The 230686-nt window shown below is 71.5% G+C and carries 196 protein-coding genes, 5 tRNA genes and 2 pseudogenes (2 of these 203 only partly in view); 117 read left to right on the top strand and 86 right to left on the bottom strand.

Annotation, left to right across the window (positions count from 1 at the left end; translation table 11 throughout):
- The 6 genes from DXZ73_RS17190 to DXZ73_RS17165 all read left to right on the top strand — a co-directional run.
- A protein-coding gene (locus DXZ73_RS17190) for a hypothetical protein (RefSeq protein WP_116211874.1) crosses the window boundary here: on the top strand, nt 1-365 show its 3' portion. Its footprint begins 133 nt before the window's first position; the window shows 365 of its 498 coding nt (coding positions 134-498); its start codon lies off the left edge, out of view; its stop codon occupies nt 363-365.
- A 118-nt stretch (nt 366-483) separates the two neighbouring features.
- A complete protein-coding gene (locus DXZ73_RS17185; RefSeq protein WP_240351382.1) occupies nt 484-897 on the top strand; it encodes a nuclear transport factor 2 family protein in 414 nt (137 codons plus the stop codon).
- Between the two features lie 52 nt (nt 898-949).
- On the top strand, nt 950-2215 hold the full coding sequence (locus DXZ73_RS17180; RefSeq protein WP_116211873.1) for a beta-ketoacyl-[acyl-carrier-protein] synthase family protein: 1266 nt from the start codon (nt 950-952) through the stop codon (nt 2213-2215).
- The gene (locus DXZ73_RS17175; protein ID WP_116211872.1) at nt 2212-3450 is read left to right on the top strand and encodes a ketosynthase chain-length factor; all 1239 of its coding nucleotides are present in this window, start codon (nt 2212-2214) and stop codon (nt 3448-3450) included. The genes DXZ73_RS17180 and DXZ73_RS17175 overlap by 4 nt, the downstream gene beginning before the upstream one ends.
- A gap of 11 nt (nt 3451-3461) precedes the next feature.
- Entirely contained in the window at nt 3462-3716 is a 255-nt protein-coding gene (locus DXZ73_RS17170) for an acyl carrier protein (RefSeq protein ID WP_116211871.1), read from the top strand.
- Nucleotides 3717-3810: 94 nt separating this feature from the next.
- Complete coding sequence (locus tag DXZ73_RS17165; RefSeq protein ID WP_116211870.1) at nt 3811-4785, top strand: aromatase/cyclase; 975 nt, start codon at nt 3811-3813, stop codon at nt 4783-4785.
- A 25-nt stretch (nt 4786-4810) separates the two neighbouring features.
- Here the strand turns inward: DXZ73_RS17165 and DXZ73_RS17160 are convergent, their stop codons facing one another.
- Nucleotides 4811-5809: a DUF1259 domain-containing protein gene (locus DXZ73_RS17160; RefSeq protein WP_116211869.1), complete on the bottom strand. Its 999-nt coding sequence runs from the start codon at nt 5807-5809 to the stop codon at nt 4811-4813.
- A 247-nt stretch (nt 5810-6056) separates the two neighbouring features.
- Here DXZ73_RS17160 and DXZ73_RS17155 point away from each other — a divergent pair, with 247 nt between their 5' ends.
- On the top strand, nt 6057-7256 hold the full coding sequence (locus DXZ73_RS17155; protein WP_116211868.1) for a cytochrome P450: 1200 nt from the start codon (nt 6057-6059) through the stop codon (nt 7254-7256).
- Nucleotides 7257-7291: 35 nt separating this feature from the next.
- Here DXZ73_RS17155 and DXZ73_RS17150 read toward each other — a convergent pair whose 3' ends face one another.
- Nucleotides 7292-9136 (bottom strand): serine/threonine protein kinase, encoded by a 1845-nt coding sequence (locus DXZ73_RS17150; RefSeq protein ID WP_116211867.1) that lies wholly within the window; start codon nt 9134-9136, stop codon nt 7292-7294.
- A gap of 87 nt (nt 9137-9223) precedes the next feature.
- Between DXZ73_RS17150 and DXZ73_RS17145 the strand changes: the two genes are divergently transcribed.
- On the top strand, nt 9224-12154 hold the full coding sequence (locus DXZ73_RS17145) for an AfsR/SARP family transcriptional regulator (protein ID WP_116211866.1): 2931 nt from the start codon (nt 9224-9226) through the stop codon (nt 12152-12154).
- A gap of 117 nt (nt 12155-12271) precedes the next feature.
- Here DXZ73_RS17145 and DXZ73_RS17140 read toward each other — a convergent pair.
- Nucleotides 12272-12344, bottom strand: a tRNA-Arg gene (locus tag DXZ73_RS17140).
- Between the two features lie 303 nt (nt 12345-12647).
- On the opposite strand from DXZ73_RS17140, the gene DXZ73_RS39485 reads away from it, so the two are divergent.
- The 7 genes from DXZ73_RS39485 to DXZ73_RS17105 all read left to right on the top strand — a co-directional run bounded on the left by DXZ73_RS39485 (nt 12648) and on the right by DXZ73_RS17105 (nt 22432).
- Nucleotides 12648-14378, top strand: coding sequence for a dynamin family protein (locus DXZ73_RS39485; RefSeq protein WP_116215669.1), 1731 nt, complete (start codon nt 12648-12650; stop codon nt 14376-14378).
- A 5-nt stretch (nt 14379-14383) separates the two neighbouring features.
- Nucleotides 14384-16834 (top strand): YfjP family GTPase, encoded by a 2451-nt coding sequence (locus tag DXZ73_RS17130; protein WP_240351381.1) that lies wholly within the window; start codon nt 14384-14386, stop codon nt 16832-16834.
- A 286-nt stretch (nt 16835-17120) separates the two neighbouring features.
- Nucleotides 17121-17666, top strand: coding sequence for a single-stranded DNA-binding protein (locus tag DXZ73_RS17125; RefSeq protein WP_116211865.1), 546 nt, complete (start codon nt 17121-17123; stop codon nt 17664-17666).
- A 305-nt stretch (nt 17667-17971) separates the two neighbouring features.
- A complete protein-coding gene (locus DXZ73_RS17120) occupies nt 17972-19342 on the top strand; it encodes a Cys-Gln thioester bond-forming surface protein (protein WP_338059123.1) in 1371 nt (456 codons plus the stop codon).
- A gap of 194 nt (nt 19343-19536) precedes the next feature.
- A complete protein-coding gene (gene ettA / locus DXZ73_RS17115; protein WP_116211863.1) occupies nt 19537-21201 on the top strand; it encodes an energy-dependent translational throttle protein EttA in 1665 nt (554 codons plus the stop codon).
- Nucleotides 21202-21203: 2 nt separating this feature from the next.
- Complete coding sequence (locus DXZ73_RS17110) at nt 21204-21659, top strand: acyl-CoA thioesterase (RefSeq protein ID WP_116211862.1); 456 nt, start codon at nt 21204-21206, stop codon at nt 21657-21659.
- Nucleotides 21656-22432 carry a hypothetical protein gene (locus DXZ73_RS17105; protein ID WP_116211861.1) on the top strand — a complete coding sequence of 259 codons (777 nt, stop codon included), beginning with the start codon at nt 21656-21658 and terminating at the stop codon, nt 22430-22432. The genes DXZ73_RS17110 and DXZ73_RS17105 overlap by 4 nt, the downstream gene beginning before the upstream one ends.
- Nucleotides 22433-22462: 30 nt before the next feature.
- Here the strand turns inward: DXZ73_RS17105 and DXZ73_RS17100 are convergent, their stop codons facing one another.
- Nucleotides 22463-22867, bottom strand: a complete 405-nt coding sequence (locus DXZ73_RS17100; protein ID WP_116211860.1) for a globin — start codon at nt 22865-22867, stop codon at nt 22463-22465.
- A 119-nt stretch (nt 22868-22986) separates the two neighbouring features.
- On the opposite strand from DXZ73_RS17100, the gene DXZ73_RS17095 reads away from it, so the two are divergent.
- Nucleotides 22987-23958, top strand: a complete 972-nt coding sequence (locus tag DXZ73_RS17095) for a methyltransferase domain-containing protein (protein ID WP_116211859.1) — start codon at nt 22987-22989, stop codon at nt 23956-23958.
- Here the strand turns inward: DXZ73_RS17095 and DXZ73_RS17090 are convergent.
- The 4 genes from DXZ73_RS17090 to DXZ73_RS17075 form a co-directional block, all read right to left on the bottom strand.
- Entirely contained in the window at nt 23939-24946 is a 1008-nt protein-coding gene (locus DXZ73_RS17090; RefSeq protein WP_116211858.1) for an FHA domain-containing protein, read from the bottom strand. The genes DXZ73_RS17095 and DXZ73_RS17090 overlap by 20 nt on opposite strands.
- Before the next feature lie 216 nt (nt 24947-25162).
- Nucleotides 25163-26524, bottom strand: coding sequence for a VWA domain-containing protein (locus DXZ73_RS17085; protein WP_116211857.1), 1362 nt, complete (start codon nt 26522-26524; stop codon nt 25163-25165).
- Between the two features lie 110 nt (nt 26525-26634).
- Nucleotides 26635-27915 carry a PP2C family serine/threonine-protein phosphatase gene (locus tag DXZ73_RS17080; RefSeq protein ID WP_116211856.1) on the bottom strand — a complete coding sequence of 427 codons (1281 nt, stop codon included), beginning with the start codon at nt 27913-27915 and terminating at the stop codon, nt 26635-26637.
- 3 nt (nt 27916-27918) lie between these two features.
- The gene (locus DXZ73_RS17075) at nt 27919-30096 is read right to left on the bottom strand and encodes a tetratricopeptide repeat protein (protein ID WP_425315843.1); all 2178 of its coding nucleotides are present in this window, start codon (nt 30094-30096) and stop codon (nt 27919-27921) included.
- Here DXZ73_RS17075 and DXZ73_RS40615 point away from each other — a divergent pair.
- The gene (locus DXZ73_RS40615; RefSeq protein ID WP_425315842.1) at nt 30080-30439 is read left to right on the top strand and encodes a hypothetical protein; all 360 of its coding nucleotides are present in this window, start codon (nt 30080-30082) and stop codon (nt 30437-30439) included. The genes DXZ73_RS17075 and DXZ73_RS40615 overlap by 17 nt on opposite strands.
- 10 nt (nt 30440-30449) lie before the next feature.
- Here DXZ73_RS40615 and DXZ73_RS17070 read toward each other — a convergent pair whose 3' ends face one another.
- The 12 genes from DXZ73_RS17070 to DXZ73_RS17015 all read right to left on the bottom strand — a co-directional run bounded on the left by DXZ73_RS17070 (nt 30450) and on the right by DXZ73_RS17015 (nt 44370).
- Entirely contained in the window at nt 30450-31760 is a 1311-nt protein-coding gene (locus DXZ73_RS17070; protein ID WP_116211854.1) for a hypothetical protein, read from the bottom strand.
- A gap of 80 nt (nt 31761-31840) precedes the next feature.
- On the bottom strand, nt 31841-32839 hold the full coding sequence (locus DXZ73_RS17065) for a glutamate ABC transporter substrate-binding protein (protein ID WP_240351380.1): 999 nt from the start codon (nt 32837-32839) through the stop codon (nt 31841-31843).
- Between the two features lie 17 nt (nt 32840-32856).
- The gene (locus DXZ73_RS17060) at nt 32857-34272 is read right to left on the bottom strand and encodes a hypothetical protein (protein ID WP_240351379.1); all 1416 of its coding nucleotides are present in this window, start codon (nt 34270-34272) and stop codon (nt 32857-32859) included.
- A gap of 210 nt (nt 34273-34482) precedes the next feature.
- A complete protein-coding gene (gene melC2, locus DXZ73_RS17055; protein ID WP_116211852.1) occupies nt 34483-35310 on the bottom strand; it encodes a tyrosinase MelC2 in 828 nt (275 codons plus the stop codon).
- A 49-nt stretch (nt 35311-35359) separates the two neighbouring features.
- A complete protein-coding gene (melC1, locus tag DXZ73_RS17050) occupies nt 35360-35773 on the bottom strand; it encodes an apotyrosinase chaperone MelC1 (protein ID WP_116211851.1) in 414 nt (137 codons plus the stop codon).
- Between the two features lie 407 nt (nt 35774-36180).
- Nucleotides 36181-37167, bottom strand: coding sequence for an N-acetylglucosamine kinase (locus tag DXZ73_RS17045; RefSeq protein ID WP_116211850.1), 987 nt, complete (start codon nt 37165-37167; stop codon nt 36181-36183).
- Complete coding sequence (locus DXZ73_RS17040) at nt 37158-38411, bottom strand: 6-phospho-beta-glucosidase (RefSeq protein WP_116211849.1); 1254 nt, start codon at nt 38409-38411, stop codon at nt 37158-37160. Before DXZ73_RS17040 ends, DXZ73_RS17045 begins: the two co-directional genes overlap by 10 nt.
- 16 nt (nt 38412-38427) lie before the next feature.
- Nucleotides 38428-39261, bottom strand: a complete 834-nt coding sequence (locus DXZ73_RS17035; protein WP_240351378.1) for a carbohydrate ABC transporter permease — start codon at nt 39259-39261, stop codon at nt 38428-38430.
- A 3-nt stretch (nt 39262-39264) separates the two neighbouring features.
- The gene (locus DXZ73_RS17030; RefSeq protein ID WP_116211848.1) at nt 39265-40215 is read right to left on the bottom strand and encodes a carbohydrate ABC transporter permease; all 951 of its coding nucleotides are present in this window, start codon (nt 40213-40215) and stop codon (nt 39265-39267) included.
- Nucleotides 40216-40226: 11 nt separating this feature from the next.
- Complete coding sequence (locus DXZ73_RS17025) at nt 40227-41573, bottom strand: ABC transporter substrate-binding protein (protein WP_116211847.1); 1347 nt, start codon at nt 41571-41573, stop codon at nt 40227-40229.
- A 63-nt stretch (nt 41574-41636) separates the two neighbouring features.
- On the bottom strand, nt 41637-42833 hold the full coding sequence (locus tag DXZ73_RS17020; protein ID WP_116211846.1) for an ROK family transcriptional regulator: 1197 nt from the start codon (nt 42831-42833) through the stop codon (nt 41637-41639).
- Nucleotides 42834-43305: 472 nt separating this feature from the next.
- Nucleotides 43306-44370, bottom strand: coding sequence for a mechanosensitive ion channel family protein (locus tag DXZ73_RS17015; protein ID WP_116211845.1), 1065 nt, complete (start codon nt 44368-44370; stop codon nt 43306-43308).
- A gap of 258 nt (nt 44371-44628) precedes the next feature.
- Between DXZ73_RS17015 and DXZ73_RS17010 the strand changes: the two genes are divergently transcribed.
- On the top strand, nt 44629-45165 hold the full coding sequence (locus tag DXZ73_RS17010) for an HNH endonuclease (RefSeq protein ID WP_116211844.1): 537 nt from the start codon (nt 44629-44631) through the stop codon (nt 45163-45165).
- Between the two features lie 60 nt (nt 45166-45225).
- On the opposite strand, the gene DXZ73_RS17005 is transcribed toward DXZ73_RS17010, so the two are convergent.
- Nucleotides 45226-48261, bottom strand: coding sequence for a beta-N-acetylglucosaminidase domain-containing protein (locus DXZ73_RS17005; protein ID WP_240351377.1), 3036 nt, complete (start codon nt 48259-48261; stop codon nt 45226-45228).
- Between the two features lie 271 nt (nt 48262-48532).
- Here DXZ73_RS17005 and DXZ73_RS17000 point away from each other — a divergent pair, with 271 nt between their 5' ends.
- Genes DXZ73_RS17000 through DXZ73_RS16990 form a run of 3 tightly spaced genes read left to right on the top strand, consistent with a single transcriptional unit; the run spans nt 48533 to nt 51175 of the window.
- A complete protein-coding gene (locus DXZ73_RS17000) occupies nt 48533-48718 on the top strand; it encodes a hypothetical protein (RefSeq protein WP_116211842.1) in 186 nt (61 codons plus the stop codon).
- Nucleotides 48719-48728: 10 nt separating this feature from the next.
- Entirely contained in the window at nt 48729-50858 is a 2130-nt protein-coding gene (gene malQ, locus DXZ73_RS16995; RefSeq protein WP_116211841.1) for a 4-alpha-glucanotransferase, read from the top strand.
- 47 nt (nt 50859-50905) lie between these two features.
- Nucleotides 50906-51175 (top strand): hypothetical protein, encoded by a 270-nt coding sequence (locus DXZ73_RS16990; RefSeq protein WP_116211840.1) that lies wholly within the window; start codon nt 50906-50908, stop codon nt 51173-51175.
- A 79-nt stretch (nt 51176-51254) separates the two neighbouring features.
- On the opposite strand, the gene DXZ73_RS16985 is transcribed toward DXZ73_RS16990, so the two are convergent.
- On the bottom strand, nt 51255-51818 hold the full coding sequence (locus DXZ73_RS16985) for a GNAT family N-acetyltransferase (protein ID WP_116215667.1): 564 nt from the start codon (nt 51816-51818) through the stop codon (nt 51255-51257).
- A 144-nt stretch (nt 51819-51962) separates the two neighbouring features.
- Here DXZ73_RS16985 and DXZ73_RS16980 point away from each other — a divergent pair, with 144 nt between their 5' ends.
- Nucleotides 51963-52730 (top strand): isocitrate lyase/PEP mutase family protein, encoded by a 768-nt coding sequence (locus tag DXZ73_RS16980; protein WP_240351375.1) that lies wholly within the window; start codon nt 51963-51965, stop codon nt 52728-52730.
- A 103-nt stretch (nt 52731-52833) separates the two neighbouring features.
- Here the strand turns inward: DXZ73_RS16980 and DXZ73_RS16975 are convergent, their stop codons facing one another.
- Nucleotides 52834-53334 carry a DUF1203 domain-containing protein gene (locus tag DXZ73_RS16975; RefSeq protein ID WP_116211839.1) on the bottom strand — a complete coding sequence of 167 codons (501 nt, stop codon included), beginning with the start codon at nt 53332-53334 and terminating at the stop codon, nt 52834-52836.
- A gap of 206 nt (nt 53335-53540) precedes the next feature.
- On the opposite strand from DXZ73_RS16975, the gene DXZ73_RS16970 reads away from it, so the two are divergent.
- Both DXZ73_RS16970 and DXZ73_RS16965 read left to right on the top strand, forming a co-directional pair.
- A complete protein-coding gene (locus tag DXZ73_RS16970; RefSeq protein WP_240351374.1) occupies nt 53541-53939 on the top strand; it encodes a peptidase inhibitor family I36 protein in 399 nt (132 codons plus the stop codon).
- Between the two features lie 142 nt (nt 53940-54081).
- Entirely contained in the window at nt 54082-54837 is a 756-nt protein-coding gene (locus DXZ73_RS16965) for a GntR family transcriptional regulator (RefSeq protein WP_116211837.1), read from the top strand.
- A gap of 59 nt (nt 54838-54896) precedes the next feature.
- Here DXZ73_RS16965 and DXZ73_RS16960 read toward each other — a convergent pair whose 3' ends face one another.
- The gene (locus tag DXZ73_RS16960) at nt 54897-55358 is read right to left on the bottom strand and encodes an ATP-binding protein (protein WP_162890230.1); all 462 of its coding nucleotides are present in this window, start codon (nt 55356-55358) and stop codon (nt 54897-54899) included.
- A gap of 172 nt (nt 55359-55530) precedes the next feature.
- Between DXZ73_RS16960 and DXZ73_RS16955 the strand changes: the two genes are divergently transcribed.
- Both DXZ73_RS16955 and DXZ73_RS16950 read left to right on the top strand, forming a co-directional pair.
- Nucleotides 55531-56385 carry a helix-turn-helix domain-containing protein gene (locus tag DXZ73_RS16955; RefSeq protein WP_116211835.1) on the top strand — a complete coding sequence of 285 codons (855 nt, stop codon included), beginning with the start codon at nt 55531-55533 and terminating at the stop codon, nt 56383-56385.
- Nucleotides 56386-56396: 11 nt separating this feature from the next.
- Nucleotides 56397-56588, top strand: coding sequence for a DUF397 domain-containing protein (locus DXZ73_RS16950; protein WP_116211834.1), 192 nt, complete (start codon nt 56397-56399; stop codon nt 56586-56588).
- A gap of 12 nt (nt 56589-56600) precedes the next feature.
- Here the strand turns inward: DXZ73_RS16950 and DXZ73_RS16945 are convergent, their stop codons facing one another.
- A complete protein-coding gene (locus DXZ73_RS16945) occupies nt 56601-57899 on the bottom strand; it encodes a hemopexin repeat-containing protein (RefSeq protein ID WP_116211833.1) in 1299 nt (432 codons plus the stop codon).
- Between the two features lie 300 nt (nt 57900-58199).
- Here DXZ73_RS16945 and DXZ73_RS16940 point away from each other — a divergent pair, with 300 nt between their 5' ends.
- Nucleotides 58200-59186, top strand: a complete 987-nt coding sequence (locus DXZ73_RS16940) for an acyl-ACP desaturase (protein WP_116211832.1) — start codon at nt 58200-58202, stop codon at nt 59184-59186.
- 63 nt (nt 59187-59249) lie between these two features.
- On the opposite strand, the gene pepN (DXZ73_RS16935) is transcribed toward DXZ73_RS16940, so the two are convergent.
- The 3 genes and pseudogenes from pepN (DXZ73_RS16935) to DXZ73_RS16925 all read right to left on the bottom strand — a co-directional run.
- Nucleotides 59250-61826 (bottom strand): aminopeptidase N, encoded by a 2577-nt coding sequence (pepN, locus tag DXZ73_RS16935; RefSeq protein WP_116211831.1) that lies wholly within the window; start codon nt 61824-61826, stop codon nt 59250-59252.
- 131 nt (nt 61827-61957) lie between these two features.
- Nucleotides 61958-62974 carry an aspartate-semialdehyde dehydrogenase gene (locus DXZ73_RS16930; protein ID WP_116211830.1) on the bottom strand — a complete coding sequence of 339 codons (1017 nt, stop codon included), beginning with the start codon at nt 62972-62974 and terminating at the stop codon, nt 61958-61960.
- A 173-nt stretch (nt 62975-63147) separates the two neighbouring features.
- Nucleotides 63148-65823, bottom strand: a pseudogene (locus DXZ73_RS16925) (S8 family serine peptidase); the annotation flags it as partial.
- 501 nt (nt 65824-66324) lie between these two features.
- Here DXZ73_RS16925 and DXZ73_RS16920 point away from each other — a divergent pair.
- The gene (locus DXZ73_RS16920) at nt 66325-68058 is read left to right on the top strand and encodes a TIGR03767 family metallophosphoesterase (RefSeq protein ID WP_116211829.1); all 1734 of its coding nucleotides are present in this window, start codon (nt 66325-66327) and stop codon (nt 68056-68058) included.
- Between the two features lie 21 nt (nt 68059-68079).
- Here the strand turns inward: DXZ73_RS16920 and DXZ73_RS16915 are convergent, their stop codons facing one another.
- Nucleotides 68080-69135, bottom strand: coding sequence for a hypothetical protein (locus tag DXZ73_RS16915; RefSeq protein ID WP_116211828.1), 1056 nt, complete (start codon nt 69133-69135; stop codon nt 68080-68082).
- A 371-nt stretch (nt 69136-69506) separates the two neighbouring features.
- Nucleotides 69507-72110: an aminopeptidase N gene (gene pepN, locus DXZ73_RS16910; RefSeq protein WP_116211827.1), complete on the bottom strand. Its 2604-nt coding sequence runs from the start codon at nt 72108-72110 to the stop codon at nt 69507-69509.
- Nucleotides 72111-72200: 90 nt separating this feature from the next.
- On the opposite strand from pepN (DXZ73_RS16910), the gene DXZ73_RS16905 reads away from it, so the two are divergent.
- A complete protein-coding gene (locus tag DXZ73_RS16905; RefSeq protein WP_275898580.1) occupies nt 72201-72869 on the top strand; it encodes a DsbA family protein in 669 nt (222 codons plus the stop codon).
- Nucleotides 72870-73039: 170 nt separating this feature from the next.
- On the top strand, nt 73040-73627 hold the full coding sequence (locus DXZ73_RS16900; protein ID WP_116211825.1) for a hypothetical protein: 588 nt from the start codon (nt 73040-73042) through the stop codon (nt 73625-73627).
- A 303-nt stretch (nt 73628-73930) separates the two neighbouring features.
- Here DXZ73_RS16900 and DXZ73_RS16895 read toward each other — a convergent pair whose 3' ends face one another.
- From DXZ73_RS16895 to DXZ73_RS16885, 3 genes are all read right to left on the bottom strand, one after another.
- Nucleotides 73931-74572: a superoxide dismutase gene (locus DXZ73_RS16895; RefSeq protein WP_116211824.1), complete on the bottom strand. Its 642-nt coding sequence runs from the start codon at nt 74570-74572 to the stop codon at nt 73931-73933.
- A 166-nt stretch (nt 74573-74738) separates the two neighbouring features.
- The gene (locus DXZ73_RS16890) at nt 74739-76157 is read right to left on the bottom strand and encodes an amino acid permease (protein ID WP_116211823.1); all 1419 of its coding nucleotides are present in this window, start codon (nt 76155-76157) and stop codon (nt 74739-74741) included.
- Nucleotides 76158-76374: 217 nt separating this feature from the next.
- A complete protein-coding gene (locus DXZ73_RS16885) occupies nt 76375-77766 on the bottom strand; it encodes an amino acid permease (protein WP_116211822.1) in 1392 nt (463 codons plus the stop codon).
- 294 nt (nt 77767-78060) lie between these two features.
- Here DXZ73_RS16885 and DXZ73_RS16880 point away from each other — a divergent pair, with 294 nt between their 5' ends.
- The gene (locus DXZ73_RS16880) at nt 78061-78666 is read left to right on the top strand and encodes a biotin transporter BioY (protein ID WP_116211821.1); all 606 of its coding nucleotides are present in this window, start codon (nt 78061-78063) and stop codon (nt 78664-78666) included.
- A 92-nt stretch (nt 78667-78758) separates the two neighbouring features.
- Here DXZ73_RS16880 and DXZ73_RS16875 read toward each other — a convergent pair whose 3' ends face one another.
- Nucleotides 78759-80207 carry an amino acid permease gene (locus tag DXZ73_RS16875; protein WP_116211820.1) on the bottom strand — a complete coding sequence of 483 codons (1449 nt, stop codon included), beginning with the start codon at nt 80205-80207 and terminating at the stop codon, nt 78759-78761.
- Between the two features lie 156 nt (nt 80208-80363).
- On the opposite strand from DXZ73_RS16875, the gene DXZ73_RS16870 reads away from it, so the two are divergent.
- Nucleotides 80364-80852, top strand: coding sequence for a ribose-5-phosphate isomerase (locus DXZ73_RS16870; protein WP_116211819.1), 489 nt, complete (start codon nt 80364-80366; stop codon nt 80850-80852).
- Between the two features lie 308 nt (nt 80853-81160).
- On the top strand, nt 81161-81970 hold the full coding sequence (locus tag DXZ73_RS16865) for an Fpg/Nei family DNA glycosylase (RefSeq protein ID WP_116211818.1): 810 nt from the start codon (nt 81161-81163) through the stop codon (nt 81968-81970).
- A 30-nt stretch (nt 81971-82000) separates the two neighbouring features.
- Here the strand turns inward: DXZ73_RS16865 and DXZ73_RS16860 are convergent, their stop codons facing one another.
- Nucleotides 82001-83227 (bottom strand): GNAT family N-acetyltransferase, encoded by a 1227-nt coding sequence (locus DXZ73_RS16860; RefSeq protein WP_116211817.1) that lies wholly within the window; start codon nt 83225-83227, stop codon nt 82001-82003.
- A 179-nt stretch (nt 83228-83406) separates the two neighbouring features.
- Between DXZ73_RS16860 and DXZ73_RS16855 the strand changes: the two genes are divergently transcribed.
- Together DXZ73_RS16855 and DXZ73_RS16850 are read left to right on the top strand one after the other, a co-directional pair.
- The gene (locus DXZ73_RS16855; protein ID WP_116211816.1) at nt 83407-84543 is read left to right on the top strand and encodes a PP2C family protein-serine/threonine phosphatase; all 1137 of its coding nucleotides are present in this window, start codon (nt 83407-83409) and stop codon (nt 84541-84543) included.
- A gap of 109 nt (nt 84544-84652) precedes the next feature.
- Nucleotides 84653-85108 carry an HD domain-containing protein gene (locus DXZ73_RS16850; RefSeq protein ID WP_240351373.1) on the top strand — a complete coding sequence of 152 codons (456 nt, stop codon included), beginning with the start codon at nt 84653-84655 and terminating at the stop codon, nt 85106-85108.
- Nucleotide 85109: 1 nt separating this feature from the next.
- Here the strand turns inward: DXZ73_RS16850 and DXZ73_RS16845 are convergent, their stop codons facing one another.
- Complete coding sequence (locus DXZ73_RS16845) at nt 85110-86201, bottom strand: acyltransferase family protein (RefSeq protein WP_116211814.1); 1092 nt, start codon at nt 86199-86201, stop codon at nt 85110-85112.
- Between the two features lie 254 nt (nt 86202-86455).
- On the opposite strand from DXZ73_RS16845, the gene DXZ73_RS16840 reads away from it, so the two are divergent.
- Nucleotides 86456-86653, top strand: coding sequence for a hypothetical protein (locus tag DXZ73_RS16840; protein WP_116211813.1), 198 nt, complete (start codon nt 86456-86458; stop codon nt 86651-86653).
- A gap of 49 nt (nt 86654-86702) precedes the next feature.
- Here DXZ73_RS16840 and DXZ73_RS16835 read toward each other — a convergent pair.
- A tRNA-Gly gene (locus DXZ73_RS16835) sits at nt 86703-86776 on the bottom strand.
- 151 nt (nt 86777-86927) lie between these two features.
- On the opposite strand from DXZ73_RS16835, the gene DXZ73_RS16830 reads away from it, so the two are divergent.
- The 5 genes from DXZ73_RS16830 to clpX all read left to right on the top strand — a co-directional run bounded on the left by DXZ73_RS16830 (nt 86928) and on the right by clpX (nt 91583).
- Nucleotides 86928-87004, top strand: a tRNA-Pro gene (locus DXZ73_RS16830).
- Nucleotides 87005-87137: 133 nt separating this feature from the next.
- Entirely contained in the window at nt 87138-88517 is a 1380-nt protein-coding gene (tig, locus tag DXZ73_RS16825; RefSeq protein WP_162890229.1) for a trigger factor, read from the top strand.
- A 292-nt stretch (nt 88518-88809) separates the two neighbouring features.
- A complete protein-coding gene (locus DXZ73_RS16820) occupies nt 88810-89415 on the top strand; it encodes an ATP-dependent Clp protease proteolytic subunit (RefSeq protein ID WP_116215665.1) in 606 nt (201 codons plus the stop codon).
- Between the two features lie 56 nt (nt 89416-89471).
- The gene (locus tag DXZ73_RS16815) at nt 89472-90140 is read left to right on the top strand and encodes an ATP-dependent Clp protease proteolytic subunit (RefSeq protein ID WP_116211811.1); all 669 of its coding nucleotides are present in this window, start codon (nt 89472-89474) and stop codon (nt 90138-90140) included.
- Nucleotides 90141-90293: 153 nt separating this feature from the next.
- Nucleotides 90294-91583: an ATP-dependent Clp protease ATP-binding subunit ClpX gene (gene clpX / locus DXZ73_RS16810; protein WP_116211810.1), complete on the top strand. Its 1290-nt coding sequence runs from the start codon at nt 90294-90296 to the stop codon at nt 91581-91583.
- 52 nt (nt 91584-91635) lie between these two features.
- On the opposite strand, the gene DXZ73_RS16805 is transcribed toward clpX, so the two are convergent.
- The 6 genes from DXZ73_RS16805 to DXZ73_RS16780 all read right to left on the bottom strand — a co-directional run bounded on the left by DXZ73_RS16805 (nt 91636) and on the right by DXZ73_RS16780 (nt 96062).
- Entirely contained in the window at nt 91636-91968 is a 333-nt protein-coding gene (locus DXZ73_RS16805) for a helix-turn-helix domain-containing protein (protein WP_116211809.1), read from the bottom strand.
- Nucleotides 91968-92351, bottom strand: coding sequence for a type II toxin-antitoxin system RelE/ParE family toxin (locus DXZ73_RS16800; protein ID WP_116211808.1), 384 nt, complete (start codon nt 92349-92351; stop codon nt 91968-91970). The genes DXZ73_RS16805 and DXZ73_RS16800 overlap by 1 nt, the downstream gene beginning before the upstream one ends.
- 78 nt (nt 92352-92429) lie before the next feature.
- Complete coding sequence (locus tag DXZ73_RS16795) at nt 92430-92798, bottom strand: hypothetical protein (protein WP_116211807.1); 369 nt, start codon at nt 92796-92798, stop codon at nt 92430-92432.
- A gap of 229 nt (nt 92799-93027) precedes the next feature.
- Entirely contained in the window at nt 93028-93864 is an 837-nt protein-coding gene (locus DXZ73_RS16790; protein WP_116211806.1) for a hypothetical protein, read from the bottom strand.
- Nucleotides 93865-93990: 126 nt separating this feature from the next.
- Nucleotides 93991-94968, bottom strand: a complete 978-nt coding sequence (locus DXZ73_RS16785) for a hypothetical protein (RefSeq protein ID WP_116211805.1) — start codon at nt 94966-94968, stop codon at nt 93991-93993.
- Between the two features lie 104 nt (nt 94969-95072).
- The gene (locus tag DXZ73_RS16780) at nt 95073-96062 is read right to left on the bottom strand and encodes a hypothetical protein (RefSeq protein WP_162890227.1); all 990 of its coding nucleotides are present in this window, start codon (nt 96060-96062) and stop codon (nt 95073-95075) included.
- A gap of 123 nt (nt 96063-96185) precedes the next feature.
- Here DXZ73_RS16780 and DXZ73_RS16775 point away from each other — a divergent pair, with 123 nt between their 5' ends.
- Nucleotides 96186-98819, top strand: a complete 2634-nt coding sequence (locus tag DXZ73_RS16775) for a valine--tRNA ligase (RefSeq protein WP_116211803.1) — start codon at nt 96186-96188, stop codon at nt 98817-98819.
- Nucleotides 98820-98880: 61 nt separating this feature from the next.
- Here the strand turns inward: DXZ73_RS16775 and DXZ73_RS16770 are convergent, their stop codons facing one another.
- The 5 genes from DXZ73_RS16770 to DXZ73_RS16750 form a co-directional block, all read right to left on the bottom strand.
- The gene (locus DXZ73_RS16770; RefSeq protein ID WP_116211802.1) at nt 98881-100095 is read right to left on the bottom strand and encodes a hypothetical protein; all 1215 of its coding nucleotides are present in this window, start codon (nt 100093-100095) and stop codon (nt 98881-98883) included.
- Between the two features lie 185 nt (nt 100096-100280).
- Nucleotides 100281-101645 (bottom strand): glycosyltransferase, encoded by a 1365-nt coding sequence (locus DXZ73_RS16765; protein ID WP_116211801.1) that lies wholly within the window; start codon nt 101643-101645, stop codon nt 100281-100283.
- Nucleotides 101646-101703: 58 nt separating this feature from the next.
- A complete protein-coding gene (gene wecB, locus DXZ73_RS16760; protein ID WP_116211800.1) occupies nt 101704-102831 on the bottom strand; it encodes a non-hydrolyzing UDP-N-acetylglucosamine 2-epimerase in 1128 nt (375 codons plus the stop codon).
- Nucleotides 102832-103198: 367 nt separating this feature from the next.
- Nucleotides 103199-103885 (bottom strand): response regulator transcription factor, encoded by a 687-nt coding sequence (locus DXZ73_RS16755; RefSeq protein WP_116211799.1) that lies wholly within the window; start codon nt 103883-103885, stop codon nt 103199-103201.
- On the bottom strand, nt 103882-105033 hold the full coding sequence (locus DXZ73_RS16750; RefSeq protein WP_116211798.1) for a PAS domain-containing sensor histidine kinase: 1152 nt from the start codon (nt 105031-105033) through the stop codon (nt 103882-103884). Before DXZ73_RS16750 ends, DXZ73_RS16755 begins: the two co-directional genes overlap by 4 nt.
- A gap of 98 nt (nt 105034-105131) precedes the next feature.
- Here DXZ73_RS16750 and DXZ73_RS16745 point away from each other — a divergent pair, with 98 nt between their 5' ends.
- The 16 genes from DXZ73_RS16745 (at nt 105132) to obgE (ending at nt 126849) form a co-directional block, all read left to right on the top strand.
- A complete protein-coding gene (locus DXZ73_RS16745) occupies nt 105132-106589 on the top strand; it encodes a peptidoglycan D,D-transpeptidase FtsI family protein (protein ID WP_116211797.1) in 1458 nt (485 codons plus the stop codon).
- 38 nt (nt 106590-106627) lie between these two features.
- Complete coding sequence (gene folC, locus DXZ73_RS16740; RefSeq protein ID WP_116215664.1) at nt 106628-108157, top strand: bifunctional tetrahydrofolate synthase/dihydrofolate synthase; 1530 nt, start codon at nt 106628-106630, stop codon at nt 108155-108157.
- 1 nt (nt 108158) lies between these two features.
- Complete coding sequence (locus DXZ73_RS16735) at nt 108159-108512, top strand: DUF4233 domain-containing protein (RefSeq protein WP_116211796.1); 354 nt, start codon at nt 108159-108161, stop codon at nt 108510-108512.
- Between the two features lie 261 nt (nt 108513-108773).
- The gene (gene ndk, locus DXZ73_RS16730; RefSeq protein ID WP_116211795.1) at nt 108774-109187 is read left to right on the top strand and encodes a nucleoside-diphosphate kinase; all 414 of its coding nucleotides are present in this window, start codon (nt 108774-108776) and stop codon (nt 109185-109187) included.
- 287 nt (nt 109188-109474) lie between these two features.
- Nucleotides 109475-110494 carry a rod shape-determining protein gene (locus DXZ73_RS16725; protein WP_004950903.1) on the top strand — a complete coding sequence of 340 codons (1020 nt, stop codon included), beginning with the start codon at nt 109475-109477 and terminating at the stop codon, nt 110492-110494.
- Nucleotides 110495-110684: 190 nt separating this feature from the next.
- The gene (gene mreC / locus DXZ73_RS16720; protein WP_116211794.1) at nt 110685-111617 is read left to right on the top strand and encodes a rod shape-determining protein MreC; all 933 of its coding nucleotides are present in this window, start codon (nt 110685-110687) and stop codon (nt 111615-111617) included.
- A 4-nt stretch (nt 111618-111621) separates the two neighbouring features.
- On the top strand, nt 111622-112263 hold the full coding sequence (gene mreD / locus DXZ73_RS16715) for a rod shape-determining protein MreD (protein WP_116211793.1): 642 nt from the start codon (nt 111622-111624) through the stop codon (nt 112261-112263).
- Nucleotides 112264-112315: 52 nt separating this feature from the next.
- On the top strand, nt 112316-114451 hold the full coding sequence (mrdA, locus tag DXZ73_RS16710; protein ID WP_116211792.1) for a penicillin-binding protein 2: 2136 nt from the start codon (nt 112316-112318) through the stop codon (nt 114449-114451).
- Nucleotides 114448-115647, top strand: coding sequence for a rod shape-determining protein RodA (gene rodA / locus DXZ73_RS16705; protein WP_116211791.1), 1200 nt, complete (start codon nt 114448-114450; stop codon nt 115645-115647). Before mrdA ends, rodA begins: the two co-directional genes overlap by 4 nt.
- Nucleotides 115648-115730: 83 nt before the next feature.
- Nucleotides 115731-117269 (top strand): CYTH and CHAD domain-containing protein, encoded by a 1539-nt coding sequence (locus DXZ73_RS16700; RefSeq protein WP_116211790.1) that lies wholly within the window; start codon nt 115731-115733, stop codon nt 117267-117269.
- A 102-nt stretch (nt 117270-117371) separates the two neighbouring features.
- Nucleotides 117372-119297, top strand: a complete 1926-nt coding sequence (locus tag DXZ73_RS16695; RefSeq protein ID WP_116211789.1) for a TIGR03960 family B12-binding radical SAM protein — start codon at nt 117372-117374, stop codon at nt 119295-119297.
- Nucleotides 119298-119524: 227 nt separating this feature from the next.
- Entirely contained in the window at nt 119525-120307 is a 783-nt protein-coding gene (locus tag DXZ73_RS16690) for a TIGR03936 family radical SAM-associated protein (protein WP_116215663.1), read from the top strand.
- 222 nt (nt 120308-120529) lie between these two features.
- Entirely contained in the window at nt 120530-124387 is a 3858-nt protein-coding gene (locus DXZ73_RS16685) for an Rne/Rng family ribonuclease (RefSeq protein ID WP_116211788.1), read from the top strand.
- Nucleotides 124388-124696: 309 nt separating this feature from the next.
- Nucleotides 124697-125017 carry a 50S ribosomal protein L21 gene (gene rplU, locus DXZ73_RS16680; protein WP_087928145.1) on the top strand — a complete coding sequence of 107 codons (321 nt, stop codon included), beginning with the start codon at nt 124697-124699 and terminating at the stop codon, nt 125015-125017.
- A 14-nt stretch (nt 125018-125031) separates the two neighbouring features.
- Complete coding sequence (gene rpmA, locus DXZ73_RS16675; RefSeq protein WP_116211787.1) at nt 125032-125289, top strand: 50S ribosomal protein L27; 258 nt, start codon at nt 125032-125034, stop codon at nt 125287-125289.
- A 123-nt stretch (nt 125290-125412) separates the two neighbouring features.
- The gene (obgE, locus tag DXZ73_RS16670) at nt 125413-126849 is read left to right on the top strand and encodes a GTPase ObgE (RefSeq protein ID WP_116211786.1); all 1437 of its coding nucleotides are present in this window, start codon (nt 125413-125415) and stop codon (nt 126847-126849) included.
- 443 nt (nt 126850-127292) lie between these two features.
- Here obgE and DXZ73_RS16665 read toward each other — a convergent pair whose 3' ends face one another.
- Nucleotides 127293-129326 (bottom strand): hypothetical protein, encoded by a 2034-nt coding sequence (locus DXZ73_RS16665; RefSeq protein WP_116211785.1) that lies wholly within the window; start codon nt 129324-129326, stop codon nt 127293-127295.
- 300 nt (nt 129327-129626) lie between these two features.
- Between DXZ73_RS16665 and proB the strand changes: the two genes are divergently transcribed.
- From proB to DXZ73_RS16640, 5 genes are all read left to right on the top strand, one after another.
- Nucleotides 129627-130727, top strand: a complete 1101-nt coding sequence (proB, locus tag DXZ73_RS16660; RefSeq protein WP_116211784.1) for a glutamate 5-kinase — start codon at nt 129627-129629, stop codon at nt 130725-130727.
- Between the two features lie 217 nt (nt 130728-130944).
- Nucleotides 130945-131427 (top strand): hypothetical protein, encoded by a 483-nt coding sequence (locus tag DXZ73_RS16655; protein ID WP_116211783.1) that lies wholly within the window; start codon nt 130945-130947, stop codon nt 131425-131427.
- 78 nt (nt 131428-131505) lie between these two features.
- Complete coding sequence (locus DXZ73_RS16650; protein WP_116211782.1) at nt 131506-132825, top strand: glutamate-5-semialdehyde dehydrogenase; 1320 nt, start codon at nt 131506-131508, stop codon at nt 132823-132825.
- Nucleotides 132826-132875: 50 nt separating this feature from the next.
- Nucleotides 132876-133508 carry a hypothetical protein gene (locus tag DXZ73_RS16645; RefSeq protein ID WP_116211781.1) on the top strand — a complete coding sequence of 211 codons (633 nt, stop codon included), beginning with the start codon at nt 132876-132878 and terminating at the stop codon, nt 133506-133508.
- A 109-nt stretch (nt 133509-133617) separates the two neighbouring features.
- Entirely contained in the window at nt 133618-134703 is a 1086-nt protein-coding gene (locus DXZ73_RS16640) for a hypothetical protein (protein WP_116211780.1), read from the top strand.
- Nucleotides 134704-135106: 403 nt separating this feature from the next.
- Here DXZ73_RS16640 and DXZ73_RS16635 read toward each other — a convergent pair whose 3' ends face one another.
- Nucleotides 135107-136291 carry a M48 family metallopeptidase gene (locus DXZ73_RS16635; protein ID WP_116211779.1) on the bottom strand — a complete coding sequence of 395 codons (1185 nt, stop codon included), beginning with the start codon at nt 136289-136291 and terminating at the stop codon, nt 135107-135109.
- 101 nt (nt 136292-136392) lie between these two features.
- Between DXZ73_RS16635 and DXZ73_RS38185 the strand changes: the two genes are divergently transcribed.
- The 9 genes from DXZ73_RS38185 to phsA all read left to right on the top strand — a co-directional run bounded on the left by DXZ73_RS38185 (nt 136393) and on the right by phsA (nt 142853).
- Nucleotides 136393-136560, top strand: coding sequence for a hypothetical protein (locus tag DXZ73_RS38185; RefSeq protein WP_162889881.1), 168 nt, complete (start codon nt 136393-136395; stop codon nt 136558-136560).
- A gap of 93 nt (nt 136561-136653) precedes the next feature.
- Nucleotides 136654-136818: a hypothetical protein gene (locus DXZ73_RS38180; protein WP_162890226.1), complete on the top strand. Its 165-nt coding sequence runs from the start codon at nt 136654-136656 to the stop codon at nt 136816-136818.
- Nucleotides 136819-136874: 56 nt separating this feature from the next.
- Nucleotides 136875-137480: a nicotinate-nucleotide adenylyltransferase gene (nadD, locus tag DXZ73_RS16630; RefSeq protein ID WP_116211778.1), complete on the top strand. Its 606-nt coding sequence runs from the start codon at nt 136875-136877 to the stop codon at nt 137478-137480.
- Between the two features lie 19 nt (nt 137481-137499).
- Nucleotides 137500-139128, top strand: a complete 1629-nt coding sequence (locus DXZ73_RS16625) for an LCP family protein (RefSeq protein WP_116211777.1) — start codon at nt 137500-137502, stop codon at nt 139126-139128.
- A 124-nt stretch (nt 139129-139252) separates the two neighbouring features.
- Complete coding sequence (rsfS, locus tag DXZ73_RS16620; protein ID WP_116211776.1) at nt 139253-139693, top strand: ribosome silencing factor; 441 nt, start codon at nt 139253-139255, stop codon at nt 139691-139693.
- The gene (locus DXZ73_RS16615) at nt 139690-140364 is read left to right on the top strand and encodes a histidine phosphatase family protein (RefSeq protein WP_116211775.1); all 675 of its coding nucleotides are present in this window, start codon (nt 139690-139692) and stop codon (nt 140362-140364) included. Before rsfS ends, DXZ73_RS16615 begins: the two co-directional genes overlap by 4 nt.
- A gap of 114 nt (nt 140365-140478) precedes the next feature.
- A tRNA-Ala gene (locus DXZ73_RS16610) sits at nt 140479-140551 on the top strand.
- Between the two features lie 123 nt (nt 140552-140674).
- The gene (locus tag DXZ73_RS16605; protein ID WP_116211774.1) at nt 140675-140908 is read left to right on the top strand and encodes a hypothetical protein; all 234 of its coding nucleotides are present in this window, start codon (nt 140675-140677) and stop codon (nt 140906-140908) included.
- A gap of 151 nt (nt 140909-141059) precedes the next feature.
- A complete protein-coding gene (gene phsA / locus DXZ73_RS16600; RefSeq protein ID WP_338059122.1) occupies nt 141060-142853 on the top strand; it encodes an O-aminophenol oxidase PhsA in 1794 nt (597 codons plus the stop codon).
- Between the two features lie 22 nt (nt 142854-142875).
- Here phsA and DXZ73_RS40610 read toward each other — a convergent pair.
- A pseudogene (locus tag DXZ73_RS40610) lies at nt 142876-144060 on the bottom strand (glycosyltransferase 87 family protein); the annotation flags it as partial.
- Between the two features lie 166 nt (nt 144061-144226).
- Here DXZ73_RS40610 and DXZ73_RS16590 point away from each other — a divergent pair.
- A tRNA-Ala gene (locus DXZ73_RS16590) sits at nt 144227-144299 on the top strand.
- 59 nt (nt 144300-144358) lie between these two features.
- On the opposite strand, the gene DXZ73_RS16585 is transcribed toward DXZ73_RS16590, so the two are convergent.
- Both DXZ73_RS16585 and DXZ73_RS40285 read right to left on the bottom strand, forming a co-directional pair.
- Complete coding sequence (locus tag DXZ73_RS16585; RefSeq protein ID WP_116211772.1) at nt 144359-145882, bottom strand: NADH-quinone oxidoreductase subunit NuoF family protein; 1524 nt, start codon at nt 145880-145882, stop codon at nt 144359-144361.
- Nucleotides 145879-146679 (bottom strand): hypothetical protein, encoded by an 801-nt coding sequence (locus DXZ73_RS40285; RefSeq protein WP_116211771.1) that lies wholly within the window; start codon nt 146677-146679, stop codon nt 145879-145881. The genes DXZ73_RS16585 and DXZ73_RS40285 overlap by 4 nt, the downstream gene beginning before the upstream one ends.
- A gap of 329 nt (nt 146680-147008) precedes the next feature.
- Between DXZ73_RS40285 and DXZ73_RS16575 the strand changes: the two genes are divergently transcribed.
- The 6 genes from DXZ73_RS16575 to DXZ73_RS16550 all read left to right on the top strand — a co-directional run bounded on the left by DXZ73_RS16575 (nt 147009) and on the right by DXZ73_RS16550 (nt 157545).
- Nucleotides 147009-148979 (top strand): S53 family peptidase, encoded by a 1971-nt coding sequence (locus DXZ73_RS16575; RefSeq protein WP_116211770.1) that lies wholly within the window; start codon nt 147009-147011, stop codon nt 148977-148979.
- 223 nt (nt 148980-149202) lie between these two features.
- A complete protein-coding gene (leuS, locus tag DXZ73_RS16570; protein WP_116211769.1) occupies nt 149203-152049 on the top strand; it encodes a leucine--tRNA ligase in 2847 nt (948 codons plus the stop codon).
- A gap of 191 nt (nt 152050-152240) precedes the next feature.
- Complete coding sequence (locus tag DXZ73_RS16565) at nt 152241-152978, top strand: hypothetical protein (RefSeq protein WP_116211768.1); 738 nt, start codon at nt 152241-152243, stop codon at nt 152976-152978.
- A gap of 93 nt (nt 152979-153071) precedes the next feature.
- Nucleotides 153072-153917 carry a DegV family protein gene (locus tag DXZ73_RS16560; RefSeq protein ID WP_116211767.1) on the top strand — a complete coding sequence of 282 codons (846 nt, stop codon included), beginning with the start codon at nt 153072-153074 and terminating at the stop codon, nt 153915-153917.
- A 209-nt stretch (nt 153918-154126) separates the two neighbouring features.
- Nucleotides 154127-154999 carry a ComEA family DNA-binding protein gene (locus DXZ73_RS16555; RefSeq protein ID WP_240351372.1) on the top strand — a complete coding sequence of 291 codons (873 nt, stop codon included), beginning with the start codon at nt 154127-154129 and terminating at the stop codon, nt 154997-154999.
- A 362-nt stretch (nt 155000-155361) separates the two neighbouring features.
- The gene (locus tag DXZ73_RS16550) at nt 155362-157545 is read left to right on the top strand and encodes a ComEC/Rec2 family competence protein (protein ID WP_240351744.1); all 2184 of its coding nucleotides are present in this window, start codon (nt 155362-155364) and stop codon (nt 157543-157545) included.
- Between the two features lie 22 nt (nt 157546-157567).
- Here the strand turns inward: DXZ73_RS16550 and DXZ73_RS16545 are convergent, their stop codons facing one another.
- The gene (locus DXZ73_RS16545) at nt 157568-157795 is read right to left on the bottom strand and encodes a hypothetical protein (protein ID WP_116215661.1); all 228 of its coding nucleotides are present in this window, start codon (nt 157793-157795) and stop codon (nt 157568-157570) included.
- 162 nt (nt 157796-157957) lie between these two features.
- On the opposite strand from DXZ73_RS16545, the gene holA reads away from it, so the two are divergent.
- A complete protein-coding gene (gene holA / locus DXZ73_RS16540; RefSeq protein ID WP_205519177.1) occupies nt 157958-158944 on the top strand; it encodes a DNA polymerase III subunit delta in 987 nt (328 codons plus the stop codon).
- Nucleotides 158945-159290: 346 nt separating this feature from the next.
- Here the strand turns inward: holA and rpsT are convergent, their stop codons facing one another.
- The gene (rpsT, locus tag DXZ73_RS16535) at nt 159291-159557 is read right to left on the bottom strand and encodes a 30S ribosomal protein S20 (RefSeq protein ID WP_087928167.1); all 267 of its coding nucleotides are present in this window, start codon (nt 159555-159557) and stop codon (nt 159291-159293) included.
- A gap of 205 nt (nt 159558-159762) precedes the next feature.
- On the opposite strand from rpsT, the gene lepA reads away from it, so the two are divergent.
- The 4 genes from lepA (at nt 159763) to DXZ73_RS16515 (ending at nt 165718) form a co-directional block, all read left to right on the top strand.
- Nucleotides 159763-161628 carry a translation elongation factor 4 gene (lepA, locus tag DXZ73_RS16530; protein WP_116211765.1) on the top strand — a complete coding sequence of 622 codons (1866 nt, stop codon included), beginning with the start codon at nt 159763-159765 and terminating at the stop codon, nt 161626-161628.
- A 252-nt stretch (nt 161629-161880) separates the two neighbouring features.
- Nucleotides 161881-163770, top strand: coding sequence for an AMP-dependent synthetase/ligase (locus DXZ73_RS16525; protein ID WP_116211764.1), 1890 nt, complete (start codon nt 161881-161883; stop codon nt 163768-163770).
- Between the two features lie 48 nt (nt 163771-163818).
- Nucleotides 163819-165051, top strand: coding sequence for a radical SAM family heme chaperone HemW (gene hemW / locus DXZ73_RS16520; protein ID WP_116211763.1), 1233 nt, complete (start codon nt 163819-163821; stop codon nt 165049-165051).
- Nucleotides 165052-165151: 100 nt separating this feature from the next.
- Nucleotides 165152-165718, top strand: a complete 567-nt coding sequence (locus DXZ73_RS16515; RefSeq protein WP_116211762.1) for a Uma2 family endonuclease — start codon at nt 165152-165154, stop codon at nt 165716-165718.
- Here DXZ73_RS16515 and DXZ73_RS16510 read toward each other — a convergent pair.
- A complete protein-coding gene (locus tag DXZ73_RS16510; protein WP_116215659.1) occupies nt 165715-166545 on the bottom strand; it encodes a DUF3097 domain-containing protein in 831 nt (276 codons plus the stop codon). The genes DXZ73_RS16515 and DXZ73_RS16510 overlap by 4 nt on opposite strands.
- Nucleotides 166546-166577: 32 nt before the next feature.
- Nucleotides 166578-167309 carry an MBL fold metallo-hydrolase gene (locus DXZ73_RS16505; RefSeq protein WP_205519176.1) on the bottom strand — a complete coding sequence of 244 codons (732 nt, stop codon included), beginning with the start codon at nt 167307-167309 and terminating at the stop codon, nt 166578-166580.
- A 193-nt stretch (nt 167310-167502) separates the two neighbouring features.
- Between DXZ73_RS16505 and hrcA the strand changes: the two genes are divergently transcribed.
- The 7 genes from hrcA to DXZ73_RS16470 all read left to right on the top strand — a co-directional run bounded on the left by hrcA (nt 167503) and on the right by DXZ73_RS16470 (nt 176928).
- Nucleotides 167503-168519: a heat-inducible transcriptional repressor HrcA gene (hrcA, locus tag DXZ73_RS16500; RefSeq protein WP_116211761.1), complete on the top strand. Its 1017-nt coding sequence runs from the start codon at nt 167503-167505 to the stop codon at nt 168517-168519.
- The gene (gene dnaJ / locus DXZ73_RS16495) at nt 168520-169656 is read left to right on the top strand and encodes a molecular chaperone DnaJ (protein ID WP_116211760.1); all 1137 of its coding nucleotides are present in this window, start codon (nt 168520-168522) and stop codon (nt 169654-169656) included.
- A gap of 269 nt (nt 169657-169925) precedes the next feature.
- Complete coding sequence (locus DXZ73_RS16490; protein ID WP_116211759.1) at nt 169926-171065, top strand: nitronate monooxygenase; 1140 nt, start codon at nt 169926-169928, stop codon at nt 171063-171065.
- Nucleotides 171062-171814, top strand: a complete 753-nt coding sequence (locus DXZ73_RS16485) for a 16S rRNA (uracil(1498)-N(3))-methyltransferase (RefSeq protein WP_116211758.1) — start codon at nt 171062-171064, stop codon at nt 171812-171814. The genes DXZ73_RS16490 and DXZ73_RS16485 overlap by 4 nt, the downstream gene beginning before the upstream one ends.
- A 115-nt stretch (nt 171815-171929) precedes the next feature.
- The gene (locus tag DXZ73_RS16480; protein WP_116211757.1) at nt 171930-172298 is read left to right on the top strand and encodes a hypothetical protein; all 369 of its coding nucleotides are present in this window, start codon (nt 171930-171932) and stop codon (nt 172296-172298) included.
- A complete protein-coding gene (locus DXZ73_RS16475; RefSeq protein ID WP_116211756.1) occupies nt 172295-176578 on the top strand; it encodes a DUF6531 domain-containing protein in 4284 nt (1427 codons plus the stop codon). Before DXZ73_RS16480 ends, DXZ73_RS16475 begins: the two co-directional genes overlap by 4 nt.
- A 5-nt stretch (nt 176579-176583) precedes the next feature.
- Complete coding sequence (locus DXZ73_RS16470; RefSeq protein ID WP_116211755.1) at nt 176584-176928, top strand: hypothetical protein; 345 nt, start codon at nt 176584-176586, stop codon at nt 176926-176928.
- A 108-nt stretch (nt 176929-177036) separates the two neighbouring features.
- Here the strand turns inward: DXZ73_RS16470 and DXZ73_RS16465 are convergent, their stop codons facing one another.
- Nucleotides 177037-178218, bottom strand: coding sequence for a DUF1266 domain-containing protein (locus DXZ73_RS16465; protein WP_162890225.1), 1182 nt, complete (start codon nt 178216-178218; stop codon nt 177037-177039).
- A 254-nt stretch (nt 178219-178472) separates the two neighbouring features.
- Here DXZ73_RS16465 and DXZ73_RS16460 point away from each other — a divergent pair, with 254 nt between their 5' ends.
- Nucleotides 178473-178655 carry a hypothetical protein gene (locus DXZ73_RS16460; protein ID WP_116211753.1) on the top strand — a complete coding sequence of 61 codons (183 nt, stop codon included), beginning with the start codon at nt 178473-178475 and terminating at the stop codon, nt 178653-178655.
- Between the two features lie 13 nt (nt 178656-178668).
- Here the strand turns inward: DXZ73_RS16460 and DXZ73_RS16455 are convergent, their stop codons facing one another.
- Both DXZ73_RS16455 and DXZ73_RS16450 read right to left on the bottom strand, forming a co-directional pair.
- The gene (locus DXZ73_RS16455; protein WP_116211752.1) at nt 178669-179082 is read right to left on the bottom strand and encodes a nuclear transport factor 2 family protein; all 414 of its coding nucleotides are present in this window, start codon (nt 179080-179082) and stop codon (nt 178669-178671) included.
- Between the two features lie 179 nt (nt 179083-179261).
- The gene (locus DXZ73_RS16450; protein ID WP_116211751.1) at nt 179262-180317 is read right to left on the bottom strand and encodes a hypothetical protein; all 1056 of its coding nucleotides are present in this window, start codon (nt 180315-180317) and stop codon (nt 179262-179264) included.
- Nucleotides 180318-180583: 266 nt separating this feature from the next.
- Between DXZ73_RS16450 and DXZ73_RS16445 the strand changes: the two genes are divergently transcribed.
- Nucleotides 180584-181132 (top strand): hypothetical protein, encoded by a 549-nt coding sequence (locus tag DXZ73_RS16445; RefSeq protein ID WP_116211750.1) that lies wholly within the window; start codon nt 180584-180586, stop codon nt 181130-181132.
- A gap of 34 nt (nt 181133-181166) precedes the next feature.
- Here DXZ73_RS16445 and DXZ73_RS16440 read toward each other — a convergent pair whose 3' ends face one another.
- The 3 genes from DXZ73_RS16440 to DXZ73_RS40605 form a co-directional block, all read right to left on the bottom strand.
- A complete protein-coding gene (locus DXZ73_RS16440) occupies nt 181167-181607 on the bottom strand; it encodes a universal stress protein (protein ID WP_116211749.1) in 441 nt (146 codons plus the stop codon).
- 88 nt (nt 181608-181695) lie between these two features.
- Complete coding sequence (locus DXZ73_RS16435) at nt 181696-182835, bottom strand: site-2 protease family protein (RefSeq protein WP_116211748.1); 1140 nt, start codon at nt 182833-182835, stop codon at nt 181696-181698.
- A gap of 159 nt (nt 182836-182994) precedes the next feature.
- Nucleotides 182995-183492, bottom strand: coding sequence for a 3-keto-5-aminohexanoate cleavage protein (locus tag DXZ73_RS40605; RefSeq protein ID WP_425315841.1), 498 nt, complete (start codon nt 183490-183492; stop codon nt 182995-182997).
- A gap of 312 nt (nt 183493-183804) precedes the next feature.
- Between DXZ73_RS40605 and DXZ73_RS38175 the strand changes: the two genes are divergently transcribed.
- Complete coding sequence (locus DXZ73_RS38175) at nt 183805-185064, top strand: NucA/NucB deoxyribonuclease domain-containing protein (RefSeq protein WP_162890224.1); 1260 nt, start codon at nt 183805-183807, stop codon at nt 185062-185064.
- A 77-nt stretch (nt 185065-185141) separates the two neighbouring features.
- Nucleotides 185142-185741: a hypothetical protein gene (locus tag DXZ73_RS38170; protein WP_162890223.1), complete on the top strand. Its 600-nt coding sequence runs from the start codon at nt 185142-185144 to the stop codon at nt 185739-185741.
- A gap of 179 nt (nt 185742-185920) precedes the next feature.
- On the opposite strand, the gene DXZ73_RS16420 is transcribed toward DXZ73_RS38170, so the two are convergent.
- From DXZ73_RS16420 to DXZ73_RS16410, 3 genes are read right to left on the bottom strand one after another with little or no spacing between them, the layout of a single operon-like run.
- Nucleotides 185921-186109: a DUF397 domain-containing protein gene (locus DXZ73_RS16420; RefSeq protein WP_116211745.1), complete on the bottom strand. Its 189-nt coding sequence runs from the start codon at nt 186107-186109 to the stop codon at nt 185921-185923.
- A gap of 36 nt (nt 186110-186145) precedes the next feature.
- Nucleotides 186146-186334: a DUF397 domain-containing protein gene (locus DXZ73_RS16415; RefSeq protein ID WP_116211744.1), complete on the bottom strand. Its 189-nt coding sequence runs from the start codon at nt 186332-186334 to the stop codon at nt 186146-186148.
- Nucleotides 186335-186346: 12 nt separating this feature from the next.
- Nucleotides 186347-187201, bottom strand: coding sequence for a helix-turn-helix domain-containing protein (locus DXZ73_RS16410; protein WP_116215657.1), 855 nt, complete (start codon nt 187199-187201; stop codon nt 186347-186349).
- Nucleotides 187202-187379: 178 nt separating this feature from the next.
- Between DXZ73_RS16410 and DXZ73_RS16405 the strand changes: the two genes are divergently transcribed.
- The 5 genes from DXZ73_RS16405 (at nt 187380) to DXZ73_RS16385 (ending at nt 190688) form a co-directional block, all read left to right on the top strand.
- Nucleotides 187380-187976, top strand: a complete 597-nt coding sequence (locus DXZ73_RS16405; RefSeq protein WP_116211743.1) for an ATP-binding protein — start codon at nt 187380-187382, stop codon at nt 187974-187976.
- Complete coding sequence (locus DXZ73_RS16400) at nt 187973-188197, top strand: DUF6255 family natural product biosynthesis protein (RefSeq protein ID WP_162890222.1); 225 nt, start codon at nt 187973-187975, stop codon at nt 188195-188197. Before DXZ73_RS16405 ends, DXZ73_RS16400 begins: the two co-directional genes overlap by 4 nt.
- Nucleotides 188194-188694, top strand: a complete 501-nt coding sequence (locus tag DXZ73_RS16395) for a DUF3515 domain-containing protein (RefSeq protein ID WP_240351371.1) — start codon at nt 188194-188196, stop codon at nt 188692-188694. The genes DXZ73_RS16400 and DXZ73_RS16395 overlap by 4 nt, the downstream gene beginning before the upstream one ends.
- 151 nt (nt 188695-188845) lie before the next feature.
- Complete coding sequence (locus tag DXZ73_RS16390) at nt 188846-189364, top strand: lipoprotein (RefSeq protein WP_116211741.1); 519 nt, start codon at nt 188846-188848, stop codon at nt 189362-189364.
- A gap of 208 nt (nt 189365-189572) precedes the next feature.
- Nucleotides 189573-190688 carry a hypothetical protein gene (locus tag DXZ73_RS16385; RefSeq protein WP_162890221.1) on the top strand — a complete coding sequence of 372 codons (1116 nt, stop codon included), beginning with the start codon at nt 189573-189575 and terminating at the stop codon, nt 190686-190688.
- Between the two features lie 45 nt (nt 190689-190733).
- Here the strand turns inward: DXZ73_RS16385 and DXZ73_RS16380 are convergent, their stop codons facing one another.
- Nucleotides 190734-191504 (bottom strand): MerR family transcriptional regulator, encoded by a 771-nt coding sequence (locus tag DXZ73_RS16380; protein WP_116211739.1) that lies wholly within the window; start codon nt 191502-191504, stop codon nt 190734-190736.
- A 101-nt stretch (nt 191505-191605) separates the two neighbouring features.
- A complete protein-coding gene (locus DXZ73_RS16375; protein ID WP_116211738.1) occupies nt 191606-193177 on the bottom strand; it encodes an FAD-dependent monooxygenase in 1572 nt (523 codons plus the stop codon).
- 118 nt (nt 193178-193295) lie between these two features.
- On the opposite strand from DXZ73_RS16375, the gene DXZ73_RS16370 reads away from it, so the two are divergent.
- Nucleotides 193296-194066 (top strand): helix-turn-helix transcriptional regulator, encoded by a 771-nt coding sequence (locus DXZ73_RS16370; protein ID WP_116211737.1) that lies wholly within the window; start codon nt 193296-193298, stop codon nt 194064-194066.
- A gap of 124 nt (nt 194067-194190) precedes the next feature.
- Here DXZ73_RS16370 and DXZ73_RS16365 read toward each other — a convergent pair whose 3' ends face one another.
- Complete coding sequence (locus DXZ73_RS16365; protein ID WP_116211736.1) at nt 194191-195834, bottom strand: phospholipid carrier-dependent glycosyltransferase; 1644 nt, start codon at nt 195832-195834, stop codon at nt 194191-194193.
- Entirely contained in the window at nt 195831-197039 is a 1209-nt protein-coding gene (locus DXZ73_RS16360) for a glycosyltransferase (RefSeq protein WP_205519349.1), read from the bottom strand. Before DXZ73_RS16360 ends, DXZ73_RS16365 begins: the two co-directional genes overlap by 4 nt.
- A 231-nt stretch (nt 197040-197270) precedes the next feature.
- Between DXZ73_RS16360 and DXZ73_RS16355 the strand changes: the two genes are divergently transcribed.
- Nucleotides 197271-197828, top strand: a complete 558-nt coding sequence (locus DXZ73_RS16355; protein WP_162890220.1) for a hypothetical protein — start codon at nt 197271-197273, stop codon at nt 197826-197828.
- 331 nt (nt 197829-198159) lie between these two features.
- Here the strand turns inward: DXZ73_RS16355 and DXZ73_RS16350 are convergent, their stop codons facing one another.
- The 6 genes from DXZ73_RS16350 to DXZ73_RS16325 form a co-directional block, all read right to left on the bottom strand.
- Nucleotides 198160-199068: a ribonuclease Z gene (locus tag DXZ73_RS16350; protein ID WP_116211733.1), complete on the bottom strand. Its 909-nt coding sequence runs from the start codon at nt 199066-199068 to the stop codon at nt 198160-198162.
- A gap of 14 nt (nt 199069-199082) precedes the next feature.
- Entirely contained in the window at nt 199083-199442 is a 360-nt protein-coding gene (locus DXZ73_RS16345) for a histidine triad nucleotide-binding protein (protein WP_116211732.1), read from the bottom strand.
- Nucleotides 199443-199485: 43 nt separating this feature from the next.
- Nucleotides 199486-200577 (bottom strand): tetratricopeptide repeat protein, encoded by a 1092-nt coding sequence (locus tag DXZ73_RS16340; RefSeq protein WP_116211731.1) that lies wholly within the window; start codon nt 200575-200577, stop codon nt 199486-199488.
- Nucleotides 200574-201860, bottom strand: coding sequence for an ATP-binding protein (locus tag DXZ73_RS16335; protein ID WP_116211730.1), 1287 nt, complete (start codon nt 201858-201860; stop codon nt 200574-200576). The genes DXZ73_RS16340 and DXZ73_RS16335 overlap by 4 nt, the downstream gene beginning before the upstream one ends.
- Nucleotides 201861-201932: 72 nt before the next feature.
- Complete coding sequence (locus tag DXZ73_RS16330; protein WP_116211729.1) at nt 201933-202733, bottom strand: HAD family acid phosphatase; 801 nt, start codon at nt 202731-202733, stop codon at nt 201933-201935.
- 144 nt (nt 202734-202877) lie between these two features.
- On the bottom strand, nt 202878-204257 hold the full coding sequence (locus tag DXZ73_RS16325) for a 6-phospho-beta-glucosidase (protein WP_116211728.1): 1380 nt from the start codon (nt 204255-204257) through the stop codon (nt 202878-202880).
- A 73-nt stretch (nt 204258-204330) separates the two neighbouring features.
- Between DXZ73_RS16325 and DXZ73_RS16320 the strand changes: the two genes are divergently transcribed.
- From DXZ73_RS16320 to DXZ73_RS16305, 4 genes are all read left to right on the top strand, one after another.
- On the top strand, nt 204331-205530 hold the full coding sequence (locus DXZ73_RS16320; protein WP_116211727.1) for a carbohydrate kinase family protein: 1200 nt from the start codon (nt 204331-204333) through the stop codon (nt 205528-205530).
- A 268-nt stretch (nt 205531-205798) separates the two neighbouring features.
- On the top strand, nt 205799-207871 hold the full coding sequence (locus tag DXZ73_RS16315; protein WP_116211726.1) for a PhoH family protein: 2073 nt from the start codon (nt 205799-205801) through the stop codon (nt 207869-207871).
- A 13-nt stretch (nt 207872-207884) separates the two neighbouring features.
- A complete protein-coding gene (gene ybeY / locus DXZ73_RS16310; protein ID WP_116211725.1) occupies nt 207885-208382 on the top strand; it encodes an rRNA maturation RNase YbeY in 498 nt (165 codons plus the stop codon).
- Nucleotides 208379-209686: a hemolysin family protein gene (locus DXZ73_RS16305; RefSeq protein ID WP_116211724.1), complete on the top strand. Its 1308-nt coding sequence runs from the start codon at nt 208379-208381 to the stop codon at nt 209684-209686. The genes ybeY and DXZ73_RS16305 overlap by 4 nt, the downstream gene beginning before the upstream one ends.
- A gap of 415 nt (nt 209687-210101) precedes the next feature.
- On the opposite strand, the gene DXZ73_RS16300 is transcribed toward DXZ73_RS16305, so the two are convergent.
- Complete coding sequence (locus DXZ73_RS16300; protein WP_116211723.1) at nt 210102-211553, bottom strand: MFS transporter; 1452 nt, start codon at nt 211551-211553, stop codon at nt 210102-210104.
- Between the two features lie 173 nt (nt 211554-211726).
- Here DXZ73_RS16300 and DXZ73_RS16295 point away from each other — a divergent pair, with 173 nt between their 5' ends.
- The 3 genes from DXZ73_RS16295 to era all read left to right on the top strand — a co-directional run bounded on the left by DXZ73_RS16295 (nt 211727) and on the right by era (nt 213989).
- Nucleotides 211727-212545, top strand: a complete 819-nt coding sequence (locus tag DXZ73_RS16295; RefSeq protein WP_240351742.1) for a helix-turn-helix transcriptional regulator — start codon at nt 211727-211729, stop codon at nt 212543-212545.
- A gap of 59 nt (nt 212546-212604) precedes the next feature.
- Entirely contained in the window at nt 212605-212952 is a 348-nt protein-coding gene (locus tag DXZ73_RS16290) for a cytidine deaminase (RefSeq protein WP_116215655.1), read from the top strand.
- Between the two features lie 95 nt (nt 212953-213047).
- The gene (gene era / locus DXZ73_RS16285; RefSeq protein ID WP_116211721.1) at nt 213048-213989 is read left to right on the top strand and encodes a GTPase Era; all 942 of its coding nucleotides are present in this window, start codon (nt 213048-213050) and stop codon (nt 213987-213989) included.
- Nucleotides 213990-214058: 69 nt separating this feature from the next.
- Here era and DXZ73_RS16280 read toward each other — a convergent pair whose 3' ends face one another.
- Together DXZ73_RS16280 and DXZ73_RS16275 are read right to left on the bottom strand one after the other, a co-directional pair.
- Entirely contained in the window at nt 214059-214325 is a 267-nt protein-coding gene (locus tag DXZ73_RS16280; RefSeq protein WP_116211720.1) for a protealysin inhibitor emfourin, read from the bottom strand.
- 29 nt (nt 214326-214354) lie between these two features.
- A complete protein-coding gene (locus DXZ73_RS16275; protein ID WP_116211719.1) occupies nt 214355-215398 on the bottom strand; it encodes a M4 family metallopeptidase in 1044 nt (347 codons plus the stop codon).
- A gap of 360 nt (nt 215399-215758) precedes the next feature.
- Between DXZ73_RS16275 and leuA the strand changes: the two genes are divergently transcribed.
- Both leuA and DXZ73_RS16265 read left to right on the top strand, forming a co-directional pair.
- Nucleotides 215759-217522: a 2-isopropylmalate synthase gene (leuA, locus tag DXZ73_RS16270; RefSeq protein WP_116211718.1), complete on the top strand. Its 1764-nt coding sequence runs from the start codon at nt 215759-215761 to the stop codon at nt 217520-217522.
- Between the two features lie 175 nt (nt 217523-217697).
- Complete coding sequence (locus DXZ73_RS16265; RefSeq protein WP_116211717.1) at nt 217698-218435, top strand: TerB family tellurite resistance protein; 738 nt, start codon at nt 217698-217700, stop codon at nt 218433-218435.
- A gap of 6 nt (nt 218436-218441) precedes the next feature.
- Here DXZ73_RS16265 and DXZ73_RS16260 read toward each other — a convergent pair whose 3' ends face one another.
- Nucleotides 218442-219194 carry a hypothetical protein gene (locus tag DXZ73_RS16260; protein ID WP_116211716.1) on the bottom strand — a complete coding sequence of 251 codons (753 nt, stop codon included), beginning with the start codon at nt 219192-219194 and terminating at the stop codon, nt 218442-218444.
- Nucleotides 219195-219396: 202 nt separating this feature from the next.
- Between DXZ73_RS16260 and recO the strand changes: the two genes are divergently transcribed.
- Both recO and DXZ73_RS16250 read left to right on the top strand, forming a co-directional pair.
- A complete protein-coding gene (recO, locus tag DXZ73_RS16255; RefSeq protein WP_116211715.1) occupies nt 219397-220143 on the top strand; it encodes a DNA repair protein RecO in 747 nt (248 codons plus the stop codon).
- Nucleotides 220144-220183: 40 nt separating this feature from the next.
- Nucleotides 220184-221032: an isoprenyl transferase gene (locus DXZ73_RS16250; RefSeq protein WP_116211714.1), complete on the top strand. Its 849-nt coding sequence runs from the start codon at nt 220184-220186 to the stop codon at nt 221030-221032.
- A 59-nt stretch (nt 221033-221091) separates the two neighbouring features.
- On the opposite strand, the gene DXZ73_RS16245 is transcribed toward DXZ73_RS16250, so the two are convergent.
- From DXZ73_RS16245 to DXZ73_RS16230, 4 genes are all read right to left on the bottom strand, one after another.
- Nucleotides 221092-221517, bottom strand: a complete 426-nt coding sequence (locus DXZ73_RS16245; RefSeq protein WP_116211713.1) for a Fur family transcriptional regulator — start codon at nt 221515-221517, stop codon at nt 221092-221094.
- Between the two features lie 144 nt (nt 221518-221661).
- Nucleotides 221662-222558, bottom strand: coding sequence for a metal ABC transporter permease (locus DXZ73_RS16240; protein WP_116211712.1), 897 nt, complete (start codon nt 222556-222558; stop codon nt 221662-221664).
- On the bottom strand, nt 222558-223328 hold the full coding sequence (locus DXZ73_RS16235) for a metal ABC transporter ATP-binding protein (protein WP_116211711.1): 771 nt from the start codon (nt 223326-223328) through the stop codon (nt 222558-222560). The genes DXZ73_RS16240 and DXZ73_RS16235 overlap by 1 nt, the downstream gene beginning before the upstream one ends.
- Before the next feature lie 14 nt (nt 223329-223342).
- The gene (locus tag DXZ73_RS16230) at nt 223343-224320 is read right to left on the bottom strand and encodes a metal ABC transporter substrate-binding protein (protein WP_116211710.1); all 978 of its coding nucleotides are present in this window, start codon (nt 224318-224320) and stop codon (nt 223343-223345) included.
- A gap of 176 nt (nt 224321-224496) precedes the next feature.
- On the opposite strand from DXZ73_RS16230, the gene DXZ73_RS16225 reads away from it, so the two are divergent.
- Together DXZ73_RS16225 and DXZ73_RS16220 are read left to right on the top strand one after the other, a co-directional pair.
- Nucleotides 224497-225879 (top strand): glycine--tRNA ligase, encoded by a 1383-nt coding sequence (locus tag DXZ73_RS16225; RefSeq protein ID WP_116211709.1) that lies wholly within the window; start codon nt 224497-224499, stop codon nt 225877-225879.
- A gap of 194 nt (nt 225880-226073) precedes the next feature.
- On the top strand, nt 226074-227441 hold the full coding sequence (locus DXZ73_RS16220) for a M14 family zinc carboxypeptidase (RefSeq protein ID WP_116215654.1): 1368 nt from the start codon (nt 226074-226076) through the stop codon (nt 227439-227441).
- Between the two features lie 51 nt (nt 227442-227492).
- On the opposite strand, the gene DXZ73_RS16215 is transcribed toward DXZ73_RS16220, so the two are convergent.
- The gene (locus DXZ73_RS16215) at nt 227493-228092 is read right to left on the bottom strand and encodes a Uma2 family endonuclease (RefSeq protein WP_116211708.1); all 600 of its coding nucleotides are present in this window, start codon (nt 228090-228092) and stop codon (nt 227493-227495) included.
- 167 nt (nt 228093-228259) lie between these two features.
- On the opposite strand from DXZ73_RS16215, the gene DXZ73_RS16210 reads away from it, so the two are divergent.
- Nucleotides 228260-229519, top strand: a complete 1260-nt coding sequence (locus tag DXZ73_RS16210) for a sensor histidine kinase (RefSeq protein ID WP_116211707.1) — start codon at nt 228260-228262, stop codon at nt 229517-229519.
- A complete protein-coding gene (locus tag DXZ73_RS16205) occupies nt 229507-230151 on the top strand; it encodes a response regulator transcription factor (RefSeq protein ID WP_116211706.1) in 645 nt (214 codons plus the stop codon). Before DXZ73_RS16210 ends, DXZ73_RS16205 begins: the two co-directional genes overlap by 13 nt.
- A gap of 13 nt (nt 230152-230164) precedes the next feature.
- Here the strand turns inward: DXZ73_RS16205 and DXZ73_RS16200 are convergent, their stop codons facing one another.
- Nucleotides 230165-230686, bottom strand: the 3' portion of a protein-coding gene (locus tag DXZ73_RS16200; RefSeq protein ID WP_116211705.1) for an HAD family hydrolase. The gene runs 165 nt beyond the window's last position; 522 of the gene's 687 nt are visible here — the last part of the coding sequence; its start codon lies off the right edge, out of view; its stop codon occupies nt 230165-230167.

Here is a 230686-nt window from a genome sequence, read left to right as displayed (position 1 = left end):
CCTCGGACGCCACCACCCACAACTCCCTGCTGGGCGTGTGGAAGGTCAAGGGCATCGCCAACGGCAACCCCGTCGAGCCGACCTACACCTTCAAGGCCGACGGCACCTTCGTGATGATCCCGGAGAACAACGCCTACGTCGGCAGCGGCACCTGGAAGCAGCAGCGCGACGGCTCCTTCACCTTCCACCTGGAGCACTACATCTACGCCGACGGCAAGCCGGTCTCCCAGATCAAGGCCGAGCAGGCGGGCAAGGTCACAGGCGACACCTTCAACTCGTCCGGCATCTCCGGCCGCTACGACCTCTCCGGCAACCTCCTGGAGACCTTCTCGGTCACCATCTCGGGCACGCGTCTGTCGAAGTGACCCGGGGACGGCCGCCCCGCCGGCACGCGCCCCACCACGGGCCGGCGGGCGCGGCCCCCACCCGGCCGTGAGCACACCCGCCCCATCCGCACCACACCGCACCGAGGAGGCACAGGACGTGCAAGCGGTCGATGAGAAGCTGCACTCCCGCGTCACGCAGTTCTACGCGCGCCAGATGCAGGCACTGGACGCCGGGCGCTTCGAGGAATACGCCGGGACGTTCACCGAGGACGGCGTCTTCCAGCACACGCCGGGCACCGAGCCAGCGCGCACCCGCGAGGGGATCCTCGCCGAACTGCACGAGTTCAACAAGAAGTACGTGGACGACCCGGTGCAGCGTCGCCACTACTTCAGCCAGCTGCTGCTGGAGCCGCAGGACGACGGCACGCTCCGCTCCACCGTCTACGCCCTGATCGTCCGGACCCGGCCCGGCGACCGGCCGGAGGTCTGGCCCAGCTGCGTCGTGCACGACGTGATCGTGGCCGACGACGAGACCGTCCTCCTCAAGTCCCGCCACGTGTCCTACGACTGATGTTCCACACCTAGGAGTTCTCCACCATGCACAGCACCGCAGGAACCACCCCGTGACCCGGCGCGTGGTGATCACCGGCATCGGGGTCCGCGCACCCGGCGGGTCCGGGACGAAGGAGTTCTGGAGCCTCCTCAGCGAGGGGCGCACGGCCACCCGGGAGATCAGCTTCTTCGACGCCTCGCCGTTCCGCTCCCGCGTCGCGGGCGAGGTCGACTTCGACCCGCGCGCCGAGGGCCTGACCCCGCGGCAGATCCGGCGCATGGACCGGGCCACCCAGTTCGCCGTGGCCTGCACCCGGGAGGCGCTGGCCGACAGCGGCCTGGACACCGCCGGCCTCGACCCGCACCGGGTGGGCGTCACCCTGGGCAGCGCGGTCGCCTCCGCCACCAGCCTCGAGAACGAGTACCTGGTGATGTCCGACTCCGGCCGGGACTGGCTCGTCGACCCCGCCCACCTCTCGCCGTACATGTTCGACTACCTCTCGCCCGGTGTGATGCCCGCCGAGGTGGCCTGGGAGATCGGCGCCGAGGGCCCGGTCGCGATGGTCTCCGACGGGTGCACCTCCGGCCTGGACGCGGTCGGGCACGCCGTCACGCTGATCCGCGAGGGCTCCGCCGACGTGATCCTCGCGGGCGCCACCGACACCCCCATCTCGCCGATCGTCGTCGCCTGCTTCGACGCCATCAAGGCGACGACCTCGCGCAACGACGACCCCGCGCACGCCTCCCGCCCGTTCGACGGCAGCCGCAACGGCTTCGTACTCGCCGAAGGCTCCGCGATGTTCGTCCTGGAGGAGTACGAGGCCGCCAAGGCCCGCGGCGCCCACATCTACGCCGAGGTCGGCGGCTACGCGACGCGCTGCAACGCGTACCACATGACCGGTCTGAAGAAGGACGGCCGCGAGATGGCCGAGGCCATCCGCGCCGCCCTCGGCGAGGCCCGCCTGGACGCCACCGCCGTCGACTACATCAACGCGCACGGCTCCGGCACCAAGCAGAACGACCGCCACGAGACAGCGGCCTTCAAGCGCAGCCTCGGACAGCACGCCTACAACGTGCCGGTCAGCTCCATCAAGTCCATGGTCGGCCACTCGCTCGGCGCCATCGGCTCCGTCGAGATCGCCGCCTCCCTGCTCGCCATCGAGCACGGCGTCATCCCGCCCACGGCGAACCTGCACACACCCGACCCCGAATGCGACCTGGACTACGTGCCGTTGACCGCGCGCGAGCAGCGCGTCGACACCGTCCTGACGGTCGGCAGCGGCTTCGGCGGCTTCCAGACGGCCATGGTCCTGCACCGCCCGGAGGTGGCCGCATGAGCACCCCCACCCGCACCGTCGTCACCGGCATCGGCGTCGTGGCCCCGGGCGGCCTGGGCCGCGAGGAGTACTGGAAGGCGCTGCTCACCGGCAGGAACGGCATCACCGGGATCACCCGCTTCGACGCCTCCCGCTATCCGTCCCGGCTCGCCGGGCAGATCCAGGACTTCGAGGCCAAGGAGCATCTGCCCTCCCGGCTGCTGCCGCAGACCGACGTCTCCACCCGCTACGCCCTGGCCGCCGCCGACCGGGCCCTCGCCGACGCGGGCCTCGGCCCCGGCTCCCCGCTCGCCGACTACGACGTGGGCGTCGTCACCTCCACCGCGCAGGGCGGCTTCGACTTCACCCACCGCGAGTTCCACAAGCTCTGGAGCAAGGGCCCGGAATTCGTCAGCGTCTACGAGTCGTTCGCCTGGTTCTACGCCGTGAACACCGGCCAGATCTCCATCCGCAACGGCCTGCGCGGCCCCAGCGCCGCCCTCGTCACCGAGCAGGCCGGCGGCCTCGACGCGATCGGCCACGCCCGGCGCACGGTACGGGCCGGCACCCGGGCCGTCCTCACCGGCGGCGTCGACTCCGCGCTCGACCCCTGGGGCTTCGCCTCCCAGCTCGCGGGCGGCCTCGTCAGCACCTCGACCGACCCGGAGCGGGCGTACCTCCCCTTCGACGCCGACGCCCGCGGCCATGTGCCCGGCGAGGGCGGTGCCATCCTCGTCACCGAGGACGCCGACTCCGCCCGGGAACGCGGCGCCGAGCGGGTCTACGGCGAGATCGCCGGCTACGCGGCCACCTTCGACCCGGCCCCCGGCAGCGACCGCCCCTCCGGCCTGCGCCGCGCGGCCGAACTCGCCCTGGCCGACGCGGGCCTGGCCCCCGGCGACATCGACGTCGTCCTCGCCGACGGCGCCGGGCGGCCGGACGCCGACCGGGTGGAGGCGGAGGCGCTCCGCGCGGTCTTCGGCCCGCGCGGCGTGCCCGTCACCGCGCCCAAGGCCCTCACGGGCCGGCTCGCGGCGGGCGGCGGCGCGGCCGACGTGGCCACCGCCCTGCTCGCCCTGCGCGACCAGGTGATCCCGCACACCGCGCACACCGGCTCCGTGCCCGAGGAGTACGGACTCGACCTCGTCGTCGGGCAGCCGCGGGAAGCGGCACTGCGGTCCGCGCTCGTCCTCGCGCGCGGCCGCCACGGCTTCAACTCGGCGGTCGTGGTGACCGCGGCAGACACCCACAACTGAGGGGAACCCCCATGGCACAGCTGACCCTTGACGACCTCCGCCGCGTCCTCATCGCCTGCGCGGGCGAGAACGACGACGTCGACCTGAGCGGCGACATCCTCGACGTCCCCTTCGAGGAGCTCGGGTACGACTCGCTCGCCCTGATGGAGAGCGCCGCCGCCATCGAGCGCGAGGCGGGCATCTCCGTCTCCGACGACGCGGTCTCCGACGCCGGGACGCCGCGCGCCCTGCTCGACCTGATCAACGGGGCGGTCCGGGCGGCCTGAAGCCGGCCGCTCCTGCCGCACCGCGGGGCCCGCGGCGTCACGCGGGCCCCGCTCCCCGTCCGCCCCGTCCGCCGTAAGGGAGAGCCCTGTTCCCATGCCCGCCGTCACTCCGCACCGCCTGCACCGCGTCGAGCACACCCGCACCGTCGACGCGCCCGCGTCCGCGCTGTACGACCTGGTCGCCGACGTCACCCGCTGGCCCGCCGTCTTCGAACCGACCGTCGCCGTACGCCACCTGGAGCGCTCCGAGGGCGCCGAGCGCTTCGAGATCTGGGCCACGGTGGGCGGCGAGGTGGCCCACTGGACCTCGCGCCGTACCCTCGACGCCGCCCGCCGCTACGTCCACTTCCGGCAGGAGCACAGCACGCCCCCCGTCACCTTCATGTCCGGCGGCTGGCTCTTCCGCGAGCTCGCCGACGGCAGGACCGAGGTCGTCCTCCGGCACCGCTTCACCCTCGCCGACGACTCTCCCGCGACCCTGGCCGCCATCACCACCGCCCTGGACACCAACAGCGGACGTGAACTCGCCGCCCTCGCCCGCGTCGCCGAACTGGGCCACCCCGTCGACGACATCGTCTTCACCTTCACCGACACGGTCCCGCTGCGGACCACGGCCACCGAGGCGTACACCTTCGTCGCCCGCTCCGACCTGTGGCCCAGGCACCTTCCCCACGTCGCCCGGGTCGACCTCACGGAGCCGCGCCCGGGCATCCAGCACATGGAGATGGACACGACCACGGCCGACGGCTCCGCCCACACGACCCGCTCCGTCCGCGTCTGCGACGGCCCGCGCTGGATCGCCTACAAGCAGCAGCTCCCGCCGGCGCTCCTCACCGGCCACAGCGGCGAATGGACCTTCACCGACTCCCCGACGGCCCCCGTCGCCACGGCACGCCACACGGTCGCCCTCTCCCCGGAGGGCGTCGGAGCCGTCCTGGGCCCGGACGCGACCCTCGCACAGGCGCGCACGTACATCCGCGAGGCGCTGGGCCGCAACAGCATGACGACCCTGGAGCGGGCGGGATCGGTCGGCACCGGGCTGCCGTCCTCGGGGGACGCCGTGTCGTAGCTCCCGTGGCCGGGGCACCCTTGCCTCAGGGGAACGTCCTGACGTTGGTGAGGTCCACCGCCTTCCGCAGGGCCTTGGCGAGCCGGACGGCGTCGTCGACCGCCCAGAGGTGGACGAAGAACAGCCGCGGTTCGTCCCGCAGGCCGTGGTTGTGGAGGTCGACGACCTCGATCCCGCCGCGGGTCAGGGCCTTCAGCACGCCCTGGACCTCGTCGGCCACCATCACGAGGTCGCCGTTGAGGGCCGCCCGGCCGCCGCCCAGGGACTGGAAGATGAAGGCGGAGATCGCGCCGAGTCCCGGCGGCAGGACGTGACCGCCGTCGACGATCGTCTCCTGGCGGGCGAAGACGCACTTGTAGACCTCGCCGTAGTGGGACCCCTTGGCGCCCAGCGCGGCGTCCATGCCGTCGGTGTCCAGGTCGCCCGCCGGCGGGCCGTGCGGCTGGGGCGGCGGGGTGCCGGTGCGGTCCATCGCCGCGCGCATGCCGCGGGCCAGGGCGACCGGGTCGCGCCCGTGGCCGTGCACATGGGTCCACCACATGTCGGGGCTCTGCGCGAGCAGGTGCTTGTGGATCGCGGTCTGCTCGATCCCGTGCCGCTGCAGGGTCTTGGTCACGCGCTGGAGCTCCTCCTCGGCGACGGCGAGATCGCCCATCATCATCGTGCTGCCGTCGGCGTAGCGGACGAAGGCCACGTGCGAGCCGAGGGCGAGGCCCGGGGAGATGCTGACGCCGCGGGAGACCACGTGGAGATCGTGGCGCGGGTAGTCGGTGTGGTAGACCAAGCCGCGCGCCATGCTGCCCGAGCGGCCCAGTACGTCCGCGATGTCCTTCCAGTCCGCCTCGGTGGTGGGAAGGGGCTTGACCGTCGTGACGCCGCCCTCGCTGCCTGCGGGCCCGTTGCGGGTCGCGGCGGCGGTGCCCGCCAGGGCGGGCACCGACACGAGCGCGCCCGCGGCCAGCAGCAGCCGCCTCGACATGGACCGCCGGGCCCGACCGTCCGGCTGCGGGTCTCCACTGACCATATGAGCACCTCCGTGACCAGATCGAATCACGAGTGCGCGAAGGCGTCGTGAGCACAGGAGCGGACGGGTGAAGGGGCGCCGCGCGTGGTCACCGCGGCCCCGGAAGCGCGTTCCGTACCTCTGTCACCTGTTCGGGCTAATTCGAGTACTTCGTTACATGCGTTCGGGGGACCATGGGCATGTACGCCCTCACCGGCCCGTTTCCCGGCCGGACACCTGGCGCAAGCACCCGTCTGGAGCACCTGCGATGGAATCCGACGTTTGGACATGCCCTTTCGACTTCGCCCAGGCCCTCGAGTTCGACCCCATGCTCAAGCGGCTGCTCACGGATGAACCCGTCGCCCGCATCCGCATGCCCTATGGAGAGGGCGAAGCATGGCTCGTCACCCGCTACGAAGACGTCCGCACGGTCACCACCGACCGCCGCTTCAGCCGCAGCGCGGTCGTCGGCCGTGACTATCCGCGGATGACGCCCGAGCCGATCATCCAGGCCGAGGCCATCAACGTGATGGACCCGCCGGCCAGCAGCAGGCTGCGCAGCCTGATCGCCAAGGGCTTCGCGCCACGCCACGTGGACCGGATGCGCGTGCGCACCCAGTACGTCGTGGACGACCTGCTGGACCGGATGAAGGAGCACGGCACCCCCGCCGACCTCGTCGAGCACATGGCCTCGCCGCTGCCCATGACGACGATCTGCGAGGTCCTCGACATCCCCGAGGCCGACCGCACCCAACTGCGCCGCAACGCCTGGACGATGATGGGCGTCGGCGCGAGCGGCCGCGAGGCGGCCGTCAAGGCCAAGGCCGAGCTGCGCGCCTATTTCGACACGCTGACCGCCCAGCGGCGCGCGGACCCCGGCGACGACCTGATCAGCACGCTGGCCCTCGCCCGCGACGGCGACGAGATCCTCAATGACGAGGAGCTCTCCGTGATGGCCATGGTCCTGCTCATCACCGGCCAGGACACCACCTCGTACGAGCTGGGCAACATCTCCTACACCCTGCTCACCCGGCCCGAGGTGGCGGCCGTGCTGCGCGAGCGGCCCGAGAGGCTGCCGCAGGTGATGGAGGAGCTGCTGCGGTTCATCCCCTTCCGCAAGGGCGTCGGCATCCCGCGCGTCGCCCTGGAGGACGTGACGCTGAGCGGCGTCACGATCAAGGCCGGCGACATGGTCCACGTCTCGTATCTGACGGCCAACCGCGACGAGCGGAAGTTCGAGCGCTCCGACGAACTCGACCTGGACCGCAAGGCCCCGCCCCATATGACCTTCGGCTGGGGCTCCCACCACTGCCTGGGCGCCCCCCTGGCGGCGATGGAGCTCCAGGTGGCCCTGGGCACCCTCCTGCAGCGCTTCCCGGACCTGACCCTCGCGGTCCCGAAGGAAGAGGTCCCGTGGAACACGACCTCGATCTGGCGCTATCCGACATCACTGCCGGTGGTGTGGTGAGGGCGGCGCGGGGCGGATGAGCCGCCGGGGCCGTGTCAGGCGGCCTCGACGGTCCAGATCTGATCGGTGGACCAGCGGCAGTCCTCGACCACCGCTCGCACGGCGGCGCCCTTGGCGGTGAGGCAGCGGCCGTTGTCCGCGTTCATCACGGCGTAGTCGCGGCCCGAGCCGCGCACGGGGTAGAACCGCCATCGCTGGTTCGGGAAGTAGCCGTCCGGGGTGCCCCGGTGGTCCTGCGCGTAGCCGATCTCCCACATCTGGACGTACTGCTTCCCCTTGTCCATGTCGAGCAGTCGGCGGTTGGCCGTGGCCAGGTTGGTGACCATGAAACTTCGGTCGGTCTCGACGTGCTGGAGCTGCCAGACCTCGCCGGAGTCCCCTTCGGTCCTGGTGGTCGCGACCTCGCTGCCGTTCATGTCCCGCCCGCCGATGTTGGCCAGACGGAGGCCGCCGTTGTGGAAGCGGACCCGCTGCGGCAGCGGGGACGGCTCGACCTCGCCCGACGGCGTCCGGGTCTCCTCCGGGCGCGAGGGGGAGGGCAGGACGGACGGGGGACGGGCGTCGTCGGACGGCGCCGAGGTCGTGGGGACGAGGGGGAGCGGCGGGAGGGGCCGCGTCGACCACGGTGCGGGCGGTGCGGGGGCACCGCGCGACGGGACACCCTGCGGGGACGCGGGGTGTCCCGCCGCACCGGACCGGTGACCGAGGGGCGTCAAGGGGGCGGCGGCGCCGGGACCTTGGCTGTGCGCCCCGCCGGTCGGGTAGGCGCTCCCGGAGCCGGAAGGCTGGGTGGAGGGCGGGACGAGCCGCCCCGGCCGTGACGGACCGGGCGGGTAGGGCGCCGAGGAGCCGATGGGGTCGTCCGCCGCGTACCGGCGCCCGTCCCCCGCACTGCCGGCACTCACGGTCAGGGAGACGAGGAAGGCGAGCGCGACCACGACGGCCCCCGCGACCAGGGCGTTGCGGCGGGTGCTCCACCCGCCTCGTGGCCGGCCGGGCACGCCTGCCGGGGCCGGGGTCGCGCCCACGCCGACGACGCCGTCGGCCCGAACGCCGTCGGACAGCCCCTCCCGCACCTCGGCCAGCGCGCGGCGCATGCTCGCGGCGTCCGGCCGGCGTTCGTCCGCCGTCTTGGACAGGGCCTGCCGCACGAAGTCCCCCACCGAGGGCGGGACGTCGTCGGGCAGTGCCGGCGGTGGTTCGGTGAGGTGTTTGAGGGTGATCTCGAAGGCCGTCTCCCCGTCGAAGGGCACGCGGCCGCTGAGCATCTCGTACAGCACGACGCCCACGGCGTACAGGTCGACCGAGGGCGTGACCCCGCCCCGTGACGCCTGTTCCGGTGCCTGGTAGGGGGCGGTGCCCAGGCGCAGGCCGGAGGCGGTCAGCCGCGGGGAGAAGGCCGGTCGGGCGATGCCGAAGTCGGCGACCAGCACCCGGCCTTCCCGCACCAGCAGATTGGCGGGCTTGATGTCGCGGTGCACGATCCCGGCCTCGTGCGCGGTGTGCAGCGCGTCGAGGATCTGGTCGGTGAACTCCAGCGCCCGCGGGACCGGAAGCGGGCCCTCCCGGTCCAGCAGTGTGGTCAGGGGCTCGCCGTCGACGAGTTCCATGACGAGGAACGCGGTGGGGAACTCGTGCGCATCGCTCTGTCCGTAGTCGTAGACGGAGACGATGCCCGGGTGGTTGAGCCGTGCCATGACCTTGGCCTCGACGCGGAAGCGCTCGTCGAACCCGGCGTCGTCGTCGGCGAGGGGGCGGAGCAGCTTCACCGCGACCTGACGCTCCAGAACGTCGTCCCAGCCCAGCCAGACATCGCCCATCGAGCCGCCCGCGAGCCGTTCTACGAGGCGGTAACGGTCCCCCAGGACTCTCTCGGTCACGGTCCCCCTTGTGATCGTGTCGCACAGACTATCCTGCAACCCCTACGGAAAGAATTACACGTAGTAATTACTGTCAAGAGGGTCGGAATGGGTGGAAACGAGTCCGGCACCGGGTTGTGTTTCAGCCTTCTGGGCCCTGTACGAGGCTGGCGCGACGGCACCGAACTGCCCCTCGGCCCGCCCCAGCAGCGCACCATGCTCGCCGTGCTGCTGATCGAGGCCGGACGCGTCGTCACCGCGGACCGGCTCATCGACGCCATCTGGGGACAGGCCCCGCCCGACCGCGCGCTGGGCGCCGTCCGCACCTACGCCTACCGGCTGCGGCGCCTCCTCGGCCAGGAGACCCTGGTCTCCGCCTCCGGCTCCTACACGGTCCCGGCGGACAGTGTCCACGTCGACATGCGGCGCTGCGAGGAGCTCACGGCCGAGGCGCTGCGCCTGCGGGCCGCGGGCGAACCGCGCCGCGCCCTCGACCTGGCCGACGAGGCCCTGGCGCTGTCGCGGGGTGACGTGCTGCTGCGCCTGCACGGCCCGTACGCCGAGCGCCAGCGGACCCGCTGGGCGGAGCGCGGAAGGGAACTGAACGAACTGCGCATCGAGCTCCGCCTGGCCGCGGGCCGGCACGGCGACGTGCTGGAGGAGCTCACCCGGCTCGCCGCCGAACAACCCCTGAACGAGCGCTTCGCCGAGCTGAGGATGCTCGCCCTCTACCGCGCCGGACGGCAGGCAGACGCCCTCGTGGCGTACACCGAAACGCGCCGCACCCTCGCGGAGGAGGTGGGGGTGGACCCCGGACCCGCCCTCCGCGAACTGCACCAGCGCATCCTGGCCGGCGACCCGGCGCTGGCGCCGGCCGAACCGCCGGCCCCAGTGGGCCGACGGCCTGGGGCGCCGCCGGAGGCCGCTGCCGCCCCCGCCTACGCGCCCCTGCTGACCCCGCGCCATCTCCCCTTCGGGACCGGCGACTTCGTCGGCCGCCAGGCCGACATCGCCTCGGCGGCGGCCGTGCTGCGCACCCCCGGCACGATGCCGGTGGCGGCGCTGTCGGGCCTCGGCGGAGTGGGCAAGACCGAACTCGCCGTCCATGTCGCCCACCGGGTCGCGGAGGACTTCCCCGACGGCCAGCTCTACGCCGATCTGCACGGGGACGACGGGCGCCCGGCGTCCCCGGCGGAGGTGCTGGAGCGGTTTCTGCACGCCTTCGGGGTTCCCGCGCACGCCGTGCCGGCCGCACTCGTGGCGCGCTCGGACCTCTTCCGGTCCGTGCTGGCCAACCGGCGGGTCCTGCTCCTGCTGGACAACGCCCAGGACGCCGAGCAGGTACGGCCGCTGCTGCCCGGCACCCCCGGGTGCGCGGTCCTGGTCACCAGCCGCAACAGGCTGGCCGCGCTGCCCGGCGCCCGGTTCCTCGGGCTGGGCGTCCTGACCCCCGAAGAGTCCTCGGAGCTGTTCACCCGCATCGTCGGCGAGAGGCGGGTGACGGCGGAGGAGGAGGCCGCCCGGCAGATCCTCCACCTCTGCGGCCACTTGCCGTTGGCGGTGCGCGTGCTCGCCTCCCGGCTGGCCTGCCGCCCCTCCTGGACCGTCGGCAGCATGCTCGACCGCCTGCGCAACGAGCGCCGCCGGCTACGGGTGCTGAGCGACGGCGGGCTCGCCGTGGAGGCCGCCTTCCGGATCAGCTACGACCAGCTCGACCCGGCCCAGGCCGAGGCGTTCCGCCTGCTGGCCCTTCCCCAGCTGCACGAACTGCGCCTGGAGGTCGTGGCACACGTCCTGGGCCTGTCCCGGAGCGACGCCGAGGATCTCGCGGAATCCCTCGTGGACTTCTCGCTGCTGGAGACACCGGGCCCCGAGCGCTACCGCTACCACGATCTGGTCCGCGACTTCGCGCGCGACCTCACCGACGCCGACGACCCCGTCCGCGGCCGGATCCCGGGCGCGCTGCTCGACCACTACAACCAGGTCATGCCGGCGCGGCCGGCCTGGGCAGACCCACGTGACATCGCCACCCTGATCCTCCAGTGCGTCCGGGAAGTCCCGGAACTCGACCTCTCCGTCGCCACGACCCTCCTGCTGAACACGGCACTCACCCACACGTCCGGACACGTCGCCCTGCAACTCGGCCGCGCCGCTGGCACCCTGCTGGACCTGGTCCTGGAACAGGGCACCCCGCCGGACGAGGCCCGGGTGCGGCTCGCCCTGGGGCGGCTCCTCGTCGAAGTGGGGTCCCCCACCCCCGCCCTGGCGGAACTTCTGCGCGCCCTGCAGCTCTGCGACCGGTGCACGCTCCCGCCCTTCGTCCGGGCACACGCCAACGCCACGCTCGGCATGTGCTTCACCCATGTCGGCCGCCATCAGGACGCCGCCGACAGCTTCCGGACCGCCGCGTCCCTGCACCACGACATCGGCGACCACGAGGCATCGGTGCTCGAACTGCTCAACCTGGCCCAGGCGTTGGCGAGGGGCGGGCGCGTACCGGGCGCCCGGCGCACCGCCGACACCGCCCGGGCCCTCAGCCGCGCCCTCGCCCATTCCGCGCTGGAGGCCCAGGTGGCCACCACACTCGGCACCATCGCCCACGAACAGGGCGACCACGGACAGGCCGTCGGGCACTTCCGCGCCGCCCTGGACCTGCTCCGCCCCGACGACCACTGCCGGACGGGACGCACCCTTCTCTCCCTGGCCCGGTCGCTCCGGGCCGGGGCACGGCCGCAGGCCGCGGCGGACGCGGCGGCGCGGGCGGCCGACGCCCTCGCGGCGGGCGGCGACCGCTACGGCGCCGGGCTGGCCTGGGCCGAACTCGGACATGCCCTGTCCGACCGCGGCGGCGGTCCCGACCGCGACGCGGCACGCCTGTACTGGGCCAGGGCCCACGAGACACTGGCCGCCATCGGAGCCCCGGAGGCCACCTCGCTGCGCGAGCTCGGCGGGCTGCCGGACGCCCCCGACCGTACGACCCCATGGCCGTCATGGACCCCGAGCAGCCCACCCCTCGCACCGTCGGCCGACCGCGCCTGAAGAACCTCCGCGCCGCCGCCGCACCGCTTACGCCCCCACTACGCCACCCCCGCTAACGTCCCCCGAACCAGCAAAAACGCCCCTCCCGGCGGGGAGGGGCGTGCGGTGGAAACGGAGCGCCCCCGGCAGGACTCGAACCTGCGGCCAAGCGCTTAGAAGGCGCCTGCTCTATCCACTGAGCTACGGGGGCCGGTGTACGGCGGTCGCGGACGGGTGAAGCCCCAGGCTCGGTGGTGCCGTGACCTTGCCGGGGACAAGGATAGGGCTCCGCTCGCCCCGTCCCGGTTGCTTCACCTCCGTGACACGATGTGCAGGTTTGGTGAAGCGGTCCTGATAATCGCAGGCAGGTACGAATCTTGCACCGTTTTTTACGCCTCAGGCGTCGGGTGTTGTGTACTCGTTATGCCTGAGTCCCATCCGCCACGCCTCGCGCGCCATGGGCTATACGCTTCAAAATCACACCAGAATTGGGCATTCTGCACGTGTGGCGACCTTGGACGTACGGCCCCGACTGCTCGACGCGCTGTCCGCACTGCGTGACCGTGTCGACGCCGCACGCTTCCCGCTCCCCCTTCCCGGCGCCGCCCGCGCCCGTCGAAACCGTGCCGAACTCCTGGCGCAACTCGATGACTACTTGGTGCCCCGGCTGTGCGCCCCCGAAGCTCCGCTGCTGGCGGTCGTCGGGGGGTCCACCGGAGCGGGCAAGTCCACTCTCGTCAACTCCCTGGTGGGCCGGCGGGTCACTGCGGCGGGGGTCCTGCGGCCGACGACCCGCACGCCAGTGCTGGTCTGCCACCCGGACGACCACCACTGGTTCGCCGGGCAGCGGGTGCTGCCGGAGCTGCGCAGGATGTGGGTCCCGGCCCAGGAGATCACCGCGTACGAACCGTGCGACCTGAGGCAGATGCAGGAGCTGCTGGGGACCCATGAACTGCTCCATCCGCGCGAGCTGCTGGAGCCGCACGCCGCACGGAAGCCGCACGCCCCGGACGGGCGCGACGGGGCCGGCGAGGAGGAGGACGCCCGGGGTGAGGAGACCGGCGAGCTCCCCGCGCTGCGGATCGAGACGGACCGGAGCCTTCCGCTCGGACTCGCCCTGCTCGACGCCCCCGACATCGACTCCCTCGTCGCCCGCAATCGCGACCTCGCCGCGGAGCTGATCTGCGCCGCCGACATCTGGGTACTCGTCACCACCGCGACCCGGTACGCCGATGCGGTGCCGTGGCACCTGCTGCGCACGGCGAAGGAGTACGACGTCACCCTCGTCACCGTGCTCGACCGGGTGCCGCACCAGGTCGCCGCGGAGGTGTCCCGGCACTACGGCGCGCTGCTGGCGGCGGCGGGGCTCGGCGACGTGCCGCGGTTCACCATCCCCGAGCTTCCGGAGTCCGCGGGCGGCGGAAACGGACTGCTGCCCTCCACGGCCGTCGCGGGGCTGCGCGCCTGGCTCGACCAGCGGGCGCAGGACCCGGCGGCGCACGCCGTCGCGTCCGCCCGCACGGTCGCGGGGCTGCTGGCCTCGCTGGGGTCCCGGCTGCCCGGGCTCGCGGGGGCGGCCGCGACGCAGCACGCCGTGGCCGTACGGCTGCTGCAGCGGGTGGAGGACGCGTACGGGCGGGCGGGCGAGCGGGTGCGGGAGGAGGTCGGCGCGGGCGAGGTGCTCGCCGGTGACGCGCTCACACACTGGCGCGGCCACCCGCAAGACAGCACAGCGGACGAACTGCTCACCGCCCTCACCAGTTCGCTGGCGGCCGTGCTGAGCTGCTCCGTCGCGGCCGCCGACGAGGAGATCACCGCCGCGTGCGTGGGCGACCCGGCGGCCGGCACCGTGCTCGCGCCGCGCGACCCGGACGGGGCGATCGGCCGGATCGGTGTGGCCGTGCGCCGCTGGCGCCGCTGCCTGGAGGAGGTCGCGGAGGAGGCGGTACGGGCGGCCGAGCGCAGCACGGGCCTCGACGCGGACCGGGCCGCCGCCCTGCTCGCCGTATCGCTGCTGGGCGGCCGCCGGGCCCGTACGGCGGGGGAGATCCTCGCCGGGACGCTCGGGCCGCAGGGCGTGCTGCGGCTGCGCGACCGGGGCGCGCAACTGCTGGCCGACTGCCTGGAGCGGGTGCTCGAAGGGGAGCGCGACCGCCGGACCGCGCCCCTCGAAGCGCTCGACATCACCCCCGACCACCAGGTCGAACTCATCGCCGCGCTGTCCGTGCTCCAGAAGGAGAGGTGACCGCCGTGTCCACGTCCGACAGTCGTGAGGAACGGAACGAGAAGCCTGTCCCCGAGACCGCGCGCGGCACTTGGGACGACGGGCTGATCGCGCGCCGCGCCCGCCCGGGGCGCGTTTCCCGTTCGCACACCACCCCGGAGAGCGCGGGCGCCGGGCGCGCGGTCCAGGAGGAGGTCAGCGCCCCACAGGGGCGTACGAACACCTCCGAGCGCTCTCTGTACGCGCCGGAGCCCACCTCCACGCCCCCGATCGGCGCGCTCCTGCGGCCCCGCCTGGACGCCCTGCGGGAGCTCGTGGGGCTGTCGCGGGCGCGGCTGGACCGACGGACGCTCGCGGAGGCGGGGCGGGTGCTGGAGGAGGCCGCGGCACGGCAGCGGCATCCGCTGGACCTGACGGTCGTGGCGATCGCCGGGGCGACGGGCAGCGGCAAGTCGACCCTTTTCAACGCCCTGGCCCGGACCCAGCTTTCGGAGGCCGGGGTGCGGCGGCCGACGACGGCCGTGCCGATCGCGTGCGCGTGGACGGAGCGGACGGACGGCGCGGAGGCGCTGCTGGACCGGCTCGGCATCCCGGCGCGGGCGCGCCGGCAGCCGGTCCGCCCGTACGACCCGGGTATGCACGGGCTCGTCCTGCTGGACCTGCCCGACCACGATTCCGCGACGGCCGGCCACCGCGAGCAGGTGGACCGGATGCTGCGGCTGGTGGACGCGGTGATCTGGGTGGTGGACCCGGAGAAGTACGCGGACGCGGTGCTGCACGAGCGCTATCTGCGGCCGCTGGCGGGCTACGCCGAGGTCACGTTCGTCGTGCTCAACCAGGTCGACCGGCTGTCGGAGGACGCCGCCGACCAGGTGCTGGACGACCTGAGGCGGCTGCTGGACGAGGACGGGCTCGCCCTCGGCGAACACGGCGAGCCGGGCGCCGTCGTGCTGGCCCTGTCGGCGCTCACGGGTGCCGGGGTGGGCGAACTGCGCGAGACCCTGGCCCAGTTCACGGCCGGAAGGAACGTCGCCGAGCGGCGGCTGGTCGCCGATGTGGACGGCGTATCCGCGCGGCTGCGGCCCGCCTATGTGGCCAAGGGGCGGCCGGGGCTGACGGAGGCGGCTAGGCAGGAGTTCGAGGACCGGCTGGCGGAGGCGGTGGGCGCCCAGGCGGCCGGTCTCGCGGCGGAGCGCGCGTGGCTGCGCGACGCGGAGCGCGCCTGCGGGACGTCCTGGACGCTGGCGCGCCGCTGGTACGGCTGGCAACGGGGGGCACGGAAGGCGGTACGCGCGAAGGGGAGCGTGAAGGAGGGCACGAGCGGTCGTACGAGCAGGCTTGCGAGCGGGAGTGCGGTCGACATCCCCGCGCCCCCCACCGCTGCCGACGCCCTCGGAATCCTCGCCCGGCCCGCCTCCTCACCGTGCCGCACGGTGTCCCGGCCCCTGGTGGAACAGGCGGTACGGGCCCTGGCGTACGAGGCGTCCGCCGGGCTGCCCGACCCCTGGGCCCAGGCGGTACGGGAGGCCGCGGGCCGCGGCGCGGAGGGGCTGGCGGACGCCCTGGACGAGGCGGCCTCGGCGGCAGCGGCCATGGCCGTCCGCTGGACCGGACGGACGGGCGTGGGCCTGCGCGCCCGCGGCCCGCGGACGAGCGTGGGAGGCCGCCACGCCAAGGGCGGCGGGCCCGCCACGGGGACGGGCGAACCGTGCACGGGGACGAGGGGCGCGGGGACGACCGGTGCGCCGGTGAGCGCAAACGGCGGCCGAGGGCAAGGGAAGGGAGAGCCGGGCGGATCCGCAGCCTCCGGGCCCGCGGTCTCCGTTCCCGTGGCCCCCGGGCCCCCGGGAACGGACGGTACGGACGGTGCCGGGGGCCCGCGCGGGGCGGTCGCCGTGGCCGGCGCCGCCGACCGGCAGTCCGATCCGGGCGCCGTCGCCGGGCAGCGCCCCGCCCCAGGGAATCCCGCTGGTCGGCGCGCCCGCCCGCGCTTCGCCCGCCCGCGTCTCGCGGTGGGCCGGAGGCTCTCGAAGCACTCCGGAAGAAGGGGCTCCGGGGACCGGGGCGGCCCGCGTACGGGGTCCGGGCGGCTGAGCGCCTGGCGCACGCGTGGGGGTGCGCGCCCGGCGCGCCCCGGTTGGTGGACGGTGGCGGGAACCCTGCAGGGAATGCTCCTGGGGCTGCAACTGGCGGGGACGGTGTGGCTGATGGGTATGACGGCGGAGGTGTTCGGGGGTGAGTGGTGGGCCCCCGGGCTCCTGCTGACGGGCGGTGGTGTGGGTGGTCCGGTCCTCACCTGGTGCTGCCGGATGCTGGCGCGGGGGCCGGCACGGCGGTACGGCCTGGAGACGGAGCGGCGCCTGCGGAGCGCGGCGGCGGGTTGCGGGCGGGAGCGTGTCCTGGAGCCTGTGGCGGCGGAGTTGCTGCGGTACCGGGAGGTGCGGGCGCAGTTTGTGATCGCGGCGGGCGGGGCGTGAGGGTCTGACGTTGCCGCGGGCCGACGAGTGCGTGTGACACATCGATCGGGCCCGGCGCATCAGGCGCCGCCCGGCACATCAAGCCCACCCAGCACATCAGCCCCGCCTGGCGTTTGACGGCACGGCGCGCGGTCGTGTTGGGGGACCTTGGGGGCCCGCCCCCAATCCTCGTGGGTGACGGACTTGTCCACAAAGCGTCCGTCGTCCACAGCCCTCAGCGGGCTTGCGTGAGCAGGGGCAGCATGGGTCTCGGCGCAAGGCCAACGCAATGGGGGAGGCGGCTCGGATGAACGAGACATTGGTGACGGTCGTGGGGAACGTCGCGACGCAGCCGGACTACAGGGAGGCCACGAACGGCTCGGCCGTCTCACGGTTCCGGCTCGCGGCGACGGTGCGCCGCTGGGACCGCGGCAGGGAGGAGTGGTCGGACGCCTACACGAGCTTCTACACCGTGCGCGCCTGGCGCACGCTGGCCGCGAACGTCGTGGCCTCCGTCACGATCGGCGAACCGGTCATCGTGCAGGGAAAGTTGAGGATCCAGGACCAGGAGCGCGACGGAAAGCGGTGGCTGTCGGCGGAGATTGACGCTGTGTCGATCGGTCACGACCTCACCCGCGGCACCTCGGCCTTCCGCAGGGTCTCACCGGCGAGACCGCTGCCGGTCGAACCGGTGCGGATGGCGGGAGCAAGAGCGGACGCAATGGTTCCACCGGGGACGAAAGGGGTCGCTCCGGACCACCCGCCGGCAGTGGCGGGAGCCGAGGGGGCGGGTGCGGTGGGCGTGGGGGCGATCGGCGTTACCGGGGTCGCGGTCGGGGCAACGCCCTTGTGAAATGGGGTGTTTGTCCCACCGATTTATCGATAATGCCAGGTCAGGCGGCGTTCTCCGATAACGATTCCGATTCGGATCGGTTGGGCGGCCCCCTCGGTGGGGATGCTGTCGCGCTCGCTCCTTAAGATCACGTTCGCAGCACGTGGCAACGGGGGCTTCTGAGTTTTGAGTTCACTGACGAGGCGCATCGACTGGATCTGCGCGCGCCCGGAAGGAAATTGATGACTTCTGTCAAGAGGCGGGGAGCTGCCCGCCTTGCCGCAGCGGCCTTGGTGTCGGGTCTGGCTGCGGTAGGCACGATAGTCGTGGCGGGCCCCGCCGCCGCGGAGGACGCGCCGCAGAACCAGGGCGGCGTCAGCGCCACCCTCGGCAGGATCACGGCCGGATCGGGAGCCGTCGTCCACGACCGGCGGAAGACCGGCGACATGCAGGCGGGCCTGTTCGAGATGAAGGTCGACGGTGGTGGCTCGCTCCAGACGTACTGCGTCGACATACTCACCAACACCGTGGACGGCGCGAAGTACAAAGAGGTCGGCTGGGGCGAGTCGCCCCTCCACGGCAACAAGAACGCGGGCAGGATCCGCTGGATCCTCCAGCACTCCTACCCGCAGGTGAACGACCTCGCCGCGCTCGCCAAGGACGCCGACTCGGGCCCGCTCGACGCGAACACCGCCGCCGCGGGCACCCAGGTCGCGATCTGGCGCTACTCCGACGGCGTCCAGGTCGACGCCAAGGACGCCGCGGCCGAGAAGCTCGCCGACTACCTCTACAAGAACGCCCAGGACACCGACGAGCCCGCCGCGTCCCTGTCCCTGACCCCGTCGGCGGTCTCCGGCAAGTCCGGTGGACGGCTCGGCCCGGTCACCGTCCGCACCAGCGCGAGCAGTGTCACCGTCACCCCTGCCGGTGACGCCGACGCCAAGGGCGTGAAGATCGTCGACAAGGAGGGCAAGCCGGTCACCTCCACCGGGGACGGGGGCGAGCTCTATTTCGCCGTGCGGCCCGGTGCCCGCGACGGATCCCTGTCCCTGAAGGCCACGGCGGCCACCAAGGCGCCGGTCGGCCGGGTCTTCATCGGTGACCACACCACCACGCAGAGCCAGATCCTGGCCGGCTCCAGCGAGAGCACCGTTTCCGCCACGGCCACCGCGACCTGGGCGGAGAAGGGCGCCATGCCGGCGCTGTCCGCCAGGAAGAACTGCGCCAAGGGCGGCGTGGACATCACCGCCGACAACAAGGGCGACGCCCCGTTCGTCTTCGACCTCGACGGGACCCGGCACGCCGTCCCCGCGGGCCGGTCCGAGACGACCTTTGTGAAGGTGGGCGAGGATCAGGCGTACAGGTTCACGATCAAGGGTCCCAACGGCTTCTCCAGGACGTTCTCCGGGATATTGGACTGCATGACCGCCGAGAGCGGCGCGGCGGCCGCCACCGACGGCGGCACGGCGGCGGGCGCGGGCACCGGCACGAAGGCCGAGCGCGCGTCCCGTATGCGCCCGGCCTCGGCCGGCGGCGTCGGGAAGGGTGTGGTCAACGCCTCCGCCGAGGGTGATCTCGCCGAGACGGGCGCCAATCACACCGACCCCACGTTCACCGGCGTGGCGATCGCGCTGATCGTCGTCGGCAGCGGAGCGGTCTACCTCCTGCGCAGGCAGAAGGCGGCCTCAGGGGAGTGACCCCGGTCACGGTGTGCGGGCGGGAGTCCGCCTGCCCGCACACCACCCGGCACACCACTGCGCACACCCCCGGCCGCCCGAGGCTGTGACCAACCCGTTTCCGCCGAGGGCTACCAGTCCGGCATGATGGGGTGTATCTGCCCTCACGCGGCGGAGCCGCACATTGGCCCTTCTCGATTGCCGGACGGTTTATCTTGGCTGAGTTCATTTACACCATGCGCAAGACGCGCAAGGCGCACGGCGACAAGCTCATCCTCGATGACGTGACGCTGAACTTCCTGCCCGGCGCGAAGATCGGTGTCGTGGGGCCCAACGGTGCCGGTAAGTCCACGGTGCTCAAGATCATGGCCGGCCTGGAGCAGCCCTCCAACGGTGACGCGTTCCTCTCCCCGGGGTACACCGTCGGCATCCTGATGCAGGAGCCGAAGCTCGACGAGTCCAAGACCGTCCTGGAGAACGTCGAGGACGGCGTCGCGGAGATCAAGGGGAAGCTCAACCGCTTCAACGAGATCGCCGAGCTGATGGCGACGGACTACTCCGACGCGCTGCTCGACGAGATGGGCAAGCTCCAGGAGGACCTGGACCACGCCAACGCCTGGGACCTCGACGCACAGCTCGAGCAGGCCATGGACGCGCTGGGCTGCCCGCCCGGCGACTGGCCGGTCGTCAACCTCTCCGGTGGCGAGAAGCGCCGCGTCGCGCTCTGCAAGCTGCTGCTCGAGGCCCCCGACCTGCTGCTCCTCGACGAGCCCACCAACCACCTCGACGCCGAGTCGGTGAACTGGCTGGAGCAGCACCTCTCGAAGTACGCGGGCGCCGTTGTCGCCGTCACCCACGACCGCTACTTCCTCAACAACGTCGCCGAGTGGATCCTGGAGCTCGACCGCGGCCGGGCGCACCCGTACGAGGGCAACTACTCGACCTACCTCGAGAAGAAGGCCACCCGCCTCAAGGTGGAGGGGCAGAAGGACGCGAAGCGCGCCAAGCGCCTCAAGGAAGAGCTGGAGTGGGTCCGCTCCAACGCCAAGGGCCGTCAGACCAAGTCCAAGGCGCGTCTCGCTCGTTACGAGGAGATGGCGGCCGAGGCCGACAAGATGCGGAAGCTGGACTTCGAGGAGATCCAGATCCCGCCGGGCCCGCGCCTGGGTTCCATCGTCGTCGAGGTCAACAACCTCTCCAAGAGCTTCGGCGACAAGGTGCTCGTCGACGACCTCTCGTTCACGCTGCCGCGCAACGGCATCGTGGGCATCATCGGCCCGAACGGCGCCGGCAAGACGACCCTCTTCAAGATGATCCAGGGCCTGGAGACTCCGGACTCCGGCTCGATCAAGGTCGGCGAGACCGTCAAGATCTCCTACGTCGACCAGGGCCGCGCCAACATCGACCCCAAGAAGACGCTGTGGGCCGTCGTCTCCGACGAGCTGGACTACATCAACGTCGGCCAGGTCGAGATGCCGTCCCGCGCGTACGTCAGCGCCTTCGGCTTCAAGGGCCCGGACCAGCAGAAGCCCGCCGGTGTCCTCTCCGGTGGTGAGCGCAACCGTCTGAACCTGGCGCTGACGCTCAAGGAGGGCGGCAACCTGCTGCTCCTGGACGAGCCGACGAACGACCTCGACGTCGAGACCCTCTCCTCGCTCGAGAACGCGCTGCTGGAGTTCCCCGGTGCGGCCGTGGTCATCTCGCACGACCGCTGGTTCCTGGACCGGGTCGCCACGCACATCCTCGCCTACGAGGGCAACTCCAAGTGGTACTGGTTCGAGGGCAACTTCGAGTCGTACGAGAAGAACAAGATCGAGCGACTCGGTGCCGACGCGACCCGTCCGCACCGCGCCACCTACAAGAAGCTCACCCGGGGCTGACCGTGGCGCGTCACGTGTACTCGTGCCCCCTGCGCTGGTCGGACATGGACGCCTTCGGCCATGTGAACAACGCGGTCTTCATCCGCTACCTCGAAGAGGCACGGATCGACTTCATGTTCCGGCTGGCGCCGGGGGAGGGGAGCGCGTCCTTCACGGGCGGCTCCGTCGTGGCCCGGCACGAGATCGACTATCTGCGTCCCCTGGTGCACCGGCATGCCCCGGTGACCATCGAGACGTGGGTGACGAAGCTGGGAGCGGCGTCCCTGACCGTCGCCTATGAGGTCAAGGACGAGGACCGGGTGTACGTGAAGGCCACCACCGTCGTCGTGCCGTACGACTTCCAGGAGGGCCGCCCGCGGCGGATCACCGCCGAGGAGCGGGCCTTCCTGGAGGAGTACCGGGACGACGACGGGCAGGCCGACGGCCGTCCCGCCGCGAAGGGGGCCGTCGCCGCATGACGGCGCACCCCGTTCCGTACGGGCAGCGGCTGTGCTTCGCCGATGCCGGGGAGGCGGCCGACCTGGCCGGCTTCCTGGCCCGGCTGATCCACTACGACCGGGCCGCCGCGGTCCGGCTCCAGGCGAGCGGCGGGGTGCTGGGCGTCTTCGGCCGCCCGCCGTCCTTCGAGGTCCTCGCCATCCGCACCGCGCGGCTGGCCGAGCCCGCGGAGGGCGCGGAGCGGACCGTGCTGGACACCACGGTCTCCGCCGGTCAGCTCGCCGACGCCCTGGACGCCGCGGGCGCCGCGAGCCCCGGCTCCGGGCCGGTCGTGGTCGTCCCCGAGGCCGTCACGGGACCGCCGTGGGCCGGTGTGCTGCCACCGCGCAGCGGCTGGCAGCGCGTCGAGGGCCTGCCCGGCGTGGAGGCCGTGCGGGGCGCGGTGGCCGCCGCCGTCACCGAGTTCCGCACCCGGGACGAGGCCCTGCCCGAGCCGCAGCGCACGCGCGTCGAGCGCGACCGCATCGGCCGGGAGATCTGGTCCCGCACCCTGGGCGACACGGCGCTGCCGCTGCGCGCGGTGCACGCCGCCCAGTCGCTGGGCTTCCTGCGGCCCGTACGGACCGGGGCCGCCGCCGGGCCCGCCGCGGGCCGGGCCGGTGCCGCGCTCGCCCTCGGCCCCGAGCCGCTGACGCTCTTCGCCGCGGGAGGCTGGTTGCGCCTGCGCACCCCGTACGGTTCGGTCGCCGTCCGCACGGGCGGCCTCCAGGGCCTGACGGTCACCCCCGCCTGAGGCGCCGGGGCGCCGGGAACGGCGCCCCGCTCACCCCTCGGTGTTGACCATCGAGGCCGCGGCGTAGGTCAGATACCTCCACAGCTGCTCGGTGTGCTCGGGCGCGAGCTCCAGCTCGTCGACCGCGTCCCGCATGTGCCGCAGCCACGCGTCGTGCGCGGCGCGGTTCACCTCGAAGGGCGCGTGCCGCATCCGCAGCCGCGGGTGACCGCGGTTGTCGCTGTACGTACGGGGGCCGCCCCAGTACTGGATCAGGAACAGCACCAGGCGCTCCTCGGCCGGGCCGAGGTCCTCCTCCGGGTACATCGGCCGCAGCAGCGGGTCCTCGGCCACCCCCTGGTAGAAGCGGTGGACCAGGCGCCGGAAGGTCTCCTCGCCGCCCACCTGCTCGTAGAACGTCTGCTCCTGCAGTGTGCCGCGCGGAATCTCATTCACCCCTCCATGGTCTCAGACCACACGGCCGAGGACGGGGGAAGTAGGACCATCGCACCTTCGAAGGGCAAGGGCGACGCCGCGGCGTCGCCCCCGGCCCGGCGGCGGCGCACCCTGGAGGCATGGCCGAAGACGAGGAGCCCGCGGCCGGTCTCCGCGCCGGGCTCGTGCGGGAACTGGTCGCCCGCGGCGAGCTGACCGACCCCCGGTGGCGGGCCGCCTTCGAGGAGGTCCCGCGCGAGCTGTTCGTGCCGTCCTACTACGTGGGCGCCCCCGGCGGACACCGGCTGCTCTCCCGCGACGACCCGGACCCCCGGGCGCGCGACGCCTGGCTGAGCGGGGTCTACGCGGACGAGCCGCTGGCCACGTACGTCCGGGACGGCGAGCTGATCTCCTCCAGCAGCCAGCCGTCCCTGATGGCCAAGATGCTCACGGCCCTGGACCTCCACGACGGCCACACCGTCCTGGAGATCGGCGCGGGCACCGGCTACAACGCCGCGCTGCTCGCGCACCGCCTCGGTGACGACGCCGTGACGACCGTCGACCTCGACCCCGAGATCACGGACGCCGCACGCGCGCACCTCGCGGCGGCCGGCTTCCACCCCACGGTCGTCACCGGCGACGGGGCGCTCGGCTGCCCGTCACGCGCCCCTTTCGACCGGACCATCGCCACCTGCGCCCTGTCCTCCGTGCCGCACGCCTGGGTCGCGCAGAGCGGGCCGGGCGGGCTGATCCTCGCCCCGCTCGCCACCGGCCTGATCGCCCTGCGGGTCGCGGACGCCACGCACGCGGAGGGCAGGTTCCTGCGGACCCCCGCCTATTTCGTGCCGCTGCGCGGCGCGGCCGTGCCACCACCGCCCGACCGGAGCGGCCTCCCCTGGCGCCTGCTGCGCAGCGACAGGTTCCAATTCCTGCTGACGCTGAGCCGGATGGCGCCGGCGGACGCCCTCGCCCTGTGGCACGACGAAGGCCGCCCGCCGCGCGAACGCTACGGCGTGACCGTGGCCGGGGACCGGCAGTGGGCCTGGCTCGACACCCCCGACGGACCCTGGCGCTGGCCGCTGGGCCAGGAGATCAGCTCCGGCGGAGCGTGATCGTCGTCCAGGCGCCGACGTGCACCCGGTCGCCGTCGTGGAGCGGCACCGGGACGTACGGCTGGATGGGCTCCGCCGAGCCGTTGATCGTGGTGCCGTTGGTGGAGTCCTGGTCGACGACCGCCCAGCTGCCGTCCGGCTGCTGCACCAGCATGGCGTGCTGGTGCGAGACGCCCGGGTCCTCCGGCGGCCGGGACAGGTCGATGTCCGGGGACTCCCCGGTGCTGTGCCGGCGGCGGCCGATCGTCACCTGCGGGCCCCCGAGCGGAAGCTGGAGCTCGGGGGAGTAGGCGGGCAGGTTCAGCCCGGCCGCCTCCGGGCCGCTGCGGTTCATCATGGCCAGGAAGTAGTCGCGGTCGGGTGCCACGACCGCGATCCAGCCCGCGGACGCGGCGGGCGGCCCCGCCTGCGGCGGCACGCTCTGCGGCACTCCCTCACCCGCGTGCTCCTGATACGGAGCCGCATGTTCCTGATAGGGAGCCGCATGCTCCGCGTACGGGTACGACGGCGCCGAGCTCGGCGGCGGCAGCATCCAGTCGTCGTCGTCACCGAACGACGGCGACGCCGGGTGCGTCTCCGGGGTGAGCGGCTCGGCCGGCCGGTTGATCCGGGACGGACGCGAACCGTAGTACTCGTACGACTGCGGTGGCTGGGTGTGCTGCGGCGCCGGGGGCGGCGCCGACTGGGGCTCCTGCGCCTGCGGCACCGGCGGCGGACCGAACGAACCCCCCGTGTGTGTCAGGAAGTTGTGGCGGCACTCCTCGCAGAACGGCGCCTGCGCCTCACGCGGCGTACGGCAGTGCGGGCACAGCTCCGCCTGGACGGTCGTGTCCCCGTAATAGCCACCGCCCGGGCCGGACAGGGGCGGTGCGGAGGGCGGTGGCGGCGGAGGGACGGCACCCGCGGGGGCGGCCGCCGACATTCGGTGGCCGCACACCTCGCACCAGTCGTCGGCCGCCGACTGATGGCCGTTCGGGCAGGTCGGCATGTCGGTTGATTCCCCCTCGTGTGCCGTTCGTCGCCGGTCTCTTCGCCGGTTCGTCGCACCGGATCGTCTCACCGGGGCGCGCACCGGTCGCCGCCGGGCCGCCACCGTACGGGGGCGAGCCCGGTCCGGACCGATGCGCGGACCCCGGCCGGCCCGCCGCCGGGAGCCGCCACCGCCGCCCTCGCGGCAGCCGCGCGCCCCCTGCGCCGTTCCTCGCTACTTCTTCACTCGTACGGTCTTGGTCGAGCGCGTTTCGAGCGTCATCTGCGCCTCGGCCGTGACCTTCGCCTTCAGCCGCACAGTACCCGTCACGGCGTCCACGACGTCCACCACTTTCGCAAGGAGTTTCGCGGTGTCCTCGTTGCCGGACCGGTTCGCCAGCTGCACGGCGCGGCCGAGCTTGGCCGTGGCCCCGTCGACGTCCCCCGACTTCCGCAGGTCCAGGCCCTGTTGGATGACCTCGGCCAGCTCGGCCTGCCCGGTGTAGTGGGCGACCTGGGGGCTGATGGACGTCGACGCCGCCAGGTCGTCCGTCCAGATCGCCCGGACCAGCCCCTGCGCGAGCGCCTGCGGCGTGGAACCGTCCGGCGCGGGCAGCACGAGCGAGACCCGCGCGGCCAGCATCTCCTCGCCCACCGCGGCACTCGGCACCCGCACGCACACGTGGTAGTCGCGCGACTCGTCGCCCCACGAACCCGTCGGATAGTCGCCCGTGCGCGGCCCCGACTCGGCCCGCCTGCCGGTCAGTTCCTCCATCGACGGTGCGACCTGCTTGACGAACTGCACCTCGGCGCCCTGCGGGGTCCACAGCCGCAGCGCCACGTCCGCGACCTCCTTGCCCATGGTGGCCCGCATCATGCTGGTGAAGTCCGCGGCCAGCCCGGCCGGGTCGGCGACGATGTCGGCGGTGCCCAGCAGCGCCGAGGCGATGCCGGTCACCTCCTTGACCTCCCAGTCCGTCCCCACGCCCCGCGCGTCACAGGTGAACCGCCCCGCGCACGCGTCCAGCGTGGCCCGCAGCGCCTCCGGTTCCTCGTGCTCGTTGCGGCCGTCGGTCAGCAGGATGCCGTGGCGTATCGCGGTGTCGGACGCGTCCAGCAGCCGGTCGGCCAGGCGCAGCCAGGTGCCGATCGCGGTGCCGCCGCCCGGAGTGAGCTTGCGCAGCGCCTCCTTGGCCTGCTGCCGGGTGACGGGACCGGCCACCGCGAGCCGGCCGCCGCCGGGATACGCCTCCTTCGCCTGGTGCGTACCGGCCACCACGGCGAAGGCCACGCCGTCGCGCAGGGTGTCGATGGCGGCCGCGGTGGCGTCCCGGGCGTTGCGCATCTTGGTGGGCGGATAGTCCATCGAGCCCGAGCAGTCGACCATGATGACCACGGCGGCGTCCGGGGCCTGCTCGCGGGGCGTGTGCGCCGCGGGGGACAACTGGGCCGGGATGGGCGTCTCTCCAGTGGTGCCACCCCCGGTCGAGGTGACCGTGACGATCGCGTTGACCTCGCGGCCGCCCTCGGGCAGATGGGCGTTCTGATACACCTCGACCGTGAACCGGGGCACACCCGGCTTGGAGAAAATGGCCATCTGATCCGCTCCTCGGTACTCATCAAAAGCAACAAGTGGGCGGGGGGCGGCCAGGCGCCCGGCACCGGACCCGGCACCGCGGTGTGCATCCCCCCGTGGACACGCGCGCGTCAGGCCGATCCTGCCCCTTCGAGCGGCAGCGGGAACGGCAGGACCGCCACTGTTACGTTGTCGTGGCCGCCCCCGTCGAGCGCGTGGGCCAGCAGCCGCCGCGCGCACTCCAGCGGCCGCTGCCGGGCGTCCGGCGGGGTGATCGCGGCCATGTGCTCGGCGGATTCCGCGTAGTTCCACAGCCCGTCGGTGCACACGATGACGACGCCCTCCCGGTCGGGGTGGAACGACGCGGTGTGCGGCTCGACCTCGTACGCGTCCGCGCCGAGCCAGCCGGTGATCGCGTGGGCGCGCTCGTCCGCGTAGGCCTCGGCCTCCGACAGCAGGCCCGCCGCGACCATCTGGGCGGCCCACGAGTCGTCCTCGGTGAGCCGGGCGGGCTGGGTGCCGCGGTCCTCCGGCACCCAGTAGGCGCGGCTGTCGCCGATCCAGCCGACCGTCAGGAGGTCGCCGGTGATGACGGCGCTGACGATGGTGCAGGCGGGGGCGTTCTCGTGGCGGTGCGGCTCGTGCCGGCGCGCCTCGTCCGCGGCCGGTGTCGTGGCGAGCGCCGTGACGGCCTCGGCGGCGTGGACGATCGCGTCGTGGGTGGCCTGCCGGGGGTCCGCGCCCACCGGCAGGGCCGCCACGAGGGTCTCGCGCGCGGCCGCGCAGGCGGCCGCCGACGCCTCGTCGGGGCGGGTCGCGGACGACACGCCGTCACTGACGACGGCGACGGTGGCGGGGCCGCCGTCCGCGAGTGCCACGGTGGACACGGCGTACGCGTCCTCGTTCCGGTGGTGGCGCAGGCCGCGGTCACTGACCGCCGCGACGCCTGGCAACTGGTGCTCCATGTGATCCCGTTCGCGCGGCTGTGCATGACCGCAGTGTTCGCAGTACCCGTCCTTGTCGATCATGCCGGATCGGCAGGACCCGCAGATCCTGCCGGTGCCGTCCGCGCCGGGATGCGCGGCGCCCGGCTCCGGCGGCGCCCCGGAGACACCGTGTGCCGCCTGCGCGGGCACACCCCCGAACACGCGCGCCTCGCGCGGGTCGGGGCCGGTGCCGGGCGCCGCCGAGGCATCGCTGCCGGGCGGCGGCCCCGGGGCGGGCCGGTCGGCCGCCCGTGCGGCCGTGCGCCCCTCCGGCGCCGTGAACAGGCCCCCGGGAGGCCCGGCCGACGGCAGCGGCGGCGCCGAGAGGTCGGCACCGCAGCCGCCGCAGAAATTGTCGGCCGGCTCCAGGGGCTCGTGGCAGGAGGGACATACCGTCAGCTGTGGGGGGCGCGGCAGTTGCGACATCGATCACACCCATGTCCTGGGGCGGAAACGGTTGGCCCGCTCCACCAGTTCGATCCGTTCCTCACCGCGCTGGGCGAGGCGCGCGAGCACGCGGTACGAGCGCTCCAGCCCGAAACGCAGCCCGCGCTCGTCCAGGCCGCTGCCGAGCAGCGCGGCGGTGTGCTCCGGACGCGCCCGCGCTCCCGGGGCGCCCGCGAGCACCCAGTCCAGCGCGGTGCCGAGCACCTCCGTGCACAGCCGCTCCCGCCGCACGGCGTCCAGCCCGAAGTCCGCGAGCCGCTCCACCTGGCCGGCCGCGGCCAGCAGGTCGTCCAGCAGCGCGTCCTGGGGGAGGCGTCCGCGCAGCCGGGCCCGTACCGCCGCGACCCGTGCCGCCGTGTAGTGGATGGACGCCTCCGGTATGGACTCCAGCGCGTCCACCGCGCCCGCCCGGTCCCCGGCGGCCAGCCGCACCCGGGCCAGCCCGAACGCGGCGCCGACGAAGCTCGGGTCCGTCGTCCACACCAGACGGTAGTACTCGGCGGCGTTGTCGAGCTGCCCCAGCACCTCCGCGCACACCCCCAGCGCCAGCTTCGGCGCGGGCTCGCCCGGGAACGCGTCGTAGACGGCGTCGAAGGACAGCGCGGCCGTCTCGTGGTCACCGCAGGCCAGCGCGTGCAGCCCGCGGTACCAGACGATCCGCCAGTCCTCGGGGTGCGCCGCCTCCAGCGCCTCGATCGCCTTCGACGCCGGCCCCTCCTCGCCGAGCTCCAGCTGGGCCCGCACGCGCCGCAGCCGCAGCTCGGGCGACTGGGTGGGCGCCGCCTGGAGCGCCGCGTACAGCTCGGCGGGCTGGGAGGCCAGCAGGCCGGCCAGGAAACCGGCGTTGGGGTCGTTCGGGTCGACCAGCGGCACCGGCAGGGCCAGCGCCGCGGCCCGGGTGTCCAGCGGGGCCACGGCCGCCGCCCGGCCGCCGCCCGCACCCGGTGGCAGCCGCTGCGCGGGCACCGCGGCCGTCACCGCCCTCCGGCCCGTCATCCGGGCGCCCAGCACCGACGTCTCGCACACCGTCTCCTCGAACAGCCGGGTGTCCACCACCCGCAGCTCGGGCCCGAACAGCGTGGACAGCGCGGGCCGCGGCCGCCCCGTCTGGAGCGCCACCACCTCCCGCAGCACGCCCGTCAGCTGGTCCGCCATCTCCTGCGCGGACGCGAACCGCCGCCCCGGATCGGGGTCGGTCGCCCGGACGAGCAGCCGGTAGAAGGACTCGTAGCGGGTGAAGACCTCGATGCTGTCGGGGTCCGGGAGGCTGTCCGCGAAGACGTTGGTGTAGCCCTGGAAGTCGAAGGTGAGCACCGCCAGCGTGCGCGCCACCGTGTACAGGTCGGAGGCGACGGACGGGCCCACCAGCGCGACCTCCGGCGCCTGGTAGCCCACGGTGCCGTAGATCGCGCTGTCGTCGTCGTCCATCCGGCGGACCGCGCCCATGTCGATCAGCTTGAGCTGGTCCTGCTGCTGGATGGCGTTGTCGACCTTGAAGTCGCAGTACAGCAGGTTGCGGCTGTGCAGGTGGCCCAGCGCGTCCAGCGCCTCGATGCCGTACGCGCACGCCTGCTCGACCGGCAGCGGGTCGCGCCGCCCGTCCGGCTGCCGCCGCTCGTTGGCGATCTCCTTGAGCGACTTGCCGCCCACGTACTCCATGACGATGTAGCCGTCGAGGCTGCCGGTCCGCTGGTCGAGGTGCTCGACGAAGTTGTAGATGCGGACGATGTTGGAGTGCTCGATCTCCGCGAGGAAGCGCCGCTCGGAGACGGCCACCGCCAGCGCGTCCTCGTCGCCCGTGTCCAGCAGGCCCTTGAGGACGACCCAGCGGTCGGACACGGCGCGGTCCACGGCCAGATAGATCCAGCCGAGCCCGCCGTGCGCGAGGCAGCCCACGACCTCGTACTGCCCGTGCACCACGTCGCCCGAGCGCAGCTTCGGGACGAAGGAGTACGGGTGCCCGCACTTGGTGCAGAAGCCCTCCGTGCGCCCCGGCCGGTCCCCGCGCGAACGCCCCACCTGCGCACCGCAGTCGCCCTTGCTGCAGAACCGCTTGCGCTCGGGCACCTCCGGGTTGGCGAGGACCGCCGCCCGCGGATCGGGGCGCGGCACCTCCGGCACGCTCACCAGCCCCGCGCCCAGCTTGCCGCGCCCGGACACCGGGGCCGCCGAGGAGCGCGAGCTGCGCACCGACACCGACCGGGCGCCCGCCGTGCTCCCGGACCCCTCCGAACCACCGGTCAGCGAACGCGACAGCCTGCCCGAGACCGACCGGCGCGACGTGGAGGACCCCGACGATCTCGACGACGCCCCTGACGACGACCCCGAGGACGACCGCGACGAACCGCCGCTCTGCCCCGAGCCCCGCCCCCCGGCCGTCACCCCGGTGGCCGGGGACGCCAGCATGCCGCGCGGCGAGACCACCGGCGTCAGCCCACAGGTGTCGCAGTACAGCTCGCCGCCGCCCACGTCCTCGTACGACCCGGAACAGCCCGGTCGCTGACAGGCACCGCTCATGATTCCCCCCTACGGTCGACGGGCCCGGAGGTCCCGGTCGGCGCCAGTGCTTCGGCCAGCGCGTGCTGATAACGCAGCACGGCCATTTCGGCGGCCACCAGATCACACGGAGCGCTCCACAGCATGCGGCGCGCCGCGTCGTGCCGCTCGATCAGGAAGGAGTCCTCCGCCAGGCCGTGCCGCCCCGCCTTCGCGCGGTACGCGTCCAGCCGCCCGCGCAGCTCGGCCCGCACGGCCAGCGGGGCGGTCACCGCCGCCAGCGACTCGCGGGCCCGCAGCAGTTCGTCCTCGGCCCGCTGCTCCAGCCCCTCCAGGAGCGGCGACAGACGGTGCCACCGCGCGTGCCTGCGGTGGTCGGCGGCCGCCGCCAGCTGCTCGTACAGCGCGGTCGGCGGGCCCGACACCGCGGGCACCTCGAACGCGGCGATCTTGGACAGCACCTCGGCACGCGCCTGGCGCGCCTCGTTCAGGGTGCGGTCCGCCCGCGAGAGGACGTCGCGCACGCCGAGCAGCCGCTGCTCGGCGTCCAGCCGGACGTCCAGGACGGCCTCGACCTCCCGCCGTACGTCCTCCAGGGCGCGCGCGGCGCGGTCGTAGCGCCCGGTGTCGGGGCGGCCGCCGCCCGGCGCGGAGCTGGGCGAGGCGCCCGCCCAGAAGGCCAGCGGATCGGACACCACCTCCGACCGCAGCGCGGCCAGCTCGTGGGTGATCTGCTCCAGGTCGTCACCGGAGGGGTGCTCACCGGGCCGCACGCCCACCGAGTGGGCCAGGGAGCGGACGCGCTGCAGCTCCGCCGCCAGCAGGTCGATCCGCGCGGGCAGCGCGGACCAGACCGCGTCGGCGGTGACGACCACGTCGAGCGCCTGGGCGTACCAGCCGTTCATCCGCTCCAGGAGCTCCTGGAGGCTCAGCTGCTCGCTGAGGCGGGCGGCGGTGCCCGGCGAGGTGAAGGAGAGCGTCGCGTCACCGGGCAGGGTGACGCCGCTGCCGCGCAGCAGCTCGGTGAGCTCGGACAGCTCGGTCTGGGAGGGCCAGCGGCGCCGCGCGCGCAGCTCGCGGGCGGCCGTCAGGGCCGCCGTGTAGGCGTCGAAGCACACCCACAGCCGCCCGATGAGCTGCTCGGCGGCCGCCCACCGGCTCTTGGTGGTGCCGGAGAGCTCCGCCCCTTCGAGGAGGCGCCGCCCGGCGTGGTCCTGGAGGGCGAGCAGCGAGGTCTCGACGGCCTCGTGCTCCGCGCCGAGCCTCGCCAGCGCACGGTCCACCTCCTCGCGGCTCAAGGCCGGCCCGGTGGGCCCCGCGACCGCCATCGATCCCCTCTCCTGTCCGCGGCCCTGCCGCCGACGTCTCCGTAACGGTGGTGCTCGTCGATCCTCGCGCCGGCCCGCCGTCAGTCCCGGTACTCGGGTGCCGGCGGGGCGTCCGCCCCGCCGAGGCCGGAGGCGAGCCAGTGCTGGTACGCCTGCATCCACGGGCTGTTGGCGCCACCGCTGCGGTAGTCCTCCAGCACCTTGTTGACCCGGCGTACCAGGTCCACGTCCTTGAGGTTCATCGCCACGCCGTACGGTTCGGTGGTGAACGGCTTTCCGACCAGCTCCACGGAGGGGTCCTGGGCCGCCTGGCCGGCCGCCAGGGCGTTGTCGTTGACCACCGCGTCCACCTGGCCCAGCTGGAGCCGCACCAGGCAGTCGAGGTGGTTGGGGACGGTCAGCAGGGTCGAACCGTGCGGCTCTTCCCGCACCTTGGCCTCCGCCGTGGACCCCTCGGCCGTACAGACCTTCTTCCCCTTCAGCGAGTCGTCGAACGCCTTCACCGGCGACCCCTTGGGGACCAGCACCTGCTGCCCGGCCTCGAAGTAGGCGGTGGAGAAGGCGACTTGCTTGATCCGGTCGCAGTTGATGGTCATGGTGCGCGCGATGATGTCCACCTTGCCGGACTGCACGGCGGGTATCCGGCGGTTGGTGGGGATCGCCAGGAACATGACCTTGCCGGGGTCGCCCAGGATGTCCTTGGCGATGGCGTGCACCAGGTCGATGTCGAAGCCGCTCAGCTCCCCGGTGGCGGGATTGCGGTAGCCCCAGCGGTAGCTGTTCTGGTCGACGCCCGCGATCAGCTTGCCGCGGGCCTTGATCCGCTGGACGGCCGGGCCGTCCAGGTCGCCCGTCGGCCGCAGACTGGCCGCCGGGTTCGCGCACTTCGTCGCCGAGACGCCGCGCGCCGGTCCCTCGACCGCCGCCGGCGGCCGGTCCGGGCGCTCGCGGGCGGCGCCTGTCTGGGTGGGCACCAGCACGGCGGCCGTCGCCGCCAGCGCGCAGCCCGCCGCCGTCGCGGCCGCGAGCAGCGGCCTGGAGCGCGCTCGTGTCCCGAGCGCCCGCAGTGGTGCGTTCACGCCCCTGTCTCCCCCCGTCACCGGTACTCCGACAGTCTGCGCCCGATGCCGAGCACGGCGCCCGCCGCCCCCAGGACGGCCAGCACGGCGGCGCCCTCCGCGAGGCCCGAGAGCGCGCCGCGCCCGTCGTCGGCCGCCTGCCGGAACTCGCTCTGCTCATGGTCCAGGGCCTGCCGCAGCTCGTCGTCGACGCGGTCGAAGGACTCGCCCGTGCTGCCCGTCTCGCCGATCACCTTGGGCACGGCCTGGTCGTAATAGCCGCCGTCGTCGGTGGCGCGGGCGCCGCTGTGCCGGCGCTGCCACTCCCGTACGTCCTTGATCGCCGCCTCCACGGGGGCGCGTCCCGCGGTGTCGTCGGCGAGGTCGCGGGCGCGGTCCAGGAGGCTGCCCGGCGCGGGGGCGCCCTGGCCGCCGCCGATGAGCTTGCCCATGCCGTCGCGGTAGCTCGCCTCGTAGGCGTCGTCGCCGTTCTTGGTGAGGACGGCGCCGCGCGCCACCAGGGTGAGGTTCTCGTCGCCGCGGGCCTGGAGGGAGCCGATCCGGGCCTCGTTGAGGACCTGGAGGGACTCGGCGCCGTGGGCGGAGGAGCTCTCCAGGCCGGAGCGGGCCACGCCGTGGCCGACGGCCAGCCAGAGCAGCACCACCGTGGTGGCGCCGGTCGCGGCCAGCAGGCCGTGGTTGAAGACGCGGTTGGTGCGCAGGAAGGAGCGCCGCTGGGCCCGGCCGAGCGCGGCGAGGGCCAGCACCCCGGTGCCCAGGGCGGCCCAGGGCCAGGACTTGGCGTCGCCGTAGTCGGAGCCGAGGCGGCCGGTCTCCGACTCGTACAGCCCGCGGGCGGCGGGCAGCAGGTCGTCGCGCATCCGGTCGCCCGCGTAGCGCAGATAGGCGCCGCCGAGGGGGAGGCCCTGCCGGTTGTTGGCGCGGGCGGCCTCCACCAGGCCGGTGTACTGCGGGAGGGCCGCGTTGAGCTCGGCGATCCGGCTGCGGGAGGTGTCCGAACCGGCCGTGCCGGCGGCCGCCTTGACCAGCAGCTCGGAGGCGCGCGCGATGTCCTTCTCGTACCGCTGCCGGACCGCGCGCGGCTCCTGCCCGCCCGCGAGGAAGCCGCTCGCGGCCGTGGTGTCGGCGTCGGCGAGGGAGCGGTAGATGTCCGCGGCGTCGGCGCTCAGCGGCTGGCTGCGGTGCACGACGTCGTCGGCGGCCGAGGCCCTGGCCGCGACCTGCCACGCGGTGACCGTGCCGAACGCGACCAGCAGCAGGGCCAGGACGGCGCCGATGATGCGCAGCCGCCCCGGCTCGGTCGTCGCCGCGGCCCGCAGCCGGTCGAGCGCCTCGCGCCAGGCGACGGACCGCTCGGGCGGCTGTGCGGGTGCGGGCGGCGACGGCACGGGCGTCGGTGGCGCGACGGCTCCGGCCGGCTGCGGATGGGACACGAGACCTCCCCCTCGGTCGCTGAGGGCGGCCCGTCACCCGGTGCGGTGGAGGACAGGTGCCCGGCCAGTCAGTATGGCCGCAGGGACTGACAAACACACCGGTGTCGGACCGATCTTGTTCGGATCGGGATCTTCGCCGGGGTCTGCGTCGGCCTCTGTACCCCACCACGTACGGCGGGCCCGTTCGGTTCCCGGGCCGCCGGACGACCGTCAGCGGTCGTAGGTGTAGAACTTCGTGTGGTCGAGCATGTCCGCCGGGGTGACGTTGTTCCAGGGGCGCATCGTGTCCTTGAGGTCCACGACGTTCGGGGTGCCGCCGGCGGGCAGGTAGCCCGAAGTCGGGTGCATGCGCTGCCAGTCCGACCACAGCTTGTCGATGAAGCAGTGGTGCAGCCAGAACGCCGGGTCGTTGGGGGAGTAGCCGGTGGCCATCTGGCCGCCGATCCACACGTGCACGCTGTTGTGGACGCGGCCCTGGCCGCGCCAGCCCTCCAGGTAGTTGCGGAAGCTGCCCTCGGAGAGGCTGTTGAAGGGCGCCGTGTCGTAGGTGGTCATCGCGAGCACGGCGTCCACCTGCGCGCGCGTGGGCAGCTGGGCGCCGTCGGCACCCAGTTCACGCTGGAGGTAGGGACGGTTGTCGCTGCTGGCGTTGATGTTCCACTTGCCCGTGGAGTAGGCGAACGGGCCGGTCATCACCTGGGCGTCGCGGCTGCGGCCGTTGCCGCCGAGGAAGTCGTCGCCCCAGATGGAGGCGGTGGGCGTGTTGTCGGCGGTCCAGTCCCAGTAGGGCAGCGACACCGAAGCGTCTATCTTCTGCAGCTCCCCCTCGAACTGGATCAGGAAGCGGCGGTGCCACGGGAGGAAGGACGGCGAGCGGTGGCCGACGCGGTCGGAGTTGTCGCGGTCGCTCATGATGAACTCTTCGTGCGTACGGACGAAGCCGTCGTAGATGCCGCGCTTCTTCAGCTCCAGCACCGCGTTGACGAAGTTCCGCTTGTCGGTGGCGGAGAGGCCCGCCTGGTTCTTGCGCACTGCCATGGGGGTTCGTGTTCCTTTCGGTTCGGGTTCGGTGGTCGGCAGTGGTGGATCAGTGAGCCATGTTCATCATCATCGGGACGAGCTCCGCGCCCCGGAGCTTCTCGACCGCGGCGCGGGCTATCGCGTGCGGGTCGGCGAGCGGCAGGTAGTGGTTCACGATGCTGATCCAGGTGCCGTCGCCGTTCTGCATGATGTGCAGTTCCCGGTCGTCGATGAAGACCGAGAAGCCGTCGCCGTGGTGGGCGCTCATGCTGCCGGGCTCGGCGGCCTTACCGACGATGTGCCGGCCCTGGTACATCTCGTCGAACGGCTGGGGACCGCCGTGGCCGGTGTGGCCGGAGTGGTCCATGCCGGTCATGGCGCCGCGGCCGGCGGCCATCGCGGTCGGAGCGACCAGTGCGGCACCGGCGACGGCCACGGCGGTACCTCTGAGTACAACGCGCCGGGTGATGTTGGACGACATGGGTGTCGAACCCCCCTCGAAAGGTGATCAGGAGCGCGGTTGTCACGAATGCGCCCGCAAATCCCTTTTGATGGCGGTTGCTTGTTGTATTTCGTGATCAATCCGTGCGAGGCGGATGCTCGCACGGGTGAGCGGGGGGCGAGAAATGGTTGGTCGCTTTACGGACATTCGGTGCGTGAAGGGTCAACTATCGTCAGGGGAGAAGTTTCTGGCGTATGGCCTTATTGACGCAGTGTCAGGAGAATTTCCGGCCGAAGATGATCTTGGTGGCCGTTTCTTCGGAACACGGCCGTCCGCGGTGACGGGTCTCACGGCGCGAGGATGACGCGAACGCGAGCGTGATCAGGCCAGGGCCGGGTACGGGCCGCTCGTTCCCCCAGCGGTGGCCGGGGGAACAAACACCGCTGCTACGCGAAGTGCGAGCGCAAGCGCGCGTACGCGGAAGCCGGGGCCGAGGCCCGGTCCAGGGTCAGCAGCGCCGCGCCCAGTACGGGGCGAGCCGTCACCACCACCGGTACGGCCTTCGGCGCGCGCTCCGACAGCAGCTCCACGACCCGGTCGTGCAGCAGAGGATGGCGCGCCGCCAGGACCCCACCGCCCAGGACCACGGGGACGGGCGCCTCCAGGAGATCGAGCCGCGCCAGCGCCACCGACGCCATGGCGACCACCTCCTCCGCCTGCCGGGCCACGAGCGCCCCCGCCACCGCGTCCCCCGCCGCGGCCACCGCGAACAGCAGCGGCGTGATCTCGTACTGCCGCCCCTCGTCCACCGTGCCCAGGTGCAGCGCCTCGATCAGCGCGGGCATGCCCGGCAGTCCGAAGTGCGCGGGCAGGGCGTGGGCCAGCTCGGTCGGCGCGCCGCGCCCGTCGTCCGCGCGCGCCGCCCACCACAGGGCCTCGGACGCCAGGTGGCCGCCGCCTCCCCAGTCGCCGGAGAGCCGGCCGATCGCGGGGAAGCGGGCGGTCCGGCCGCCCGGCGCCAGGCCCGCGCAGTTGATGCCCGCCCCGCACACCACGGCCACGCCCGTGGGCTCGCCCTCGTCCGGCAGCCCCGCCCGCAGCAGCGCGAAGGTGTCGTTGGCGACCGTGACCGTACGCCCCCAGCCGTGCGCCTCGATCTCGGCGGTGAGCCGTTCCTCCTCCACCGGCAGATCGGCGTTGGCCAGGCACGCCTGGACGTGGCCCACCCGCACCGGGCCGGTGTGCCCGGCCCGCGCCGCCGCCTCGGCCAGCAGCGGCCCGAGGCTCGCGACCGCCTGCCCGGCCCCCGTCCGCTGTGGCTGGAAACCCCCGCCCCGCGCCGCTCCGAGCACGGTCCCGTCCGCGGCCACCAGGGCCACGTCGGTCTTGCTGTTGCCCGCGTCGATCGCGAGCGCCGTGTTGCTCAGGCCCACGCGAGGTGCTCCCGGTTGTGCGCGACGAGGTCGTCGGTCAGCCGGTCCGCGTAGGCGACCTGGCCGATCAGCGGATGCGCGAGCAGCGCGTCGAACACCCGGCCGCGACCGCCCTTGAGCGCCGCCTCCAGCGCCAGGTGTTCATAGGCGGTGACGCCCGCGACCAGCCCGGCGAACAGCGGCTCCAAGGGGCGTACGGGAAGCGGGTGCGCGCCCCGGGCGTCCACCGACGCGGGCACCTCGATGACCGCGTCGTCCGGCAGGAACGGCAGCGTGCCGTTGTTGAGGGTGTTGACGACCTGTACGTCGCCGGTGTCGCGCAGCAGCGAGGACGTCAGCGCGACCGCCGCCTCCGAGTAGAAGGCACCGCCCCGCTTGCCCAGCAGCTCCGGCTTCTCGTCCAGCGCCGGATCGCCGTAGAGCGCCAGCAACTGCCGCTCCATCTCGGCCACCTCGGCCGCGCGCGAGGGCTTGCCCAGCAGCTCCCGTACGACCTCGTCGTGCTGGTAGAAGTAGCGCAGGTAGTACGAGGGCACGACGCCCAGGCGGTCCAGCAGCTCCCGCGGCATGTGCAGGTCGGCGGCGATGGCCTCGCCGTGCTCGGCGAGCAGCTCCGGCAGCACGTTGCGGCCGCCGACGGTCACCGACCGCTCCCAGGTGAGGTGGTTGAGCCCCACGTGCTCCAGGGCGACCGCCTCCGGCGCCACCCCCAGGTGCCGGGCGAACTTCCGCTGGAAGCCGATGGCCACGTTGCACAGCCCGACCGCCCGGTGCCCGGCGGTCAGCAGCGCCCGGGTCACGATCCCCACCGGGTTGGTGAAGTCCACGATCCACGCGCCGGGGTTGCGCCGCCGTACGCGCTCCGCGATGTCCAGCACCACCGGGACCGTGCGCAGCGCCTTGGCGAGGCCGCCCGCGCCCGTCGTCTCCTGGCCGACGCAGCCGCAGTCCAGCGGCCACGTCTCGTCCTCGTTGCGGGCGGCCTGGCCGCCCACGCGCAGCTGGAGCAGCACGGCGTCGGCGCCGTCCACGCCCGCGTCCAGGTCGGAGGTCCAGGAGATCCGGCCGGGGTGGCCCTGCCGGGCGAAGATCCGGCGCGCGAGCCCGCCGACGAGCTCCAGGCGGTCCGCGGCCGGGTCGATCAGGACGAGTTCCGCGAGCGGCAGCGTGTCGCGCAGCCGGGCGAAGCCGTCGATGAGTTCGGGGGTGTAGGTCGAGCCTCCGCCGACCACGGCGAGCTTCATGTGCGCATCATGGGAATCAGCCCTTTACTCCGGTGAGAGTGACGCCTTCGACGAAGGCTTTCTGTGCGAAGAAGAAAACGACGATGACCGGTGCCATGACCAGCAGTGTCGCCGCCATGGTCAGATTCCAGTTGACGCTGTGCGCGCTCTTGAAGGACTCCAGGCCATAACTGAGCGTCCAGGCGCCCGGGTTCTGCGCCGCGTAGATCTGCGGACCGAAGTAGTCGTTCCAGCAGTAGAAGAACTGGAAGAGCGCGACCGCCGCGATCCCCGGCTTGGCCATCGGCACGACGATGCCCAGCAGCGTGCGCAGCTCGCCGCAGCCGTCGACCTTCGCCGACTCCAGGTATTCCTTGGGAATCGTCAGCAGGAACTGCCGGAGCAGGAAGATGGAGTACGCGTCCCCGAACGCCATCGGAATGATCAGCGGCCACAGCGAGCCCGAAAGGTGCAGCTGCTGGGCCCACACCAGATACATCGGGATGACGATGACCTGGGGCGGCAGCATCATCGTGGAGATGACGAGGACGAGTGCCGTGCGGCGGCCGCGGAAGCGGAATTTGGCGAGCGCGTAGGCGACCGGGACCGAGGAGCACACGGTGAAGAGCGTGCCCAGTCCCGCGTAGAGCAGGGAGTTCCGCCACCAGTCGAGGAAGCCCGGCGTGTTGAAGACGGCCGCGTAGTTCGACCAGTTCCACTCGTGCGGCCACAGGTCGCCGCTCATCGCCTGGTCGTCGCTCATGACCGAGGTCAGGAAGACGAAGACGAACGGCAGGACGAAGAAGAGCGCGACGGCGACGGCGGTCGTGTGCACGGCTATCCAGTGCAGAACGTGACGACGGGTTCTCAACGGTCAGTCCTCCGCCGTCAGCAGACCGGCCCGCTTGCGCATCAGCAGCGAGGTCACGGCCATGGCGATGGCGAAGAGCACGAGCGAGAGCACGCACGCGGCGCCGGTGTTGAAATTCTGGAAGCCGAGCGAATAGACGAGCTGCGGCACGGTGAGCGTGGAGTGGTCGGGATAGCCGGGCTGGATGACCGTGCCGGGTCCGATGCTGACCCCGGAGGCGAGCTTTCCGGCGACCAGGGCCTGGGTGTAGTACTGCATGGTCTGCACGACCCCCGTCACCACCGCGAACATCACGATCGGCACGATCGACGGCCAGGTGACGTAGCGGAATTTCGCGAAGGCGCCCGCGCCGTCCAGCTCGGCGGCCTCGTACTGCTCCTTGGGCACGTCCAGCAGGGAGGCCATGAAGATGACCATCAGGTCGCCGATTCCCCACAGGGACAGCAGCACCAGTGAGGGCTTGGCCCAGTCGGGGTCGTTGAACCAGTTGGGGGCGGAGACGCCGACCGCCGAGAGCGCCTCGTTGACCGGCCCCGTACCGGGGTTGAGCAGGAAGACGAAGGCCACCGTCGCGGCCACGGGCGGGGCCAGATACGGCAGGTAGAAGGCCGTACGGAAGAAGCCGGCGCCCGTTTTCACCTTGGTGACGAGCAGGCCGATGCCCAGTCCGAAGGCGACGCGGAGGGCGACCATGACGACCACGAGCCAGAGGGTGTTCCACAGCGCCGGGCCGAAGAGGGGCATCTGCTCCAGCACATACCTCCAGTTCCGCAGACCGACGAAGGTCGGGGACTGGATCTGGTTGTAGTGCATGAAGGAGAAATAGACGGTGGCGAGGAGCGGATAGCCGAAGAAGACGGTGAAACCGACCAGCCAGGGGGAGAGGAAGCCGAGCGTCCGCAGTCGCTCTCGGGTGCGTTTGCGGCGCAGTTCGGGTGCTAGGGGTATCGCCATGGCGGGCTCCGTCAGTTCCGGGACTGGAGGTTGTCGTCGTCTATCTGCCGGTCGAGTGCGCGCAGCCCCTTCGCGAGGTCGTGGACCCTTCCCGCCTCGACGTCGAAGGAGAAATCGCGGAGCGAGACGATGTACTGCCCGCCGTTGACGGACGGCGGCATACCGGTGCTGCGGGGATTCGCCGCGATGTCGAGGAAGGTGCGGAAAGCGGGGTCGCGGTCCAGCTTCGGCGACGCGAGCGCGGCGTTGGTGGACGGGATGTTGTGGATGGCGTTGGCGAACGCGACCACTTGCTCGGTGTCCGCGGTCAGGAATTTCAGCAGTTCCCACGCCGCGTTCTGGTGCTTGCTGCTGTGGGCGATGCCCGCGACCGTGCCGGTGAGATAGCCGCGGCCGTAGGTGTCGGCGCGGTCGTCGGGCACCGGCATCGGGGCCGTGCCCCAGCGGAAGGACGGCTCGGCCTCGTTCAGCATCAGCCCGCGCCATTCGCCGTCCATGTGCATGGCCAGCTTCCCGGTGAGAAAGGCGTTCTGCGAGGACATCTCGTCGCCGAAGGTGGTGCGGAATCTCTCCAGCGGCCCGTAGCCGCCCTGCGCGCGGATCAGGTCCCGCTGGACGGTGAAGAACTCCGCGGTCTCGGGGGACTCGGCGAGCCGGGCCTTTCCGTCGGCGTCGAAGTACTTCGGCCCCCACTGGGCGAGAAGCCGGTCGGGGCTGTTCTGGTACAGCCGGAAGTCCGGCATGAAGCCCAGCTGCTTGTACGAGCCGCCGGAGGTCCGCTCGGTGAGCTTCACCGCGTCCTCGCGGAACTCGGACATCGTGCGCGGCGGCCGGGTGATGCCCGCTTTCTCGAAGGCGTCCTTGTTGTAGTAGAGGCCGTAGGCGTCCGCGAGAAGGGGCAGGGCGCACTGCGTTCCCTTGTAGGAGGTGTACGACAGCAGGGTCTTCGGGAAGACCTTCTCCTTGTCGAGGCCCGACTTCTTCATGAAGGGGTCGAGGTCGGCCCACATGCCCGAGGAGCAGTACTGCCCGACGTTGTCGGTGGTGAACGAGGACACCACGTCGGGCGCGTCGCCCCCGCCCGCGCGCAGTGCCTGGTTGACGGTCGCGTCGCTGACGTTGCCGGTCGACTTCACCCGGATGTTGGGGTGCAGTTCCTCGAACCGGGCGATCGCCGCGTCGACGGCCTTGACCTCGTTCTTCTCCGACCAGCCGTGCCAGAACCTCAGGGTCACCGGCCGGGTCGGATCGTCGTCGGCGCTTCCCCGGCCCGGATTCGCGCAGCCCGACAGCAGCAGTCCCGCGCAGAGCAGCAGGGGGACGAGGAGGGCCGGCGCGCGGCGGTGCGTTCGCGGCATGGCGGAACTTCCTTTGCGGCGGGGGCGGTCGGGGGAGGAGCGCGCGGGAAGGGCGGGGGCCGGTCAGGCCGTGTCGAAGACGCTGTCGCGGGCGTCGGCGAGCGCGACCCGCAGCGCTCCGGTCAGGATCGGCGAGCCCGCCACGGCGCTGAGCCGGAGCAGCGGCCGGGGCAGGGACAGCCCCGTGAGCTCGGCCTCGACCATCGCGCGCAGCCGCTCGCCGCCCGCCTTGCAGACCGCCCCGGAGAGCACCACCAGCTCCGGGTCGACCACGGCGACGACGGCCGCGAGCCCCACGGCCAGCCGCCGCCCGAGCTCGGCGAGCACGTCGTCGCCCGCCCCCGGGGTGGCGGCGGCGAGGGCCAGGGCCTCCGGCGCCGTACGGGCTTCGATGCCGTGGGCGGCGGCGAGCGCGAGCACGGCGGGGGAGGCGACGAGCATCTGGAAGCCCCCGCCGCCGTCCGGGCCCGCGGTCGCGTCCTCGCCGCCGCGCGCGAGCGGCGCGCCGGGCAGCGGCATGTAGCCGATCTCGCCCGCGCCCCCGGTGGCGCCGCGCAGCAGGTTGCCGTCGAGCACGATGGCGGCGCCGACGCCCTCGTCCGCCCAGACGAGCACGAAGTCGTCGAAGTCCTGGGCGGTGCCGTGGTGTTGCTCGGCGACGGCTGCGAGGTTGACGTCGTTCTCGATGATGACGGGCGTCCCGAGCACCGCTGTGAGCTCGTCGCGCAGGCTGCGGGACTGCCAGCCCGGCAGGTGCGGCGCGTAGCGCAGGGTCCCGGTGCGCGGGTCGAGGGCGCCCGGGGTGCCGATGACGGTGCGGTGCAGGGCGTCGTGGCCGAGGCCCGCCGCGGCGAGCGCCCCGCCGACGACCTCGGCGACGAGCGCGGCGGTCCGGGTCCGTACGGGCTCGGCCGTCGCCTCCGCCTCGACGCGGTGCTCGCCGACGACCTGCCCGGTGATGTCCGCGACCACCGCGGTGACGCCCTCGGGGTCCACGGCGAGCGCGGCGACGTGGGCGACGCCCGGGTTCACCTCGTACAACTGGGCGCTGGGCCCGGGCCGGCCGGTGACGCTGCCGGTCGGACGCACCAGCCCGGCGGCTTCCAGCCGGGTCAGGAGCTGCGAGGCGGTGGGCTTGGACAGCCCGGTCAGCTCGCCGAGGCGGGTGCGGGTGAGGGGGCCGTGGGCGATGAGCAGATCGAGGGCGGCCCGGTCGTTCATGGCGCGCAGCACGCGTGGTGTCCCGGGGGTCCCGGCCATGGCCTCCGCCTCGTCTGTTAGGAAACTTTCCTATCGATGAACGAGACGTTAAACCCGCGATAAAGGTGGCGTCAATGGGTGCGGCCCGGCGGTTATCTGATGCGCGGCTCCGCCGAGGCCGGGGCTCCGCCCGGACCCCGGCCGCTGGCCGGTTGCCGCCTGCGGCGGGCTTCTTCCCCAGCCCCGCCCCTTCCCGAAACCGGGGAGACCCCGGACCCCCAGCGCCCTGCGGGCGCGTCCTCAATCGCCGGACGGGCTGAAATCAGCCCGTCCGGCGTTTGAGGACACCGCGCGAAGCGTGGTTCGGGGGTCTGGGGGCTTGCCCCCAGTTCGGGAAGGGGCGGGGCTGGGGAAACAAACCGCCGGGCCGCACCTGAGCGGGGGTCCGGGGCGGAGCCCCGGCCTCGGCGGAGCCGAGCATCAGACGCTGAGGGAAGGGGCGGGGCTGGGGAACAAGCCCGCCGCAGGCGAATCACTTGCCCAGCGAAGGCCCCGGCGGTATCGGGACAGTGGCCTGGGACTGCGGAGACGTGGGGTTCGCCAGAGCAGACGGCGCGGCGACACTCGCCGAAGGGTCGGGCGACGCCGTCTCCAGGTCCGCATCCAGCGGCCGCCCCACGATGCGGATCCCCTCCGCATCCAGCTCCCGCTTGATCCGCCAGCGAAGCTCCCGCTCCACCCCCAGCGCCACCCCCGGCATCGTCTTCGCGGACACCCGGATGACGACGGAGTCGAGGTAGACGGCGTCCAGGCCGAGCACCTCGACCGGCTCCCACAGCCGCTCGTTCCACGGCTCGTCCTTCTGCATCTCCTCGCCGACCCGGGTGATGATCCCGCGCACCCGGTCCAGGTCCTCGTCCGAGCGGACCTGGATGTCGACGCCCGCCGTGGCCCAGCCCTGGCTGAGGTTGCCGATGCGCTTGACCTCGCCGTTGCGCACGTACCAGATGGCGCCGTTGGAGCCGCGCAGCTTGGTGACGCGCAGGCCCACCTCGATGACGGTGCCGGTGGCGACGCCCGCGTCCACCTCGTCACCGACGCCGTACTGGTCCTCCAGGATCATGAAGACGCCGGACAGGAAGTCCGTGACCAGGTTGCGGGCGCCGAAACCGATGGCCACACCGGCCACACCGGCGCTCGCGAGCAGCGGGGCCAGATTGATCTTCAGCACGGACAGCACGGTCAGCGCCGCCGTGCCCATGATGAGGAACGAGGTGACGCTGCGCAGCACCGAGCCGATGGCCTCGGAGCGCTGCCTGCGCCGCTCCGCGTTGACCAGCAGACCGCCGAGCGCCGTGCCGTCGAGGGACTCGGTGGTGCGGTTCATGCGGGCTATGAGCTTGGTGATGGCCCGCCGGATCAGGGACCGCATCACGATCGCGATCACCACGATCAGGATCATGCGCAGGCCGTTGCTGAGCCAGATGGACCAGTTCTCCTCCACCCAGCCCGCGGCGTCGTTCGCCGTCCGTTGCGCCTCGTCCAGGGAGACAGGACGGGGCGTCGAGTCGGCAGCCAGGGCAGCGGACCAGAACACAGCAGTAACCCTCCGTATGAGCCACGCCCGCGGCGGAACGGCCGCGCGGGCAGCTCACCACACTAACGGGGCAGCCGCGTTCCTCCGTTGCTCTGTTCGAGATGGGGCCGGTCTTGAGCGGGGGATGAACACACTGTGTTCCAAAACACCCGTGGCCCGTTACCCGACGATGGTGGCGCTCCGGCCGGGGGCCGGGGGACACTTGCAGGAGATCGTCCCGGCGCGAGCCACGCGCCGCCGGCGTACAAGGAGGCACCCGTGCCGCATGTCCTGGTCCTCAATGCGTCGTACGAGCCGCTCGGCGTCGTACCGCTCCGCCGCGCGCTCATACTCGTCCTCAACGAAAAGGCCGTCAGCCTCGAGGACTCCGGCGCCTATATGCACAGCGCGACCTGCACCATTCCCGCACCCAGCGTCGTCCGGCTGAAGCGCTTTGTGCGGGTGCCCTTTCGGGGGCCCGTTCCGCTCACCCGCCGCGCCCTCTTCGCCCGTGACGGCGGCCGATGCGCGTACTGCGGTGGCGTCGCAACCAGCGTCGATCACGTCGTCCCGCGCAGCCGTGGTGGCCAGCACGCCTGGGAGAACGTGGTGGCCGCGTGCCGCCGCTGCAACCACGTCAAGGCCGACCGGCACGTCGCCGAGCTGGGGTGGAGGCTGCGGCATCAGCCGGCACCGCCGTCCGGGCTGGCGTGGCGCATCATCGGCACGGGGCATAGGGACCCGCGCTGGCTGCCTTATCTGGAGGCATTCGGCGCGGAGGACGCGATGGCCCGGATCGACGGCATTTCCGCCTGAGTCGACCGGGCCGTTGTCATAAGGTGCGCGGTCACCCGCGCGTGCGGCGATGGCCCGGTCTCACGGCTTCTCCGTGCCCTTCTCCTGCTTGTCCGCCACCGCGTACGCCTCCACCTCCGTCAGCGCGTAGGCGTCGTCCGTCGCCCGCTTCCCGCCCTGGACCCGGACGAACCGGGCCTCCGGCGCGTCCATCCGCACCGTCTCCTCCCCGCCCCTGCCCCGGTCGACGACCGCCGCGTCCCGCCAGGTCCGGCCGTCCGGGGAGACCTGGACGCGGTAGCGGGACGGGTGCCCGTCCCGCCAGTGCAGCACGAGGCTGCCCAGCCGGGCCGGGCGCGCCAGCTCCAGCTGCCACCAGGCACCGTCGTCGGGCTCGACGGCCCACCAGGTCCCGGGGTCGCCGTCGACGGCCGCCGACGCCGGGTGGCGGCCCGACGCGTCGCCCGAGGACACAGCCTTCGCGCCGCGCGCCAGGTCCGGGCCGCCGACCGGCGGGTACGCCCGCACGGTCAGGGTCCGCTCCACGTCCCCGAGCCGGATCGGCACGGTGAAGGTCCGGGCCGGGGACCCGGCGGGCACGGACAGCTCGATGCGGGCCGTCGTCACGCCCCCGCGCGCCACCGCGAGCTCCGGCGGCGCCTTGACGGTCACGCCCGACGGAGCCTGCACGGTGAGCTTCTCGCGGACCGCGTCCGGCCGCCGGTTGATCATCCGGACGTCCACGGCCGCGGGCTGCCCGCCGGTCTCCGTGTCCACGTCACCGCGCGTGAGCTCGAAGTCGGCCGACGGGGTGTCCCCGAACCACGGCGCGATCTCGTGCACGGCGGGCGGAGCGCTGCCGTCCGCCCAGACCAGCCGCAGCGCGTCGGCCCGTAGGCCCTTGCCCGGCGACTGGGTCCAGCCGCTGTCGGACACCGCGCCGAGCGGCTGCCAGCCCCTGGCCGGGTCATGGGCCTCGACCGTGCCCCGCACGCCCTTGCCCGGCGCGGTGAGCACGGTGACCGCCGTCAGCGGGTGCCGCCCCGCCAGCCGTACGGTCAGCGGGGTGCCCGCGCGCGGTGTCGTCGCCGTCGTGGGGTCGCCGTCCGTCGCCGCGCCCGCCGTGCGCACCGGCCGGTCCACGCCCGTCCAGCCGTTCGCACGGGCCAGGGCCCGGTCCAGGAACGGCGCCAGCACCCCCTTGCCGACCGTCACCGGGCTGTCGTCGATCCGCTCCCGCAGCCCCTGCACGTCGAGCTGGGCCCGCCAGGCCGCCGCGCCGTCGCCGCGCGCCTGCGCGGTGAGCATGTCCACGGCCCGCACGCCCGCCTCGCCGTGCCGCGCCAGCTGGTCCAGCCACGGCCGCACCTCGCCGCCGAAGCCGTCGAGGGTCCGGGTCAGACGGCCAGGAGCGTCCCGCATCGTGCCGAAGGCCGACCGCAGCCGGTCCGCCGCCTCGGCCAGCCGGACCTGGTCCGTACCCGACAGCGCCTCCCAGAAGGCGTCCAGCAGCGGGCGCAGATACGCCGACTCCTCGCCGCCGAGCACGGAGGAGGCGTCGTTGCCCGCCAGCGCCCGCAGCGCCTCGCGGGTCGGACCGTCCGGGCCCGCCAGGTCGTCGACGGCCGCCTGCCACGACTTCTCGGGGCGGTAGCCGCGCGGGTTCCAGGCGTAGTCGGCGGCGGTGAACAGCGGGATGCGCGAAGCGGTCGGCTGCGCGGCGGCGTTGGCCAGCAGCGCGGCCGAGCCGGTCGCCACGGCCGGCTCCCGGCCGGTGTACGGGCCGAGGAAGATGCGGTCCCCGGCGAAGTCGTTCACCGGGTAGTTGTCCATGGTGACCAGCGGGTGCGCGAACGCCGCGTGCGCGTCGGAGAGTTCACCGCCGGTGATGGTCCTGGGCACCACCCCGACCCCCGTCCACGCCACCTCCACCCGCGGGTCGAGCGCGTCGGCCAGCGCCCGCCGGAAGGCGGTCCGGCCGTCCTGGTAGTACTCGGTCGGCAGCAGCGACAGCGGAGCGGCCTCGCCGCCCTTGGCCGCCAGGTGCGCGGCGATCGCGCCCGCGACCTTCGCCTGCGCCTTCGCCGCCGCCTTCGGCCCGGAGCCGAACGCCTGCGCGTCCGCGTCGCAGTGCCACTCGCTGTAGCTCACGTCCTGGAACTGCAGCTGGAAGGCGCGCACCCCCAGCGCCCACATCCCGTCGATCTTCCGCTTGAGGTCCCGCAGGTCCCCGCCGGACGAGAAGCACATCGACTGCCCCGGCGCGACCGCCCAGCCCAGCGTCACGTGGTTGCGGCGGGCCCGCTCGGCCAGCGCGCGGAAGTCGGCGCGCTGCGCGGCGGGGTACGGGGCGCGCCAGCGGGCCTGGCGGTAGGGGTCGTCGCCGGGCGCGTAGAGATACCGGTTCTGCTTCGTCCGCCCCATGAAGTCCAGCTGCGCCAGCCGCTGTTCGCGGGACCACGGCCGTCCGTAGAACCCCTCGGTCAGCCCGCGCACCGCCGTGCCCGGCCAGTCGCGGATCACCGCACCGGCGAATGCCTGCCCGCCGTCGCGCGCCACCGCCAACTGCCGCAGCGTCTGCGCCGCGTGGAACAGCCCGTCCGGGCCGTTGCCCGACAGCGCCGCCGTCGGCCGACCGTCGACCTGGCCGGTCGCGAGGCGGTAGCCGCCCGTGGGCAGGTCACCGGCGGCGGGCGCGCCCAGCGCTTTGAGGGCGTCCTCGGCGGCCTGCCCGCCCGCGTAGACGATCAGCCCGCTCGGCGGCGGGGTGCCGCCGGGCGCGGCGTCGACGACCGTACGGGCACCGGCCGCGCGCAGGATGGCGCGGAGCGCGTCGATCGCGTACGGATCGGTGCCGTTGTCGGCCATGAGGGTGACCTGGTCGCCGACCGGGACGTACGCCCCCAGCGCGCGCGAGGTCTGCGGGCGCGGCCACACCGGCGGCAGACCGGACTCGCCCTCCCGGTCGGGCACGGACGTCGCCGTGCCGTCCGGCCGGGGCTCGGCGAGGGCATCGGACGAGCCGCCCAGCAGCCCGCCGAGGAGGGCCGCGGCCAGCACGGTGACCCCGGCGCGGCGGGGGTGGGCGAACGAGGAGTCACTGCCCCGGAAGTGCACGGCCGTCTCCTCATTGTTTCCGGTGTTCCCCGTGTTCCCCGTGTCGGTGAGGGTCGAGCCCATCACCAGCCGGTGAACGTGTCAACGGACGTGACCGAAGTGCGCTTATTGCCCGGCGAGTCTGGGTGGCCGTCTACTCCCGGGGCTCCGCCCCGGACCCCGAACCGCCCCGGTTCGGGAAGGGGCGGGGTGGGGAAAGAACTGTGTCTGCGGGCCCGGTCAGTGGGTAGGCCAAGACATGACCCACCCCCGTCACCCACAGGAGGCCCCCGTGGCCGCGTCAGCCCAACTGCTGCTCTCCGCTCTCACCAGCTGCTCGGAACCGCCCCTGACCAGCGAACCTCCCCTCGCCGACACCACCCCCCTGACCAGCGAACCCCCGCTCACCCCCGAGCCGCCCCTCACCAGCGAACCCACCACCCGCACCCCCTGTGGCACGGAGAACCCGGAGATCTGAGGAGGCCCGGATGGGCAGAGCGCACCTCGCAGCCCTGCACGGCGTCGCCACCTCCTACGCTCCCGCGCCCGGCCGGAGCGTCCCGGTGTCCGAGGACACCGTCGTCGCCGTCCTCGCCGCCCTGGGCGTCGACGCGTCCACCCCCCGGTCCGTCCAGGAGGCGCTGGAGGCCCGCGCGCAGGCGGACGCCCTGCGGCTGCTGCCCGCCACGGTGGTGCTGCGCCCTTCCCGGCCGGAGCTGCCCGCGCTGCCGGAGGGCACGCTGCTGCGGGTCGAGACCGAGGACGGGCGCAGTGTCGCGTGGGAGGGGCCCACGGGAGCCCCGACCGGCGCTCGGGACACCGCGTGCGCCGATGGCTCGCCGCACGCAACCGATGATTTCTTCGGCGGCCTGCCGTACGGCCGTCACCTCCTGCGCGCCCACGCCCCCGACGGCCGGACCGCCGGCGCGTCCCTGATCGTCGCCCCCGAGCGGCTGCCCGCGCCCCCGGGTCGCGCCCACGGCTTCCTCGTCCAGCTGTACTCCCTGCTGTCCGCCCGCTCCTGGGGCATGGGCGACCTCGGCGACCTGGCGGAGCTCGCGGCCTGGTCGGGGCGTACGTACGGCTCGGACTTCGTGCAGGTCAACCCGCTGCACGCGGCCGTGCCCGGCACCCATGGCGCGCCCACCGACCCCTCGCCCTACCGCCCCTCCTCCCGCCGCTTCCCCGACCCCGTGCACCTGCGGGTCGAGGACGTCACGGAGTACGCCCACCTCACCGGCGCCGCGCGCGAGCGCGCCGGGACGCTCCTGACCAGGGCCGCCGCCCTGCGGGACGGTGTGCTGTGCGGGGCCGAGCTCATCGACCGGGACGCCGTGTGGGCGCTCAAGCGGCGGGCGCTGGAGCTCGTACGGGCCGTGCCGCCCGGCCCCGGGCGCCGGGCCGCGTACGACGCCTTCCGCACCGAACAGGGCCGGGCGCTGGAGGACCACTCCACCTGGTGCGCGCTCGCCGAGGAGCACGGCGCCGACTGGCGGGGCTGGCCCGGCGGCCTGAAGGACCCCCGCTCCGCCGCCACGGCCCGCGCCCGCGAGGAACTCCACGACCGTGTCGACTTCCACTGCTGGCTCGCCTGGCTGACCGACGAGCAGCTGGCCGCCGCGCAGCGAGCGGCGCGCGAGGCGGGCATGCGCGTCGGGCTCGTCCACGACCTGGCCGTCGGCGTCCACCCCTCGGGCGCCGACGCCTGGGCGCAGCAGGACGCCTTCGCCGCGGGCATGTCCATCGGCGCGCCCCCCGACGCCTTCAACTCCCGCGGCCAGGACTGGGGCCTGCCGCCCTGGCGGCCCGACGCCCTGGAGGCCGGCGGCTACGGCCCGTACCGCGACCTGCTGCGCGGCCTGCTGCGGCACGCGGGCGCGCTGCGGATCGACCACGTGATGGGCCTGTTCCGCCTGTGGTGGGTCCCGGAGGGCCGCGAACCGACGCTGGGCACGTACGTCCGCTACGACCCGGAGGCCATGCTCGGCGTCCTCGCCCTTGAAGCCCACCGAGCGGACGCCACCGTCATGGGGGAGGACCTCGGCACGGTCGAGCCGGGTGTCCGCGACGCGCTCGCCGAGCGGGGCGTGCTGGGCACCTCGGTGCTGTGGTTCGAACGGGACTGGGCGCGGGAGCCCGCCGAGCCCCTGGAGCCCGCCCGGTGGCGCACGTCCTGCCTGGCCACCGCCACCACCCACGACCTGCCGAGCACCGCCTCCCGCCTGACCGGCGACCACATCGGGCTGCGCCACCGGCTCGGCCTCCTCGGCCGCCCGCTCGCCGACGAGCAGCGGGAGGACGCGCGCGAGGTCGCCGAGTGGCTGGCGCTCTTCCGGCGGCTGGGCCTGCTCCCGGAAGGGGAGGTCGACGAGGAGACCGCGGTCCGGGCCGTCCACCGCTATCTGCTGCTCACCCCGGCGCGCATGATCGGCGTCTGGCTGCCGGACACGGTCGGGGACCGGCGGCCGCAGAACCTGCCCGGCACCTGGGACCAGTACCCCAACTGGCGACTGCCCGTCGCCGACGCCACCGGCCGCCCCGTCTCCCTGGAGGAACTGGTCGCCTCGCCCCGGCTGCACGCCCTGATGCAGGAGGTCAGAGGGGTGAGGTCTCCATAGGCCACCCCGGACGCGCGGTCCGAGCGAGTGTCCGATACGTTGAGCCCGTGAGCAATAAGGTCAACAAGAACGCCGTGCGTGCCGGTGCCATCGCCACCGGCACAATGCTGATGCTGCTGATGTCGTCCCCCGCGTTCGCGCTCACCCGCGACGACGGCGACGACCCGGGCCCGGGCCTGAGCGTGCTCGACACCCTCGGCCTCTACGTCGCCGCACCGATCGTCCTCTTCCTGGTGATCGCCGGCATCGTCATGGTCGCCGCCAGGCACTCGGACAACCCTCACACGCACAACACGCACCACCCGCGCACGCGCTGACCCCTCCTTCTTCCGCCGCCCGGCACCACTGCCCCTTTTCGGGGCGGGGTGCCGGGCGGTTCTGTCTGCGTGCGTGGGGTCACCCCTCTTGGCGGAAGTCCAGCATGTGGAAGACCTTGTCGTAGCGGCGTGCGCCGACGGCGACGAAGTCGGGCAGCCGGCCGTATTCGCTGAAGCCCAGCGACCGGTAGAGGTGCAGGGCGTTGCTGTTGTCGCCCCGGGCGTCCAGGGTGAGAACCTCGATTCCCGCCCGCCTGGCGTCAGCGATCAAGGCGGCGGTCAGCGCCCGACCGACGCCGCGGCCATGGGCGGCGGCATCCACCGCGATCTTCTCCAGATCGGCGTGCGGACGATGGGTCGGTCGCGCGTAGCGCAGCCAGTACCCCAGCCCGACCAGCCGGCGGTCGACGTAGGCGGCACGCAGCGCCGCGTCGCCGGCGTGCGCCGCGGAGACGACGTGGTCGAGGAGTTCCGCCACCTCATCGGGCGAGGGAGGTTCGACCCAGCCGAGTGCCGCACCTCCACGGACCAGGTCCGCCAGGATCCGATGGGCCGACTCCGCGAACTGTGCCCCGAGGTCCGGATCGGCCGTCACCTCCGTCGCGTCGAGGACGACGGGCTCACGGGTCGCGCTGCTGGTCATGGCCGTATTCATGGCCGGCAGCCTAATCAGCCCAAGTCCCGGCCGCGATGTCGGACCTGCCCGTTAGCCTGGCGCCATGCCTTTGATGAGCCATGCCGCGCTGAACGCCCAGGAGTTCGTCGTCCCAGTGGAAGCGAGGACCCGTTGAACACCGCGTTCCACGCATTGCATCACGCGGACCGGCCGTTGTTGCTGCCCAACGCCTGGGACTTCGCGTCGGCCGCGGCGCTGGCCGCTGAGGGGTTCGCCGCCATCGGCACGACCAGCCTAGGTGTGGCCGCGGCCAACGGCCTGCCCGACGCCGCGGGGTTGGCCCGCGACGAGACCGTGGCGCTGGCGAGGAGGCTGGTCCGGTTGCCGTGTCCGGTCACCGTCGACATCGAGGCGGGCTTCAGCGCCGACCCGGGGGAAGTGGGTGACCTGGTAGCCGAGTTGGCCGACCTCGGGGTCGCCGGGATCAACCTGGAGGACGGGCGCGGCGACCGACTGGCCGACCCCGCGACGCAGGCGGCGTTGATCCGCGCGGTGAAGAGCCGGGCGCCCGAAGTCTTCCTCAACGCCCGCGCGGACACCTACTGGCTGGGGGTCGACGCTTCGGTGCCCGCGACGCTGGACCGCGCGCGACGGTACGTGGACGCGGGCGCCGACGGGATCTTCGTGCCGGGCCTGGCCAAGGAGGAGGACATCGCCGCCGTGACCGCCGCGGTACCGGTGCCGGTCAACGTGCTGCACCTGCCCGCCCTCGGCCTCGACCGGTTGGCGGATCTGGGCGTGCGGCGGGTCAGCACCGGCTCCCTGCTCTTCCGCGCGGCCCTGAACGCCACGGTCACCACGGCAGTCGCGGTCCGGGACGGCGAGCCGCTGCCCGCCGGCATCCCCGGCTACGCGGAGGCCGACGCGCTCAGTCGCTGATCGCCTGCGCGCACGGCTCCGGTCCTTGGGGAAGTCGGGCCTTCGTCCCGCCGCCCGTCACCAACCGCCCTTTCGGACGGGGTGCCGGGCGGTTTCTGTTTGCCTACCGGCGGCGGACCTCCACCAGGAAACAGCCGAATTCCACCGCGCGGACGTGCACCAGGGCCACCGCCGGATCGGCGAAGACATCGCGCAGTGCGCCGTCCATCTCGGTGGCCCGTTCCTTCGGAATCTCGATCAGCGTCCCGCCGAGGATGTGCCCCTGGCTGCTGTAGGCGCGCAGCACTCGTCGAGCGCCGTGCATCTCGGCTGGATAGCCGGGTCCGGAGGTCTGCCCGCCGCACTCCTCCGCGTGAATGAACACTGGGCCGCACTCGTCGTACGCGCCGGGCTCGGTGCCCGTCTCCTCCGCCCAGCGGCGCAAGGGCGCGTACGAGACGAGGACGATCCGCTCACCCGCCTGGCTCCGCCGCAGGCAGCACCGCAACGGGGCCCCGCCCTCCGGATCGACGGCGGGATCCCGGGCGATACCGGCGTCGTCCTTCTCCCGCAGCTGCTTCAGCACGGCGGGCGCGATGGCCCGCGCTTCATGAGTCGTGGTCATGGCTCAAGCGTCCGCCGCGGCCTGTGGTGGCGCTGGCGGGAAACGGACGTCGGCCTTGCCCTACCTGTGAGCTGCATGCTTGATGCAGTGGCGGGGAAGCCTCCGGCTGATCTGCGCGATGACACAGCCACCTCCTTGAGAAAGGCCGTGCATCGAGTCGGTGAATCTTCGGAGTTCGGATCAAGGAGCGTCTGCAGATGGGGAACATGCTGCGCACCCTGCTCGTGCCGGTGGCCGTCGCGGCTGCCACCGTCCTCCCCGTCTCCACGGTCCATGCGGCCGGTGGGTACGACCGATGCCCTGCTGGCTACTACTGCATGTTCTCCGGCCTCGACGGCACCGGAGACGTGATCAAACTGACGAGGAGCACACCGGATCTCACGGTGCTCGGCATGAACGACAGGGCCAAGTCGGACTGGAACCGGACCTCGTCGGCCATCCACCTTTGGTCCGACGCAAACTACAGCGGCTGCACAACCGTCACCTCGGCCGGGCCAACCGGCAAGGGCAACTTCTTTCCCGCATACCGGGACTTCTTCAGCTCAGTGCAGTTCGACGGCCCGGGCGGCCCGAGCTGCGGCGCGCCGCCGGGCGAGGGCCGCTAGGGCCTGGGTCGACCCATCGGACACATGCTCTAGTGGCCGCCCCGTGATGCGAATGGGGCCTTGTGCTGCTGGACCTCCCGCCGCCATCGGACCTTGGCTACGCTGCCAAGTGGCCTAGTGCACTGCCTGAAGGAGAGTTGGAATGTCTCCCGAGATCGCACGTTCTCTACCGCCTTACATGCAGGTGCTCACACATCTGCGCGAACAGATCGTCAGTGGCCGGCTGGCCGAAGGTGACACCGTCCCCTCCGAGCGCCAACTCGCCGCGGACTGGGGCATCTCGCGGGCTACCGCAGCGAAGGTGCTCAACGAGCTGCGCCATGAGAAGTTGGTGACCGCCAAACAGGGGTCCGGGACCGTGGTCGCCTCCCGCGCGACCCTGCACCACTCCCCGTCCGACCGCCTCCAGTCCGCGGAGACCACAGGGCGCATTTATCCGCCTGGTCATTACGCCAAGATCCTCTCCGCTGGTCTCGAGCCCGCTCCGGCGCGCGTCGCGCTCGCCCTCGGGGTCGAAGAGGGTGAGGACGTGATCCGTCGTCGGCGAGTGACGTACGGCGAGGATGGCGTCCCGGTGTCGGCCTCCACGTCGTGGTTCGTTGCAGAACTCGGTGAGCAAGTACCCAAGTTGCTTCAGTGTGAGCGGGTCGTCGGCGGTACCCCGAAGGCCATCGAGGAGTACGCCGGCTGGTCCTGGCAGGACGGTCAGGATCTTGTCGGCGCCCGTCTGGCGACCGAGGAGGAGGCGGATCTGCTCGGTATCACCGAGCTCCCGGTCGCGCTGCTGGTCGGCTACAACTCCCTCTTCGATGCCGAGGGGAAGGTCATCGAGTACGGCGAGTACTTCACTCACGGTGATCGCTTCACCTGCTACACCTACCGGCGTCCCCGCGACTGACGTCCCCGTGCCCGGCCGCTCCGGTCCTTGGGGAGGCCGGGCCTTCGTTCCGATCTGCCTCACTCCGCCGCCGGGGCGTCTTCCCGCAGGACGAACCACACTTCCTTGCCGATGGGCCGCAGCTCGTCCCACAGCAGCGTGACCCCGGACGCGTGCGCGAGGCGGCGTACGAGTGTGAGCCCCCGGCCGGTCTCCGCGTCGGCGCGGGCGTTGCGCGGCCACGGCAGCCGCCTGGGGTCGTTGTCGCGCACGGCCACCACGACGCTGCCGTTGTCGTGGACGACGACCTCCACGGTGAGCGCGGTGACGCGCGCGTGCGTCACGACGTTGGCGACGGCGTCGGAGACGCAGACGCAGGCGTCGCCGATCAGCGGCTCGTGCGCGTTGGCCGCGAGCACGGCCGTGATGAAGCTCCGGGCCACGTGGGCGGTTGTCGCGGTCGCGGGGGCGGTCAGCTGGTAGGTCTGCGCGGTCTTGTGGACGGTGGTGGTGAGGGGAGTGGCGAGCGTTGCTGTACTCATGTTGTCTCCCAACGGGCGTGCAGGTAGCGGCACTTCGGGTCGTCCAAAGGTGCTGGCAAGACCGTAGGGGCAACTATGCTCCGTAGCAAGCTTGTCGCTTGAGAGTGGCCCGTACGAGTGGACCCATGGCACGGTTGCGCGGGACACTGTGCCGCGAGCAGGGGAAGGTGACATGCCGCCGAGGGACAACCCGAGCGCCCGACAGGTGCGCTTGGGCGCAGAGTTGCGGAAGGTGCGCGAACGTGCGGGGAGGACGGCCCGGGAGGCCGCCGGTTTGCTCTCCACCGATCAGGCCAAGATCAGCCACATCGAGGCGGGACGCATCGGCGTCAGCGAAGAGCGCATCCGGCGACTGGCGGCGTTCTATTCCTGCCGGGACGAAGCGCTGGTCGAGGCGCTCTGCGCGATTGCGCGGGAGCATCGGGGCCGGGGCTGGTGGGACGCCTACCGAGGGGTCCTTGCCCCGGGTTTCCTGGATATCGCCGAGTTGGAACACCACGCGACGTATCTCCGAGTCCTGCAACCGGTGACGTTCCCCGGTGTCTTCCAGACCGAGGGCTATGCGCGAGCCCTGTTCGGCAGCGTCATCCCCAAGCTGCCTTCAGAGGACATCGAAGCCCGGGTGGAGCACCGCCTGAAACGTCGCGCCATTTTCGAGCGCGAGACTCCTCCTCGGTTTGAAGCGATCATCCATGAGGCGGCCCTGCGTATGCGTGTTGGCGGCCGGAGGGTGGCTCATGAGCAGCTCGATCACCTTCTGCTGATGTCTGAGCGACCGACTACGACCCTGCGCGTGATCCCGTTCGCCAGCGATGAGTTCGTCGACGTCTCGCAAACGGTGCTGTATGCGGGCGGTGTCGTCCCTCAACTGGACACGGTTCAGATCGATACGCCGCTCGGGGGTCGATACCTGGACGCTGCGGCTGATCTCGACAGGTACCGGATGCTCTTCGACTTCGCAGAGGGCTCGTCCCTGGACCCGGTGGAGTCGCGGAGCTTTATTCACCACATCGCCAAAGAACTGTGAGAGCCCCAACGATGAGTACCGATACCAAGTGGCAGAAGTCTTCGTTCTCCACGGGGGGCGGCGAGCAGTGCGTCGAGATAGCCGCGCACCCCACCGGGGTCCTCATACGCGAGAGCGACGAACCGGGCGTGACCGCGAGAGCGAGCCACGCCCCCTTCGCCGCACTGATCACCGGCGTGAAAGCCGGCCGCTTCGACCGCTAGGGCTCGTGCCTGCTACGTGACGGGGGTGATGATCCACTTCTGGCGGGGTCCGCCCTTGGCCATGCCGTAGACGATCGCCGTTTTGGATTCGTTGTCGGATGTCCAGTAGCTCTTGTCCGCCCTGTCCTGGGTGGTGTCGGCGAAGCTGATGTAGCCGTTCTCGGCACGGAACTGCCCGGCCGGGTCAGTGTTGCAGCCGTGGAGTCCGAGCTCCCAGGCCGCACCCTTGGGAGCGGGGGAATCGAGGTGCTTCTTGAACGTCCCCCTGTGCTCCCCGCTGTCATCTTCGCCGGCGGCCTGCCCGAACACGGGGTCCATAACGAGGCACCGGCCGCTGGCACCAACGCTTTCCAGCGTCTTCGTCTTGGGGTTGTAACGCCACAGCTGGTTCTTGTTGTTGGTGCACTTCTCCAGGAAGACCGCTTGATCAGAGCGCCCAGCGCTGGGGTTTTCCACCGCGTGCGTACCGGCCTTCATAGCGCCTTGGGTATGCAGGTATGCCTCAAGGCACAGACCCGTCTCGGCGTTGGTGATTTTGAACGTCCCGGTGGGGAAGCCGTTGTTCAGCTGGGGCGTGGGAAGGCTGACACGGACGGGCGCGGTGACGTCCGGAGCCTGGAACACGGTGAGGACCCGGCGGGAGCTCAGCTCGCCGAGCGGGTTCCAGTATCTGGTGCTTGTCCTGGGGCCTACGTCGACCTTGTTGGTGGGGATGTGCAGACGGATGTACTGGTCGTTCTTGAAGGCGTAGACCCAGTCGGGTTCCCAGCGGAAGATCGCGTCGATCCCGCCCTCGAAGCCCGCCTCCTTGAACCCCGGCCAGTAGGCGACGATCGACTTCGGATAGCCCTCGTCGACCTTGTCGGTCTCAAGGTTGTAGCGCACGTAGTGCAGGCCCTTGAAGATGTAGACCGTCTTCTCGTCCCACCACAGGATCGAGTCGATCCCGCTGTCGAAACCCACGGCCCTCAGCCCCGGCCAGTACGAGCCGATCGACTTCGGGAATCCCTCGTCGACCGTCATCGTCGCCAGCGTGCAGCGCACGTACTGGTCCTCGTGCAGGAAGTAGACCTTGCCCGTCTTCGGCAGGTAGAGCGACGGGATGCTCCGGCCCGAGGCCGCCGCCTTCTCCATCCAGCGCCGCTGCTCGTCAGTGCCTTCCCAGGACTCCGCGAAGACCCGGGTGAAGTCCTTGTCGAGGGTGTCCGTCGGCGGGTCCCACTTCGCGTAGAGCACCGTGTTCTTGCTGGAAGGGTCACCGCCCGAGACGTAACTGTCGCCCATGCTGACGGCGTAGATCTTGTTCGCCACGGCGGACCTCCTGCTGCTGTCGACGGCATGGTGTGGCCGACCTCGCGATCCTGGGACCGGTTCGTGGCGGGCCACGCCCCGACAGCCTCACGTACCGCCAGGCAGTCGGCACCCCGGGTCAATGGCCGTTCGTCCATACGGGTGGCACGCCATCGGTGGCTACACAGCGCAAGCGCACCCTCACCCATGAAGTGAGAGATCAAATTCCGGTACCCCTTGCCGTTTATCGCCGCCTTAACCTACGGTGTCGTAACCTACGGATCCGTAAGTAAGATCATTCACCCCTGCCTGGAGCTGTCTGTGACCATCGCCCCCCTTCGCCACCACGCCCGGGCCGCATGGAGCGACAGCCGGCTGCTGTACGCGCTCGAAGAGGTCGTGGAAGCCGAGCTCAACCGGCATCTGAAGGTCGCCAAGGAGTGGATGCCGCACGAGTACGTGCCGTGGAGCGACGGGCGGAACTTCGACGGGGTGATGGGGGGCGAGGCGTGGGCGCCGGAGCAGTCGAAGGTCACCGATATCGGGCGTACCGCGCTGGTCGTCAACCTGCTGACCGAGGACAACCTCCCCAGTTACCACCACGAGATCGCGTCGCTCTTCGGCCGCGACGGCGCCTGGGGCACCTGGGTGCACCGCTGGACCGCGGAGGAGGGCAGGCACGGCATCGTGATGCGCGACTACCTGCTGACCTCGCGGGCCGTCGACCCGGTCGCGCTGGAGCGGTTCCGGATGCAGCACATGTCGGAGGGCTTCGAGTCCGACAACCGGCACAGCATGCTGCACTCCGTCGCGTACGTCGCCTTCCAGGAGCTGGCCACCCGCATCTCGCACCGGAACACCGGCCACCACTCCGGCGACCCCGTCTGCGACCGCATGCTCGCCCGCATCGCCACGGACGAGAACCTGCACATGGTCTTCTACCGCAACCTCCTCGGCAAGGCCTTCGAGCTGGCCCCCGACCAGACGATGTCGGCCGTCCGCGACGTCGTCGTCGGCTTCCGGATGCCGGGCCACGGCATCCCCGGCTTCGAGCGGGCCGCCGCGCAGATGGCCATCGGCGGGATCTACAACCTCCGCATCCACCACGACGACGTGCTCCAGCCGGTGCTGCGCTTCCTCAAGGTCCTGGAGATCACCGGCCTCGGCCCGGAGGGCCTGCGCGCCCAGGAGGAGCTCGGCCTGTTCATGGGCGGCCTGGACGCGGAGGCGACGAAGTTCGACGAGCGCCGCGAGGCCCTGCTCGCCCGCCGCCGGGCCCGCGCCGAGCAGGCCGCCGAGCAGGCCTGAGCCCCCGCGAAAAGCCGAAGGGCGCCCCCGGCCACGTGGCCGGGGGCGCCCTCAGTGCTGTCGTCAGGCAGCGGCGGCGGCGGCGTCCGCCGCCTGGGCCTTCAGGGCGCGCTCCACGCCCGCGCGCGACTCCGTGACCAGGCGGCGCAGGGCCGCGTTGGGCTCCGCGGCGGCCAGCCACGCGTCCGTGGCGTCCAGCGTGGCCTGCGAGACCAGCAGGGCCGGGTAGAGGCCGACCGCGATCTGCTGGGCGATCTCGTGGCTGCGGCTCTCCCAGATGCCCTTGACCACCGAGAAGTACTTCTCGCTGTACGGGGCGAGCAGCTCGCGCTGGTCGGGCTGGACGAAGCCGCCGATGACCGCTTCCTGCACCGCGTTGGGCAGCTTGTCGGACTCGACGACCGACGCCCACGTCTCGGCCTTGGCCTCGGCGGTGGGACGCGCGGCACGGGCCGAGGCGGCGTGCTGCTCGCCCGCCGACGTCTTGTCACGCTCCAGCTCGGCGGCGATCGCCTTCTCGTCGGCGCGGCCGGTCGCGGCGAGCCGCCCCAGCAGCGTCCAGCGCAGGTCGGTGTCGACGGCGAGGCCCTGGACCGTCTCCGTTCCGTCCAGCAGCGCCTGGAGCAGGTCGAGCTGCTCGTCCGTGCGGGCGGTGGCCGCGAAGGTCCGCGCCCACGACAGCTGGTGGTCGCTGCCCGGCTCGGCCGCGCGCAGCTGCTCCAGCGCCGCCTCCGTCCACGTGGCCAGGCCGGTCGCGCGCCAGTCCGGGGCCGCGTAGAGGTCCAGGGCCAGCTTCGTCTGCCGCTGGAGCGACTGGACGACGCCGATGTCCGACTCCTTGGTGACGCCCGACAGCACCAGGGACAGGTAGTCGCGGGTGGCCAGCTCGCCGTCGCGCGTCATGTCCCAGGCGGAGGCCCAGCACAGCGCGCGCGGCAGGGACTCGGTGAAGTCGCCCAGGTGCGCGGTGACGACCCGCAGGGACTCCTCGTCCAGGCGCACCTTCGCGTACGACAGGTCGTCGTCGTTGAGGAGCACGACGGCGGGGCGCTTGCGGCCCACCAGCGCCTCCACCGGCGTCAGTTCGCCGTCGACGTCCAGCTCGATCCGGTCGGTGCGCACCAGCTTGCCGCCCTGGAGCTCGTACAGGCCGATCGCGATGCGGTGCGGACGCAGGGTCGGCTCGCCCTTGGCACCGGCGGGCAGCGCGGGGGCCTCCTGCTTGACCGCGAAGGAGGTGATCGTGCCGTCCTCGGCGACCGCGATCTCCGGGCGCAGGATGTTGATGCCGGCCGTCTCCAGCCACGCCTTCGACCAGGTCTTCAGGTCACGGCCGGAGGTCTTCTCCAGCGCGCCCAGCAGGTCGGACAGGCGCGTGTTGCCGAAGGCGTGAGCCTTGAAGTACGCCTGCACACCCGTGAAGAACTCGTCCTTGCCGACGTACGCCACGAGCTGCTTGAGCACGGAGGCGCCCTTGGCGTAGGTGATGCCGTCGAAGTTGACGAGCACGTCGTCCAGGTCGCGGATCTCGGCCATGATCGGGTGGGTCGACGGCAGCTGGTCCTGCCGGTACGCCCACGTCTTCATGGAGTTGGCGAACGTCGTCCACGACTGCGGCCACCGCGAGCCCGGGGCGTCCGCCTGGCAGGCGATGGAGGTGTAGGTGGCGAACGACTCGTTCAGCCACAGGTCGTTCCACCACTCCATGGTGACCAGGTCGCCGAACCACATGTGGGCGAGCTCGTGCAGGATGGTCTCCGCCCGCGACTCGTACGCCGCGTCCGTCACCTTCGAGCGGAAGACGTACTGGTCGCGGATGGTGACCGCGCCCGCGTTCTCCATCGCGCCCGCGTTGAACTCCGGCACGAACAGCTGGTCGTACTTGGCGAAGGGGTAGTCGTAGGCGAACTTCTCCTCGAACCACTCGAAGCCCTGCCGCGTGACCTCGAAGACGGCGTCCGCGTCCAGGAACTCCGCCAGCGACGGCCGGCAGTAGATGCCCAGCGGGATGCTGCGCCCGTCCTTCTCGTACGTGCTGTGCACGCTGTGGTACGGGCCGGCGATCAGCGCGGTGATGTACGTGGAGATCCGCGGGGTCGGCTCGAAGCGCCAGACGTTGTCGGCGGGGCGCTCGGGCGTCGGCGAGTTGGAGATCACGGTCCAGCCCTCGGGGGCCTTCACGGTGAACCGGAACGTCGCCTTCAGGTCGGGCTGTTCGAAGGAGGCGAAGACGCGGCGCGCGTCCGGCACCTCGAACTGCGTGTAGAGATAGGCCTGCTCGTCGACCGGGTCGACGAACCGGTGCAGACCCTCACCGGTGTTGGTGTACGCGCACTCCGCGACGACCTTCAGCTCGTTGCGCCCGGCGAGCAGGCCCGGCAGCGCGATGCGGCTGTCCGCGAACACCTCGGCGGCGTCCAGCGCGGTCCCGTTCAGCACGACCTCGCGCACGGCCGGCGCCACCAGGTCGATGAACGACTCCGCGCCCGCCTCGGCCGCCTCGAACCGCACCAGGGTCTCGGAGCGGTACGTACCGCCCTCCTGCGCACCGGAGAGGTCGAGGTCGATCTCGTACGAGTCGACGGTGAGCAGCTGCGCGCGCCGCTGCGCCTCTTCGCGGGTCAGATTCGTTCCAGGCACCTGGGCATCTCCTTCTACATTGCGACGTTCGCGCCATCCTTCCATGCCGCCCGCGGGACGGCCTTGGACCGCGGACAGCGGAAAGGGCCGGACGCGAGGCGTCCGGCCCTTTCCGTGCATCGCTCACGGCGTCAGCCGCGCAGCTCCTTGGCGACCAGCTCCGCGATCTGGACGGCGTTGAGCGCCGCGCCCTTGCGGAGGTTGTCGTTGGAGAGGAAGAGCGCGAGGCCGTTCTCGGCGGTCTCGTCGGCGCGGATGCGGCCCACGTACGAGGCGTCCTTGCCGGCCGCCTGGAGCGGGGTGGGGATCTCGGACAGCTCGACGCCGGGGGCGTCCTTGAGCAGCTCGTAGGCGCGCTCGACGCTGAGGGGACGCTCGAAGCGGGCGTTGACCTGGAGGGAGTGGCCGGAGAAGACCGGCACCCGGACGCAGGTGCCGGAGACCTTGAGCTCCGGGATGCCCAGGATCTTGCGGGACTCGTTGCGGAGCTTCTGCTCCTCGTCCGTCTCGAAGCGGCCGTCGTCGACGATGCTGCCGGCCAGGGGCAGCACGTTGAAGGCGATGGGGCGCTTGTAGACGGCGGGCTCCGGGAAGGCCACGGCCTCGCCGTCGTGCGTCAGCCCGGTCGCCCGGTCGGCGACCTCGCGGACCTGGCCGTCCAGCTCCGCCACACCGGCGAGGCCCGAGCCGGAGACGGCCTGGTAGGTGGTGGCGATCAGCGCGGTCAGACCGGCCTCGTCGTGCAGCGGGCGCAGCACGGGCATGGCGGCCATGGTCGTGCAGTTCGGGTTGGCGATGATGCCCTTGGGGCGGTTCGCGATCGCGTCCGGGTTGACCTCGGAGACGACGAGGGGGACCTCGGGGTCCATCCGCCAGGCGGAGGAGTTGTCGATCACGACCGGGCCCTGCGCGGCGACCTTCTCCGCGAGCGCGCGGGAGGTGGCGCCACCGGCGGAGAAGAGCACGATGTCCAGGCCGGAGTAGTCCGCGGTGGAGGCGTCCTCGACCGTGACCCCGTCGAGGACGGTGCCGGCGGAGCGCGCGGAGGCGAACAGACGCAGCTCGCTCACCGGGAACTCGCGCTCGGCGAGGATCTTGCGCATGACTCCGCCGACCTGGCCGGTGGCTCCGACGATTCCGATCCTCACGGGTACTCCCTACTCCTGTACGCCTGTATGTACGGCTCCATCATGCGGTGCCGGGTGCCCCAAAAGTCCAATCCGTTGTCCGGGGTACGGACACCCCGGATCCTGCCGCGCGAACGCCGGACCGGCCGATTTCCAGCGGGTCCGGCGTTCGAGCACATGATCTAGTTCGCGGTGACGGTCAGGCCGTACGGATTCTCGAGCAGCGGTGACGTCCGGCGGGACTCCACCTCGATCTCCCACACGCCCGGGACCGGGTTCTTGTAGCTCCGGGAGTCGGGGCGGCAGGTGTTCGCCGGGTTCGGGTAGTTCGGGTAGCAGTTGACCGTGGAGGTCGGGTCGGCCGGGACGCCGTAGGAGTTGATCGCGATGAAGCGGGTCTGGCTGCCCGCCGCCAGGTCACCGAGGGCCACGTCCAGGGACTTGGCGCCCTTCGGCACGGTCACGAAGTACGAGGTGGTGGCGTTGCGCACCGCCTTGCCGGACTTCTTCAGCGGCTGCGCGACGGTCAGCGGCTCGGCGGCGATCACCGTCGTCATGATCTGCTGGTCGATGCCCTCGGTGCGGTCGTCGTCCACGGTGAGGATCGCGCTGTGCAGCCCGGCGGTCTTCGCCTTGGCCTTGACCTGGACGGTCACCGGCTTGTTCAGCGGCAGCCTCACCTCGTCGTCCCCGGCGAGCTTGAAGGTGCCGTCGTTGTTCCGCCACTTCAGCTCGTGCCACAGGGCCTTGTCGGGGCCCGACGTACGGGTGATGGTCACGTCGTACGTCCGGGTCTCGCCCGGCTTGAGGCCGCTCTCGCGGTCGTAGATGCCCGTGCCGAAGCCCGGCGTCTTGAGCCTGTCGGACAGCGCGGTGGAGACGGGCGCCTTGACGGTGTAGGTGTGCGCCGTCGCGTGGTCGCGCAGGGCGTCCCAGGCGTCCTCGATGTTGATCAGGCCCGAGCCCTGCTCGTACGCCTGCACGCCCTTGATCTGCTTGGCGGTGCTGGTCAGCGCGGTCCGCAGGTCGGCGGGGGAGAGCGGCATCCGCTTCTGCTTGGCGGCCGAGATCAGCAGCGCGGAGGCGCCGGCGGCCTGCGGGGAGGCCATCGAGGTGCCCTGGAGCATGCCGTAGCCGGGCGGGAGGTCGTAGCCGGCCTCCTTGACGGGGGCGCCGGGCTCCCAGGTGGGCGTGGTGTTGATCGACGCGCCGGGCGCGGTGATCGTCGGGGTGAAGCCGCCGTCCTCGCGCGGGCCGCGGGAGGAGAAGGGCATCATCGCGTACTTCGTGGTGACCTCGGAGCCGTAGTTCGCGGCCCAGGTCTCCTTCGACACGGCCGCGCCGACGCTGATGACCTTGTCGGCCAGGCCGGGGTCGCCGATGGTGTTGGCGCCGGGGCCGCTGTTGCCCGCGGAGATCACCAGCTGGACGCCGTAGGTGTCGATGAGGCGGGTGTAGAGCTCGGCGCGGGCGTTGTTGCCGTCGTTGAGGGCGGGGAGGCCGCCGATCGACATGTTGACGATGTCGACGCCGCGGTTGACGACGAGGTCGATCATGCCCTCGGTGAGCGCCACATTGGTGCAGCCGCCGCTCCAGGTGCAGGCGCGCGAGGAGACGAGCTTGGCGCCGGGCGCCGCGCCGTTCATCTTCCCGCCGAACAGCCCGTTGGCCGCGGTGATGCCCGCGACGTGCGTGCCGTGCTCGGACTCGATGACGCCGATGTTGACGAAGTCGGCCTTCTTGCCGATCCAGTCGCCGCCCTTGGGGTCCATCGGCACGTCCTTGCGGACCTGCACGACGAAGGGGATGCGCTCGGAGATCGGGGTGGCCGGGTCGTCCTTGCCGAAGTAGCCGACCTGGAAGCCGTCCTTGTACGGCTTCATCTCCTCGTCGTCGGAGAAGTCGCCGTTGTCGTTCACGTCGACGCGGACGGTGCCCTTGGCCTTGTCGTACAGCACCGCCCAGGAGTCGGTGGTGTCGCCGTCCCGGTTGAGGTCGCCGTTCATGTCGCCGCCGACGGTGGCGCTCTCGCGGAAGAGCGCGACCTCGTACGAGCCGTTGCCCGGCGCGGTGTACGTCCGGCCGCCGAAGGAGAAGCTGGGGCCGGTGACGTCGGACGTCATCGGCAGCCAGGTGTCGTCCTTGTCGGTCAGCGGGTCGGTGGCCGTGACCCAGTCGACGATCTTGCGTTCACCGGTGGTGGTCTTCTGGAGCGCCGGGTGGCCGAGGTCGATGCCCGAGTCGAGGATGCCGATGGTCACGCCGCGGCCGTCGGCCTTGGGGTGGTCCTCGACGAAGTCGACGGCGCCGGTCTCGAAGGCCGGCTGGTAGGGGTTCTTCGCCGGGGTGTCCTTGGAGGGGCCCGGGTAGGAGCCCGCCTTCCGCCCCTTGGCGCCCTGGACGGAGTCCGCCTTCGGCGAGGGGTCGGGAAGCTTGATCTCCTGCTTGAGGTCGATGCCGTGCACCGAGCCCAGCTTCTGCGCCTCGGCGATCGCGGCGTCGGCCTTCGGGGTCGGCACGGTGGCCCGGACGTAGCCGAGCTTGTCGTAGGTCTGCCCGACCGAGGCGCCCTTGATGGCGTCGAGCTTCCCGGCGACCTGGGCGGTCTGCCCCGGGGCGGTGGCGATCATCATGGTGACGGTCTTGTCGCCGTCGGCCTTGGCGTCGGCGAGCAGGGCCGCGTTGTGCGAACCGAGCTTGGAGGGACCCGAGTTGGGGCCCGGCGCGGGGGAGGGGCCCGAGGCGAGCGCGGGGGCGGCGCCCGCCGCGGTGAGCGCGGCCACCAGGGCGGCCGCGGTGGCTATTCGGGTCACGGCGTACGGCTTGTGTCTCGCGCCGCCGAGGGGCGCGGTCCGGTCTGCGGGGGTCATGAACATCCCTAGCTGGGTTGACGGCAGGAGCGGGCTGTACAGGGGGCGTCCGGAAATCGGAGCCGGATGACCGATCACTTTTATGGAAGTGACGGGGGTTTGGGGAGAGTTGTCAGTGAGGGAAAGTAAGAGTGGCGTAAACCCGCCATTCGCCACACGGGAGGAAGCATGCCGAAGGCCGTGAAGCGGTCATGGGCGTTCTCGCAGCTCAGAGGGTGTAGCGCAAACGGACTACAGCCTTGGTCCCAATACCGGCCGGGTGCTCCCCACGCGGGTGAACGCTGAGTGAGCGTCAGCTCGCCAGGGGACGAGTGGTGTATGTCGATTCGCAATCGCCAAGATCGATGTGAGGTGATCGGCGGCGGCCGTTGCGGTCGTGTTCACGCCCACGCCACCCCCACTGCCAACGATCCTCAGTGACAGGAACCAGGACCGCACCGACCCGCCAGCAGGACCCGCCGTCAAGCCCAGCATTCGCGTTCGCACTCGGGGAGACCGCATATGTACCGCAGATCTGACGGACCCGCAGCCGCCGGCCTCGACCGCCGTACGTTCCTCGCCGCGGCCGGTGCCGTGACCACCGCCACCGGCATCGGCATGGCCCTGGGATCGGACGGCAGCGCGGCAGCCACCGGCCCCGACGATTCCGCGGCGGCCTCCGCCAAGCAGGCGGCGGCCGCCGCCGCGGGCGCCCCCACGGGCGCGGGCACCACCCTCGTCTCCGTCGCGGCACCCCGCGGCAGCGGCGGCTACCGGCGGCTCGGCGACGGCCCCGGCTGGCCCCGCGTCGTGCGCCCGGACCTGATCGCCGGGAAGAACGGCCGGGAGGACCGGCGCTCCACGCTGGCCTCCTTCGTCCAGTTCACCGACCTCCACCTCACGGACGTCCAGCACCCGCTGCGCTACGAGTTCTTCCGCGCCGGGGAGCCCGGCGCCTGGCGCCCGCACGAGGCGCTCACCCTGCCCGGGGTGGTCTCCCTCGTCGAGCGCGTCAACAAGATCCGCCGCGGCCCGGCCACCGGCACCCCCTTCGGCTTCGTCATCACCACCGGCGACAACGGCGACGAGAACGCGAAGATCGAGGTCGAGTGGTTCCTGACCGCCCTCAGCGGCGGCCGGATGAACCCCAACACCGGCGACCCGCGCCACTACGAGGGCGTGCAGAACAGCGGACTCAAACTCTTCTGGCACCCCGAGAGCGCCCTGCGCGACCAGGACAAGCAGGTCGGCTACCCCCGCATCGACGGCTATCTCTCCGCCGCCACCCGCAGCGTCAACAGCCCCGGCCTCAACATCCCGTGGTACTCCACCTTCGGCAACCACGACCTGCTGTCCGGCGGCTGCTACCCCGCCGCGGGCACCTTCATCCAGGACGCCGCCGTCGGCAACAAGAAGCTCCAGATCATCTCCGCCGCGGACGCGAAGTGGCTCATGGACGGCGAGTCCAAGGGCGCCGACCCCAAGGGGGAGCGCATCCGTGAGCTGCTGCGCGTCCACAAGAAGGAGATGCGCACCGTCACCCCCGACCCGCGCCGCGTCCCGCTCACCCCGCACCAGTACGTCGCCGCCCACCTCGACCGCAAATACACCGGACACGGGCCCGTGGGCCACGGCTACTCCCGCGACAACCTCGACTCCGGCAAGCTCTACTACTCCTTCAAGGTCTCCGACAGCGTCGTCGGCATCAGCCTCGACTCGACCGACCCCGGCGGCCACTACCAGGGCTCCATCGGAACGGACCAACTCCTCTGGCTGGACCGGACCTTGCGGAACTACCGCGACAAATACGCCCTCGTCTTCAGCCACCACCCCAGCTGGAGCATGGACAACCTCACCCCCGACCCCGCCAGCCCCGACGACGACCGGCACGACGGCAACGAGCTGATCCGCCTCCTCCAGAGCCACAACAACGTCCTGGCCTGGATCAACGGGCACAGCCACCGCAACCGCATCCGGCCGCGCGGCACCTTCTGGGAGATCGCCACCGCCTCCCACGTCGACTACCCCCAGCTGGCGCGGATCATCGAGGTCACGGACAACCACGACGGCACGATGTCCCTCTTCACCACGCTCATCGAGTCCGCCGCCCCCTACCGCACCGACTTCGGCGACCTCTCCCAGACCGGCCTCGCCTCCCTCTACCGCGAGCTGGCCTTCAACGCCCCCGGCGCGGACACCTCCCTCGGCGGCGCGGCCGACGACCGCAACACCGAGCTGCTGCTCCCCAGGCGCTGAGCCCCCGGTCCCCACGCCGGTTCAGTGGGGCAGGACGACGAGATACGCGGCAGGGTCGCGGTCGGCCGACGCCATCACGGCGGTGCGGACCACCGCGGCCTGCTGGTCGGGCGTGTCCCGCAGCTTCTTCGGCGTCAGGTGCACCACCGTGATGCCGAGCCGCTCCAGGTGCTCGCGCTTGCGGTACTGCTCCGACCACAGCGCCTCGTCGTCCTGGCGCGGCGTCCGCGAGTCGATCTCCAGCGCGACGCTGTGCTCGGGCCAGAACGCGTCCACCCGCCCGAGGGACGGGCCCCCGGGCAGCCGGAGGTCCACGTTCCACAGCGGTACGGGCAGCCCGTGCTCGCGCACCAGGTCGTACAGCCGGCCCTCCGCGACGGCCCGGCTCTCGGCGAGCAGGGTGTCCACGGCGTCCACCACATGGGGCCGCCCCAGCAGCCGGGCGCGCGTCAACTCCCGTACGACGGCCTGCGCTTCGCAGTGCCCGCCGCGCACGGCCTCCGTCAGCACCCTGCGCACGGCGGACGCGTCGGTGAGCTCGGCGACGGCGTCGGCCACCGCGCGCGCCACGGGTGCGACCGGGATACCCGTCAGCGTCTTCGGGTGCGGCAGGGCGTGCGCCCGCACGAGCCGGACGAAGCCGGTCGTCCGCAGCCTCCGGGTGCGCGGCACGAGCACGTCGATCTGGTCGAGGGAGAGCAGCGGGGGGACGGACGTGAAGCGGTGCAGGGCGAGCGCCGCCATCCCGGTGATCATCGCGTCGCCGTACGGGCCCGCCGCGGCCTGCCGGGCAGCGGCGGTCGCCGTGCCGGGGCCGGGCTGCGAGGGCAGGCCCTGGGCGCGCGGCATGGTGTACATCAGCGCGGCGTGCAGCCGCTCCTCGCTGGTGGCGGGCCCGGTGCGGAGCAGGAACACGCCGGGGAGCAGCTGCTGCCAGGGCCCGCCGGGGCGGCAGCGCTCGGTCACGACGGCGCCCGGCACGCCGTGGTCGCGGAGCTGACGCGACGTCATGACACGGTGGCGCACGTCCGAAAGGTGGTGCAGCGGGCGGGGCGAGAGTGGGGTTCCGTGATTCATGTCTAGCCAGTGCCGCTGTTCGCGGTGGCTCTAACCCGGTGTTACAGGCCCGTAGGCAAATCCGGACAACTCTGTCCTAAAGTACGGGCGTTCGACGACCGAGGGGGGAGATCCTCCCCAACCCCGCCCCTTCCCGCAGCGTCTGATGCTCGGCTCCGCCGAGGCCGGGGCTCCGCCCCGGACCCCCGCCCGGGTGCGGCCCGGTGGGTTGTCTCCCCAGCCCCGCCCCTTCCCGAAACTGGGGGCCAGCCCCCAGCCCCCCCGAAGCGGCTGCGCCGCTTGTCCTCAAACGCCGGACGGCTGAAATCAGCCCGTCCGGCGTTCGAGGACACCCGCGGAGCGGGTGTCCGCCCACCGGGCGGCAGGGTGGGTCAGGCGGCCCCGGCGGCAGCCGAGTCGCACGTCTGCGCGCGCAGTGCGCGCGCGAGGTCGTCCCGGGCCTCGACCACCAGGCGGCGCAGCGCCGGTGCGGCGTCCTCATGGGCCGACAGCCACGCGTCCGTCAGGTCCAGCGTCCGCCGGTCCCCCTGGAGCAGGGGGAAGAGGCCGCGGACGACGGCCATGCCGATCTCGATCGACCGCTCCTGCCAGACCCGCTCGACGGAATCGAAGTACCGCTGCGCGTAAGGGGCCAGCAGCGGACGCTGCGACGGCTGGTTCCAGCCCGCGATGGTCGCCTCGGCGAGCGCGTTCGAGAGGGTGTCGGACTCCACGACGGCCGCCCACGCCTCCGCCTTGACCTCGGCGGACGGCCGCGCCGCCAGGCAGCGCACCTGGTGCCGCTTGCCGGAGGCGGTGTTGTCCCGGGCCAGCTCGGCCGTGAGGGCGGACTCGTCGGCCGCGCCCTGGGCGGTGAGCGTGGCCAGGAACGCCCAGCGCAGCTCCTGGTCGACCTCCAGCCCGTCGATCTTCCCGGCCCCGTCCAGCAGTTCGCGCAGCAGCTGGAGGTCGGACTCCGCGGTGGCGAGCTGGGCGAAGAACGACGCCCACGCCAGCTGGTGGCCGCTGCCGGGCTCGGCGAGCCGCAGCTCGCGCAGCGCGCTCCCGGCCAGGGTCCGCCCGCCCTGGGCGCGCCAGTCGGGGGCGGCGTAGTGCACCAGGGCGGACTGCGCCCAGCTCTGCACCATCTGGAGCACGCCGATCTCGGTCTCGGCCCCGGCGAAGCGCTCGACGAGACCGACGAAGTCGCGGGCGGGCATCAGCCCGTCGCGCGTGAGGTTCCACAGCGCGGACCAGCACAGGGCGCGGGCGAGGGGGTCGGTGAGCTCGTCCAGGTGCCTGCGGAGGGTGGCCAGCGAGACCTCGTCGAAGCGGATCTTGCAGAAGGTGAGGTCCTCGTCGTTGACCAGCACGAGCTCCGGCCGCTCGGCCCCGGCGAGCTCGGTCACGACCGTACGGGGCCCGGAGACGTCCACCTCGGCGCGCGCGTACCGCACGAGCGTGCCGTCGTCCTCCCGCCGCCGGTAGAGGCCCACGGCCACCCGGTGCGGGCGGAGCGTGGGGTGGGACTCCGGTGCCTCCTGGAGGATCGCGAGCTCCGTGATCCGGTCGGCGGCGTCACAGGTGACCAGAGGCGTCAGGGAGTTGACGCCCGCCGTCTGGAGCCAGGAGCGCGACCAGCCGGCCATGTCCCGGCCCGAGGTCTCCTCCAGCACGGACAGCAGGTCCGCGAGGCGCGTGTTGCCGTAGGCGTGGCGCTTGAAGTAGCGGCGGGCGCCCTCGAAGAAGGCGTCCCGGCCCACGTAGGCGACGAGCTGCTTGAGCACCGAGGCGCCCTTGGAGTAGGTGATGCCGTCGAAGTTCAGCTTGGCGTCCTCCAGGTCACGGATGTCGGCCGTGACCGGGTGGGTGGAGGGCAGCTGGTCGGCGCGGTAGGCCCAGGACTTGCGCTGGTTGGCGAAGGTGATCCAGGCGTTGTCGTAGCGCGTCGCCTCGACCTGCGAGAACGAGCCCATGAAGTCGGCGAACGACTCCTTGAGCCACAGGTCGTCCCACCACTCCATGGTCACCAGGTCGCCGAACCACATGTGCGCCATCTCGTGCAGGATGACGTTGGCCCGCCGCTCGTACGAGGACCGGGTCACCTTGCCGCGGAAGACGAACTCCTCCCGGAAGGTCACGCACCCCGGGTTCTCCATCGCGCCGATGTTGTACTCGGGCACGAACGCCTGGTCGTACTTCCCGAACGGATACGGGTAGTCGAAGTGGTCGTGGAAGAAGTCCAGGCCCTGCTTGGTGACGGTGAAGATCTCGTCGGCGTCGAAGTACCGCGCGAGGCCCTTGCGGCAGAGCGCGCCCAGCGGGATCTGAAGGACCGTGCCGTCCTCGAACGTGCGGCTGTAGTGGTCGCGGACCACGTGGTACGGGCCGGCGACCACGGCGGTGATGTATGTCGAGATCGGCCGCGTCGGCACGAAGTGCCAGGTGGCGCCGTCGGCCCCGGCGGGCTCGGGCTCACCGGCCGCCTCGCCGTTGCCGAGGACGGTCCAGCCGGCGGGCGCGGTCACCGTGAAGGTGAAGGGCGCCTTCAGGTCGGGCTGCTCGAAATCGGCGAAGACCCGGCGGGCGTCGGCGGGCTCGTACTGCGTGTAGAGATAGACCTCGCCGTCCTCCGGGTCGACGAAGCGGTGCAGGCCCTCACCGGTCCGGCTGTACGCGCACTGGGCGTCCACGACCAGGACGTTCTCGGCGGCGAGCGAGGGCAGCGCGATCCGCGTGCCGTCGAAGACCGCCGCGGGGTCGAGCTTCTCGCCGTTGAGGGTCACGGAGGTGACCGACGGCGCCACGAGGTCGGCGAAGCTGCCGGCTCCCGGCTCGGAGCAGCGGAAGCGGATCGTGGTCACCGAACGGAACGTACGGTTCTCAGGGGCCGCGCCCACCGCGGACCGCAGGTCGAGCGCCACGTCATAGGCGTCCACCGCCAGCAGCCGGGCCCGGTCGCGGGCCTCCTCACGGGTCAGATTCTCACCGGGCACAGGTGGCTCCCTCGGCTTCGTCTCGGAACTCGGACAACTCAGGAATCATGGCATGGGGCATGTTGTTGAAGCTGCTACTGACCAGCTCAGATGAGCTCTCATGAGGAGATTCGCGTGACCGCTTCCGAGAAGACCGTCGCAGACTTCTGGTTCGACCCCCAGTGCCCGTGGGCGTGGATGACCTCCCGCTGGATGCTGGAGGTCGAGAAGGTGCGGCCCGTGGAGGTTCGCTGGCACGTCATGAGCCTGGCCGTTCTCAACGAGAACAAACTGGACGAGATCCCCGAGGCGTTCCGCGAGGCGATGCTCCCCGGCGGCAGCGCCTGGGCCTCGGTGCGCGTGTGCATCGCGGCCGCGAAGAAGCACGGCCCGGAGGTGCTCGGCGCGCTCTACACCGCGCTCGGCACCCGCTTCCACGTCCAGGGCCTGCCGCGCGACCGCGCGACGATCGAGGCCGCGCTGGTGGAGGCCGGTCTTCCGGTGGAGCTGGCGGAAGCGGGTTACACGGACGCGTTCGACGCGGAGCTGCGCGCCTCGCACCAGGAGGGCATCGACAAGGTCGGCCAGGACGTCGGCACCCCGGTCATCGCGGTGCCGGGCGCGGACGGCGAGCAGGTCGCGTTCTTCGGCCCGGTCGTCACCCCCGCCCCCAAGGGCGAGGCGGCGGCCCGCCTGTGGGACGGCACGCTGCTGGTCGCCTCGACGCCGGGCTTCTACGAGATCAAGCGCACGCGGACGCAGGGTCCGATCTTCGACTGAGGCCCCAGGGGGAGACGGCGCGGATCCGGCTGGGGGTCCGGGGGTCGTCCCCCGGGGGGTGCGGTAAGCGGACGCGGACGCGGGGGCCGGTCTTCGACTGAGGGTGCCGCTTTTCTACCGACGGCGCAGCTCGACGGGCGGCGCCCGATGAGGTCCCTTAATGTCCCGGTATGGGCAAGACGGACCTCTCCCGCCCGCTCGGCCGCACGGGCGGCCGGGCGGACACGGAGCCGCCGGGCGGCAACGCCCGCTTCGCGGAGCGGCCCGTCCGCCCGTACGACCTGGTGACGCGTGCCGTCTGCCGTGCCCTGCCGCCGTTCTGGGCGGCGCTGGGCCTGCGGCAGACGGCCGGCACCCTGCGGCACTATCTGCGCGGCACCGGCGCGCCCTACCGGGTGGACGCCGCGCTGCTGCTCGCCCTTCCGGGGGTACGGTCCGTCGCCGAGGAGCAGCTCGACCGCTGGCGCGCGGAAGCGGTGGCGCGGTGGCGCGAGGGGCCCCGCACGTCGTCCGCCTATCCGGCGGACAGCGGCTGGCGGGCGGTGACGCTCACGCGGCGGGGCGGCACGGACTGGTGGCTCGCGCTGCGCGCGGTCGACTACCGGCTGACGGGGACGGTGCGGGTGTCTCCCGACGGGGCGGTGGTCACGGACTACCGGTTCGCGGTGTGCAAGGTGTGGGGCGGCGGGGGGCGTCTCCACGAGGCGGGTCTGGCACGGGAGTTCACGGTGACGGGCGAGGCGTTCGGCCACGTGTGAGGCCAGGGCTCCGCCCTGGACCCCCGGTCGGGTGCGGCCCGGCGGGCTTTGTTCCCCACCCCGCCCCTTCCCGAACCGGGGCTCCGCCCCAGACCCCGAAGCACGCTCCGCGCGCTGTCCTCAATCGCCGGACGGGCTGAAATCAGCCCGTCCGGCGATTGAGGACGCGCCCGCAGGGCGCCCCGCCGCAGGCGGCGACAAACCCGTGCCCCGAAAGGTAAAGGCCCCCACGTGAACCACTCACGTGGGGGCCTCGCCTGCTGCGTGAAGGGTGAGAAGACGATCACGAGCAGGACGCAGGGGTTACGGCACGAGCAGCAGCGTGTTGCCGCGCTCCTTCGCCGCGGCGTAGCGCGCCGCGACGTCCTGCCAGTTGACGACCTGCCACATGGCCTCGATGAAGTCCACCTTCTGGTTCTTGTACTGAAGGTAGAACGCGTGCTCCCAGGCGTCGAAGACCAGGATCGGGACCGAGCCCTGGCCGACGTTGCCCTGGTGGTCGTAGACCTGCTCGACGATGAGGCGGCCGCTGACCTGCTCGTAGGCGAGGACGCCCCAGCCGGAGCCCTGGGTGGTGGCCGACGCCTTGGTGAGCTGCGCCTTGAACTTCGCGAAGGAGCCGAACGACTCGGCGATGGCGTCCGCCAGCTCGCCCACGCCGTCCTTGTCGAGGGGCTCGCCGCCGCCGTCGCCGGTCATGTTCTGCCAGTAGATGCTGTGCAGGATGTGGCCGGAAAGGTGGAAGGCCAGGTTCTTCTCCAGGCCGTTGATGGCGCCCCACTGGTCCTTGTCGCGGGCCTCGGCGAGCTGTTCAAGTGTGTCGTTCGCACCCTTGACGTACGCGGCGTGGTGCTTGTCGTGGTGCAGCTCGATGATCTTCGCGTCGATGACCGGCTGGAGCGCCGCGTAATCGTAAGGGAGTTCAGGAAGTGTGTAGATGGCCATGCCGAGCCCTCCGACTGCTTATTGCAATTAACTTGCAGGTAGACGCTACCAGCAAGTGATTGTGAATTGCGGTTGCGGGGGTGGGCTTCGGTCCAAAGACGGAGGCGGGGTAGGTCCTGAAGATCAGGACCTACCCCGCCTCGTACGGTGGAGTGATGTCGGTGTGTCAGCTCCTGGCGGCCCGGAACCGCTGGCGCGCGTAACCGGCGATCGCGAGCGCGGCCGTGAGCCCGGCCGTGGAGTACAGCTGCACCCGGGTGTCCTCCTCGCGCAGCATCAGCGCCAGCACCCCGAGGATCCCGGCCAGCGCCACCCAGGTGAGGGCGGGGAAGAGCCACATCCGGACGACCAGCTTCTCCGGGGACTCCCGCTCCAGCCGGCGCCGCATCAGCAGCTGGGTGACGGCGATGAAGGCCCACACCACCAGGATCGCCGCGCCCGTCATGTACAGCAGCCACTTGAAGACCGTCGTCGGCCACCAGTAGCTGAACAGCACCGCGCAGAAGCCGAAGGCGGAGGAGGCCAGCACGGTCAGCCGCGGCACGCCGCCGTAGACCTTGGCGAGGAAGCGGGGGCCCTCGCCGCGCTGGACGAGGGAGTACGACATGCGGGAGGCGCCGTAGATGTTGGCGTTCATCGCGGAGAGCAGGGCGATCAGGACGATGACGTTCATGATCTGCCCGGCGGCCGGGATGTCCAGGTACTTCAGGACCGCGACATAGGGGCCGTTCTCGGTGATCGACTTGTTGGTCCACGGGATCACCGTGACGACGACGAGCATCGAGCCGACGTAGAACAGGGCTATTCGCCACATCGCCGTCCGCACGGCCTTGGCGACGCCCTTGACCGGCTGCTCGGACTCCGCCGCCGCGATCGTCACCGTCTCCAGGCCGCCGTAGGCGAAGACCGAGGCCAGCAGGCCGGCGACCAGGCCGTTGGCGCCGTTGGGGACGAAGCCGCCGTGGCCGGTGAGGTTGCCGGTGCCCGGCGCGTCGGTGCCCGGCAGCAGCCCCAGGATCGCCAGGACGCCCAGCACCAGGAAGACACCGATCGCGGCGACCTTCAGGGTGGCGAACCAGAATTCGAACTCGCCGAAATTGCCGACGGCCGCGAGGTTGGCCCCGCAGAAGACCGCCATGAAGAGCAGGACCCACATCCACGAGGACGTCGAGGGGAACCACGAGACCATGATGGCCGCCGCGCCGATCGCCTCCACGGCGATGCCCACGCACAGCTCCACCCAGAACATCCACCCGACGGTGAAGCCCGCCCAGGGGCCTATCGCGCGCTCGGCGTGCACGGAGAAGGTGCCCGAGGCGGGGTTGGCCGCCGACATCTCGCCCAGCATGCGCATCACGAGCATCACCAGCAGCCCGGAGACCGCATAGGCGAGGACGATGGCGGGACCGGCCGCGGCGATGCCCGCGCCCGAGCCGACGAAGAGGCCGGCGCCGATCACACCGCCGAGGGCGATCATCGACAGATGGCGCTGCTTGAGGCCGTGCGACAGATCCGTGCCGCCCGGCGCCTGATCGGTGACCTCGCCGCGCGGTGGCGCGGAGGAGGTCGCAGGTGTCCGAGTCATGATCGTGTGATTCCCGTGGGGTGAGAGCGGAAAAGTTGCCTCAGTGTGGAGGCCATGTTCGCTCAGGACAACAGTTGTGACATTGCTGTCCGATATCTAGACGGCAACGTCACTGACTGTGCATGAGTCATATCTCCAGAAGCAACTCATATTGCGACTGGAACGGAAGAAATGGCTCCGTTAAAAGGGAATCGGGTCCGCGTTCCGCGGCCGGAAATCAGCGCCGCCGCAGGCGGAGTTCGCGCAGCCCGGCGACCGCGAGCACCGCCGCCGTCGCCGCCCCCGACCACAGCAGCTGGGGCCGTGCGCCGTCGTCCGTGAGCATCAGGACCAGCACGCCGCCCATCCCCGCGAGCGCCACCCACGTGAGATAGGGGAATGCCCACATCCGCAGCGCGAGCTTCTCCGGCATCTCGCGCTCGATGCGCCGCCGCAGCCGCAGCTGGGAGGCGGCGATCAGACCCCAGACGAAGAGGAGTACGGCACCGACCGCGTTCAGCAGATAGCGGAAGACCGAGTCGGGCCACTCCAGATTCAATATCACCGAGGCGAATCCGAAGGCGACCGAGGCGAGCACGGCCCGGCGCGGCACCCCGCCGCCGGACACCTTCAGCAGCGAGCGCGGCGCCTCGCCCCGCTCGGCCAGCGAGAAGACCATCCGGGAGGACCCGTAGAGGTTGGCGTTCAGCGCGGACAGCAGCGCCACGAAGACCACGATGTTCATGATCTGACCGGCCCCGGGCACCCCGATGTGGTCCAGGACCGCCACATACGGGCTCTTGCCCGGCACGATCGACGACCACGGCAGCAGGGTGACGATGACGAGCATCGAGCCCACATAGAAGAAGAGGATCCGCCACACCGCGCTGCGCACCGCGCGGCCCACCGCGCGCGCCGGGTCGTCGGACTCGGCGGCGGCGATGGTGACGACCTCCAGGCCGCCGAAGGCGAAGACGACGGCGAGGACGCCGGAGATCACACCGCTCCAGCCGTTGGGCAGGAAGCCGCCCTTGCCGGTGAGGTTGCCCATGCCCACCGCGTCCGTGTCCGGCAGCACGCCGAAGATGGCCAGCAGACCCAGCCCCAGGAAGAGGACGATCGCGCCGACCTTCAGGGTGGCGAACCAGAACTCGAACTCACCGAAGTTCTTCACCGCGGAGAGATTGGCGGTCGTGAAGACCACCATGAAGAGCAGCACCCAGGCCCACTGCGGCACCGACGGCAGCCAGCCGCTCGCGATCTGCGCGGCCCCCGTCGCCTCCACTGCGAGCACGACCACCAGCAGGAACCAGTAGAGCCAGCCGACCGTGAACCCGGCCCAGCGCCCCAGCGCGCGCTCCGCGTGCACGGAGAAGGCGCCCGAGGCGGGCATCGCCGACGACATCTCGCCGAGCATCCGCATCACCAGCATCGCCAGCGCGCCCGCGATCAGATACGAGACGATGATCCCCGGACCCGCGACGGCGATCCCGCCGCCGGAGCCGACGAACAGCCCCGCCCCGATCACCCCGCCCAGGCCCAGCATCGTCAGGTGGCGCTGCTTGAGCCCCGCCGACAGGGGTTCCTTCTCGCCGCTCAGCGGTTCGGCGGCAGGCGGTGCGTCATGCATGGCGCTCGTACTCTCGGATCTGTGCGATGGGCGCAAAAAGGCTGCGAAGGTACTCCACACTCTCCCGAGCGGGCGGCCGACGCCAAGCTTCGCCGGTCCGTCGTGACGAGCATCACGCATGGCCCGGGAACGGAGTGGGAAGGGCGCGCCCTTATCAGCGCCGACCGGCGGCGGATCCGCTCGGAACTCTCCAAAGCCGGGCGGACCGCCTTGTCACGGTCGCCCGGTGTCCACGCCCGGCCCCTGGATTAACGTCACGGTGTCCCTGACCTTCTTTTATGACGCGGAGTACCGATGGCCACCGCTGCCCCAGTAACCCGGACCGGTACGGTCCTCGCCGACGCGCTCTTCCCCGCCCTGTCCACGGCGGGCCGGTCCCGCGTCCGCGACGCCGCCCTGATCCTCGGCGGCGCGGCGCTCACCGGCGTCGCCGCCCAGATAGCCGTCCCGGTCCCGGGCTCGCCCGTCCCCGTCACCGGCCAGACCTTCGCCGTCCTCCTCGTCGGCACCGCGCTCGGCGCGCGGCGCGGCTTCCTCTCCCTCGCGCTCTACGCCCTGGTCGGCATGGCGGGCGTGCCGTGGTTCGCCGAGGCCCGGTCCGGCGCGGGCTTCGCCTCCTTCGGCTACGTCCTCGGCATGATGCTCGCCGCCACCGTCGCGGGCGCTCTCGCCCGCCGGGGCGCCGACCGCTCCGCGCTGCGCACCGCGGGCACCATGGCGCTGGGCTCCGCGATCATCTACGCGGTGGGCGTCCCCTATCTCGCGCTGTACGCCCACCTCTCCCTGACCGACGCCGTCGCCGCGGGCCTGACCCCGTTCCTGATCGGTGACGCGCTCAAGGCGGCCCTCGCGATGGGCGCGCTCCCGGCGGCGTGGAAGCTGCTGGGCCGACGGGGCTGAGTCCCTTCCTGGCAACGCGTACGGGCCGGGCCCGCACCCCTGATCCAGTCAGGGTGCGGGCCCGGCCCGTATGTGTTCGCGTCCCTCGGCGGTTACTGCCCGGCGGCGGCCTTCACCGCGCGCCGACGGCGGTCCAGGACGAGCCCGACCCCCACGACGATCACACCGAGCAGCGTCGAGAGCAGCACCTGCTCACGATTGTCGCCGCCGTCGTAGAGCATGTAGCCCAGCACGAAGGTGATCATGCCGATGGTGGCCCAGGTCAGATACGGGAAGAGCCACATCCGCACCACGAGCTTCTCCGGCATCTCGCGCAGGATGATGCCGCGCATCTTCAGCTGGGTGACACAGATGACCAGCCAGACGAAGAGGGCGATGGCACCCGAGGAGTTCAGCAGGAACTTGAAGACGGTGTCGGGCCACACGTAGTTGAAGACGACCGACACGAAGCCGAAGACGACCGAACCCAGGATCGCGATCCGCGGCACACCGTTCTTGCTCACCCGGGCGAAGGCCCGCGGGGCGTCGCCGCGCTGCCCCAGCGAGAAGGCCATACGGGAGGCCGTGTAGAGGCCGGAGTTGAGGCAGGAGAGCACGGCGGTCAGGACGATCACGTTCATGATCTCGCCGGCGTGCGGGATGCCGATGGAGTCGAGGGCGGCGACATAGCTGCCCTTGTCGGCGATCTCCTTGGAGTTCCACGGCAGCAGGGAGACGACCACGAAGATCGAGCCCAGGTAGAAGACGCCGATGCGCCAGATCACGCTGTTGGTGGCCTTGGTGACCGCGCGCCGCGGGTCCTCGGACTCACCGGCGGCGAGGGTGACGATCTCACTGCCCATGAAGGAGAAGACGACCATCAGGACACCGGTGAGGATCGCCCCCGGGCCGTTCGGCAGGAATCCCCCGTGCGAGGTGAGGTTCGATATCCCCGCGGTGTCGCTGTGCGCGCCCGGCAGCACGCCGAACACGGCCAGCAGACCGATGACCACGAACGCGCCGATCGCGACGACCTTGATCCCGGCGAACCAGAACTCGAACTCGCCGTACGAGCTGACCGACCCCAGGTTGGTCACGGTCAGCAGCACCATGACGATCAGCGCCCAGGCCCACTGCGGCACGGCCGGGATCCAGCCCTCCAGGATCTTGGCACCGGCGGTCGCCTCGACCGCGAGCACCACGACCCAGAAGAACCAGTACAGCCAGCCGATGGAGAAGCCCGCCCAGCGGCCCAGCGCCCGGTCCGCGTAGGCGGAGAAGGAGCCGGAGGTCGGATTGGCGGCGGCCATCTCACCGAGCATCCGCATCACGAAGACGACCATCGCGCCGACGAGCGCGTAGGAGATGAGGATGCCGGGGCCGGCCGCGGCGATGCCGGAGGCGGAGCCGACGAAGAGACCGGCACCGATCACGCCGCCGATGGCGATCATGGAGAGGTGGCGGTTCTTGAGTCCGGCCTTCAGGCCGTCCTGGGCCGGCGCGTCGGCCTGCCCGGGGGCGCCGTTGTGCGACGCCTTTGTCGGAGTCGGCGATGTGGCCATGAGTTCGTTCCTTAAAGTTCTCGGGTTACGAGTTCCCGCATTAGAACTTTTCGAAGGTGTGATCGGGAAGAGTCGAATCCGTATCGTTGTGATCGGGGGAGCGCGCGGCGAGCCCTGAGGCGGAGCCCGGTCCCCACTCGTGCCACACTCGGTCGCATGCGCGTGTATCTCGGCTCCGACCATGCCGGCTACGAACTCAAGAACCACCTCGTCGAGTGGCTCACGGCCCAGGGCCATGACCCCGTCGACTGCGGCCCGCACATCTATGACGCCCAGGACGACTACCCGCCGTTCTGCCTCCGCGCCGCGGAGCGGACCGCGGCCGACCCCGACAGCCTCGGCATCGTGATCGGCGGCTCCGGCAACGGCGAGCAGATCGCCGCGAACAAGGTCAAGGGCGTACGGGCCGCCCTTGCCTGGAGCGAGCAGACGGCCGCCCTCGGGCGTGAGCACAACAACGCCAACGTGATCAGCGTCGGCGGGCGGATGCACACCCAGGAAGAGGCGACGAAGTTCGTCGAGATCTTCCTGGCCACGCCGTACTCGGGTGAGGAGCGCCACACCCGCCGCATCGAGATGCTCAGCCACTACGAGCAGACCGGCGAACTCCCCCCGATCCCGGCCCACCACCCGCAGCAGGGCTGACGCCCTGGCCCGGCCCGCGCCGGGGGCTTTGTTCCCCAGTCCCGCCCCTTCCCGGCTGCATCCGATTTGCGGCTCCGCCGCGTGGGGGCTTCGCCCCGGACCCCGCAACACGGCTTCGCCGCGTTGTCCTCAATCGCCGGACGGGCTGATTTCAGCCCGTGGGGGCACCTCCCAGCGGTAGCTGGGGGAGATTGAGGACGCGCCCGCAGGGCGCTGGGGGTCCGGGGTCTCCCCGGTTTCGGGAAGGGGCGGGACAGGGGAACAAATAAGCCGCGCCCAGAACCAGACCGCACTCCGCAGGAGACGCCGTGCCCGAGGGGCATACGATCCACCGGCTCGCCCAGGACCACGAAGAGCGGTTCGGCAACCACAAGGTCCGCGTGACCAGCCCGCAAGGCAAATTCGAGGACAGCGCCGCCCTCCTCGACGGCAACCCCCTCACCTCCGCCGAAGCCCACGGCAAGCACCTCTTCCTGGGGTTCGGCGACAGCCGATGGATCCACATCCACCTCGGCCTCTTCGGGAAGTACACCCTCGGCGACGCCCCCGTCCCCCCGCCCACCGACACCGTGCGGCTGCGGCTCGCGACCGCCACCGCGTACGCCGACCTGCGCGGCCCCACCACCTGCGCCCTCGTCACCGAGAGGGAGAAGCAGGCGATACACGACCGGCTCGGCCCCGACCCGCTGCGCGCACAGGACGACGGCGAGGCCGCCTGGGCCCGCGTCAGCCGCAGCCGTACGACGGTCGCCGCCCTGCTCATGGACCAGAAGGTCATCGCGGGCGTCGGCAACGTCTACCGCGCCGAGGTCCTCTTCCGGCACGGGATCGACCCTTACCGCCTCGGTCGCGATCTCACCCGTCCGGAATGGGACGCGATCTGGTCGGATCTGGTCGGCCTGATGCGTGAGGGCGTGCGCAACAACAGGATCGACACCGTGCGCCCCGAGCACACCCCCGAGGCCATGGGCCGCCCGCCGCGCGTGGACGACCACGGCGGCGAGGTGTACGTCTACCGCCGGGCCCGGCAGCCCTGCCACATCTGCGGCGGCGAGATCCGCACCGCCGATCTCGCCGCCCGCAACCTCTTCTGGTGCCCCGCCTGTCAGCAGCGCTGACGCCATGTCACCCCAAAAGCCGACGCACCGTCAGAAACCGTGCGGCAGCCACGGGGCCACCGGGCTGCCGAACGCCACCGACGCCTCGTGCAGCGCCCCCTCCCGCAGCTCCCGCACCCGCCCCGCACCGGCCAGCGAGATCAGGGACGCCCCGCCGAGATACACCGAGCCCAGCTCCCGTACGGACAGGGCCAGATCGGCCGCGTCCTCAGTGCGCTCGCAGGACGCCCCCTTGGCATCGCCGGTCAGCCGCCAGCGCCCCGCGTTCCAGGGGCAGAAGGCGTCCTCGACCTCGAACACCACGTCCACCGGGGCCTGGTACGTACGGGCCGCCAGCGCCGCCCCCACCTCGACCAGCCGCAGGTGCAGCGAGTCCTCCGACGTGAGTCGGCAGCGCCGGACGTCGTCGACCAGCTGCCACAGCGGGTCGTCGGACGGCCGGTCGCGGGCCACGATCTCGTTGGTCAGGTCCAGGTCGAACAGGAAGCGCCACAGCGCGGCGTACGCGGCGGGGGTCAGCGCCTCCACATCGCGCAGCAGCACCGAGCCGTAGGAGGCGTCGTCCGACCGGGGCCGGACGAAATAGCGGGCGTAGCCCACCGTCCGGCCGTCCACCTCGGCCAGCACGCACTGCAGCGGCGAACCGTCACCGCGGCGGCTCGGCGCGTCCAGCAGCGGCAGCGCCTCCCAGCCGGGCCGGCGCTCCAGCATCGCGGGCCGGGAGGTCACCCGGCGCGCGTACACCGCCTCGCACGCGTCGCGCGCCTTCTCGGGCTTCGACAAGCGGAGCCGCACGCCGTCCGCGCCGTCCGGCATGGACAGCCGCACCCGGTCCGTGTCGATGCGGGCCCGCACCAGGTGCGTCGCCGGGCCGTAGCCGAACCGCCCGTAGATGTCCGGCTCCGAAGCCGTCAGCACGGCGAGCGGCTCGCCCCAGGCCCGGACGTCGTCCAACTGGCGCCGCATCATGCTCCGCAGCACCCCGTGCCGCCGGTGCGTCGGCCGCACGCCCACCATCGTCACCCCGGCCGCCGGGACCAGGGCACCGCCCGGCACGGCGATCCGGAAGTCGAACGCCCCCGTCGTGCCCACGACTTCATCCCCGTCCCAGACGCCCAGCGACCGGTCGAACAGGGTCAGCTCCCGCCACAGCGCGAGCTCCTCGGCGGGCTCGGGCATGCCGCCGAACGCCAACTCCAGCGACCCGTACCACTGGTCCCACTCCGCCGGGCGCAGTACACGCAACTCTGTCGTCATGAGCCCATGAGTAGCAGCGGATTCCCGCGCGGGCGAACGAATTTCGCATAAGGTGCCCATCCGTGCGACATGGTGCGTCCCACGGCTTCTCCCAGCTCTTCGCAGGTCCGCCGCGGTCGGCCGCGTCGGCGCGGCGTGAGTCGACGCACCGCCGAATGGGTGGATAAGGTCACGATGCAATGACTGGCGGTGCGGAGACCCCGACGGCCCGGATGCGCAAAGCACTGCACCGGGCCCGCACGAGCATGCGCAAAGCCGGGGTCGACTACTTCCGCGGCGACGGCTCCGACTGGATCGCGCTGGCCGCCCTGCTGCTCGCCGTCCCCGCGCTCGCGGGCGGCACCATCGCGCTGCCCGAGTGGTGCGCGCCCTCCGCGCTCGTCCTGCCCATCGTGGCGGGCGGCCTCCTGCTGCGCCCCGCCAGCCTGCTGGCCCTCTACGCGGCGTCCGCCGTCGCGCTCATCGTGGAGTCCTACGCCCTGGACCGGGCCGTGCACGGTGACGGCCGGGTCACCCCCGGCACGATCCTCGTCGTCGCCGCGGTGGGCTTCCTCGGGCTGCTCATCGCACAGTTCCGCAGCCGCGTCGGCGTGCCCTGGCGGCGCGGCGGCACCATGCTCTTCGACCTGCGCGAACGCATCCGCGTCCAGAGCAAGCTCCCCAAACTGCCGCGCGGCTGGCACCGCGAGATGGCCCTGCGCCCCGCCGGCGGGCAGTCCTTCTCCGGCGACTTCGTGGTCGCGGCCCGCACCAACGGCGGCCGCACCCTGGAGATCGTGCTGACCGACGTCTCCGGCAAGGGCATGGACGCCGCCTCGCGTGCCCTCCTGCTGTCCGGGGCCTTCGGCGGGCTGCTGGGCTCGCTGCCGCCGCACTCCTTCCTGCCCGCCGCCAACGGCTATCTGCTCCGGCAGGACTGGGACGAGGGCTTCGCGACCTCCGTCCACCTCGTCCTGGACCTGGACAGCGGGGACTACGAGATGTTCTCCGCGGGTCACCTGCCGGGCCTCCAGCTCAGCGCGGGCACCGGCCGCTGGGAGGAGAAGGCCGCCGAGGGACCGCTCCTCGGGGTCTACGACGGAGCCCAGTTCGACCCGATAAAGGGAAAGCTGTCCCCGGGGGACGTCCTGATGCTCTTCACGGACGGCCTGGTCGAGACGTCGGACCGGGACCTGACCGAGGGCATGGACCGCCTCACGGGCGAAGCGGACCGCTACGTCTCCGCCGGCTTCCAGGGCGCGGCCTGGCACTTGATCGAAGCGGTGGCGAAGGACGTCAACGACGACCGAGCGCTGCTCTTGATCTGCCGCACCTGATGGTGACGGGTGCGCCCCGTAAGGGGCGCGGGGAACTGCGCGATCAGCCCCCACCGACCCGCAGCCGAAGGACAGCGCACCGGCACCGAACAACGCTCACGGAGACGACATGCCACCCATGCCCCTGGACGCCGTGGAAGCCTTCGCAAGGCAAGCGCACGCCGCGCAGAAGGACAAGGCAGGCCGCCCCTACGCGGAGCACCTGGCCGCCGTGGCCGAAGGCGTACGCGAAAGAGGCGGCGGCGATGAACAGATCGCCGCCGCGTGGCTGCACGACGCCGTCGAGGACGGTGCCGTCACCGAGGAGTGGCTGGCGCGGGCCGACCTGCCGCAGCGGACCAAGGACATCGTGCTGGCGGTCACCAAGCGGGCGGGGGAGGCACCGGAGGCGTACGCCGCCCGCATCCTGGCCACCCCGGGCGCGCTGCTGGTCAAGGAGGCGGACCTCGCCCACAACTCCGACCCGCGGCGGGCCGCGGCGCTCGACCCGGCCACCCGCGAACGGCTCCGGCTGAAGTACGCGCGGATGCGCGCCCTCCTCGGCCTGGACGCGCCCACCGGCTGACTCAGCGCTGCTTGCGGAAGGCCCATTCCATCTTCGGCTCCATCGCGAAGCGGAACACCCGCCGCACGGGCGGGCTGCACAGCGCCGTCATCACCACGATCGCGATCAGGGTCACCACGACCACGCCGACCGGCCGGCGGATCCAGGCGTAGGCGTCGTACCACTCCTGCCAGCGGGACAGCTTGATCAGGAAGCCGTGCAGCAGATAGCCGTACAGCGTCCCCGCGCCCAGAGTCGTGAACCACACCGTGCGGCGCGGGACCCAGGCGAAGAAACACGCGGTCAGCACCGCCGCGCAGCCGAACATCGCCAGCGTCATCACCGGCGCGGACCACAGCGGCGCGTGCAGGTCCTGGACGGCGGCGTTGTGGTAGAACCACGAGCTGTTCATCCGCGGTGCCGCCCAGTACGCGAAGGCGATCGCACCCGCGAACACCGGAACGGCCGCGATCCGCACCCAGCGCCGCCGCACCAGATGGAAGTGCTCGGCCTTCATGTGCAGACCGAGCACGAAGAACGGCAGGAACTGCAGCACCCGCTGAAGATCGAAGTCGACCCCGATCCCCGGCGTCAGTGCGGCCACGATCGCGATCGCGAACGCGACGGGGACGGGGTGGCGGATCAGCTTCCAGATCGGCGTGGTCAGCCGCCAGATGAACAGCGCGGCCAGGAACCAGTTGAGGTACCAGGGGTTCAGCAGCGACAGCGGATCCGGCGGAGCGTCCTTGTCGGCCCAGTGCTGGAAGTACGTGTACGCGACCTGGAAGATCACATACGGCACGACCACGCCCGTGATCAGCCGCTTGATCTTGGCGGGGCTCATGTCGAAGCCGCGCGAGAAGTAGCCGGAAATGACGATGAACGCCGGCATGTGGAAGGCGTAGACGGTCAGGTACAGCGCCATCGCGGCGCGTCCGCCATGGGTGAGCGGTTCCCACGCGTGGCCCAGGGCGACCAGGACGATCGCCAGGTACTTCGCGTTGTCGAAGAAGGGATCGCGCTGCGCCGGGGCTGCTGCCGCCGGGGCGGACGGCCGGGCGCTCGACGGGGTCGAGGCCGCCGAGGAGGGCGGCGGGATGGCGGCGGGGGACATCCGAGGCACCCTAGCGGCGTAATCGGGGCCGGTAAAACCCCGTTCCATCTATTGAGCTATTCACCCCGAACCGGCACGGTATCCGCCAAGTCGGCCGATATCCTCTCCATGCAGCTTTCTGGACGATCCACCGATGAAATGTCACTAGCCCCCAACAGCAGGCCAGTTGATGGCAACATGGTGGTCGTGAGGGGTCTGCGGGCAGTAGGACTTCCGGGCAGGCCGGGTGATTCCGACCGAGGGCGTGATCAGCTATGACCACCGTTTCGCTGTCAGGTGTACTGCTTCTGGCGATCGTGCTGTTGGTGCTGATGCGCCAGGGCCACATCAAGGGCGGGCCGGCGATCATCGCGATCCTCTTCGGCTTCTTCCTGGCCTCCACGGGCATGGCGCCGTCGATCCAGAAATTCCTCGACTCGCTGGCCCAGACCATAAACAACATCAAGTTCTGACCAAGCTCAGCGCATGAGAAACGCCCCCGGCCGGAGCCGGAGGCGTCATTGGAGCGGGCGACGGGAATCGAACCCGCGTAGCCAGTTTGGAAGACTGGGGCTCTACCATTGAGCTACGCCCGCGCGCGCCGCTGTCCCCATGAGGGGTGTGCGGCACGTTGTGCATCGTAGCGGGTCCGGACGCCTCACCGCACACCCCGGGGTGCCGTTCGCCGACCGGCCCGTAATCGGCAGCCGGAAGCCCGGCGGGCATGTACCCTACGTGTCGCACCGACGGGGTGTGGCGCAGCTTGGTAGCGCGTCCGCTTTGGGAGCGGAAGGTCGTCGGTTCGAATCCGGCCACCCCGACCAATCAAGATCACATTGTGGGGCTCGTACTGCTTGCGGTTACTATGCAAGCTGCGTGCCCGTGTGTCTCTGTACCGGGCGCGACTCCGCTGGACATCAGCAGAATCCCAGAAGTCAGCCCCAAGGAGACCGAACCGTGAAGAGCGCCGTGGAGACCCTGAACCCGACTCGGGTTCGGCTCACTGTTGAGGTGCCCTTCGAGGAGCTCAAGGCCAGCCTCGACGCGGCGTACAAGAAGATCAACCAGCAGGTCACGGTGAAGGGCTTCCGTCAGGGCAAGATCCCCGCCCGTGTCATCGACCAGCGGTTCGGCCGCGGTGCGGTGCTGGAGGAGGCCGTCAACGACGCGCTTCCGAAGTTCTACACCGAGGCGGTCAACGAGGCCGACCTCAACCCGCTGGGCCAGCCCGAGGTCGACATCAAGGAACTGAAGGACGGCGAGCTGCTCTCCTTCACCGCCGAGGTCGACATCCGCCCGGTCCTGGAGATTCCGGACTACTCCGGCATCGAGGTCACCGTCGACTCCGTCGAGGTCACCGACGAGGACATCGAGAAGTCGGTCGAGCAGCTGCGCGACCGCTTCGCCACCACCTCCCCGGTCGAGCGCGCCGCCGCCGAGGGTGACATCGTCACCGTCGACCTGGAGGCCAAGGTCGACGGCGAGGTGCTGGAGGACGGCGTCGCCAAGGGCATCGACTACACCATCGGTTCCGGCCAGCTGCTGGACGGCATCGACGAGGCCGTGACCGGTCTCGAGGCCGGTGGCACCGCCACCTTCACCTCCGAGCTCAAGGGCGGTTCCGCCGAGGGCAAGGAGGCCGAGGTCAAGGTCGACGTCACCGCCGTCAAGGCCCGCGAACTGCCGGAGCTGGACGACGACTTCGCCCAGCTGGCGAGCGAGTTCGACACCCTGGAGGAGCTGCGCGCCGACAGCGCCAAGCGCCTCGCCCGGATGAAGAAGTTCGACCAGGCCACGCAGGCCCAGGAGAAGGTCCTCGACGAGCTGATCAAGCTGGTCGAGGTCCCGATGCCGGAGAAGCTGCTCGAGGACGAGGTCAACACCCGTAAGCACAACCTCGAGCACCACCAGCTCGGCCAGATGGGCCTGGACCTCGCGAAGTACCTGGAGATCCAGGGCAAGACCGCCGAGGAGTTCGACGCCGAGCTCAAGGAGCAGGCCGAGAAGGGCATCAAGACCCAGTTCATCCTGGACGAGATCGTCAACAAGGAGAAGCTGTCGGTCGGCCAGGAGGAGCTCACCGAGCACCTCATGCGCCGTGCCCAGTCCTCCGGCATGAGCCCCGACCAGTTCGCCCAGGCCGTCGTCGAGGGTGGCCAGGTGCCGATGCTCGTCGGCGAGGTCGCCCGCGGCAAGGCCCTCGCGGCCGTCGTCGAGGCCGCCACGGTCAAGGACGGCAACGGCGAGGTCGTCGACCTGGACGACGAGGACGAGACCGGCGAGACGGTCGAGGCCGCCACGGAGGTCGTCGAGGCCGCCGAGGGCACCGAGGCCTAAGCCTCACCCTTCTCGTGGCCGGGCCCGGTCGCGGCACCCCCTCCGGGGTGCCGTGGCCGGGCCCGCCGCGCTCCTGTGGGCCCCGGGGAACCTGCGCTCAGAGCGAACAGTTCCTGATGCGGGATGGCACCCGCCTACCAGCGCGTTAGGGTCCGTAGATACGGGGGCAGGGGAGTCCCGGAAGCGCGACGCGGAAGCCCGGATGGCGCGCCCGACCTCACCCCTTGAAGAAGACGCTGAGACGGCTCGCGGGGCCGTCGAACAACGAGCAGGTGGATACGTGACGAATCTGATGCCTTCCGCCGCCGCCGGCGAGCCGAGCTTCGGTGGCCTTGGCGACCAGGTCTACAACCGACTGCTCGGGGAACGAATCATCTTCCTCGGCCAGCCGGTCGACGACGACATCGCCAACAAGATCACGGCGCAGCTGCTCCTCCTTGCCGCGGACCCGGACAAGGACATCTACCTCTACATCAACAGCCCCGGCGGCTCGATCACGGCCGGCATGGCGATCTACGACACCATGCAGTACATCAAGAACGACGTGGTCACCATCGCCATGGGCCTCGCCGCCTCCATGGGTCAGTTCCTGCTGAGCGCCGGCACCCCCGGCAAGCGCTTCGCGCTGCCGAACGCCGAGATCCTGATCCACCAGCCCTCCGCGGGCCTGGCGGGTTCCGCCACGGACATCAAGATCCACGCCGAGCGGCTGCTGTACACCAAGAAGCGGATGGCGGAGCTCACCTCGCTCCACACCGGCCAGACCGTCGAGCAGGTCACCCACGACTCCGACCGCGACCGCTGGTTCTCCGCCGAGGAGGCCAAGGAGTACGGCCTCATCGACGAGGTCATGAAGACCGCCGCAGGCGTTCCGGGCGGGGGCGGCACCGGGGCCTGACGGCCCCCGGCACACCCCGCAAGAGCGAACCCCCCGGCCCACAGAACGCCACCAGGATGGTGAACACGCAGATGAACAACAACGCCGGCAGCGGCCTCTACACCGGCCCCCAGGCCGACTCCCGTTACATCGTCCCGCGCTTCGTCGAGCGCACCTCGCAGGGCGTGCGCGAGTACGACCCGTACGCGAAGCTCTTCGAGGAGCGGGTGATCTTCCTCGGCGTCCAGATCGACGACGCCTCGGCCAACGACGTCATGGCGCAGCTGCTGTGCCTGGAGTCGATGGACCCGGACCGCGACATCTCGATCTACATCAACTCGCCGGGCGGCTCCTTCACCGCGCTGACCGCGATCTACGACACGATGCAGTTCGTGAAGCCGGACATCCAGACGGTCTGCATGGGCCAGGCGGCCTCCGCCGCCGCCGTGCTGCTCGCCGCCGGTACGCCGGGCAAGCGCATGGCGCTGCCGAACGCCCGCGTCCTGATCCACCAGCCGTACAGCGAGACCGGCCGCGGCCAGGTCTCCGACCTGGAGATCGCCGCCAACGAGATCCTCCGGATGCGGGCCCAGCTGGAGGACATGCTGGCCAAGCACTCCACCACCCCGATCGAGAAGATCCGCGAGGACATCGAGCGGGACAAGATCCTCACCGCCGACGAGCTGCTCGCGTACGGTCTGGTGGACCAGATCGTCTCGACGCGCAAGACGTCCGTTTCGGCCTGACCGTTTTCGGTCCGGCCACCGTGCCGCCGGCAACCCCCTTGGATCGAGTAGGCCCAAGGGGGGCCCGCTCGGGGGGCCCGGCAAGGTACCGTCGATAGGCAAGCACCCGGGTTCGCAGAGCAAGGCGGATCCCAGGCGAAGGGGAAGCACCTCGTGGCACGCATCGGTGACGGCGGCGATCTGCTCAAGTGCTCGTTCTGCGGGAAGAGCCAGAAGCAGGTGAAGAAGCTCATCGCGGGGCCTGGTGTGTACATCTGCGACGAGTGCATCGACCTCTGCAACGAGATCATCGAGGAAGAGCTGGCGGAGACCTCCGAGGTGCGGTGGGAGGAGCTCCCCAAGCCCCGTGAGATCTATGAGTTCCTCGAGGGCTATGTGGTGGGCCAGGAGGCGGCCAAGAAGGCCCTCTCCGTCGCCGTCTACAACCACTACAAGCGCGTGCAGGCCGGGGAGAGCGCCGGCCACAACCGCGACGACGGCATCGAGCTCGCCAAGTCCAACATCCTGCTGCTCGGCCCCACGGGTTCGGGCAAGACCCTCCTCGCGCAGACGCTCGCCCGCATGCTGAACGTCCCCTTCGCGATCGCCGACGCCACGGCGCTGACGGAGGCCGGCTATGTCGGCGAGGACGTCGAGAACATCCTGCTGAAGCTGATCCAGGCCGCGGACTACGACGTCAAGAAGGCCGAGACCGGCATCATCTACATCGATGAGATCGACAAGGTCGCCCGGAAGAGCGAAAATCCGTCGATCACACGGGATGTGTCGGGCGAGGGCGTCCAGCAGGCCCTGCTGAAGATCCTGGAAGGCACCACGGCGTCGGTCCCCCCGCAGGGCGGCCGCAAGCACCCGCACCAGGAATTCATCCAGATCGACACGACGAACGTCCTCTTCATCGTCGGCGGTGCCTTCTCCGGCCTGGAGAAGATCATCGAGTCGCGTGCGGGCGCCAAGGGGATCGGCTTCGGGGCGACCATCCGCTCCAAGCGCGAGATCGAGGCGAGCGACCAGTTCCAGGAGGTCATGCCCGAGGACCTGGTGAAGTTCGGCATGATCCCCGAGTTCATCGGCCGCCTCCCCGTGATCACCAGCGTCCACAACCTCGACCGCGAGGCGCTCCTCCAGATCCTGGTCGAGCCGCGCAACGCCCTGGTGAAGCAGTACCAACGGCTGTTTGAACTCGACGGCGTCGAGCTGGAGTTCGACCGCCCCGCCCTGGAGGCGATCGCCGACCAGGCGATCCTGCGCGGCACCGGCGCGCGCGGTCTGCGGGCCATCATGGAAGAGGTCCTGATGTCCGTGATGTACGAGGTCCCGTCCCGCAAGGACGTCGCCCGCGTCGTCATCACCGAGGACGTCGTCCACTCCAACGTCAACCCGACCCTGGTCCCGCGCGAACCGCGCATCGTCGGCAAGGACGAACGGCACGAGAAGAGCGCGTGAGTCTTCCGCACGTGTGAGAGGGCGCCCGGCATTGATTGCCGGGCGCCCTTTCTCATGCGGCGTGTGGTGTGAAGGTGACGGAGGTCGTGTCGCCGTCCAGAGCGATGTTCAGCGATGCGTCGAGTGCCTTCGCCAGCCGCGCGAGCAAGGGGAGCGTGGGGACGGTCCCGCCGAGTTCGAGTTTGGAGACCTGCGGCTGGGTCATGTGCGCCCGCCTGGCGAGTTCGGTCTGTGAGATGCCCAGCGCGGTACGGCGGTCGTGGACGGCTTGCCCGAGGTCGAATGCCATGCGGATCTCTGTGCGCACGGCCTCGACCTCCGGAGACTCGGTGCGGCCTTGGGACACCTTCTGCTCACGGGTGAGCTTCCAACGTGCATGGTTCATCAGAGATCTCCTTTCGTGATGTCGCGACTGAACTCCTCGTGAGCTGCCTCGTGTTCGGCTTCGCAGGTCTTTCGCGCCTGTTTGGCCCTCTCCACTTCGGTTTCCTCGCGCATCGCCGTCTTGCGGAAGACAGTCAGGAGAACGATCCGGCGGTTCGGTGCGAGCCAGTAGGTCAGGCGTATGGCGTTGCCGTCGTGCCCCATCATGAACCGCAGCTCGCGCAGCCCGTCGCCCAGGTGGCGGGCATAGGGCTCGGACAGGGTGGTCGGTGCATCGAGCAGGCGCTCAGCCGCATGCTCGGCCTGGAGGTAGTCGCGGCCGGACAGGGTGTCCAGCCAGTGCCGGACCTCCGGTTCGACCTCGATCACCCATTGCTCATCCATATATTCCAGCATATAGATAGCCGGGCATCTAGGTGAGGTTTCTCTGTGAGGTCGTCGACGCCGACCGGGCGCGCACGCTCAGTCCGGTTTGCGTACCGATCGGTAGATGTCCGCCGCGAGTTGGGCGAAAGCCGATGCGTCCGCCGCCCCCGGCGTCGTCCGCTTCGGGTCGAAGACGATCAGCAGGGCCGCGTCCGTCTTTTCCGCCCACGCGCATGCCGGGGCGTAGGTGCGGCCGTCGAGGCGTACGACCTCGCAGGACAGGGACGGGCCGCCGGTGGGGGTGAAGTTGCGGCGGGGCGTGGTCACTTCGGGGGAGCCGGGGCCGGATTCGAAGCCGCTGAGCATGCCGTCCAGGACCGTGGCCGGTGCGCCGATCCGGCCGTACGCCCCGGACAGGGACAGCGTCACCGCCGGGTCGTCCGCACGGGTGTAGCGGGCCAGCACGGAGACCGCCCCCTTCGGCAGGCCGGACTGGATGCTGATGCCCTGCTTCTCCAGCTCCGCGGTGCCGGCGGTGAGGCGGTACGTGCCCTCGGCCAGCGTCGGCGGGGTGATCAGGGCCGTCGTGGGGGAGGAGCCGCCGCCCAGCAGGACGACGGCAGCCGTGGCCGCCGCCGCGACACCGAGCGCGACGGCAGCGGCGGAGGCGATGGCCCGGGCCCTGGTCAGGGGATCACTTCTTGATCTCCACGCGGATCTCCGTGCGCAGCTTGGCCGCGATCCCGGCGGCCTCGTCGAACGGGATCTTGACGCCCTGGGCGGAGCGCTTCATGTCTCCCACGTAGACCACGCCGGCCGTGCTGTGGTCCGCCCAGATGCACAGGGGGAGGACGGTGGTGCCACTGCCGTGCCCGGGGTGCGTGTACTGGCACTTCATCGCCCCGTCGAAGCCGGGCGGCGTGACGGTCTGCGGGGTGCCCTCCACCTTGGTGGCCGTCGCGGACCTCGCCAGGCTCTTGAACATGGCGTCCACGAAGTTCTCGGGTTTCTTGATGTCGCCCCAGATGCCGATGATCCGCATCGTCTTCCGCTCGGGGATGTTCCCGGTCCGGTACGCCGCGGCATTGGACTCCGGGTTCTTCACGCCCATGATACGGAGATCACGGCGTGCCCCCGGGGTGTTGAAGACATCCTGGTCATGGAAGTCGGGGTTCTTGTTGTACTCGGAGAGGACCGTGTCCGGTGCCGTCAGCTTGTAGCGCTTGCCGTCGTCCGCGACGGAGGAACTCCCGCCGTTCTTCATCAGCACGGTGATCCCGCCGATGATCGCCCCGATCACGACCAGCGCGGCGACCGTGATCCCGACGACCTTGCCCTTGCCGCCGCGCTGCGGGGGTATCGGCGGCGGGTACGGGCCGGGCATCCCGGGGTACGGCTGCTGCCCGTACGGACCGGGCTGCTGCCCGTACGGCGCCTGCTGCGGATAGCCGTAACCCTGCGGCCGGCCGTAAGGATTCGGCGGCTGAGGCGGCTGCGGGCCGCCGTACGGGCCGGGCTGGGCGTGGCTCATCTGGTTCCCCCTCAGGAATGCGGCGCGACAGCCGGGCACGCCCTGACGAGAAAACCCCGGGCGGGCCCTCGCGGGCCACGCCGGCGGAGCGCTCAGGATCCCATACGCGTTCGAAGGGCTCGAAAGCTATTTGTTCTTGCGCACCTCGGTGCGCACCTTGGCCGCCGCCTCGGAAAGCTCCTGCGCCGACATCGCGTTGCCGGTCGCGGTGGTGGTGGCACCACCGGTGATGCCTCCGGCGGACTTGGCGACCGTGTGCGAGACGGCTCCCACCGCGCTGGAGTCGCCCCAGACGCACGTCGAGCCTTCCGCAGTGGTCGTGAAGGACCCCATGGTCACGGTGGCCTTCTTCGTCTCGCACTTCATCACCGCGCCGTCGAAACCGCTCGGGTGGAACTCGGTGACGGGCGTGACGACCTCGACCTTGGCTCCGGTCGTCTTGGACGATTTCTGCTCCAGCTTGGCGAAGATCGCGTCCACCGCCTTGCCGGGGTCGGACACCTCGCCGTAGACGCCCTTCACAGCCAGGCTCTGCTGCTGGGCGTTTTTGTAGTTTGCGCCGACACCGGTGCCGTTCGTGATGCCCATCGCCTTGGTCTCGCTGTCGTCGGCGAGGCTCTTGTTGGCGGTGTCAGTGGGGGACTGCTGCTTGTTGAATTTCCCGTCCAGCAGCGAATCCGGCATCACCATCGTGTAAGGCGCGACCTTCCCGCCGCTCCCGCCGCCGCTCTTGAAGAAGAGGACGCCGCCCACGATCGCGCCCACCACGACCAGCGCGCCGATCGTGATGCCGATGGCCTTGCCCTTGCCCCCGCCCTGCGGCGGCACCGGCTGCGGGTACTGGCCCGGCATGCCGGGCTGAGGCTGCTGGCCGTACGGGCCCGGCTGCGGCTGGCCCCAACCGCCCTGCTGCGGGGCGCCGTACGGCGGGGCCGGTGGCTGCTGGCCGTACGGGCCTGGCTGTGGGGGCTGACCGTACGCCGGGGCGGGGGGCTGCTGCGGGTAGCCGTAGCCGGGCTGGCCCGCGGCTCCGCCGGGACCGTACGGCCCCGGCTGCTGGGGCTGCTGGGGAGCGCCGTAGGGGCCCGGCTGGTTGTAGCTCATCGTGACTCGATTCGATCCGTGGCTCGTGACAGGCCCGCCATCCTCCCCGACGTCTTACGGGGGCCTTACCCCGGGGCGGCAACAGTTCGGGAACAGTTGCTCCGTCAGCCCTGCGCGGGCACCCGCACGCGCTCGCGGAACTTCGCGACCCTGCCGGAGGCCGCGTCGAGGCTGAGGTCCTGGCCCTGCACCAGCAGCGAGGTGTCCATGGCGAACACCGTGCCGACGGTGCTGCTGTCGGCCCAGATGCACAGCGGCATCCGGATGGCCCGGCTGCTCGAAGCAGGGCCGCTCACCTTGCTCATCTGGCACTTCATCACGGTGTCGCCGTCGAGCCCATCCGGCTTCATCCGCTGCGGGCTGCCCTCGAACTCGAACTTCGAGCTCGGGTCGGTGTCCTTCGCGGCCCCGTCCGCCACGCTCTTGAACAGGCCGTCCACCAGGGCCTCGGGGCTCCGCACCGAGTCGCCCCAGGCGCCGGAGAACCGGAGCAGCTTCTGCGCGCGCTTGTCCTCACCGGACTTGTAGGTGCCGTTGGCGCCCTGCGGGTTGGTCATCCCGAAGACCCTGAGTTCGGCCAGGGCCTTGGAGTCGAAGCCGGGTCCGGGGTTGCTCGTGTCCTTCTTGTAGTCGTCCGCGAGTGTGTCGGGCGCGGTGAGTTTGTAGCGCGCCCGCGCGATCGCGGTGGCGCTGGGCGAGGCGCTGTCCTCCGGGGTGCCGGGCGAGGCGCTGGCCCCGGCCTTGACGCTGCCGTCGTCGCTCTTGTCGCTCCCGGTGAAGACGACGACGCCGCCCACGATCGCGCCGACCACGACGAGCGCCGCGACGGCGATGCCGATCGCCTTGCCCTTGCCGCCGCCCTGCGGAGGGACCGGCGGCGGGTACTGACCCGGCATGCCCGGCGGACCCCAGCCGCCCGGCTGCTGCGGCGGCGCGCCGTACGGGCCGGGCTGCGGCGGGGCGCCGTACGGCGCGGCGGGCGGTGCGGTCGGCGGTGGCGGGAAGCCGTGGCCCTGGCCGGGAGTGCCGTCCTGGCTGTAAGGGTTCGGCTGCTGCGGCGGCATCCCGTACGGGCCCGGCTGGTGCTGGCTCATCGTCGCCTCTGCGTGTCGCGGAAGATCGGTTCCGCGACATCCTTTCCGACGGTACCGCCGGGCCCCGCCCCGGGGGCCGGAATGGATTCGTAACCCCCGCACACGCCCCCGTAGACTTCTCCCGTGACCGAGAACACTCAGCGCCCCGACAGCGGGCCGAACGACAGCAACCCCGAACTGCCGACCCAGTACGCGCCGGCCGACGTAGAGGGGCCGCTGTACGAGCGCTGGGTAGAGCGGGGCTACTTCGAGGCGGACGCGAAGAGCGACAAAGAGCCGTACACGATCGTCATCCCGCCGCCGAACGTCACGGGCTCCCTCCACCTGGGCCACGCCTTCGAGCACACGCTGATCGACGCCCTCACCCGCCGCAAGCGGATGCAGGGCTACGAGGTGCTGTGGCAGCCCGGCATGGACCACGCCGGCATCGCCACGCAGAACGTCGTCGAGCGCGAGCTCGCCAAGGAGGGCAAGTCCCGCCACGACCTCGGCCGGGAGGCGTTCGTCGAGCGCGTCTGGCAGTGGAAGGCCGAGTCCGGCGGGCAGATCTCCGGCCAGATGCGCCGCCTGGGTGACGGCGTGGCCTGGTCCCGCGAGCGCTTCACCATGGACGAGGGCCTCTCCGAGGCCGTCCAGACGATCTTCAAGAAGCTCTACGACGACGAGCTGATCTACCGCGCCGAGCGCATCATCAACTGGTGCCCGCGCTGCCTCACCGCGATCTCCGACATCGAGGTCGAGTACCAGAACGACGACGGCGAGCTCGTCTCGATCCGCTACGGCTCCGGGGACTCGGAGATCGTCGTCGCCACGACCCGCGCCGAGACGATGCTCGGTGACACCGCCGTGGCCGTCCACCCCGAGGACGAGCGCTACCGGCACCTGGTCGGCACGGAGATCGAGCTGCCGCTGACCGGCCGCCGGATCCCGGTCGTCGCCGACGAGCACGTGGACCCGGAGTTCGGCACGGGTGCCGTCAAGGTGACCCCGGCGCACGACCCGAACGACTTCGAGATCGGCCGCCGTCACGACCTGCCGATGCTCACCGTCATGGACGAGCGCGCGGTCATCACCGTGCCCGGCCCGTTCGAGGGCCTGGACCGCCTGGAGGCCCGCAGCGCCATCGTCGGCGCCCTGCGCGCCGAGGGCCGCATCGTCGCGGAGAAGCGTCCGTACGAGCACTCCGTCGGGCACTGCTCGCGCTGCAAGACGACCATCGAGCCGCGGCTGTCCATGCAGTGGTGGGTCAAGGTCGGCCCGCTGGCCGAGGCCGCCAGCAAGGCCGTCCGCGACGGCGACGTCGCCATCCACCCCAAGGAGATGGAGTCCCGCTACTTCGGCTGGGTCGACAACCTCCACGACTGGTGCATCTCGCGCCAGCTGTGGTGGGGCCACCGCATCCCCGTCTGGTACGGGCCGAACGGCGAGATGGTCTGCGTCGGACCGGACGACGAGGCGCCCACCGGCGAGGGCTGGCACCAGGAGACCGACGTCCTGGACACCTGGTTCTCCTCCGGCCTGTGGCCCTTCTCCACGCTCGGCTGGCCCGGGAAGACCGACAGCGTCGCGAAGTTCTACCCGAACTCCGTCCTCGTCACCGGCTACGACATCCTCTTCTTCTGGGTCGTCCGGATGATGATGTTCGGGATGTACGCGATGGACGGCACCCCGCCGTTCCACACCATCGCCCTGCACGGCATGGTCCGCGACCAGTTCGGCAAGAAGATGTCGAAGTCCTTCGGCAACGCGGTCAACCCGCTGGACTGGATGGACAAGTACGGCTCCGACGCCGTCCGCTTCACCCTCGCCCGGGGCGCCAACCCCGGTGTCGACGTGCCGATCGGCGAGGACTGGGTCCAGGGCTCGCGGAACTTCGCGAACAAGATCTGGAACGCCACCCGCTTCGCGATGATGAACGGCGCGACGGTCGAGGGCGACCTGCCGCCCGTCGAGCAGATGTCGGCCACCGACCGCTGGATCCTCTCCCGCCTCAACGCCACGGTCGCCGAAGTCGATGCGTACTACGACGACTACCAGTTCGCCAAGCTGTCGGACGCCCTCTTCCACTTCGCGTGGGACGAGGTCTTCGACTGGTACGTCGAGCTGTCCAAGACCACCTTCATGGGCGGCGGCGAGCAGGCGAAGGTCTCGGCCCGCGTCCTCGGTGAGGTCCTCGACGTCACGCTGCGACTGCTGCACCCGGTCGTCCCGTTCGTCACCGAGACGCTGTGGACGACGCTCACCGGCAAGGAGTCGGTCGTCATCGCCGACTGGCCGGCCGACAGCGGCTTCCGTGACGCGGGCGCCGAGCAGGAGATCGAGAACCTCCAGCAGGTCATCACCGAGGTCCGCCGCTTCCGCTCCGACCAGGGCCTGCAGCCCGGCCAGCGGGTCCCGGCGAAGCTCGACCTGACCGGCACCGCCCTGGCGGCGCACGAGGCCGCGATCCGTCAGCTGCTGCGCCTCCAGCCCGCCGAGGACGGCTTCCAGGCCACCGCGACGCTGCCGGTCGCGGGCGCCACGGTCGCGCTGGACCTGTCCGGGGTCATCGACTTCGAGGCGGAGCGCAAGCGCCTGACGAAGGACATGGCCGCGGCGGAGAAGGAACTCTCGCAGGCGAAGGCCAAGCTCGGCAACGAGGCGTTCCTGGCCAAGGCCCCCGAGCCCGTCGTGGAGAAGATCAAGGCGCGGCTCGCCGCAGCGGAGGCCGACATCGAGCGGCTCTCGGCACAGCTGGCCGCGCTCCCGCAGGGCTGAGGCCCCTGAGCGAAAAAGCCGCCGCTGCCGGTTCCGAACCGGCAGCGGCGGCTTTCGCGTGTCAGCGGGGGTGGCCCGGGGAAACCCCGGCCGGTCCCGTTTCCGCGGGGGCGTAGCGCGTCCACGGCTTGGTCCGGCCGGGGTCCCACATGGGGCCCCACGGTCCCTCCACGGGCTCTTCCTCCACCCGGTTGAGGGGCCGGTGGCTTCGGCGGTTGCGCTGCGGCCAGAACAGCACGTACACCGTCGACACGGCCACGAAGACCAGCCGGATCAGGCCGCGCGCCGAGTCGTCGTGGACGACGAAGACGCTGCCGTAGAGCACGATCAGGGCGATCCAGCTCCACCACGGCACCAGGCGCCGCTGCCCGCACACGTCCCACAGCAGGGTGCCGAGCAGCACGGACGCCGTGTAGTAGGTGTAGACGCTGGGGTCGAGGAGGATGCGGGCGTTCGCGCCCAGCAGCACGACACCCGCCCAGCGGCCGCGCCACACGGCGACCGCGCCGAGCGTGAGGCCGAGCGCCGCCTGGGCGGGCCGGGCCCAGTTGGGGGTCTCGGGGGTGTTGCCGCCCAGCCAGCGCAGCGCGGACGCCGGGTTGTTGGGGATCGTGAACTTCGCGGCGGCGAAGGAGTGCGGATCCACGAGGAAGAACGGCAGCCAGGCGACGGCCACCAGCCCCACGCACCACAGCACCGAGCGCATCCAGCGGTCCCTGGGCAGGGCGAGGATCAGCGGCAGGAACGCCAGCGCGGTCGGCTTGGAGTCCAGGGCCAGGGCGAGACAGATGCCGACGGCGGCGGCGTTGCAGCGCGTCAGGAACCAGACGGCCAGCGCGGTGAAGAACAGCGCGAGCACGTCGTCCAGGTGCCCGAAGCGGACCGCCACCTCGATCCACATGGGGATGAACGCCGCGCCCGCGATGAGGACGCGCCGGCGCAGGCGCTGGTGGTTGGTGCCGGTGCCCAGGAAGTGGGTGGCGGCGCTGCGGCCCGCGAGCACCACGATGACCAGTCCCAGGGCGGACATGAACGCCGCCGCGAGGAACTGGCCGGTGTGCTCGGAGAAGGGGTTGAACAGGCCCGCCACCAGGAAGCTGATGGGGCCCATCTGGAGCTCGGGGTGGTGGGCGTAGAGGTTCAGCCCGCCCGTCCCGTTGCCCCCGTCGTATATGAGCTCGCCGCCGGTGCGCAGATAGTGCCAGGAGAAGCCGCCGCTCGGCTCCACCAGGGCGAACCACAGCACGGTCCACGCCGTGAGCAGCAGCAAGTGCATCCGATTGCTGAGTTGCGGTGTCCGCACAACGCTCCTGACCTCTTCCGCCACCCGGAACCGCTCCGGGCAATGATTTCCCCGGCGGTCAGATGGTGGAAGAGGTCAGGAGGTTGCCCCATGGGCCTCAAGTGTGGCCCAAATCATGGTTTGTTCAGCGGGTGAGCGCTAACTGTCAGAGGCTGAGGTCAGCTCTCCACGGCGATCGGGCCGGAGGTGACGACCTCCGCGTTGCGCCGCGTCTTCGCCCAGCCGTTGCGGCCGCGCAGCATCCGGACGAAGCCACGGGCGGACGCCGGGAAGAGGTGGTACGCGTACAGCCACAGGGCCAGCCCCCACAGCAGGGAGACGAGCAGCGAGCGGCCCGGCGCGCGGTCCCGGCGGTAGACCGGGCCCCACAGCACGAACGGCAGCACGGAGACGACGGCCAGGCCGACGACCAGCGGCCACAGGGACAGCATGCCGCCGAACGCCTCGCCCGCGCCCTCGTCGGCCACGGTCAGTCCGAGGAGGACGAACATGACCGCGCAGAGGGCGAGCGTCACCAGGTGCGCGACCGGCTGGAGGAAGGTGTAGAGGGTCTCCAGGACGCCCTTGCCGCTGTAGTGGCGCGAGGAGACGATGCGGGGAGCGTAGCGGACGCACTGGAGGTTGCCCTGGGCCCAGCGGGTGCGCTGGGTGAGGAAGCGGCGGCCGTGCGGCAGGCCCTCCTGCGAGACCCAGGTGTCCGCTATGTGGGCTATTCGGTCGCCGCCCAGGATCATGTGCAGGCCGAGCTCGTAGTCCTCCAGGAGCGCGCCGCGCTGCCAGGGGCGGCGCTCGGCCGCCGCGATCCGGTCCAGGGACGCGAGCCGGGTGAACTGGCCGTTGCCGCCCAGGCCCACGGAGCCGGTGCGGCCGCGCAGCAGCTGCATGCCGGCGTTGGAGACGGAGAACTCCATGTCCTGCATGCGGACGAGCAGGCGGGCGAAGGCGTTGCGCAGGCGGCCGCGGTCGGGGAGCGGACGCGGGTCGTCGGCGTTGCGCATATGCACGCTGACCTGCACGCCGCCGGTCTCCGGGTCGCCGAAGCCGAGGGGGCCGCTGACGCGGTCCAGGGCGCGGGGGTCCAGCTGGCCGTCGGCGTCGATGACGCACACGACGACGCGCTCGCGGTCGACGTCCTCCGACAGGTACTCGTTCAGCTCGTCGTACGCGGCGTTGAGCGCGGCGCCCTTGCCCAGCCGGGCGTTGGGCCGGTGGCGGCGCACGAGGTGGACGCGGCGGTCCGTCTCGCCGAGCTCGGCGACGATCGCGCCGGTGCGGTCGTCGCTGTCGTCGTCGATGACCCACACATGGGCACCGGGGTGGTCCGCGCGCAGCCGGTCGACGGTCGTCCCGATCACGGCTTCCTCGTCCCGGCACGGCACGAAGAAGTGCCAGTCGAACGCGGCGGCGTTCCCGTCCTCGACCGCGGGCCGCCGGAGGTACGAGGTCCGCGCACCGGCCCAGTAGAGCAGGAAGCAGAGCAGCAGGAAGAAGGGGAAGACGAACAGGAGGGGGCTGTCGAACATGGGGGCGGGACTCCGGGGGTGCGGGGGAGGGCGGGTCGCGGGGGCGTCGAGCCGGGCGTCACGCCGCCACGGCGAGCCGTTCCGGTGCCGCGACGGCGGCGAGCAGGGCGACGATGCGCTCGGACGCGCTGCCGTCGCCGAACGGGCTCGGCAGCGACGCCAGCCGGGCCAGGCCTTCCGGGCCCTCGGCGAGCCGGCGGCGGGCGGCGGCACCGATCTGCGGGCCCGGCTCCACCAGGTCCGCGAAGTCCGCCATGGCCTCCGGGCGCTCCGTGGAGCGGCGGACGACGACCAGGGGGCGGCCCAGCACGGTGCACTCCTCCTGGATGCCGCCGGAGTCGGAGACCAGGAGCGCCGCGTGGCGGGCCAGGGCGAGGAACTCGCCGTAGCCGAGCGGGCGGCACACGGTCAGGCCGGTGAGCAGGTCCTCCAGGCCGGCGGCCGCGATCCGGGCCCGGGTGCGCGGGTGCAGCGGCACGACGACGGGGACGGACTCCGCGAGCGCCGACAGCTCGGTGAAGATCGCCCGGAGGGCGGCCACGGAGTCGGTGTTCTCGGGCCGGTGGACGGTGGCCAGGACGTAGGAGTCGGCGGTCAGCCCGTGCCGCTCGACGAGCTCCGCGCGGGCGCCGGCGTCCGGCAGCTGGCCGTGCACGGCCTCCACGACGGTGTTGCCGGTGACGGCGACGCGCGCGTCGTCGACGCCCTCGGCGAGGAGGTTGGCGCGGTTGTCCTCGGTCGCCGCGCACAGCACGTCGGCGATGCGGTCGATGAGGACGCGGTTGTGCTCCTCGGGCATGTTGCGGTCGTGGCTGCGCAGCCCGGCCTCGACGTGCAGCAGCGGGATGCCGCGGGAGTTCGCGGCGAGCGCCCCGGCGAGGGCCGCGTTGGTGTCGCCCTGGACGACGACGGCGAGCGGCGGCTCGGCGGTGAACAGCTCGTCGAGCTGGGCGAGGGCGGCGGAGATCTGCACGGCGCGGGGCTGCCCGCCGATACCGGTCAGGAAGGTCGGCTCGGGAAGGCCGAGCTCGGTGAGGAAACGGCCGGACAGCTCCTCGTCGTAGTGCTGACCGGTGTGCACCAGGTGGGCCGCGGGGCCCAGCAGGCGGACGAGGTCCGTGAGCTTGACGAGCTCGGGGCGGGTGCCGAGGACGACAGCGACGCTACGGGCGGGGAGGTGCGACACGGGTGACTCCTGGGGCTGACGACGAGGACAGCTCCGAGAGTGCGAGGGGTTGGTTGCGGGTCCGGATGGGGCTTGGTTGTCGGACGGTTGCGATTGCCGCGCGCGCGGCTTTCAGGACTTTGGTCCCGGGATGGGTGAATCCAGCCCGTGGGGGCACCTCCCAGCGGTAGCTGGGGGAGATTGAGGACGCTCCCCCAGACTCCGTCCGGGGGGACCCCCAAGGGCGCTGGGGGTCCGGGGCGGAGCCCCGGCCTCGGCGGAGCCGAGCATCAGACGCTGCGGGAAGGGGCGGGGCTGGGGAAAAGCCCGCCGCAGGCGGCAACCGGCCCGCAGCCGGGGTCCGGGGCGGAGCCCCGGAAGGGGGGAGCTACTCGCCCGTGCGGTAGCGGTAGCCCAGGCCGCGGACCGCTTCCAGCGGATCCGCGGCCTCGTCACCCGCCGCCTGCCGCAGCTTGCGCCGCAACCGCAGGACCGCGAACTTCACGCGCTCGCGGCCCGTCCCCTCCGGGTCGTCCCAGACGCGGTCGAGCAGCTGGTCGGTGGTGAGCACCCGCCCCCGGTTGCGGACGAGCACCTGGAGCAGCCGGTACTCGATGTCGCTGAGCCGCGCCTCGTGGCCCTGCCAGACCGCCGAGCGCCGCTCCGGCACGAGCCGCAGGCCGTCGTCGAAGGAGTCGCCGGCCCAGCGGGTGGGCGCGGTCCGGCGCAGCAGGGCCTCGACGCGGGCGAGGAGCTCGTCGTTGCCGAAGGGCTTGGGCAGATAGTCGTCGGCCCCGGCGCGCAGCCCGCGGACCCGGTCGGTCTCGGCGCCGCGGGCGGTGAGCAGGAGGATGGGCAGGTCGCTGAGGTCCCGGGTGCGCTCCAGCACCTCCCAGCCGTTGAGCTGGGGCAGGCCGACGTCGAGGAGCATCAGCGCGGGCCGTTCGGCGAAGAGCAGCCGCAGCCCGTCGCGGCCGTTGTCGGCGTGGATGACGTCGTAGCCGGCGCGGCCGAGGAGGGTGCGCAGGGCGAGGGCGAGGTCGGGGTCGTCCTCGACCACCAGGACGCGGCTCATGGCGGGGTCTCCCCGGCGGGTGCCGTGTCGGGTCCGGGTCCGGTGACGGGCAGCCGGATCAGGAAGGCCGCGCCCTCGCCCTCGGTGCCGCCCGCGGTGAGGGTGCCGCCGTGGAGCTGGACGACGGTGCGGCTGATGGCGAGCCCGAGACCGGTGCCGGGATAGCCGCCGCCGGTGGCATTCGGTGCGCGGACAAAGCCCGTGAAGATTTCCTCATGGAATTCATGCGGGATGCCGATTCCCGTATCGATTACTTCGATCTCCCAGAAATGCCCACGGGGGGCGGCCGTGACGGTGATCCGGCCATCCGGTGGGGTGAATTTCGCGGCGTTCTCCAGCAGATTGGCCAGGACGTGCTGGAGCCGGTGCCGATCGCCTCGCAGAACGGGTCCCCGCGCGCAGTCCAGAACGGTGAAGACGGCCGCTCCCTGCGGTGTGGCCAGCCGGTCCAGGACCGCGTCCTGGAGCATTCCGGGCACGTCCACCGCGTCGAACTCCAGCTCCAATGCGGCGGCCCGCATCCGGGTGGTCAGCAGCAGGTCGGCGATCACCCGCTGCATCCGGTCGGCGTTGCGGCGGATGGCGTCGAGGAAGGCCAGCTGGTCGGAGCCCAGGGCGCCGCCCGCGGCGGGGTCGGCCAGCAGCTCGCAGAAGCTGATGATGGAGGTGAGCGGCGTCCGCAGCTCGTGGGAGGCGGCCGCGGTGAAGGCGTTGCGCTGCCGCGCGAGCTCGGTGAGCGCGAGGTTGTCGCGCTCCAGGTCGTGCTCCCGGCGCTTGCGGTCGGTGATGTCCTGGAAGGTCCACAGCGCCCCGAGGTGGTCGCCCGCGCGGCGCAGCGGCTCGACCTCGCGCCGGATCGTGCGCCCGTCCGTGAGCGGGATCTCGGCCGTACGGTGCACATGGCGCCCCGCGAGGATCTCGCCCGGGGTGCCGGGGCCGGAGAAGCCGGACGTGAAGAAGGCCCGTACGAGAGTGACGACCGGCCGCAGGGGAGCGCCGGGGGAGAGGTCGGCCCGGCCCTCCAGATCGAACATGCGAACGAAGTGCCGGTTGGTCGCCAGCACCTCGTCCGCCGGGCCCTGGACGAGTGCGCCCGCCGGCAGCGCTTCCAGGACCGCCTGGAGCCGGTCCCGGTCCTCGGACGGCATCTTTTCTCAGCCAGCTCTCATGGAGTCGGGGAACACTAACTCCGCTTAACGGAGTTTTCGGGAAAACCGTATGCCAAGGAGAGGGACCGCGCCCCCCCATGAACAAGCCCGTCCGGCACGTCGCCGTCTTCTCCCTGCTGCTCGTCCTGGCGGTGCTCGTGCGGGCCACCTGGATACAGGCGGCCCAGGCCGGCAGCCTGGACGACAACCCCCACAACCCGCGCCAGGCGATAGCCGCCCACTCCCGGCCGCTCGGCAACATCCTCGCCGGAGGCAAGCCCCTCACCGGCTCCACGGCCACCAGCGGCGACCTGAAGTACAAGCGCACCTACACCGACGGCGAGCTCTACGCACCGGTCACCGGCTTCTCCTCGCAGATCTACGGCAGCACCCAGCTGGAGAGCCTCTACAGGTCCGTACTCACCGGCGAGGACGACCGGCTGCGCAGCCCCTCCGACGCCATCACCAACAAGCAGCCCGACCCCGGCGACGTCCTCACCACCATCGACCCGGCCGTGCAGAAGGCCGCCTTCGAGGGGCTCGGCGACAAGACCGGGGCCGCCATCGCCCTCGACCCCGCCACCGGGGCGATCCTCGGCATGGCCAGCACCCCCTCGTACGACCCCGGGCGCTTCGCCGGATCCTCCACCGCCGACCAGAAGGCGTGGGAGGCGCTGGAGAAGGACAAGCGGCAGCCGACCCTCAACCGCGCGCTGCGCCAGACCTATCCGCCGGGCTCGACCTTCAAGCTCGTCGTCGCGGCGGCCGCCCTGGAGAACGGCCTCTACTCCTCCGTCGACGAGGCCACCGACAGCCCCGACCCCTACCTCCTGCCGGGCACTCGCACCTATCTGCCCAACGAGAACACCAGCGCCCCTTGCAAGAACGCCAGCATCCGCACGGCGCTCCAGTACTCCTGCAACAACGTCTTCGGGCACCTCGCCGAGCGGCTCGGCGCGCAGAAGGTCGCTCAGCAGGCCGAGAAGTTCGGCTTCAACGACGGCAAGCTCGACACGCCCGTACGCGCCGCCAAGAGCCTTTACCCGACCGACATGAACGCCTCGCAGACCGCGCTGTCCGGCATCGGACAGTTCAACGACCAGGCCACCCCGCTCCAGATGGCCATGGTCTCCTCGGCCATCGCCAACGACGGCAAGCTGATGACGCCCCGCCTCGTCGACCGCGTCACCGACGGCACCTCCGGCGTCCTGGAGAAGAGCGACCCGAAGCAGTACGGCCAGGCGATGTCCGCCGACACCGCACGGCAGCTGAAGTCCGCCATGCAGACCGTCGTCGAACAGGGCACCGGCAGCAACGCCAAGATCGACGGCCTGACCGTCGGCGGCAAGACGGGCACCGCCCAGCACGGCGTCGACAACAGCGGCACGCCCTACGCCTGGTTCGTCTCCTACGCCCAGAACAGCCAGGGCAAGCAGATCGCCGTCGCCGTGGTGATCGCCGACAGCGACGCCGACCGCTCGGAGGTCAGCGGCAACGGACTCGCCGCCCCCGTGGCCAAGGCGATGATGCGCGCGGCGCTGGCCACGGACTCCTGATGGCCGCGCTGTCAGTGCGGCTCCGTAGACTGGACCGCGTGACCGAGCGCCCCTTGAACGACGAGAACGACGACACCGGCCCCGGCGAGGACGACCGGTTTGCCGAGATTGTCGACGCCGAGACCGACCGCGACCCCGACCTCGCCGTGATCGAGGCGGGCAGCCGCACCCTGCGCGCCCAGGGAGGCCCGCCGCAGGGCGACGGCGTGCCGGCCCGCCCCGCCGACCCCGAGGTCGACCGGGCGCTGCGCGAGGTGGAGACCGAGCTGGCCGGGCGCTGGGGCGAGACCAAGCTGGACCCGTCGACGCGGCGCATGGAGGCGCTGATGGACATCCTGGGCCAGCCGCAGCGCGCGTACCCCGCCATCCACATCACCGGCACCAACGGCAAGACCAGCACCGCCCGCATGATCGAGGCCCTGCTGGGCGCCTTCGACCTGCGCACCGGCCGCTACACGAGCCCGCACGTCCAGTCCGTCACCGAGCGGATCAGCCTGGACGGCGCCCCCATCGAGGCCGAGCGCTTCATCGAGACCTACCGCGACATCCAGCCGTATGTGCAGATGGTCGACGACCGCGAAGAGCACCGGCTGTCCTTCTTCGAGGTGCTCACCGCCATGGCCTTCGCGGCCTTCGCGGACGCCCCCGTCGACGTGGCGGTCGTCGAGGTCGGCATGGGCGGCACCTGGGACGCCACCAACGTCATCGACGGCACGGTCGCGGTCGTCACCCCCATCTCGCTGGACCACACCGACCGGCTCGGCACCACCCCCGGCGAGATCGCCGGGGAGAAGTCCGGGATCGTCAAGCAGGACGCCACCGTCGTCCTCGCCCAGCAGCCCGTCGACGCCGCGCAGGTCCTCCTCAAGCGCTCGGTCGACGCGGACGCGACGGTCGCCCGCGAGGGCATGGAGTTCGGCGTCGTCTCCCGCGAGGTCGCCGTCGGCGGCCAGCTGCTGACGCTGCGCGGGCTCGGCGGCGAGTACCCCGACGTCTTCCTCCCGCTGTACGGCGCCCACCAGGCGCACAACGCCGCGGTCGCCCTCGCCGCCGTCGAGGCCTTCTTCGGCATCGGCTCGCAGCACGCCCGCACGCTCGACATCGACACCGTCCGCCGCGCCTTCGCCGCCGTCACCTCGCCGGGCCGGCTGGAGGTCGTGCGCCGCAGCCCCACCGTGGTGCTGGACGCCGCGCACAACCCCGCGGGCGCGGCCGCCGCGGCCGAGGCGGTCACCGAGGCGTTCGGCTTCAGCCGCCTCATCGGTGTGGTCGGCGCCAGCGCCGACAAGGACGTCCGGGGGCTCCTGGAAGCCTTCGAACCGATCTTCGCCGAGGTCGTGGTGACCCGGAACTCCACCGCCCGCTCCATGGACCCCGACGACCTGGCCGCGACCGCGGTCGAGATCTTCGGCGCCGAGCGCGTGCAGGTCGAGCCCCGGCTCGACGACGCCCTGGAGGCGGCCATCACCCTCGCGGAGGAAGAGGGCGAGTTCTCCGGCGCGGGCGTCCTGGTGACCGGCTCCGTGATCACGGTCGGCGAGGCCCGGCTGCTCCTGGGGAGGGACTGACATGCGAATGCTGTGCGCCAGCACCCTGATCGGTGAATTCTTCGTCATCGGATTCGCCGGCCTGGTGGCCATGCAGACGTCCGGCCTGTCGGACGGCACGGTCTGGGCCGTCAGCGGCACGGCCATGGTCCTGAGCGTCCTGCTGTGCGGGATGCTCGGGCGGCCCGGTGGCGTACAGCTGGGGTGGCTGCTGCAGATCGGCCTGGTCCTCAGCGGCTTCGTCGTGCCGATGATGTTCATCCTGGGTGTCGTCTTCGGTGTGCTGTGGTGGGCGTCGGTGCACTTCGGAGGCAAGGTCGACGAGGCCAAGCGCCGCTTCGCGGCGCAGGAGACCGAGGCGGCTGATCCCGCGTAGCCCGGTGCGGGCCTCCTGCACGGGGCTACGCCCCGGACTCCGGTCCTCAAACTCCCCCAGCTACCGCTGGGAGGTGCCCCCACGGGCTGAATGTGCTGGCTACGGTCCGCACAATCCAGCCCGTCCGGCGTTTGAGGACGCGGCCGCAGGCCGCTCCCGCCGCAGGCGGCAAGAGACGGCCCGCAGACGGCGGCGGACGGGCACCCATGATCCGCGATACCCTCGGCGGCACTGTTGTCCCGCCCGCAAGGAGCCGCAAATATGAGCCAGCGCACCCTCGTCCTCCTCAAGCCGGATGCCGTTCGGCGTGGCCTGGTCGGCGAGATCATCGGCCGGATCGAGCGCAAGGCGAACTGGACGATCAGCGCGCTGGAGCTGCGCACCCTCGACCGGGGGACGCTGGAGCAGCACTACGCCGAGCACGTCGGCCGCGACTTCTACGAGCCCCTGATGCAGTTCATGTCCTCCGGGCCGATCGTGGCCCTGGTGGTCGAGGGGGAGCGTGTGATCGAGGGCGTGCGCGCGCTGGCCGGTCCGACCGACCCCATCTCGGCCGCCCCGGGCTCCATCCGTGGCGACTTCGGCACCATCACGCGCGAGAACCTCATCCACGCCTCGGACTCCGAGGAGTCCGCCCAGCGGGAAATCAAGATTTTCTTTCCGGGCCTTGCCTGATAGTTCATCAGAGACGCACCCATTCTGATCAGGGGCGGCCGATTTCTTTTCGGCCGCCTCTGGCATATGCGCGGCGAACGAGGGAACCTCTCACTCCGACACGACGTCACCATTACTGGGGCGGGCTCGCGTTCCGCCGACAATGGCGGAGGAACCCTCGCACCGCGTACGACCGGTCGAGACTACGATGAAGCTTCCGCGCCCCGCAGCGCACCGCACACCCTGCCGACCTCAAGTAAGCATTCGCTCCAGCTGGGAAGGCCAGACGTATCCTCATGGGGAACAACATGTCGTTCATCGGCCGTGACATGGCTGTCGACCTCGGGACCGCCAACACGCTGGTGTACGTCAGAGGCCGTGGCATCGTCCTCAACGAGCCGTCCGTCGTAGCCATCAACACCAACACCGGTGGCATCCTCGCGGTGGGTGCCGAGGCGAAGAAGATGATCGGCCGGACCCCGGGCAACATCGTCGCGGTGCGTCCGCTGAAGGACGGGGTGATCGCGGACTTCGAGATCACGGAGCGGATGCTCCGCTACTTCATCCTCAAGATCCACAAACGGCGCTGGATGGCCCGCCCGCGCGTCGTGGTCTGTGTGCCCTCCGGCATCACCGGGGTCGAGCGCCGCGCCGTGATCGAGGCGTCCACCCAGGCCGGCGCCCGCCAGGTGCACATCATCGAGGAGCCGATGGCCGCCGCGATCGGCTCCGGCCTCCCCGTGCACGAGGCCACCGGCAACATGGTCGTCGACATCGGCGGCGGCACCACCGAGGTCGCAGTGATCTCCCTCGGCGGAATCGTCACCGCGCAGTCCATCCGGGTCGCCGGCGACGAGCTGGACAACGCGATCATCCAGCACATCAAGAAGGAGTACAGCCTCCTCCTCGGTGAGCGCACCGCCGAACAGATCAAGATCACCATCGGTTCGGCCTACGACCTCGAACAGGACGAGCACACCGAGATCCGCGGCCGCGACCTCGTCAGCGGTCTGCCCAAGACCGTGGTCATCTCGGCCGCCGAGGTCCGCAAGGCCATCGAGGAGCCCGTCAACTCCATCGTCGACGCGGTCAAGACCACCCTCGACAAGTGCCCGCCCGAGCTGTCGGGTGACGTGATGGACCGCGGGATCGTTCTCACGGGCGGCGGCGCTCTCCTGCGCGGCCTCGACGAGCGGCTGCGCCGGGAGACCGGGATGCCGATCCACATCGCCGAGGACCCGCTGGACTCCGTCGCCCTGGGCTCCGGCAAGTGCGTCGAGGAGTTCGAGGCACTCCAGCAGGTGCTGGACGCCCAGCCCCGCCGGTGACCAGGTGACCGGCCGGGGCTGACGCGTCGGCCCCGGCCGGACCCTTGCGCCGCCCGTGCCAGGACGGCGCGAGGGTCGTGCCCAGCTGTACCCGCTGCCGGTAAACAACCTGATATACAGGCAGAACGCTCCCGATGACCGGCCCGGACCCGCAGCCGACCGGTCCGACGAGAAGGGCACGCCGCCGCACGTGAGGGACACACGAGAGAGCCGGCTGCTACTGGTGCTGCTGGTCGCCGTCGCGTTCGCACTGATCACGGTGGACATCCGCGGTGGCGAGCAGTCCCCGCTCGACGGTGTCCGGCACGCCGCCGCCTCGGCCTTCGGGCCGGTGGAGGCGGGGGTGGCCGACGCCGTGGACCCGGTCGGCAACGCCATCGCGGCCGTACGGGACTCCGGTGGCCGGCACAGCCGCATCGCCCAGCTGGAGCGGGAGAACGCCACCCTCAAGCAGCGCCTCGGCAGCAACGACCGCAACCGCGGCCGGGCCCGCGAGCTCGACGCCATGCTCAAGACGGCGGGCCGCGGCCAGTACGGCATCAAGGGCGCCCAGGTCATCGCCATAGGAGCCGCCCAGGGCTTCTCGTGGACGGTCACCATCGACGCGGGCAGCAACGACGGCATCCGGCGCGACATGACCGTGCTCGACGGCGACGGTCTCGTCGGCCGGGTCACCACCGTCTCCCGGTCCACCGCCACCGTCCTGCTGGCGACCGACCCCAAGTTCACCGTCGGCACCCGCATGGAGAAGTCCGGCGAACTCGGCTTCGCCACCGGCCAGGGCGACCGCTCCCTGCGCGTCGAGCTCCTCAACGGCAAGGCCGTCGTCCACGAGGGCGACCGCCTCGTCACCTTCGGCTCCAGCAGGGACAAGCCGTTCGTGCCCGGCGTCCCCGTCGGCGAGGTCACCCGTGTCGAACCCGCGGGCGGCAGCCTGACCCGCACCCTCCAGATCCGGCCCTTCGTCGGCTTCAGCAGGCTCGACATCGTGGGCGTCGTCGTCGAGGCGCCCCGTACCGACCCCCGCGACACCGTCCTGCCGCCGAAACCGGAAGCCCCCAAGCCGACCCCCACGGTGACCGTGACGGCCACCCCCTCCGCGAGCGCCAAACCCCAGGACTGAACCGATGCGCATCAACCGGATCCTGCTCTCGTCGGCGCTCGTGGTGATCGCCCTCGTCGTCCAGGTGACCGTCCTCGCCCGGCTCCATCTCCCCGGCGCCGTCCCCGACCTGATGCTCCTCGTCGTCATCGGCCTCACGCTCGTCTACGGCCACACCAGCGGCGCCCTCATCGGCTTCGGCGCGGGCCTGCTCGCCGACCTGGCGCCGCCCGCCGACCACGCCACCGGGCGGTACGCCCTCGTGCTGTGCGTGATCGGCTATCTCGTCGGCCTCGTCAGGCCGGAGTCCGGACGGCTCCGCTCGGCCACCGTCCCCATGCTCGTCGTCGTCGCCGCGGCCATCGGCTCCACCCTGCTCTACGCGGGCGTCGGCTCCCTCGTCGGCGACACCGCCGCCCGCCACGTGGGACTGACCGGCCTGGTCCTCACCGCCACGCTCTACGACCTGCTGCTGGCACCCTTCACCGTGCCGCTGATCATGGCGCTCGCCCGGCGCACCGAGAACGACCCGCTCGCCGGCGAGGGCCCCGCCACGCTGGGAGGCGGCGGCGAGGGCGCGTTCTCCCGCCTCGGCGGCCAGCGCGGCGGCCTCTTCGGCAGGCCGGTCCGGCGCCAGGGGCGCGTCAAGGGGGTCCGGCGGCTGTGACCGGCACGGCACCCATCCGTAAGAAACTCCCGCGGACGGCTGAGGGGGCGTCATGAGCAACCTTCCCGAGACCGGGCGGACCTCCCGCGTCACCATCCGCCTCGTCACCATCCAGATCCTCGTCGTCTCCCTCCTGCTCACCCTCGGCGGGCGCCTTTGGTACCTCCAGATCCGCAACGGCGACCAGTACACCGCCGAAGCCGCCGACAACCACATCCAGCAGGTCGTCGCCCCCGCCACCCGCGGCTCGATACTGGACGCCCGCGGCGTGCCCCTCGCCGACAACGAGACCCGCCTCGTCGTCTCCGCCAACCGCACCGACCTGCTGAAGATGCACGACCGGGGCAAGGCCGTCCTGGCCAGGCTCGCCGGGGTCCTCAATCTCAGGCCCGAGGACGTCGCCGCCAAGGTGCGGCTGTGCGACGCCAAGACCCCCAAGCCCTGCTGGGCCGGCTCGCCCTACCAGCCCATCCCCATCACCGACGAGGCCACCACCCAGCAGGCCCTGCAGATCCGTGAGCGCGCGGAGGACTTCCCCGGCGTCACCGCCGAACCCACGGCCGTACGCCGCTACGCCGGGCCCGGCGGCTCCAACACCGCCCAGGTGCTCGGCTATCTCTCCCCCGTCACCGACGACGAGATCAGCAAGACGAAGTCCGGCTCCGCCCCGCTGCTCCGCTCCGACCAGGTCGGCCGCTCCGGTCTGGAGCGGCAGTACGACACCCAGCTGCGCGGCAAGGCGGGCGTCACCCGCTACGAGGTCGACAACCTCGGCCGCGTCATCGGCAAGGCCAAGAGCGACAAGGCCGTGCCCGGCTCCAACATCGTCACCAGCATCGACGCCCGCGTGCAGGCCATAGCGGAACGGGAACTGGACCAGGCGATGAAGGACGCCCGCAAGGAGCTCGACAAGAACACCGGCGTCAACTACAAGGCCGACGCCGGCGCCGTCGTGGTGATGGAGTCCAGGACCGGCCGGGTCGTGGCCATGGCCTCCAACCCCACCTACGACCCCAACGCCTGGGTCGGCGGCATCTCCGCCAAGGACTACAGGCAGCTCACCGGCAAGGACTCCGACTACCCCCTGCTCAACCGGGCCATCCAGGGGCAGGCGGCACCCGGCTCGATCTTCAAGGTCATCTCCGCCACCGCCGCGGTCAAGGCCGGATACGCCTTCACCGACAACTACAACTGCTCCAGCTCGTACAGCATCGGCAACCAGGTCTTCAAGAACTTCGAGTCCAAGGGCTACGGCCCGATCAACCTCGGCCGGGCGCTGGAGGTCTCCTGCGACACCGTCTTCTACGACCTGGCCTTCCGCCAGTGGCAGAAGGACGGCGGCAACAACCCCAAGCACCCCGCGGACTGGTTCTACCGCACCGCCCACGACTTCGGCCTCGGCAAGGAGACCGGCATCGACCTCCCCAACGAGGTCAAGGGCCGGGTCCCGGACCGCGAGTGGAAGAAGCGGTACTGGGAGGCCAACAAGGACACCTGGTGCAAGCAGGGCGGCAGCAGCGGCGACGACTACGCCGCCAAGATCGCCAAGGAGAACTGCGAGTCCGGCATGCGGATGCGCGCCGGTGACTCCGTCAACTACTCCATCGGCCAGGGCGACACCCTCGTCACCCCCATCCAGATGGCCACCATCTACGCGGGCATCAGCAACGGCGGCACGCTCTACAACCCCACCATCGGCAAGGCCATCGTCAGCCCCGACGGCAAGAGCGTCCAGGAGATCGCGCCCACGGCCCACGGCAGGCTGCCCTTCGACCAGAGGACCCGCGACCAGCTCGACGGCGCGCTCGCCGGCGTCGCCACCAACGGCAGCGCCGCCTGGCGCTTCGAGGGCTGGCCGCAGAAGGACATCCCGATGCACGCCAAGACCGGCACCGCCGAGGTCTACGGCAAGCAGACCACCTCGTGGTTCGCGACGTACACCCAGGACTACACCGTCGTCATGACGATCTCTCAGGGCGGCACCGGCTCCGGCGCCTCCGGCCCCGCCGTGCGCAACATCTACAACGCGCTCTACGGCGTCGACGAGAAGGGCAGGATCGACCCGGGCAAGGCCCTGCTGCCGCACCCCGAGAGCGGACTCCCCAGGATCGAGAAGGACGGCACGATCGAGGCCCAGAAGATCGACGTGCCCTCCCCGCCCGCCCGGAAGGAGGACAAGCAGCAATGAGCGCCACCGGCGGCTACAAGATCCGCCGCTACACCCCCGAGCGCGGCATCTGGGGCACGCTCACCGCCCGCGACTCCGTCCTCCGCCGCCTCGACTGGGTCATGCTGCTCGCCGCGCTCGCCCTCTCGGGCATCAGCACCCTGCTCGTCTACTCCGCCACCCGCGGTCGCAAGGAGCTCACCCACGGCGACCCGTACTACTTCCTGCTCCGCAACATCCTCAACACCGGCATCGGGCTCGGCCTCGCCATCGGCGCGGTCTGGGTCGGCCACCGCGCCCTGCGCGGCGCCGTCCCCATCCTCTACGGCGTCTCCGTGCTGCTCACCGCCGCCGTGCTCACCCCGCTGGGCGCGACCATCAACGGCGCCCGCTCCTGGATCCAGCTGGGCGGCGGCTTCTCCATCCAGCCGTCCGAATTCACCAAGATCACCATCACGCTCGGCATGGCGATGCTGCTGGCCGCCAAGGTCGACGCGGGCGACCGGGCGCACCCCGACCACCGCACCGTCGTACAGGCCCTCGGCCTCGCCGCCCTGCCGATCCTGGTCATCCTGCTGATGCCCGACCTCGGCTCCGTGATGGTGCTGGTGGTCATCGTCCTCGCCGTGCTGCTCGCCTCCGGCGCCTCCAACCGCTGGGTCGCCGGACTGCTCGGCGCGGGCGTCCTCGGCTGTGTCCTCGTCTGGCAGCTCGGCGTCCTCGACGAGTACCAGATCAACCGCTTCGCCGCCTTTGCCAACCCCGCGCTCGACCCCTCCGGCGTCGGCTACAACACCAACCAGGCCCGCATCGCCATCGGTTCCGGCGGCCTCACCGGCTCCGGGCTCTTCCACGGCTCCCAGACGACCGGCCAGTTCGTGCCCGAACAACAGACCGACTTCATCTTCACCGTCGCGGGGGAGGAGCTCGGCTTCGTCGGCGCGGGCGCGATCATCTTCCTCGTCGGGGTCGTGCTGTGGCGCGCGTGCCGGATCGCACGCGAGACGACGGAGCTGTACGGGACGATCGTCGCGGCCGGGATAATCGCCTGGTTCGCCTTCCAGGCGTTCGAGAACATCGGGATGACGCTGGGGATCATGCCGGTGACGGGCCTGCCGCTGCCCTTCGTCTCCTACGGCGGCTCGTCGATGTTCGCGGCGTGGATCGCGATCGGACTCCTCCAGTCGATCAAGGTCCAGCGCCCGATGTCGGCGTGAAAAACCACCGCTCGCACATCCATAACCAGCCGGGCCACCGACAAGCCCTGCCCAGAGGGGCGACCAAGGGTTAGATTCGCCATATGGCGGACACCGTGCGAGAGATCGAGCGGAAGTACGAACCCGGCGACGGTACGGGCAAGGCCCGGCTGCCCGACCTCCGCCGTGTCAAAGGCGTGGCGACCGTCACCGACCAAGGGACGCAGAAGCTCGACGCCGTCTACTACGACACCGAGGACCGCCGACTGGCCGGCGCGCACATCACCCTGCGCCGCCGCACCGGCGGAAAGGACGCGGGCTGGCACCTCAAGCTCCCCGTCGCCCCCGGCGTGCGCGACGAGATCCGCGCGCCCCTCTCCCCGGCCGTGCCGCGCGCCCTCACCGACCTCGTGCGCTCCCGGATCCGCCGCGCCGACCTGACCCCGCTGGTGCGCATCGTCTCCCGCCGTACGGTGCGGCAGCTGTTCGACGGCGACGGGACCCTCCTCGCCGAGGCGAGCGAGGACGCGGTCACCGCCGACCGGCTCACCCGCGGCGGCCGCACCGCCCGCTGGACGGAGGTCGAGGTCGAGCTCGGCGAGGGTGCCGATCCGGCCTTCCTCGACACCGTGGAGCGGCGCCTGCGCAAGGCCGGGCTCTGCCCGTCGAAGGCCCCCTCCAAGCTGGCCAGGGCCCTGGAGGAGACCGACCCCGCACCGCCGAAGGCCGCGCGGAGGAGACCGGGGAAGCCCGCGGAACCCACCGCCGGTGACCACGTCCTCGCGTACGTCCGCGAACAGACCGACGCCCTCCTCGCCCTCGACCCCGCCGTCCGCGGCCGCGCCGAGGACTCCGTCCACCAGATGAGGGTCGCCACCCGCCGGCTCCGCAGCGCCTTCCACACGTACGGCAAGGTCCTCGACCGGAAGGCCACCGACCCGATCGGCGAGGAACTCAAGTGGCTCGCCGCCGAACTCGGCGTCGACCGCGACCGCGAAGTGCTCGCCGAGCGGCTGTCCGAGCGGCTGTCCGAGGTGGACGGCACGCTCGTCCTCGGGCCCGTGCGCGCGAGGCTCCGCGGTGCCGCGGCGGGCCGCGGCAAGGGCGCCCGCAAGCGCCTCGCCGCGCTCCTCGACGGCGACCGCTACCTCACGCTCCTGGACACCCTCGACGCCCTCCTCGCGGACCCGCCCCTGCTCCCCGCCGCCGCCCTGCCGCCCGGCGACGTACTGGCCGGGGCCGTCCTGCGCGACTACGGACGCCTCGCCGCCCGAGTCGAGCACGCCCTCACCACCGGGCCGGGCCCCGAGCGCGACACCGTCCTGCACGACGCCCGCAAGGCCGCCAAGCGCGTCCGCTACGCCGCGGAGGCGGCGCAGTCGGCGCTGGGGAAACCGGCGAAACGGTTCGCCGAGCGCATGAAGTCCGTACAGACCCTGCTCGGCGACCACCAGGACAGCGTCATGGCGCGCACCGCCCTGCGCACGCTCGCGGCCGAGGCGCACGCCGCGGGCGAGAGCACCTTCACACTCGGACTCCTGTACGGCCGGGAGGAGCGGCGCGCGGCCGAAGACGAGCGGGAGCTGCCGGGGCTGTGGCGGAAGGTGTCGCGCAAGCGGTACCGCGAGGCGCTGGGGGCGTGACCGCCTCCCGGGCGGCCCGTCGCCTTCAAGATCGCTGTGCAGAGGGGTGACCACGGCTGCGTTAGCCTTGAGGGTCACCCCTGTCAGCTCACGAAGGTTCGTATGTCTGCCGAATCGGTCTTCCCGCAGCTCGAAGCTCTGCTCCCGCATGTGCAGAAGCCGATCCAGTACGTCGGCGGCGAGCTCAACTCCACGGTCAAGCCCTGGGAAGAGTGCGACGTCCGCTGGGCGCTCATGTACCCCGACGCCTACGAGGTCGGGCTGCCCAACCAGGGCGTCATGATCCTCTACGAGGTCCTCAACGAGCGCGAGGGCGTGCTCGCCGAGCGCACGTACAGCGTGTGGCCCGACCTCGAGCAGCTGATGCGCGAGCACAAGGTCCCGCAGTTCACCGTGGACGCCCACCGGCCCGTGAAGGCGTTCGACGTCTTCGGCCTGAGCTTCTCCACCGAGCTCGGCTACACCAACATGCTCACCGCCCTGGACCTCGCGGACATCCCGCTGGAGTCCAAGGACCGCACGCTCGACGACCCGATCGTCCTCGCCGGCGGCCACGCGGCCTTCAACCCCGAGCCGATCGCGGACTTCATCGACTGCGCGGTGATCGGTGACGGCGAGCAGGCCGTGCTGGAGATCACCGACATCATCCGGGCGTGGAAGGCGGAAGGCCGCCCCGGCGGCCGCGACGAGGTGCTGCTGCGCCTCGCCCGGACCGGCGGCGTGTACGTCCCGCGCTTCTACGACGTGGAGTACCTGCCGGACGGCCGGATCGCCCGCGTCGTGCCCAACCACACCGGCGTGCCGTGGCGCGTGTCCAAGCACACCGTCATGGACCTCGACGAGTGGCCCTACCCCAAGCAGCCGCTCGTCCCGCTCGCCGAGACCGTGCACGAGCGCATGTCCGTCGAGATCTTCCGCGGCTGCACCCGCGGCTGCCGCTTCTGCCAGGCCGGCATGATCACGCGCCCCGTGCGGGAGCGAAGCATCACCGGCATCGGCGAGATGGTCGAAAAGGGTCTGAAGGCCACCGGCTTCGAGGAGGTCGGCCTGCTGTCGCTGTCCTCCGCGGACCACACCGAGATCGGTGACATCGCCAAGGGCCTCGCCGACCGCTACGAAGAGGACAAGATCGGCCTCTCCCTGCCGTCGACCCGCGTGGACGCCTTCAACGTCGACCTCGCCAACGAGCTCACCCGCAACGGCCGCAGGTCGGGCCTCACCTTCGCCCCCGAGGGCGGCTCCGAGCGCATGCGCAAGGTCATCAACAAGATGGTCTCGGAGGAGGACCTGATCCGTACGGTCTCCACCGCGTACGGCAACGGCTGGCGCCAGGTGAAGCTGTACTTCATGTGCGGCCTGCCGACGGAGACCGACGAGGACGTCCTCCAGATCGGCGACATGGCGGTCAACGTCATCGCCGAGGGCCGCAAGGTGTCCGGGCAGAACGACATCCGCTGCACGGTCTCCATCGGCGGCTTCGTGCCCAAGCCGCACACGCCGTTCCAGTGGGCGCCGCAGCTCTCCGCCGAGGAGACCGACGCGCGGCTGGAGAAGCTGCGCGACAAGATCCGCGGCGACAAGAAGTACGGGCGCTCGATCGGCTTCCGCTACCACGACGGCAAGCCCGGCATCATCGAGGGCCTGCTCTCCCGCGGCGACCGCCGCGTCGGCGCCGTCATCCGCGCGGTCTACGAGTCCGGCGGCCGCTTCGACGGCTGGCGCGAGCACTTCTCGTACGACCGCTGGATCAAGAGCGCCGAGCAGACGCTGCCGCCGCAGGGCGTCGACGTCGCCTGGTACACGACGCGCGAGCGCACGTACGAGGAGGTCCTGCCCTGGGACCACCTGGACTCCGGTCTCGACAAGGACTGGCTCTGGGAGGACTGGCAGGACGCGCTCGACGAGACCGAGGTCGAGGACTGCCGCTGGACCCCGTGCTTCGACTGCGGCGTCTGCCCGCAGATGGACACGAGCATCCAGATCGGCCCGACGGGCAAGAAGCTGCTGCCGCTCACGGTGGTCAAGTAGGAGCGCCGGCGGCGTCGTCCCGCGCCGCCAAGTAGGCTGAGTAACGGAACGGACCGTTTCCCCGCGCAGGCGGGGGTGATCCGACTGGGCAGGCAACAGCTCGAAGGCCCACTGCCGCGGTCCGTTCCCTCATGAACGTCAAGGGCTGCACTTCTGTGCGGCTCTGCAACAAGGAGATGGAACCCCTGGGCAAGCGACAGCCCGAAGGCCCGCCGCCCGCACCCGCGGTGCAGCGCATTCGTCTGCGCTACACCAAGCGCGGCCGCCTCCGGTTCACCAGCCACCGCGATTTCCAGCGCGCCTTCGAGCGGGCCCTGCGCCGCGCCGAGGTGCCCATGGCGTACTCGGCCGGTTTCACCCCGCACCCCAAGGTGTCGTACGCCAACGCCGCCCCCACCGGCACGGGCAGTGAGGCCGAGTTCCTGGAGATCCAGCTCGCCGAGGTCCGTGACCCGCAGCAGCTGCGCGAGCTGCTCGACGAGTCGCTGCCGGACGGGCTCGACATCACGGACGCGGTGGAGGCGCACACCTCCTCCTTCGCCGACCGGCTGGAGGCTTCCGTCTGGGAGCTGCGGCTGGACGGCGTCGAGGTCGCGGACGCCGAGCGCGCCGTGGCGGCCTTTCTCGCGGCGGAGACCGTCGAGGTCCAGCGCCGCACGAAAAATGGGTTGCGCACCTTCGACACGCGCGCCGCGGTGGTCCGACTCGAGGCCCTCGACGCTCCGGCCGATAGGCCCGGCGACGGTGCCTGTGCGATACTGCGGCTGGTTGTTCGGCACTTGACACCTGCCGTTCGACCCGACGACGTCCTGTCCGGTCTCCGCGCTACGGCCGACCTGGCGCCGCCGGTCCCCGCTGCGGTGACCAGGCTGGCGCAGGGGCTGCTCGATGAGGAGTCCGGCACGGTGACCGACCCGCTCGCGCCCGACCGCGACGCTTCCCCGGCCGCATCAACCACGGCCGCCGGACAGAGCGCCGGTGCCGCGCAGGTGCCGGAAGGTTCTGTGTAAGGACGGCCGTCGCCGCGCCGCCGGTCCACCAGGGAGCCACCCGGGTCCGGCAGGCGCACTGACCAGGAGACTTTCGCCGGTGCCGACATTTCGGACCCGGTGAGCGAGACGACAGCTCCCGTGCGGCGACCGCGCCCCGGACGGCGGTACCGCGCACATCACGCGGACCGCCGGGCCGGACCAAGGCACGGCGCCCGGGAGCGTGACGGGAGAACCGCCCGCATGCTCGAACCCATTGAGCCCGCCAACCACTCCGACAGCGGTCCTGGAGACACGCTGCCGCCCCGACGCCGCCGCCGTGCGGCGTCCCGCCCCGCCGGCCCGCCGTCGGCGGGCGACGGAGGCGCACAGCAGTCCGTGACGGCCCCCGCCGCCGAGGCGCAGTCCGCCGCACCGGCACCCGCCGCCGAGGCCCCGGCCGCCACCGACGCGCCGGCCACCCCCGCGCGCCCCCGCCGCCGTGCCACCCGCAAGGCGACGGCTCCGGCGGGCGCCCCCCGTACGGCCGAGCCGGCCGTCGAGGAGACCCCCGAGGTCCCGGCCGCCGTCGTGGCCGCCGACACCGAGGCCGTCGAGGACGCCAAGCCGGCCCGTACGCGCCGCCGCGCCACCCGCAAGGCCACCGCGCCCGCCGGTGCCCCGCAGGCCGCCGAGCAGGTCGCCGAGGCGCCTGAGGCGCCCGTGACGACCGAGGTCGAGCCCGAGGCGCCCGTCGCGGAGGCCGCGCCTGCCGCCCGCACCCGCCGTCGCGCCACCCGCAAGGCGACCGCCCCGGCCGGTGCCCCGCAGACCGTCGAGACCGTGGTCGAGGTCCCCGCGCCCGTCGAGGACGCGGAGGCCGAGGAGGAGGTGGAGGCCGCCGAGGAGATCCCGGCCGCTCCCGCCCCCCGCGCGCGCCGTCGTGCCACCCGTAAGGCCACCGCGCCCGCCGGTGCCCCGCAGGCCGCCGAGCCGGTCGTCGAGGAGCCCGCGGAGGCCGCCCCGGCCGAGGAGGAGGCGCCGGTCGCCGAGACCCGCGGCCGCCGTACGCGCCGCCGTGTCGCCGAGCCCGAGGCCGCCGCCGAGACCGCCCCGGCCCGTACGCGCGGCCGCCGCAAGGTCGCCACCGGTGACGCCGAGGCCGCTGCCGCCGCGCTGGAGGCCGCCAAGGCCGAGAGCCGTGCGCGGGAAGCCGCCACCGAGGTTCCGGCCGAGCAGGCCGAGGCCCCCGCGCGCGGCCGTCGTCGCGCCGTGCGCCCGCCGACCGCCGTCTTCCAGGCGCCGGTCTTCACCGAGCCGATGTTCCAGACGCCGGAGACCGCCGCTGCCGCTGCCGCCGCCTTCGTGCCGGAGGAGGAGCCCGAGCCGGAGCAGGCCGAGCCGGCCGCCGAGGCCGCGCAGCCGGCCACGGGCAGCCGTCGCCGTCGCCGCCGTCGCGGCGAGCCCGCCGAGGTCGAGCAGGCCGTGGCGGAGGAGATCGTTCCCGCCGTGGCCGAGGAGGCCGAGGGCGAGGAGGCCGAAGAGGCCGAGGCCGCCCACGACGAGGAGGAGTCGGACCGCCCCTCGCGCCGTCGCCGCCGTGGTGGCCGTCGTCGCCGCCGTGGTGAGGCCGGGGACGTGGAGGCCGAGGCCGCCGAGGAGGAGGCCGAAGAGGCCGAGGCCGCCGAGGAGGAGCAGGAGGAGGCGTACGGCGAGGAGTCGGGCGCCGGTTCCGCGGGCAGCCGTCGCCGTCGCCGCCGTCGTCGCCGCAGTGGCGACGCCGCCGAGGCCGAGGTGGGCGAGGGCGACCCGGAGCGCACGGTCGTCAAGGTCCGCGAGCCCCGCAAGCGCGAGGAGCGCGAGCCCGGCACCGGCTTCGACGAGGTGCAGTCCATCAAGGGCTCCACCCGCATGGAGGCGAAGAAGCAGCGCCGCCGCGAGGGCCGCGAGCAGGGCCGCCGCCGGGTGCCGATCATCACCGAGGCCGAGTTCCTGGCCCGCCGTGAGGCCGTCGAGCGCGTGATGGTCGTGCGCCAGAGCGGTGAGCGCACCCAGATCGGCGTGCTGGAGGACAACGTCCTCGTCGAGCACTACGTCAACAAGGAGCAGGCCACCAGCTACGTCGGCAACGTCTACCTGGGCAAGGTCCAGAACGTCCTGCCGTCCATGGAGGCCGCCTTCGTCGACATCGGCAAGGGCCGCAACGCCGTGCTGTACGCCGGTGAGGTCAACTTCGAGGCGCTCGGCATGGGCAACGGCCCGCGCCGCATCGAGACCGCGCTGAAGTCCGGCCAGTCCGTGCTCGTGCAGGTCACCAAGGACCCGATCGGTCACAAGGGCGCCCGTCTGACCAGCCAGGTCTCGCTGCCGGGCCGCTACCTCGTGTACGTGCCCGAGGGCTCGATGACCGGCATCAGCCGCAAGCTGCCCGACACCGAGCGCGCGCGTCTGAAGCAGATCCTCAAGAAGATCGTCCCCGAGGACGCGGGCGTCATCGTCCGTACGGCCGCCGAGGGTGCGAGCGAGGAGGAGCTGGCGCGTGACGTGCAGCGGCTCCAGGCGCAGTGGGAGGAGATCCAGCAGCGGGCGAAGAGCGGCAACGCCCCGACCCTGCTGTACGGCGAGCCGGACATGACCGTCCGCGTCGTGCGCGACATCTTCAACGAGGACTTCTCCAAGGTCATCGTCAGCGGTGAAGGCGCCTGGGAGACCATCCACGGCTACGTCTCGCACGTCGCCCCGGACCTCACCGACCGGCTCCAGAAGTGGACGTCGGACGTCGACGTCTTCGCCACGTACCGGATCGACGAGCAGCTGATGAAGGCGCTGGACCGCAAGGTCTGGCTGCCGAGCGGCGGTTCGCTCGTGATCGACCGGACCGAGGCGATGGTCGTGGTCGACGTCAACACCGGCAAGTTCACCGGTCAGGGCGGCAACCTCGAGGAGACGGTCACCAAGAACAACCTCGAGGCGGCCGAGGAGATCGTGCGTCAGCTGCGGCTGCGCGACCTCGGCGGCATCGTGGTGATCGACTTCATCGACATGGTGCTGGAGGCCAACCGCGACCTCGTGCTGCGGCGTCTGCTGGAGTGCCTGGGCCGGGACCGTACGAAGCACCAGGTCGCCGAGGTGACCTCGCTGGGTCTGGTGCAGATGACCCGCAAGCGGGTCGGCCAGGGCCTGCTGGAGTCGTTCTCCGAGCCGTGTGTGCACTGCAACGGCCGTGGCGTGATCGTCCACATGGACCAGCCCACGTCCGTCGGCGGTGGCGGTGGCGGCAAGCGCGGCAAGAAGAAGGGCAAGGGGCAGCCGCACGAGCACGAGCACGATCACGTGACGGCGGAGGCCGCGGAGCAGGCCGAGGTCGAGGCTGATGCCGAGGCGCCCGAGCTGGAGCCCGTCGCGGTGACCGAGGCCGAGCTCCAGCCGTCGGTCGGCGGGGACGAGGAGTGGTTCGGCAGCCCGGCCGAGGCGCGTGCCGCGGCGGGTTCGCGCGGTGGCCGTACGCGGCGCCGGGCGACCCGCAAAGCGACCGCTCCGGCGGGTGCCCCGAAGGCCGCCGCCGAGCCGGAGATCGTCGTGGAGACCGCGGCGCCGGCCGAGCCGGTCGTCGAGCCGGTGGCCGCCGAGCCCGTGGCCGAGCCGGTCGTCGAGGCTGTCGTGGAGGCCGCTCCGGCCGAGGCCCCGGTGGAGGCGGCTCCGGCCGCTCCCGCCCGGCCGCGCCGCCGGGTGACCCGCAGGGCGTCCGCCCCGGCGGGCTCGCCCGCCGCGGCGGAGGAAGCGGCCGTGGTGGTCGTCACCGCGCCGGCCGCCCCGGCCGCCGAGCCGGAGCCCGCGCCGGCGCCGGTGGAGCCGGAGGCCGTCACCGAGCCGGTCGCCGAGGACGGGACCGAGGCCGAGGAGACCCCGGCCCCGGCCAAGAAGACGGCCCGTAAGACGGCCGCCAAGAAGGCCCCGGCGAAGAAGGCCGCCGCCACGAAGAAGACGGCGGCCAAGAAGACGACGACCGCCAAGAAGACCACGGCCAAGAAGACCGCCACCAAGACGGCGGCCAAGAAGGCCCCGGCGAAGAAGACGGCGAAGAAGGCCGCCACGGCCCCCGCCGCTTCCGCCGAGGACTAGGCCGGGTTGTTTTTCTCCGGGTGCCGGGCGGGCTGAATTCCAGTCCGCCCGGCACCCGGGGAATCCAGGCCCTGGGTCCACCCGGACGGCCGCTCCGTGGAGCGGCCACCCCGGGGGAGGGCCCGGTTTGACCCCCAGGACAGGGCCCCGTAACCTTGTCCTTCGGCGTCTGTACGCCAACCCCTGAGCAAATCCCTCCCGGTGAATTCCGGGAGAGGCCGCTCGTCCTTTCGGATATGCGCGGGCTTCACGCCTGCGTGAGCGGCTGGCATCAGAGGTCCCGATTACCAGCGAGAGAGTGAGATCCGCGTGTACGCAATCGTGCGTAGCGGTGGTCGCCAGCACAAGGTTGCTGTCGGCGACATCGTCGAGGTTGACAAGATTTCCGACGGCAAGGTGGGCGACTCCGTCGAGCTCTCCACGCTGCTCGTGGTCGACGGCGAGTCCGTCACCAGCGACCCGTGGGTGCTGGCCGGGATCAAGGTCCAGGCCGAGATTGTGGACCACCACAAGGGTGCCAAGATCGACATCCTGAAGTACAAGAACAAGACCGGCTACCGCAAGCGCATTGGTCACCGCCAGCAGTACACGGCGATCAAGGTCACCGGCATCCCCACGGCTGCGAAGTAAGGGACTGAGAACACATGGCACACAAGAAGGGCGCATCGTCCACTCGGAACGGTCGCGACTCCAACGCTCAGCGGCTCGGCGTCAAGCGCTTCGGCGGCCAGGCCGTCAACGCCGGTGAGATCCTGGTCCGCCAGCGCGGCACCCACTTCCACCCGGGCACGGGCGTCGGTCGCGGTGGCGACGACACCCTGTTCGCGCTGGCCGCCGGTGCGGTGCAGTTCGGCACCCACCGTGGTCGCAAGGTCGTGAACATCGTCCCGATCGCTGAGTAATCAGCCTTTCGGCACGACACAGCACCTTTCCGAGGGCGGGCCGCTTTTCCTGACGGGGAAGCCGGTCCGCCCTCGGCGTGTTAGTACAGAGACATCCCCTGCACGTATCTGGAGGCAACCGCAATGACCACCTTCGTGGACCGCGTCGAGCTGCATGTCGCCGCGGGTAACGGAGGCCATGGCTGCGCCTCCGTGCACCGTGAGAAGTTCAAGCCGCTCGGCGGCCCGGACGGCGGCAACGGCGGCCGTGGCGGCGACGTGATCCTGGTCGTGGACCAGTCGGTCACCACGCTCCTCGACTACCACCACAGCCCCCACCGCAAGGCCACCAACGGCCAGCCGGGCGCCGGCGACAACCGCTCCGGCAAGGACGGCCAGGACCTCGTCCTGCCCGTGCCGGACGGCACCGTCGTCCTGGACAAGGACGGCAACGTCCTCGCCGACCTGGTCGGCGAGGGCACCACCTTCATCGCCGGCCAGGGCGGCCGCGGCGGCCTCGGCAACGCGGCGCTGGCCTCCGCCCGCCGCAAGGCGCCCGGCTTCGCGCTGCTCGGCGAGCCCGGCGAGGCCCGTGACGTCGTCATGGAGCTCAAGACCGTCGCCGACGTGGCGCTGGTGGGCTACCCGAGCGCGGGCAAGTCCTCGCTGATCTCGGTGCTCTCCGCCGCCAAGCCGAAGATCGCGGACTACCCCTTCACGACGCTGGTCCCGAACCTGGGCGTGGTCACGGCCGGCTCGACCGTCTACACCATCGCGGACGTCCCCGGTCTGATCCCGGGCGCCAGCCAGGGCAAGGGCCTCGGCCTGGAGTTCCTGCGGCACGTCGAGCGCTGCTCGGTGCTCGTGCACGTGCTGGACACCGCGACCCTGGAGTCCGACCGCGACCCGGTCTCCGACCTGGATGTCATCGAGGCGGAGCTGGGGCAGTACGGCGGTCTCGAGGACCGGCCGCGCATCGTCGTCCTCAACAAGATCGACATCCCGGACGGCCAGGACCTCGCCGACATGATCCGCCCGGATCTGGAGGCGCGCGGCTACCAGGTCTTCGAGGTGTCCGCCGTCGCCCGTACGGGCCTGAAGGAGCTCTCCTTCGCGCTGGCCCGCATCATCGCCGAGGCGCGCGCCGCGAAGCCGAAGGAGGAGGCGACCCGCATCGTCATCCGCCCGAAGGCCGTGGACGACGCGGGCTTCACGGTCACCCTGGAGGAGGACGGCATCTACCGCGTGCGCGGCGAGAAGCCGGAGCGCTGGGTGCGCCAGACCGACTTCAACAACGACGAGGCCGTCGGTTACCTGGCCGACCGCCTCAACCGCCTCGGCGTCGAGGACCGGCTGCTCAAGGCCGGTGCCCGGGCGGGCGACGGCGTGGCCATCGGTGCCGAGGACAACGCGGTCGTCTTCGACTGGGAGCCGACGATGATGGCGGGCGCCGAGATGCTCGGCCGCCGTGGCGAGGACCACCGCCTGGAGGCACCGCGACCGGCCGCGACGCGTCGTCGCGAGCGGGAGGCTCAGCGGGATGAGGCGCAGCAGGAGTTCGACGGTTTCAAGCCGTTCTGATCTGACGCGTCATCAACTCACCGCCCGGTGACGGGTGCACCTTCTGGGTGTGCCCGCTCGCCGGGCGGTTTCGTTTCCTGGGGCTCCGCCCCAGACCCCGAAAGCGGCTTCGCCGCTTGTCCTCAATCGCCGGACGGGCTGAATTCAGCCCGTCCGGCGATTGAGGACGCGCCCGCAGGGCGCTGGGGGTCCGGGGTCTCCCCGGTTTCGGGAAGGGGCGGGGCTGGGGAACAAAACCCGCCGGGCCGCACCCGGGCACGGGTCCGGGGCGGAGCCCCGGCCTCGGCGGAGCCGAGCATCGGATTGGGGGCACCTCTGGGGGCACCCCCGGACGGAGTCTGGGGGAGGTAGCTGGGGGAGGGAAGGGGCGGGGCAGGGGAACAAAAAACGCCGGGCGGGCTGGAGGAACCAGCCTGCCCGGCGGTTGAGGGCGATGCGAGGGGTCAGACCGACGCCGTCTCGTCCGCGCGCTGCGGGGGGATCTCGGAGGCGCGAGCCTCCATGCGCTCGCGCCGGGCGTCGGCCTCCGCGGCGAGCGAGAGCGCCGCGGCGTTGAAGCGCACCAGCGACGGCGGGTCGGACGGACCCAGCAGCTGGACCTTCAGCTCCGCACGGGCCGCGGCGAAGCCGTCGAGAGCGGGGTCGCGGACCGCGGCGAGCAGCCCGGGCACCTCGGTCGCCTCCGGCGCGAGGATCGTCGCCGCGCTCACGGTCGGGAAGTTCGCGCGGAACTCCTCCTCGCCCATCCCGCTGGTGTTCGCGACGGCGTACGGCTTCTCGCTGATCAGGTAGTCCGAGACCACGCTGGAGACATCGCTGATCAGCAGGTCGGACTGGTTGAAGCAGGTGTAGAGGGCCGGGCGCGGGCCGGTGATGACCTGGTGCTCCCAGACCGGCAGCGAGGCCCAGTACGCGGCCTCCCAGGCGGCCGTGGCGGCCTCCACGGTCGCGGCGCGCCCCTTCTCGGGCGTGCCCTGGAGCATCATGCGCTCGATCTCGTCGGCGCTGCCCCGGAAGGTGCTGGTGGTGAGCCGGTCCAGCTCGGCCGCGCGGCGCGCCAGTTCGGCGGCGGCCTCGGGGCCGGGCCGGTCGCCGCCGCGGCGCGCGTTGGCCTCGTGGATCATGGCCTGGATGCGCTCGTTGGCGCGTCCGGCGCGCGGGTCGACGGAGCCGGTCATCGGGTGCGGCTTGTAGAGCAGCCGGACCTTGGGGTCGGCGAGCAGCGCGCGGACGATGTTCTCGCCGGCGAGCATCACCGAGGTGTTGCCCGGCTGGCCGTCCCAGCCCTCCCACGTGGGGGCGTACAGCACGGTGGTGTACGCGTTAGTGGGCGCCCCCGCGTACGGCTCGATCGGCGCGAGCTGCGGGCGGCCGACCTCGACCACGTCGCGGTCGTCGACGCCGATGTCGGCGAGCTGGTAGCGCTCGCGGGCGGCGGGCCCGGCGACCCAGATCTCGTCGTACGCCTTGGAGTACGGGTTGCAGCTGGAGAGCTTGTCGCTCTCGCCGTGGTTGGTGAAGGCGTGCTTGATGGAGGGCATGCGCAGCACCTGCGAGGTCTTACCGGAGTTCGCGGGGTGCAGCATCATCTTCAGCGAGGACTTCTCCAGGGCCATCAGGTGGACGACCTTGGGGATGCACACGATCGGCACGTCGGTGGCGTCGATCTTCTGCACCATGAAGCGCTCGCGGAGCACGATGACCGGGTTGCCGTCCAGCTCGGCGAGGGTGGAGAGCCACATGTTCGCCTGGTAGGCGGAGCTCGTGCCACCGGAGAAGTACATGCCGACGGTCGGCTTGTAGCCGGCGAGCCAGCGGTCCAGCCACTCCAGCGCCTGCTGGTCGTTAGCGATGCGCTTCTTCGGGCGCAGCCAGGTGGCCAGCCGCGCGGTGCCGCCGACGGCGAGGAGGAGGGCGACGCCGACGCCGAGCTCGCCCCAGAGGGCCTTCTCGGTGGCGGCGGTGACCAGCAGGCCCGCGGTGGCCGGGACGGCGAAGCGCAGCAGCCGGCGGCCGTGCTGGCGGGCCAGCAGGCGCGGCGGCGCGGCGGACAGGCGCAGGCCGGTCGTGTCGATGTTCCGGGTCAGGAACGGCAGCGTGCGGCTGCGGCGGACCAGCAGCGCGGTGGCCTGGCAGGCGAGGTGGGCGGCGTAGAAGAGCACCAGTCCGACGAAGACCGGGGCGTAGTCGCGCAGCGAACCGTCGCCGTGCAGCCGCAGCAGCCCGATCAGCACCATCATGTCGCGCAGCAGCTGCCGCACCATGACGTCGAAGCGGATCTTGCCGAGGACGGCGACCAGACCGGGGTCACGGTGCTGGAGGTAGAGGTCGAGCGCGAGGCCCGCCGCCGAGGCGGCGATCAGGAGCGGCACGAGGGGCAGCAGGGCCCCGACGAGCTGGGCGGCGAAGAACACCAGCATCGCGAGCAGCGCCACGAGCTGTACGGCTCGGCGCGAGGCGGTTCCGGCAGAAGGCACTGGGCGGGCTCCTGGCAGGCGGGCGGGGAGGGACTGGGCATCGGGGGACCGTGGGGGCCCCTCCCGGCGGGTCTGCCAGGGGAGGAGGACAACGGTCGACCACCGACCGTATGACGGTCGCTGGCCCAGGGGCAATCTTCGCCGACGGCAATCGTCTCAAAACAGGGCCGAACGACCACAATCCTCAGACGGTAGATTTGCGTGCCGGAGCAGTCACACACGACCGGCGATCACTAGAGGTGTACGTACGTGACAGGGGCAGGGGCGAGTACGGGGGCAGCGGCGGCGGCGCGGGCGGAGGTGACCGGGGCCCGCAGGATCGTGGTCAAGGTGGGATCCTCGTCACTCACCACCGCGGGCGGCGGGCTGGACGCCGACCGGGTTGACGCGCTGGTCGACACGCTGGCCAAGGCCGGCGCGGAGAAGGAGATAGTGCTGGTCTCCTCCGGCGCCATCGCCGCGGGGCTCGCGCCCCTGGGGCTCGACCGGCGGCCGCGCGACCTGGCCCGCCAGCAGGCGGCCGCCAGCGTGGGCCAGGGCCTGCTGGTGGCCCGCTACACGGCGTCCTTCGCGCGCTACGGCCGCCGCGTCGGCCAGGTGCTGCTCACCACGGACGACACCAGCCGCCGCGCGCACTACCGCAACGCCTACCGGACGCTGGACCAGCTGCTCGCGATGGGCGCGGTCCCGGTCGTCAACGAGAACGACACCGTGGCCACGGACGAGATCCGCTTCGGCGACAACGACCGGCTGGCCGCCCTCGTCGCCCATCTCGTCCGGGCCGACCTGCTGATCCTGCTGTCGGACGTCGACGGCCTCTACGACGGCGACCCCAGCATCCCGGGCACCTCCCGGATCGCGGAGGTCGGCGGCCCGGAGGACCTCGAGGGCGTCTCGATCGGCAGCGCGGGCAAGGCGGGCGTCGGCACCGGCGGCATGGTCACCAAGGTCGAGGCGGCCCGGATCGCGGCCGCGGCCGGGGTGCCCGTCGTGCTCACCTCCGCCAGCCAGGCCGCCGACGCGCTCGCCGGGCGGCCGACCGGCACCTTCTTCCACCGCACCGGCCGCCGCTCCACCGACCGGCTGCTGTGGCTCGCGCACGCCTCCGCGCCGCGCGGGGCCCTCACCCTCGACGACGGGGCCGTGCGGGCCGTGATCGAGGGCAGCGCGTCCCTGCTGCCCGCGGGCATCGCGGCCGTCGAGGGTGAATTCAGCGCGGGCGACCCGGTCGAGCTGCGGGACTCCGAGGGCCGGGCCGTGGCCCGCGGGCTCGTCGCCTTCGACGCCGCGGAGATCCCGCAGCTGCTCGGCCGTTCCACCCGTGACCTGGCCAAGGAGCTGGGTCCTGGCTACGAGCGCGAGGTCGTGCACCGGGACGATCTGGTCGTGCTGCGCCGCTGACGGACGTCAGGCAGGGGCGAGAGGGCGGGGTCGGTCCAGCCTTTCCATGGGGACCTTCCGGAAAACCGCCACGCGGCCGCCCGGAGGCTGGTCAACTTTGTTGCGGGGGCCGTCACGGGCAGGCGGTCCCCGGCATCGAACACATGGCGCAGCGAGTAGCAGCAGCGACACGGCTCCGCCGCATGCGCGCGGAGCAGCGATCAACAGGAGGCCGCCGGTGAGACGAGGGCGCCCAGGGGCGATGTCCCGAGGGACGGCGGAGCGCACACTGACCAGCGTCGGCACGGGGGACGCGGTGGAGGGGGCACGGGGGAGCGCGGAGCGCGAACAGCGGGAGGCCACGGAGCGCGAGGGCGAGGTGTCGCGGCTGTGGCACATCACCCTGAGCGTCTCGGGCGCGGAGGCGCCGCTCGCGGAGGTCCGCCGGGGTCTCGAACAGCTCGCGCACGACCACCCCTTCCTGCTGACCAGCCGCTACGCCAACGACCACGCCGAGATCCGCTACTGGGAAGAGGCGCGCGACCTGCACGACGCGGCGGCCGTCGCGCTGCGGCTGTGGGGCGAGCACCGCTCGTCCGCCCGGCTCCCGCCGTGGGAGATCGTCGGCCTGGAGGTCATCGACCGGGGGACGTACCACCAGCGCATCGCGGAGGGCTACGGTCCGCTGCCCGCCACCCCGGTCGGTGTGCACCCCTTCTGAGGCCCGCCGGGCCCGCCCGCTGTCCGCAGTCCGGAATACATGGTGGCCGAAGCGCGCCGCGCGGCTAGGCTGCGGGCCATGAGCAGCGTTTTCCCCTCTCCCCTCGCCGATCCCATGCCGCAGTCCCCGGTGCTGCGCGCGGCCTACCGCGCCCGCGCCGCGGCCGCCGAGCTGGCGCCATTGCCGCGCTCGGTGAAGGACGAGGCGCTGCTGGCGATCGCCGACGCGCTGGAGGTCCGCACCAAGGAGATCGTCGAGGCCAACGCCGAGGACGTCGAGAAGGCCCGCGCCGCCGGCACCAGCGAGACCGTCGTCGACCGGCTGACCCTCACCCCCGAGCGGGTGCGCGCCATCGCCAAGGACGTGCGGGACGTCGTGGCCCTGCCCGACCCCGTCGGCGAGGTGGTGCGCGGTTCCACCCTCCCCAACGGCATCGACCTGCGCCAGGTGCGCGTCCCGCTGGGCGTCGTCGGGATCATCTACGAGGCCCGCCCCAACGTCACCGTGGACGCCGCCGCCCTCTGCCTGAAGTCCGGCAACGCCGTGCTGCTGCGCGGCTCGTCCTCCGCGTACGCCTCCAACACCGCCCTGGTGCGCGTCCTGCGGGACGCCGTCGGCGGTGCCGGGCTGCCCGCGGACGCCGTGCAGCTCGTCCCGGGGGAGAGCCGGGAGTCCGTGCGGGAGCTGATGCGCGCCCGGGGCATGGTCGACGTGCTGATCCCGCGCGGCGGCGCCTCGCTGATCCGTACGGTCGTGGAGGAGTCCACCGTCCCGGTGATCGAGACGGGCACGGGCAACTGCCATGTGTACGTGGACGCCGAGGCCGACATCGACATGGCCGTGGACATCCTCGTCAACTCCAAGGCACAGCGCCCCAGTGTGTGCAACTCGGCCGAGACGCTCCTGGTGCACCAGGACATCGCGGCGGAGTTCCTGCCGCGCGCCCTCGCCGCGCTGGCGGAGGCGGGCGTGACCGTCCACGGCTGCGAGCGGGTCCTGGCGCTGGCCGAGGGCGGCCCGGCGACCGTCGTGCCCGCGACGGTCGAGGACTGGGAGACGGAGTACCTGTCGTACGACATCGCCGCCGCGGTGGTGGACTCCCTGGACGCGGCCGTACGGCACATCCGGATGTGGTCCTCCGGCCACACCGAGGCGATCGTCACCACGTCGCAGGCCGCGGCCCGCCGCTTCACCCAGCTGGTGGACTCGACCACCGTCGCGGTCAACGCCTCGACGCGGTTCACGGACGGCAGCCAGTTCGGCTTCGGCGCCGAGATCGGCATCTCCACGCAGAAGTTGCACGCGCGCGGGCCGATGGGGCTCCCGGAACTCACCTCCACCAAGTACATCGTCACGGGCGACGGCCACGTCCGGGGCGGTGCGCGCCCGGGAAGCTGAATTCCCGTACCGGCTGCACGGATTGACCGTTCCGGGGCTACGCTGGACGGGTGCCGGACGACGTGGGGGGCCAGCCGTTCCCGGACGGCGAGGAGCCCGACAGCCACCGCCATGGAGACGCGGACGACGCGTTCGCCTCCGTGGTCTTCGACGAGGAGTTCGTGCGGTCCGCCGCGATCCACGAACCGACCGCGGTCGAGCGGATGCTCGCCGCCGCCCAGGCCCGCGCGGAGGCGGAGGCCTCCCGGTCCAGGGCGGTCGGCGGGCCCGCCGACGACGACGCGCCGGATTTCGACGAGCCCTATGAGGGCGGGTTCGCCGCGGGCCCCACGAGCCACCACAGCGGGCACGCGAGCGGCTGGTACAGCCTCGCCCACGACCTGGATCCAGACGACGCCTACGGCCCGTACGGGCGCTACGGCGCGCCGCGCAGGCCCTATCGAGGGCACGCCCGGTGGCAGCGCCCGGTGGCGTGGGTGCTCGCGGTGGTGATGGGCATCGGCGTGGTGGCTCTCGCCTTCGCCGCCGTCTACCGCAGCGCCTCCTCCGGCAATCGGCCCAGCTCCGACCCGCCTCCCGCGACCACCGGGGTGGACGCCCCCGCGGTCGACCGGCCGGGCCCGCTGCCGTCGGTCTCGGCCGATTCCGAGCCCCCGGTGGCGTCCGCGGCACCCCGCCGCTGAGCCGGTCGGGCGGGCCCTGGCATGCGTGCACCGGGCACCGTGAATTTTCCTCACAACTTGTCGTGTACCAGCGCGTTTACCAAGGCCCCGACGGACCTACTCTTGAGGTATGGACGGGCCTGGAGACCCACCTGAGGGGACGCCCGAGGGAGTCCCGGGGGGTGGGGAGGACGAGTACCGATCCGTCGTCTTCGACGAATCGTTCATCCGCGCTGCCCGCCTCCAGGAGTTCTCCGCGCGCGAGCGGATGGGTGACCACGCGCTCGCCGTGCGCAACCGCCATGTGTGGGCCCGCGTCAGCACCTCGCGACAGGTCCTCGTCCTGGTGATACTGATCGCCCTGGCCTTCGGCACGGCCGTCTACATGGGCCTGCGGCACCCCTACAAGGACGCGGCGGTGCCCGTCGCGGAGCCGATGCACTCCACGGTCATACCCCTGGCCCCGCGCGACGCCGTGCCGGGCGGCCCGGCAGGCCGGCTCTTCGACCGCAGCCCGGCCGCGCAGTTCCGGCTGGGCGAGGAGGGCGTCACCCTGCCCCCGGCGCGCAGCACGCAGCACTTCTCCGAGAGCCAGGTGATGGGCGCGCTGGCCGCCGCCAAGGAGTACACGGTGAAGTCCGCGCTCGACCCGGCCGTCCTGGTCGGCGGGGCGCAGCGCACGCTGCGGGTGCTGCTCGACCCGGCGCAGCTCGACCAGTTCGACCGCAGCTTCGACCACCCGTCCAACGACGGGCGGCACGCCGCCACCGGCTGGCTGATCCGCTTCGATCCCGCCCAGGTGGCCCTGGTGAGCACGCCCGTACGCACGCAGGGCGTCTTCACCGTGGCGGAGACGGCCCCCGGCACGCTGGAGGTCTCCGGCGACCACACGTTCGTCTACGCGCTGCGGCCCGCGAAGGCGGGCGCCGACCTCGGTACCGAAGCGGACGGCGCGTCGCTGTTCACCGTGCGCCGTACGATGCGCTTCCGCTTCGACCGGGACGGCCTCCAGGACCACCACCTGACCGTCGTGCAGAGCTACCTCCAGGCGGGCCCGGAGTCCTGCTCGGCCGACGACGCGGCCTACCTCCGCCCCCTTCTGGCCGGCCGGCGCGCGAGCGTGGACGGCCCGGCGGTGACCGACCCGTACACGACGGGCCAGGACGCGACGCCTCTGTGCGGCTCCCTGGCGCAGAGCGCCCAGCCGCACGGCTAGGGCGCTCTGTTTTCCCCCCGGCCGCCCGGGTGCGGCTGCGCCTGCGGCGGGCTTTGTTCCCCTACCCCGCCCCTTCCCTCAGCGTCTGATGCGCGGCTCCGCCGCGGCCGGGGCTCCGCCCCGGACCCGTGCCCGGGTGCGGGCCGGCGGTTTGTTTCCCCTACCCCGCCCCTTCCCGAAACCGGGGGCAAGCCCCCAGACCCCCGAACCACGCTTCGCGCGGTGTCCTCAAACGCCGGACGGGCTGAATATTCAGCCCGTGGGGGCACCTCTGGGGGCACCCCCGGACGGAGTCTGGGGGAGGTAGCTGGGGGAGTTTGAGGACCGGGGTCTGGGGCGGAGCCCCAGTTTCGGGAAGGGGCGGGGCTGGGGAAAGAACCCCCGGGGGGCCTCAGGCGGCCGCCTACGGCTTCGAGGGCCCGTCCTTCGGGTCCTGGGCCCCCGGAGCCCCTCCGGGCCCCTCTGAAGGCTTCCCGGGGGCCTCCCCGGAACCTGAGGACGGCGAGCCGGAACCACTCCGGCCGCCGAACGTGTCGCGCAACCGCCCCCCAAGATCACTCGCCCCGCCCGCGAGATCCCGCACCAGCCCCATCAAGGGATCCTTGCTGGTCCGCACGGAATCCGCGTAGTGGCTCGCCGACTCCCGGATGGAGTCCGTCACCGAGGTGTCCTTGTCCTCCGAGCGCCGCGGGTAGTGGCCGTCCATGATCCGCTGGTGGTCGCGGCTCTCCGCCCACTTCTTGAGCTCCGCCGCCCGCACGGTCGTGAAGGGGTGCGTGCGCGGCAGCACGTTCATGATCTTCAGTACGGAGTCGCGCAGGTCGCCGCCCGCCTCGTACTCCTCCGCCTGCGCGAGGAACGCGTCCACGTTCATCTCGTGCAGGTGGTTGCCGCCCGCGATCTTCATCAGGCCGCGCATCGACGCCTGGAGGTCCTGGCCCACCAGCAGGCCTGCCCGGTCCGCCGACAGCTCCGACTTGCGGAACCACTCGCGCAGCGCCGTCACGATCGCCATCACCGCGATGTTGCCCAGCGGGATCCAGGCGATCTTGAGCGCGAAGTTGGTGAGGAACAGCAATATCGTCCGGTAGACCGCGTGGCCCGAGAGCGCGTGGCCGACCTCGTGGCCGACGACCGCCCGCATCTCCTCCTCGTCCAGCAGCTCGACGAGGCCCGTGGTGACCACAATGATCGGCTCGTCCAGGCCGATGCACATGGCATTGGGCTGCGGGTCCTGGTTGACGTACATCGGCGGGACCTCGGGCAGGTCCAGGATGTGGCAGGCGTCGAGCAGCATGGTGTGCAGGTGCGGGAACTGCTGGTCGCTCACCCGCACCGAGTCGGAGAGGAACAGCAGCCGCAGGCTGCGCTCCGGCAGCAGCCCGCTCAGGGCCTTGAAGACGGTGTCGAAGCCGCTCAGCTTGCGCAGCGCCACCAGGGCCGACCGGTCCGCCGGATGCTCGTAGGCGCGCGAGGAGATCCCGGGGAACCGCTTCCGCTGCCGGTCGGGCAGCCGCTCGTGGCCCTCGTCCCCCGCGCCGGAAGCACTTCCCGAAGCGCGCTCGCCACTGCCGTTGCTGTCGCTCATCAAGACCCCCTCAATGGGCTGATCATGGCCCGGCGGCCGTGACCCGCCCGGCTGCCGCCCCCCACAGTAGGCGCTGCCTCCGGCATGGCTACCGTGGAGGCATGCCCGACATCCACGCTTTCACCGCGAACCCCGGCTTCACCGAACTGCTCGCCGTCTCCAAGGGCGACCAGGGGCCCGGAGCCCTCATCCGTACGGTCCTGGTCGTCGGTGTGGTCGGCATCGCCTTCCTCGCCTGGTTCCTGCTCCGCGGGTACAAGAAGGACTGACCTGTGGAGTCGGCGTGAGCCCGCGCCCGCCCCCCGCATACGATGTGGCAGAAATCTCTGCCCGACTACCGTCCCGGATAGGTCCTGCCGACGATGAGCGCTTTCGCCTCAGCCCACACCGCCCTGGCCACACTCGCCTCCGAGGGCGAGCACGCCGACACCCACCCGAGCATCAGCCCCTACATGACCGGTGGCGCGGCCCTGGTGATCCTGCTCCTCCTCCTGTGGATCACGACCCGCTTCAACCGCGACCGCTGAGCCCACCCGGTCCCTGCGGGTCCGGCGCTCCGCCGCGCCCAGTAGGGTCTGCACGCATGGGAGAGCAGACAGGGCCCGTGAAGCGGCGGCTCGGCGTGATGGGCGGGACATTCGACCCGGTCCACCACGGCCACCTGGTCGCCGCCAGCGAGGTGGCCGCGCGGTTCCACCTGGACGAGGTGGTCTTTGTACCGACCGGGCAGCCGTGGCAGAAGAGCCACCGGGCGGTGTCACCGGCCGAGGACCGCTATCTGATGACGGTGATCGCCACCGCGTCCAACCCGCAGTTCTCGGTCAGCCGCATCGACATCGACCGCGGCGGTCCGACGTACACCACCGACACCCTCCGCGACCTGCGCGCCCTCAACGACGACGCGGACCTGTTCTTCATCACCGGCGCCGACGCGCTGGCCCAGATCCTCACCTGGCGGGACACCGAGGAACTGTTCTCGCTGGCCCACTTCATCGGTGTCACCAGGCCCGGCCACATACTGGCCAACCCCGGCCTGCCCGAGGGCGGTGTCTCGCTCGTCGAGGTGCCCGCGCTCGCGATCTCCTCCTCCGACTGCCGCACACGCGTGGCGCAGGGCGACCCGGTCTGGTACCTGGTCCCCGACGGTGTGGTGCGCTACATCGACAAGCGCAAGCTGTACCGGCACTGAAGGCACGTGAGGGGCACCGGTGAACGACCGACAGGACCCGTACGCGCAGGACCCGTACGGCAGCCAACCCCAGGTCCACGGCTATGACGCCTACGGGCAGCCGGTGTACCGGCCGGACGCCCCGGAGCGGGTCTACGACCAGTACGGGCAGCCCGTGCAGCAGCAGCCCGCGCAGCACCAGCAGGGCTACGGCTACGACGTTCAGGCCGGCGGCTACGACCCGTACGCCCAGCCCCAGCAGGTCCATGAGCCGCACCAGTTCTACGAGCCCCCGCAGCCGGCCCAGCAGACCCAGCAGCAGGAGTGGATCCCCCGGCAGGCCGGTGCCCCCGCCCACGAGGCGGGCGAAGCGCCCCGGGAGGAGCGGCACGAGCCGTCGCCCAAGGTGCCGGAGCAGGCGTCCGCGCCGGACTACCGCACCGAGCAGTTCTCGTTCATCGAGGAGCCGGACGAGGACTCCGAGGACGTCATCGACTGGCTCAAGTTCAGCGAGAGCCGCACCGAACGGCGCGACGAGCGCAAGCGCAAGGGGCGCAACCGCGTCGTCGCCCTCGTCGTGGTGCTCGTGCTCGCCCTGGGCGGCGCGGCCGCCTACATGTGGTGGGCCGGTTCCGGTGACAAGAAGGGCGCGACCACGGCGAGCGGAGCGCAGAAGCGCGACGTGATCGTGGTCCATCTGCGGCAGACACAGGGCGGCGGCAGCTCCACCGCCCTGCTGGTCGACAACGAGACCACCAGGAAGGGCACGACGGTCCTGCTGCCGAACACGCTGGCCGTCGCCAAGGAGGGCGGCGGTTCCACCACGCTCGGCAAGTCCGTGCAGGACGACGGCACCGGCGCGACCCGCGACGCCCTCAACACCCTGCTGGGCGCCGACATCAAGGGCAGCTGGCGGCTGGACACCCCGTACCTGGAGAACCTGGTCGAGCTGGTCGGCGGGATCGCCCTCGACACGGACACCGACGTCCCCGGCGCGAAGCCCGGTGACAGCCCGGTGGTCCGCAAGGGCACCGCGCAGAACCTGGGCGGTCAGATGGCGGTGGCCTACGCCACGTACCGGGCCTCCGGCGAGGACCCGGGCAAGCAGCTGGCGCGCTTCGGCCAGGTCATGCAGGCGGTGCTGAAGAAGCTGTCCGGCGACCCCGCCGCCGCGACCCGGACGGTGGAGTCCCTGGCGCAGATCCCGGACCCCTCCCTGTCCGTCGAACAGCTCGGTGCCTCCCTGGCCCGGCTCGCGACGCTCGCCAAGGCGGGTACGTACGACACCACGGCGCTGTCCGCGCAGTCCGACGGGACGCTCGGCGACCAGGCGACCGGCAAGGTGGTCAAGGACGTCCTCGGCGGCACGGTGAAGAACACCGACAAGAACGCGACGCCCCGGGTCGGCGTGAAGAACGCCACAGGGGGCAAGGGCGCGTCCGGCGCCGCCCAGGTCACGCTCGTCAACGGCGGCTACACCGTCGTCGACGCCGGCACCGCGGGCACGGCCGAGGCCGCCTCCGCGGTGACGTACGCGGACGACCGGCGGGAGGCCGACGCCAAGGAGGTCGCCAAGACGCTGGGGCTGCCCGCGGGCGCCGTGAAGAAGGGCGGCGGCGCCCCCAACGCCGACGTCACCGTGGTCCTGGGCAAGGACTACAAGGGCTGACGGCGGGGACCGGCCGGGGGTGGGAGCCACGGCCCGGCCGGTCCCGCGGAAAAGGCCAGGAGGGCTGTCGGTGGGTCGTGAGACCCTTGGGGTGTACTGACCCTCTTTATCGAAAGCATGGCTTGTGACCGCCACGGACCGCTCCATCGAGCTCATCAAGGCCGCCGCACAGGCGGCCGCAGACAAGCTCGCGCACGACATCATCGCGTACGACGTCAGCGACGTACTGTCGATCACCGACGCCTTCCTGCTGGCCTCGGCCCCCAACGACCGCCAGGTCAAGTCGATCGTCGACGAGATCGAGGAGCGGCTCAACAAGGAGCTCGGCGCCAAGCCGGTGCGCCGTGAGGGCGACCGCGACGCCCGCTGGGTGCTGCTCGACTACGTCGACATCGTCGTCCACGTGCAGCACAGCGAGGAGCGTGTCTTCTACGCCCTCGAGCGGCTGTGGAAGGACTGCCCCGAGATCGACCTGCCCGCCGACGCCGTCGCCACCCGTGGCAAGGCCGAGGAGCACGCCAAGACGCAGGCCGGTGAGGCCGACCTGGACGGTGAGCTGAGCTGAACGGCAGCACGGGCGGCACGGCCACGGGTGTCGCGACCAGGGGCCGGCGCATCGTCCTCTGGCGGCACGGCCAGACCGCATGGAATCTGGAGCGCCGCTTCCAGGGCTCCACGGACATCGAGCTGACCGGCACCGGCGTCGCGCAGGCGCGCCGGGCCGCCCGGCTGCTGGCCGCGCTGCGGCCGGACGCCATCGTCGCCTCCGACCTCAGGCGCGCCTCGGCGACCGCCGCCGAGCTGGCGGCCGTCACCGGCCTGCCGGTCGCCCACGACGCCGCCCTGCGCGAGACCTACGCGGGCGCGTGGCAGGGCCTCACGCACGACGAGATCATCGAGCGCTACGGCGAGCAGTACGCGGCGTGGAAGCGCGGCGAGCCCGTGCGGCGCGGCGGCGGCGAGCTGGAGACCGAGGTCGCCGACCGGGCCGCCCCGGTCGTCCTCGGCCGGGCGGACGAGCTGCCCGAGAACGGCACGCTCGTCGTGGTCAGCCACGGCGGCACCATCCGCACGACCATCGGCCGGCTCCTCGGCCTGGAGGCGTCGTCCTGGGAAGCGCTCGGCGGCCTCACCAACTGCTGCTGGTCGGTGCTGGGCGAGGGCGCGCGGGGCTGGCGCCTGCTGGAGCACAACGCCGGGACGCTGCCCGAGCCGGTGCTCGGCGACGACGACTGACCCCGCCCGGCGGCCGCCCCCGGCCCGATTTCACATCCGGCCAGGTCACAGGCTAAAGTTCTTCTTGTTCGCGGGGAACGCGGAGGGAAACCTCCGGGGGAAGCCGAGAACAGCGGGGCTATAGCTCAGTTGGTAGAGCGCCTGCATGGCATGCAGGAGGTCAGGAGTTCAATTCTCCTTAGCTCCACAATCCGGACGATCCCGTCTCTCCGTCAAGGAGAGGCGGGATTGTTGCTGTTCCGACAGGGTCCCGTGGCAGAATCGGACGGCCGGGAGCGGACGGGACCAAAGGGGAGGGAACGGCTGACCCATGGGTGCACACAGCCGGAAGTGCGACTGGTGCGGCAGCGGGACGCCGATCGTCCGCGACATGGAGCCGCTCAACTCCTCCTACCAGTACTGGTGCGTGGAGTGCGCGCGGGCGCTGATCATAAAAGGCGACCCGATCGAGACCTACCGTGAGCTCGAGGGCGAGCCGATCTACGGCCGACTGCTCGACGAACACTGCACGTTGAAGCGCTTCTACTCCTTCGCCACCGCCTGAGGCGGATCCCCGCCGGAATCCTTCCGCCCGCTTCCGCCCGATTTTTCAGGCCGCTTCCGGCAACCCCCGCCGTACGCGGGCGCGTCCTATGGCGTGAAAGCTGCCGCCGGGAACGGCCGGCGGCACGGGGGAAGTCATCGGAGGTCACCACGTGACCGAAACAGCGATCGATCCTGCGCCCAAGCAGGAAGCCGTAGCCGAGCTCACACCCTTCCTGGACGTCCTGCGCGTGCCGCCGGTGCTGCGGCCCGGCCGCAGAGAAGCCCTGGAAGGCATCGAAGTCCAACTGACCGCCACCTGGGTCCGGCTGCACTCGCAGCTGCCTCCCACCCGCGTGTGGGCCTACGCGGGCCACTTCCCGGGACCGACCATCGAGGTCCGCCGAGGCCGCCGGCTGCGGGTCGCCTGGACCAACCGCATCAGCGGCGACTATCCAGTGACGGCCGTCGAGGCCACGCCCGTGCCGGGCTCGCCGCCGCCGAGCGACGTGCCGGGCCGCAGCGGGGCCGCGCCGCTCGCGGAGGTGGCCGCGCTGCCGCCGTGGACGGTGACGCACCTGCACGGCGCCCCCACCGGGGGCGGGAACGACGGCTGGACGGAGAACGCCGTCTCGCCGGGCGACAGCCAGCTCGCCGAATACCCCAACGACCACCGGGCGGTGGCCTGGTGGTACCACGACCACGCCATGGACATCACCCGGTGGAACGTCTTCACCGGCCTCGCCGGGATGTACCTGGTCCGCGACGAGGAGGAGGACGCCCTGCGCCTGCCGCGCGGCGAGCACGAGATCCCGCTGATCGTCCAGGACCGCAACCTCGACCAGGACGACGACGGACGCCTCACCGGCCGGCTGCTCCACAAGACCGAGATCGTCGCCCAGGACGCGCAGGGCAAGAACGTCACCAAGGCGTTCAACGGCCCGTACACCCTCGTCAACGGCGTCATCTGGCCGCACCTGGACGTCGAGGCGCGGTGGTACCGCTTCCGGCTGCTCAACGCCGCCAACGCCCGGATCTTCCAGTTCCGGCTGGTCGACGAGGACACCGGCGAGCCGGTGCGCGGCGCGGCCTGGCAGATCGGCACCGACGGCGGGCTGCTGCCGCGCCCGGTGCCGCTGGACGCCCCGCTCTCCGTGGCGCCCGCCGAGCGGATGGACGTCCTCGTCGACTTCGGCAGGCTGCGCGGGCGCCGCCTGCGGCTGGTCAACGCGGCGCCCGGGGTGCGCTATCCGCAGGTGATGCAGTTCCGGGTCGGGCGGGATCCGGTGCGCGAGTCGTTCGTGCTGCCGGAGGTCATCTCCACCTCGTTCCGCCGCATCACCCACGAGACCGCGCCGCAGCACGGTCACCGGCTGATCGCCATCACCCCGCCGGGCACCGCCGGGAACGGCCACCCGGCGCTGTGGGAGATGCACCAAGTCGACGCGGGCGAGGTGCAGATCCCCAGTGAGGGCGTGATCCAGCTCAAGGCCGCCGACGGCACGGTGCGTACGTACCGCAGGGGCGCCCGCGCCTTCGACGACGCGCTCGGCTTCATGGCCGGGCACGACACCTGGGAGCAGTGGAGCTTCCTCAACCTGGGCGGCCCCACCCACCCGATGCACATCCACCTGATCGACTTTCAGGTGCTCGGCCGCGACCTCTACCCGGCGCCCGCGGGCGGCCCCTTCGACCAGACGCTGGGCGGCACGCGCGCCCCGCTGGAGCGCACCGGGCAGGCGCCGGTGTCGGACGGCGACGCGGGCTGGAAGGACGTGATCCAGGTGCCCGCCGGGCAGATGGTCAACGTGATCGGCCGGTTCCACGGCGCGAAGGGCCGGTTCATGTACCACTGCCACCTGCTGGAGCACGAGGACATGGGGATGATGCGCCCCTTCGTGGTGATGCCGGACGAGGTAATGGCGTTCCACCACGGAGGCGGCGGTGACCATCACGGCGGTCACTGAGCTCCGCCGGCTCGGGGCGCGGCGTCCTGACGGCGGCCAGCAGCAGGAAGGCCGCCCCGGCCGCCGGATAGCCGGCCGAGAGCAGCATCTGGCCGCCGCTCTGGTGGAGTTCGAGCCGCGCCTGTGACACATGGGGGACCCGCCACAGCGCGTACGAGCAGAAGAGCGCTCCGGCCGTCGCCGTCGCCGCCCACCAGGCGGCGCGGCGGCGGCCGGTGGCCAGGGCGGCCTCCGAGGCGAGGAGCAGCACCATGGGCACGCACCACACCCAGTGGTGCGACCACGAGACGGGGCTGACGAGCAGGGCCGTCGCCGCGCAGCAGAGCACGCCCCAGGCGTGCGCGGTGGGCTCGGGTCCGTACAGCCGCGCCCGGACCGCGACGGTGAGGCCGAGCGCGGCCACCACGGCCGCCGTGGCGGCCCACCAGAGCCCGGGGTCGCCGGTGTGCAGGAGCCGGGCCAGGACGCCGCGCAGCGACTGGTCGGCGGCGTCCTCGGCGTGCCCCACGCGGTCGGCGGCGAAGAGCATGTCGGTCCAGTAGCGCCAGGAGTCGTACGGCAGGGCGAGCGCGCCCACCGCCGCCGTGCCCGTGAACGCGGCGCAGGCGACGGCGGCCTGCCGTGCCTCGCCCCCGGGGCGGCGGGCCGTCCCGGTCGCGGCCAGGAAGACGGCGAAGAGCGCGGGAGTGAGCTTGATGCCCGCCGCGAGGCCGATCCCCACACCCGCCCAGCGCCCGCCCCGTCCGGCGGCCCGGGTCAGGTCCCACAGCACCAGGACGGCGAGGAGGAGGTTGACCTGTCCGTAGCGCAGGGTCGTCCACACCGGCTCGCACCACACGCACAGCGCGGCCGCGACGAGCGTCACGGCGGGGCGTGACGGCCGGCCGGTCAGCCGGAGCGACAGATGGGCGAGGGCGAGCAGCAGTGCGAGGTTGGCGAGGGTGGCCAGGGTGCGCAGCGGCGCGGTGGCGAGCAGGGTCAGCGGGGTGAACAGCAACGCCGCGAACGGCGGGTAGGTGGTGGGCAGGTGCGCGCGGGTGGCCCGCATCGCGTAGAGGTCGCCACCGGTGCGCACGGTCCAGCCCTCGGCCCGGTAGACGAGCAGGTCGATCATCGAGACGTGGGCCGCGCGCTGGGCCAGCCAGAAACAGACAAAGGACGCCAGGCACACCGATGCGGCGATCGGTGCGGCACGGCGGGCTGTCACGGGGCGCGACTCCGGGGTCCAGGAGCGACAAATCGGGCACAGGGAGCCGACGCTACCCCGTTGACGCCCGTTCCAAGCGCTGCCGGGCAAGCGATTTGGCAGATGGGGGGGAGGTCCGTGTAATGTAATCCGTGTCGCCAGGGAAACCGGGCGGAAAACAGAACAAGGGGCTATAGCTCAGTTGGTAGAGCGCCTGCATGGCATGCAGGAGGTCAGGAGTTCAATTCTCCTTAGCTCCACAGTGAATGAGCGGGTCGTCCGGAAACGGACGGCCCGCTTTTTCGTTTCCCGCCGGCGGTCAGTGCCCGTCGGCCCCCTTGTCGAGGTGCAGCGCCAGCGCGGGGCAGCGGCGGACGGCCCGGAGCGCGCGGCCGCGCAGGTGCGCCGGCACCCCCGCGTCCGCGAGCGCCGGATAGCCGTCCGGGCCCAGCCGCACGAGCTCGGGCAGCAGGCCCGCGCACAGCCCGTGCCCTTCGCACAGCGTCCAGTCCACCGCGAGCCGCTCGGCGCCCTCCGGGCTCGCGGCGCTCGCCCCGGCGGGCAGCGGGAGCGGCAGCACCCCCGCCGTACCGCGGCCGCAGCCACCGCCCAGGACGTGCGCGGCCAGGTCGTCGGTGAACGCCGACAGCGCGCTCAGCGTGAAGCGCGCCGCCCCGTCCGGATGCCCGCACGCGCCGCGCCCGCGGACCGCGCCCGCGGCCTCCCGTACGGCCTCCAGGGCGCCGCGGCCGCCACCGGCCAGCACGTCCGCCAGTGCTCCGGCCACCGACGGCAGCCCGAGCCGGCACGGCCCGCACTGCCCCGCCGACTCGGCGGCCAGCCAGTGCGCCACCCTGACGGTCTCGCCCAGCGGGCAGGTGTCCACGGGCAGCGGCAGCACCGCGCCCGCGCCCAGCGCACCGCCGCAGGCCGCGAGGGACGCGTGGGAGACCGTGGCGCCGTACGCGGTCGTCGCGTCCAGCCACGCCCCGTGGTAGCCGCCGGTCAGCACTCCCTGGAGCGCCGGGCCCGCGCCGCACGCCCGCAGCGCGTACGCCAGTGGCACACCGCTCGGCGCCTCGACGACCTGGGGTTCGGACACCGCGCCGGAGACCGTGAGCAGCAGGGTGCCGGGCTCGTCCGCCGTGCCCGTGGAGGCGTAGCGGTCGGCGCCCAGGCGTGCGGCGACGGCGAGTTGGGCGTAGGTCTCGGTGTTGGACAGCAGCGTGGGGGCGCCGCCGAGCCCCTCCTCGGAGGCGCGGGCGTGGCGGCCGGGCGGCAAGGGGAGCCCGCCGTCGGCGGCCCGCAGCAGGGCGGAGGACTCGCCGGAGACCAGCCGTTCGGGAAGGCGCACCACCCGGGCGCGCACGGCCCGGCCGCGCCGGTCGGCGAGCCCGCGCTCGGCCAGCGCCTCCCGTACGGACGCCTCGGTCGCCGCCCGGGTCACGCCCACGACGAGCGTGCCCGCCCCGAGCGCCTCGGCTGCCAGCAGGGCGCCGTCGAGCACGAGGTGCGGGGCCCGCGCGAGCAGGACGGCGTCCTTGCGGCAGGCGGGCTCGCCCTCGCACCCGTTGACCACCACCGCCGGACGCAGCCCCCGCCGCCGCGCCGCCCGGCCGACGGCCCGCAGTTTGCGCGCGAACGGGAAGCCCGCGCCGCCCCGGCCGCGCAGGACGACGGTCTCGGCGAGGTCGGCCGTCTGCGTCTCCGTGAGCCGGGGCGCCGAACCGTGTACGGCGAGGTGCGCCCTGCGGTCCAGTCGCGCGGCCGTGTCGAAACCGGCCGTCAGCCGGGGCAGCCCGAGCGCGAGCACGGCGGGCACGTCGGGAAGCGGGCCGTTCACCGGGCCCGCCCCGGGCCGCCGTGCGCGCCGTTGTCGACGAGGGCTTCGGCGGGGAGGGCGTCCGGGGAGGTGTCGGCGGTGAGAGCGGCAGGAGAATGGCCGCCGAGGGCGTGCGTGCCGGGCGCGTGGGCGACACCGGTGCGCGCACCCCGGACGCGGGCGCCGGTCCGATGCGCGGCGGCCGTGCGCGCCGGGGCCGCCATCGTGTGCCTGCCGGGTGACCCCGTCCTCGTGAGGGCGACGGCTGTCGGGGGTTCCGCGCCGTCGGGGTGCGCGCGGCGGGCGCGTACGAGCCGGAGGGCCAGCGCCGCCGCGACCGCGACGAGGCACAGTCCGTAGGACGTCGTCACCCAACCCGCCGGTGCGCGCCCGGATTTGAGGCCGTGCAGCACGGCGGCGCACCACGCGGGGTACGCGCAGGCGTGCAGCACGCGCCAGCGGCGGGCGCGCCCCCTGCCCGCGAAGGCGCTCCGCAGCGCTCCGGTCGCGCCGGCGAGCACCATCAGATACGCCGCCAGGGAGCCCAGCCCGATCAGGCCGCCCGCGCCCCGCACGCCCGAGGAGAACGGCACCAGGGTCGCGGCGGGCGACGCGTGGGCCTCCGCGACCTTGACGCAGATGTGCACCAGGAGGAAGCCGAGCGCGCCGACGGCGGTCGCCCGGTGGACGGCCTGGGAGAGCAGCCGGGCGCGCGGGGTGAGCAGCAGCCGGTCGGTGGCGATGAGCCCCCACACGACGGTCGCGGTGAGCGAGACCAGGGTGAGGACGCCACCGGTGTGGTCGAGGAAGCGGTTCATGCGGCAGCACGCTAGGCAGGTCCGCGGGGGCGTCGGGTCCGCTTCGCGCAACCCCGGTGCGGCGGCCCGTACCGCTGCTAACGTCTGTTCGTTCGGCGGCACTTCGCGCGCATGCCGCCCTCCGCCAGGGGCCACTTCGGAAATGTCGGGCGGCCCGCGGGTTTACTTGCGCCCCCCTGACCCACTGCTGACCCTTCCTTGGCTTCATCTTGATGAACACATGCCCCATGGATGAACAGTTCATCGAAAGAGTGGCGCGACGTATGTGCCGCGTCTGTGCTCCGTCAGCACAACGGCCGTACGCGACCATTCGCATCGCAGGGGGTTCCATGAGATCTACCCGCTCCAGAGGGCGCGCCGGACTGGCCCTGGTGGCATCGCTGCCGCTGGTCGCCGGAGCGCTCGCGCTCGGCGTTCCCGCCGCCCAGGCCGACTCGGGCCCGCACGACCGGCAGTCGCTCCAGGGCACCAAGCCGCTGTGGGCCACGCCGTCGGCCGACCGCGGCACCGTCTCCGAGTCCAACAAGGTCACCGCCCGGGTCTACCTGGCCGGCCGGGACGCCAAGGGCCTCGCCGCCTACGCCCAGGCGGTCTCCGACCCGAAGTCGAAGTCGTACGGCAAGTACCTGACCGCCAAGCAGGCGCAGGAACGATTCGGTGCGACGAAGGCCCAGATAGCCAAGGTCACCGGCTGGCTGACCGCCTCGGGCCTTAAGGTGACCGGCACCAACAACCACTACGTCACCGTCACCGGTGACGCCGCCGCGGCCAAGAAGGCCTTCGGCACGGAGCTGCACAACTACACCAAGGACGGCCGGACCTACCACGCGCCGGCGACCAACGCCTCGGTCCCCGCCTCGGTGGACGGCGCCGTCCTCACCGTCGTGGGCCTGAACAACGCCCCGCGCCTCGCCAGGCACGACGAGACCCTGCCCCCGCCGAGCGCCGCGTTCGTCAACGCCGGGCCCTTCTCGTCGTACTACGGCTCGAAGACGAACGACAGCCTCCCGTCGGCCTACGGCTCCCACGCGCCGTACGCCATCAAGGGCTACACCGGCAAGCAGCTGCGTTCCGTGTACGGGGCGAAGAACTACACCGGCAAGAACGTCACCGTCGCCATCACCGACGCGTACGCCTCGCCGACCATCGCCAAGGACATCGCCGAGTACGCCAAGCGCAACGGCGACAAGGGCTACCGCAAGGGCCAGTTCTCCCAGGTGCTGCCCGCGGACTACACGCACACCGGCACCGGCGAGGGCGGCTGCGACGCGGCCGGCTGGTACGGCGAGGAGACCCTCGACATCGAGGCCGTGCACGCGGTCGCCCCGGACTCCGACATCGTCTACGTCGCCGGCGCCTCCTGCCAGGACGACGACCTGATCGACTCCCTGCACAAGGTCGTCGACGGGCGCCTCGCGGACATCGTCTCCAACTCCTGGGGCGACATCGAGAGCAACGAGACCCCGGACGTGGCCGCGGCCTACGACCAGGTCTTCCAGACCGGCGCCGTCGAGGGCATCGGCTTCTACTTCTCCTCCGGTGACGACGGCGACAACACCGTCAAGCACGGCACGAAGCAGGTCGACACCCCCTCGAACTCCCAGTGGGTCACCTCCGTCGGCGGCACCTCGCTCGCCGTCGGCAAGGGCGACAAGTACCTGTGGGAGACCGGCTGGGGCACCCACAAGGCCACGCTGTCGAAGGACGGCAACACCTGGGAGGGCTTCCCCGGCACCTTCACCGGCGGCGCCGGCGGCGGCACCAGCAAGCTCGTCCAGCAGCCCTTCTACCAGCGCGGCGTCGTCCCCGACGCGCTGTCGAAGCTGAACGGCGCCACCCCGATGCGCGTCGAGCCCGACATCGCGGCCGTCGCCGACTCCAGCACCGGCTTCCTCGTCGGCCAGACCCAGACCTTCCCCGACGGCTCGCAGAAGTACAGCGAGTACCGCATCGGCGGCACCTCGCTCGCCGCCCCGGTGATCGCGGGCATCCAGGCGCTGGCCCAGCAGGCCCGCCACGGTGTGCCGATCGGCTTCGCCAACCCGGGCATCTACGACCGGTACGGCACCTCCGCCTACCACGACGTCACCGACCACCCGCTGGGCAAGAACCAGGGCCTCGCGGTCGTGCGCTCCGACTACGTCAACGGCGTCGACGCCAAGGGCGGCGTGGTGACCTCCCTGCGCAGCCTCGGCGGCGACACCTCGCTGTCGGCGACCGTCGGCTACGACAACGTCACGGGCGTCGGCACACCGGCCGACAACTACGTGACCTCGTACGTGCCGGGTCACCGCCACTGACCGGCCGGGCCCGCACCGCGCCAGGTACTCGGTGCGGGCCCTTCGGCCCCTGCGGTAACCTGACCACATGCGTGCCGTACGCCTTCTGCTTAGCGGGCCGCGCTGATCAGTACCGACCGGTAGACCGGTCGGCATCGGCGCGGCGTCCCCTCCTGTGCGAGGGGATTTTTCATTTCCGCAGGTGCCGCAGGTAGAGACGACGATCGATGGAGCTTTGAGGACGATGAGCGAGACCAACACCGCCGCCGAGGTGGCTGCCCCGCACCGCTACACGGCCGCGCTGGCCGCTGACATCGAGGCGCGCTGGCAGGACCTCTGGGACGCGCACGGCACCTACGACGCGCCCAACCCCGGCGGTGACCTGGCGGGCGACCCCGAGGTCGTCGCCCGGCCCAAGAAGTTCATCATGGACATGTTCCCGTACCCCTCCGGTGCGGGCCTCCACGTCGGCCACCCGCTGGGCTACATCGCCACCGACGTCTACGCGCGCTACCACCGCATGACCGGCCACAACGTCCTGCACACCCTCGGCTTCGACGCCTTCGGCCTGCCCGCCGAGCAGTACGCCGTGCAGACCGGCACCCACCCGCGGGTCTCCACCGAGGCCAACATCGAGAACATGAAGGCGCAGCTGCGCCGGCTGGGCCTGGGCCACGACAAGCGCCGCTCCTTCGAGACGATCGACCCGGCGTACTACAAGTGGACCCAGTGGATCTTCCTGCAGATCTTCAACTCCTGGTACGACGAGGACGCGAAGAAGGCCCGTCCGATCGCTGAGCTGGTGCGGCTCTTCGAGAGCGGCGAGCGCCAGGTGCCGGGAACGCGCGCGTGGAGCGAGCTTTCGGCCGTCGAGCGCGCCGAGGTGCTGGGCGAGTACCGCCTGGCGTACGCCTCCGACGCCCCCGTCAACTGGTGCCCCGGCCTGGGCACCGTCCTCGCCAACGAGGAGGTCACCGCCGACGGCCGCTCCGAGCGTGGCAACTTCCCCGTCTTCAAGTCCAAGCTGCGCCAGTGGAACATGCGGATCACCGCCTACGCGGACCGCCTGATCGACGACCTGGAGGCGCTGGACTGGCCCGAGGCCATCAAGCTCCAGCAGCGCAACTGGATCGGCCGCAGCGAGGGCGCCCGCGTCTCCTTCGAGGTCGTCGGCCACGACGAGAAGATCACCGTCTTCACCACCCGCCCGGACACCCTCTTCGGCGCCACCTACATGGTGCTCGCCCCCGAGCACGAGCTGGTCGACTCCGTCGTCCCGGCCGAGTGGCCCGAGGGCACCAAGGACGCGTGGACCGGCGGCGCCCGCACCCCGGCCGACGCCATCGCCGCGTACCGCAAGCAGGCGCAGTCCAAGACCGACGTGGAGCGCCAGACCGAGGGCAAGGACAAGACCGGCGTCTTCACCGGCGCGTACGCCCGCAACCCGCTGACCGGCGAGCGCGTCCCCGTCTTCGTCGCCGACTACGTCCTGATGGGCTACGGCACCGGCGCGATCATGGCCGTCCCCGGCCAGGACGAGCGCGACTGGGAGTTCGCGACCGCCTTCGAGCTGCCCATCGTGCGCACCGTCGCGCCGCCGGAGGGCTGGGAGGGCGAGGCCTACACCGGCCAGGGCCCGGCCATCAACTCCGCCAACGACAAGCTCGACCTCAACGGCATGGCCGTCGACGAGGCCAAGCGCACCGCCATCGCCTGGGTCACCGAGCAGGGCATCGGCGAGGGCACCGTCAACTTCCGCCTGCGCGACTGGCTGTTCAGCCGCCAGCGGTACTGGGGCGAGCCCTTCCCGATCGTCTACGACGAGCAGGGCGTCGCCCACTCGCTGCCCGAGTCGATGCTGCCGCTGGAGCTGCCCGAGGTCGAGGACTACTCCCCGCGCACCTTCGAGCCGGACGACGCCGACACCTCCCCGGAGACCCCGCTCTCCCGCAACGAGGACTGGGTCAACGTCACCCTGGACCTCGGCGACGGCCCCAAGCGCTACCGCCGCGAGACCAACACCATGCCCAACTGGGCCGGTTCCTGCTGGTACGAGCTGCGCTACCTGGACCCGCACAACAGCGAGCGCCTGGTCTCCGCCGAGGCCGAGCAGTACTGGATGGGCCCGCGCGACGGTCAGCCGCACGGCGGCGTCGACCTGTACGTCGGCGGCGCCGAGCACGCCGTGCTGCACCTGCTGTACGCCCGCTTCTGGTCCAAGGTCCTCTTCGACCTCGGCCACATCTCCTCGAACGAGCCGTTCCACAAGCTCTACAACCAGGGCATGATCCAGGCGTACGTCTACCGCGACAGCCGCGGCATCGCCGTACCGGCCGCCGAGGTGGAGGAGCGCGACGGCGCCTTCTACTACCAGGGCGAGAAGGTCGGCCGACTGCTCGGCAAGATGGGCAAGTCGCTGAAGAACGCCGTCACGCCCGACGAGATCTGCGCCGAGTACGGCGCGGACACCCTGCGCCTGTACGAGATGGCGATGGGCCCCCTGGACGTCTCCCGGCCCTGGGACACCCGCGCCGTCATCGGCCAGTACCGCCTGCTCCAGCGCCTGTGGCGCAATGCGGTGGACGAGGCCACCGGCGAGGTCACGGTGGTCTCCGCCGAGCCCGACGAGGCGACGCTGCGCGCCCTGCACAAGGCCATCGACGGCGTCTCCCAGGACATGGCGAACCTGCGCTTCAACACCGCCATCGCCAAGGTCACCGAGCTGAACAACTTCGTGACCAAGCTGAGCGAGGTCCCGCGGACCGTCGCCGAGCAGCTGGTGCTGCTGGTCGCCCCGCTGGCCCCGCACATCGCCGAGGAGCTGTGGCGCAAGCTCGGCCGCACCACCTCGGTCGTCCACGCGGACTTCCCCGTCGCCGACCCGGCGTATCTGGTCGACGAGGCCGTGACCTGCGTCGTCCAGATCAAGGGCAAGGTCAAGGCGCGTCTGGAGGTCGCCCCGTCGATCTCCGACGAGGAGCTGGAGAAGGCCGCCCTGGCCGACCCGGCCGTCGTCGCGGCCCTGGGCGGCGCGGGCATCCGCAAGGTCATCGTGCGGGCGCCGAAGCTGGTGAACATCGTCCCGGCGTAACGGCCGGGGGGAGCCTTCGGGGTTTCTCCCTACGGGCAGGTTGGGGGTTCGACAGGAACCCCCGGCCTGCCCTTTGCGTTTACGGTGGAGGGGTGGCGCGGGTCCGTCGGATCCGCGGCGCGCGTCGTGACTTTCGACCCCCGAGGGCCCGCCCCCGGGGCCGACCACACCGAGCCCGCTGAGGAGCGTTCATGGAAGCCGTGGCCGTGATCGTCGCACTGATCTTCGCGGTCCTCGTCACGCTCGGGGTGATCGCCACGGTCAAGACCGTGCGCGCGGTCAAGCGAGGGGTGGACCGCACGGTCACCCAGGCCCGCCGGACCGTCGAGGACACCCGGCTGAAGGCCAGGCAGTACGCACAGCCGGGCGCGCCCGGCGAGGTCGCGCAGCTGCGGCTCTCCCTGCGGACGTCGATGCGCGCCACCCAGGAGGCCCTGCGGCTCGCCGCCACCGAGGACGCCTCGCTGTCCGAGGCGCTGGCCCTGTTCGAGCGGCTCAGCGCGCACGGCCATGAGCTCGACGACGACCTCAAGCGCCTGGAGAACGAGCCGGACAAGGCCAGGATCGCCGCCTGCCTGCCCGAGCTGCGGGAGCGCACCGAGCGCGTCAAGGGCTCCGCGGACTCGCTGCGCTGGGCCGCGCAGGACCGGGCCCGCCGCTTCGCCGAGGACGACCTGGAGACGCTCAGCGGCCAGATCCAGATGGAGGCGGGAGCGCTGCGGCACTGGACGATGGACGAGCCGGAGGAGTCCCGCGCCCCCGGATCCGCTTCGTCGGGCAGCACGGCGCCGGCCGAAGAGACCTCCGGGGCCGACGGGCGCGCGGCGGACGGGCAGACGCCGGAGCGGCCCGCGATCAACGGGCGCAGGACCTGGCAGCAGCCCGGCTACTCCTGGCAGAAGAGCCGCCGCCCCGAGAGCACTACCTGACCGTACGGCCCCCTGTCCGGCCCTCCGGCGGAACGATCACGCGTACGGGGTCCGCACTGCCGCGGAAGCGCCCCGAAGGGTAATCTCCGGAACATGCCCCGCCACGTCGCTGTCGTCACCGATTCCACGGCCTATCTGCCACAGCGGGCGATGGAGCGGTACGACATCACCGCCGTGCCGCTCACGGTCGTCCTGGACGACGAGGCGCTGGAAGAGGGCACCGAGATCTCCGCGCGCTCCGTCGCGCAGGCGCTCCAGAAGCGCAGGCCGGTGACCACCTCACGGCCCGGCCCCGAGGTCTTCGCGGCCACCTACCGCGCGGCGGCCGAGGCGGGCGCGGAGAGCATCGTCTCCCTCCATCTCTCCGCCGAGATCTCCGGTACGTACGACGCGGCGGTCCTCGCGGCGGCGGACGCACCCGTGCCGGTGCGGGTCGTGGACACGGGCATGGTCGCCATGGCGCTCGGCTTCTGCGCACTGGCCGCGGCGGAGACCGCGGACGCGGGCGGGACGCTCGACGAGGCCACCGCCGCCGCCGAGAAGCGCGCGCAGGGCACGGTGGCGTTCTTCTACGTCGACACCCTCGACTACCTCCGCCGCGGCGGCAGGATCGGCGCGGCACAGGCGCTCCTGGGGTCGGCGCTCGCGGTCAAGCCCCTGCTCCAGCTGGACGACGGCCGCATCGAGCTGCGCGAGAAGGTCCGCACGGCGTCCAAGGCCATCGCCCGCCTCGAGGAGATCGCCGTCGAACGGGCCGGCGTCGCGCCCGTCGACATCGCCGTCCACCACCTCGCCGCCCCCGACCGCGCGACGCTCCTCGCCGACCGCCTGCGGGAGCGGGTGCCGGGACTGGTGGACCTGCACGTCAGCGAGGTGGGCGCGGTGATCGGGGCGCACACGGGGCCGGGGCTGCTGGGCGTGGTGGTCGCGCCGCGCTGAGCGGGCGGGCCGCGCCGAGTGGGCGGGCTGCGCCGAGTGGGCGGGCTGCGGGGGATTCGTCCGGATCCGGGCGGGCTTCCGGGGTGTTCCGGGTCGTTCCGCGGCGTGGAAGCCGTCGTTCGGGTGACGCGGATATCCACAACTGGCGGGTTATCCACGGAATTTGGGCCGCTTCAGCGGGATCGGGCGGACGCGCCTACGGTCGTGGCATGACTGATCGCCGGAACACCTTGACGCTTGATCCGTTGAACTCGGGTGCCGGTCGCGCCGGGCAGCCCCGGTCCGACCGCTCGCCGGGGGAGCGGGCGACGGCGCTGTTCCCGGAACGGCAAGCCGGCCGGGGCAGCCCCGACCCGCCGGGTGGGGGCGTGCCCAAGGTCCCTCGTGCGCAAGGGAGTTGGCGGACCGTCATGGCGGAGCGGCTCCCGATGTGGGTGCAACTCCGCTGCGGGATCGAGCCGAAGACGCTGGCCGCGCTGGCGGTCGTGCTGGTCGCGGCGTGCGTGTTCGCCGCGTACCACTTCTGGGCGGGCCGCCCGCGGGCCGTGCGCCCGCCCGACCGGGAGACGCCGTCCGTGGTGGCCGACCGCCCCGCCGCAGCGGCGCCTCCGGCCGATCGCGCGGGTCCCGCGCCCCGTGCCGGCGGCGGCGTGGTGGTGGACGTGACGGGCAAGGTGCTCCGGCCCGGCATCCAGCGCCTGCCGACCGGGTCGAGGGTCGTCGACGCGCTCGACGCGGCCGGGGGCGCGCGACCGGGCACGGACACCACGGGGCTCAACCGGGCCCGGGTGCTCATGGACGGCGAACAGATCGTGGTGGGCGCGTCGCCGGGACCCGCGGGCGCGCCACCGCCCGGCGCCGCGAGCGGACCGGCGGGCGGCAGACCGGCCGGTCCCGTCAGCCTCAACTCCGCGACGGTCGAACAGCTCGACGCGCTGCCGGGCGTCGGCCCGGTCCTCGCCCAGCACATCGTCGACTACCGCACCGAGCACGGCGGCTTCCGCTCGGTGGACGAGCTCCGCCACGTCAACGGCATCGGCGCCCGCCGCTTCACCGACCTCCGCCCCCTGGTCCAGCCGTGACCTCGCCCGACGCGCCCCCGAGCGACCTGCGCCTGGTCCTGCCGGCCGCCGCCGCGTGGGCGGCCGCGGCCATGGCCCTGGCGACGGACGCGACGGTGGTCGCCGCCACGGCGGCGCTTGGCGCGCTCGCGGCGTGCACCCTGCTGTTGGCCCTCGGACGGAAGGACACCCGCGACCGACCCGACCACCCACCACCGGCCACGGGCGGGAACCAGCGCCCGCACCCATCAGCCCCTCAAGCGTTCGAGGAAGAGGAAAGAGGCGCGGGCCGGAGCTCCGGTTCGGGAAGGGGCGTGACAGAGGAAGAACCCCGCCGCCCGACCCCGCGCAGAGCCACGGCGACAGCCACCGCGGCCGCCGCCATGCTGCTGTGCGCCACCGCCGCGGCCACCGCCGCCGCCCTGACCACCGCCGAAGCACACGGCGGGCCCGTCCCCGCCCTCGCCGCCCACTACCGCGAGGCCACCCTCGACGTCACGGTCACCGACGACCCGCATGCCACCCACTCCCGCCCTCAAGGAGACGCCGCCCCCACCGTCGTGCTGGAAGGCGAAGCGACCCGTCTGGTCGCCGGACAGCGCGAGACAGCCGTCCGTACGCCCGTCCTGCTGATCGCCCACCCTTCCTGGCTCGGGCTGCTGCCCTCCACCGGGATCCGGGTCACCGGACGCCTGTCCCCTCCGGCCCGGCGGGGCGACCGGATCGCCGCGGTCGTGCGCGTCACCGGCCCGGACCCACCGCACGTCATCGAGGAGCCCAACGCCCTCCAACGGACGGCCGCCCGGCTCCGCGCGGGCCTCCGCGACGCCACGGACGGCCTGGCTCCGGACGCCCGGGCGCTCCTTCCGGGACTGGTGGTCGGCGATACGTCACGCATCCCGCCCGACCTCGAAGACGCCTTCCGTGCCACGGATCTGACGCACCTGCTGGCCGTCTCCGGGAGCAATCTCGCGATCCTGATCGCGGTGCTCATCGGCCCGCCGCACCTCGCGGCGCGCGCCGAAAGGCGGGGGCTGGCCGCCCGGTTGGGGTTGCCGCTGCGGCTGACGGCGGTGCTGGGCGCGGTGCTGGCGCTGGGGTTCGTGGTCGTGTGCCGCCCCGAGCCGAGTGTGCTGCGCGCGGCCGGATGCGGGCTGATCACCCTGCTGGCCATCGGCACGGGGCGGCGCCGCAGCCTGCTGCCCGCGCTCGCGGCGTCCGTGCTGCTGCTCGTGCTCTGGGACCCGTGGCTGGCCCGGAGCTATGGCTTCCTGCTGTCGGTCCTGGCCACCGGCGCCCTCCTCACCCTGGCCCCACGCTGGGGCGACGGGCTGCGGCGGCGCGGCATTCCACCACGCGCCGCGGAGGCCCTGGCCGCGGCCGCCGCCGCGCAGGCCGTGTGCGGGCCGGTGATCGCGGTCATGGCGGCGCGGGTGAGCCTGGTGGCGATTCCGTGCAATCTCCTGGCGGAACTGGCCGTCGCCCCCGCGACGGTCCTCGGCTTCGCGGCGCTCGTGGCCGCGCCGCTCGTGCCGCCCGCCGCTGAGGGCCTCGCATGGCTGGCCGGCTGGCCCGCGTCCTGGGCCGCGGCCGTGGCCCGTACGGGAGCCGGCCTGCCCGGCGCGGAGCTCGGCTGGCCGGGCGGCTGGCCCGGCGGGCTGCTGCTGGCGGCGCTGACCGGGGCCGCCGTGTTCGCCGCCCGCCGGACGCTCCACCGGCCCTGGGTCTGCGCGGCCTGCGCGCTGCTCCTGCTCGTCGCGGTCGTCCGCCCGGCACCCCTGACCCGGGTCGTCACCGGCTGGCCGCCGCCCGACTGGCGGTTCGCGGCGTGCGACGTGGGGCAGGGCGACGCCCTGGTCCTGGCCGCGGGTGAGAGCACCGCCCTCGTCGTGGACGCGGGCCCCGAGCCGCGAGCCGTCGACCGCTGCCTGCGCGCCCTGGGTGTGCGGCGGGTGCCGCTCCTGCTGCTCACCCACTTTCACGCGGATCACGTAGACGGTCTGCCCGGCGTGCTGCGCGGAAGGGCGGTCGGGGGGATCGAGACGACATCGTTCGCGGAACCGCCGGGCCGGGCCGCGTTCGTGCGCCGGGAGGCGGAGCGGGCAAGGGTCCCGGTCGTGGAGGCGGTGCCGGGGGAGCGGCGGCACCTAGGGGAGCTGTCCTGGGAAGTGCTGTGGCCGCCACCGGCGGGGGTGTCCGTCGCCGCGGAGGACGGGCCCAACGACGCGAGCGTCACCCTCCTGGTCCGCAGCGCCGGGCTGACCCTGCTCCTGCTCGGCGACCTCGAACCACCCGCCCAGCAGGCCCTGGCGGAGACCCGCCCCGACCTGCCCCCGGTGGACGTCCTCAAGGTCGCCCACCACGGCTCCGCCCACCAGGACCCCCGGCTGATACGGAGACTCCGCCCGCGTCTGGCGGTCGTCTCCGTGGGCGCGGGCAACCGCTATGGACACCCGTCACCCCGCACGGTCCAGGCCCTTCGGGCCCAGGGCGCGACGGTGCTGCGCACCGACCGGGACGGCCCGGTGGCGGTGACCGGCGACGCCACGGCCGTCCTCGCGAAGTGAGGGGCGGTGCGGTGCGGCGGGGTCACTCCGCTTCGAGCCAGCCCTCGTACTCCTCGGCGAGCTCGCGCAGGGCGTCGGGGGCCAGGGCGCCGCGGGGGTCCTCCAGGACCACCAGCCACTGCGCGTCCTCGGCGTCGTCCTCGCCCGCGAGGGCCTCGCGCACCACCTGGGGCTGCTCGTCCAGGGGGAAGCGACGGGCGACCTCGTCCGCCACCTCGTCGGCGGCGTCGCGGTCGGGGAGCACCAGCAGGTGCCGTACGGGGTCGGCCGCGTCGAAGGCGGGCGACGGGGAGGAGGCCGGGTGGGAAGGGGAAGGAGAGGAAGGGGAAACGCTGCTCACCCGATCATTGTGCGGTACGCCCGTCCGGCCGCGCGGGCCGGAGTGTCAGCGGTGCGTGGGATGCTGGACGCGATGGCCAGGAAGACTGCAACCGACGACCTGCTCGCCCCCGTCACGCTCGCCGTGGGCCAGGAGGATCTCCTTCTCGACCGCGCCGTGCGCGAGGTGGTGACCGCCGCCCGCGCCGCCGACGCGGACACCGACGTACGCGACCTCACCTCCGACCAGCTCCAGCCCGGCACGCTGGCCGAGCTGACCAGCCCGTCGCTGTTCTCCGAGCGCAAGGTCGTGATCGTGCGCAACGCGCAGGACCTCTCGGCGGACTCGGTGAAGGACGTGAAGGGCTATATCGGCGCGCCCATCGAGGAGATCACCCTCGTCCTGCTGCACGCGGGCGGCGCCAAGGGCAAGGGCCTGCTGGACGCGGTCCGCAAGGCCGGGGCCCGCGAGGTCGCCTGCCCGAAGATGACCAAGCCGGCCGACCGCCTGGCGTTCGTGCGCTCGGAGTTCCGCGCGACCGGCCGCTCCGCGACCCCGGAGGCCTGCCAGGCCCTGGTGGACGCGATCGGCAGCGACCTCCGTGAGCTGGCCAGTGCCTGCACCCAGCTTGTCGCCGACATCGAGGGCACGATCGACGAGGCCGTCGTCGCCCGCTACTACACCGGCCGGGCCGAGGCGTCCAGCTTCACCGTCGCCGACCGGGCCGTGGAGGGCCGAGCGGCCGAGGCCCTGGAGGCGTTGCGCTGGGCGATGTCGACCGGGGTCGCCCCGGTGCTGATCACCAGTGCGCTCGCGCAGGGCGTCCGGGCGATCGGCAAGCTCGCCTCCGCGCCGCGGGGCGCCCGCCCGGGTGACCTGGCCCGGGATCTGGGCATGCCGCCGTGGAAGATCGACCGGGTGCGCCAGCAGATGCGGGGCTGGTCGGCGGACGGGGTCGCCGTCGCGCTGCGGGCCGTCGCCGCGGCGGACGCGGGCGTGAAGGGCGGCGGCGACGACCCCGAGTACGCCCTGGAGAAGGCGGTCGTAGCGGTGGCCCGCGCGGCGCGCAGCCGAGGCTAGCGTTCCGGGGCCCAATGGTCGGACGGGCTGGATTCGCACCTCACATCAGCCGAATCCAGCCCGTCCGGCGTTTGAGGACGCTCCCCCAGACTCCGTCCGGGGGGACCCCCAAGGGCGCTCGCCTGCGAAGCAGGCACAGCATGCGGTCGGCAAAAATCAAAGGCCCCGTACCCGCCCTGGGGAAGGGCGGCCACGGGGCCTTCGAATTCGTCAAGCGAGCCGAAAGGCTCGAACCGCACCCGCGTGGCGAACGACCGAGTGCGGCGGGGTGCCGGTCCGGAGCGGTAGAGAGGGTCCGCTGGGTCCGTGCCGGCGAGAAAACCGGGGCTCACGCCCCGGAAAGGCTTCAGGCCTTGAGGGCCGCAGCCTGCTTGGCCAGCGCCGACTTCTTGTTGGCGGCGGCGTTCTTGTGCAGGACACCCTTGCTGGCGGCCTTGTCGAGCTTCTTGCCGGCCGCGGCAACGGCGGCGGTGGCCTTCTCGACGTCGCCGGCGAGCAGGGCCTCGCGGGCCGCGCGGACAGCGGTCTTGACCGAGGACTTGACGGCCTTGTTACGCAGGCGCGCCTTCTCGTTGGTCTTGTTCCGCTTGATCTGGGACTTGATGTTCGCCACGAAAGAGCCTTTTCAGGTTCGTTGGATTTCGATGTTGTGCACCCGTACCTGAGAGGGCACGAGGCACAGTGGACCAGGTTACCAGCAGGCGCTCCGGGCTCCCAAACCGGACCGTACCCGCCGCTCATGGGACCATGGAGGGGTCGTATACCCGACTCCCGCCGAGACTGGCGTTCAAACGCCGAAGTCACCGAATGGATCCTGCGTGCCCGCGACCCCTACCAACGTGCCCGAGCCGAGCCGTACCGACCCGGCTCTGATCCGTAACTTCTGCATCATCGCGCACATCGACCATGGCAAGTCGACGCTCGCCGACCGGATGCTTCAGCTGACCGGCGTGGTCGACCAGCGGCAGATGCGCGCGCAGTACCTCGACCGGATGGACATCGAGCGCGAGCGCGGCATCACGATCAAGTCGCAGGCGGTCCGGCTGCCCTGGGCGCCCACCGAGGACAAGGGCAACACCCACATCCTCAACATGATCGACACCCCCGGTCACGTCGACTTCACCTACGAGGTCTCGCGCTCCCTCGCCGCGTGCGAGGGCTGCATCCTCCTGGTGGACGCCGCCCAGGGCATCGAGGCCCAGACCCTCGCCAACCTCTACCTGGCGATGGAGAACGACCTCACGATCATCCCGGTCCTCAACAAGATCGACCTGCCGGCCGCCCAGCCCGAGAAGTTCGCCGCCGAGCTGGCGCACCTCATCGGCTGCGACCCCTCCGACGTGCTCAAGGTCTCCGCGAAGACCGGCGTTGGCGTCGACGCGCTGCTCGACAAGGTCATCGCCGAGGTCCCGGCCCCGGTCGGCGTCAAGGACGCCCCCGCCCGGGCGATGATCTTCGACTCGGTCTACGACTCCTACCGCGGCGTGGTCACCTACGTCAGGGTCGTGGACGGCGAGCTGAAGAAGCGCGAGCGCATCAAGATGATGTCGACCGGCGCCACCCACGAGCTGCTGGAGATCGGCGTCTCCTCGCCCGAGATGACGCCCTCCGACGGCCTGGGTGTCGGCGAGGTGGGCTACATCATCACCGGTGTGAAGGACGTCCGGCAGTCCAAGGTCGGTGACACGATCACCTCGTTCGCCAAGGGCGCCACCGAGGCCCTGGGCGGCTACAAGGACCCCAAGCCGATGGTGTTCTCCGGCCTCTACCCGCTGGACGGCTCGGACTACCCCGAGCTGCGCGAGGCGCTCGACAAGCTCCAGCTCAACGACGCCGCGCTGGTCTACGAGCCGGAGACCTCCGCCGCCCTCGGCTTCGGTTTCCGCGTCGGCTTCCTCGGCCTGCTCCACCTGGACGTGATCCGCGAGCGGCTGGAGCGCGAGTTCGGCCTCGACCTGATCGCCACCGCGCCCAACGTGGTCTACCGGGTCAAGATGGAGGACGGCGCCGAGCACATCGTCACCAACCCGAGCGAGTTCCCCGAGGGGAAGATCTCCGAGGTGCACGAGCCCGTCGTCAAGTCGACGATCCTCGCGCCGAACGAGTTCGTCGGCGCGATCATGGAGCTCTGCCAGTCCCGCCGCGGCTCGCTGCTGGGCATGGACTACCTCTCCGAGGACCGCGTCGAGCTGCGCTACACCCTCCCGCTCGCGGAGATCGTCTTCGACTTCTTCGACCAGCTGAAGTCCAAGACCCGCGGCTACGCCTCCCTGGACTACGAGCCCACCGGCGAGCAGCAGGCCAGCCTGGTCAAGGTCGACATCCTGCTGCACGGCGACAAGGTCGACGCGTTCTCCGCGATCACGCACAAGGACAAGGCGTACGCGTACGGCGTGCGGCTCGTCGCCAAGCTGCGCGAGCTCATCCCGCGGCAGAACTTCGAGGTGCCGATCCAGGCCGCCATCGGCTCGCGGGTCATCGCCCGTGAGACGGTCCGCGCGATCCGCAAGGACGTCCTCGCCAAGTGCTACGGCGGCGACATCTCCCGCAAGCGCAAGCTGCTGGAGAAGCAGAAGGAAGGCAAGAAGCGGATGAAGATGGTCGGCAACGTGGAGGTCCCCCAGGAGGCCTTCATCGCGGTGCTGTCCTCGGACACCGACGGCGCCGACAAGAGCAAGAAGTAGCCGCCGGACCAAGACCGACAAGTCACCGTCCGACGGCCGCGAGCGCCCGTCCCCCGCGTGGGGGCGGGCGCTTCGCGCTGCCGGAAGGCGCAGCTCGGGCCAGGTGTGGGCGTCCGTCGGCCATTTCGCCGGTCACAGCTTCGACAAGGCAACTACAGGCCCTTACGCAGGGGCCGTACGGGCTCTAGTCTGATCACTGCTTGGAAGGTTACTCGCGAGTCACCAGCAACGAATCGGGCCCCGGAGGACGCCGTGACCGAGACACAGGCTTTGATCGAGAACCGTCCGCCCTCCGTGGCGACGATCCTCGTCGAACGCGTAGAGGCGACCCCCGACGCGGAGGCCTATCGCTATCCGGTGCCCTCTCCCTCCGGCAGCCGCCCCGACGCCTGGGCCTCGCTCAGCTGGCGGGAGGCCGCCGACCGGATCTTCGCCATCGCCGCCGGGCTGATCGACCTCGGGGTGCACCCCGAGGAGCGGGTCGCGCTCGCCGCCTCCACCCGGGTGGAGTGGATCCTCGCGGACCTCGGAGTGCTCTGTTCCGGCGCCGCCACCACCACGGTCTACCCCAGCACCAACGCCGAGGAGACGGCCTTCATCCTCTCCGACTCCGAGAGCCGGGTGCTGATCGCCGAGGACGCCGCCCAGCTCGCCAAGGTCCGCGAGCACCGCGCCGACCTGCCCGGACTCGTCCACGTCGTGGTGATCGACGCCGCGGACGCCGTCCCCGCCGAGGGCGACCCGGACGGCTTCGTGCTCTCCCTCGCCGAGCTGGAGCGGCGCGGCACCGCCCTGCTGAAGGGCGACCCCGACGCCGTGCGGGACCGGATCAAGGCGCTGCGGGCCGACCAGCTCGCGACCCTGATCTACACCTCCGGCACCACCGGCCGCCCCAAGGGCGTACGGCTGCTCCACGACTCCTGGGCGTACATGGCGCGCTCCATCCAGGTGACCGGCCTGGTGCGCTCCGACGACGTGCAGTACCTGTGGCTGCCGCTCGCGCACGTCTTCGGCAAGGTGCTCACCGTCAGCCACATCAGCACCGGGCACGTCACCGCCGTCGACGGGCGCGTGGACCGCATAGTGGAGAACCTCGCGGTCGTCCGGCCCACCTATATGGCCGCCGTGCCGCGCATCTTCGAGAAGGTCTACAACGGCGTCGCGGCCAAGGCGCGCGAGGGCGGCGGAGCCAAGTACAAGATCTTCCACTGGGCCGCCGACGTGGCCCGCGAGTACGCCAAGGCCTCCCAGGACAACTTCCGCCGCACCGGCAGCAGAAGCGTCCCCTTCGGGCTCGCCGCCAAGCACAAGGTCGCCGACGCGCTCGTCTACACCAAGATCCGCGAGGCGTTCGGCGGGCGGCTGCGCGCCTGCGTCTCCGGCGCGTCCGCGCTCGCCCCCGACATCGGCTACTTCTTCTCCGGCGCGGGCGTCCACATCCTGGAGGGCTACGGCCTCACGGAGACCAGCGCCGCGAGCTTCGTCAACCCGGGCGAGTCCTATCGCACCGGCACCGTCGGCAAGCCGCTGCCCGGCACCGAGGTCCGCATCGCCGACGACGGCGAGGTCCTGCTGCGCGGCCCCGGCGTCATGGCCGGCTACCACGGCCAGCCCGAGAAGACCGCCGAGGTCCTGGAGTCCGACGGCTGGTTCCACACCGGCGACATCGGCGAGCTGTCCCCGGACGGCTTCCTGCGCATCACCGACCGCAAGAAGGACCTGATCAAGACGTCGGGCGGCAAATACGTCGCCCCCGCCGAGGTCGAGGGCCAGTTCAAGGCCGTCTGCCCCTTCGTCTCCAACATCCTGGTGCACGGCGCCGACCGCAATTTCTGCACCGCGCTCATCGCCCTGGACGAGCCCACCCTCATGGTCTGGGCCGCGGAGCACGGCCTGGCGGGCAAGTCGTACGCCGAGGTGGCCGCCGCCAAGGAGACCGAGGAGCTCATCGAGGGCTATGTGAAGCGGCTCAACGAGGGCCTCCAGCGCTGGCAGACGATCAAGAAGTTCCGGCTGCTGCCGCGCGACCTCGATGTCGAGCACGGCGAGCTCACCCCGAGCCTCAAGCTCAAGCGGCCCGTCGTGGAGCGGCAGTACAAGGAGCTGATCGAGGAGATGTACGCGGGCGCCCGGGAGGCCTGAGCCGGGCGGAGGTGCCGGGTCCGCCGGCCGATGCCGGACAATGGACCCATGCCTTCCGTACTGCCTGACGGCGAGACCATGCCCGAGGACGGGGCGCTGCCCCACCACGCCCTGGAGGGCGCCGGACGGCGGCCGCTCGGCTTCTACCTGCACGTGCCGTACTGCGCGACACGCTGCGGATACTGCGACTTCAACACCTACACCGCGAGTGAGCTGCGCGGCTCCGGCGGGGCCCTGGCCTCCCGGGACAACTACGCCGAGACGCTCGCCCACGAGATCCGCCTCGCGCGGAAGGTGCTCGGCGACGACCCGCGCCCCGTGGAGACCGTCTTCGTCGGCGGCGGCACGCCCACGCTGCTGCCCGCCGCCGACCTCGTGCGGATGCTGGCCGCGATCCGCGACGAGTTCGGCTTCGCGGAGGGCGCGGAGATCACCACCGAGGCCAACCCGGAGTCCGTGGACCCCCGCTATCTGGCGGAGCTGCGCGAGGGCGGTTTCAACCGGATCTCCTTCGGCATGCAGAGCGCCCGGCAGCACGTGCTGAAGATCCTCGACCGCACGCACACCCCGGGCCGCCCGGAGGCATGCGTCGCGGAGGCGCGGGCCGCCGGGTTCGACCACGTCAACCTGGACCTGATCTACGGCACGCCGGGGGAGTCCGACGACGACTGGCGCGCCTCCCTCGACGCCGCGATCGGCGCGGGCCCCGACCACGTCTCGGCGTACGCGCTGATCGTCGAGGAGGGCACCCAGCTGGCCCGCCGGATCCGCCGCGGCGAGGTCCCCATGACGGACGACGACGTCCACGCCGACCGCTATCTGATCGCCGAGGACATGCTCACGTCCGCGGGCTTCAGCTGGTACGAGGTCTCCAACTGGGCCACCAGCGAGGCCGGGCGCTGCCGGCACAACGAGCTCTACTGGCGCGGTGCGGACTGGTGGGGCGCGGGCCCCGGCGCGCACTCCCACGTAGGGGGCGTGCGGTGGTGGAACGTCAAGCACCCGGGCGCCTACGCGCAGGCCCTCAGCGAGGGACGCTCCCCGGGCGCGGGCCGCGAGATCCTGCCGGACGAGGACCGCCGCGTCGAACGCATCCTGCTGGAGCTCCGCCTGCTGGAGGGCTGCCCGCTCGATCTGCTCAAGCCCGCCGGCGCGAAGGCGGCGGCGAAGGCACTGGCGGACGGACTGCTCCAGGCCGAGCCGTACGAGGCGGGGCGCGCGGTGCTGACGCTGCGGGGGCGGTTGCTGGCGGACGCGGTGGTGCGGGATCTGGTCGACTGATTACCTGTTCGGGTGAACTGACGCGCATACGCTGTGCACCCGCCTACGCTCTCCATAGGCTGCCGCCAAATGCACGCGGCGGATGTGGAGGACCACGGAGATGACCGCTGTGGATGAACGAATGATCGCTGTATTCCAGGAGCACCCCGAGCTCTTCGAGGGATACAAGATCGAGCTTCTGCGGGGGGAAATCGTGATGATGGCGGGGCCCGGGTTGGTCCACAACCTGATCGTCCTGGCGGTCCAGGACCAGGTTCCGCGAGATCGTTGGTATCCGCTACAAACCCAAGACCTTGCCATTCCGGGCGAGAGCAGTGAGCCGGTCCCGGACTTGCTGGTGGTCGAGCAGGGGGCGTTCGAGGGTCCTGGACGGCTTGTCCCCGCCTCAGCCGCCACGCTGGTCGTAGAGGTGGTTTCCAAGACCAGCGCTCTCCGCGACTACAAGATCAAGCGCTCCATTTACGCGGCAGGGCAGGTCCCTGCCTACCTGATTGTCGACCCCTTCGCTGCCCAGTGCGTGTTGCTCACTGAGCCGGTTGGCGCCGGGGATGAGGCTGACTACGCAACAACGCGGACCACGAAGTTCGGCGATCCTGTGCCGCTCGCCATGCTGGGCGTCACCTTGGACACATCGGAATTCCGGACCTCGCCCGGCACCGCCCGCTAAGCAGTCGGCACCGTCACAAAGTCGATCAGCTCCTCGACCCGGCCGAGGAGCTCCGGCTCCAAGTCCCTGAAAGTGCGCACCGACCCCAGAATCCGCTGCCAAGCGGCCCCCGTGTTCACCGGCCACCCCAGCGCCCGGCACACCCCCGTCTTCCAGTCCTCCCCCCGCGGCACGCGCGGCCACCCCGCGATCCCCACCGACGACGGCTTCACGGCCTCCCACACGTCGATGTACGGATGCCCCACTACCAGGACGTCCGCACCCGTCACCTCCGCCGCGATCCGTGACTCCTTCGAGCCCGGCACCAGGTGGTCGACCAGCACCCCCAGCCGGGCATCCGGACCTGGTGCGAACGACCGCACGATGGCCGGGAGGTCGTCGATGCCCTCCAGGTACTCCACGACCACGCCCTCGATCCGCAGGTCGTCGCCCCACACCCGCTCCACGAGCTCCGCGTCGTGGCGGCCCTCCACGTAGATGCGTCCGGCGCGTGCGACACGCGCCCGCGCCCCCGGGACGGCGATCGAGCCGGAGGCCGTACGGACCGGGCCCTGCGGCGCGCTCGGGACCGTGGGGCGTACGAGGGTGACGACGCGGCCCTCCAGCAGGAATCCGCGCGGTTCCATCGGGAAGACGCGGTGCTTGCCGAAGCGGTCCTCCAGGGTGACGGTGGGCCCCTGCGCCGTCTTCTCGCAGCGGATCACCGCCCCGCAGAAGCCGGTGGTGACCTCCTCGACCACGAGATCCGCCTCGGCGGCCACTTCGGGAGCGGGCTGCTGACGCTTCCACGGAGGGGTGAGGTCGGGCCCGTATTGTCTGCTGCGCATGCGCGCCATTGTGGATCAAGATCGCGCGACGCTCACGACACGCCGAACCGTGCCGCCAGCGCGTCACGTTGCGCGCGTACGAACGCCGCGTCCACCACGGCCCCGTGCCCCGGTACGTACACCGCGTCCTCGCCGCCCAGCGCCAGCAGCCGGTCCAGCGCCGCGGGCCACTGGCGGGGGAGCGCGTCCGGCCCCGCCTGCGGCTCGCCCGACTCCTCGACCAGGTCGCCGCAGAAGACGACCTCGGGCGCCCCGCCCGCCCCCGCCACCAGCACCGTCAGATCGTGCGCGGTGTGACCCGGACCGACGTTGGCCAGCAGCGCCTGCCGCCCGTCGCCCAGGTCGAGCGTGAGCTCGCCGGAGACGGGGTGGCGGGGCAGTACGAGCAGGTCCGCGGCCTCCGCCGCGGCCGTCGGATCGACCCCGTGCCGCACGGCGTCCCGCGCCAGCTCCTCGCGCTCGCGCAGCAGGGTGTCGGCGAGCCCCACCGCCCCGTACACCTGCACCCCCGAGAACGCGGCCGTGCCGAAGACGTGGTCGAAGTGCGGATGCGTGAGAGCGATATGCGTCACGTCGCGGCCGAGGAGCTCCCGCACCTCCCGCCGGACCTCGGCGCCCTCCCGTACCGTCGCCCCGGTGTCGACGAGCAGCACGCCGTCCGGCCCCGCGATCACCCCGATCGTGGCGTCCCACACGGGCATTCTGCGGCGCGCGACCCCCGGCGCGAGCACTTCCCAACGCGCTGTCCCCTCATGCTTCTCCATACCCGGACGCTAGCCGGAGCGCGGTACGGTTGCCCGCTCGACGGGTGTGCGGCGGCGGTGTGTGCGGGCGCACGGCACGACGGCTCTTGCCCTCGCCGCGGTGCACGGCCGTACACTGGCTGAAGGGATCTGGCACTCGTGACCATGGAGTGCCAGGGAAGGACCCCGTAGACGGCTGGACTGGAGGTGCGCGGTGCTGAGCGAACGCAGGCTCGAAGTGTTGCGCGCCATCGTCCAGGACTATGTGGGCACCGAGGAGCCCGTCGGCTCCAAGGCCCTCACCGAGCGGCACCGCCTCGGTGTGTCCCCGGCGACCGTGCGCAACGACATGGCCGCCCTGGAGGACGAGGGCTTCATCGCCCAGCCGCACACCAGCGCCGGCCGCATCCCGACGGACAAGGGCTACCGCCTCTTCGTCGACAAGCTCGCGGGCGTCAAGCCCCTGTCGACGCCGGAGCGGCGGGCCATCCACAACTTCCTCGACGGCGCCGTCGACCTCGACGACGTCGTGGGCCGCACGGTGCGGCTGCTCGCGCAGCTGACCCGGCAGGTCGCGGTGGTGCAATATCCCTCGCTGACCCGCTCGACCGTGCGACACGTGGAGCTGCTCTCGCTGGCCCCCGCACGGGTGATGCTGGTGCTGATCACGGACACCGGCCGGGTCGAGCAGCGCATGGTCGACTGCCCGGCGCCGATCGGCGAGACCTCGCTGGCGGATCTCCGCGCGCGGCTCAACAGCCGGGTCGTGGGGCGCCGGTTCGCGGATGTGCCGCAGCTGGTGCAGGACCTCACCGAGTCCTTCGAGCAGGAGGACCGAGGAACCGTTTCGACGGTCCTCGCGACCCTGCTGGAGACCCTGGTCGAGGAGACCGAGGAGCGGCTGATGATCGGCGGCACCGCCAATCTCACCCGCTTCGGGCACGACTTCCCGCTGACGATCCGGCCCGTGCTGGAGGCGTTGGAGGAGCAGGTGGTGCTGCTCAAGCTGCTCGGCGAGGCCAAGGATTCGGGCATGACGGTGCGAATCGGTCATGAGAATGCTCATGAGGGCCTGAACTCCACATCGGTCGTCGCCGTCGGCTACGGTTCGGGCGACGAGGCAGTCGCCAAACTCGGCGTGGTCGGACCGACCCGCATGGACTACCCCGGAACGATGGGAGCGGTACGCGCAGTGGCACGTTACGTCGGACAGATCCTGGCGGAGTCGTAAGTGGCCACGGACTACTACGCGGTCCTGGGCGTACGGCGTGATGCCTCGCAGGACGAGATCAAGAAGGCCTTCCGCCGCCTCGCCCGTGAGCTGCACCCGGATGTGAACCCGGACCCGAAGACGCAGGAGCGGTTCAAGGAGATCAACGCCGCTTACGAGGTGCTCTCGGACCCGCAGAAGAAGCAGGTCTACGACCTCGGCGGCGACCCGCTCTCCGCGAACGGCGGCGGTGGCGGGGCCGGTGGCTTCGGCGCCGGCTTCGGCAACTTCTCGGACATCATGGACGCCTTCTTCGGCCAGGCCTCGCAGCGCGGTCCGCGCTCGCGCACGCGCCGTGGCCAGGACGCCATGATCCGGCTCGAAGTCAGCCTCAACGAGGCCGCGTTCGGCACCACCAAGGAGATCCAGGTCGACACCGCCGTCGTCTGCACCACGTGCAGCGGCGAGGGCGCGGCCCCCGGCACCTCCGCGCAGACCTGTGACATGTGCCGCGGCCGCGGTGAGGTCTCGCAGGTCACCCGGTCCTTCCTCGGCCAGGTCATGACCTCGCGGCCCTGCCCGCAGTGCCAGGGCTTCGGCACCGTGGTGCCGACCCCGTGCCCGGAGTGCGCCGGCGACGGCCGCGTCCGGTCGCGCCGCACGCTCACGGTCAAGATCCCGGCCGGTGTCGACAACGGCACCCGCATCCAGCTGGCGGGCGAGGGCGAGGTCGGCCCCGGCGGCGGCCCCGCGGGCGACCTCTATGTGGAGATCCACGAGACCCCGCACCCGACCTTCCAGCGGCGCGGCGACGACCTGCACTGCACGGTCACCCTCCCGATGACGGCCGCGGCCCTCGGCACGAAGGTGCCGCTGGAGACCCTGGACGGCGTCGAGGAGATCGACATCCGCCCGGGCACGCAGTCCGGCCAGTCGATCCCGCTGCACCAGCGCGGTGTGACGCACCTGCGGGGCGGCGGCCGTGGTGACCTCGTGGTCCACGTCGAGGTGATCACGCCCAACAAGCTCGACCCCCAGCAGGAGGAGCTCCTCCGCCAGCTGGCGAAGCTGCGCGGCGAGGAGCGCCCCATGGGCGAGTTCAAGCCGGGGCAGCAGGGGCTGTTCTCGCGGTTGAAGGATGCGTTCAACGGTCGTTAGGCGCCCGGCCGGGGGCCCGGGGGTTTGTCCCCCGGGTGAGCACAGTAAGCCGGGGCAGCAGGGGCTGTTCTCGCGGTTGAAGGATGCGTTCAACGGTCGTTAGGCGCCCGGCCGGGGGCCCGGGGTTTGTCCCCCGGGTGAGCACAGCAACGGCCGGTAGGCATGACGTACGTACGGACGGGCCGGAGCGATCCGGCCCGTCCGTCGTTTGCGGGCGCGGACGATTCCGGCCCGCAGTCAGTCCCCGACGCGTGTGACACGATGTGTTCATGGCCATCGACACCCGGGGTGACGCCGTGCTGACGCGACTGCTCCGGCTTCCCATCGTGCAAGCCCCCATGGCCGGCGGCGCCTCCACCCCGGCCCTGGCGGCGGCCGTCTCCGGGACGGGCGCCCTCGGTTCGCTGGCGGCGGGTTACAAGACCCCGGCCGCGATGTACGAGGAGATCAAGCAGCTCCGCGCGCGCACGGCCGAGCCCTTCGGCGTGAACCTGTTCATGCCGCAGCCCCCCGCCGCCGACCCGGCCGCCGTCGAGGTCTACGCCGAGCAGCTCGCGGGCGAGGCCACCTGGTACGAGACGCCGCTCGGCGACTGGTGCCAGGGCAGCGACGACGCCTACGACGCGAAGCTCGCGATCCTCCTCGACGACCCGGTCCCGCTGGTCTCCTTCACCTTCGGCTGCCCGTCCGCCGCGGCGCTCGAGGCGCTCGCCGGGGCCGGTACGGTCACCGTCGTCACCGTCACCTCCGCCGCCGAGGCGCGGGCCGCCGAGCTGGCGGGCGCGGACGCGGTGTGCGTCCAGGGCGTCGAGGCGGGCGGCCACCAGGGCACCCACCGCGACGACCCCCATCTGGACGGCGCGGGCGCCGGCGTCGGCCTGCTGGCGCTGCTGGCCGAGGTCCGCGAGGCCGTACGGATCCCCATGATCGCCGCGGGCGGCCTGATGCGCGGCGCCCAGATAGCGGCCGTGCTCGCCGCGGGCGCCAGTGCCGCGCAGCTCGGCACCGCGTTCCTGGTGTGCCCCGAGTCGGGCGCGCACACCGTGCACAAGCAGGCGCTGACCGACCCGCTGTTCGTCGGCACCGAGCTCACCCGCGCCTTCTCCGGCCGCCCGGCCCGTGGTCTGGTGAACCGTTTCATCCGGGAGCACGGCCCGTACGCCCCCGCCGCCTACCCCCAGGTGCACTATCTGACGGCGGGTCTGCGCAAGGCGGCCGCGGCGGCGGGCGACCCGCAGGGCATGAACCTGTGGGCGGGCCAGGGCCACCGGCTGGCCCGTGAGCTTCCGGCCGAGCGGCTGGTCGAGGTGCTGGCGGCCGAACTGGACGCGGCGCGCGCCGCGTTGCAGGGCCGCGGGGAAGCAGGGGGAAGACCGGGGGGAAGCGAATTGCGAGGGAGCGAGTCATGACAGCGCCGGTCTTCCTGGTCGAGGAGGGGGCCCTCACGGGTGTCTTCCCCGGTACGGTCTTCCCGCTCGGCGGCCCCGAGGGCCGGCACGCGGTCTCGGTGCGGCGGCTGCGCGTCGGCGAGGAGATCGTGCTGACGGACGGCGAGGGCACGGGCGCGTTCGGCACCGTGGCCGCCGTCGAGGGCAAGGACCGCCTCGACGTCGCGGTCACCTCGATCCGCTCCGAGCCCCTGCCGGAGCCCCACATCACCGTCGTCCAGGCGCTGCCGAAGGGCGACCGCGGTGAGCTCGCGGTCGAGACCATGACCGAGACGGGCGTGGACGCCGTCGTCCCCTGGGCGGCCGCGCGCTGCATCACGCAGTGGAAGGGCGAGCGGGGCGTGAAGGCCCTGGGCAAGTGGCGTGCCACGGCCCGCGAGGCGGGCAAGCAGTCCCGCCGCCTGCGCTTCCCGCCGGTGTCCGAGCTGCTGACGACCAAGCAGATCTGCACGCTGCTCGCGGACGCGTCGTTCGCCGCGGTCCTGCACGAGGAGGGCCACAGCGCGCCGCTCGCCACGGCCGAACTGCCCCCCACGGGCAATATCGTCCTCGTGGTCGGCCCCGAGGGCGGCGTCTCCCCCGAGGAGCTGGCCGCGTTCGCGGAGGCGGGCGCGAAGCCGTACCGCCTGGGCGCGAGCGTGCTGCGCACGTCCACGGCGGGGACGGCGGCCACGGCGCTGCTGCTCGGCCGGACGGGTCGCTGGTCGTAGCACGGCCCTTCCCTTTCGCCTATTTTTGTCGCACGCCTCCCGCTGACCGTTCCGTGATCGAATTGCCGCTAGTTTTGACTGCGGTATTGCGGAACTTCGGCGGGGGAGGCGTGCGATGGGCGACAGCCCGGGCGGCGACAAGGTCCTGGACATCAAGACGGCGGACCTCAAGTCGTCGGCACCCGTCTTCCACGAGCAGAGCCGGAAGCTGAGCGAGGCGCTCACCACGCTCGTCAGCACGCTGGACGGGCTCGGCAAGCCGTGGGGCCAGGACGACGGGGTCAAGCAGTTCGAGGCCGGCTACACCGCCCAGCAGAAGGCGATCGAGAGCGCGACCGGCACGCTCGTCCTCGGACTGGTCAGCATCCACGAGGCGTTGGTCGACATGTCGGACGGACATGTCGACAACGACGAGCTGATCGCCGGGATGTTCACCAAGAAGGGCGTCGCGGACGGCGGCGGCCACGGCAAGGATGCCAAGTGAGCGTCGCGGAAGAGGCCAGGCACGTCCTCGAAAAGCTGGGCCTCCACTGGCCGGACGGCGACCCGCACAAGCTGCGCCAGGCCGCCAAGGCGTGGCACACCTTCGCCGACAGTGTCGACAAGGTGCGCACGCCCGTGCACCACTCGGCCGAAGCCCTGATCCACAACAACAAGGGCGAGGCGATCGACGCCTTCGAGATCTTCTGGTCGCGCTACGCGGGCAAGGGCGACAAGGGCTGGCTGAGCGACATCCCCAAGGCCGCCCGCGAGATGGCCACGGCGCTGGAGAAGGTGGCGGACGCCATCGAGGACGCCGTCGACAAGCTGTGGGACAAGATCTACATCGAGGCCGGGGTCATCCTGGCCGGCGTCGGCCTGGCCTGGCTCACCGCCGGGCTCTCGACGGCGGCGTCGGCCGCGGCGGCCACGGCCGTCATCGAGCTCGGCACCGCCGTCGGCATCACCGTCTCCACCGTGGTCGCCGAGGTCGCCGCGACCACCCTCGTCGCCGCGGCCTTCGCGGGTGTGGAGTCCGTGACCGTCGACCTGGCCGTCGCCCAGCCCATGAAGATCAGCGCCGGGCTGCAGCACGGCGTGAGCCTGGACGAGGTCAACGCCGCCGCCAAGGACGGCATGCTCTACGGCGGTCTCTTCGGCGGCCTCGGCGGCCTGGCGCACAACAGCGTCGAGATCGGCAACGCCGGCCGGAACTTCCTCCTCCGGGGCGCCCGCCCCAATCTGATCGACGAGGAGGCGGCCGCGGCCCGCTCCACGGAGAACCTCAAGTGCGTCCGCGACCCGATCGACGTCGCGACCGGCACCATGCTGCTGCCGCAGACGGACGTCACCCTCCCCGGCGCGCTGTCCCTGGTCGTCGGGCGCACCCACCTCTCCTCGTACCGGGCGGGCGGCTGTTTCGGCCCGACCTGGGCCTCGACGCTCGACGAGCGGATCCAACTCGACGCCGAGGGCGTCGTGTTCGTCGCCGCCGACGGGATGCGCCTGGTCTACCCGGTGCCGAAGCCGGGCGAGCCGGTCCTCCCCGCCAAGGGCCCCCGCCGGATCCTGACCTGGGACGGCAGACCGGACGGCGTCTTCACCGTCGAGGACCCGGCGACCGGTCTCGTACGGACCTTCAGCGGCCCCACCGCCACCGATGTGCCCGGCGCCGTCCAGCTGCCCCTGAGCAGCGTGCACGACCGCAACGGCGCGCGCGTCGACTTCGAGCGCACGGCGAACGGCCTCCCCACCGCCATCCGCCACTCCGGCGGCCGCTACGTGGCCGTCGACACCGAGGGCGCGCGCGTCACGGCCCTGCGCCTGCTGGACGAGGCCCCGTCGCCGTACGAGCCCCGGCCCTCCACCGGCGGCGGCACGGTCCTCGTCCGCTACGGCTACGACGCGGCGGGCAACCTCACCGAGGTCACCAACTCCAGCGGCGGACCGCTGCGTTTCACCTACGACGCCGAGGGCCGGATAACCTCCTGGACCGACCGCAACGGCACGTCGTACGGCTATGTCTACGACGCCCGCGGCCGTGTCGTCCGCACGGAGGGCAGCGACGGCTTCCTCTCCGGCACCCTCGCCTACGACGACGAGGCCCGCACGACCACGGTCACCGATTCGCTCGGCCAGGTGAGCGTCCACCGCCACAACGCCGACTTCCGGGTGATCGAGGAGACCGACCCGCTGGGGCACACGACCCGCACGGAGTGGGAGCCGCGCGGCGAGGAGCCCCGCGCCGTCACCGATCCCCTCGGGCGCACGACCCGCTACGCCTACGACGACGCGGGCAACCTCACCCGCGTCACCCTGCCGGACGGCACGACGGGCTCCGCCGCGTACGACTCCCCGGGCCGGCCCACGGAGGTCACGGAACCCGGCGGCGCGACCTGGCGGCACGCCTACGACGAGCGGGGCAACCTCCTCACCACCACGGACCCCTCCGGCGCCACGACCCACTACGCCTACGACGATCTCGGCCATCTGACGGCCGTCACCGACGCGCTCGGCCACACGCACCGGATCACCTGCGACGCGACCGGTCTTCCGGTCGCCGTGTCCGACCCTCTCGGTCACTGCACGACCGCCGTGCGCGACGCCTTCGGCCGCGTCGCCGAGGTCACCGACCCGCTCGGCCGCACGACCCGTACGGCCTGGACGACCGAGGGCAGGCCGAGCCGCCGCGACCATCCGGACGGCACGCACGAGAGGTGGACCTGGGACGGCGAGGGCAACCTCGTCACCCACACGGATCCCGCGGGCAACACCACCACCCACACCTCCACCCACTTCGACCTCCCGGCGTCCCGCACGGACCCCGACGGGGCGACGTACGCCTTCGCGTACGACACGGAGCTGCGGCTGACCGGAGTGACCAACCCGCAGGGGCTGACCTGGTCGTACGCCTACGACGAGGCGGGCCGCCTCGCGTCCGAGACGGACTTCAACGGCCGGACGCTCACCTATGGGCACGACGCGGCGGGCGAGCTGATCTCCCGTACGAACGGGGCCGGCGAGACCCTGCGCTTCACCCGCGACCTGCTGGGGCGGGCGGTCGAGCAGAACGGCACGGTCTTCGCCTACGACGCGTCGGGCCGTCTGCTCCGCACGGCGAACGCGGACGCGGAGATCGTCTACGAGCGGGACGCGCTCGGCCGCGTGCTGTCCGAGACGGTCAACGGCCGCACGACGAGCCGTCTGTACGACGCCGCCGGGCGCCTCCTCCGCCGCGTGACCCCGTCCGGCCTCGCCTCCGAGTGGACCTACGACGCGACCGGCCGGGCCGTCGAACTGCGGGGCGACGCCGGGACGCTGACCTTCGCCTACGACGCGGCGGGGCGCGAGACGGAGCGCGGCCTGGGCGGGACGGCGGTGCTCACCCAGGAATGGGACACTCTCGACCGCCTGACGGCACAGGTGGTCAGCGGCGCGGCCGACCGCCTCCTCCAGCACCGCGCCTACGCCTACCGCGAGGACGGCCACCTCACTGAGATCCGCGAACTGACCTCCGGCACCCGGCGCTTCGACGTGACCCGAACGGGTCGCGTCACATCGGTGAGCGCGCACGGCTGGCGGGAGACGTACGCCTACGACGCGGCGGGCAACCTCACCTACGCCAAGGCCCCGGCCCATTCCGCGCCCGGCGCCCGCGAATTCGAGGGCACCCTCATCCGGCGCGCGGGCCGCACGACGTACGAGCACGACGCGCAGGGCCGCCTGATCCGCAAATCGCGCCGGCTCCTGAACGGCCGGACCCGCACGTGGACCTACTCCTGGAACGCGGAAGACCGCCTGACGGAAATGGTGACGCCGGAGGGGGAACGCTGGCATTACGCGTACGATCCGCTGGGCCGCCGAATATCGAAGCGGCGGGATTCGAGTTCGGAGGAGACCCTCTTCTCGTGGGACGGCACGAGACTGGCCGAACAGACGTCCCCCGACGGCACGGTCACCACCTGGGACTACGCCCCGGGCACCCACCGCCCCCTGACCCAGACGGACCACCGCCCCCTGAACCGCACGGCGGGCAAGTCCCTGATCGAGGATTTCGAGAACGCGCCGCCCACCCGATTCCACGCGGTGGTGACGGATGCGGTGGGCGCGCCGACGGAGCTGGTGACGCCGTCGGGAGACCTGGCCTGGCAACACCGGACGACCCTCTGGGGCACGGACCTCCCGACCCCTCCCTACGAGAAAATCACCTGCCCTCTCCGCTTCCCGGGCCAGTACCACGACCCGGAATCGGGCCTGAACTACAACTATTTCCGTTATTACGACCCTGAGGTCGGGCGGTATGCGTCCGCCGACCCACTGGGGCTCGCTCCTTCCCCCAATCACCATGCGTATGTGGCGAATTCGCATTCCTTTGCCGACCCGCTAGGGCTTGCTCCATGCCCGGTGGCGGAATTGACGGCATCGGAGGTGCGCTTCAGCCAGAACTCCGTCACCGAAGCTGACGAAATCATCGGAAGTATGCGCGAGAAGGGGTGGAAGGGTGACCCAATTGACGTGGTGCGCATGCCGGACGGAAGATTGACTTCGCTCGACAACACTCGTGTGCTTGCGGCCCGTTATACCGATACCCCAATCCAGGCAAGGGTTCGGAACTATGACGATCCGCTCCCTCCGGAGGTTATCGAGAGCGAAAGGTTCAAAACGAAGAAGGCGACGCCCGTCACCTGGGGGGAGGCTGTGACGGCTAGAATCGGCAAGCAGAGTGCGGGCTACCGGAATACTTACCCAATGGGCTCGGATATTACGGGCTGGAGAGGAGACTGAGCGAGATGGACGTTCTTCCCCAGGGAGAGCTCCCCGAAGGGTTTTCGTACCCGGAAGGGTTCGTTCGGGCGATTGAGTCCGGTTTGGTCGGCCTCGATCCTTGGTGGCTCTTGGAAGGCAAGAGTCTCCGCGTTCGGATGTCCGGGCTTCGTGAGCGTTTCCCGGAGCGTCGACTGATGCCTTTCGCGCGACGTGAGGACAACGACGACGTCGCCTGCTGGGACCTCGAGGCCGGGACGGTTCGGGTTATTCACGACTTCACGACGCCCGGCCGTGAGAACCGGCGCGAGTTCGCCACCTTTTACGACTGGTTGCGTGCGGCCTTGGAGGACTTCATCGAGTTCGAATGACCGAGGCTTCGGCCTGAACGGGGGGGCGGGCAGGGGGCCTGCCCCCGAGCGATGCGGCGCGGGTCGAGGCCGTCGCGCGCGGCCGAACGCCCCGGCCGTCGACGGCGTTCACCACCGAATCATCCGCCAAGGACTCCCCGGCTCCGACGTCAGGACACGGTGCGGTTCGAGCACCTTCGTGTACCACTGGCCGAATTCCTCGGTGTCGAAACGGAGGACGCGTCCCAGCGCGTAACCCGCGGAGAAGTCCTCCCAGGACCCGTACGCCTTCCGGCACAGTTCTCCCGCGCGCAGGATCGACGCCTCCGCCGCCTCGGCGGGGCAGAGGCGGGCGCTCAGACCCCAGCGGGCGAAGCTGACCGCGCGGCCGTAGTCGTAGCCGACGGCGCTGCGGACGAAGCCGTCCGGGGGCAGGAGATCGTCGGCGCGGAACCGGGACTCGTAGCGCAGGATGCGGCCGATCAGCTCCTGGACCACCGCGTTCGCCTCGGCCGGAGCCTCCATGTCGGTGAGTACGGCGGCGCAGGCGCGACGCCAGAGGTCCGCGTCGACCGCGCCGGTGTTCGCCTGGGCGAGCTCCTGGCGGATGTCGAGCGCGAACTCGGGTTCCACCGGGCTGTTGCGCCCGGCCAGCAGCGCGTCCATCTGCTCCTGCCAGTCCTGGGCGGTGGCTGTTCCCCACGACTCCCGCAGGAGGCTCACTTCCCGGCCGTAGTCGTCGTAGACGTCGCCCACTTCGTTCCACAGCACGCCGTTGGCGACGGACAGGTGCGCCCCACAGGCCAGCGCGTGGGCGAGCGGCCCCGTGCGCGGGCCCGCGGTGGTGGTGAGCAGGCGGGTGGGGCGGGTGTCGGTGGGGAGCTTCGCGGTCTTCTCCCGTACGATCCTTCTCCACCGGCGCCGGTCCAGGGCGCCCGTGGTCAGGCGCATGAAGGCCGGCGTGCCCGGGTTCACGTGCAAGGAGTAGCGACGGCCGGGCCAGGTCTCCGCCAGCTGCGCCAGCGAGGTCCGTGCGACGACGAACCGCGCGCGCCGGGGAAGCCGTTCGCCCGCGGTCCGCATGACGAGACACCAGATTCCCTGGCTGTCGTCGGCGGGGACGTACGCGTTGCCTCCGCCGTCCTTGTGCTCCTTCGGGACGTAATGGAAGAGGTCCGCTGTCGCGAGGACACGCAGATAGCCGATCCGGTCGTTGTCCATGACCGCCTCGTGCAGGGCCCGCTCGATCTCTGTGGCGGGCCGCCAGGTGCGGGTCGAGGCCGTCGCGCGCGGCCGGGGGGTAGCTGTCACCGGGTGACTCTACCGACCGCGTCGCCGACGACGGCCCGTGGCCGTGAAACGGTCGCCAACCACACTCACCTCAGGGGCAGTTGGCCGATCTTTGTGCCAGGCATGCAACAGCGGAACCTCCGGTCGCGTTCCATGATCTTTCAGGACGTCGACACTCCGTCGGAGCGTGCACAGCAGGAGGGGAACCACACTCATGTCCCGTACCGCGCACCGCCTCGCCGCCGGCGGGTTGTCCCACGGCCACCGCGGCGCTGGTGACCCCGCCCAACCGGACGACGTCCATCGCCACGCCCTTCCTCTCGGCCGAGGGCGGGGGCGAGAGGCAGAACGTCACCCTGTGCGGCGAGAGCTTCAACATCACCGCGCTGGCGCCGCGCGCGTCCGACATCGGCATCTTCAAACGGCTGATCGCTCTGACGGAACGGTCTCCGGGGTGACCCGGGGTCCGTATCAGCGCGCGTCCGCCACCAGAGCCCGCTCCCAGTGCTGGGTGTCGGCGTACTCGCGCATGGTGACGATCTTCCCGTCGCGTACGACGAAGACGGCGCTGTTCTTCTGGTCGTACGCCCTGCCGGTTTTCCCGGTCGCCCAGGAGTCCCACTCGACGAAGACCTGCTCGCCCTCGCCGAAGACATTGGTGACCCGCACGCCGATCTCCCGCTCCGGGTCGAGGTGGGCGAACGCGGTCGCCAGGAACCCGTCGATCACCTGGTCCCGTCCCTGCCAGGTCCCCGAGATCGGCAGGTCGCCGGCGTACCAGCAACTCCCGTCCTCCGCCCACGACTCCCGGACCACATCCGACTCCCCGGCCGCCAGCGCCTCGAAGTAGCGCTGCACGACGTCCTTGGGCTCGACGCTGCTCATGAGATGCCCCGTTCCTTCACCGATTCCGGGCGGTGTTTCCGTCCTGTGCACAGTCAATCGATGCGGGGGGTGTGGACCAAGGGGCGATTGGCGGGGGCAGTTATCTCGAAGGGTGATCAATGGGTGGTTGTGCCGAACGTCCGCCGGGCGGGATCCGCCCCATCATGACCGCGTCGAAACTAGAACGGGCGAGGGCGCGGGCGCTTGCTCACCCGGTCGTAGATCGCGCGCAGCCACGGCTCCCGGACGGCGGGCAGTCGTGCCAGCGTGTCGAGGAAGACCTCGGAGTCGGGCTGGAACAGCCTCCATGGATGGAGCGGCAGTGGATCGTCGCGGAGGACGCCGTCGGGCATTCGTCCTGTCGCGGGGAGCGGCAATCCTTCGTGGGGGAAAGCCAGATGCATCCATACGTCGGTGGCCAGCGGCACGATGTCCGCGGTGCCGGACGGTCGCCACGCCTCGCCCGTCTGCGGATGTCTCGGAACCAGGGCGATGTCAGAGGCGGGGGTGGCCAGTCCCGGTCCGGCCAGGGCCACTCGCTTCGCCGACGGCCCCGGCGGGAGCAGCGCGTCGAGCGCGCGGCCGAAGATGTCCGCGACGAGGCCGTCGGGGACGGCCACGGGTGTGCCCGCCGAGACGGCCAGCAGGTGGGCCAGCGCCGCCCCGACGGCCGCCTCCCACCGCATGCTCCATCTCCCGGAAGGCTCGATGGGCGGCGTGCGCCGGCGCTCCTGTGCCAGCGCCTCCCAGTCGGCCGTCCGGTGAGTGGAGTCGTCGGCGGGGAGGCGGCGTACGGCTTGCGGGGCGAGCCACACCGCTTGCCAGAGGGAGCAGTCGTCGACGCGGGTCGCCACCGCCTGCCCGCATCGCGCGCACGCCAGGTTCGGGCCGTCCCTCCCATCCAACCCACAGCAGTAGCCGGCGCATTGCTCGGGAATCAGGACGGTGCCGTGGGCGTCACCCGGCGCGATGACGATCGCCCCCGGCGCCCCGAAGGACAGGGAGTAAACCGGCGCGTACACGCCGCGGGCCGCCGCTTCGTCCGCCCCGATCTCACTCCACAGCCGCCATGGCTGCCCGGAGGGCTCCGGGTCGACGGCGTACGTCCCCGCATCCATGAGGACGGGGAGCAGTACCCCGTTTCCCCAGGTCTGGTGGGCGTGGTCGGGAAGCGCGACCTGCGACACGGGGGCGGTCAGCACGGCGTCGCACCGCACGCACGCGAACACGGCCATACTTCCTCCCCCCCTTTGGACACGCGAATTATTCCGGCTCGTGGATCGACGGCCAACACCTTTTGTCCGCCCTTGCGATCACCTGGGTGGAATAGGTTCGCAACTCCCAAGAGTTTTCCTGTGCTTGGGCAAGCCGCTCCCATGAGCGGGTAAGAAAAAGCGCTGGTCACCACATGTTCACCTCGCGGCTCTACCCGCATAGATGGACGTGGTGGTGTCATGCCCACTACAGCCCGGATCGGCCGGGCCAGAACGTGGAGCCCCCCATGCGACCTTCGTACCGACTCGCTGCCGCCGCGGCGTCCCTGGCGCTCGGCGCCACCGGACTCCTCACCACCGGCACCGCGCACGCCGCCCCGCACGCCGCCGCACACCCCGCCGGGACCTCGTGCAGCCTGTCCCGGCTGCCGCTGCCCGACCCCACCTGTCAGCCCGGCGCCTACAACCCCGCCGTCACGCAGGCGACGATCGGCTCGACGATATGCGTGTCGGGCTGGACGAAGACCGTGCGGCCGCCCGTCTCGTACACCACGCCGCTGAAGATCCGTCAGATCGGCGAGTACGGCTACAGCGACACCGACACCGCGGACTACGAGGAGGACCACCTGGTTCCGCTCGAACTCGGCGGTGCCCCCAGGGACCCCAAGAACCTCTGGCCCGAGCCGCGTTACGGCAACGAGCCGGCCCAGAGCAAGGACTCGGTGGAGAACCGGCTCAAGACCGCGGTCTGCGGCGGCGAGGTCACACTCGACGCGGCGCGCAGCGCGATCGCCACGGACTGGACCACGGCTCTGTCGAAGCTCGGCCTCGGGTGAGGACCGGGCCGGGGAGTCCGTCGGAGTCCGTCGCTCACCCGGTCTCGCGCACCACGACCACCGTGCACGGCGCGTGCTGCACGCAGTGCTGACTCACCGAGCCCAGCAGCGCGCCGGCGAATCCGCCGTGGCCGCGGTTGCCGACGACCAACAGCTCGGCGCCGCGCGCCCGTTCCAGCAGCACCTCGGCGGCGTTGCCGGGCAGCACGCTCTGCCGGATCTCCGGCGTCGGCCCGTCGCCCGAGACCTCCGCGACCGCCTGGGCCAGTGCTTTCTCGGCGGCGTGGTCGAGCATGGGGTCCGCCTTCGTCATGGCCCATCCGTACACCGCCGGATGGGCCCAGCACAGCACGGCCTCGACGACGGCTCCCGTGAGCCGGGCCTGGCGGACCGCCCAGCCGAGGGCCCGCCTCGACGACGGCGAGGCGTCCACGCCCACCACGATCCGGCACGCCTCCGCGGGCTCACCGACCATCTCGTCACCTGTCCCTCGCGCTGATGGACCTGGCAGTGGCAGCCTAGGCGCGATCCCGGGACCGGTCGCGCCCTCGGCGGCGAACGGGTCATCCCAGCCGCAGGGGGCCGCCCGGATCGGGTGTCCGGCGGCGGGCGGCGCGTGCGATGTCCTCGCCGGTGACGGTTCCGACCAGCCGCCCGCCGTCCACGACGAGGATCGCCAGCCGCGCCGACGGGGTCGCCCGCTCCAGCACCCCGACCAGGTCGTCCTGCGATGTCGCCACGGTGCACTGCCCGAGCGGAACGGCCACGTCACGGACGCGCACCTCGCCCCGCTGCGACGCCGGGACCATCGAGAGCCGCAACCGCTCGGCGAGGCCGCTCGGACGGCCCTCGAAGTCGAACAGCGGGACCGCACGGCGGTCCGTGCGCGCCATGACCTCCGTGAGGAACTGGTCCACGGTGTGCCAGTCGGGTCCGGCGAGCGGCTCCGGCGTCATGACATCGCCGACCCGTACGCCCTCCAGCGCGGCCACGAGCACGGCCTGCCGGATCTCCGCCCCGGCCGAGATGGTCACGAAGCCGCCGACGAGCATCAGCCACAGCCCCGCGCCCGTCCCGTGCACCACCTCGAACCAGCCGCCCACGACCAGCAGGAACCCCGCGGCCTGGCCGCAGCGCCCCGCCACGCGCTGCGCCCGTGCCCGGTCACCGCCGCGCCACCACAGCGCCGCCTGCAGGATCCGCCCGCCGTCCAAAGGCGTCGCCGGGAGCAGGTTGAACGCCCCCAGCAGCAGATTGGCCCACCCCGCCCAGACGAGGACGGCCGAGGTCAGCGCCCAGTGCAGGGCGTGCCCGGCGCCGTAGCCCGCGGCCAGCACGATTCCGCCCAGGAACAGGCTGGTCAGCGGCCCGGCCGCCGACACGGCGAGCTGTACGCGGGGCGTGGCCGCGCGCCCCAGCCGGGTGACCCCGCCCAGGCCCCAGACCGTGATGTCCTCGACCTGGATCCCGGCCCGGCGGGCGATCACCGCGTGCGCCGACTCGTGCAGCAGCAAGCTCACCGTCAGCAGCACGGCACCGGCCAGCCCGGCCGCGTCGTACACGCCCGAGGACCGCCCCGGAACCCACGCGGGCAGCGTCCCGCCGGCGAGCCCCATGCCGAGGAAGACGATCAGTACGGGCGCGCTCCAGTGAATCCGCAGCGGTACGCCGAAGATCTTGCCCAGTGGTAGAGAGCCGCCCATGTGCCCGTCCCGTCACCCGGGTCGCCACCGCCGCCGCGGTGGCGTGGTGCTCCCAATTATCCGCTTTCTGGGCTTCAGCGGGTGAGGGTGTGGGCTTTTATGCGGGATATGAGGGGGCGCCGCCAGCACCCGGCCTACCCGCCCCGTGAAAGCGGGAGGCTAGCCGAGGCGGCCGGGTGAACCGGGTCTTGCCAAGCGAGCGAAGCGTACGAGGGTGACGTTGTCATGGGTGGGGGTTCCGTCAGGGGCGTGGAGGACGTCTTCGAGGCCGATGCGGGTGGGAAGCCCGCGTTGTACAGCTGTGTTCAGGACGGGCCAGGCTCCGCTGTCTTCGCCGTGCAACAGGATCGGGGCGGTGACATGAGGGATGAGCTGGTCGAGCAGTTCTCGGGCCGTTGCCGGGGCGGTGTGCGGGTCGGTGTCGGTAATTTCGGCCAGTACCCGATGGGGATCCCCCTCACGGCCGCTCGTACCGCTGTGAGGGTCTCGGCGACGATGCCGGGGTCGAGGGTGTCGGTGCCGTCGGGTCTTTTGGGGTGGAGATGGTCTGACATCCGTCGAAGCCTGGCGGATCCAGCTGTGCAGGGCCTCGTGATGGGCGCCGAGCTCCTCGGCCATACGGCGGATGACGGGCTTCGGCTCGGCAGCGCGGTACATCCGGACCGCACGCTCACGCAACTCCAGCGGATATTTCCTCGGGGCACGCCACTCTCCGGGCATTCCGGAGGGCGCTTGAGGCGCGATATCGCGGTAGCGAAAGCATGCTGCATTACCCGCGGCAGGGCGCGTAGCACCGACGTTGGTCTGGGCTGACGTCTCTCACCGGGCCGGCCGTCACCTCCAGGCATGCAACATGAATCCAGCCAAGCGTTCGGCGGGTGCTTACTTTTACCCCTCGTGTCAACCTGGTGTGTTTTGCGCTTGAACCATCAATGCCCCTACCAGGGCGAATAGTTGAGGAGGTTGAGTGTGCAGCGTGCAAGATGGATCACCCACACGCTAGGCACATTAGGGGTAGCCGGACTGCTTGGCGCAAGCGTGCTGGGCGCGCCTGCAAGCGCTAGCCCATACACCGGAACGACATCGAAGGAACTGGTCAGGCCGGTTGTTCCGCAAGTGACCGAAGGCTCGAACCAGGTCGCGCCGAAACCGGGGAGTGGCAAGCGGGCAGGATTGGCGGCGCATTGCACGCCGCCGGCCGAGGGCAAGTCGGCGGCGTGCCTGGAGTTGACCGAACCGCACGCTACTGCCGTCAAGGGCAACAGTCCTCACTCTGTGCAGGACATCGTGCAGCTCCCTAGCTGGTGCCTGGACGCAGCCGACGGAACACCCCATGCTATACGGACCCAGGTCTGTTCGCTCAGCGGCGGTACTTACACGACGTCCAGGACGGTCAACGGGAAAACGACGGTCACTGGCGAAGCCAACCTGAACATCATCAACTACAGCTACTCGGACACCAGCCTGGATTCCTGGGTGCATCAGATCGAGGTGTCCGCCTACAAGGGCTGGGGAGACGCGCTCAAGGCCAAGCTAAGCGGAACCACAACCGGCACCGGCGCCTGCAACAACGGCAAGCCCTCGTTCCCGTCGAAGCCGATCGCGCCGATCAATTCCTGGGTTCAGGGCGATTCGCTGTTCACCACGACCGCCACGGCACCGGGCGCGATCGGAAACTGCACCACAAAGTGGGATCTGACCTTCACCAACGGTGAGTACAACCCGACCGTCACGTCCCTCAGCATGAACGACATTCGCTGCGACAATGCCACCCCTGGCAAACCCAAGGTCGGGTGTGTTGTGCCGTGGTACCCCTCGGCCGTGCAGTACAGCAAGAGCAGGAACCCCACGCTCGCCTCCCACGTGGCCCGCGCCCAGGCATCGGGTCTCCCTGGAGCGACGTTCCAGGCGCCGCTGCGACGCACGACCAATGAGACGATCATCGACGAGAACCGGAACAAGGCATGCGGGGACGCCCCGAGCCTTGAGGGAAAGAGCTGCGACGAATACCCGCTGGCCAGTACCCTTCAGGGTCTCAGCTCAGGTGGTGAGCGCCGGACCTTCGATGATTGCTCGTTCGATCTTCCTCAGCAGACCGGCCCGGTCGGCGTGAGCGTCTGCATGATCAACGATGGCGACAACCGCGCCCAGGGCGGCTTGCAGTCCCAGTTGTACATGCGCGAGCGTGTACTGGACCGTGACCCCTTCTGGGTCGAGGTCGTGGACTGACAAGCTCTGAATGACAGGAGGGGCGGGCTGCTTCCCACGAGCCCGCCACCATCTCCCTATGTGCACCAGGAGTTGCCGTGTCTGTCCAATGGGTTGATGTCCGCGTCGATGACGGTTCTTTCGCGATTTCGGACAACGGAGAAATTGCCGCCGAGACCCTCGACCACACCAACGGCCTGATTGCGACGATGGATATCGGGGCCATGGTGTCTGTCGGCATCCACACCGGACAGGTGACGGCGTGCGCCTCAGTCACCGCGGGGCCTCCGGAAACCGACGACTTCGCCGAATGGGACGAGGTCGCAGAAGCCAGCGTGTATGCCCCTTACGGCGAACTGCGCGTCGCGACACTCTACTTCGGTCCGGTTGCCGAGCTGCCTGTGCTAAGCAGCAACGGACCAGGCTGGTACCGCATTCGAGTCAGCGCACGGGGCCGGGATATCGCTTCCTCCGACTCGACACAAAAGGACTCCGCCGAACGCTACTCACTGACCTGCTGGCCCGCACCCCGAGCAACCTCTCTGATCATCCGCGCCACCGACCGCACCGGTCGAGGACTGCGAGCGAGTGAGGTCAAACAGATCGATGCACCGGCTCCATCTGTGCCTGCCAGCGCAGACCCGCAAGCGGAGTTGAACAGGCAGAGCATTCTGAAAGCAATGCGCAGGCCGGAGTAGCGCACGGCCACGGCACGCACAAGCGATTCCGTCAACGCCCCAAGACCAGCCCCCGTCACTCATTGTGGCGGGGCTTTCGCGCACCCGGAGAACAGCCCATGACTCACCCCGCCCCGCATGACGATCCACCGCACCCGGGGGAAGACCCCGCCGCCGCCCACCGGCTGAGTCGCTGGCGATCAGCGGGTGAGGGTGTGGGCTTTTATGCGGGATATGAGGGGGCGGAGTTTGTTGGGGGTGGTGGTGAGGATTGTTTCGGGGGCGTCGCTCTCGCGGAGGTGGATCGTCCCGGGGGCAGTAGCGGCTATGTGGACGCATGCGTCGCCTTCGCCGCTGAACGATGACTTCTGCCAGTTACGGCTGTGCATGCTCGTCACCTTTCAGGTGGCGTGAGTGGATGCCGATCAGCGGGTGAGGGTGTCGGCTTTTATGCGGGATATGAGGGGGCGAAGTCTGTCGGGGGTGGTGGTGAGGATTGCGTCGGGAGTGCTGCTCTCGTAGAAATGGACGCTGCTGGTGGGGTCGGTGGCCAAGTGGAGGCAGGTGGAGCCGGCCTCGCAGAACGAGGACTTCTGCCAGTGCAGCGGAGACACGGGGCGTTCCCTTCAGATGTCTTTTGCGATGCGGTGCATGAGGTCACGTGACTTGGTGGGATTGAGCGCGACCTCCTCCATGCGATCGAGCATGGTGCGGAATCTTTCCAGGCTGGCGGTCTGGTCGATCAGTTGCCCGCCATGGGCTGCATCGATGTTGACCGTGTCGAGTTGGGACACTGCGCCATGGAAATAGTCGACGCCGTGGCCTGAGACGGGGAAGGACGTTGCCGTGAAGGGGATGGCGATGACGGTCACGTTGGGCCGCTCGCTCATGGAGATGAGATGCGCAAGTTGAGCCGCGGCCGTCTCTGGCCCGCCGAACCGCATCCTGAGAGCGGCCTCGTGGATGATGGCCGTGTATCGGGGAGGCTCGTCGCGGAAGAGAATCACCTGCCGCTTGATGCGGTGCGATACGCGGTATTCCACGGCATGAGGTGGTAGCGAGGGCACGAACTCGCGGAAGATCGTACGGGCGTGTTCCGGAGTCTGTAGCAAGCCCGGGACGGTGATGGCCTGGGCGACGCGTAGCGCGGTGGCGTGGTGTTCGACCTCGGACAGTGCGAGCAGGCTCTCCGGGAGCGTTTCCCGGTACTCCTCCCACCACCCGCGCTTACGCTCACCCGTCATCGCGGCGAGCGCTTCGATCAGGGGCTGGTCCGAGCAGTCGTAGGTGCGCGCCAGCGCTCGCACCCTGTCCGCGCTCACTCCGTACCGGCCGGCTTCGATGTTGCTGATACGTGACTGGGTGACGCCGAATCGAACCGCAGCCTCTGTCGCGGACAGATCCGCCCGCTCCCGGAGTCTTCGCAGCTCCGCCCCAAGTCGGCGTCTCCGTACGGTCGGTAGAGGTGTGCTCGGCGGCATCGTGCTCCTCTGGTGCTCGCACACAGTGCGGTGTTGTCGCTCGATCGGGTCTCATGGACTGCTGTTCATGGATTACGGGGAATGTAGTCCATGAAGCGCGCTAGCGTGTGAGCCACACCACTCGGCGCGGCGTACTCGCCGAAGTGATCCCAACTCCACTTCCCGCCAGGAGACTTCCATGGCCACCGTAACCAAACCGCAGCCCTGGACGTACACCCTCGAACTGCCGCGCGACCCCCGCGCACCCGGAATCGCCAGGGCCACACTCCGGTCCGTCCTCGACGGGCACGGCATGCCGGAACTCGTGGAAACAGCCGAGCTGTTGACGTCCGAGCTGGTCACGAACGCGTACGTGCACACGGAAGGCCCCTCCTCCGTGCGCGTCGAGGGCGAGGAAGGGGATCACCTGCGGGTGAGCGTGTGGGACACCTGTCCGAGGATTCCTGCGCTGTTCGGTGGGGCGGAGGGGGACGCGTCGGGCGGCCCGGAGTCCGACGGCGGGCGGGGGTTGCTGCTCGTGCGGCGGTGGGCGAGTGCGTGGGGGAGCGACGGGGTCGACGCGCGGGCGGGCGGCAAGGTGCTGTGGTTCGAGCTGGGCCGTGCGGAGCGCGAGGCGAGTGCCTCACCGGTCGGCTGCGCCGAGTGCGCGGAACTGGAGGGCGCGCGCCGGAAGGCGGTCGCGTCGGGCGCGGCCCGGCGGACGGTCGAGGTGGCGACGATCGCCGTACGCAGGCACTTCCGCGAGGTCCACCTCCCGGACGGGGCGATGTGGTGAAGAACTGCCAGCACCGGTCGGGGTGGACGCGCAGCGGAAGCGCGTCGAGCTGCGGCGGCTGCGGAACCCGCCGCTTCGCGGACTACGCGGCGCTGCGCCCGCCGGGCCTGCCGCTGTGGGTCACCCCGAAGCCCCGGGACCGCCACGCGGCGGACCGCGAGGCCGCCCACCACATGGCCCGGCTCGCGCGCCGCACCCGCTTTTCTATGATCAACAAGTGAAGTCCTCCCTCCGCCGGTGGCTGCCCGCGGTCGCCGCCCTGTCCGTCGCCGTCGGCTGCACGTCCGCCGACGGCACCGCGAGCGCCGAACCGGTCCCGTCGCCGACAGGGAAGGAGGCCGCGTACTGCCGGGCCCTGCACAAGGAACTGCCCGCGACGCTGAACGGCCTGAAGCGCCAGCCGGGCGGCCCCGCTTCGGAGTTCACGGCGGCCTGGGGCGATCCGGCCATCACGCTGCGCTGCGGTGTGCGGAAGCCCCTGATCCTGACGCCCGGCTACAAGCGCTACCGACCGGGCTCGGCCACGTGGGAAGTCAACGGCGTCGAGTGGACGCCGGAGCAACAGTCGGATGGCAGCGTTCGTTGTACGACCTCGAAGCGGGAGGCGTGGGTGGAGGTGACCGTACCGGAGGAATTCAGGGGAGAGGCCGGCGGGCTCGGCCTCTTCGACGCCCTCTCGGACGCGGTCCGGAAGACGGTCCCGTTCGGCATGATCTAGTGCCCACGAGGTGTTCAACTCCGGCCGAAGTGACGCCCGGCCGGGCCCAGATCCTCCCCTCTCGTCATCACGCTCCGGCAACAAGCGCACGTGCTCCGTACGCAACTGCCACTGTGGGCGCACGCAACATCCGCGCCATCAAGGGGGCCTCGTGCGCCGATCCATCCTGCTCATCGCTGCTGTTCTGCTGCTTGCTGCCTGCAGCAGCGGCAAGTCCGCGCCGACCACCGACGGCAAAGGCCCGGTGACCCCGGCCTCGTCCACATCGGACGCTACTGGCGTATTCAAGGCACTCGCCGCCGCGGTACCGACGGCCAAGCTGACGTGGACGGCGACCGCGGTGAACGACCCCAACCACCTGCTCGGCCGACCCGGCCAGTACACGTCGAAGATTGCGTTCGCGGACTCGCAGATCCCGAGCAAGGACACCGAGCTCGGCGGCACCCAGCTGTACAAGGCGGGTGACCTGCAGCTCGGCGGAAGCGTGGAAGTCTTCCCCAGCCTGGAAGACGCCGCGGCCCGCGCCAAGTACGTCACGGCGGTCACCAAGTCCGTGCAGGCGTTCGCCGAGTACGACTACCAGCACGGCGACGTCGTCCTGAGGCTGTCCCACCTGCTCACCCCGGACCAGGCAGCAAAGTACAAGGCGGCTCTCGGCAAGCTCAGCTGACGGTGGTGCAGAGGTCCGTGCAGGCACACCTGCTCACCTGCCGGTGGTCCTGCCGGAGTTGAACCACTTCACCATTCCCTGCATCAGATGCGGCTGGTATTCCCTCACCCACAAGGGTGATTGCGGCAGATCCGTCAACTGGCCGCCAGGACATACCGCTTCCATATACCCGTCGCTGAGAGAGCCGCGCGCACCAGGGGGAGCCGGGTTGGATCGCCGCACATTTCAGAGTCGGTTGCTCGCCCTGGGCGGGCTGACCGTGGCCGGGGCGTTGTTCGGGGCGCCGAAGGGCGTGGCGGCCGAGCCGGGGGCGGTGGTGGAGTACGAGCTGCCGTTCGCCGAGGAGACGCACGAGATCGTCAAAATGCCCGGCAGGCCGATGGCGTTGGTGTCGCAGATGTCCAATAGCCATCTGGTGAAGCTGCGGCTCGATCCGCGTACCGAGCAGGTGACGGGCATCAGGGCGTTCCCCCTCGGGCCGTCGGACGCGCTGTTGCACGGGCTGGCCGTCTCGGCGCGTCACCCCGGGAGGATCTGGGCCACGCACGAGGGCGGGAACCGGTTGCTCCTGGTGGATCCGAGGGCGGACGCGCTCGATGCCGCGCCATGCGTGGAGCGGGAGATCGACATTCCCGGCGGCGGCCGGGGGCCGCACTACGTCAACGAGTACGACGACGTGCTGTGGGTGACGCTGAAGGAGAGCAACCAGGTGCTGGCCCTGGACCACACGTGTCCGGCACGCCATCGGCTCTTCGAGGCGAGGCGCCAGCCCATCTTCGCCGCCCGGCACCCGGCCAGCGGGGACTTCTACGTCAGCCAGGACAGCGCGAGCTCGTTGCTGCGGATCGACCCGCGGAGCGGGCGTACGTCGCAGATCCCGGTCCCGGCGGAGCACGGCAGCACACCGGTGGGGCTGATCAGCGGGCCCGGCGGCGTCTGGGTGGTGCTGCTCGGCACGGCGGAGACGGGCACCGGCACGTTCGGCAGGATCGACGGGAACGGGCAGATCGACTGGCACCGGCTGCGCGATCCGCAGGGACAGTCGGCGGGGCTGCTGCACCTGGCCTTCGATCCGCCGGGCACGGGGCGCGGGCCCGGTCTGTGGCTGCTGGGATCGTCGATCGTCTCCGACAAGGCGCGGGATCTCATCGTCCGGGTGCGGTTCGACCCGTCCTGGACGCGGGTCGTCGGGGAGGAGTACGCGGCGCTGCCGACGCAGCGTTGCAAGGCGCACCGCTTGCTGCCGTTGGAGCGCAGCGTGCTCGCCACCGAGCTGACGACCGCGAGGGTGGCGCAGCTGACTCTTCCCGAGAAGGACTGCTGAGCGCCGAGGGTCTGCAGCCCCCCGGCACGGTGGTGAGCCGTCGGCTCAGCTCAGCCGGGCCTCGGCGTAGACGGCCATCGCGTCGCACTGGTAGGCGGCCAGCCCGTCGGCGATCTTGTCGAAGTTCGCGCGGAACCGCGGGTCGTCGGCGTAGGTCCGGCCCAGCCCCTTGTACGCGGCCGCGTTCGGGGTCCAGAACCGGCACACGCCCCGGTAGTGGGCGTCGATCTCGGCCTGTACCGCGGGATCGGCGACCGGGGTGCCGGCCACCATGAACTCGGCCATGCGGATCATCTGCGCCGTCGCCTCACGCTGCCAGCGGTCGGTGTCCTCGGCGGTCATCGTCGCGACGGCCTGCCGGGACTGCTCCCAGTGCTCCGGCCAGCGCTCCCGTGCCTCGGCCTCGTGCTCGGAGTGCTCGGAGTGCTCGAAGCCCTCGAACAGGTTCTCCGGCCTGTTAATCTTCGTCATGTCGTTGTCGTCCTTGCCTTCCTCCAGTTCGGCGATGGTGCGGCCGACCGTGTGGGCGAGCGTCTCCAGCCGGTTCCGCTCCGCGAGCAGCCGCTGGTGGTGCTCACGGAGCACGGCCACCTGGTCGACCTGGCTGTCCAGGACCGCCCGGATCTCGCGCAGCCCCACGCCCAGCTCCCGCATCAGCAGGATCTGCTGCAACCGCAGCAGACCGGCCTCCTCGTAGTAGCGGTGCCCGTTGCTCCCGATCCCCGCGGGCGGCAGCAGACCGATCTCGTCGTAGTGCCGCAGCGTCCGGGACGTCACCCCGGACATCCGGGCCACGTCCGCGATCGACCAGATCATGGCTCCGCCTCCCATCGCCGGGCCGGTCCCTCCGGCCCCACAGCAAGACCGTAGAAGTTGACGCAACGGAAACCGCAACCCGGAATCGGCAACGGCCGACGTCATTCGGGCGCCGAGCCGGTGATCGTGCTGAGGGCATGGCGGAGGGCGGCGTCGCTCGGCGGGCGGTCGCGCCAGCGGGCGCCGATGTGGCCGTCGGGCCGGATGAGCAGTGCTCCGTGCGGGCGGAGGCCGCAGAGGTCGATGTGCTCGTGCGGAAGGGGCTCGATGTGCAGCGGCCAGGGTGTGGTGGCGGCTTGTCGCTCCCAGTGGGCGGGATCCGGGGTCAGGAGGGTGAACCACTCGCCGAAGGTGTCGAGCGTGGAGCTGTCGGGTGTGAGCCAGAGGTGCGGCATGCGATGCCCTGGATCTGTGGTGGGCACGTAGTCCGTGCCTTCGTCGTACGGTTCGGGTGGGGTGTCGTCGCCGGCGAGGACGGCGCCGGAGCGGTAGGCGACGCCGAGCACGAGGCCGAGTTGGGCGAAGTACGCCTCCGACCAGGGCAGTTCGATCGGGGCCGATGCCGCTTCGCCGGTTCGGAGCTGGTCGCGGCGTCGGTTCTGCACCTGGAGCAGAAGCTGGGTGTTGGCCACTGCTTGGCGGAGAGTCCGGTGGGCGACCGGTTGGCGTTCCGACTCGTACGTCTCCAACAGGCCCGGCCCGGCCCACCCGTGGAGAACGCCCGCCAGTTTCCAGCAGAGGTTGTGCACATCGGCGACGCCGGCGTTCATGCCCAGGCCACCGATGATGGGGATGGCGTGCGCGGCATCGCCGGCCAGCAGGATCCGGCCATGGCGGAAGCGCTCGGCGACGAACGCGTTCATCACCCAGTGCTGGACCCGCAGCACCTCGACCCGTACCTCGGCGCTTGGGCCGAGGGCGCGCGAGACGAGGCCGGACCAGTCGGCGCGCGCGGGGTCTTCGGGTGTGGGGGCGAACCAGGCCCAGCCCCCTTCCGGGTAGAGCGGGAGGAACGAGCCGTGCGCGGTGAAGTAGACCCCGGCGGGCCGGCGGGCGCACCAGCGGTCGAGATCGGCGTCGAACACGACGGTGGTGACACCCCCCAGCGCCCCGGGGCCCGTGGTGTCGATTCCCAGCAGCTGCCGGACGGTGGAGTTCGCACCGTCGGCGGCGAGTACATAACGGGCACGGACCCGGGTCTCGTCACCGCTGTGACGGTCGACGAGCAGGGCCACGACGCCGTCGGTCTCCTCGGCCAGGCCGGTCAGCCCGGATCCGAACCGCACCTGCGCTTCCGCCGCGGCGAGCAGGATGGGTTCCAGCCGGTCCTGCGAGGTGACCGCGCCGATCACGGGGCTCTCGGGCACCGGCGCGTCGACCCCGACCATCGCCGCGGTGGCGAAGTCGCGGTCGGACAGGGTGTCGCGGAAGCGGATGCGGCCGTACTCCGGCGCGAACGCGGCGGCGGTGATCGCGGTGGCCTGCCCGAGCCGGCGGAAGATCTCCATCGAGCGCACGTTGACCAGCCGGGATCGCGGAAACGGCGACAACTCGCGGTGCTTCTCGACCAGCAGCACCTGCACGCCCCAGCGTTCCAGGAGCGCTCGGGCGGTGAGCCCGACCGGCCCGCCACCGACGATCAATACGTCCGTCTCGGCGTTCGCCACAGGCATGTCGAAGTCCTCCTGCTCACCTCGGGCCCAGCGGGGCACTCGGTGAGTGTGACAGGCGGATGACCGAAATCCGACCATCCGTGCACGCCCTCCCCGCGCGGAGCGACATGCTCGGAGCATGTCGCAGCTCCACACCCGGGATTACGAGCGCATGCTCGACCTCCTCGTCGCCGTCCTCGAGAACGACGACCCCGCGTCGTCGGGGCAGCTGATCGCCGGGCAGCTGCACGCCGCCTTCGACTGCAACACGGTGATCTTCGCGGAGCTGCGCCCGGTGCAGCGGACGGGACGGGCCGAGGGGTGGGCGCCCGAGTCGATCGGGGAGTCCGCCGGGGAGGTCATCCGGCGGCGCGTGCTGCAGAAGCACCCGCTGATCTCCTATATGGCCACCGACCTGCGGGGGCCGGTGATCGTCAGTGACATCTGCGAGAGGTGGCGCCACTCGCAGATCTACTCCGAGGCGCGCCGGGACTACGGCACGACGCAGCAGCTCGGCGTTCCGCTGCCGCCGGTCGAACCGGGTGTCCTGCGGGCCGTCTCGCTCGGTCGTCTGGGGGACTTCAGTGCGCACGAGCTCGCCTTCGCCGAAAGGATCCAGCCACTGCTGATCGGCGCGGACCGGCACATACGCGAACAGACGCGATTGCGCGAGGCGCTGGCGGCCGCGGGCGGAGCGGCGCGCCCGGTGGAGGACCACGGGCTGACCCCTCGCGAACTCACCGTCCTCGGGCTGCTCGCCGAGGGCCTCACCGCCGACGGCATCGGCCGGCGCCTCACCATCTCGCCGCACACCGTCAACCGCCACCTGGAGAAGGTCTACCGCAAGCTCGGCACGAACAACCGCGTCTCCACGGTATCGCTCGCGCGGCGCTTCGGGCTCGTCGTGTGAGTAGGAAGATCTCCCTATGGCCTGGCCCCGGCGCCCCCGTCAAGCTCGTATACAGAGGCCGGCCGCCGACGCCGGACACGGGGGATTCGGCGACGGCACGCCTCTCGCGGGCCCGCCCTGCCGCTCAGCGGGCCCGCTCCCGCACCCGGTCCACCCGGCGGATCTCCACACGGGACGGGCCCTTGCCGAAGGCGGCCACGGGGGCGGAGTGCCGGAGGGCGGCATCGACCGTGGGCAGCGACGGGGCGTCGCGGCGGACCGTGGGGGTCGTGACGACGTAGTCGACGTCCCGCCAGCCGTGGGGCAGGGTCTTCGCCACGGCCGGGTCGAGATCGGCCTTGTAGAACCAGACGGCCCCGGTGCGGGGCGCGAAGCCGGAGTGCACGAGGTCGAGCCAGACCGCGTCGTCGGTGAGGACGCGCGTCCGGCGCGCATCGGGGACCTTGTCCGGGTCCCGCAGCCAGGAAACCGCCGCGCGGTAGGGGCTGTTGACATCCGCGGTGAGGGCGACGCGCGTGCCGTCGTACCAGCGCGGCCCGACGCAGAAGCCCGCCGCCGCGACCAGCAGCACGACCGCCGTCCAGCGCGCCGGATACCAGCGACGGCAGAACCCCGGGCGCGTGCGCAGCAGCGCGCACGCGATCGCCGCGGCCACCCCGGCGAGGGTCAGGGCGAGGAAGGGCAGCGCCTGGATGACGTACATCGCGGGGAGATAGCCGGACGGCCGCAGCGCGACGGCCGCCAGCAGCAGCACGGCCACCGCGGGCCCGGCGAGCGACCGGCCCGTGACGGAACGGCGCACGCCCACCAGCAGCAGGACAGCGGCGAGCAGCCCGCCCAGCGGCAGGGCCCGGTCGTAGTACAGCCAGGAGTCCAGCACCCGGTGGGCGGCCGAGCCGGGGGAGAGCAGGAAGCCCGAACCCGCCCGGCTCATCTGGTAGGTGACGCCGCCGACGAGCGACACATGGCCGGGCCCGGGGAACAGCTCGTGGTTGAGCAGCGCGAACAGCGGATACGACAGGCCCGTCAGCGCGCAGGCCAGCACCGCCCCGGTCACCGCGAACTTCCGGGTGTCGCGGTGGCTGTGGCGCCACATCGTCAGCAGCAGCGCGGGCAGCACGACCAGGATGGTCTCCTTCGTCAGCACGGCGACCGCCGCGGCCAGGCCCGCCCCGAAGTGGTGCCACAGATGCCGCCGGGGGGAGGCCGCCAGACAGAAGGCCAGCAGCATCCACATCACGGCGATGTTGTCGAGGAAGATCTCCCGCTGGAAGACGACGGACAGCGGCGACAGCCCGAACAGGGCCATGGCCAGCCCCGCCGCCCAGTGCTGCAGCCCGAGCCGCCGCCCCAGCACGTACACCAGCACCGCGCTCGCCGCCGACACCAGCAGCATCGCGCAGCGCATCGGAGCGACCGACATCAGCTCCGGCGCGACGACGGAGGGCACCCAGGTGAGCACCGCGAGCTGCAGCCAGCCCAGGGGCGGATGGTCGTACCAGTACGTGTACGGCGCGAGCCCCTTGCCGTGCTGGACGGCCCACGCCTGGGCGAGGTAGGTCCCCTCGTCGTCGCTGAGGGAGGGGTAGCCCGTGATGTTCCAGCCCTGCACGACCACGACCACGGCGAGCAACAGCCCGCACAGCGCCAGGTCCGGCGCGGACCTGCGCAGCCGCAGCACCGGTCTGACGACCACCGGCGGCCGCCGCGGCACGGGCGGCGGCCGGAAGGCGGTGGCGGGCGGGCCGGACACGACAAGCGGGGTCACGAAGTGACGTCCTCTCGGATCAGATGCGCGCCTACGTGCTGGGTCAGCTCCCACTCGTTGCGGCCCCGCTGCTCCCGCCAGACCGCGCGGATCGCGGCCCCGGCGAGCAGCAGCTGGTACCAGGGGCCGCCCGCGATCAGCTTGAGGTAGTGCCGGAAGCGCACGTGGAGCCCGTACTGCACGCCGAAGTCGTGCAGCCCGACGACCTCGAAGACGAACGTGACGAAGGCGGTGACCGCGGGCAGGAAGGTCAGCACGGCGACCTGGACGGGCACGTCCAGGAGGAAGGTCACCACGACGTTGAGCGGGATGACGACCCCGGTGAACGCCTGCATGAACGGCGTCATCAGGGTGTAGCGGGCCAGCATCCGCTGCCCGAAGGTGGGCAGCCGCCGCCAGTCCCGCTTGCGGTAGACCTGGAGGAAGCCCTGGTTCCAGCGGGTGCGCTGCTTCAGCAGGCTCAGCAGGCTGTCCGGGGTCTCCTCGCGGGTGACCATCTCGGAGTCGTACGCCACGACGACGCGCCGCCCCTTGCTCGACAGCCGTACGCCCAGGTCGCAGTCCTCCGCGAGGCAGTTCGGGTCCCAGCCGCCCGCCTCGCGCAGCACGTCCGTGCGGACGAAGACGGTGTTGCCGCCCAGCGGGATGAACCCCTTCTGCGCGTGCAGGTGCAGGCGGCTGCGGAACCAGAAGAAGTACTCCAGGCAGTTGCGCAGGCTGTACCAGCTGGAGTGGAAGTTGATCAGCTGGACGCCGCCCTGCACCACGTCCGCGCCCGTCGCGCGGAAGGCGTGGTCGACGTGCGCGAGCAGCGCCGGGTGCACCTGGTCCTCGGCGTCGAAGACCCCGACGACCTGCCCGAGGCAGTGGGGGAGCGCGGTGTTGAGGGCCTTGGGCTTGTTCTTCTTCGCGTGGGTGTCGACGATCACCCGTACGTGCCGGGGCGCCGCGGCGGCGACGCGCTCGGCGACCGCTGCGGTCTCCGGGTCGTCGTGGCCGACGATCACCAGGATCTCGAAGCGGGTGTGCGTGGACTCCAGCAGCCGCCTGACGGTCGGTTCGAGCACGGCCTGTTCGTGCCGGGCGGGCAGCAGGAGCGAGAAGCTCAGGGCCGTGTCGCCGCTCGGCTGCTCGAAGCGGGTCGCGGCCAGCGTCTCGGGCGTGCGCCAGGCGTGCATCTGCCACCACAGCGTGAACGCGGCCATCCAGAACAGCGTCAGGGACACGGCACAGACGACAACGGACGTGAGCAACGAAGTCCCCCCGCGTATGGCTCGCCTTCGCACGAGAGGCTACGGGCGGCGGGCGGCGCCGAGGTGCGGAACGGGTGAAACGGGCACCCCCGAACTGATGGGCGGTGAAAGGAAGTTGACAGCCCGACGCCTTCCCGCGGGACCCACTTCCGTACGGGGCGCGGGAGTGGGAAGCTGCCCTCTATGGGTGCATTGAGGCGCATACGCGGCCGGCGGGTGCTGTACGCGGCGGGAGTCGCGGCGCTCATGGGCCCGGCACTGCTGGCCCTCACCGGCTGCGAACCGACCGGTGACGGCCTCGACGCGATCACCGTCGCCGTCACCACCGGCAAACGGGCCACGGACGAGCTCAAGCACGAAGGCTACGACGTGCGCTGGGTGTCGTGCAGCGGAAAGGCGGAGGACGGCGGCGTCACGGACAAGGGGTCACCGCGGCCGGTCCCCGCGATCGGCGTCGACTGCCAGGGCCGGACCGGGGGTGGCGGCAAGATCATTGTGTTTGGGCGGGTGACGGGGATCTCGGGCGATGCGTGCGTCAAGGGGCGGGTGACGGCGAAGGTGGACGGTCGGACGGTCTTCGTGGTGGCGGTGCTGGGGGATTGCTCGCGGGCGAGTGCGTCGTCCGGTGGCGGGCCTCGGACGCCTCCGGCGGGTCACTCCTCCTCGCCGAGCTGCTCGCCCTCCGGGCGGGGGGTGTCGACGCAGCCTCCGCCGACGCCGTCGCCGCTGCCGGGCAAGTAGCGCCTGCGGCGAGCTTTGTTCCCCACCCCGCCCCTTCCCGCAACTGGGGCTCGTGCCCCAGACCCCCGGCCTCGGGTCCGTTGCCGCCTGCGGCGGGGGCGCCCTGCGGGCGCGTCCTCAAACGCCGGACGGGCTGATTTCAGCCTGTCCGGCGTTTGAGGACAAGCGGCGCAGCCGCTTCAGGGGGTCCGGGGTCTCCCCGGTTTCGGGAAGGGGCGGGACTGGGGAACAAAGCCCGCCGGGCCGCACCCGAGCACGGGTCCGGGGCGGAGCCCCGGCCTCGGCGGAGCCGAGCATCAGATGCTGCGGGAAGGGGCGGGGTGGGGGAAAACTAGACCCGCCGCGGCACCGGCACCCGCGTCAAGTCCCTGGCCACCGTCAGCTCTCCGGAAAACCCCGCCGCACGCGCGGCCCGCTCGAAGAGCGAAGGGTCGTCGTACCGCTGGGAAAAATGCGTCAGCACCAGATGCCGCACCCCCGCGGACGCGGCAACCGCCCCCGCCTGCCCCGCCGTCAGATGACCGTGATCGGCCGCCAGCGCCGCGTCCTCGTCCAGGAACGTCGACTCGATGACGAGCATGTCGCACCCCTCGGCCAGCGCGTACACCCCGTCGCACAGCCGCGTGTCCATCACGAACGCGAACCGCTGCCCGCGCCGCACCTCGCTCACCGCGTCCAGGGTGACCCCGCCGAGCACGCCGTCCCGCTGGAGGCGTCCCACGTCGGGCCCGGCGATGCCGTGCTCCGCCAGCAGGTGGGGCAGCATGCGCCGGCCGTCGGGCTCGGTCAGGCGGTAGCCGTAGGACTCGACGGGGTGGGAGAGGCGGCGCGCCTGAAGGACGTACGAGGGGGTCTCGGCGAGCACCGCGCCCTCGCCCGACACCGGCTCCTGGACCAGCTTCACCGTCTCGCGGTAGGCCGTGGCGTACCGCAGCCGGTCGAAGAAGCGCTGCCCGCTCCTCGGGTAGTGCGCGGTGACCGGGTGCGGCACCTGGTCGAGGTTGATGCGCTGGATCACCCCGGCGAGCCCGAGCGAGTGGTCACCGTGGAAGTGGGTGACGCAGATCCGGTCGAGGTCGTGCGCGGCCACCCCCGCCCGCAGCATCTGCCGCTGCGTCCCCTCGCCGGGGTCGAAGAGCAGCCCCTCGCCGTCCCAGCGCAGGACGTAGCCGTTGTGGTTCCGGTGCCGGGTGGGCACCTGGCTGGCGGTGCCCAGGACGACGAGTTCGCGTACGGACAAGGGAGTTGCTCCGTTTAGCCGGGGGGCCAGTTGAGGGAACGGCCGCCGAGTACATGGGCGTGCGCGTGGAAGACGGTCTGCCCGGCGCCCGCGCCGGTGTTGAAGACGATCCGGAAGCCCGTCTCCTTGATCCCGGTCATCGCGGCCACCTCCTCCGCCGCGCACAGCAGATCGGCGGCGACCTGCGGCTCCGCCGCGGCCAGGGAGGCGGCGTCGGGGTAGTGCGCCTTGGGGACCACCAGGACGTGCGTGGGCGCCTGGGGGTTGATGTCCTGGAACGCGACGGTCGTGTCGGTCTCCCGGACGACGGTCGCCGGCACCTTCCCCGAGGCAATCTTGCAGAACAGGCAGTCGGCCTGCGGTTCTCCCGCCACCGGTGGCTCCTCAGGATCTCGTTCGGCTGATACCCAGCGGATCTTACCGGCGGGCATTCCGGCTCTTCGTCCTGGTCGCGAACGCCATGCAGGCCCCGAGGCCGCCCAGGGCGCTGACGTTGAAGGCGCCGAACAGCCACTGCGGGTCCAGGCGGACCGTCAGGAGCAGGACCGAGAACAGCGTGCACCACGCCGCGCCCAGGGCGATCGCGCGGAGGGGGACGCTGCGCCGGGGCAGTTGCGTCACGAAGCCGCGCAGCGGCGCGGGGATCCTGTGCCGGGCCCACAGGAGGCAGCCGGTCCAGACCGCGGCCATCGCCGCGATCCCGGCGAGCCGGGCGGCGAGGGGGATGGACGGGGGCAGGTTGCGGCCGGGCTCGGACGTGTCGGTGACGACCATCGTGAAGATGGCGACGGCGAAGCACGCGAGAGCGGGCCAGCAGGCGCGGCGCATCAGCTTGCCGGTGATGAACCGCAGGTTGTGGTGGGCGCTCGGGGAGTTGGGGTCGGCGGCGAGGGCCGCCGAGACATCGCCCAGGGCGTCGTAGAGATCGGCGTGGGGCCGCTCGGCGGCCAGGGCCGCGAGGTTGTTGCGGGCGCTGCCGTTGCCGGGGTCGAAGGTGAGCACGTGGCGCATGGCCTGCTCGCAGATGTCCTTGCGGCCCATGTCGTACGCCACGATGTAGAGCGCGAAGTGGGCGGAGGCCAGCTCCGGGCCCAGCCGGATCGCCTCCAGGGCCGTCGCGTACGCCTCGCCGAGCCCCTCGCCGCCCGGCAGCAGGCGCAGCGCCTTGGCCAGCACCACCCGCGGGATGGGCTCCTGCGGGAGCAGCCGCACGCCCTCGCGGGCCGCGTCCACGGCGTCGTACCACATGGTGTTGGCCCGCAGGGCCTCGCTCCGCCGCAGGTGGGCGTCCGCCTCGTCCGGGTTCACCCGCAGGGATTCGTCGGCGGCCCGCCGCGCGCCGACGTAGTCCTCGGCCTCGAAGCGGCAGGCGGCGAGGCGCTCCCAGGCCCGGGAGTCGTCCGGCTCCAGCGCCAGGTGCTCCCTCAGTATCTTCTCGGCCTGCTCGTAGCGCTCGATCTCGATGAGGGCCATGGCACGGGCCACGGCGCCGGGGGTGGTGGTGCTCAAAGCATCTTCTTCCGCTTCAGATACGCGAGCAGCTCGTCGTAGGCGCCGCCCTCGTTCGCGAACTGCGCCACGTTGCGCGCCGAGGCGAACCACGGCCCGGTCGACGGCCGTATGTGGTCGAGCGCGCCGAGCAGGTCGGACATCTCGATCATGCGGGCCCGGCCGGTCCGTACGGAGTCCAGCAGCGCCCGCTCCGCCGCGGACTCGCACAGGTGCTGGAGGTCCGCGCCCGAGAACCCGTCCGTCCGCTTGGCCAGCTTGGCCAGGTCGATGCCCGCGACGGGCCGGTCCTTGAGGTGGTGGTGCAGGATGCCCTCGCGGGCGGGCTGGTCGGGCGGCAGGACGAGCAGCATCCGGTCGAGGCGGCCCGGCCGGCGCAGCGCGGTGTCGACGTCCCACGGGTGGTTGGTGGCGGCGAGCACGAAGACGCCGTCGTCGGCGCCGCCGTCGACGCCGTCGAGCTCGGTGAGGAGCTGGTTGACGGTGTTGCGCATGCCGGTGTGGCGGACCTGGCTGCGCCTGGCGCCGAGGGCGTCGATCTCGTCGAGGAAGAGCACGCACGGGGAGTTGCGCCGGGCGGTCTCGAAGAGCTGGCGCAGGTTGCGCTCGGACCTGCCGATCCACATGTCGAGGACGTCGCTGATGCTGACCGACATGAAGCGGGCGCCGAGCTCTCCCGCCACGGCGCGCGCGATGTACGTCTTGCCGCAGCCGGGCGGCCCGTACATCAGCAGTCCGCCGCGCAGGCTCTTGCCGTACAGCTTGCGCAGCTCGGGGTTGCGCATGGGGGCGAGGAAGGCCGCCTCCAGGCGCTCCTTGACCTCGTACATCCCGCCGACGTCCGCGAGCTTGACGCTGCCGGTCTCGACCTCCCAGAGGGAGTCGTCGTCGGAGTCACCGCCGTCGGCGGCGAGCGGGGGGTGCGGGTGCGGCGGCGCCGCGGCCTCTTCCGGCTCCTCCATCGCTTCCGACCGGACGAAGGCGGGCGGTACGACGTCGGAGAGCTCGTTCTCGGCGAGCTTCCAGTCGTACGAGGTGGGGGCGGCCGGTTCGGCGGGCGCGGCGGCGGGTGCGGCAGCGGGGGGCGCGACGGCGCGGGCTATCAGCGCCTGGGCGTCGGCGTTGCCGGGTTCGCGCTGCAGCGCGGCGGCGACGTGGGCGATGGCGTCCTGACCGTGTCCCGCGTCGAGCAGAAGCTGGGCGAGGTGCAGGCGCAGGGGCACGTCGTCGGGGGCGGCTTCGACCGCTGTACGCAGGCTCGTGATGAGCGGTGACTCGGACATGGCCCCAGGGTATGTCCGAGCCGGGCGGCGCCCGGAATCCGGGGGCTTTCGCCCCCGGACCCCGGATCCCGGTTACGGCAGGAAGTACATCGGGTTCGGCAGCTTGTACGTGTGGTTCGCGTAGCCGCCCGTCAGGTCGCTGTACTGGTCGCCGAAGTTGGCGACGATGTCGTAGCCCTCGGACTCGATGTGCTTGCGCGTGCCCGACTTGTACTCGACCGTCGTGCAGGACGCGCCGCACGGCAGGTACGCCGGGGGCGTCTTCTTGTTCTTCAGGAAGAAGTGCGCGGGGTCGGCGGCCGGCTTGTAGCCCGCGTTCTTGAGGTTGCGGACGCTCCAGTCGCGCTGGTGCTCGTCGCGGCCGGTGACGTAGAAGACCGTGATGCCCTTGGACTGCGCCCAGTTGACGAGCTGCGGCATGCCGAAGACGGGGGCCATGTCCGTGGACTTCAGGTACGCGTCCTGGGACTCGGGCGTGAAGTGGAAGCCCTGCTGGAGCTCGTAGTTGTAGGTCAGCAGGGTGGTGTCGTCGACGTCCAGCACGATGGCGGGCTTGGCGCCCTTCTTGCCGGGCTTGTTCTTGACCGTGCGCTCCAGCTGGGCCTTGGCCTTCTTCTGGATGTCCGCGAGCTGCTTGGCGTAGTTGCTGTCCGGCGACGCGTAGTGCTGGCCCTTCTTGTCCACGGTGTCGCCGTAGTAGGCCTTGATCTTGTCGGTGACCTTGGTGAGGTTCGGGATCTCCTTGTCCGAACGCGGAGCGGAGTGGTCGGCGGAGGCCGCGCCCGCCGCGTAGAGGCCGGTGCCGAGGGCGACGGCCGCGGTGACGGCGGCGATGCGGGTGCGCTTGCGCTTGGACGCGAGGGAGGGCTGCACGAAGGACTCCAGGTGAGCAAGGTGGGTGCAGCGCGAAACTAGAGGTTTGGCGGTCCTCGGTCAAGGGTATCGGGGCGGGTTTTCTACGCGCGGAGACCGGCGGTACGGACAACGGGCCCCGGGGGAGCCCCGGCGCCCGCCGTGTCACACCGCCGTGGGCTCCTGCCGCCGGGCCGCGGAACCCCAGCCGCCGGCCTCGGTGTTCGCCGCCGCGCGGTCCAGGATGCGGGCCGCCGCCGCGGGGGAGTCGACGAGCGGATGCAGCACCAGCGCGCGGAGCGCGGCCGTGCGGTCGTGGTGCACGGCTGCCTGGATCGCGGCCCGTTCGACGGCCTTGAGCTGGAGCATCAGCCCGAGTTGGTCGTCGCTCAGCTGGGCGCACGGCAGCGGTCTTGCGCCGCCCGCGCCCACCTCGCACACCGTCTCGATGATGGCGTCCGGGTCCAGCGCCGGAACGGTCGTGCCGTTGGGCACATTGAGGATGAGGCGCGTGCGCTCGTCCCGGGAGACCGCCCGCATCAGGGCCAGCGCCACCTGGTCGTAGCCGCCGCCCTCCAGGTCGCACGAGTCGCGCTGCCAGCCGCCGCTCGCGGCCCGGCTCTCGGCCATGTAGGTCTCCTCGCGGTGCAGCCGGGTCCGCTCCCACAGCCGGTACGCCTGGTCGGGCGACTCGGCCGCCTCGTGGAAGAACCCGCCCTGCTGCTGGTCGAGGAACTCGCCGCGGGTCTCGACCGCCTCCAGGACCGAACGCAGGGTCTCGCGGCGGAAGTAGTAGTAGTGCAGATATTCGTTGGGCAGGCAGCCGAGGGCCTGGAGCAGCTCCGTGCCGAACAGCTTGCCCTCCTCGAAGGAGGCGAGCGCGCGGTCGTTCGCCAGGAGTTCGGGCAGCAGATCCCTGTCGTTCACCTTCAACGACCTCAGCCAGCCCAGGTGGTTGAGGCCCACATAGTCGAATGTCACCCGGTCGGGGTCGACTCCCGCGGCCCGCGCCGCGCGCCGCACCAGCCCCACGGGTGAATCACAGATCCCGATGACCCGTTCGCCCAGCACGGATGCCATCGCCTGGGTGACCATGCCCGCCGGATTGGTGAAGTTGATGACCCACGCGTCGGGGGCGACCTCCGCCACCCGCTCGGCGATGTGCAGGGCCACGGGGATCGTCCGCAGCCCGTAGAGCACACCGCCCGCGCCCACCGTCTCCTGTCCCAGCACGCCCTCGCCGAGGGCGATCCGTTCGTCCCGCACGCGCCCGGCGGTGCCGCCCACCCGGATCGCCGAAAAGACGAAGTCCGCACCGCTCAGGGCCTCGTCCAGGCCGCGGGCGATACGGACCACCGGGGCGTCCGGCACATCCGTCGCCTGCGCGGCCAGTACGGACGCGATCACCCGCAGACGCATGGAGTCGGTGTCGTAGAGCACGAGTTCCGTGCAGCGGCCGGGAGTGCCGCGCCGCGCGTCGTCCAACAGGGCCCGGTGCACCAAGGGCACTCGGAAACCGCCACCGCCGAGAATCGTCAGCCTCATGGAACGGAACGTATCGCAGCATCGGGCAGACTGTCCGGACCCGCACCCCCTGTGAGAGGAGCAGCGAGCGAGCATGACGATCATTTCGCCTCATGCGGCACCGCAGTCGGCTTTCCCCGGCGAGCGCTTGCAGGGGGGTGGGTGTGCCGAGGACTTCGCCGGGGCGGCGGTACCCGTCCTCGACCCGCTCGCGGAAGTGCGCGCCGAAGGCGACCCGGACACTGACGTCTATCTGACCGGGACGGTCTTCCTCGACATCATCTTCACCGGCCTGGACACCGCCCCCGTGCGCGGCACCGAGTCCTGGGCGCGCGGCATGGGCTCCAGCCCCGGCGGCATCGCCAACATGGCCACCGCCCTCGCCCGGCTGGGGCTGCGCACCTCGCTCGCCGCCGCCTTCGGTGACGACATGTACGGCGAGTACTGCTGGGAGGCGCTCTCCCGGGGCGAGGGCATCGACCTCGGCCTCTCCCGCATGGTCCCCGGCTGGCACTCCCCGGTCACCGTCTCCATGGCCTACGAGGGCGAGCGGACGATGGTCTCCCACGGGCACGAGGCGCCGCCGCCGGTGGGGGCACCCCCAGCGGTAGCTGGGGGAGAGCCGGCCCCCGAGTGCCCGCCCCCGGCCCGGGCGGCCGTCGCCCTCCTGGTGCCCGGCCGGCAGGAGGAGTGGATCGCGAGCGCCGCCCGCCGGGGCAGCCGGGTCTTCGCCGACGTCGGCTGGGACGAGACCGGCCGCTGGGACCCGGCCGACCTCGCCGACCTGGAGCACTGCGAGGCCTTCCTGCCCAACGCCGAGGAGGCCATGCGCTACACCCGGACCGACTGCCCGCGCGCCGCCGCCCGCGCGCTGGCCGAGAAGGTGCCGGTCGCCGTCGTCACCATGGGGGAGAAGGGCGCCTACGCGGTCGACAGCGGTACGGGCGAGAGCGCCGAGGTGCCCGCCATCGCCGTCGAGGCGCTCGACCCGACCGGCGCGGGCGACGTCTTCGTCGCGGGCTTCGTCACCGGCACCCTCGCCGGCTGGCCGCTCGCCGACCGGCTGGCCTTCGCGGGCCTGACCGCCGCCCTGTCCGTACAGGAATTCGGGGGGTCGCTGTCCGCACCCGGCTGGGTGGAGATCGCCGCCTGGTGGAAGCACGCGCGGTCCTTCGACGACCAGCCCCCGGCCGCCCTGCGCCGCTACGCCTTCCTCGACGGCATCCTGCCCGCGGCGGCCCGCCCCTGGCCGCTCCGCCGCGCGGTCCCCACGCTGGGTTTCCGCCAGCCTTAGCCGTATCCGGCGGACCGGGCCGTTCATGCGCCGTGGCGTCACGGATCCGCCGGACCCTCGCCCTCGGGGGTGGTGCGCGCGGCTTACTCCGGGCCGCCGGAGCGGAGCCGCCACGTCCGCGCGGGTGTCGGGCCGCGACCCGACGGAGACCCCCTGCACAGGCCGTAAAACCCGTAAGGGTTATCGGTGCACCGACGTACCCTGAAGACACAGCAGACAGACCCAGACGGACACGGAAAGAGGGATGAGCAGGCCCCAGAGCCGGCCCATGACTCAGACACCCACACAGCCGCAGGCGACCGCCCGGTTCACCGTCCCGGCCAAGCACCCCATGGTGACGGTCCTGGGCTCCGGGGACTCGCTCCTGCGCGTGATCGAGAAGGCATTCCCCGGCACGGACATACACGTACGGGGCAACGAGGTCAGCGCCAGCGGGGACCCACGGGAAGTCGCCCTCGTGCAGCGCCTGTTCGACGAGATGATGCTGGTGCTCCGCACGGGCGCGCCGATGACGGAGGACGCGGTGGAACGGTCGATCGCCATGCTTCGCAACGAAGAGGGGCAGGAGGCGACCCCCGCCGAGGTCCTCACCCAGAACATCCTCTCCAGCCGGGGCCGCACCATCCGCCCCAAGACGCTCAACCAGAAGCTCTACGTCGACGCCATCGACAAGCACACGGTCGTCTTCGGCATCGGCCCCGCGGGCACCGGGAAGACCTATCTGGCCATGGCCAAGGCGGTCCAGGCCCTGCAGTCCAAGCAGGTCAACCGGATCATCCTGACCCGGCCGGCCGTCGAGGCGGGCGAGCGGCTCGGCTTCCTGCCCGGCACGCTCTACGAGAAGATCGACCCTTACCTGCGGCCGCTCTACGACGCCCTGCACGACATGCTCGACCCCGACTCGATCCCGCGCCTGATGGCCGCGGGGACGATCGAGGTCGCGCCGCTCGCGTACATGCGCGGCCGCGCCCAGCCGATCTTCACGAACGTGCTGACGCCTGATGGCTGGCGCCCTATCGGCGACCTTCAGGTCGGTGACCTGGTCATCGGTTCGAACGGTGAGCCGACCCCGGTCCTGGGCGTCTATCCGCAGGGCGAGAAGGACATCTACCGTGTCACGGCCCAGGACGGTGCCTGGACCCTGTGCTGCGGCGAGCACCTGTGGACGGTCCGCACGGCCTCGGACAAGCGTCGCGACAAGCCGTGGCGGGTCCTGGAGACCAAGGAGATGATCGGCAATCTGCGCGCGGCTCAGGCTCGCCGCTACGAGCTGCCGCTGCTCACGGCGCCGGTCGAGTTCCCCGGGCGTGAGGTCCCCATGGACCCGTACGCCTTGGGCCTCCTGCTGGGCGACGGCTGCCTCACGGGGCGTACGACCCCGGCGTTCGCCACCGAGGACCCGGAGCTCGCCGTCGCACTGGAAGCCGCTCTGCCCGGTGTCGAGGCGCGCTGGAAGGGCCGTGCCGACTACACCCTGAACCGTGTGAAGGCGCAGGGTGACGTGGTCACCCTGGAAAACCCGGTCACCGGAATGCTGCGCACCCTGGACCTGTTGGGCAGTCGGTCACACACGAAGTTCATCCCGGACGACTACCTCCAGAACTCGGCCGAGGTGCGTCTGGCCGTCCTCCAAGGGCTGCTCGACTCCGACGGCGGTCCGGTCACGCAGGTGAACCGCACGTGTCGCATCCAGTACACGACCACGTCGATCCTTCTGCGGGATGACGTGATCTCGCTGGTGCAGTCGCTCGGCGGTGTCGCGTACACCCGACGCCGGGCGGCCGAAGGACGGAAGCCCGGGAAGGCGAACGGCCGCGAGGTCGCTCACCGTCATGACGCCCACATCGTCGACATCCGTCTCCCCGAAGGCATCGAGCCCTTCCGTCTTGCCCGCAAGCGCGACAAGTACCACGCGGCCGGAGGCGGCGGCCGCCCGATGCGGTTCATCGACAGCATCGAGCCCGCGGGGCGCGAGGAGGCCGTCTGCATCCAGGTCGCGGCCGAGGACTCGCTGTACGTCACCCAGGACTACCTGCTGACGCACAACACGCTCAACGACGCCTTCATCATCCTGGACGAGGCACAGAACACCAGCCCCGAACAGATGAAGATGTTCCTCACCCGCCTCGGCTTCGACTCGAAGATCGTCATCACCGGTGACATCACCCAGGTCGACCTCCCCGGCGGCACCAAGAGCGGTCTGCGCCAGGTCCAGGAGATCCTGGAAGGCGTGGAGGACGTCCACTTCTCCCGGCTCACCAGCAACGACGTGGTCCGGCACAAGCTGGTCGGCCGTATTGTCGACGCGTACGAGCAGTACGACAGCCGCAACGGAAAGTAAGTCAAGCAATCCCATGGCAATCGACGTCAACAACGAATCCGGCACGGACATCGACGAGCAGGCGGTCCTCGATGTCGCCCGCTACGCCCTCGCCCGTATGCGCATCCACCCGCTCTCCGAACTCTCCGTCATCGTTGTCGACGCCGAAGCCATGGAGCAGCTCCACATCCAGTGGATGGACCTCCCCGGGCCCACCGACGTGATGTCCTTCCCGATGGACGAGCTGCGGCCGCCCGCCAAGGACGACGACGAGCCCCCGCAGGGCCTGCTCGGCGACATCGTGCTCTGCCCCGAGGTCGCGCAGAAGCAGGGCCAGGACGCGCCGACCAACCACTCCATGGACGAGGAGCTCCAGCTGCTCACCGTCCACGGCGTCCTGCACCTCCTCGGCTACGACCACGAGGAGCCCGAGGAGAAGGCCGAGATGTTCGGCCTCCAGGCGGCCATCGTCGACGGCTGGCGCGCCGAGCGCGGGATCGAGGGGCCCTCGCCGGCGCCGACGATCACGTGACCGGCCGGCTGATCGCGGTCGCGGTCCTGCTGCTCGTCATCGCCTGGCTCGCCGCCTGCGCCGAGGCCGGCCTCGCCCGGACCACCCGGTTCCGGGCCGAGGAGGCCGTACGGTCGGGGCGGCGCGGCAGCGCCCGGCTGATGGCCGTCGCCGCCGACCCCACCCGCTATCTCAATGTGGCGCTGCTGGTGCGCGTCGCCTGCGAGATGGCGGCGGGCGTCCTCGTCACCTACGTCTGCCTGCGGTCGTTCGACGCCACCTGGCAGGCGCTGACCGTCGCCATCGCGGTGATGGTGCTCGTCAGCTATGTGGCCGTCGGGGTCTCCCCGCGCACCATCGGCATCCAGCACCCGCTGAACACGGCCACCGCCGCGGCGTACGTGCTGCTGCCGCTCGCCCGGATCATGGGCCCGGTGCCGCAGCTGCTGATCCTCCTCGGCAACGCCTTCACCCCCGGCAAGGGCTTCCGCAAGGGCCCCTTCGCCTCCGAGGCGGAGCTGCGGGCGATGGTCGACCTCGCGGAGAAGGAGTCGCTCATCGAGGACGACGAGCGCCGCATGGTGCACTCCGTCTTCGAGCTCGGCGACACCCTCGTCCGCGAGGTGATGGTGCCCCGCACCGACCTGGTCGTCATCGAGCGCGGCAAGACGATCCGTCAGGCGCTCACGCTGGCGCTGCGCTCCGGCTTCTCCCGGATACCGGTGACCGGCGAGAACGAGGACGACGTCGTCGGCGTCGTCTACCTCAAGGACCTCGCCCGCAAGACGCACATCAGCCGGGACGCCGAGTCCGAACTGGTCTCGACGGCGATGCGGCCCGCCGTGTTCGTACCCGACACCAAGAACGCGGGCGACCTGCTGCGCGAGATGCAGCAGCAGCGCAACCACTGCGCGGTCGTCATCGACGAATACGGCGGCACGGCCGGGATCGTCACCATCGAGGACATCCTGGAGGAGATCGTCGGTGAGATCACCGACGAGTACGACCGCGAGCTGCCGCCCGTCGAGGACCTCGGCGACGGCCGCTACCGCGTCACCGCCCGCCTCGACATCGGCGACCTCGGCGAGCTCTACGGTCTGGAGCTGGACGACGAGGACGTGGAGACCGTCGGCGGGCTCCTGGCGAAGGCTTTGGGGAGGGTGCCGATCGCCGGCGCGAAGGCGGAGGTCGACCTCTCCGCGTACGGCCTGTCGGAACGCTCGGAGATCCGGGCGCTGCGGCTGACGGCGGAGTCTGCGGCGGGTCGCCGGAACCGCATCGTGACGGTGCGGGTGGATCCTGTGCGCGAGGACGAACGGGCCTGAGCTTGCGCCTGCGGCGGGCTTGTTCCCCAGCCCCGCCCCTTCCCGAAACCGGGGAGACCCCGGACCCCCTGAAGCGGCTGCGCCGCTTGTCCTAAATCTCCCCCAGCTACCGCTGGGAGGTGCCCCCACGGGCTGGATTTCGCGGACCGTAGCCCGCAAATTCAGCCCGTCCGGCGTTTGAGGACGCGCCCGCAGGGCGCTCCGCCGCAGGCGGTAACGAACCCGAGGCCGGGGGTCTGGGGCACGAGCCCCAGTTTCGGGAAGGGGCGGGGCTGGGGAACAAGCGCCCGCCGGGCCGCACCCGAGCACGGGTCCGGGGCGGAGCCCCGGTCTCGGCGGAGCCGAGCATTAGATTGGGGGCACCTCCCAGCGGTAGCTGGGGGAGGGAAGGGGCGGGGCTGGGGAACAAAGCCCCTCAGGACGCGGAGCGGCGGCGGCGCAAGCCCACGGCGACGAGTACCGCCACCACGCCCACCAGAAGCGCGTCCGCGCCCAGCCCCAAGCGGATACCCCCCAGCGTCGCCGACGCGAAGCCCGAGCCGCCGTCCCGCAGCGAAGCGATCCGCGCCGATGAGAGCGCGCTGAGCAGCGGGATCCCGATCGTGATGCCCACCTGCTGCGAGCTGGTCACCAGACCCGTCGCCAGCCCCTGCTCCCCGTCCGGCAGGCCCGACGTCGCGGTGACGCCGTAGGCCACGATCGCCCACAGATGGCCGACGCAGGCGAGCGAAGCCCCGGCCAGCGCCAGCCACGCGCTGCCCGAGCCGAGCCCCACGCCGAGCAGTGTCGCGGTGAAGACGGCCTGGACGACCAGGCCCGCCACCAGCGTGTTGCGGGCGCCGAAGCGGGCGATGACCTTCGGCGCGGTCACCCCGGCGGCGGCCGCGAAGACGCCCTGCACGCCGAAGACCAGGCCCGTGCGGAAGGCCGAGAGGTCGAGGACCTCCTGGAGGTAGAGGGTGAGCAGGAAGACGACCGTGCTCATCATCGAGAAGGTGGTCAGCCCGGCCAGGTTCCCCCAGGCGACGGTCCGCCGCCGCAGCATCGGCAGCGACACCAGCGGCTCCGCGGCCCGCGACTCCACGGCCACGAAGGCGACGAGCAGGCCGATCCCGCCGATCAGGGTGACGAGGACGTCCACGCCGCCGAACCCGTGCTGCGCCGCCGTCGACAGGGCGTAGATCAGCGCCAGCAGACCGCCGGTCACCGTCACCGCGCCCGGTATGTCGACGCGCGGCCGCTGCGGATGCCGTGACTCGGTCAGCAGGCCGGGGGCGATGGCCAGGATGCCGACGCCGGCCACGGCCAGCAGGCCCATCGTGGAGCGCCAGCCCAGTGAGTCCGTCAGCACCCCGCCGAGCACCATGCCGATGGTGAAGCCGAGGGACATCACGGTGCCGCTGATGCCGAGCGCCCGCTCGCGCTGCGGCCCCTCGGCGAAGGTCGTGGTCAGCAGCGCCATGCCGGTCGGCACGATGACGGCGGCGCCCAGCCCCTGGAGCGCGCGCCCGGTGAGGAAGGCCGCCGGGTTCCAGGCGAGCGTGGCGAGCACGGAGGCCAGGGTGAAGAGGGCGAGCCCGGTGAGGAACAGCCTGCGCCGTCCGTAGAGGTCGGCGATCCGGCCGAAGAGCAGCAGGAAGCCGCCCGACGGCAGCGCGAACGCGGTGACCGCCCACTGGAGGTCGGCCTGCCCCATGCCCAGGTCGTCGCCGAGGACGGGCAGCGCCACGTTCAGGATGGAGAAGTCGAGCGCGATGATGAACTGCGCCGCGCACAGCACCAGCAGGATCAGCTTCGCGCGGGTGGTCATGCGCTCCGCCGCCGGTGGCGCGGAGGTGGTCAGGGACGGGGAACTGTCGATCGCCATGGGCATCACCATCCGCCGTGCGGAATACCCGTGGGGAGACACTGCTTATGGTGGTGGCCGTACCACCAGGCGAGGGGGAGCCGTTGACAGCCGGTCCGAGCGAAGCACACACCGCGCCCGGCGGCGCGCAGGCCGCCGGGTCGCGCCGCCGCCAGGAACTGCGCGAGTTCCTGATGAGCCGTCGGGCCCGGGTGAGCCCGGCCGACGTCGGCCTCCCGGACGGCGGCGCCCGGCGCCGCACCCCGGGGCTGCGCCGCGAGGAGGTGGCCGTACTCGCCGGGGTCGGCGCGTCCTGGTACCAGTGGCTGGAGCAGGGGCGTGACATCACCGTCTCGCCGCAGGTGCTCGACGCCGTCGCGCGCGTGCTGAAGCTGGCAGGACCGGAGCGCCGCCACCTCTACGCCCTGGCCGGGCTGAACCCGCCGCCGCCGGAGTCGGAGTACGGCGCGGAGTATCTGTGCGCGGGCCTGCACCGGCTGATCGACGGCTGGATGCCCTACCCGGCGCACATCATGGACCCGTACTGGAACATCGTCTCCTACAACGAGTCGGCCGCTCTGGTCATGGGCTTCCGCCCGGAGACCGTGCAGAACGGGCTGGTCACGTTCTTCACCGACCCCGTCTACCGCTCGCGCGCCGCGAACTGGGAGGACAACGCCCATCACGTCGTCGCCCAGTTCCGCGCCGCCTGGTCGGGGCGGCCCGACGACGAGGGCTTCCAGGCCGTCGTCGCGGAACTCGCCGAGGAGAGCGAGGAGTTCGTGGCGCTGTGGGCGCGCGGCGACGTCTGCGAGGGCGGCCAGCTGGTCAAGGAGATGGAGCACCCGCTGGTCGGCGCGCTGTACTTCGAGAGCACCCAGCTGCGCGTACCGGCCCGCCCGGACCTGACGATCGTGATGCACAACCCGGTGCCGGAGTCGGGCACGGCGGCGAAGGTCGAGTGGCTCACCTCGCCGGAGGGCCGCCGCGGGATGTACTCGGTCGCCGGCTGAGCCGGTCCTCCTGCGGTCCGGGGCTTGATCCCCACGAGGCGCTGCATATGCTCGCGCGTATGACGGAGACGCTGGACCCCGAAGACCGCAAGATCATCACGCTGGCCCGCTCCGCGCGCGCCCGCAACGCCGTCCCCGAGGGCGCCGCCGTGCGCGACGAGACCGGCCGGACCTATGTCGCCGGGACCGTCGCGCTCGACTCGCTGAAGCTCAGCGCCCTGCGGACCGCCGTCGCGATGGCCGTCGCCAGCGGCGCGAAGTCGCTGGAGGCCGCGGCGGTGGTCTCCGAGGCGGCCGCCGTCCCCGAGGCGGACCGCGCGGCCGTACGGGACCTGGGCGGCCCGGACACGCCCGTCCTGCTGGCGGGCCCGGACGGCACCCCGCACACGAGGCTTCTCGCGGGCTGAGGCGGGACGGCTGCGCCGGGCGGGTGTCCGGCGGCCGAGCCCGTCGTGGTCACCGCTGGTCGGCGGTCGCCGGGGGATCGGGGAGAATATCGAGTATGGATAGAGCCTCCTCCCCGTCCCAGGCCCCTCACCGCGCGGGCTTCGCGTGCTTCGTCGGCCGCCCCAACGCGGGCAAGTCGACCCTGACCAACGCACTGGTGGGGACGAAGGTCGCGATCACCTCCAACCGGCCGCAGACCACCCGCCACACCGTCCGCGGCATCGTGCACCGCCCCGACGCCCAGCTCGTGCTGGTGGACACGCCCGGCCTGCACAAGCCGCGCACGCTGCTCGGCGAACGCCTCAACGACGTCGTGCGCACCACGTGGGCCGAGGTCGACGTGATCGGCTTCTGCCTGCCCGCCGACCAGAAGCTCGGCCCCGGCGACCGCTATATCGCCACCGAGCTGGCCGGGATCAAGAAGACCCCCAAGGTCGCCATCGTCACCAAGACGGACCTGGTGGACTCCAAGGCCCTCGCGGAGCAGCTGATCGCCATCCATCAGCTGGGCGAGGAGCTCGGCATCGAGTGGGCGGAGATCATCCCGGTCTCGGCCGTCGGCGACAAGCAGGTGTCGCTGCTCGCCGACCTGCTCGTGCCGATGCTGCCGGAGAGCCCGCCGCTCTACCCCGAGGGCGATCTCACCGACGAGCCCGAGCAGATCATGGTCGCCGAGCTGATCCGTGAGGCCGCGCTGGAGGGCGTGCGGGACGAGCTGCCGCACTCCATCGCCGTCGTGGTCGAGGAGATGCTGCCGCGGGAGGACCGCCCGGCGAACAAGCCGCTGCTGGACATCCACGCGAACGTCTACATCGAGCGCCCCAGCCAGAAGGGGATCATCATCGGCCCCAAGGGCTCCCGGCTGAAGGAGGTCGGCATGAAGTCCCGCAAGCACATCGAGGCGCTCCTCGGTACCCCGGTCTACCTCGATCTGCATGTGAAGGTCGCCAAGGACTGGCAGCGCGACCCGAAGCAGCTGCGCAAGCTGGGGTTCTAGCCGGGCCACGGCCGACGGCCGGAGGACAGGAACGGTCCCGAAGCAGCTGCGCAAGCTCGGGTTCTTAGGCTACGCACCCTCCTTCAGGACCAGTTGGATCAGCTCGCGCTGGTCGTGCGTGAGGTGGGGGTCCGCCAGGTGGATCGAGCGGCCGTCCACCTTGATCTCGTAGTGGAAGCCGTCCGGCACGCCCTGTGCCGGAGCGCAGTGGCCCGGGGTCAGCGCCCGGTGGGCCAGGGCCTCGATGTGCGTCGCGTCGGGCCGGCTGGACGTATCCAGCTCGGCCCGCCGCTCGATGCCGGTAAAACCGCCGGTTCGGGTGATGGCAATCCGCATGCCGCCATCCTTACCCCGTACGCCCGTCCCTACGAGGTGGGGACCCCCACCTGCGACCACGCCTTGAGAACGGCCTGAATCGCATCCCCCTCGCCGTACAGGCTCCGCGCCGTCGCCGCCGTCAGCCGCGCGAACTCCGCGAAATCGGCGTCGGAGGCCAGCTCGCCGCCGGTGAGGGTGGCGTACCAGATCTTCCCGGCCCGCTCCCAGGCGTGCCCGCCGAGCGCGCAGGCCACGAGGTAGAAGGCGTGGTTGGGGATGCCCGAATTGGTGTGGACGCCGCCGTTGTCGCGCGAGGTCCGCACGTAGTCGTCCATGGTGGCGGGCTGCGGGTCCTTGCCCAGGTGCGGGTCGTCGTAGGCGGTGCCCGGCGCCTTCATGGAGCGCAGCGCCACGCCGTGGATGTGCGGGCCCAGCAGCCCCTGGCCGATCAGCCAGTCGGCCTGGTCGGCGGTCTGGCCGAGCGCGTACTGCTTGATCAGCGAGCCGAAGACGTCCGACAGGGACTCGTTGAGCGCGCCCGACTGGCCGTAGTACTCCAGATTGGCCGTGTGCTGGGTGACGCCGTGGGTGAGCTCGTGGCCGATGACATCCACCGAGACGGTGAAGTCGACGAAGAGCTGTCCGTCGCCGTCCCCGAACACCATCTGCGAGCCGTCCCAGAAGGCGTTGTCGTAATTCGTGCCGTAATGGACGGTGGCATCCAGAGGCAGTCCGGCGTCGTCGACGGAGTGCCGTCCATACGCCTTCAGATAGAAGTCGAATGTGGCCCCCAGTGCCGAATTCGCACGGTTCACGGTCGCGTCCTTGGCCGGCCCGTCGCCCTCGGAGTGCACTTTCGTGCCGGGCGTCGTCTCCTGGTGGCCGGCGTCGTAGATCGTCCGCTGGGGTGTGTCGGCGGGGGTGCCCGCCGGTGCCGTGACGCCGCGGAGGGCGGTGACGCGGCGGCGGGTGCGGTGGAGGGAGTCGTGTTCGAGGGTGCGCTGGGCGTTGCCGGAGAGCTCCGGGTCCTCCGACTGGGCGAGGCGGTCGAGAATGTGGGGAGGCACGATCGTGCAGAACACCGGTTTCATGGCGGCAATGTGGCACCGAGCCTCCGGCTTGTCACTGCTTTGCGTCACGATTAATGAAATCGAGTGGTTGGCTATCATTTGAGGGACAGCAATTCCGCATTCCCTCTCCCGCCCCTTCTGCCCCCGGAAAACCGTGGGAACCGCGAGTGATCGCGTCCCGCATGCTGATACGGGGGATCCATGGCGCGTCCGGCTCGGTTATCGTGCTGAGCATCATGCGTTTCGGGCTGCTTCTCCTTAGCTGCCGCGGCGAGGGTCTGCAGTAGGCCGACTCCCTCCCCGCGGAGTTCGGTGTTGCGGTCACTCGCCGGTGACCAGCCCCGTCGGCCGCCCAGCGGACACACGAGGAGCCCCACGCAGATGCCCGAGATCTCTGTACGTCCCCCCACGCCCGTCACCGCGGCGACCGTGACCCAGCGCCCCTCGGGGATGCCGGTGCACAAATACGGGTCGTACGAAGCCGTCGACATCCCCGACCGCACCTGGCCCGACCGGCGCGTCACCGCCGCCCCCCGCTGGCTCTCCACCGACCTGCGCGACGGCAACCAGGCACTGATCGACCCGATGTCCCCGGCCCGCAAGCGGGAGATGTTCGACCTGCTGGTCCGCATGGGCTACAAGGAGATCGAGGTCGGCTTCCCCTCCTCCGGCGCCACCGACTTCGACTTCGTGCGGTCGATCATCGAGGAGGGCGCGATCCCCGAGGACGTGACGATCTCCGTCCTCACCCAGGCGCGCGAGGAGCTGATCGAGCGGACCGTGGAGTCGCTGCGCGGCGCCCACCGCGCGACCGTCCACCTCTACAACGCCACCGCGCCCGTCTTCCGCCGGGTGGTCTTCCGCGGCTCGCGCGAGCAGGTCAAGCAGATCGCGGTCGACGGCACCCGGCTGGTCATGGAGTACGCCGACAAGATCCTCGGCCCCGAGACGGCCTTCGGCTACCAGTACAGCCCGGAGATCTTCACCGACACCGAGCTGGACTTCGCCCTGGAGGTCTGCGAGGGCGTCATGGACGTCTGGCAGCCCGAGGCCGGGCGGGAGATCATCCTCAATCTGCCCGCCACGGTGGAGCGGTCCACCCCGAGCACCCACGCCGACCGCTTCGAATGGATGTCGCGGCACCTGTCCCGGCGCGAGCACATCTGTCTGTCCGTGCACCCCCACAACGACCGGGGCACGGCCGTCGCCGCCGCCGAGCTGGCGGTCATGGCGGGCGCGGACCGGATCGAGGGCTGCCTCTTCGGCCAGGGCGAGCGCACCGGCAACGTCGACCTGGTCACCCTGGGCATGAACCTCTTCTCCCAGGGCGTCGACCCGCAGATCGACTTCTCGCAGATCGACGAGGTCCGCCGGACCGCGGAGTACTGCAACCAGATGGAGGTCCATCCGCGCCACCCCTACGCGGGCGACCTGGTCTACACCTCCTTCTCCGGCTCCCACCAGGACGCCATCAAGAAGGGCTTCGAGGCGATGGAGGCCACCGCTGCCGCCGCCGGGAAGACCGTGGACGACATCGAGTGGGCCGTCCCCTACCTGCCCATCGACCCCAAGGACGTCGGACGCTCGTACGAGGCGGTCATCCGCGTCAACTCGCAGTCCGGCAAGGGCGGTATCGCGTACGTCCTGAAGAACGAGCACAAGCTGGACCTGCCGCGCCGGATGCAGATCGAGTTCTCCCGCATCATCCAGGCGAAGACGGACGCCGAGGGCGGCGAGGTCACCCCGCAGGAGATCTGGTCGGTCTTCCAGGACGAGTACCTGCCCACCGACGACAACCCCTGGGGCCGGATCGCGCTGCGCTCCCACCAGACCTCGACCGCCGGCGAGGGCACCGACGCGCTCACCGTCGAGGCGGTCGTGGACGGCGTGGACACGGTGCTGACCGGCACCGGCAACGGCCCGATCTCCGCCTTCTTCGACGCGCTCGCCGCGGTCGGGGTCGACGCGCGCCTGCTCGACTACTCCGAGCACACCATGAGCGAGGGCGCGAGCGCCCGCGCCGCCTCGTACATCGAGTGCGTGATCGACGGCAAGGTGCTGTGGGGCGTCGGCACCGACCCCAACACCACCCGCGCCTCGATCAAGGCCGTGGTCTCCGCGGTCAACCGCGCCTACCGCGGCTGAGCTCCCGCGGCGGTCAAGGGGACGCCACCGAAACCACCGTATCCGGTGGCTCGGTGGCGTGTTCGCCCCACTGCCGCCCGAAGTCTGCGCACGGGGTACTGACGCCACATCATCGATGTGGCTAACATCACGTCAACGCGGCGACGAGGCCGTGGCGTTATGGAGGTGCGCCGTGATGCACGCGCGAGGCCGATCCGGACCGGACCGGTGTGTGGTGGGCGTACGCACCGTGTGGCACACCGTCGGCGACGGCGAGTTCTACTGCCCCGGCTGCGGCGGCGACCGCAACTACCGCCGCCGTACGGGCCGCCGGCGGCTCGTCGCCTTCGGCGTGCCGCTGCTGCCGCGCGGACCGGTCGGGCCGATCGTCGAGTGCACCGCCTGCCGCGCCCGTTACAGCACGGACATCCTGGACCACCCCACCACCACCCGTTTCTCCGCGATGCTCCGCGACGCCGTGCACACGGTCGCCCTCGCCGTCCTCGCCGCGGGCGGCACCGAGGCGCGTACGGTCCGCAGGGCCGCGGTCGGCGCGGTGCGCGCCGCGGGCTTCGTCGACTGCAGCGAGGAACAGCTGATCACCCTGATCGAGGCGCTCGCCGCGGACACGGGCCGCCTCCCCGGGACGTACGCGAGCGGCGGCGGCCTCGGCGACGGAGGCTGCGGCCGCGACGGCTTCGACCCCTGCGGCACGGCGCTGGCCATCGAGCTCCACGAGGCGCTGGAGCCGCTGGCCCCGCACCTCGCCCCGGCCGGCCGGGAGTCGATCCTCCTCCAGGGCGCGCGCATCGCCCTCGCGGACGGGCCCTACCGGCCCGCGGAGCGCGAGGTCCTCACGACGGTGGGCCGGGCGCTGCTGTTGTGTCCGGAGGACACCGACCGCCTGCTGGCGGCGGCCCGCACGCCGTCGTGACGGCCCTCAGGCCCCGGACGGGCTCGGCCTTCCGGTCCGCCGCCGCCGGCCCGTGGGCCGGCGCCGCTGCTGCCGGATCAGCCACAGCCCGCCGAGGGCCACGGGGAACGCGGCGACGGCGCTGAGCAGCAGGGCCGTCGACACCGTGTCCGTGGCCAGGGGCGCGAAGAAGGCGATGAGCGCGAGGCAGATCCCCGACGCGACCGCGACGCTGATCTGCCAGAGGGAGAACGCGGGGGCGTCGGAGGCCCGGCGGAACAGGGCCTGGGCGAACCAGAGCAGCATCCCGCTCAGCGGCAGGAGCGCCAGCCCGATGCCCAGCGGGAGGCGGTAGGCCTCCTTGGGGCGGTCGGCCGCGTCCTGCCGCATGTTCCGGAAGTCGACGTAGCGGACCTTGCCCCGCCACGACGTCATCGCCACCCGGTCACCGGGCGAGACGGCCCCGAAGACCGAGGACGACCGGCTCATGTCCACGCGGTGCGAGCTCCCGCCACGCTCGGCCAGTGTGAGCCAGTGGTGCCGCGTCCTGCCCTCGGAGACGGTCTCCGTCTTCTCCACGGTGGCCGGCACGGTCTTCCGGCACTCCGTGGAGGGCTCGTCCGGCAGACAGGCGGCCGCCGTCGCGAAGGCCCAGGCGTCGGCCCGCTTACCGGGCACCGTGACGCCCAGCAGGAAGGCGGCGACGACGGCCAGCCCTAGCCCGAGCAATCCGGCGGAGAGCGTCGAGAGGGGGTTCCGGAGGGACGGGAAGATCAACATGCCGACATTCTCCAACGACCTGAACCACTTCGAGCCCGTCCGTCACTTGAGGACGCACCCGAGGGGAAAGCGCACCCCCGGCTGTACGGGACAATGGCTCCATGAGTCTGTTCCGCGACGACGGCATCGTCCTCAGGACCCAGCTGCCGTCTCCCGGGGGACAACCCCCGGACCCCCGGCCGGACACCCGAGGGGGCGGGCGATGAGTCTCTTCCGCGACGACGGCATCGTCCTCAGGACGCAGAAGCTCGGTGAGGCGGACCGGATCATCACCCTGCTCACCCGGGGGCACGGGCGCGTGCGGGCCGTGGCCAGGGGCGTGCGGCGGACGAAGTCGAAGTTCGGGGCGCGGCTGGAGCCCTTCTCGCACGTGGACGTGCAGTTCTTCGCGCGCGGCGGCGAGCTCGTCGGCCGTGGACTGCCGCTGTGCACCCAGAGCGAGACCATCGCTCCGTACGGTGGCGGCATCGTCACCGACTACGCCCGCTACACCGCGGGCACCGCCATGCTGGAGACCGCCGAGCGGTTCACCGACCACGAGGGCGAGCCCGCTGTGCAGCAGTACCTGCTGCTCGTCGGCGGCCTGCGGACGCTCGCCGCGGGCGAGCACGCCCCGCACCTCATCCTCGACGCGTTCCTGCTGCGCTCCCTCGCCGTCAACGGCTACGCGCCCAGCTTCGACGCCTGCGCCAAGTGCGGTATGCCCGGACCGAACCGATTCTTCTCGGTGGCCGCGGGCGGCGTCGTATGCGGTGAATGCCGGGTGCCCGGAAGCGTCGTACCCTCCTCGGAGTCGATCGGGCTCCTCGGCGCGCTGCTGACCGGGGACTGGGCGACGGCGGACGCGTGCGAGGCGCGGCACGTCCGGGAGGGCAGCGGTCTGGTGGCGGCGTATCTGCACTGGCATCTGGAGCGGGGGCTCCGCTCCCTCCGTTACGTAGAGAAGTAACGCAGAGAAGTAACCCTGGCATCGAGGAGAAGTGGCACGCATGGCACGACGCGGGATTCTGGGCCGTTCCCGACGCGAGTACCTCACCCCTGAACCGCACCCGTCCGGGGCGCGGCCGCCGAAGATCCCCGGTGAGCTGGTCCCCAACCACGTGGCCATCGTCATGGACGGCAACGGCCGCTGGGCGAAGGAGCGCGGGCTGCCGCGCACCGAGGGGCACAAGGTCGGCGAGGGCGTCGTCATGGACGTCCTCAAGGGCTGCCTGGAGATGGGCGTCAAGAACCTCTCCCTGTACGCCTTCTCGACCGAGAACTGGAAGCGCTCGCCCGAAGAGGTCCGCTTCCTGATGAACTTCAACCGCGACGTCATCCGCCGCCGCCGTGACGAGATGGACGAGCTGGGCATCCGGGTCCGCTGGACCGGGCGGATGCCGAAGCTGTGGAAGTCGGTGGTCGAGGAGCTCCAGGTCGCCCAGGAGCAGACCAAGGACAACGACGCCATGACGATGTACTTCTGCGTCAACTACGGCGGCCGCGCGGAGATCGCCGACGCGGCGGCGGCCATCGGGCGGGACATCGCCGCGGGCCGGCTCGACCCGTCGAAGGTCACGGAGAAGACCTTCGCGAAGTACCTCTACTACCCGGACATGCCGGACGTCGACCTCTTCGTACGCCCGTCCGGCGAGCAGCGCACGTCCAACTACCTGATCTGGCAGAGCGCTTACGCCGAGATGGTCTTCCAGGACGTGCTCTGGCCGGACTTCGACCGCCGCGACCTGTGGCGCGCGTGCCTGGAATTCGCCCAGCGGGACCGCCGCTTCGGCGGCGCGATCCCCAACGAGGACCAGCTCGTCAAGGGGACCCCCACCGGAGACGTGCCGCGCGGATAGGCCCGCATATGACTGTGCCCCGGACGTCGGACGACGTCCGGGGCACAGTCATATGGCCGTCAGGCGCGCTCGGTGGTCGCCGCCGCGGCGCAGTCCCCGCAGGTGCCGAAGATCTCCACCGTGTGGGCGACGTCCACGAAGCCGTGCTCGGCGGCGATGGAGTCCGCCCACTTCTCCACGGCGGGGCCCTCGACCTCGACCGCCTTGCCGCAGACCCGGCACACCAGGTGGTGGTGGTGCCCGCTGGAGCAGCGGCGGTAGACCGACTCGCCCTCGCTGGTGCGCAGCACGTCGACCTCGCCGGCGTCGGCGAGGGACTGCAGCGTGCGGTAGACGGTGGTCAGACCCACCGACGCGCCGCGATGTCTGAGCATGTCGTGGAGTTCTTGAGCGCTACGGAACTCGTCCACCTCGTCGAGCGCGGCCGAGACCGCTGCCCGCTGCTTGGTGGACCGGCCGCGTACCGGGGGACCCGCGGTCGCCACAGTTGCCTCCAAAAGCTCGCCTGAACACCCATCCGCACGTGTCGCACGGCCAATTGTGCCAGCCCGCGGCACCGGGTGTGTAAGCCCCGAGACGCGTCCCGGACCTGTACGCGGTCCAGGGCGGTGCCGCGGGGCCCGCCCGTGTCAGACCCGTACGTCGTCGGCGGGGCGGCGGGCGTCGGGCACCGTGAGCGTGCAGCCGTCCTCGGCCGCCGCCGCGGCCTGCCGGGCGCGCTTCCTCGCCAGGGGGGTCGCGAGGACGGTCAGGGTGACGAAGACACCGATGGCGAGCAGCACGATGGAGGCGCCCGACGGCACGTCCACGTAGTACGACAGGGTGGTGCCGGAGACGGTCACCAGCACGCCGATGGCGATGGCCAGCGCGAAGGTCATCGCGAAGCTGCGCGCGATCTGCTGCGAGGCGGCCACGGGGATCACCATCAGGGCGCTGACGAGCAGCAGCCCGACGACGCGCATGGCGACGGTGACGGTCACCGCGGCGGTGACCGCGATCAGGAGGTTGAGCAGCCGCACCGGGAGGCCCGTGACGCGGGCGAACTCCTCGTCCTGGCAGATGGCGAAAAGCTGTCGGCGCAGGCCCAGGGTGGCCAGGATCACAAACGCCGCCAGGACGCAGATCGCGACGATGTCCTGCTGCGAGACGGTGGTGATCGAGCCGAAGAGGTACGTCGTGAGGTTGGCGTTGGAGCCGCTGGAGGACAGGCTCATCAGCATCACGCCGCCGGCCATGCCGCCGTAGAAGAGCATGGCGAGCGCGATGTCGCCGCGCGCCTTGCCGTAGGAGCGGATCAGCTCCATCACCACGGCGCCCACCACGCAGACGGCGGTGGCCATCCACACCGGGCTGGTGTTGAGCAGGAAGCCGAGGCCGACGCCGGTGAGGGCCACGTGGCCGATGCCGTCGCCCATCAGCGCCTGACGGCGCTGGACGAGGAAGGTGCCGATCGCGGGCGCGGTGATGCCGACCACGAGGGCGGCGAGCAGGGCCCGCTGCATGAAGGCGAAGTCGAGGATGTCCATCAGCTCAGGAGCCCTGTCCGTATCGGTTCCGCTGCCGGGCCGGCGTGCGGGTGTACATGGTCGTGGCCGGGCAGCGCGTGCTGGCCCACGGCCTCCGGCGGCGGGCCGTCGTGGACGACACAGCCGTCGCGGAGCACGACCGCGCGGTCGATGAGCGGCTCCAGCGGGCCGAGCTCGTGCAGGACGAGGAGGACCGTCGCGCCGCGCTCGACCTGGGCGCGCAGGGCGGTCGCGAGGACCTCCTGGCTGGCCAGGTCGACGCCCGCCATCGGCTCGTCCATGATCAGCAGCTCGGGCTCCACGGCCAGTGCGCGGGCGATCAGCACGCGCTGGTGCTGGCCGCCGGAGAGCGCGTCCACGGAGTCCTTGATGCGGTCGGCCATGCCGACGAGCTCCAGGGCGCGCACGACGGCCTCCCGGTCCGCCTTGCGCATGATGCCGAGCTTGGTGCGGGCCAGGCGGCCCGCGGAGACGACCTCGCCGACGGTGGCGGGCACCCCGCCCGCGGCGGTGGTGCGCTGCGGTACGTAGCCGAGCCGGGCCCAGTCGCGGAAGCGGCGCCGCGGGGTGCCGAAGAGCTCCAGCTCGCCGCCGGTGAGCGGCACCTGGCCGACGATCGCGCGGACGGCCGTGGACTTGCCGGAGCCGTTGGCGCCGAGCAGCGCCACGACCTCGCCGCGCCGTACGGTCAGGTCGATGCCGCGCAGCACCGGGCGCGAGCCCAGGGTGGCCGTCGCCCCGCGCAGGGATATGACGGGCTGACCGTCCATGCTGCCTGCCTCCATCACTTGGTGCCGAGTGCCTTCTGGAGGGCGGCGAGGTTGGACTCCATCACGCCGAAGTAGTCGTCGCCCTTGGACTTGTCGGTGATCCCTTCGAGCGGATCGAGGACGTCCGTCTTCACGCCGAGGTCCTTGGCCAGGGTCCTGGCCGTGGCCGGGTTGGCGATCGTCTCGAAGAAGACCGTGCTGACGTGGTGGTCCGTGGCCAGCTGGTGCAGGTCCTTCATCCGGGCGGCGCTGGGCTCGGACTCCGGGTCCACGCCGCTGATGGCCTCCTCGGTGAGGCCGTAGCGCTCGGCGAGGTAGCCGAAGGCGGCGTGGGTGGTGATGAAGGTGTCGGAGGCGCGGTTCTTCAGCCCGTCCGTGAACTTCTGGTTCAGCCCGTCCAGCTTCTTGACCAGCGCGTCCGTGTTCTTCTGGAAGTCGGACGCGTGGTCGGGGTCGGCCTCGGCGAGGGTCTTGTTGACCCCCTTGGCGACCTCGGCGTACTTCACCGGGTCCAGCCAGATGTGGGGGTCCTTGCCGGCCTCGCCCTCCGAGTGGGAGTGGTTGTCGCCGGTGGAGTGGTGGTGGCCGTCGACCTCGGTGCCGTGTTCTTCCAGGGCGGTGAGGGAGGCCGCGTCGGCGACGTGCTTGTTGCCGGACTGCTTGATCGCCGCGTCCACGGCGGGCTGGAGGCCCTTGAGGTAGACGATCGCGCCCGCGTCGGAGAGGGAGCCGGTCTCCTTGGGCTTGAGCTCCAGGTCGTGCGGCTCGACGCCGGGCTTCGTCAGGTTGGTCACGCTGACGTGGTCGCCGCCGATCTCCTTGGCCAGGAACTCCATGGGGTAGAACGACGCGATCACCTTGAGCCTGCCGTCCGCCGCCTTGCCCGCCGCGTCGGAGGAGGAGCACGCGGAGAGCGTGAGCAGCCCCAGGGCTGCGGCCGTGGCGACGGCGGCGGTGGTTATTCGGGGGGAGCGGAGGCGGCTTACGTTCATGACAGTCATTTTCAACAAAAATGGAAACGATTGTCAACAACATGTTCGCAAAGGGGGCGCAACCGGGTCCCCCGGCCGATCGGGTCAAGCCAAGGCCAGAGCCGATTTGATTAGGGGGGTGGCGCCGCCGGTAACCTGAAGCATTCGCTGTTCGTCGTCGCAATGAAGAGAGCACCGTGGCCGCCGACAAGATCGACACCATCGTCAGCCTGAGCAAGCGCCGTGGCTTTGTCTATCCGTGCAGTGAGATCTACGGCGGACAGCGTGCCGCCTGGGACTACGGACCCCTCGGTGTGGAGCTCAAGGAGAACATCAAGCGTCAGTGGTGGCGCTCCATGGTCACCTCGCGCGACGACGTGGTCGGTCTCGACTCGTCGGTGATCCTCGCCCGTGAGGTCTGGGAGGCGTCCGGCCACGTCGCCACCTTCTCCGACCCGCTGACCGAGTGCACCTCCTGCCACAAGCGCTACCGCGCGGACCACCTGGAGGAGGCGTACGAGGCCAAGCACGGCAAGCTGCCCGCGAACGGCCTCGCCGACATCAACTGCCCGAACTGCGGCAACAAGGGCCAGTTCACCGAGCCCAAGCAGTTCTCCGGCCTGCTCGCCACCCACCTCGGCCCGACCCAGGACACCGGCTCGGTGACCTACCTGCGGCCCGAGACCGCCCAGGGCATCTTCACCAACTTCGCCCAGGTGCAGACGACCTCGCGCAAGAAGCCCCCGTTCGGCATCGCCCAGACCGGCAAGTCCTTCCGCAACGAGATCACGCCGGGCAACTTCATCTTCCGCACCCGCGAGTTCGAGCAGATGGAGATGGAGTTCTTCGTCAAGCCGGGCGAGGACGAGCAGTGGCACGAGTACTGGATGCAGCAGCGCTGGGACTGGTACACCGGCCTCGGCATGCGCACGGAGAACATGCGGTGGTACGAGCACGCCGCCGAGAAGCTCTCCCACTACTCCAAGCGCACCGTCGACATCGAGTACCGCTTCAACTTCGGCGGCTCCGAGTTCTCCGAGCTGGAGGGTGTGGCCAACCGCACCGACTTCGACCTCAAGGCGCACTCCGCGGGCTCCGGCCAGGACCTGTCGTACTTCGACCAGGAGGCCGGTGAGCGCTACTTCCCGTACGTCATCGAGCCGGCGGCCGGCCTCAACCGCGCCATGCTCGCCTTCATGCTCGACGCGTACAACGAGGACGAGGCCCCGAACGCCAAGGGCGTCATGGAGAAGCGCGTCGTGATGCGCCTCGACCCGCGCCTCGCGCCGGTCAAGGTCGCGGTCCTGCCGCTCTCCCGCAACCCGCAGCTCTCCCCGAAGGCCAAGGGCCTCGCGGCGGACCTGCGCAAGCACTGGAACATCGAGTTCGACGACGCGGGCGCGATCGGCCGCCGCTACCGCCGCCAGGACGAGATCGGCACGCCGTTCTGCGTCACCGTCGACTTCGACACGCTCGACGACAACGCCGTGACCGTGCGCGAGCGCGACACGATGAAGCAGGAGCGCGTCTCCCTCGACCAGATCGAGAGCTACCTGGGCTCGCGTCTGCTGGGCTGCTGACGCCTCTCGCCGTACGAAGGCCCCGGTTCCCGCTTCGGCGGGGGCCGGGGCCTTCGGCTTTCCGGCCGGTTCCGGAAAAGCCGGCGCCGCCCTTCCGGATGTGACATGAACACGGCATTATGCGCCTGCGGCCGCCTGTCGGCCTCCGCATCGGCAGCGGTCCCGTTCCGTCCCCACACGGAAAGGCCCACCTCATGTCCCGAAAACGCCTGGCAGGGCTGGCGGTCGGAGTGACGGCCATGGCCGCGGCGGCCATGCTCCCGCAGGCCACGACGGCCCTCGCCGGTGCCTCGCAGAGCCGTGACACAGCGGTCCTCTACGAGGTCCCCACGCACCACAAGCAGGACGCGCAGACCCTGATCGGCGCCGGGTACGACCTCCTGGAGCGCCGTCAGGGCGACCACCTCTTCGTCCTCGGCGACCCGGCGACCGGCGACGGGCTGCGCCGCCTCGGCTTCTCCTCCACCGTCGTCCGCACGATGCCGAGACCGGTCCCCAGGAAGTCGGTGACGGACGACGCGGGCGACACCTACGACGGCGGCTATCACACCGTCGGCGCCCAGTACGCGCACCTGGACCAGCTCGCCGCCCAGCACCCGGACCTGGCCACGGTCGTCACCTACGGCAAGTCCTGGCTGAAGCAGACCGGTTCGGGCGGCCACGACCTCAAGGCCGTCTGCGTCACCAAGATGAAGCCGGGCGACTGCTCGCTCAACCCGAACCCGGCCAAGCCCCGCTTCTTCCTGATGAGCCAGATCCACGCGCGCGAGCTCACCACCGGTGAGATGTCCTGGCGCTGGACCGACGAGCTGACGGGGCAGTACGGCAAGGACCCGGACGTCACCAAGCTCATGGACACCACCGAGATGTGGGTCGTGCCGATGGCCAACCCCGACGGCGTCGACATCGTCGCGAGCGGCGGCGACAACCCCGTATGGCAGCGCAAGAACGCCGACGACTCCCATGGCGCGTCCTGCAGTTGGACCGGTCAGATCGGCGTCGACCTCAACCGCAACGCGGGCTCCCACTGGGGCGGCCTCGGCACCTCCGCCCAGCCCTGCAGCGAGGTCTACCTCGGCCCCGCCGCCGACTCCGAGCCGGAGAACTCCGCGCTGGAGGGCCTCTTCCGGCAGCTCTACCCGGCCGTCCGCACCGGCACCGGCGACAGCGACCCCGCGCCCGCCGACGCCCGCGGCATGATGATCAGCCTCCACAGCGACGCCAGCATGGTGCTCTTCCCCTGGGAGTCCGACCACCGCGTGCACAGCGGCAACGACGCCGCGCTGCGCGCCCTGGCCGGCCGCATGGGCTCGATCACCGGCTACCAGTCCGGGCAGGCGGGCGAGATCCTCTACGACGCCTCCGGCGGCACCGACGACTGGACGTACGACAAGCTCGGGCTGGCCAGCTTCACCATCGAGATCGGGGACAGCGACGGGCGCGGCTGCGACGGGTTCACCCCCTCGTACTCCTGCCAGGACGGCTACTTCTGGCCGAAGATCAAGCCCGCCCTGATGTACGCGGCGCAGCACGCGGCGGCGCCGTACCGGTCGGCCGACTGAGACTTTCCGGGTCCGGGTCCCGCGGCGGTGGGGCCCGGGCTTCGGGTGGGATCAGACCTGCCAGTCGGCGGTGATGAGCTTGCAGTCGAAGGGTGCGGGGATGTTGATCGTGCCGCCGAACTCGATCTGTGCATGGGCGGTGTAGCCGTGGTCCGACGGGGATGAGTACACAGTGACGGCCCTCTTCAGCATGTCGATCAGGACATAGACAGGTACGCCGGCCTTGCCGTGGACGTCGACCTTGTCGGCACGGTCGAAGCGGGCAGTCGAGGTGGAGGTGAGCTCGCCGACGAGGGAGAGCGCTTCCCCGGGCAGATGGATGGTGTCGATATTGGTCAGAACCTCGTCCGAGACGTGAATGTCAGGGCCGTAGCTGCTGCTGAACTGCGGGAATGTGAAGAGGCAGGGAGCCTCGCTGATCGCGTGTCCTTCGGGGACATGAGGGCTGAGCTGGCGCACGAAGCTCCTCATGACGCGCAGGTATGAGCCCTTGGACCAAGGTGACACGACGATCGATCCCCCGATGATTTCCGTGCGATAGCCGTCCGACATGGTGGCATCGACCTTCTCCAACTCCCGGCACAATTCCTCAAAGGCTGGGGAGTCCGAAGGCTCGCTCGGCATCCGCGGTGTCTCGACCATGGTTGCCATGATGCTCCTCTCTGCTCGCGTAGGCAGTCGACACTCAACGTGGCTACGGCCACTGGCAGCCGCGGCCGGTTCTGCACACAGCCGTCCGATAGTGGTACTGGCTCCACCCCCAAGTCGGACACCAGTGCCATAGTCCGTCCCTGACCTGCGGCCTTACCGTTCAGAGCATGCGAAACCCCCTCGTGCTCCGGACCCTCCTCAAGCCGTTCGACGGCGCGGGCCGGGCCGCCGCCTTCCTGACCGCCGGCGCCCTCGTGCAGGTCGCCGCCCTGCTCGTCCTCGCCGTGCCGTGGCTGAACGGCGGGCCGACCCGGGCGCTGAGCGTGGTGGTCGCCGTGCTCGTCCCGCTCGCCCTGCTGGCCCTCGCCTCGCCCGTGCTGACCGTGGTCCAGGGCGCGCGCTTCCGAGGGCGGCTCGGCGTGGACATCCCCCGGCCCGTCGAGGTGGGAGGCGCGACGCGGGCCGAGCGCGCCAAGCGGTGGCTGCGCTCGCCCACCGCCTGGCGCCAGGTGCAGTACCACCTGTTCGTCGGCCCGTTGATCGCCCTCGCCGGCACGCTGACCCTGCTGGCGTGGGCGGCGGCCGCCGTCGCCGCCACGGTCTACATCTGGATCTGGGCCCTGCCGGTTGAGGTGCGCGTCGAGGACATCGGCTACACCACACACGCGGCGTATGTGACGGTCGCCGGGATCGCCGGGCTGTACGGCGCGGCCTGGCTCTCCCGCGCCCTCGCCCGGCTCGACACCCGCGCCGCCCTCACCCGCCTCGGCCCCAGCCGCGAGGAACTCCTGCGGCTCCGCGTCGCCGAGGTCACCGAGAGCCGCGCGGGCGTCGTCGACGCCGCGGACGCCGAACGCCGCCGCATCGAGCGCGACCTGCACGACGGCGCCCAGCAGCGCCTCGTCTCCCTGGCCGTCAACCTCGGCCTCGCCAAGGCCACGATGAAGGACCTCCCCGAGGACGCCCGCAAGGTCATCGACGAGGCACACCGCGAGGCCAAGGAGGCCATCACCGAGCTGTCCAACCTCGTACGCGGCCTGCACCCGGCCGTCCTCGAGGACCGCGGCCTGGACGCCGCCCTCTCCGGCATCGCCGAGCGCGCGCCCCTGCCCGTACGGCTGAAGGTCGACCTCGCCTCCCGGCCCGCCCCGACCGTCGAGGCCGTCGCCTACTTCGTGGTCTCCGAAGCGCTCGCCAACGTCGTCAAGCACGCGCAGGCGTCCCGGGCCGATGTCACGGTCGAGCGGTTCGGGGGGATACTGCTCGTGGTCGTCTCCGACGACGGCGTGGGCGGAGCCGACCCTTCCGGTGGCACCGGGCTGGCGGGGCTCGCCAAGCGCGTCGCGTCGGTCGACGGCACGTTCTCGATCAGCAGCCCCACGGGGGGCCCGACCGTTGTGACTGTGGAGCTGCCGTGCGCGCCGTGATCGCCGAGGATTCCGTCCTGCTCAGGATCGGCCTGGTGCGGGTCCTTGAGACGGCCGGATTCGACGTGGTCGCGGAAGTCGGCGACGCGGAAGCGGTGTTGACGGCCGTCGAGGAACACCGCCCCGGCCTCGTCGTCCTCGACGTCCGCATGCCGCCCGGCTTCACGGACGAGGGCGTACGCGCCGCCCTCGTCATCCGCAAGCAGTGGCCCGACACGGCGGTGCTGCTGCTCTCCCAGTACGTGGAGGAGCGGTACGCCGCCGACCTGCTCTCCGGCGACACCCGAGGCGTCGGCTACCTCCTGAAGGAACGCGTCGCCGACGTAGAGGAGTTCATCGACGCCCTGCGCCGCGTCGCCTCCGGCGGCACGGCGCTCGACCCCCAAGTGGTCTCCCAGCTCCTGCTGCGCCGCCACAGCGACCCCCTCGACCGCCTGACCCCACGCGAACGCGAAGTCCTGGAACTCATGGCCGGCGGCCGCTCCAACGCGGGCATCGCGGCGGCGCTCTTCGTGAGCGAGTCCGCTGTCGCGAAACACATCAATTCGATCCTGTCGAAACTGGACCTCCCGAAGGCGGACGCGGACCACCGGCGGGTGCTGGCTGTTCTGAGGTTCTTGGGGGTGGGGTAGGGGGACGGTCGCCTCAGCCCTTTCCGTCTGTCACGTGCTTCAGCAGCAGGTCCGTGTCCACGAGGTCCGGGAGGACCGCACCGGCCCCGGCGCCGAGCAGGGCCGCCTCGTTGCTGCGGCCCGTCGCCACGGCGATCACCCGGACGCCGTTGACCACTCCGGCCCGGACCCCCGCCGGGGTGTCGTCGAGAAGGACCGCGTCCGCGGCGGTGATGCCCGATCGTTCCAGGGCGAGGCGTACGAGTGCCGGACGGTCGTCCGCGTCCTCCCCGTAACCGCCGCACTCCCATCGGATGTGCCGGTCGAGGCCGAAGGCCCGGAGTTTCACCTCTGCCACGGCTCGTACGTTGCCGCTGACCACGGTCTGCTCCGTGCCCGGCAGCGAAGCCACCGCATCGAGGGCCGCCGCAGCACCCGGCAGGGCGTGCCCGCGCTCCCGGAGCTCCGCCACTCGCAGCACGTGTGCCTCCGCCAGGGCGTGGGCGAACCGTTCGAAGTCCCGGCGGTCCGTGCGCAGGCCGTGAAGCTTCGCCGT

The sequence above is a fragment of the Streptoverticillium olivoreticuli subsp. olivoreticuli genome, from assembly GCF_003391135.1.
GTDB classification, from domain to species: Bacteria; Actinomycetota; Actinomycetes; order Streptomycetales; family Streptomycetaceae; genus Streptomyces; species Streptomyces blastmyceticus.
The sequence above is the reverse complement of the archived record's forward strand: the minus strand, read 5'-3'. Positions and strand labels throughout refer to the sequence as shown.

Excerpts from the sequence above, each read along its gene's own strand:
- DXZ73_RS16895 (WP_116211824.1), bottom strand. The coding sequence starts at position 74,572 with ATGGCCATCTACACACTTCCTGAACTCCCTTACGATTACGCGGCGCTC.
- DXZ73_RS16235 (WP_116211711.1), bottom strand. The coding sequence starts at position 223,328 with ATGGACGGTCAGCCCGTCATATCCCTGCGCGGGGCGACGGCCACCCTG.
- DXZ73_RS17145 (WP_116211866.1), top strand. The coding sequence starts at position 9,224 with ATGGGTGGAAACGAGTCCGGCACCGGGTTGTGTTTCAGCCTTCTGGGC.
- DXZ73_RS16650 (WP_116211782.1), top strand. The coding sequence starts at position 131,506 with ATGAGCAGCGTTTTCCCCTCTCCCCTCGCCGATCCCATGCCGCAGTCC.
- melC1 (WP_116211851.1), bottom strand. The coding sequence starts at position 35,773 with ATGTCGTCCAACATCACCCGGCGCGTTGTACTCAGAGGTACCGCCGTG.
- ybeY (WP_116211725.1), top strand. The coding sequence starts at position 207,885 with ATGGCAATCGACGTCAACAACGAATCCGGCACGGACATCGACGAGCAG.
- obgE (WP_116211786.1), top strand. The coding sequence starts at position 125,413 with ATGACCACCTTCGTGGACCGCGTCGAGCTGCATGTCGCCGCGGGTAAC.
- DXZ73_RS17070 (WP_116211854.1), bottom strand. The coding sequence starts at position 31,760 with ATGGCGGTCGCGGGGCCCACCGGGCCGGCCTTGAGCCGCGAGGAGGTG.
- DXZ73_RS16695 (WP_116211789.1), top strand. The coding sequence starts at position 117,372 with ATGTCTGCCGAATCGGTCTTCCCGCAGCTCGAAGCTCTGCTCCCGCAT.
- DXZ73_RS16765 (WP_116211801.1), bottom strand. The coding sequence starts at position 101,645 with ATGTTCGACAGCCCCCTCCTGTTCGTCTTCCCCTTCTTCCTGCTGCTC.
- DXZ73_RS16410 (WP_116215657.1), bottom strand. The coding sequence starts at position 187,201 with ATGCCGCCGAGCACACCTCTACCGACCGTACGGAGACGCCGACTTGGG.
- DXZ73_RS16265 (WP_116211717.1), top strand. The coding sequence starts at position 217,698 with ATGCACGCGCGAGGCCGATCCGGACCGGACCGGTGTGTGGTGGGCGTA.
- DXZ73_RS16845 (WP_116211814.1), bottom strand. The coding sequence starts at position 86,201 with ATGTCCCCCGCCGCCATCCCGCCGCCCTCCTCGGCGGCCTCGACCCCG.
- DXZ73_RS16405 (WP_116211743.1), top strand. The coding sequence starts at position 187,380 with ATGGCCACCGTAACCAAACCGCAGCCCTGGACGTACACCCTCGAACTG.
- DXZ73_RS40605 (WP_425315841.1), bottom strand. The coding sequence starts at position 183,492 with ATGTACCGCGCTGCCGAGCCGAAGCCCGTCATCCGCCGTATGGCCGAG.
- DXZ73_RS16355 (WP_162890220.1), top strand. The coding sequence starts at position 197,271 with ATGGGTGCATTGAGGCGCATACGCGGCCGGCGGGTGCTGTACGCGGCG.
- DXZ73_RS16735 (WP_116211796.1), top strand. The coding sequence starts at position 108,159 with ATGCGAATGCTGTGCGCCAGCACCCTGATCGGTGAATTCTTCGTCATC.
- mrdA (WP_116211792.1), top strand. The coding sequence starts at position 112,316 with ATGAGCAACCTTCCCGAGACCGGGCGGACCTCCCGCGTCACCATCCGC.
- DXZ73_RS16320 (WP_116211727.1), top strand. The coding sequence starts at position 204,331 with ATGACGATCATTTCGCCTCATGCGGCACCGCAGTCGGCTTTCCCCGGC.
- DXZ73_RS16240 (WP_116211712.1), bottom strand. The coding sequence starts at position 222,558 with ATGGACATCCTCGACTTCGCCTTCATGCAGCGGGCCCTGCTCGCCGCC.
- DXZ73_RS16560 (WP_116211767.1), top strand. The coding sequence starts at position 153,072 with ATGCCCCGCCACGTCGCTGTCGTCACCGATTCCACGGCCTATCTGCCA.
- DXZ73_RS17170 (WP_116211871.1), top strand. The coding sequence starts at position 3,462 with ATGGCACAGCTGACCCTTGACGACCTCCGCCGCGTCCTCATCGCCTGC.
- holA (WP_205519177.1), top strand. The coding sequence starts at position 157,958 with ATGGCCAGGAAGACTGCAACCGACGACCTGCTCGCCCCCGTCACGCTC.
- DXZ73_RS16785 (WP_116211805.1), bottom strand. The coding sequence starts at position 94,968 with ATGAGCTACAACCAGCCGGGCCCCTACGGCGCTCCCCAGCAGCCCCAG.
- DXZ73_RS16220 (WP_116215654.1), top strand. The coding sequence starts at position 226,074 with ATGTCCCGAAAACGCCTGGCAGGGCTGGCGGTCGGAGTGACGGCCATG.
- DXZ73_RS16485 (WP_116211758.1), top strand. The coding sequence starts at position 171,062 with ATGACAGCGCCGGTCTTCCTGGTCGAGGAGGGGGCCCTCACGGGTGTC.
- DXZ73_RS17125 (WP_116211865.1), top strand. The coding sequence starts at position 17,121 with ATGAACGAGACATTGGTGACGGTCGTGGGGAACGTCGCGACGCAGCCG.
- nadD (WP_116211778.1), top strand. The coding sequence starts at position 136,875 with ATGGGAGAGCAGACAGGGCCCGTGAAGCGGCGGCTCGGCGTGATGGGC.
- DXZ73_RS16420 (WP_116211745.1), bottom strand. The coding sequence starts at position 186,109 with ATGCACAGCCGTAACTGGCAGAAGTCATCGTTCAGCGGCGAAGGCGAC.
- DXZ73_RS16605 (WP_116211774.1), top strand. The coding sequence starts at position 140,675 with ATGGGTGCACACAGCCGGAAGTGCGACTGGTGCGGCAGCGGGACGCCG.
- DXZ73_RS16335 (WP_116211730.1), bottom strand. The coding sequence starts at position 201,860 with ATGTCCGAGTCACCGCTCATCACGAGCCTGCGTACAGCGGTCGAAGCC.
- DXZ73_RS16315 (WP_116211726.1), top strand. The coding sequence starts at position 205,799 with ATGACTCAGACACCCACACAGCCGCAGGCGACCGCCCGGTTCACCGTC.
- DXZ73_RS16920 (WP_116211829.1), top strand. The coding sequence starts at position 66,325 with ATGTACCGCAGATCTGACGGACCCGCAGCCGCCGGCCTCGACCGCCGT.
- DXZ73_RS16975 (WP_116211839.1), bottom strand. The coding sequence starts at position 53,334 with ATGACCACGACTCATGAAGCGCGGGCCATCGCGCCCGCCGTGCTGAAG.
- rpmA (WP_116211787.1), top strand. The coding sequence starts at position 125,032 with ATGGCACACAAGAAGGGCGCATCGTCCACTCGGAACGGTCGCGACTCC.
- DXZ73_RS17080 (WP_116211856.1), bottom strand. The coding sequence starts at position 27,915 with ATGTCGCAACTGCCGCGCCCCCCACAGCTGACGGTATGTCCCTCCTGC.
- DXZ73_RS16840 (WP_116211813.1), top strand. The coding sequence starts at position 86,456 with ATGACCACCGTTTCGCTGTCAGGTGTACTGCTTCTGGCGATCGTGCTG.
- DXZ73_RS17095 (WP_116211859.1), top strand. The coding sequence starts at position 22,987 with ATGGCCGAAGACGAGGAGCCCGCGGCCGGTCTCCGCGCCGGGCTCGTG.
- DXZ73_RS16800 (WP_116211808.1), bottom strand. The coding sequence starts at position 92,351 with ATGGATGAGCAATGGGTGATCGAGGTCGAACCGGAGGTCCGGCACTGG.
- ndk (WP_116211795.1), top strand. The coding sequence starts at position 108,774 with ATGAGCCAGCGCACCCTCGTCCTCCTCAAGCCGGATGCCGTTCGGCGT.
- DXZ73_RS38180 (WP_162890226.1), top strand. The coding sequence starts at position 136,654 with ATGAGCGCTTTCGCCTCAGCCCACACCGCCCTGGCCACACTCGCCTCC.
- DXZ73_RS16790 (WP_116211806.1), bottom strand. The coding sequence starts at position 93,864 with ATGAGCCACGCCCAGCCCGGCCCGTACGGCGGCCCGCAGCCGCCTCAG.
- DXZ73_RS16565 (WP_116211768.1), top strand. The coding sequence starts at position 152,241 with ATGGAAGCCGTGGCCGTGATCGTCGCACTGATCTTCGCGGTCCTCGTC.
- DXZ73_RS16215 (WP_116211708.1), bottom strand. The coding sequence starts at position 228,092 with ATGGCAACCATGGTCGAGACACCGCGGATGCCGAGCGAGCCTTCGGAC.
- leuA (WP_116211718.1), top strand. The coding sequence starts at position 215,759 with ATGCCCGAGATCTCTGTACGTCCCCCCACGCCCGTCACCGCGGCGACC.
- DXZ73_RS16770 (WP_116211802.1), bottom strand. The coding sequence starts at position 100,095 with ATGCACTTGCTGCTGCTCACGGCGTGGACCGTGCTGTGGTTCGCCCTG.
- DXZ73_RS16885 (WP_116211822.1), bottom strand. The coding sequence starts at position 77,766 with ATGCATGACGCACCGCCTGCCGCCGAACCGCTGAGCGGCGAGAAGGAA.
- DXZ73_RS16290 (WP_116215655.1), top strand. The coding sequence starts at position 212,605 with ATGACGGAGACGCTGGACCCCGAAGACCGCAAGATCATCACGCTGGCC.
- DXZ73_RS17020 (WP_116211846.1), bottom strand. The coding sequence starts at position 42,833 with ATGGCCGGGACCCCCGGGACACCACGCGTGCTGCGCGCCATGAACGAC.
- DXZ73_RS16805 (WP_116211809.1), bottom strand. The coding sequence starts at position 91,968 with ATGAACCATGCACGTTGGAAGCTCACCCGTGAGCAGAAGGTGTCCCAA.
- DXZ73_RS16725 (WP_004950903.1), top strand. The coding sequence starts at position 109,475 with ATGTCGTTCATCGGCCGTGACATGGCTGTCGACCTCGGGACCGCCAAC.
- DXZ73_RS16745 (WP_116211797.1), top strand. The coding sequence starts at position 105,132 with ATGAACAAGCCCGTCCGGCACGTCGCCGTCTTCTCCCTGCTGCTCGTC.
- DXZ73_RS16870 (WP_116211819.1), top strand. The coding sequence starts at position 80,364 with ATGCGCGTGTATCTCGGCTCCGACCATGCCGGCTACGAACTCAAGAAC.
- DXZ73_RS16700 (WP_116211790.1), top strand. The coding sequence starts at position 115,731 with ATGGCGGACACCGTGCGAGAGATCGAGCGGAAGTACGAACCCGGCGAC.
- DXZ73_RS16550 (WP_240351744.1), top strand. The coding sequence starts at position 155,362 with ATGCTGCTGTGCGCCACCGCCGCGGCCACCGCCGCCGCCCTGACCACC.
- DXZ73_RS16275 (WP_116211719.1), bottom strand. The coding sequence starts at position 215,398 with ATGAAACCGGTGTTCTGCACGATCGTGCCTCCCCACATTCTCGACCGC.
- DXZ73_RS38185 (WP_162889881.1), top strand. The coding sequence starts at position 136,393 with ATGCCCGACATCCACGCTTTCACCGCGAACCCCGGCTTCACCGAACTG.
- DXZ73_RS16905 (WP_275898580.1), top strand. The coding sequence starts at position 72,201 with ATGAGCTCTCATGAGGAGATTCGCGTGACCGCTTCCGAGAAGACCGTC.
- DXZ73_RS16325 (WP_116211728.1), bottom strand. The coding sequence starts at position 204,257 with ATGAGGCTGACGATTCTCGGCGGTGGCGGTTTCCGAGTGCCCTTGGTG.
- leuS (WP_116211769.1), top strand. The coding sequence starts at position 149,203 with ATGAGCGAGACCAACACCGCCGCCGAGGTGGCTGCCCCGCACCGCTAC.
- rodA (WP_116211791.1), top strand. The coding sequence starts at position 114,448 with ATGAGCGCCACCGGCGGCTACAAGATCCGCCGCTACACCCCCGAGCGC.
- DXZ73_RS16555 (WP_240351372.1), top strand. The coding sequence starts at position 154,127 with ATGACTGATCGCCGGAACACCTTGACGCTTGATCCGTTGAACTCGGGT.
- DXZ73_RS16755 (WP_116211799.1), bottom strand. The coding sequence starts at position 103,885 with ATGAGCCGCGTCCTGGTGGTCGAGGACGACCCCGACCTCGCCCTCGCC.
- DXZ73_RS16260 (WP_116211716.1), bottom strand. The coding sequence starts at position 219,194 with ATGTTGATCTTCCCGTCCCTCCGGAACCCCCTCTCGACGCTCTCCGCC.
- DXZ73_RS16900 (WP_116211825.1), top strand. The coding sequence starts at position 73,040 with ATGGGCAAGACGGACCTCTCCCGCCCGCTCGGCCGCACGGGCGGCCGG.
- DXZ73_RS16855 (WP_116211816.1), top strand. The coding sequence starts at position 83,407 with ATGACTGGCGGTGCGGAGACCCCGACGGCCCGGATGCGCAAAGCACTG.
- DXZ73_RS16750 (WP_116211798.1), bottom strand. The coding sequence starts at position 105,033 with ATGCCGTCCGAGGACCGGGACCGGCTCCAGGCGGTCCTGGAAGCGCTG.
- DXZ73_RS16450 (WP_116211751.1), bottom strand. The coding sequence starts at position 180,317 with ATGGCCGTGTTCGCGTGCGTGCGGTGCGACGCCGTGCTGACCGCCCCC.
- DXZ73_RS16505 (WP_205519176.1), bottom strand. The coding sequence starts at position 167,309 with ATGGAGAAGCATGAGGGGACAGCGCGTTGGGAAGTGCTCGCGCCGGGG.
- DXZ73_RS17105 (WP_116211861.1), top strand. The coding sequence starts at position 21,656 with ATGACGGCGCACCCCGTTCCGTACGGGCAGCGGCTGTGCTTCGCCGAT.
- DXZ73_RS16635 (WP_116211779.1), bottom strand. The coding sequence starts at position 136,291 with ATGAGCGACAGCAACGGCAGTGGCGAGCGCGCTTCGGGAAGTGCTTCC.
- DXZ73_RS16210 (WP_116211707.1), top strand. The coding sequence starts at position 228,260 with ATGCGAAACCCCCTCGTGCTCCGGACCCTCCTCAAGCCGTTCGACGGC.
- DXZ73_RS17040 (WP_116211849.1), bottom strand. The coding sequence starts at position 38,411 with ATGAAGCTCGCCGTGGTCGGCGGAGGCTCGACCTACACCCCCGAACTC.
- melC2 (WP_116211852.1), bottom strand. The coding sequence starts at position 35,310 with ATGGCAGTGCGCAAGAACCAGGCGGGCCTCTCCGCCACCGACAAGCGG.
- DXZ73_RS16640 (WP_116211780.1), top strand. The coding sequence starts at position 133,618 with ATGGACGGGCCTGGAGACCCACCTGAGGGGACGCCCGAGGGAGTCCCG.
- DXZ73_RS16685 (WP_116211788.1), top strand. The coding sequence starts at position 120,530 with ATGCTCGAACCCATTGAGCCCGCCAACCACTCCGACAGCGGTCCTGGA.
- DXZ73_RS17025 (WP_116211847.1), bottom strand. The coding sequence starts at position 41,573 with ATGCCGCGAACGCACCGCCGCGCGCCGGCCCTCCTCGTCCCCCTGCTG.
- DXZ73_RS16875 (WP_116211820.1), bottom strand. The coding sequence starts at position 80,207 with ATGGCCACATCGCCGACTCCGACAAAGGCGTCGCACAACGGCGCCCCC.
- DXZ73_RS17160 (WP_116211869.1), bottom strand. The coding sequence starts at position 5,809 with ATGGTCAGTGGAGACCCGCAGCCGGACGGTCGGGCCCGGCGGTCCATG.
- malQ (WP_116211841.1), top strand. The coding sequence starts at position 48,729 with ATGGGCAGAGCGCACCTCGCAGCCCTGCACGGCGTCGCCACCTCCTAC.
- DXZ73_RS16445 (WP_116211750.1), top strand. The coding sequence starts at position 180,584 with ATGCGACCTTCGTACCGACTCGCTGCCGCCGCGGCGTCCCTGGCGCTC.
- DXZ73_RS16360 (WP_205519349.1), bottom strand. The coding sequence starts at position 197,039 with ATGGCCGCGTTCACGCTGTGGTGGCAGATGCACGCCTGGCGCACGCCC.
- DXZ73_RS16575 (WP_116211770.1), top strand. The coding sequence starts at position 147,009 with ATGAGATCTACCCGCTCCAGAGGGCGCGCCGGACTGGCCCTGGTGGCA.
- DXZ73_RS16850 (WP_240351373.1), top strand. The coding sequence starts at position 84,653 with ATGCCACCCATGCCCCTGGACGCCGTGGAAGCCTTCGCAAGGCAAGCG.
- DXZ73_RS16950 (WP_116211834.1), top strand. The coding sequence starts at position 56,397 with ATGAGTACCGATACCAAGTGGCAGAAGTCTTCGTTCTCCACGGGGGGC.
- DXZ73_RS17085 (WP_116211857.1), bottom strand. The coding sequence starts at position 26,524 with ATGGCCATTTTCTCCAAGCCGGGTGTGCCCCGGTTCACGGTCGAGGTG.
- DXZ73_RS16295 (WP_240351742.1), top strand. The coding sequence starts at position 211,727 with ATGAGCCGTCGGGCCCGGGTGAGCCCGGCCGACGTCGGCCTCCCGGAC.
- DXZ73_RS16455 (WP_116211752.1), bottom strand. The coding sequence starts at position 179,082 with ATGAGCAGCGTCGAGCCCAAGGACGTCGTGCAGCGCTACTTCGAGGCG.
- DXZ73_RS16380 (WP_116211739.1), bottom strand. The coding sequence starts at position 191,504 with ATGATCTGGTCGATCGCGGACGTGGCCCGGATGTCCGGGGTGACGTCC.
- DXZ73_RS17165 (WP_116211870.1), top strand. The coding sequence starts at position 3,811 with ATGCCCGCCGTCACTCCGCACCGCCTGCACCGCGTCGAGCACACCCGC.
- DXZ73_RS16250 (WP_116211714.1), top strand. The coding sequence starts at position 220,184 with ATGGCACGACGCGGGATTCTGGGCCGTTCCCGACGCGAGTACCTCACC.
- DXZ73_RS16860 (WP_116211817.1), bottom strand. The coding sequence starts at position 83,227 with ATGACGACAGAGTTGCGTGTACTGCGCCCGGCGGAGTGGGACCAGTGG.
- DXZ73_RS16880 (WP_116211821.1), top strand. The coding sequence starts at position 78,061 with ATGGCCACCGCTGCCCCAGTAACCCGGACCGGTACGGTCCTCGCCGAC.
- hemW (WP_116211763.1), top strand. The coding sequence starts at position 163,819 with ATGCCTTCCGTACTGCCTGACGGCGAGACCATGCCCGAGGACGGGGCG.
- era (WP_116211721.1), top strand. The coding sequence starts at position 213,048 with ATGGATAGAGCCTCCTCCCCGTCCCAGGCCCCTCACCGCGCGGGCTTC.
- DXZ73_RS16955 (WP_116211835.1), top strand. The coding sequence starts at position 55,531 with ATGCCGCCGAGGGACAACCCGAGCGCCCGACAGGTGCGCTTGGGCGCA.
- mreD (WP_116211793.1), top strand. The coding sequence starts at position 111,622 with ATGCGCATCAACCGGATCCTGCTCTCGTCGGCGCTCGTGGTGATCGCC.
- DXZ73_RS16375 (WP_116211738.1), bottom strand. The coding sequence starts at position 193,177 with ATGCCTGTGGCGAACGCCGAGACGGACGTATTGATCGTCGGTGGCGGG.
- DXZ73_RS16490 (WP_116211759.1), top strand. The coding sequence starts at position 169,926 with ATGGCCATCGACACCCGGGGTGACGCCGTGCTGACGCGACTGCTCCGG.
- DXZ73_RS16370 (WP_116211737.1), top strand. The coding sequence starts at position 193,296 with ATGTCGCAGCTCCACACCCGGGATTACGAGCGCATGCTCGACCTCCTC.
- DXZ73_RS16820 (WP_116215665.1), top strand. The coding sequence starts at position 88,810 with ATGCCTTCCGCCGCCGCCGGCGAGCCGAGCTTCGGTGGCCTTGGCGAC.
- DXZ73_RS16965 (WP_116211837.1), top strand. The coding sequence starts at position 54,082 with ATGTCTCCCGAGATCGCACGTTCTCTACCGCCTTACATGCAGGTGCTC.
- DXZ73_RS16970 (WP_240351374.1), top strand. The coding sequence starts at position 53,541 with ATGCTGCGCACCCTGCTCGTGCCGGTGGCCGTCGCGGCTGCCACCGTC.
- DXZ73_RS16470 (WP_116211755.1), top strand. The coding sequence starts at position 176,584 with ATGGACGTTCTTCCCCAGGGAGAGCTCCCCGAAGGGTTTTCGTACCCG.
- DXZ73_RS16300 (WP_116211723.1), bottom strand. The coding sequence starts at position 211,553 with ATGGCGATCGACAGTTCCCCGTCCCTGACCACCTCCGCGCCACCGGCG.
- DXZ73_RS17175 (WP_116211872.1), top strand. The coding sequence starts at position 2,212 with ATGAGCACCCCCACCCGCACCGTCGTCACCGGCATCGGCGTCGTGGCC.
- DXZ73_RS40285 (WP_116211771.1), bottom strand. The coding sequence starts at position 146,679 with ATGAACCGCTTCCTCGACCACACCGGTGGCGTCCTCACCCTGGTCTCG.
- DXZ73_RS16230 (WP_116211710.1), bottom strand. The coding sequence starts at position 224,320 with ATGAACGTAAGCCGCCTCCGCTCCCCCCGAATAACCACCGCCGCCGTC.
- DXZ73_RS16510 (WP_116215659.1), bottom strand. The coding sequence starts at position 166,545 with ATGCGCAGCAGACAATACGGGCCCGACCTCACCCCTCCGTGGAAGCGT.
- DXZ73_RS16280 (WP_116211720.1), bottom strand. The coding sequence starts at position 214,325 with ATGCGGATTGCCATCACCCGAACCGGCGGTTTTACCGGCATCGAGCGG.
- DXZ73_RS16435 (WP_116211748.1), bottom strand. The coding sequence starts at position 182,835 with ATGGGCGGCTCTCTACCACTGGGCAAGATCTTCGGCGTACCGCTGCGG.
- recO (WP_116211715.1), top strand. The coding sequence starts at position 219,397 with ATGAGTCTCTTCCGCGACGACGGCATCGTCCTCAGGACGCAGAAGCTC.
- DXZ73_RS16915 (WP_116211828.1), bottom strand. The coding sequence starts at position 69,135 with ATGAATCACGGAACCCCACTCTCGCCCCGCCCGCTGCACCACCTTTCG.
- DXZ73_RS16985 (WP_116215667.1), bottom strand. The coding sequence starts at position 51,818 with ATGACCAGCAGCGCGACCCGTGAGCCCGTCGTCCTCGACGCGACGGAG.
- DXZ73_RS16890 (WP_116211823.1), bottom strand. The coding sequence starts at position 76,157 with ATGACTCGGACACCTGCGACCTCCTCCGCGCCACCGCGCGGCGAGGTC.
- DXZ73_RS17090 (WP_116211858.1), bottom strand. The coding sequence starts at position 24,946 with ATGCCGACCTGCCCGAACGGCCATCAGTCGGCGGCCGACGACTGGTGC.
- DXZ73_RS16480 (WP_116211757.1), top strand. The coding sequence starts at position 171,930 with ATGGGCGACAGCCCGGGCGGCGACAAGGTCCTGGACATCAAGACGGCG.
- DXZ73_RS16440 (WP_116211749.1), bottom strand. The coding sequence starts at position 181,607 with ATGGTCGGTGAGCCCGCGGAGGCGTGCCGGATCGTGGTGGGCGTGGAC.
- DXZ73_RS16960 (WP_162890230.1), bottom strand. The coding sequence starts at position 55,358 with ATGAGTACAGCAACGCTCGCCACTCCCCTCACCACCACCGTCCACAAG.
- DXZ73_RS17155 (WP_116211868.1), top strand. The coding sequence starts at position 6,057 with ATGGAATCCGACGTTTGGACATGCCCTTTCGACTTCGCCCAGGCCCTC.
- DXZ73_RS17030 (WP_116211848.1), bottom strand. The coding sequence starts at position 40,215 with ATGGCGATACCCCTAGCACCCGAACTGCGCCGCAAACGCACCCGAGAG.
- DXZ73_RS16780 (WP_162890227.1), bottom strand. The coding sequence starts at position 96,062 with ATGAGCCAGCACCAGCCGGGCCCGTACGGGATGCCGCCGCAGCAGCCG.
- DXZ73_RS16815 (WP_116211811.1), top strand. The coding sequence starts at position 89,472 with ATGGTGAACACGCAGATGAACAACAACGCCGGCAGCGGCCTCTACACC.
- DXZ73_RS16515 (WP_116211762.1), top strand. The coding sequence starts at position 165,152 with ATGACCGCTGTGGATGAACGAATGATCGCTGTATTCCAGGAGCACCCC.